General features: G+C 65.3%; 226 protein-coding genes and 2 pseudogenes (1 of these 228 only partly in view). 105 read left to right on the forward strand and 123 right to left on the reverse strand.

What is annotated here, in order from left to right:
* Window positions 1–60: 60 nt before the first annotated feature.
* The 14 genes from ACZ60G_RS25610 to uraD form a co-directional block, all read right to left on the reverse strand.
* Window positions 61–1560, reverse strand: coding sequence for a glycerate kinase (locus tag ACZ60G_RS25610; RefSeq protein ID WP_465812965.1), 1500 nt, complete (start codon window positions 1558–1560; stop codon window positions 61–63).
* Between the two features lie 6 nt (window positions 1561–1566).
* Entirely contained in the window at window positions 1567–3342 is a 1776-nt protein-coding gene (gcl, locus tag ACZ60G_RS25615; RefSeq protein ID WP_465812967.1) for a glyoxylate carboligase, read from the reverse strand.
* A gap of 2 nt (window positions 3343–3344) precedes the next feature.
* On the reverse strand, window positions 3345–4271 hold the full coding sequence (locus ACZ60G_RS25620) for an NAD(P)-dependent oxidoreductase (protein WP_465812969.1): 927 nt from the start codon (window positions 4269–4271) through the stop codon (window positions 3345–3347).
* A complete protein-coding gene (locus ACZ60G_RS25625; protein WP_465812970.1) occupies window positions 4252–5070 on the reverse strand; it encodes a hydroxypyruvate isomerase family protein in 819 nt (272 codons plus the stop codon). Before ACZ60G_RS25625 ends, ACZ60G_RS25620 begins: the two co-directional genes overlap by 20 nt.
* Window positions 5067–5447, reverse strand: coding sequence for an allophanate hydrolase-related protein (locus ACZ60G_RS25630; RefSeq protein WP_465812972.1), 381 nt, complete (start codon window positions 5445–5447; stop codon window positions 5067–5069). The genes ACZ60G_RS25625 and ACZ60G_RS25630 overlap by 4 nt, the downstream gene beginning before the upstream one ends.
* 188 nt (window positions 5448–5635) lie before the next feature.
* Complete coding sequence (locus tag ACZ60G_RS25635) at window positions 5636–6703, reverse strand: XdhC family protein (protein ID WP_465812973.1); 1068 nt, start codon at window positions 6701–6703, stop codon at window positions 5636–5638.
* A 4-nt stretch (window positions 6704–6707) separates the two neighbouring features.
* Window positions 6708–8150: an NCS2 family permease gene (locus tag ACZ60G_RS25640; RefSeq protein WP_465812975.1), complete on the reverse strand. Its 1443-nt coding sequence runs from the start codon at window positions 8148–8150 to the stop codon at window positions 6708–6710.
* Between the two features lie 132 nt (window positions 8151–8282).
* A complete protein-coding gene (locus ACZ60G_RS25645; protein ID WP_465812977.1) occupies window positions 8283–10616 on the reverse strand; it encodes a xanthine dehydrogenase family protein molybdopterin-binding subunit in 2334 nt (777 codons plus the stop codon).
* Window positions 10616–11986: an 8-oxoguanine deaminase gene (locus tag ACZ60G_RS25650; RefSeq protein ID WP_465813380.1), complete on the reverse strand. Its 1371-nt coding sequence runs from the start codon at window positions 11984–11986 to the stop codon at window positions 10616–10618. Before ACZ60G_RS25650 ends, ACZ60G_RS25645 begins: the two co-directional genes overlap by 1 nt.
* A gap of 23 nt (window positions 11987–12009) precedes the next feature.
* Window positions 12010–12480: a (2Fe-2S)-binding protein gene (locus tag ACZ60G_RS25655; RefSeq protein WP_465812979.1), complete on the reverse strand. Its 471-nt coding sequence runs from the start codon at window positions 12478–12480 to the stop codon at window positions 12010–12012.
* A complete protein-coding gene (locus ACZ60G_RS25660) occupies window positions 12480–13355 on the reverse strand; it encodes an FAD binding domain-containing protein (protein ID WP_465812981.1) in 876 nt (291 codons plus the stop codon). Before ACZ60G_RS25660 ends, ACZ60G_RS25655 begins: the two co-directional genes overlap by 1 nt.
* Before the next feature lie 2 nt (window positions 13356–13357).
* A complete protein-coding gene (gene pucL / locus ACZ60G_RS25665) occupies window positions 13358–14233 on the reverse strand; it encodes a factor-independent urate hydroxylase (protein ID WP_465812982.1) in 876 nt (291 codons plus the stop codon).
* 3 nt (window positions 14234–14236) lie between these two features.
* Window positions 14237–14536, reverse strand: coding sequence for a hydroxyisourate hydrolase (uraH, locus tag ACZ60G_RS25670; RefSeq protein WP_465812984.1), 300 nt, complete (start codon window positions 14534–14536; stop codon window positions 14237–14239).
* Window positions 14533–15045: a 2-oxo-4-hydroxy-4-carboxy-5-ureidoimidazoline decarboxylase gene (gene uraD / locus ACZ60G_RS25675; protein ID WP_465812985.1), complete on the reverse strand. Its 513-nt coding sequence runs from the start codon at window positions 15043–15045 to the stop codon at window positions 14533–14535. The genes uraH and uraD overlap by 4 nt, the downstream gene beginning before the upstream one ends.
* 194 nt (window positions 15046–15239) lie before the next feature.
* On the opposite strand from uraD, the gene ACZ60G_RS25680 reads away from it, so the two are divergent.
* From ACZ60G_RS25680 to ACZ60G_RS25715, 8 genes are all read left to right on the forward strand, one after another.
* Window positions 15240–16709, forward strand: a complete 1470-nt coding sequence (locus tag ACZ60G_RS25680; RefSeq protein ID WP_465812987.1) for a PucR family transcriptional regulator — start codon at window positions 15240–15242, stop codon at window positions 16707–16709.
* Between the two features lie 8 nt (window positions 16710–16717).
* Window positions 16718–17542 carry an alpha/beta fold hydrolase gene (locus ACZ60G_RS25685; RefSeq protein ID WP_465812989.1) on the forward strand — a complete coding sequence of 275 codons (825 nt, stop codon included), beginning with the start codon at window positions 16718–16720 and terminating at the stop codon, window positions 17540–17542.
* A gap of 153 nt (window positions 17543–17695) precedes the next feature.
* A complete protein-coding gene (locus tag ACZ60G_RS25690; RefSeq protein WP_465812991.1) occupies window positions 17696–18301 on the forward strand; it encodes a hypothetical protein in 606 nt (201 codons plus the stop codon).
* A 149-nt stretch (window positions 18302–18450) separates the two neighbouring features.
* Window positions 18451–19149 (forward strand): helix-turn-helix transcriptional regulator, encoded by a 699-nt coding sequence (locus ACZ60G_RS25695; RefSeq protein ID WP_465812993.1) that lies wholly within the window; start codon window positions 18451–18453, stop codon window positions 19147–19149.
* Window positions 19150–19271: 122 nt separating this feature from the next.
* Window positions 19272–19625, forward strand: coding sequence for a VOC family protein (locus tag ACZ60G_RS25700; RefSeq protein WP_465812995.1), 354 nt, complete (start codon window positions 19272–19274; stop codon window positions 19623–19625).
* A gap of 225 nt (window positions 19626–19850) precedes the next feature.
* The gene (locus ACZ60G_RS25705) at window positions 19851–21479 is read left to right on the forward strand and encodes an NTF2-like N-terminal transpeptidase domain-containing protein (RefSeq protein WP_465812996.1); all 1629 of its coding nucleotides are present in this window, start codon (window positions 19851–19853) and stop codon (window positions 21477–21479) included.
* A gap of 70 nt (window positions 21480–21549) precedes the next feature.
* A complete protein-coding gene (locus ACZ60G_RS25710; RefSeq protein WP_063037967.1) occupies window positions 21550–22266 on the forward strand; it encodes a response regulator transcription factor in 717 nt (238 codons plus the stop codon).
* Window positions 22263–23759: a sensor histidine kinase gene (locus ACZ60G_RS25715; RefSeq protein ID WP_465812998.1), complete on the forward strand. Its 1497-nt coding sequence runs from the start codon at window positions 22263–22265 to the stop codon at window positions 23757–23759. Before ACZ60G_RS25710 ends, ACZ60G_RS25715 begins: the two co-directional genes overlap by 4 nt.
* Window position 23760: 1 nt before the next feature.
* On the opposite strand, the gene cqsA is transcribed toward ACZ60G_RS25715, so the two are convergent.
* A complete protein-coding gene (cqsA, locus tag ACZ60G_RS25720) occupies window positions 23761–24993 on the reverse strand; it encodes an alpha-hydroxyketone-type quorum-sensing autoinducer synthase (protein WP_465813000.1) in 1233 nt (410 codons plus the stop codon).
* Between the two features lie 186 nt (window positions 24994–25179).
* Between cqsA and ACZ60G_RS25725 the strand changes: the two genes are divergently transcribed.
* The 3 genes from ACZ60G_RS25725 to ACZ60G_RS25735 all read left to right on the forward strand — a co-directional run bounded on the left by ACZ60G_RS25725 (window position 25180) and on the right by ACZ60G_RS25735 (window position 28380).
* Complete coding sequence (locus ACZ60G_RS25725; RefSeq protein ID WP_465813002.1) at window positions 25180–26448, forward strand: RNA-guided endonuclease InsQ/TnpB family protein; 1269 nt, start codon at window positions 25180–25182, stop codon at window positions 26446–26448.
* A 94-nt stretch (window positions 26449–26542) separates the two neighbouring features.
* Window positions 26543–27199 carry a response regulator transcription factor gene (locus tag ACZ60G_RS25730; protein ID WP_387287789.1) on the forward strand — a complete coding sequence of 219 codons (657 nt, stop codon included), beginning with the start codon at window positions 26543–26545 and terminating at the stop codon, window positions 27197–27199.
* Window positions 27196–28380: a sensor histidine kinase gene (locus tag ACZ60G_RS25735; RefSeq protein WP_465813004.1), complete on the forward strand. Its 1185-nt coding sequence runs from the start codon at window positions 27196–27198 to the stop codon at window positions 28378–28380. Before ACZ60G_RS25730 ends, ACZ60G_RS25735 begins: the two co-directional genes overlap by 4 nt.
* A 17-nt stretch (window positions 28381–28397) precedes the next feature.
* Here the strand turns inward: ACZ60G_RS25735 and ACZ60G_RS25740 are convergent, their stop codons facing one another.
* A complete protein-coding gene (locus tag ACZ60G_RS25740) occupies window positions 28398–28790 on the reverse strand; it encodes a hemophore-related protein (protein WP_051182880.1) in 393 nt (130 codons plus the stop codon).
* Window positions 28791–28880: 90 nt separating this feature from the next.
* The gene (locus ACZ60G_RS25745; protein ID WP_465813006.1) at window positions 28881–29516 is read right to left on the reverse strand and encodes a class I SAM-dependent methyltransferase; all 636 of its coding nucleotides are present in this window, start codon (window positions 29514–29516) and stop codon (window positions 28881–28883) included.
* A gap of 60 nt (window positions 29517–29576) precedes the next feature.
* Here ACZ60G_RS25745 and ACZ60G_RS25750 point away from each other — a divergent pair, with 60 nt between their 5' ends.
* Together ACZ60G_RS25750 and ACZ60G_RS25755 are read left to right on the forward strand one after the other, a co-directional pair.
* Window positions 29577–30077 carry a GNAT family N-acetyltransferase gene (locus ACZ60G_RS25750; RefSeq protein WP_465813008.1) on the forward strand — a complete coding sequence of 167 codons (501 nt, stop codon included), beginning with the start codon at window positions 29577–29579 and terminating at the stop codon, window positions 30075–30077.
* A gap of 144 nt (window positions 30078–30221) precedes the next feature.
* Entirely contained in the window at window positions 30222–30833 is a 612-nt protein-coding gene (locus ACZ60G_RS25755; protein ID WP_465813010.1) for a GNAT family N-acetyltransferase, read from the forward strand.
* A gap of 58 nt (window positions 30834–30891) precedes the next feature.
* On the opposite strand, the gene ACZ60G_RS25760 is transcribed toward ACZ60G_RS25755, so the two are convergent.
* Window positions 30892–31131: a hypothetical protein gene (locus ACZ60G_RS25760; protein WP_465813012.1), complete on the reverse strand. Its 240-nt coding sequence runs from the start codon at window positions 31129–31131 to the stop codon at window positions 30892–30894.
* A 5-nt stretch (window positions 31132–31136) separates the two neighbouring features.
* On the reverse strand, window positions 31137–31355 hold the full coding sequence (locus ACZ60G_RS25765) for a hypothetical protein (RefSeq protein ID WP_465813014.1): 219 nt from the start codon (window positions 31353–31355) through the stop codon (window positions 31137–31139).
* Between the two features lie 455 nt (window positions 31356–31810).
* Here ACZ60G_RS25765 and ACZ60G_RS25770 point away from each other — a divergent pair, with 455 nt between their 5' ends.
* Window positions 31811–33064 (forward strand): helix-turn-helix domain-containing protein, encoded by a 1254-nt coding sequence (locus tag ACZ60G_RS25770; protein ID WP_465813016.1) that lies wholly within the window; start codon window positions 31811–31813, stop codon window positions 33062–33064.
* On the forward strand, window positions 33061–33648 hold the full coding sequence (locus tag ACZ60G_RS25775; protein WP_465813018.1) for a GNAT family N-acetyltransferase: 588 nt from the start codon (window positions 33061–33063) through the stop codon (window positions 33646–33648). Before ACZ60G_RS25770 ends, ACZ60G_RS25775 begins: the two co-directional genes overlap by 4 nt.
* Before the next feature lie 89 nt (window positions 33649–33737).
* Here ACZ60G_RS25775 and ACZ60G_RS25780 read toward each other — a convergent pair whose 3' ends face one another.
* Together ACZ60G_RS25780 and ACZ60G_RS25785 are read right to left on the reverse strand one after the other, a co-directional pair.
* Entirely contained in the window at window positions 33738–35258 is a 1521-nt protein-coding gene (locus tag ACZ60G_RS25780; protein WP_465813020.1) for a serine hydrolase domain-containing protein, read from the reverse strand.
* 173 nt (window positions 35259–35431) lie between these two features.
* The gene (locus ACZ60G_RS25785; protein WP_465813022.1) at window positions 35432–36211 is read right to left on the reverse strand and encodes an inositol monophosphatase family protein; all 780 of its coding nucleotides are present in this window, start codon (window positions 36209–36211) and stop codon (window positions 35432–35434) included.
* Window positions 36212–36574: 363 nt separating this feature from the next.
* Between ACZ60G_RS25785 and ACZ60G_RS25790 the strand changes: the two genes are divergently transcribed.
* Window positions 36575–37597: an NADP-dependent oxidoreductase gene (locus ACZ60G_RS25790; protein WP_465813024.1), complete on the forward strand. Its 1023-nt coding sequence runs from the start codon at window positions 36575–36577 to the stop codon at window positions 37595–37597.
* Window positions 37598–37647: 50 nt separating this feature from the next.
* Here the strand turns inward: ACZ60G_RS25790 and ACZ60G_RS25795 are convergent, their stop codons facing one another.
* Window positions 37648–38718, reverse strand: a complete 1071-nt coding sequence (locus ACZ60G_RS25795) for a fatty acid desaturase family protein (protein ID WP_465813026.1) — start codon at window positions 38716–38718, stop codon at window positions 37648–37650.
* A 379-nt stretch (window positions 38719–39097) separates the two neighbouring features.
* On the opposite strand from ACZ60G_RS25795, the gene ACZ60G_RS25800 reads away from it, so the two are divergent.
* A complete protein-coding gene (locus tag ACZ60G_RS25800; RefSeq protein ID WP_465813027.1) occupies window positions 39098–39712 on the forward strand; it encodes a class I SAM-dependent methyltransferase in 615 nt (204 codons plus the stop codon).
* Window positions 39713–39760: 48 nt separating this feature from the next.
* Here the strand turns inward: ACZ60G_RS25800 and ACZ60G_RS25805 are convergent, their stop codons facing one another.
* Window positions 39761–40168 (reverse strand): PaaI family thioesterase, encoded by a 408-nt coding sequence (locus ACZ60G_RS25805; protein WP_465813029.1) that lies wholly within the window; start codon window positions 40166–40168, stop codon window positions 39761–39763.
* A gap of 65 nt (window positions 40169–40233) precedes the next feature.
* On the opposite strand from ACZ60G_RS25805, the gene ACZ60G_RS25810 reads away from it, so the two are divergent.
* The gene (locus tag ACZ60G_RS25810; RefSeq protein ID WP_465813031.1) at window positions 40234–40842 is read left to right on the forward strand and encodes a TetR/AcrR family transcriptional regulator; all 609 of its coding nucleotides are present in this window, start codon (window positions 40234–40236) and stop codon (window positions 40840–40842) included.
* Between the two features lie 26 nt (window positions 40843–40868).
* Here ACZ60G_RS25810 and ACZ60G_RS25815 read toward each other — a convergent pair whose 3' ends face one another.
* Window positions 40869–41609, reverse strand: a complete 741-nt coding sequence (locus ACZ60G_RS25815; protein WP_465813033.1) for an SDR family oxidoreductase — start codon at window positions 41607–41609, stop codon at window positions 40869–40871.
* A 26-nt stretch (window positions 41610–41635) separates the two neighbouring features.
* Between ACZ60G_RS25815 and ACZ60G_RS25820 the strand changes: the two genes are divergently transcribed.
* Entirely contained in the window at window positions 41636–42238 is a 603-nt protein-coding gene (locus ACZ60G_RS25820; protein ID WP_465813035.1) for a TetR/AcrR family transcriptional regulator, read from the forward strand.
* 18 nt (window positions 42239–42256) lie between these two features.
* Here ACZ60G_RS25820 and ACZ60G_RS25825 read toward each other — a convergent pair whose 3' ends face one another.
* Both ACZ60G_RS25825 and ACZ60G_RS25830 read right to left on the reverse strand, forming a co-directional pair.
* Entirely contained in the window at window positions 42257–43462 is a 1206-nt protein-coding gene (locus ACZ60G_RS25825; RefSeq protein ID WP_465813036.1) for a glycoside hydrolase family 76 protein, read from the reverse strand.
* 231 nt (window positions 43463–43693) lie between these two features.
* Window positions 43694–44275, reverse strand: coding sequence for a TIGR03086 family metal-binding protein (locus ACZ60G_RS25830; protein ID WP_465813038.1), 582 nt, complete (start codon window positions 44273–44275; stop codon window positions 43694–43696).
* Between the two features lie 72 nt (window positions 44276–44347).
* On the opposite strand from ACZ60G_RS25830, the gene ACZ60G_RS25835 reads away from it, so the two are divergent.
* Entirely contained in the window at window positions 44348–44956 is a 609-nt protein-coding gene (locus ACZ60G_RS25835) for a TetR/AcrR family transcriptional regulator (RefSeq protein ID WP_465813040.1), read from the forward strand.
* Between the two features lie 20 nt (window positions 44957–44976).
* Here the strand turns inward: ACZ60G_RS25835 and ACZ60G_RS25840 are convergent, their stop codons facing one another.
* From ACZ60G_RS25840 to ACZ60G_RS25855, 4 genes are all read right to left on the reverse strand, one after another.
* Window positions 44977–45738, reverse strand: a complete 762-nt coding sequence (locus ACZ60G_RS25840; RefSeq protein ID WP_465813041.1) for a MerR family transcriptional regulator — start codon at window positions 45736–45738, stop codon at window positions 44977–44979.
* 65 nt (window positions 45739–45803) lie between these two features.
* Complete coding sequence (locus ACZ60G_RS25845; RefSeq protein ID WP_465813043.1) at window positions 45804–46706, reverse strand: alpha/beta fold hydrolase; 903 nt, start codon at window positions 46704–46706, stop codon at window positions 45804–45806.
* 70 nt (window positions 46707–46776) lie between these two features.
* Complete coding sequence (locus ACZ60G_RS25850) at window positions 46777–47250, reverse strand: GtrA family protein (RefSeq protein WP_465813382.1); 474 nt, start codon at window positions 47248–47250, stop codon at window positions 46777–46779.
* 247 nt (window positions 47251–47497) lie between these two features.
* Window positions 47498–47980 (reverse strand): GNAT family N-acetyltransferase, encoded by a 483-nt coding sequence (locus ACZ60G_RS25855; protein WP_465813044.1) that lies wholly within the window; start codon window positions 47978–47980, stop codon window positions 47498–47500.
* A gap of 191 nt (window positions 47981–48171) precedes the next feature.
* Between ACZ60G_RS25855 and ACZ60G_RS25860 the strand changes: the two genes are divergently transcribed.
* Window positions 48172–48318: a hypothetical protein gene (locus tag ACZ60G_RS25860; RefSeq protein WP_465813046.1), complete on the forward strand. Its 147-nt coding sequence runs from the start codon at window positions 48172–48174 to the stop codon at window positions 48316–48318.
* Between the two features lie 132 nt (window positions 48319–48450).
* A complete protein-coding gene (locus tag ACZ60G_RS25865) occupies window positions 48451–49167 on the forward strand; it encodes an oxygen-binding di-iron domain-containing protein (protein ID WP_465813048.1) in 717 nt (238 codons plus the stop codon).
* On the opposite strand, the gene ACZ60G_RS25870 is transcribed toward ACZ60G_RS25865, so the two are convergent.
* Window positions 49143–49469 (reverse strand): response regulator transcription factor, encoded by a 327-nt coding sequence (locus tag ACZ60G_RS25870; RefSeq protein WP_465813384.1) that lies wholly within the window; start codon window positions 49467–49469, stop codon window positions 49143–49145. The two genes, ACZ60G_RS25865 and ACZ60G_RS25870, sit on opposite strands and share 25 nt — an antisense overlap.
* A gap of 163 nt (window positions 49470–49632) precedes the next feature.
* On the opposite strand from ACZ60G_RS25870, the gene ACZ60G_RS25875 reads away from it, so the two are divergent.
* Window positions 49633–50115: a hypothetical protein gene (locus ACZ60G_RS25875; protein ID WP_465813049.1), complete on the forward strand. Its 483-nt coding sequence runs from the start codon at window positions 49633–49635 to the stop codon at window positions 50113–50115.
* Window positions 50116–50306: 191 nt separating this feature from the next.
* Here ACZ60G_RS25875 and ACZ60G_RS25880 read toward each other — a convergent pair whose 3' ends face one another.
* On the reverse strand, window positions 50307–50876 hold the full coding sequence (locus ACZ60G_RS25880; RefSeq protein WP_465813051.1) for a TetR/AcrR family transcriptional regulator: 570 nt from the start codon (window positions 50874–50876) through the stop codon (window positions 50307–50309).
* 85 nt (window positions 50877–50961) lie between these two features.
* Between ACZ60G_RS25880 and ACZ60G_RS25885 the strand changes: the two genes are divergently transcribed.
* Window positions 50962–51492 carry an anthrone oxygenase family protein gene (locus tag ACZ60G_RS25885; protein WP_465813053.1) on the forward strand — a complete coding sequence of 177 codons (531 nt, stop codon included), beginning with the start codon at window positions 50962–50964 and terminating at the stop codon, window positions 51490–51492.
* Between the two features lie 55 nt (window positions 51493–51547).
* Here the strand turns inward: ACZ60G_RS25885 and helR are convergent, their stop codons facing one another.
* The gene (helR, locus tag ACZ60G_RS25890) at window positions 51548–53758 is read right to left on the reverse strand and encodes an RNA polymerase recycling motor ATPase HelR (RefSeq protein ID WP_465813054.1); all 2211 of its coding nucleotides are present in this window, start codon (window positions 53756–53758) and stop codon (window positions 51548–51550) included.
* A 193-nt stretch (window positions 53759–53951) separates the two neighbouring features.
* Here helR and ACZ60G_RS25895 point away from each other — a divergent pair, with 193 nt between their 5' ends.
* A complete protein-coding gene (locus tag ACZ60G_RS25895) occupies window positions 53952–54290 on the forward strand; it encodes a hypothetical protein (RefSeq protein WP_465813056.1) in 339 nt (112 codons plus the stop codon).
* Here the strand turns inward: ACZ60G_RS25895 and ACZ60G_RS25900 are convergent.
* Window positions 54280–54846: a hypothetical protein gene (locus ACZ60G_RS25900; protein WP_465813058.1), complete on the reverse strand. Its 567-nt coding sequence runs from the start codon at window positions 54844–54846 to the stop codon at window positions 54280–54282. The two genes, ACZ60G_RS25895 and ACZ60G_RS25900, sit on opposite strands and share 11 nt — an antisense overlap.
* A gap of 121 nt (window positions 54847–54967) precedes the next feature.
* On the opposite strand from ACZ60G_RS25900, the gene ACZ60G_RS25905 reads away from it, so the two are divergent.
* A complete protein-coding gene (locus tag ACZ60G_RS25905) occupies window positions 54968–55441 on the forward strand; it encodes a nuclear transport factor 2 family protein (RefSeq protein ID WP_465813060.1) in 474 nt (157 codons plus the stop codon).
* 84 nt (window positions 55442–55525) lie between these two features.
* Here the strand turns inward: ACZ60G_RS25905 and ACZ60G_RS25910 are convergent, their stop codons facing one another.
* Window positions 55526–56344 carry a patatin-like phospholipase family protein gene (locus ACZ60G_RS25910; RefSeq protein ID WP_465813061.1) on the reverse strand — a complete coding sequence of 273 codons (819 nt, stop codon included), beginning with the start codon at window positions 56342–56344 and terminating at the stop codon, window positions 55526–55528.
* A 282-nt stretch (window positions 56345–56626) separates the two neighbouring features.
* On the opposite strand from ACZ60G_RS25910, the gene ACZ60G_RS25915 reads away from it, so the two are divergent.
* The 3 genes from ACZ60G_RS25915 (at window position 56627) to ACZ60G_RS25925 (ending at window position 58172) form a co-directional block, all read left to right on the forward strand.
* Window positions 56627–57031 (forward strand): peptidase inhibitor family I36 protein, encoded by a 405-nt coding sequence (locus ACZ60G_RS25915; protein ID WP_465813063.1) that lies wholly within the window; start codon window positions 56627–56629, stop codon window positions 57029–57031.
* Between the two features lie 237 nt (window positions 57032–57268).
* Window positions 57269–57493 (forward strand): hypothetical protein, encoded by a 225-nt coding sequence (locus ACZ60G_RS25920; protein WP_387287862.1) that lies wholly within the window; start codon window positions 57269–57271, stop codon window positions 57491–57493.
* Window positions 57494–57755: 262 nt separating this feature from the next.
* Window positions 57756–58172 (forward strand): ElyC/SanA/YdcF family protein, encoded by a 417-nt coding sequence (locus ACZ60G_RS25925; protein ID WP_465813065.1) that lies wholly within the window; start codon window positions 57756–57758, stop codon window positions 58170–58172.
* 31 nt (window positions 58173–58203) lie between these two features.
* Here the strand turns inward: ACZ60G_RS25925 and ACZ60G_RS25930 are convergent, their stop codons facing one another.
* Window positions 58204–58791 (reverse strand): chloramphenicol phosphotransferase CPT family protein, encoded by a 588-nt coding sequence (locus tag ACZ60G_RS25930; protein WP_465813067.1) that lies wholly within the window; start codon window positions 58789–58791, stop codon window positions 58204–58206.
* A 218-nt stretch (window positions 58792–59009) separates the two neighbouring features.
* Between ACZ60G_RS25930 and ACZ60G_RS25935 the strand changes: the two genes are divergently transcribed.
* On the forward strand, window positions 59010–59678 hold the full coding sequence (locus tag ACZ60G_RS25935; protein ID WP_465813069.1) for a hypothetical protein: 669 nt from the start codon (window positions 59010–59012) through the stop codon (window positions 59676–59678).
* Window positions 59679–60111: 433 nt separating this feature from the next.
* On the forward strand, window positions 60112–60573 hold the full coding sequence (locus tag ACZ60G_RS25940; RefSeq protein WP_465813070.1) for a hypothetical protein: 462 nt from the start codon (window positions 60112–60114) through the stop codon (window positions 60571–60573).
* A gap of 2 nt (window positions 60574–60575) precedes the next feature.
* On the opposite strand, the gene ACZ60G_RS25945 is transcribed toward ACZ60G_RS25940, so the two are convergent.
* The 3 genes from ACZ60G_RS25945 to ACZ60G_RS25955 all read right to left on the reverse strand — a co-directional run bounded on the left by ACZ60G_RS25945 (window position 60576) and on the right by ACZ60G_RS25955 (window position 63086).
* On the reverse strand, window positions 60576–61547 hold the full coding sequence (locus ACZ60G_RS25945; RefSeq protein ID WP_465813072.1) for an alpha/beta hydrolase: 972 nt from the start codon (window positions 61545–61547) through the stop codon (window positions 60576–60578).
* A gap of 59 nt (window positions 61548–61606) precedes the next feature.
* The gene (locus ACZ60G_RS25950) at window positions 61607–62083 is read right to left on the reverse strand and encodes an iron chaperone (protein WP_465813074.1); all 477 of its coding nucleotides are present in this window, start codon (window positions 62081–62083) and stop codon (window positions 61607–61609) included.
* Between the two features lie 82 nt (window positions 62084–62165).
* Entirely contained in the window at window positions 62166–63086 is a 921-nt protein-coding gene (locus tag ACZ60G_RS25955) for a LysR family transcriptional regulator (RefSeq protein WP_465813076.1), read from the reverse strand.
* Window positions 63087–63161: 75 nt separating this feature from the next.
* Here ACZ60G_RS25955 and ACZ60G_RS25960 point away from each other — a divergent pair, with 75 nt between their 5' ends.
* A complete protein-coding gene (locus tag ACZ60G_RS25960) occupies window positions 63162–64676 on the forward strand; it encodes an MFS transporter (protein ID WP_465813078.1) in 1515 nt (504 codons plus the stop codon).
* An 8-nt stretch (window positions 64677–64684) separates the two neighbouring features.
* Here ACZ60G_RS25960 and ACZ60G_RS25965 read toward each other — a convergent pair whose 3' ends face one another.
* Both ACZ60G_RS25965 and ACZ60G_RS25970 read right to left on the reverse strand, forming a co-directional pair.
* A complete protein-coding gene (locus tag ACZ60G_RS25965; RefSeq protein ID WP_465813080.1) occupies window positions 64685–65926 on the reverse strand; it encodes a PucR family transcriptional regulator in 1242 nt (413 codons plus the stop codon).
* A 196-nt stretch (window positions 65927–66122) separates the two neighbouring features.
* Window positions 66123–66821 (reverse strand): TetR/AcrR family transcriptional regulator, encoded by a 699-nt coding sequence (locus ACZ60G_RS25970; RefSeq protein ID WP_465813082.1) that lies wholly within the window; start codon window positions 66819–66821, stop codon window positions 66123–66125.
* Between the two features lie 76 nt (window positions 66822–66897).
* Here ACZ60G_RS25970 and ACZ60G_RS25975 point away from each other — a divergent pair, with 76 nt between their 5' ends.
* The 3 genes from ACZ60G_RS25975 to ACZ60G_RS25985 all read left to right on the forward strand — a co-directional run bounded on the left by ACZ60G_RS25975 (window position 66898) and on the right by ACZ60G_RS25985 (window position 70361).
* Complete coding sequence (locus ACZ60G_RS25975) at window positions 66898–68268, forward strand: ABC1 kinase family protein (protein ID WP_465813386.1); 1371 nt, start codon at window positions 66898–66900, stop codon at window positions 68266–68268.
* A gap of 118 nt (window positions 68269–68386) precedes the next feature.
* Window positions 68387–69334, forward strand: a complete 948-nt coding sequence (locus ACZ60G_RS25980) for an alpha/beta fold hydrolase (protein WP_465813084.1) — start codon at window positions 68387–68389, stop codon at window positions 69332–69334.
* A 271-nt stretch (window positions 69335–69605) separates the two neighbouring features.
* The gene (locus ACZ60G_RS25985; protein WP_465813086.1) at window positions 69606–70361 is read left to right on the forward strand and encodes an alpha/beta hydrolase family protein; all 756 of its coding nucleotides are present in this window, start codon (window positions 69606–69608) and stop codon (window positions 70359–70361) included.
* 81 nt (window positions 70362–70442) lie between these two features.
* Here the strand turns inward: ACZ60G_RS25985 and ACZ60G_RS25990 are convergent, their stop codons facing one another.
* A complete protein-coding gene (locus tag ACZ60G_RS25990) occupies window positions 70443–71066 on the reverse strand; it encodes an NAD(P)-dependent oxidoreductase (RefSeq protein WP_465813088.1) in 624 nt (207 codons plus the stop codon).
* Window positions 71063–71974 (reverse strand): EamA family transporter, encoded by a 912-nt coding sequence (locus ACZ60G_RS25995; protein ID WP_465813090.1) that lies wholly within the window; start codon window positions 71972–71974, stop codon window positions 71063–71065. Before ACZ60G_RS25995 ends, ACZ60G_RS25990 begins: the two co-directional genes overlap by 4 nt.
* Window positions 71975–72054: 80 nt before the next feature.
* Here ACZ60G_RS25995 and ACZ60G_RS26000 point away from each other — a divergent pair, with 80 nt between their 5' ends.
* The 5 genes from ACZ60G_RS26000 (at window position 72055) to ACZ60G_RS26020 (ending at window position 76378) form a co-directional block, all read left to right on the forward strand.
* The gene (locus ACZ60G_RS26000) at window positions 72055–72939 is read left to right on the forward strand and encodes a LysR family transcriptional regulator (RefSeq protein ID WP_465813092.1); all 885 of its coding nucleotides are present in this window, start codon (window positions 72055–72057) and stop codon (window positions 72937–72939) included.
* Between the two features lie 80 nt (window positions 72940–73019).
* Window positions 73020–74396, forward strand: a complete 1377-nt coding sequence (locus tag ACZ60G_RS26005) for an MFS transporter (RefSeq protein WP_465813094.1) — start codon at window positions 73020–73022, stop codon at window positions 74394–74396.
* Window positions 74386–74805: a MarR family winged helix-turn-helix transcriptional regulator gene (locus ACZ60G_RS26010; protein WP_465813095.1), complete on the forward strand. Its 420-nt coding sequence runs from the start codon at window positions 74386–74388 to the stop codon at window positions 74803–74805. The genes ACZ60G_RS26005 and ACZ60G_RS26010 overlap by 11 nt, the downstream gene beginning before the upstream one ends.
* Before the next feature lie 75 nt (window positions 74806–74880).
* The gene (locus ACZ60G_RS26015; RefSeq protein WP_465813097.1) at window positions 74881–76107 is read left to right on the forward strand and encodes a cytochrome P450; all 1227 of its coding nucleotides are present in this window, start codon (window positions 74881–74883) and stop codon (window positions 76105–76107) included.
* 46 nt (window positions 76108–76153) lie between these two features.
* On the forward strand, window positions 76154–76378 hold the full coding sequence (locus ACZ60G_RS26020) for a hypothetical protein (protein WP_465813099.1): 225 nt from the start codon (window positions 76154–76156) through the stop codon (window positions 76376–76378).
* 67 nt (window positions 76379–76445) lie between these two features.
* Here ACZ60G_RS26020 and ACZ60G_RS26025 read toward each other — a convergent pair whose 3' ends face one another.
* Window positions 76446–76919 carry a hypothetical protein gene (locus tag ACZ60G_RS26025; protein ID WP_465813101.1) on the reverse strand — a complete coding sequence of 158 codons (474 nt, stop codon included), beginning with the start codon at window positions 76917–76919 and terminating at the stop codon, window positions 76446–76448.
* A 159-nt stretch (window positions 76920–77078) separates the two neighbouring features.
* Between ACZ60G_RS26025 and ACZ60G_RS26030 the strand changes: the two genes are divergently transcribed.
* Window positions 77079–77999 (forward strand): LLM class flavin-dependent oxidoreductase, encoded by a 921-nt coding sequence (locus tag ACZ60G_RS26030; RefSeq protein WP_465813103.1) that lies wholly within the window; start codon window positions 77079–77081, stop codon window positions 77997–77999.
* Window positions 78000–78205: 206 nt separating this feature from the next.
* On the opposite strand, the gene ACZ60G_RS26035 is transcribed toward ACZ60G_RS26030, so the two are convergent.
* The 4 genes from ACZ60G_RS26035 to ACZ60G_RS26050 form a co-directional block, all read right to left on the reverse strand.
* The gene (locus tag ACZ60G_RS26035) at window positions 78206–80758 is read right to left on the reverse strand and encodes an MFS transporter (RefSeq protein WP_465813104.1); all 2553 of its coding nucleotides are present in this window, start codon (window positions 80756–80758) and stop codon (window positions 78206–78208) included.
* A gap of 201 nt (window positions 80759–80959) precedes the next feature.
* Complete coding sequence (locus ACZ60G_RS26040) at window positions 80960–81106, reverse strand: hypothetical protein (RefSeq protein ID WP_465813106.1); 147 nt, start codon at window positions 81104–81106, stop codon at window positions 80960–80962.
* Window positions 81103–81351 (reverse strand): hypothetical protein, encoded by a 249-nt coding sequence (locus ACZ60G_RS26045; RefSeq protein WP_465813108.1) that lies wholly within the window; start codon window positions 81349–81351, stop codon window positions 81103–81105. The genes ACZ60G_RS26040 and ACZ60G_RS26045 overlap by 4 nt, the downstream gene beginning before the upstream one ends.
* Before the next feature lie 74 nt (window positions 81352–81425).
* Window positions 81426–82310, reverse strand: a complete 885-nt coding sequence (locus tag ACZ60G_RS26050) for a polysaccharide deacetylase family protein (protein WP_465813110.1) — start codon at window positions 82308–82310, stop codon at window positions 81426–81428.
* Window positions 82311–82545: 235 nt separating this feature from the next.
* Here ACZ60G_RS26050 and ACZ60G_RS26055 point away from each other — a divergent pair, with 235 nt between their 5' ends.
* Complete coding sequence (locus tag ACZ60G_RS26055; protein WP_465813112.1) at window positions 82546–84144, forward strand: putative glycoside hydrolase; 1599 nt, start codon at window positions 82546–82548, stop codon at window positions 84142–84144.
* Window positions 84145–84147: 3 nt separating this feature from the next.
* On the opposite strand, the gene ACZ60G_RS26060 is transcribed toward ACZ60G_RS26055, so the two are convergent.
* Window positions 84148–85632 carry an alpha/beta fold hydrolase gene (locus ACZ60G_RS26060; RefSeq protein ID WP_465813114.1) on the reverse strand — a complete coding sequence of 495 codons (1485 nt, stop codon included), beginning with the start codon at window positions 85630–85632 and terminating at the stop codon, window positions 84148–84150.
* Between the two features lie 137 nt (window positions 85633–85769).
* Between ACZ60G_RS26060 and ACZ60G_RS26065 the strand changes: the two genes are divergently transcribed.
* Window positions 85770–86096 carry a hypothetical protein gene (locus ACZ60G_RS26065; RefSeq protein WP_465813115.1) on the forward strand — a complete coding sequence of 109 codons (327 nt, stop codon included), beginning with the start codon at window positions 85770–85772 and terminating at the stop codon, window positions 86094–86096.
* A 48-nt stretch (window positions 86097–86144) separates the two neighbouring features.
* Window positions 86145–87608, forward strand: coding sequence for an AIM24 family protein (locus tag ACZ60G_RS26070; RefSeq protein ID WP_465813117.1), 1464 nt, complete (start codon window positions 86145–86147; stop codon window positions 87606–87608).
* 50 nt (window positions 87609–87658) lie between these two features.
* Here the strand turns inward: ACZ60G_RS26070 and ACZ60G_RS26075 are convergent, their stop codons facing one another.
* Entirely contained in the window at window positions 87659–89683 is a 2025-nt protein-coding gene (locus ACZ60G_RS26075; RefSeq protein ID WP_465813119.1) for a M3 family metallopeptidase, read from the reverse strand.
* A 117-nt stretch (window positions 89684–89800) separates the two neighbouring features.
* Between ACZ60G_RS26075 and ACZ60G_RS26080 the strand changes: the two genes are divergently transcribed.
* From ACZ60G_RS26080 to msrA, 4 genes are all read left to right on the forward strand, one after another.
* Window positions 89801–91366, forward strand: a complete 1566-nt coding sequence (locus tag ACZ60G_RS26080) for a phosphatase PAP2 family protein (RefSeq protein WP_465813121.1) — start codon at window positions 89801–89803, stop codon at window positions 91364–91366.
* Between the two features lie 30 nt (window positions 91367–91396).
* Window positions 91397–92263, forward strand: a complete 867-nt coding sequence (locus tag ACZ60G_RS26085) for an alpha/beta fold hydrolase (protein WP_465813123.1) — start codon at window positions 91397–91399, stop codon at window positions 92261–92263.
* An 83-nt stretch (window positions 92264–92346) separates the two neighbouring features.
* On the forward strand, window positions 92347–92802 hold the full coding sequence (msrB, locus tag ACZ60G_RS26090) for a peptide-methionine (R)-S-oxide reductase MsrB (RefSeq protein ID WP_465813125.1): 456 nt from the start codon (window positions 92347–92349) through the stop codon (window positions 92800–92802).
* The gene (msrA, locus tag ACZ60G_RS26095; RefSeq protein ID WP_465813127.1) at window positions 92799–93311 is read left to right on the forward strand and encodes a peptide-methionine (S)-S-oxide reductase MsrA; all 513 of its coding nucleotides are present in this window, start codon (window positions 92799–92801) and stop codon (window positions 93309–93311) included. Before msrB ends, msrA begins: the two co-directional genes overlap by 4 nt.
* A 113-nt stretch (window positions 93312–93424) precedes the next feature.
* On the opposite strand, the gene ACZ60G_RS26100 is transcribed toward msrA, so the two are convergent.
* Together ACZ60G_RS26100 and ACZ60G_RS26105 are read right to left on the reverse strand one after the other, a co-directional pair.
* Window positions 93425–93979, reverse strand: a complete 555-nt coding sequence (locus tag ACZ60G_RS26100; RefSeq protein ID WP_465813129.1) for a hypothetical protein — start codon at window positions 93977–93979, stop codon at window positions 93425–93427.
* Window positions 93980–94016: 37 nt separating this feature from the next.
* Window positions 94017–94586, reverse strand: coding sequence for a TetR/AcrR family transcriptional regulator (locus ACZ60G_RS26105; RefSeq protein ID WP_465813130.1), 570 nt, complete (start codon window positions 94584–94586; stop codon window positions 94017–94019).
* 76 nt (window positions 94587–94662) lie between these two features.
* Here ACZ60G_RS26105 and ACZ60G_RS26110 point away from each other — a divergent pair, with 76 nt between their 5' ends.
* Window positions 94663–95550, forward strand: a complete 888-nt coding sequence (locus tag ACZ60G_RS26110) for an oxidoreductase (RefSeq protein WP_465813131.1) — start codon at window positions 94663–94665, stop codon at window positions 95548–95550.
* A gap of 40 nt (window positions 95551–95590) precedes the next feature.
* Here the strand turns inward: ACZ60G_RS26110 and ACZ60G_RS26115 are convergent, their stop codons facing one another.
* The 4 genes from ACZ60G_RS26115 to ACZ60G_RS26130 all read right to left on the reverse strand — a co-directional run bounded on the left by ACZ60G_RS26115 (window position 95591) and on the right by ACZ60G_RS26130 (window position 99371).
* The gene (locus ACZ60G_RS26115) at window positions 95591–96019 is read right to left on the reverse strand and encodes a DUF6636 domain-containing protein (RefSeq protein WP_465813133.1); all 429 of its coding nucleotides are present in this window, start codon (window positions 96017–96019) and stop codon (window positions 95591–95593) included.
* A gap of 143 nt (window positions 96020–96162) precedes the next feature.
* Window positions 96163–96954: an alpha/beta fold hydrolase gene (locus ACZ60G_RS26120; RefSeq protein ID WP_465813135.1), complete on the reverse strand. Its 792-nt coding sequence runs from the start codon at window positions 96952–96954 to the stop codon at window positions 96163–96165.
* A gap of 110 nt (window positions 96955–97064) precedes the next feature.
* On the reverse strand, window positions 97065–97379 hold the full coding sequence (locus tag ACZ60G_RS26125) for a hypothetical protein (protein WP_465813137.1): 315 nt from the start codon (window positions 97377–97379) through the stop codon (window positions 97065–97067).
* A 264-nt stretch (window positions 97380–97643) separates the two neighbouring features.
* Window positions 97644–99371: a DUF3556 domain-containing protein gene (locus tag ACZ60G_RS26130; protein WP_465813138.1), complete on the reverse strand. Its 1728-nt coding sequence runs from the start codon at window positions 99369–99371 to the stop codon at window positions 97644–97646.
* A gap of 183 nt (window positions 99372–99554) precedes the next feature.
* Here ACZ60G_RS26130 and ACZ60G_RS26135 point away from each other — a divergent pair, with 183 nt between their 5' ends.
* Window positions 99555–99989, forward strand: a complete 435-nt coding sequence (locus ACZ60G_RS26135) for a GlcG/HbpS family heme-binding protein (RefSeq protein WP_465813140.1) — start codon at window positions 99555–99557, stop codon at window positions 99987–99989.
* A 175-nt stretch (window positions 99990–100164) separates the two neighbouring features.
* Here the strand turns inward: ACZ60G_RS26135 and ACZ60G_RS26140 are convergent, their stop codons facing one another.
* Window positions 100165–100401, reverse strand: coding sequence for a hypothetical protein (locus ACZ60G_RS26140; RefSeq protein WP_465813142.1), 237 nt, complete (start codon window positions 100399–100401; stop codon window positions 100165–100167).
* A 444-nt stretch (window positions 100402–100845) separates the two neighbouring features.
* Between ACZ60G_RS26140 and ACZ60G_RS26145 the strand changes: the two genes are divergently transcribed.
* Entirely contained in the window at window positions 100846–102087 is a 1242-nt protein-coding gene (locus ACZ60G_RS26145) for a hypothetical protein (RefSeq protein WP_465813144.1), read from the forward strand.
* Here ACZ60G_RS26145 and ACZ60G_RS26150 read toward each other — a convergent pair.
* Together ACZ60G_RS26150 and ACZ60G_RS26155 are read right to left on the reverse strand one after the other, a co-directional pair.
* On the reverse strand, window positions 102084–102791 hold the full coding sequence (locus ACZ60G_RS26150; RefSeq protein ID WP_465813146.1) for a 2'-5' RNA ligase family protein: 708 nt from the start codon (window positions 102789–102791) through the stop codon (window positions 102084–102086). The two genes, ACZ60G_RS26145 and ACZ60G_RS26150, sit on opposite strands and share 4 nt — an antisense overlap.
* Window positions 102792–102797: 6 nt before the next feature.
* Window positions 102798–103589 (reverse strand): transporter substrate-binding domain-containing protein, encoded by a 792-nt coding sequence (locus ACZ60G_RS26155; RefSeq protein WP_465813148.1) that lies wholly within the window; start codon window positions 103587–103589, stop codon window positions 102798–102800.
* Window positions 103590–103699: 110 nt separating this feature from the next.
* Here ACZ60G_RS26155 and ACZ60G_RS26160 point away from each other — a divergent pair, with 110 nt between their 5' ends.
* From ACZ60G_RS26160 to ACZ60G_RS26170, 3 genes are all read left to right on the forward strand, one after another.
* Window positions 103700–103981: a YggT family protein gene (locus ACZ60G_RS26160; protein ID WP_465813150.1), complete on the forward strand. Its 282-nt coding sequence runs from the start codon at window positions 103700–103702 to the stop codon at window positions 103979–103981.
* Window positions 103982–103984: 3 nt separating this feature from the next.
* Window positions 103985–104743, forward strand: a complete 759-nt coding sequence (locus ACZ60G_RS26165; RefSeq protein ID WP_465813152.1) for an alpha/beta hydrolase family protein — start codon at window positions 103985–103987, stop codon at window positions 104741–104743.
* Window positions 104744–105179: 436 nt separating this feature from the next.
* The gene (locus ACZ60G_RS26170; RefSeq protein ID WP_465813154.1) at window positions 105180–106925 is read left to right on the forward strand and encodes a putative bifunctional diguanylate cyclase/phosphodiesterase; all 1746 of its coding nucleotides are present in this window, start codon (window positions 105180–105182) and stop codon (window positions 106923–106925) included.
* A gap of 5 nt (window positions 106926–106930) precedes the next feature.
* Here the strand turns inward: ACZ60G_RS26170 and ACZ60G_RS26175 are convergent, their stop codons facing one another.
* The 4 genes from ACZ60G_RS26175 to ACZ60G_RS26190 form a co-directional block, all read right to left on the reverse strand.
* Entirely contained in the window at window positions 106931–110401 is a 3471-nt protein-coding gene (locus ACZ60G_RS26175; protein ID WP_465813156.1) for a protein kinase domain-containing protein, read from the reverse strand.
* A gap of 345 nt (window positions 110402–110746) precedes the next feature.
* The gene (locus ACZ60G_RS26180) at window positions 110747–111202 is read right to left on the reverse strand and encodes an SRPBCC family protein (RefSeq protein WP_465813158.1); all 456 of its coding nucleotides are present in this window, start codon (window positions 111200–111202) and stop codon (window positions 110747–110749) included.
* Window positions 111203–111391: 189 nt separating this feature from the next.
* Window positions 111392–112813, reverse strand: coding sequence for an amidase (locus ACZ60G_RS26185; RefSeq protein WP_465813159.1), 1422 nt, complete (start codon window positions 112811–112813; stop codon window positions 111392–111394).
* Between the two features lie 199 nt (window positions 112814–113012).
* Window positions 113013–114275 (reverse strand): cytochrome P450, encoded by a 1263-nt coding sequence (locus ACZ60G_RS26190; protein ID WP_465813161.1) that lies wholly within the window; start codon window positions 114273–114275, stop codon window positions 113013–113015.
* Window positions 114276–114468: 193 nt separating this feature from the next.
* On the opposite strand from ACZ60G_RS26190, the gene ACZ60G_RS26195 reads away from it, so the two are divergent.
* From ACZ60G_RS26195 to ACZ60G_RS26205, 3 genes are all read left to right on the forward strand, one after another.
* Complete coding sequence (locus tag ACZ60G_RS26195; protein ID WP_465813163.1) at window positions 114469–115761, forward strand: transcriptional regulator; 1293 nt, start codon at window positions 114469–114471, stop codon at window positions 115759–115761.
* A gap of 90 nt (window positions 115762–115851) precedes the next feature.
* A complete protein-coding gene (gene adh, locus ACZ60G_RS26200) occupies window positions 115852–117375 on the forward strand; it encodes an aldehyde dehydrogenase (RefSeq protein WP_465813165.1) in 1524 nt (507 codons plus the stop codon).
* Window positions 117375–117917 carry a DUF779 domain-containing protein gene (locus tag ACZ60G_RS26205; RefSeq protein WP_465813167.1) on the forward strand — a complete coding sequence of 181 codons (543 nt, stop codon included), beginning with the start codon at window positions 117375–117377 and terminating at the stop codon, window positions 117915–117917. The genes adh and ACZ60G_RS26205 overlap by 1 nt, the downstream gene beginning before the upstream one ends.
* 35 nt (window positions 117918–117952) lie before the next feature.
* On the opposite strand, the gene ACZ60G_RS26210 is transcribed toward ACZ60G_RS26205, so the two are convergent.
* Window positions 117953–118162: a hypothetical protein gene (locus tag ACZ60G_RS26210; RefSeq protein WP_063038126.1), complete on the reverse strand. Its 210-nt coding sequence runs from the start codon at window positions 118160–118162 to the stop codon at window positions 117953–117955.
* Window positions 118163–118248: 86 nt separating this feature from the next.
* Window positions 118249–119961: a putative PEP-binding protein gene (locus ACZ60G_RS26215; RefSeq protein WP_465813169.1), complete on the reverse strand. Its 1713-nt coding sequence runs from the start codon at window positions 119959–119961 to the stop codon at window positions 118249–118251.
* 146 nt (window positions 119962–120107) lie between these two features.
* Here ACZ60G_RS26215 and ACZ60G_RS26220 point away from each other — a divergent pair, with 146 nt between their 5' ends.
* Genes ACZ60G_RS26220 through ACZ60G_RS26235 form a run of 4 tightly spaced genes read left to right on the forward strand, consistent with a single transcriptional unit; the run spans window position 120108 to window position 124454 of the window.
* Complete coding sequence (locus tag ACZ60G_RS26220; protein ID WP_063038130.1) at window positions 120108–120875, forward strand: DeoR/GlpR family DNA-binding transcription regulator; 768 nt, start codon at window positions 120108–120110, stop codon at window positions 120873–120875.
* Window positions 120872–121822 carry a 1-phosphofructokinase gene (gene pfkB / locus ACZ60G_RS26225; protein WP_465813171.1) on the forward strand — a complete coding sequence of 317 codons (951 nt, stop codon included), beginning with the start codon at window positions 120872–120874 and terminating at the stop codon, window positions 121820–121822. The genes ACZ60G_RS26220 and pfkB overlap by 4 nt, the downstream gene beginning before the upstream one ends.
* A gap of 11 nt (window positions 121823–121833) precedes the next feature.
* Window positions 121834–124167: a PTS fructose transporter subunit IIABC gene (locus ACZ60G_RS26230; protein WP_465813173.1), complete on the forward strand. Its 2334-nt coding sequence runs from the start codon at window positions 121834–121836 to the stop codon at window positions 124165–124167.
* A 29-nt stretch (window positions 124168–124196) separates the two neighbouring features.
* On the forward strand, window positions 124197–124454 hold the full coding sequence (locus ACZ60G_RS26235; protein ID WP_465813175.1) for an HPr family phosphocarrier protein: 258 nt from the start codon (window positions 124197–124199) through the stop codon (window positions 124452–124454).
* 268 nt (window positions 124455–124722) lie between these two features.
* Here ACZ60G_RS26235 and ACZ60G_RS26240 read toward each other — a convergent pair whose 3' ends face one another.
* Window positions 124723–125130, reverse strand: coding sequence for a RidA family protein (locus tag ACZ60G_RS26240; protein WP_465813177.1), 408 nt, complete (start codon window positions 125128–125130; stop codon window positions 124723–124725).
* 72 nt (window positions 125131–125202) lie between these two features.
* Window positions 125203–126159 carry an AraC family transcriptional regulator gene (locus ACZ60G_RS26245; protein WP_465813179.1) on the reverse strand — a complete coding sequence of 319 codons (957 nt, stop codon included), beginning with the start codon at window positions 126157–126159 and terminating at the stop codon, window positions 125203–125205.
* Between the two features lie 131 nt (window positions 126160–126290).
* Between ACZ60G_RS26245 and ACZ60G_RS26250 the strand changes: the two genes are divergently transcribed.
* The gene (locus tag ACZ60G_RS26250) at window positions 126291–126983 is read left to right on the forward strand and encodes an NAD(P)H oxidoreductase (RefSeq protein ID WP_465813181.1); all 693 of its coding nucleotides are present in this window, start codon (window positions 126291–126293) and stop codon (window positions 126981–126983) included.
* Here the strand turns inward: ACZ60G_RS26250 and ACZ60G_RS26255 are convergent.
* On the reverse strand, window positions 126886–127137 hold the full coding sequence (locus ACZ60G_RS26255; RefSeq protein WP_465813183.1) for a VOC family protein: 252 nt from the start codon (window positions 127135–127137) through the stop codon (window positions 126886–126888). The genes ACZ60G_RS26250 and ACZ60G_RS26255 overlap by 98 nt on opposite strands.
* Before the next feature lie 139 nt (window positions 127138–127276).
* On the opposite strand from ACZ60G_RS26255, the gene ACZ60G_RS26260 reads away from it, so the two are divergent.
* Window positions 127277–128161, forward strand: coding sequence for an aromatic prenyltransferase (locus ACZ60G_RS26260; RefSeq protein WP_465813184.1), 885 nt, complete (start codon window positions 127277–127279; stop codon window positions 128159–128161).
* An 8-nt stretch (window positions 128162–128169) separates the two neighbouring features.
* Here the strand turns inward: ACZ60G_RS26260 and ACZ60G_RS26265 are convergent, their stop codons facing one another.
* From ACZ60G_RS26265 to ACZ60G_RS26285, 5 genes are all read right to left on the reverse strand, one after another.
* Window positions 128170–128691: a flavin reductase family protein gene (locus ACZ60G_RS26265; protein WP_465813186.1), complete on the reverse strand. Its 522-nt coding sequence runs from the start codon at window positions 128689–128691 to the stop codon at window positions 128170–128172.
* Window positions 128684–129193, reverse strand: coding sequence for an NADPH-dependent FMN reductase (locus tag ACZ60G_RS26270; RefSeq protein WP_465813188.1), 510 nt, complete (start codon window positions 129191–129193; stop codon window positions 128684–128686). Before ACZ60G_RS26270 ends, ACZ60G_RS26265 begins: the two co-directional genes overlap by 8 nt.
* A gap of 21 nt (window positions 129194–129214) precedes the next feature.
* Window positions 129215–130423 (reverse strand): SfnB family sulfur acquisition oxidoreductase, encoded by a 1209-nt coding sequence (locus ACZ60G_RS26275; protein ID WP_465813190.1) that lies wholly within the window; start codon window positions 130421–130423, stop codon window positions 129215–129217.
* Window positions 130423–131538, reverse strand: coding sequence for a dimethylsulfone monooxygenase SfnG (gene sfnG / locus ACZ60G_RS26280; RefSeq protein ID WP_465813192.1), 1116 nt, complete (start codon window positions 131536–131538; stop codon window positions 130423–130425). Before sfnG ends, ACZ60G_RS26275 begins: the two co-directional genes overlap by 1 nt.
* A 128-nt stretch (window positions 131539–131666) precedes the next feature.
* On the reverse strand, window positions 131667–133040 hold the full coding sequence (locus tag ACZ60G_RS26285) for a styrene monooxygenase/indole monooxygenase family protein (RefSeq protein ID WP_465813193.1): 1374 nt from the start codon (window positions 133038–133040) through the stop codon (window positions 131667–131669).
* Window positions 133041–133164: 124 nt separating this feature from the next.
* Here ACZ60G_RS26285 and ACZ60G_RS26290 point away from each other — a divergent pair, with 124 nt between their 5' ends.
* Window positions 133165–133650: a GAF domain-containing protein gene (locus ACZ60G_RS26290; protein ID WP_465813195.1), complete on the forward strand. Its 486-nt coding sequence runs from the start codon at window positions 133165–133167 to the stop codon at window positions 133648–133650.
* Here ACZ60G_RS26290 and ACZ60G_RS26295 read toward each other — a convergent pair.
* On the reverse strand, window positions 133647–135077 hold the full coding sequence (locus ACZ60G_RS26295) for an LLM class flavin-dependent oxidoreductase (protein WP_465813197.1): 1431 nt from the start codon (window positions 135075–135077) through the stop codon (window positions 133647–133649). The genes ACZ60G_RS26290 and ACZ60G_RS26295 overlap by 4 nt on opposite strands.
* On the reverse strand, window positions 135074–136297 hold the full coding sequence (locus tag ACZ60G_RS26300) for an acyl-CoA dehydrogenase family protein (RefSeq protein ID WP_465813199.1): 1224 nt from the start codon (window positions 136295–136297) through the stop codon (window positions 135074–135076). The genes ACZ60G_RS26295 and ACZ60G_RS26300 overlap by 4 nt, the downstream gene beginning before the upstream one ends.
* Before the next feature lie 179 nt (window positions 136298–136476).
* Here ACZ60G_RS26300 and ACZ60G_RS26305 point away from each other — a divergent pair, with 179 nt between their 5' ends.
* Entirely contained in the window at window positions 136477–137619 is a 1143-nt protein-coding gene (locus tag ACZ60G_RS26305) for an LLM class flavin-dependent oxidoreductase (protein ID WP_465813201.1), read from the forward strand.
* 27 nt (window positions 137620–137646) lie between these two features.
* Here ACZ60G_RS26305 and ACZ60G_RS26310 read toward each other — a convergent pair whose 3' ends face one another.
* Together ACZ60G_RS26310 and ACZ60G_RS26315 are read right to left on the reverse strand one after the other, a co-directional pair.
* Window positions 137647–137769: an FAD-dependent monooxygenase gene (locus tag ACZ60G_RS26310; protein WP_465813203.1), complete on the reverse strand. Its 123-nt coding sequence runs from the start codon at window positions 137767–137769 to the stop codon at window positions 137647–137649.
* A 102-nt stretch (window positions 137770–137871) separates the two neighbouring features.
* Window positions 137872–139254 carry a lipase family protein gene (locus ACZ60G_RS26315; protein ID WP_465813205.1) on the reverse strand — a complete coding sequence of 461 codons (1383 nt, stop codon included), beginning with the start codon at window positions 139252–139254 and terminating at the stop codon, window positions 137872–137874.
* A 276-nt stretch (window positions 139255–139530) separates the two neighbouring features.
* On the opposite strand from ACZ60G_RS26315, the gene ACZ60G_RS26320 reads away from it, so the two are divergent.
* Together ACZ60G_RS26320 and ACZ60G_RS26325 are read left to right on the forward strand one after the other, a co-directional pair.
* The gene (locus tag ACZ60G_RS26320) at window positions 139531–140007 is read left to right on the forward strand and encodes a GNAT family N-acetyltransferase (RefSeq protein WP_465813207.1); all 477 of its coding nucleotides are present in this window, start codon (window positions 139531–139533) and stop codon (window positions 140005–140007) included.
* A gap of 245 nt (window positions 140008–140252) precedes the next feature.
* A complete protein-coding gene (locus tag ACZ60G_RS26325) occupies window positions 140253–141893 on the forward strand; it encodes a GMC oxidoreductase (RefSeq protein ID WP_465813209.1) in 1641 nt (546 codons plus the stop codon).
* A gap of 26 nt (window positions 141894–141919) precedes the next feature.
* Here the strand turns inward: ACZ60G_RS26325 and ACZ60G_RS26330 are convergent, their stop codons facing one another.
* Both ACZ60G_RS26330 and ACZ60G_RS26335 read right to left on the reverse strand, forming a co-directional pair.
* The gene (locus ACZ60G_RS26330; RefSeq protein WP_465813210.1) at window positions 141920–142237 is read right to left on the reverse strand and encodes a DUF3349 domain-containing protein; all 318 of its coding nucleotides are present in this window, start codon (window positions 142235–142237) and stop codon (window positions 141920–141922) included.
* A gap of 8 nt (window positions 142238–142245) precedes the next feature.
* Window positions 142246–142968 carry an inorganic phosphate transporter gene (locus tag ACZ60G_RS26335; RefSeq protein ID WP_465813212.1) on the reverse strand — a complete coding sequence of 241 codons (723 nt, stop codon included), beginning with the start codon at window positions 142966–142968 and terminating at the stop codon, window positions 142246–142248.
* A gap of 290 nt (window positions 142969–143258) precedes the next feature.
* On the opposite strand from ACZ60G_RS26335, the gene ACZ60G_RS26340 reads away from it, so the two are divergent.
* Entirely contained in the window at window positions 143259–143435 is a 177-nt protein-coding gene (locus tag ACZ60G_RS26340) for a hypothetical protein (protein WP_465813214.1), read from the forward strand.
* Window positions 143436–143748: 313 nt separating this feature from the next.
* Here the strand turns inward: ACZ60G_RS26340 and ACZ60G_RS26345 are convergent, their stop codons facing one another.
* The 3 genes from ACZ60G_RS26345 to ACZ60G_RS26355 form a co-directional block, all read right to left on the reverse strand.
* Window positions 143749–146349 carry a helix-turn-helix transcriptional regulator gene (locus ACZ60G_RS26345; RefSeq protein ID WP_465813216.1) on the reverse strand — a complete coding sequence of 867 codons (2601 nt, stop codon included), beginning with the start codon at window positions 146347–146349 and terminating at the stop codon, window positions 143749–143751.
* A 113-nt stretch (window positions 146350–146462) separates the two neighbouring features.
* Window positions 146463–147587, reverse strand: coding sequence for a catalase family protein (locus ACZ60G_RS26350; RefSeq protein WP_465813218.1), 1125 nt, complete (start codon window positions 147585–147587; stop codon window positions 146463–146465).
* Window positions 147584–149452 carry a peroxidase family protein gene (locus ACZ60G_RS26355; RefSeq protein ID WP_465813220.1) on the reverse strand — a complete coding sequence of 623 codons (1869 nt, stop codon included), beginning with the start codon at window positions 149450–149452 and terminating at the stop codon, window positions 147584–147586. Before ACZ60G_RS26355 ends, ACZ60G_RS26350 begins: the two co-directional genes overlap by 4 nt.
* A gap of 364 nt (window positions 149453–149816) precedes the next feature.
* Between ACZ60G_RS26355 and ACZ60G_RS26360 the strand changes: the two genes are divergently transcribed.
* On the forward strand, window positions 149817–150563 hold the full coding sequence (locus ACZ60G_RS26360; RefSeq protein WP_465813222.1) for a hypothetical protein: 747 nt from the start codon (window positions 149817–149819) through the stop codon (window positions 150561–150563).
* Window positions 150564–151028: 465 nt separating this feature from the next.
* On the opposite strand, the gene ACZ60G_RS26365 is transcribed toward ACZ60G_RS26360, so the two are convergent.
* Window positions 151029–152270, reverse strand: coding sequence for a lipase family protein (locus tag ACZ60G_RS26365; RefSeq protein WP_465813224.1), 1242 nt, complete (start codon window positions 152268–152270; stop codon window positions 151029–151031).
* Between the two features lie 16 nt (window positions 152271–152286).
* A complete protein-coding gene (locus ACZ60G_RS26370) occupies window positions 152287–152634 on the reverse strand; it encodes a hypothetical protein (protein ID WP_465813228.1) in 348 nt (115 codons plus the stop codon).
* Between the two features lie 419 nt (window positions 152635–153053).
* Between ACZ60G_RS26370 and ACZ60G_RS26375 the strand changes: the two genes are divergently transcribed.
* Together ACZ60G_RS26375 and ACZ60G_RS26380 are read left to right on the forward strand one after the other, a co-directional pair.
* Window positions 153054–153200, forward strand: coding sequence for a hypothetical protein (locus ACZ60G_RS26375; RefSeq protein ID WP_465813230.1), 147 nt, complete (start codon window positions 153054–153056; stop codon window positions 153198–153200).
* Window positions 153201–153475: 275 nt separating this feature from the next.
* Window positions 153476–153889, forward strand: coding sequence for a hypothetical protein (locus ACZ60G_RS26380; protein WP_465813232.1), 414 nt, complete (start codon window positions 153476–153478; stop codon window positions 153887–153889).
* Window positions 153890–154222: 333 nt separating this feature from the next.
* Here the strand turns inward: ACZ60G_RS26380 and ACZ60G_RS26385 are convergent, their stop codons facing one another.
* The 3 genes from ACZ60G_RS26385 to ACZ60G_RS26395 form a co-directional block, all read right to left on the reverse strand.
* A complete protein-coding gene (locus ACZ60G_RS26385; protein WP_465813234.1) occupies window positions 154223–155137 on the reverse strand; it encodes a D-alanyl-D-alanine carboxypeptidase family protein in 915 nt (304 codons plus the stop codon).
* A gap of 825 nt (window positions 155138–155962) precedes the next feature.
* Entirely contained in the window at window positions 155963–156337 is a 375-nt protein-coding gene (locus tag ACZ60G_RS26390) for a hypothetical protein (RefSeq protein WP_465813236.1), read from the reverse strand.
* Window positions 156334–156717 carry a nuclear transport factor 2 family protein gene (locus tag ACZ60G_RS26395; protein WP_465813238.1) on the reverse strand — a complete coding sequence of 128 codons (384 nt, stop codon included), beginning with the start codon at window positions 156715–156717 and terminating at the stop codon, window positions 156334–156336. The genes ACZ60G_RS26390 and ACZ60G_RS26395 overlap by 4 nt, the downstream gene beginning before the upstream one ends.
* 91 nt (window positions 156718–156808) lie before the next feature.
* On the opposite strand from ACZ60G_RS26395, the gene ACZ60G_RS26400 reads away from it, so the two are divergent.
* The 14 genes from ACZ60G_RS26400 to ACZ60G_RS26465 all read left to right on the forward strand — a co-directional run bounded on the left by ACZ60G_RS26400 (window position 156809) and on the right by ACZ60G_RS26465 (window position 170139).
* Window positions 156809–157936 (forward strand): acyl-CoA dehydrogenase family protein, encoded by a 1128-nt coding sequence (locus ACZ60G_RS26400; protein ID WP_465813239.1) that lies wholly within the window; start codon window positions 156809–156811, stop codon window positions 157934–157936.
* A 94-nt stretch (window positions 157937–158030) separates the two neighbouring features.
* Window positions 158031–158819: an enoyl-CoA hydratase/isomerase family protein gene (locus ACZ60G_RS26405; RefSeq protein ID WP_465813241.1), complete on the forward strand. Its 789-nt coding sequence runs from the start codon at window positions 158031–158033 to the stop codon at window positions 158817–158819.
* A 37-nt stretch (window positions 158820–158856) separates the two neighbouring features.
* Window positions 158857–159228 (forward strand): Zn-ribbon domain-containing OB-fold protein, encoded by a 372-nt coding sequence (locus ACZ60G_RS26410; RefSeq protein ID WP_465813243.1) that lies wholly within the window; start codon window positions 158857–158859, stop codon window positions 159226–159228.
* Window positions 159225–160376, forward strand: a complete 1152-nt coding sequence (locus tag ACZ60G_RS26415) for a thiolase family protein (protein ID WP_465813245.1) — start codon at window positions 159225–159227, stop codon at window positions 160374–160376. The genes ACZ60G_RS26410 and ACZ60G_RS26415 overlap by 4 nt, the downstream gene beginning before the upstream one ends.
* Window positions 160377–160403: 27 nt before the next feature.
* A complete protein-coding gene (locus ACZ60G_RS26420; RefSeq protein ID WP_465813247.1) occupies window positions 160404–161612 on the forward strand; it encodes an acyl-CoA dehydrogenase family protein in 1209 nt (402 codons plus the stop codon).
* Window positions 161609–162598: a phosphotransferase family protein gene (locus ACZ60G_RS26425; RefSeq protein ID WP_465813249.1), complete on the forward strand. Its 990-nt coding sequence runs from the start codon at window positions 161609–161611 to the stop codon at window positions 162596–162598. The genes ACZ60G_RS26420 and ACZ60G_RS26425 overlap by 4 nt, the downstream gene beginning before the upstream one ends.
* A 30-nt stretch (window positions 162599–162628) precedes the next feature.
* A complete protein-coding gene (locus tag ACZ60G_RS26430; protein WP_465813251.1) occupies window positions 162629–163831 on the forward strand; it encodes an acyl-CoA dehydrogenase family protein in 1203 nt (400 codons plus the stop codon).
* Entirely contained in the window at window positions 163828–164589 is a 762-nt protein-coding gene (locus tag ACZ60G_RS26435) for an SDR family NAD(P)-dependent oxidoreductase (protein ID WP_465813253.1), read from the forward strand. The genes ACZ60G_RS26430 and ACZ60G_RS26435 overlap by 4 nt, the downstream gene beginning before the upstream one ends.
* A gap of 13 nt (window positions 164590–164602) precedes the next feature.
* A complete protein-coding gene (locus tag ACZ60G_RS26440; protein WP_465813255.1) occupies window positions 164603–165391 on the forward strand; it encodes an SDR family NAD(P)-dependent oxidoreductase in 789 nt (262 codons plus the stop codon).
* Complete coding sequence (locus ACZ60G_RS26445) at window positions 165391–166509, forward strand: NAD(P)-dependent alcohol dehydrogenase (RefSeq protein WP_465813257.1); 1119 nt, start codon at window positions 165391–165393, stop codon at window positions 166507–166509. Before ACZ60G_RS26440 ends, ACZ60G_RS26445 begins: the two co-directional genes overlap by 1 nt.
* Entirely contained in the window at window positions 166506–168023 is a 1518-nt protein-coding gene (locus tag ACZ60G_RS26450) for a class I adenylate-forming enzyme family protein (protein ID WP_465813259.1), read from the forward strand. Before ACZ60G_RS26445 ends, ACZ60G_RS26450 begins: the two co-directional genes overlap by 4 nt.
* 45 nt (window positions 168024–168068) lie before the next feature.
* The gene (locus ACZ60G_RS26455) at window positions 168069–168692 is read left to right on the forward strand and encodes a TetR/AcrR family transcriptional regulator (RefSeq protein ID WP_465813260.1); all 624 of its coding nucleotides are present in this window, start codon (window positions 168069–168071) and stop codon (window positions 168690–168692) included.
* Between the two features lie 68 nt (window positions 168693–168760).
* The gene (locus tag ACZ60G_RS26460; protein WP_465813262.1) at window positions 168761–169096 is read left to right on the forward strand and encodes an EthD domain-containing protein; all 336 of its coding nucleotides are present in this window, start codon (window positions 168761–168763) and stop codon (window positions 169094–169096) included.
* The gene (locus tag ACZ60G_RS26465; RefSeq protein ID WP_465813264.1) at window positions 169093–170139 is read left to right on the forward strand and encodes an MBL fold metallo-hydrolase; all 1047 of its coding nucleotides are present in this window, start codon (window positions 169093–169095) and stop codon (window positions 170137–170139) included. Before ACZ60G_RS26460 ends, ACZ60G_RS26465 begins: the two co-directional genes overlap by 4 nt.
* On the opposite strand, the gene ACZ60G_RS26470 is transcribed toward ACZ60G_RS26465, so the two are convergent.
* From ACZ60G_RS26470 to ACZ60G_RS26495, 6 genes are read right to left on the reverse strand one after another with little or no spacing between them, the layout of a single operon-like run.
* Window positions 170109–170873 (reverse strand): SDR family NAD(P)-dependent oxidoreductase, encoded by a 765-nt coding sequence (locus ACZ60G_RS26470; RefSeq protein ID WP_465813266.1) that lies wholly within the window; start codon window positions 170871–170873, stop codon window positions 170109–170111. The genes ACZ60G_RS26465 and ACZ60G_RS26470 overlap by 31 nt on opposite strands.
* A 41-nt stretch (window positions 170874–170914) precedes the next feature.
* Window positions 170915–172606: an ABC transporter permease gene (locus ACZ60G_RS26475; RefSeq protein WP_465813388.1), complete on the reverse strand. Its 1692-nt coding sequence runs from the start codon at window positions 172604–172606 to the stop codon at window positions 170915–170917.
* A complete protein-coding gene (locus tag ACZ60G_RS26480; protein WP_465813268.1) occupies window positions 172606–173769 on the reverse strand; it encodes an ABC transporter ATP-binding protein in 1164 nt (387 codons plus the stop codon). The genes ACZ60G_RS26475 and ACZ60G_RS26480 overlap by 1 nt, the downstream gene beginning before the upstream one ends.
* Before the next feature lie 10 nt (window positions 173770–173779).
* Window positions 173780–174532, reverse strand: coding sequence for an SDR family NAD(P)-dependent oxidoreductase (locus ACZ60G_RS26485; protein WP_465813271.1), 753 nt, complete (start codon window positions 174530–174532; stop codon window positions 173780–173782).
* A 23-nt stretch (window positions 174533–174555) separates the two neighbouring features.
* The gene (locus ACZ60G_RS26490) at window positions 174556–175593 is read right to left on the reverse strand and encodes an ABC transporter substrate-binding protein (protein WP_465813273.1); all 1038 of its coding nucleotides are present in this window, start codon (window positions 175591–175593) and stop codon (window positions 174556–174558) included.
* An 8-nt stretch (window positions 175594–175601) separates the two neighbouring features.
* On the reverse strand, window positions 175602–176291 hold the full coding sequence (locus tag ACZ60G_RS26495) for an alpha/beta fold hydrolase (protein ID WP_465813275.1): 690 nt from the start codon (window positions 176289–176291) through the stop codon (window positions 175602–175604).
* 86 nt (window positions 176292–176377) lie between these two features.
* Here ACZ60G_RS26495 and ACZ60G_RS26500 point away from each other — a divergent pair, with 86 nt between their 5' ends.
* Window positions 176378–178339 (forward strand): oxidoreductase, encoded by a 1962-nt coding sequence (locus tag ACZ60G_RS26500; RefSeq protein WP_465813277.1) that lies wholly within the window; start codon window positions 176378–176380, stop codon window positions 178337–178339.
* Window positions 178340–178422: 83 nt separating this feature from the next.
* On the opposite strand, the gene ACZ60G_RS26505 is transcribed toward ACZ60G_RS26500, so the two are convergent.
* On the reverse strand, window positions 178423–179127 hold the full coding sequence (locus ACZ60G_RS26505) for a DUF8020 domain-containing protein (protein ID WP_465813279.1): 705 nt from the start codon (window positions 179125–179127) through the stop codon (window positions 178423–178425).
* A gap of 315 nt (window positions 179128–179442) precedes the next feature.
* Here ACZ60G_RS26505 and ACZ60G_RS26510 point away from each other — a divergent pair, with 315 nt between their 5' ends.
* Window positions 179443–180777 (forward strand): FAD-dependent oxidoreductase, encoded by a 1335-nt coding sequence (locus tag ACZ60G_RS26510; RefSeq protein WP_465813281.1) that lies wholly within the window; start codon window positions 179443–179445, stop codon window positions 180775–180777.
* A 210-nt stretch (window positions 180778–180987) separates the two neighbouring features.
* Here the strand turns inward: ACZ60G_RS26510 and ACZ60G_RS26515 are convergent, their stop codons facing one another.
* The 3 genes and pseudogenes from ACZ60G_RS26515 to ACZ60G_RS26525 form a co-directional block, all read right to left on the reverse strand.
* The gene (locus ACZ60G_RS26515) at window positions 180988–181299 is read right to left on the reverse strand and encodes a hypothetical protein (protein WP_465813283.1); all 312 of its coding nucleotides are present in this window, start codon (window positions 181297–181299) and stop codon (window positions 180988–180990) included.
* Window positions 181300–181517: 218 nt separating this feature from the next.
* On the reverse strand, window positions 181518–181841 hold the full coding sequence (locus ACZ60G_RS26520; RefSeq protein WP_465813285.1) for a putative quinol monooxygenase: 324 nt from the start codon (window positions 181839–181841) through the stop codon (window positions 181518–181520).
* 362 nt (window positions 181842–182203) lie between these two features.
* Window positions 182204–182299, reverse strand: a pseudogene (locus ACZ60G_RS26525) (nitroreductase); the annotation flags it as partial.
* A gap of 155 nt (window positions 182300–182454) precedes the next feature.
* Between ACZ60G_RS26525 and ACZ60G_RS26530 the strand changes: the two are divergent.
* Together ACZ60G_RS26530 and ACZ60G_RS26535 are read left to right on the forward strand one after the other, a co-directional pair.
* Complete coding sequence (locus ACZ60G_RS26530; RefSeq protein WP_465813287.1) at window positions 182455–184185, forward strand: enoyl-CoA hydratase-related protein; 1731 nt, start codon at window positions 182455–182457, stop codon at window positions 184183–184185.
* 248 nt (window positions 184186–184433) lie between these two features.
* Window positions 184434–185357 carry an esterase/lipase family protein gene (locus ACZ60G_RS26535; protein WP_465813289.1) on the forward strand — a complete coding sequence of 308 codons (924 nt, stop codon included), beginning with the start codon at window positions 184434–184436 and terminating at the stop codon, window positions 185355–185357.
* Window positions 185358–185591: 234 nt separating this feature from the next.
* Here ACZ60G_RS26535 and ACZ60G_RS26540 read toward each other — a convergent pair whose 3' ends face one another.
* The gene (locus ACZ60G_RS26540; RefSeq protein ID WP_465813291.1) at window positions 185592–186425 is read right to left on the reverse strand and encodes an RNA polymerase sigma factor SigF; all 834 of its coding nucleotides are present in this window, start codon (window positions 186423–186425) and stop codon (window positions 185592–185594) included.
* A 171-nt stretch (window positions 186426–186596) separates the two neighbouring features.
* Here ACZ60G_RS26540 and ACZ60G_RS26545 point away from each other — a divergent pair, with 171 nt between their 5' ends.
* The gene (locus ACZ60G_RS26545; RefSeq protein ID WP_465813293.1) at window positions 186597–186776 is read left to right on the forward strand and encodes a hypothetical protein; all 180 of its coding nucleotides are present in this window, start codon (window positions 186597–186599) and stop codon (window positions 186774–186776) included.
* Between the two features lie 62 nt (window positions 186777–186838).
* Here the strand turns inward: ACZ60G_RS26545 and ACZ60G_RS26550 are convergent, their stop codons facing one another.
* From ACZ60G_RS26550 to ACZ60G_RS26580, 7 genes and pseudogenes are all read right to left on the reverse strand, one after another.
* Window positions 186839–187348: a Fic family protein gene (locus tag ACZ60G_RS26550; RefSeq protein WP_465813295.1), complete on the reverse strand. Its 510-nt coding sequence runs from the start codon at window positions 187346–187348 to the stop codon at window positions 186839–186841.
* On the reverse strand, window positions 187348–187425 hold the full coding sequence (locus tag ACZ60G_RS26555) for a Fic family protein (RefSeq protein ID WP_465813390.1): 78 nt from the start codon (window positions 187423–187425) through the stop codon (window positions 187348–187350). The genes ACZ60G_RS26550 and ACZ60G_RS26555 overlap by 1 nt, the downstream gene beginning before the upstream one ends.
* Before the next feature lie 220 nt (window positions 187426–187645).
* Window positions 187646–188467, reverse strand: coding sequence for a YceI family protein (locus tag ACZ60G_RS26560; protein ID WP_465813297.1), 822 nt, complete (start codon window positions 188465–188467; stop codon window positions 187646–187648).
* Window positions 188467–189453 carry an MSCRAMM family protein gene (locus tag ACZ60G_RS26565; protein ID WP_465813392.1) on the reverse strand — a complete coding sequence of 329 codons (987 nt, stop codon included), beginning with the start codon at window positions 189451–189453 and terminating at the stop codon, window positions 188467–188469. Before ACZ60G_RS26565 ends, ACZ60G_RS26560 begins: the two co-directional genes overlap by 1 nt.
* A 48-nt stretch (window positions 189454–189501) precedes the next feature.
* Window positions 189502–191013: pseudogene (locus ACZ60G_RS26570) on the reverse strand (MFS transporter); the annotation flags it as partial.
* Window positions 191014–191050: 37 nt separating this feature from the next.
* Window positions 191051–191548, reverse strand: a complete 498-nt coding sequence (locus ACZ60G_RS26575; protein ID WP_465813299.1) for a MarR family winged helix-turn-helix transcriptional regulator — start codon at window positions 191546–191548, stop codon at window positions 191051–191053.
* A 582-nt stretch (window positions 191549–192130) separates the two neighbouring features.
* On the reverse strand, window positions 192131–193492 hold the full coding sequence (locus tag ACZ60G_RS26580; protein ID WP_465813301.1) for an MFS transporter: 1362 nt from the start codon (window positions 193490–193492) through the stop codon (window positions 192131–192133).
* Window positions 193493–194099: 607 nt separating this feature from the next.
* Here ACZ60G_RS26580 and ACZ60G_RS26585 point away from each other — a divergent pair.
* Entirely contained in the window at window positions 194100–194945 is an 846-nt protein-coding gene (locus ACZ60G_RS26585) for a 3-hydroxybutyryl-CoA dehydrogenase (RefSeq protein WP_465813303.1), read from the forward strand.
* A 658-nt stretch (window positions 194946–195603) separates the two neighbouring features.
* Here the strand turns inward: ACZ60G_RS26585 and ACZ60G_RS26590 are convergent.
* The gene (locus ACZ60G_RS26590; protein ID WP_387288058.1) at window positions 195604–195864 is read right to left on the reverse strand and encodes a metal-sensitive transcriptional regulator; all 261 of its coding nucleotides are present in this window, start codon (window positions 195862–195864) and stop codon (window positions 195604–195606) included.
* Window positions 195865–196067: 203 nt separating this feature from the next.
* Here ACZ60G_RS26590 and ACZ60G_RS26595 point away from each other — a divergent pair, with 203 nt between their 5' ends.
* The 3 genes from ACZ60G_RS26595 to ACZ60G_RS26605 all read left to right on the forward strand — a co-directional run bounded on the left by ACZ60G_RS26595 (window position 196068) and on the right by ACZ60G_RS26605 (window position 198997).
* Window positions 196068–198188 carry an MMPL family transporter gene (locus tag ACZ60G_RS26595; RefSeq protein ID WP_465813305.1) on the forward strand — a complete coding sequence of 707 codons (2121 nt, stop codon included), beginning with the start codon at window positions 196068–196070 and terminating at the stop codon, window positions 198186–198188.
* A gap of 17 nt (window positions 198189–198205) precedes the next feature.
* Window positions 198206–198592: a carboxymuconolactone decarboxylase family protein gene (locus tag ACZ60G_RS26600; protein WP_465813306.1), complete on the forward strand. Its 387-nt coding sequence runs from the start codon at window positions 198206–198208 to the stop codon at window positions 198590–198592.
* A 192-nt stretch (window positions 198593–198784) separates the two neighbouring features.
* Complete coding sequence (locus tag ACZ60G_RS26605; RefSeq protein ID WP_465813308.1) at window positions 198785–198997, forward strand: YgaP family membrane protein; 213 nt, start codon at window positions 198785–198787, stop codon at window positions 198995–198997.
* A 400-nt stretch (window positions 198998–199397) separates the two neighbouring features.
* On the opposite strand, the gene ACZ60G_RS26610 is transcribed toward ACZ60G_RS26605, so the two are convergent.
* From ACZ60G_RS26610 to ACZ60G_RS26670, 13 genes are all read right to left on the reverse strand, one after another.
* Entirely contained in the window at window positions 199398–199838 is a 441-nt protein-coding gene (locus ACZ60G_RS26610; RefSeq protein WP_465813310.1) for an SCP2 sterol-binding domain-containing protein, read from the reverse strand.
* 67 nt (window positions 199839–199905) lie between these two features.
* On the reverse strand, window positions 199906–200613 hold the full coding sequence (locus ACZ60G_RS26615; RefSeq protein ID WP_465813312.1) for an LppX_LprAFG lipoprotein: 708 nt from the start codon (window positions 200611–200613) through the stop codon (window positions 199906–199908).
* Complete coding sequence (locus tag ACZ60G_RS26620) at window positions 200610–202238, reverse strand: fatty acyl-AMP ligase (RefSeq protein WP_465813314.1); 1629 nt, start codon at window positions 202236–202238, stop codon at window positions 200610–200612. Before ACZ60G_RS26620 ends, ACZ60G_RS26615 begins: the two co-directional genes overlap by 4 nt.
* Complete coding sequence (locus ACZ60G_RS26625; RefSeq protein ID WP_465813316.1) at window positions 202239–203243, reverse strand: DUF1702 family protein; 1005 nt, start codon at window positions 203241–203243, stop codon at window positions 202239–202241.
* 30 nt (window positions 203244–203273) lie between these two features.
* Window positions 203274–204011, reverse strand: a complete 738-nt coding sequence (locus tag ACZ60G_RS26630; RefSeq protein ID WP_465813318.1) for an ABC transporter permease — start codon at window positions 204009–204011, stop codon at window positions 203274–203276.
* Window positions 204008–204820 carry an ABC transporter ATP-binding protein gene (locus ACZ60G_RS26635; RefSeq protein ID WP_465813320.1) on the reverse strand — a complete coding sequence of 271 codons (813 nt, stop codon included), beginning with the start codon at window positions 204818–204820 and terminating at the stop codon, window positions 204008–204010. The genes ACZ60G_RS26630 and ACZ60G_RS26635 overlap by 4 nt, the downstream gene beginning before the upstream one ends.
* Window positions 204821–204889: 69 nt before the next feature.
* A complete protein-coding gene (locus tag ACZ60G_RS26640) occupies window positions 204890–205342 on the reverse strand; it encodes a DUF3237 domain-containing protein (protein ID WP_465813322.1) in 453 nt (150 codons plus the stop codon).
* A 3-nt stretch (window positions 205343–205345) separates the two neighbouring features.
* Window positions 205346–206623, reverse strand: coding sequence for a beta-ketoacyl-[acyl-carrier-protein] synthase family protein (locus tag ACZ60G_RS26645; RefSeq protein WP_465813324.1), 1278 nt, complete (start codon window positions 206621–206623; stop codon window positions 205346–205348).
* Window positions 206620–207114 carry an SCP2 sterol-binding domain-containing protein gene (locus ACZ60G_RS26650; RefSeq protein WP_465813326.1) on the reverse strand — a complete coding sequence of 165 codons (495 nt, stop codon included), beginning with the start codon at window positions 207112–207114 and terminating at the stop codon, window positions 206620–206622. Before ACZ60G_RS26650 ends, ACZ60G_RS26645 begins: the two co-directional genes overlap by 4 nt.
* Entirely contained in the window at window positions 207111–208781 is a 1671-nt protein-coding gene (locus tag ACZ60G_RS26655) for an FAD-dependent monooxygenase (protein ID WP_465813328.1), read from the reverse strand. The genes ACZ60G_RS26650 and ACZ60G_RS26655 overlap by 4 nt, the downstream gene beginning before the upstream one ends.
* The gene (locus ACZ60G_RS26660; RefSeq protein ID WP_465813330.1) at window positions 208778–209791 is read right to left on the reverse strand and encodes a hypothetical protein; all 1014 of its coding nucleotides are present in this window, start codon (window positions 209789–209791) and stop codon (window positions 208778–208780) included. The genes ACZ60G_RS26655 and ACZ60G_RS26660 overlap by 4 nt, the downstream gene beginning before the upstream one ends.
* The gene (locus ACZ60G_RS26665) at window positions 209788–210927 is read right to left on the reverse strand and encodes a thiolase family protein (protein ID WP_465813332.1); all 1140 of its coding nucleotides are present in this window, start codon (window positions 210925–210927) and stop codon (window positions 209788–209790) included. Before ACZ60G_RS26665 ends, ACZ60G_RS26660 begins: the two co-directional genes overlap by 4 nt.
* A gap of 37 nt (window positions 210928–210964) precedes the next feature.
* Window positions 210965–211228, reverse strand: a complete 264-nt coding sequence (locus ACZ60G_RS26670) for a phosphopantetheine-binding protein (RefSeq protein ID WP_465813334.1) — start codon at window positions 211226–211228, stop codon at window positions 210965–210967.
* Between the two features lie 789 nt (window positions 211229–212017).
* Here ACZ60G_RS26670 and ACZ60G_RS26675 point away from each other — a divergent pair.
* Together ACZ60G_RS26675 and ACZ60G_RS26680 are read left to right on the forward strand one after the other, a co-directional pair.
* The gene (locus ACZ60G_RS26675; protein ID WP_465813335.1) at window positions 212018–212524 is read left to right on the forward strand and encodes a TetR-like C-terminal domain-containing protein; all 507 of its coding nucleotides are present in this window, start codon (window positions 212018–212020) and stop codon (window positions 212522–212524) included.
* Between the two features lie 584 nt (window positions 212525–213108).
* A complete protein-coding gene (locus ACZ60G_RS26680; protein ID WP_465813337.1) occupies window positions 213109–213408 on the forward strand; it encodes a hypothetical protein in 300 nt (99 codons plus the stop codon).
* Here ACZ60G_RS26680 and ACZ60G_RS26685 read toward each other — a convergent pair.
* From ACZ60G_RS26685 to ACZ60G_RS26695, 3 genes are read right to left on the reverse strand one after another with little or no spacing between them, the layout of a single operon-like run.
* A complete protein-coding gene (locus tag ACZ60G_RS26685) occupies window positions 213401–214795 on the reverse strand; it encodes a GntP family permease (protein ID WP_465813339.1) in 1395 nt (464 codons plus the stop codon). The two genes, ACZ60G_RS26680 and ACZ60G_RS26685, sit on opposite strands and share 8 nt — an antisense overlap.
* Window positions 214792–216051 carry an MFS transporter gene (locus tag ACZ60G_RS26690; protein WP_465813341.1) on the reverse strand — a complete coding sequence of 420 codons (1260 nt, stop codon included), beginning with the start codon at window positions 216049–216051 and terminating at the stop codon, window positions 214792–214794. The genes ACZ60G_RS26685 and ACZ60G_RS26690 overlap by 4 nt, the downstream gene beginning before the upstream one ends.
* A gap of 10 nt (window positions 216052–216061) precedes the next feature.
* On the reverse strand, window positions 216062–216823 hold the full coding sequence (locus tag ACZ60G_RS26695; RefSeq protein ID WP_465813343.1) for a GntR family transcriptional regulator: 762 nt from the start codon (window positions 216821–216823) through the stop codon (window positions 216062–216064).
* A 70-nt stretch (window positions 216824–216893) separates the two neighbouring features.
* Here ACZ60G_RS26695 and ACZ60G_RS26700 point away from each other — a divergent pair, with 70 nt between their 5' ends.
* Together ACZ60G_RS26700 and ACZ60G_RS26705 are read left to right on the forward strand one after the other, a co-directional pair.
* The gene (locus ACZ60G_RS26700) at window positions 216894–217679 is read left to right on the forward strand and encodes an amidohydrolase family protein (RefSeq protein ID WP_465813345.1); all 786 of its coding nucleotides are present in this window, start codon (window positions 216894–216896) and stop codon (window positions 217677–217679) included.
* A 568-nt stretch (window positions 217680–218247) separates the two neighbouring features.
* The gene (locus ACZ60G_RS26705; RefSeq protein WP_465813347.1) at window positions 218248–219516 is read left to right on the forward strand and encodes a PucR family transcriptional regulator; all 1269 of its coding nucleotides are present in this window, start codon (window positions 218248–218250) and stop codon (window positions 219514–219516) included.
* A gap of 787 nt (window positions 219517–220303) precedes the next feature.
* Here ACZ60G_RS26705 and ACZ60G_RS26710 read toward each other — a convergent pair.
* Complete coding sequence (locus ACZ60G_RS26710; protein ID WP_465813349.1) at window positions 220304–220525, reverse strand: hypothetical protein; 222 nt, start codon at window positions 220523–220525, stop codon at window positions 220304–220306.
* A gap of 486 nt (window positions 220526–221011) precedes the next feature.
* Between ACZ60G_RS26710 and ACZ60G_RS26715 the strand changes: the two genes are divergently transcribed.
* The 7 genes in view from ACZ60G_RS26715 to ACZ60G_RS26745 are tightly spaced (at most 9 nt apart) and all read left to right on the forward strand, a layout consistent with a single transcriptional unit that may run on beyond the window.
* Window positions 221012–221557 (forward strand): MSMEG_0572/Sll0783 family nitrogen starvation response protein, encoded by a 546-nt coding sequence (locus ACZ60G_RS26715; protein WP_387288113.1) that lies wholly within the window; start codon window positions 221012–221014, stop codon window positions 221555–221557.
* Window positions 221558–221566: 9 nt separating this feature from the next.
* Entirely contained in the window at window positions 221567–222625 is a 1059-nt protein-coding gene (locus ACZ60G_RS26720) for an MSMEG_0568 family radical SAM protein (protein ID WP_465813350.1), read from the forward strand.
* Window position 222626: 1 nt separating this feature from the next.
* A complete protein-coding gene (locus tag ACZ60G_RS26725) occupies window positions 222627–224105 on the forward strand; it encodes an MSMEG_0567/sll0787 family protein (RefSeq protein WP_465813351.1) in 1479 nt (492 codons plus the stop codon).
* Window positions 224102–225016 (forward strand): carbon-nitrogen hydrolase family protein, encoded by a 915-nt coding sequence (locus ACZ60G_RS26730; protein ID WP_465813353.1) that lies wholly within the window; start codon window positions 224102–224104, stop codon window positions 225014–225016. Before ACZ60G_RS26725 ends, ACZ60G_RS26730 begins: the two co-directional genes overlap by 4 nt.
* A complete protein-coding gene (locus tag ACZ60G_RS26735) occupies window positions 225009–225329 on the forward strand; it encodes an MSMEG_0570 family nitrogen starvation response protein (protein WP_465813355.1) in 321 nt (106 codons plus the stop codon). The genes ACZ60G_RS26730 and ACZ60G_RS26735 overlap by 8 nt, the downstream gene beginning before the upstream one ends.
* A complete protein-coding gene (locus tag ACZ60G_RS26740) occupies window positions 225326–226594 on the forward strand; it encodes an MSMEG_0569 family flavin-dependent oxidoreductase (RefSeq protein ID WP_465813357.1) in 1269 nt (422 codons plus the stop codon). The genes ACZ60G_RS26735 and ACZ60G_RS26740 overlap by 4 nt, the downstream gene beginning before the upstream one ends.
* Before the next feature lie 9 nt (window positions 226595–226603).
* Window positions 226604–227388, forward strand: the 5' portion of a protein-coding gene (locus tag ACZ60G_RS26745; protein ID WP_465813359.1) for a carbon-nitrogen hydrolase family protein. The gene runs 70 nt beyond the window's last position; 785 of the gene's 855 nt are visible here — the first part of the coding sequence; it begins with the start codon at window positions 226604–226606; its stop codon lies beyond the right edge, outside the window.

The raw sequence follows: 227388 nt of genomic DNA on the forward strand, positions 1-227388 counted from the left end.
ACGTCATCTGGGCACTGATCCGCGACAACCGCACCTTCGCTATCGAGGCACCAACCCCGATCAGCGCTGCGGCTTGACACGATCATTGAAACTCCCGTCGAATGTCCTTGCGCCGCCGCTGCTTCGGGTGGCGGCCGCGACGATGTCATCGGCCAGGTCCGCGACGCTGCGCTCTGGACAGGCCGTCCCGGCAACGTGGTCTGCAGTCCCTTGGTTTGTGGCGGCCTCTGGCGACTGGTGCTTGGCAGATCGCCGCTCCGCCGTGGCCGCCCCAACGGCGTGGTTCGCAGGCACCTGACCCGTAGCGGCCTCCGGCAGCTGGTGCCCGACGGACGACCGCTCCGCCTTGACCGCCCCGGCGACGTGGCCAGCAGACACATGATGCGCAGCGGCATCCGGCGACTGGTGCTCCGCAGCGGGCCGTTCCGCCGTGGGATCCAACGGCAGGTGTTCCGCGGCGAGCCGCGCACCCAGCCGCTCGAGCAGCAGCTCACCTTCCGCGAAGCAGCGCGCGATATCGGGTTCGATATCGGCCAGGGCGTAGGCGGCCGAGAACCCCGCCTCATGCAATCGCTTGGTGGGCAGCGTATTCCGGCCACAGACAGCGATGACCGGCACGCCCGCCAACCCGGCGGCAGTGGCGACACCGGCCGGCGCCTTGCCGTACAGGGTCTGCTCGTCGAGCATGCCCTCCCCGGTCACCACCAGATCCGCATCGGCCACACGCTCGGCGAAACCGACCAGCTCCAAAACCAATTCGATTCCGGGGCGTAGGCGAGCACCGAGCACCGCGACTGCCGCGAACCCCACCCCGCCCGCCGCACCGGCACCCGCACGATCGCGCAAATCGGTGCCGGTGGCGACCGCGACACAGTCCGCCCAATGAGTGAGCGCCGCGTCGAGCACTTCCACTTGGTCACCGTCGGCACCCTTTTGCGGACCATAGATGGCGGCCGCACCGCGCGGACCGGTGAGCGGGTTGTCGACATCGCACGCGACGGTGATCTCGACCCCGCCCAGCCGTTCCCGCACCGGCGCAAGGTCGATCGCGTGCAGTCGAGCCAATGCCGCACCGCCGTCACCGATTTCGGCACCGTCAGCATCGAGCAGACGCGCACCGAGCGCCGCGAGCAGCCCGGCGCCGCCATCGGTACCCGCACTGCCCCCGATGCCGAGCACCACCCGACGGCAGCCGGCATCGATCGCCGCGGCGATGACCTCGCCGCTGCCCCGGCTGGTGGCCGTCATCGGTGCGAACTTGCCGCTCGGTAGCCGTACGAGCCCGGATACGTCCGCCAGTTCCACGACGGCGATATCGTCGCGGCGGGCATACGCCGTGCACACCGGTTCGCCGGTGGGTCCGGATGCGGTCACCAGGACCGCCTCGAAACCCGCGGCCGAAGCGGCGGCGACGGTGCCGTCCCCGCCGTCCGCGATCGGCACCACCGACACCTCGGCACCGGGCCGGACGCGGTGGATACCGACCCGGACAGCGGCACCGACCTGCGCGGCGGTCAACGACCCCTTGAACTTGTCGGACGCGATCAGGACTCGAGTCATCGCGGCTCAGTCCAGCTGCGCGGTCGCGGTCGGGACGTCGGCCGCGGACTGCGCCAGTTCTTCGAATTCGACGATATTGTCGATCTCGAGTCCCATCGACACATTCGTCACCCGTTCGAGGATGACCTCGACGATTACCGGCACCCGGAATTCGGTCACCAGCTTCTTCGCCTCATCGAGCGCCGAACCGATCCACGCCGGATCGAATACCCGAATCGCCTTGCAGCCCAAGCCTTCCGCGACCTTGACGTGGTCGACGCCGTACCCGGCGAGCTCTGGGCTGTTGATATTGTCGAAGGCGAGCTGCACGTAATAGTCCATGTCGAACGCGCGCTGCGCCTGACGGATCAGGCCCAGATACGAATTGTTCACCACGACATGGATGTACGGGATATTGAACTGCGCGCCGACGGCCAATTCCTCGATGAGGAACTGGAAGTCGTAGTCACCCGAGAGCGCAACCACGGTGGCATCGGGATCTGCCGTCGCGACACCGATGGCCGCGGGTACGGTCCAGCCCAGCGGCCCGGCCTGGCCCGCATTGATCCAGTGCCGCGGCCGGTAGACGTGCAGCAGCTGCGCCGCCTGGATCTGTGATAGACCGATGGTGCTGACGTAGCGCACCTCGGGCCCGAATGCCTTGTTCATCTCCTCGTAGACGCGCTGCGGCTTGATCGGCATATCGTCGAAGTGCGTCTTACGCAGCCCGACCTGTTTCCGGTTACGGCACTGCTCGGCCCACACACTGCGATTCGGCAGCTGTCCGGCCGCGTCGAGTTCGCGCGCGACCTCGACGAAGACGCGCAGCGCGGCACCCGCGTCGGAGGTGATGCCGTAGTCCGGTGCGAACACCCGACCGATCTGGGTCGGCTCGATATCGACGTGTACGAAGGTGCGATCCTTGGTGTAGGTATCCACACCGCCGGTATGCCGGTTGGCCCAACGGTTTCCGATACCGAGCACGAAATCGGATTCGAGCAGGGTGGCATTGCCGTACCGGTGTGAGGTCTGCAGTCCGACCATGCCCGCGTGCAGCACGTGGTCGTCGGGAATCGTGCCCCAGCCCATCAGCGTCGGCACCACCGGCACACCGGTGAGTTCGGCGAATTCGACCAGCAGCGCCGCGGCATCGGCATTCACGATGCCGCCACCCGCGACGATCAGCGGCCGCTGCGCCGCATTCAACATCTCGATAGCCTTGACCGCCTGCGCCCGGGTCGCGGCCGGGCGGTGCACCTCGAGCGGCTCGTAAGTCTCGATGTCGAACTCGATTTCGGCGAGCTGCACATCGATAGGCAGGTCGATCAGGACCGGGCCCGGGCGACCCTCGCGCATCAACCGGAAGGCCTTCTGGAAGGTCCCCGGAACCTGTGCGGGCTCGAGCACCGTCACCGCCCACTTGCTCACCGGTGCGGCGATCGAAGCGATATCGACGGCCTGGAAATCCTCCTTGTGCAGCTTGGCCACCGGAGCCTGACCGGTGATGCACAGGATCGGAATCGAATCCGCGCTGGCGGAATACAGGCCGGTGATCATATCGGTGCCCGCGGGCCCCGAGGTGCCGATGCAGACGCCGATATTGCCCGCGGCCGCCCGGGTGTACCCCTCGGCCATATGCGAGGCGGCCTCGACGTGGCGGGCCAGCACATGCTTGATACCGCCGTGCGCGCGCATCGCGCTGTAGAAGGGGTTGATCGCGGCGCCCGGCAAGCCGAATGCCTGTGTCGCGCCTTCCTTTTCGAGAATCAGAACCGCGGCATCCACGGTGCGCATGCGTGCCATGGTCAGTGCTCCCGGCCCGACAGCGCCTCGGTCACCTTCAGCAGACCCGAGTGGTCCAGTGAACCGTGACCCATCGCGCGCGCGGCCGCGATCAACTGCGCGGTCAGCGCACCCATCGGGATCGACACCTCGGCGTCGCGGGCGGCCTGCAGGATGATGCCCATATCCTTGTGGTGCAGGTCGATTCGGAAGCCGGGCTTGAAGTCGCGCTTCAGCATGGATGCGCGCTTGAGTTCGAGGATCTTGCTGCCCGCGAGCCCGCCCGCCAGCACATCGAGGCCCTTCTCGGCGTCCGCGCCCAAGTTCTCCATCAGCAGGATCGCCTCGGCCACCAGGGCATAGGTGCCGCCCACGACGAGCTGGTTGGCGGCCTTGACCACCTGACCGGCACCGTTCGGTCCGACCAGTGCGAAGGTCTTGCCGACCGCCTCGAAAATCGGTGTGGCCGCGGCGAAGTCGGCCTCGTTGCCGCCGACCATGATCGACAGCGCGGCATTGATCGCGCCCGGCTCGCCACCGGAGACCGGGGCGTCGAGCACCCGCAGGCCCTTCTCGATGCCCCGCTCCGCGGTCGAGCGCGCGGTCTTGGGTGTGATGGTGGAGAAGTCGATGTACAGCGTGCCGGGATCAGCGTGCACGAGCACATCGGCGAAGACCGCCTCGACGTGCTCGTCCTGCGGCAGCATCGTGATGACGATGTCCTTGTCCCGCACCGCTTCCGCGACACCGGAGGCGGCCGAACCACCCGCGGCCTTCAGCTTCTCCAGACCGGTGGGGCCGATGTCGTAACCGGTCACCTCGTGCCCGGCGGCGACGAGGTGGCCCGCCATCGGGCTGCCCATGATCCCCAGGCCGATAAAACCGATCCTGAGCCCACCCGTCGCCCGGCCGCCATCCCTCACGGAATCGCTACGCGATGCTGTAGTCATTTGTCCACTTCCAATCCAGCTCGGGGTCTTTGTATTCGAGGCCGATCCAGCCGTCGTAGCCGCTCTCGGCCAGGGTTTCGAAGAGCGCGGCGAAGTCGAGTTCGCCAGTGCCGGGACGGCCGCGGCCCGGACTGTCGGCGATCTGGACGTGGCCGAGATGCGCCGCGTACGTGCGGATCACCGAGTGCAGGCCCTCGCCCATGCGGGCCAGGTGGTACAGGTCGCAGAGGAAACGCACGTTGGATTCACCGGTCTGCTCGACGACCTGCACGGCGTGCGCGGCGCTCACGATCGGATAGTTCGGCGACTCGAAGGAATTCAGTGCTTCCAGCAGGACGACGGCACCGATGGCACCGGCCGCCTGTGCGGCCAGACTCAGGTTCTCGAGCGCGAGTTCGTCCTGCTTCTCCGGACGCTCGCCTTCGACACGGTTGCCGTAGAGGGCATTCAGCGCGCGGCAGCCGGTCTCCTCGGCGATACCGACGGCGACATCGATATTGTCGCGGAACCGGGTGACCTCACTCGGAACCGAGACCAGACCGCGCCCGCCCGCCGGAATCAGGTCGATGAAGTTCAGACCGACCAATTCCACACCGGCATCGCGGATCGCGCGCACGAACGCGTCGATCTCCTTATCGCCCGGCGTCGGATTCTCGCCGAACGGCCACCAGAATTCGACCGCGTCGAATCCGGCCTGCTTTGCCGCGGCGGGGCGTTCCAGCAGCGGGAGATCGGTGAACAGGATCGAGCAATTGACATCGAATTTCGGGAAGGCGACGCCCCCGGCCTGCTTACTCATTCAGCTCCTTGACGGTATTTCTTCCAGCTGCCGATGGCGGTGATATCGATCAGCTCCGGATACGAGGTCGGCGCGCGGCGCAGCAGCATCGATAGGACCGAACGGCCGTCATCGAGTTCGATCGCGCCGAGTTCGAGTTCGGGTGGTTCGGCAGGCAGCAGCCGCTGTCGCAGCACTTCCATGGGGATATCGAAGAGTTCACCGGAGATCGAATCGCCGCCGTCGGCGACGGGATCCAGCCCCGGGAACCTATTGCCGACCGAATAGAAGCGGTAGCGCGGCGCGGTTTTCGCTTCGCCGGCGAAGGGCGCGCCGTCGAGCAGATGATTGAGCGGTTCGCCGCGCATGGCGGAACCGTTCAGAAATATCAACGGCATTCGGTGAATCCTTTGTTCGCGATTACGTGAATTATGTGGGCCGACCACACTGTCGGAATAGCGGCGATTAGCCCGAAGCCGATCGGATATCCGGAAGTCGATTTCGTAGGATGCTCCAGCCGCAGACTCGGTGCCGAAACCGCGCGCCCCGCGTACCGGGTGTACGGGCGCACGGCGGGGTGCGCGGCTCACCAGACCGGGAGCAGGTCCCGGTGGATCGGTCCGCCGGTGGCGGTCAGCGGTTGGGCCGAGCCGCCGCGGCGCACCGCGACGATCTCGGCGGCGATGGATACCGCCGTCTCTTCTGCGGTGCGCGCGCCGAGATCCAGCCCGATCGGTGAATGCAATTGGGCCAGTTCGGATTCCGTCATACCGGCGGCGCGCAGACCGGCCATGCGGTCCTCGTGGGTGCGACGGGAACCCATCGCGCCCACATAGGCCACCGGCAGGCGCAGCGCCACCTCGAGCAGCGGGATATCGAATTTGGCGTCATGGGTGAGCACGCACAGCACCGTGCGCGCATCGACCTGTGTGCGTGCGAGATAGCGGTCCGGCCACTGTACGACGATCTCGTCGGCATCCGGAAAACGCGCACGCGTGGCGAACACCGGGCGGGCATCGCAGACGGTGACGTGGTATCCGAGGAAGCGGCCGATCTTGGTGACAGCGGCAGCGAAATCTATTGCGCCGAAGACAATCATGCGCGGCGGTGGTACATACGATTCCACGAAGACCGTGACTTCACCGGCACCACAACCGATCTCGCGCACACCGGTCGCGCCGATGTCGAGCATCGCCCTGGCCTCGGCCACGACCACCTCATCGAAGGCGGCGCCGACGGTCCACCAGGACCCGATCGCCATGGCCGCACCGGTCTTCAGATCCCGTACCAACGCGACCGCCTCGTCGGTGCGCAGGACCGCCTCGATGGCGACGCGCTCGACCGCCGTGATCCGCTGGACGAATACCTCGAGCTTGCCGCCGCAGGTCAGCCCGACCGCGAAGGCGTCGTCGTCGCTGTATCCGAAGGTTTCGCGCACCGGCTGCCCGGTGCGCAGGACCTCACGGCAGAGTTCGTACACCGCGCCCTCGACACAGCCACCGGAGATGCTTCCGATGACAATGCCGTCGGCGTCGACCGCCAGCGCCGCACCGGGCGGCCGAGGGGCGCTTCCGGTGACGCCGATGACGGTGGCCACGGCGTAATCATTCTCCGCCGCATGCCATTTCCGCAGTTCTGCCGTGAGGTCGCGCATGGTGCTATCCGCCCAGGAGTAGTTCGATGGCCGAGATGCCGAAGTAGCCGGCGAAGACGAGGCTCACCACCCCGATCAGCCAATGGATTTCACGGAATTTGCCGCGCGCCAGCTTGATCACCACGTACGCGATCAGGCCCGCGCCGACACCGTTGGTGATGGAGTAGGTGAACGGCATCAGCACGATAGTCAGGAAGGCGGGCACCGCCACCTCCAGATCGTTCCAATCGATCTTGCGGGCCTGGGTCATCATCAGCGCACCGACGATCACCAGCGCCGGCGCGGCGGCCTGGATCGGCACCACGGCCGCGAGCGGGGTGAAAAATACTGCGAGGCAGAATAGTCCACCGGTCACCAGGCTGGTCAGTCCGGTGCGGGAGCCCTCACCGATACCTGTCGCGGATTCGACGTACACGGTATTTCCGGCGCCGCCGCTGACACCACCGATGACCTGGGAGATACCGTCGATGGTCAGCACCTTGCCGAGACCCGGCATGGTGCCCTTCTCATCGAGCAGTCCGGCCTCGTCGCAGACGCCGAAAACCGTTCCCATGGCATCGAAGAACCCGGTCAGCACCAGGGTGAACAGCACGACCCCCGCGACCAGCCCGCCCGCCTCGGCGAAACCGCCGAAGAGGTCGATATTCAGCGCCAGCCCGAAATCGGGTGCGGCGAAGAATCCCTTCGGCTTCTCCGGCACCACCGGCCCCCATGCCTGCGGGTCGATCTTCGCCAGCGCGTTGACGACAATGGCGAGCACCGTCGAGATGGCGATACTGATCAGAATCGCACCGGGCACCTTGCGGATGAACAGTGCCAGCATTACCAGCAGGCCGACCGCGAAAATCACTACGGGCCAACCGGATAGGTGACCACCGGCGCCGAGGGTGACCGGCGGACCGGTCTGCGCGCCGTGTCCGACCACCCCGGCAGAGACCAGTCCGATCATCGCGATGAACATGCCGATCCCGACGCCGATCGCATTCTTGAGACCGAGCGGGATGGCGTTGATGATCATGGTCCGCAGGCCGGTCGCGGCCAGGATCACAATGATCACGCCCATCAGGACGACCAGGCCCATGGTCTGCGGCCAGGTCATATGCGGCGCCGCCTGGAAGGCGACCACCGGAACCACACCGAGTCCGGCGGCGAGCGCCAAAGGCACATTGCCCGCCACGCCCATCAGGATGGTGCTGAGTCCCGCGGAAAATGCGGTGGCCGTGGTGAGTTGAGCGATGCTCAGCTTGTCACCGTTGACATCCGCGACGCCGCCGAGAATCAGCGGCACCAACAGGATGACGTAGGCCATGGCGACGAAAGTGGTGATGCCGCCACGAATTTCGCGGGAAACGGTGGTTCGGCGTTCGCTCAGCCGGAAGAACCGGTCGAGCGCAGACCGTTCTGCTACCGGCTCTGGTGTGCTGGGCTTGGTCTGAATCTGGGTCATTGGCGTGCCCTCCTCGGGGCGTAGCCGACCTACGGTCCGGCGGCTGTCCTTTTGGACCGGGCCGGACCGCACGGTTCGGGTACTGCTGTTGTGGAGTCTCTCCGGTCCATTGGAACCGGCTGCCCCTGTTGATCAACTGCTCCGGATGATGTCTTCCGGACGCACCGGCACTCGGTTGATGTGCACGTTTCCACCCCGTGATCGGCAGGCGTCACGGATCGCCGCGGCGATCGCGGGTGTCGAAGAGAGCGTGGGCGGCTCTCCGGCGCCGCGCAGCCCGTAGGGGGCGTGCGGATCGGCGTTTTCGAGAATCTCCAGCCGCTGTGACGGCGTATCGAGAATCGTCGGGATCAGGTAGTCGGTGAAGGACGGGTTGCGCACCTTACCGTCTTCGACCTGGATTTCCTCCATGACCGCCAGGCCAAGCCCCTGTACGGAGCCGCCGTGGATCTGCCCCTCCAGGGACAGGCGGTTCATGATCTTGCCCACGTCCTGGACCGCGTCCAGGGAGACGACCTTGACCAGGCCGAGGTCCGTATCCACGTCCACCACCGCGCGGTGCACGCAGAGAGCCAGCTGGGTGTGGCTATTCCCCTGTCCCGTAACGGGATCCATGCCGGTGGTCGGCCGGTGGTGGTACTCGCGGGTCTCTTCGATAACCCCCTCATCCAGGACATCGACGATCGCCGCGAGCACCTCCCCCGTGCGCGAAACCACCTTGCCGCCGACCAGGCGCAGTCCCGACATGGCACCGAACTCGGCCTGGGCCAAGGCGAGTACACGCTGGCGCACGGCCTCACAGGCCGCCTTCACCGCGCCACCGGTCATATAGGTCTGCCGGGAGGCGGACGACGAACCCGAGTCGCCGACCTGGTTGTCGGCCGGGTGAATGGTGACCCGTTCGATACCGAGTTCGGTACGCGCGATCTGCGCTTCGACCGTCACCAGTCCCTGACCGACCTCGGCGGCCGCGGTGTGTACCAGCGCAACCGGTTCTCCCGCAATGACTTCCAGCCGCACCCGAGCGGTCGAGTAGTCGTCGAAGGCCTCGGAGAAGCAGATGTTCTTGATACCGACGCCGTAACCGACACCACGCACCACGCCCTCGCCGTGCGTCGTCTGCGATGCGCCGCCGGGCAGGTTCCGGATATCCGAGGCGTCCAGCTCCGGGGGCATCGGCATATCCCGCAGCTGCCCGAGCATTTCGGCCATCGGCGTCGGCGCGTGCAGCACCTGACCGGTCGCCAGCCTGGAACCCTGTGACACCGCATTGATCTGGCGCACGTGCACCGGATCCAGATCCAGCGCCTCGGCGACCTTGTCCATCATCGACTCGTGTGCGAAACAGGCCTGCACCGCGCCGAATCCGCGCATCGCACCGCACGGCGGATTATTGGTGTAGATGCCGTACGCGTCGATCTCGATATGTGGAATCTCGTACGGCCCCACCGCGAGCGAGGACGCGTTACCGGTGACATTCAGCGTCGCCGAGGTGTACGCGCCACCGTCTAGGACGATGAGAACCTTTGCGTAGGTGAGCTTTCCGGCATCATTGGCACCGTATTCGTAGAGCATCTTCGCCGGGTGCCGGTGCACGTGCCCGAAGAACGACTCCTCGCGGTTGTACATCATCTTGACGGGCTTGCCGGTGTGCATGGCCAGCATGCCCGCGTGGATCTGCATGGACAGGTCCTCGCGACCACCGAAGGCTCCGCCGACACCTGCCATGGTCATGCGGATCTGGTCATCGGCCAGGCCGAGGCAAGGCCCGATCTGGGACAGGTCATTGTGCATCCACTGGGTGGCGACGTAGAAGTCGAGCCCGCCGTCCTCGGCCGGAATCACCAGGCCGGATTCGGGGCCGAGGAATGCCTGGTCCTGAATGCCGACCTCGAATTCCTCGGTGATCACCACGGTGGCCAGCGCGCGGCCCACGGTGATATCGCCGACGCGCACCGGCTGATGCCGGGCGATACCGCCGCGCTCCTGCACCGCGAGCCGTTTCGGGGCCGAGAGCACCGCCATCGGGTCGGTAATGGGTTCCAGTACCTCCCAATCGATTTCGATGGCATCGAGGGCACGCCGCGCGATCTCGGGGTGGTCGGCGGCGACCAGGGCGATGGGCTCACCGTGGTGGCGCACCTCGCCGATGGCCAGGACCGGCTGATCCCAGGTGTGGTCGAGGCCGTACATCTTGCGGCCGGGCACATCCTCCTGGGTGAGTACCGCGTGCACACCGGTCATGGCCAGTGCGGGCGCGATATCGATACCGCGGATGATCGCGCGCGGATGCGGGCTGCGCAGGGTCGCACCCCAGAGCATGTCATCCATCCAGAGATCGGAGGCGTAGGCGAACTCGCCCTTGACCTTCAACGTGCCGTCGGGGCGCAGCGGGCTCTCCCCGATGCCGCCCTTACCCGGTGCGGCAACCTCTTCGGGGAAGCGGGTGGTCCGTGGGACAGTCATCATGCCTCCTGTCGCATCAGCCGTTTGCGGGCCGCGACACCGGCGCGGCCGACGACATCCTGTGCGACGGTGCGCAATTCGTCGTTCTCCACGACGGTGCGCCCGCCGACGAGCAGCCGGGCCAGTGGCGGTGTCGGTCCGAAAACCAAGGAGCAGACCGGATCCTCGATCGCCGAGCGGAAACCGTCGACCCGCCAGATGGCGAGGTCGGCGAGCTTACCGGGTTCGATACTGCCGATCTCGTTGTGGCGGCCGAGATTACGGGCACCGCCCAGGGTGCCGATTTCGAGCGCTTGGCGCGCGGTAAAGGCGGTCGGGCCGTTGACCGCGCGCTGAAACAGCATGGCCTGCCGCATTTCACCCGCCATGGAAGTCAGCTCACTCGACGCCGCGCCGTCCACCCCCAAACCGACCGGCGCACCGGCGGCCACCAGATCGCTGACGCGGGCGATACCCGCACCGAGTCGGGCGTTGGAGCTGGGGCAATGCGCCGAGCCGCTGCCGGTTTCGGCGAAGCGCCGGATATCGGCGTCGTGCAGGTGCACCGCGTGCGCGAACCAGACGTCCTCGCCGAGCCAGCCGAGCTTTTCCATGTATTCGACCGGGGTGCAGCCCATCTGCTCGATGCAGTGCTCTTCCTCGTCGAGTGTTTCGGCGAGATGGGTATGCAGCCGAACACCTTTGGCGCGCGCCAGCGTCGCGGAATCGATCATCAGACCCTCGCTCACCGAGAACGGCGAGCAGGGTGCGACCGCGACCCGCAGCATCGAATCGAACGATGGATCGTGGTACTTGTCGATGACTTCGGCAGTGTGGGTGAGGATTTCGTCTCGACTCTCGACCACCTCGTCCGGCGGCAGACCGCCGTCCTTCTGTCCGCGGTCCATGGAACCGCGGCACGGGTGGAAACGCAGGCCGATCTCGCTCGCCGCGCGCACCTCGGCCTCGAACAGGTCGCCGCGCCCCTTCGGGAAGATATAGTGGTGGTCGCTGCTGGTGGTGCAGCCGGTCAACGCCAGCCAGCCCAGACCGGCAGCGGCCGCACCGTAGACGACGTCGGCGTCCATGCGCGCCCAGGTGCGATAGAGACCGGTCAGCCATTCGAACAGGGTGGAATCCTGGAACAGGCCCTGGCTCGCCCACTGGTAGAGGTGGTGGTGGGTATTGACCAGGCCCGGGGTCACCAAACAGCCTGTGCCGTCGATCTTTTCGGCACCTGGGACGATCGGTGCCGGTCCTGCGCCGAGGGCTTCGATGCGGCCATCGGAGATGACTACGTATCCGGACGCGATCTCGTCACCGACGACCGGCGCGATATAGGCATTCTCGATGACAGTCTGCCCACCTGTCACCCGGCCTCCGTCCCGCATGGAATCGCTGCGCGATGCTGTACTCATCGGCCCGCCTTACGTGCCGCGGCCATTCGCACCGCGTCGAGGATCTTCTCGTATCCCGTGCAGCGGCAGAGGTTTCCGGCGAGCGCCTCGCGGATCTCCACATCGGAGGGATCGGGATTGCGTTCGATGAGATCGTGCGCCTGCACGATGAGCCCCGGTGTGCAGAAGCCGCATTGGACCGCACCGGCCTCGACGAAGGCCTCCTGCATCGGATCGAGTTTCGCGCCATTGGCCAGCCCCTCGACGGTGCGCACCGAGCGATCCTGCACCTGGCCCGCGGCCACGAGACAGGAACACACCGGCGTGCCATCCAAATAGACTGTGCACGAACCGCATTCGCCTTGCTCACAGGCGTTCTTGGAGCCGGGTAGGCCCATGCGCTCGCGCAGGATATAGAGGAGGCTCTCGCCCTCCCACACATCGTCGACGGTCTCTTGCGAGCCGTTCACGTCGAAGGTCACACGCATCAGGCTGCCCTCCTTCTTTCTGCTAGGTAATCCGTCCAGGCCCAGGACAGGGTGCGGCGAGCCAGCACCGTCAGGGCATGTCTGCGGTATTCCGCGGTGCCGCGGACGTCATCGATCGGCTTGGCGGCGGCCGAGACCAGCGCACCGAATTCGCGGACGACGTCGAATGGCAATGGGGCCGGGTCATCCCAGTCCAGCGCATCGGCGAGGAACTGCTCGGCCGGTGTCGCGCGCAGCGGCGTCGGTCCGGCGGATCCGATGCCGGTGCCGACCGTGCGGGTGTCGGGGTGCAATGCGATCGAGAACGCGCAGACCGCGATCACCATGGCATTGCGGGTGCCGACCTTGGAGAAGTACTGCGGTCCGGTTGCGGGCTCGATCCGGATGGCGCGGATCAGCTCGTCGGGCTCCAGGGCGTTCTTCTTCACCCACACATAGAAGTCATCGATCGGGATCAGGCGGGTGCCGCGCGCGGCCGACTCCACCTCGATCACCGCATTGGCCGCCAGCAGCGCGGGGTGGGCGTCACCGGCCGGGGACGCACCGCCGAGATTGCCGCCGACCGTGCCGCGGTTGCGGATCTGCGGCGAACCGACGGTGCGCGAGGCCTGCGCCAGACCGGGCAGCTGGTGGTTGAGCCGGTTGATGATGCGCACATACGGGACGCCCGCGCCGATCCGGATCCGGCCGTAGGGCTCGGTCGAGTAATCGAACAGGTCGCGACAGCGGTTGAGATCGAGCAGTGCCGCCGGACGACCGTGGTCGAAGTTCATCTCGACCATGACATCGGTGCCGCCCTGAATGGGTTTCGCCTCCGGATTTGCGGCCTTCAGCTCGAGCGCCTCGGCCCAGGTATCGGGTCGTAGGAAATCCATCATCACTCCCAAGCCGGTCCGGGCGCGGGAGCGTCCTCGGTGAGTACGGTGCCCTCGATCAGGCCGTAAGGCCGGTCGGCGGCGAAGAACACCTCGTTGTCGTTCTCCAGTCCGAAGCCGGACAGATCCACGACGAAATGGTGCTTATTGGGCAGCGACAGCCGGACCTCGCAGACCTGCGGGACCGCGCCGATCACCCGGTCGCCCATGGCGTAGAGGGTCTGCTGCAGCGAGTAGCTGTAGGTATCGGCGAATGCCTCGAGCAGCGCACCGCGGACCTCGCGGTAGGCCTTGTCCCAGTCGCCCGGTTCGCTCGCGAAGCGCCACTCCGCGTTGACCTCGGTGGCCAGTACGCGGTCGTAGGCCTCCTGCAGCGTCGTGTACTTGTCCTTGATATAGCCGTGGAATTCCGAGCCGGTGGAGTTGAGCACCACCAGACCCGTCAAACCCGAGACCACCCAGGCGTTTTCGCCGTCGTAGTGCACCCGCGAGGTACGGGTCTCCTGGCCGGAGCGCACGAACGAATACTGCTTGTCACCGAGGCCGACCACGATGCGCTCCCAGGCGTACTCCTCCAGGGAGACCCGCGCGTGGTGGATGGGCGGCTGGGAATCGACGAAATGCCGTGCCAGCACAAGACCGAACGCTTCCGGCGAGGTGATGCCGTGTTCCTTGGCGAAGGCGAATACGGTGTTCTTCTGGGTGTCGGTCGGCAGGACTGTCGCGTTGTCACCGGTCAGGTGGACCTCGTCCATGTCACCGGATAACGCGACACCGACGTTCAGATCCCGGATCTCGTGGACGGCACCGGTTTTCGTCACCCGGACGACCCGGTTTTCCGCTTTGCCGTATCTATTCGGCCCGAGCTTGATCGACATGGTTCAGCTACCTCGGTAGGTCGAGTAGGAATAGGGACTGAGCAGCAGCGGCACGTGGTAGTGCTCGGCTGGGTCGGTGACGCGGAAGTCGATGGTCACCGACGGGTAGAACGGACTGAGGTCACCGGTTTCGAAAATCAGCCGGTGGATACCGATTTCGGGCGCGGGCAGATCCTTGACGCGCCCGTCGCCGTCGGTCCGGCGCTCGGCGAGCACGGTGCCGTCGGCATTTTCCAGCCGCACCGGCAGCCCCGCCGCCGGGCGACCGGATGCCGCGTCGAGCACATGGGTGGACAGACTCACCTGTCCTCCAACAGCTTTCGGATTCGCAGCCGGGTGATATCGGCGAGTTCGCGTTGAGTCGCGATGCGCTCGCCCTCGGCGGTATTCGCCAGCCGCCTGCGCAGTTCGGCGCGGATCTGCTCGGCGGAGCGGCCGGCGGCGCGGATCAGGAAGACGTGTCCGAACCGCTGCTCATAGGCGAGGTTGCCTGCGGCGATGTCATCGAGTGTCTGCTGGTCGGCGCTCGCCGTGCCGGACTGCTCACCGGCGGACCACTTGGCCTCGCGCTCGTGCGCGCCCGCCTTCGCCCGGTCACCGATGCGCGGATGCGCGGACAGCGCCTCCTCGATGTCGGGCCAACTCAGCTCCCGTACCCCGGCGACCGCGGCGGCTATCAGGCTCGTGCTGTCCACGTAGGGCCGGTGCGCCGCCACCTTCTGCGCCCAGACGTGTGAGGCGCAGCAGGTCAGCAGTTCCGCCTCGGCCTGGTCCGGAGGCAGCGAGTTGAGCCATCCGATCTCACCGGACATCCGATCTCCCATCGAGCTTGTTCTGGTGCTGGGAGTAAGTACACCCGCCGTTCATCTGCGCTGCTAGGACCCAGAAATCCGAAGTGTGCGCCAGTTCACACGGGCTCGTTTGTATGAATATCCAAAGCGTCGCCGGGAGGGCGCGAGCTGGGCTGTTAGCCTCGGCAAGTGTGCGACTTAGATCACTTCTGACCATGAACCTCGGTCTCGAGCTCGTCACCGGCGAAGAAGAGCTCGACCGCTTCGTGCGCTGGGTAGTGACCACCGACATGCTCGATCCGAGTCGCTATCTCTCCGGCGGTGAGCTGGTCCTGACCGGGCTGCAATGGCGGCTTTCGCCGGAGGACAGCGAGACCTTCGTGCGCGCGCTGGCCCAGGCCGGAGTCGCCGGACTCGCCGCCGGTGACGCCCGCTATGGCGGCGCTCCGCCCGACGTCGTCGAGGCCTGTCAACGGCATCGGATACCGCTGTTCCGTGTCCGCGAGGATATCGCATTCGCCCAGGTCACCGAGACATTGACCCGCAATCTGTCCACCGGGCGCGCCGCCGATCTGACCGCCATCCTCGACCGCCACCGCCAGCTCGTCTCGGGTACCGGGCTGGGCTCGGTGCTCGAGCTGATCGAACGCGATCTCGGGATGCGCTGCTGGGTCGTCGCATCCACCGGACGCGTGGTGGCCGGCCCCGCCGCACCACCGCCGGTCGGGGCCACCGCCGCCTTCCTGAACGCCCGCCGTCTCCCCCACGTGCTGGTCCAGGACAAGGCGCGCTACTCGCTGTTCGCCGTCGACGAGCACAGCACGTCCCGCGCCGCCGACTGGTTCCTGGTCTTCGAAGGTGACTTCAAAGACTGGCCGGAGGAACGTCGCGCCCTGACCGGCGAGCTCGCCGCGGTCGTATCGCTCGAACGCGCCCGGCTCGACGACCGTCAGAGCGCCGAGGGCCGCCTCGCCCAGGAACTCATCGAACTGATCGTCTCCGATGCCAAACCCGCCGAAATCATTTCCCGCCTGGAACTGACCGGCCTCGGTCCCGCCGAAACCTATATCGCGGTGGCAGCTGGCGCAGATGCCTTGCGCCCCGGCGAATTACGCGTCCTACTGCGCGAAATCCTCTACGGCAAAAGGCCGGCCGCAGGTGTGGTCGACGGTGAAGCCATCGCCCTCATCCCTGCAGACGGCTCCGTCATCAGCGAAATCCACCGCGCCGTAACCGCTTTGGAGCCCGGACTACAGGGTGCTCACCTCTCGATCGGTGTCAGCGGCATCGTCGACGGCGAAGGCCTACGCGGCGCTGTCGAAGAAGCCCGCTACGCCCGCCGCCTGGCCGCCGACCGCCCCACCCCCACCACCGTCGTCGGCCACGACGAACTCGCCACCCATATGCTCCTGCTGGCCAGCGTCCCCGACGAAGTCCGCCGAATGTTCCGCCTGCGCCTGCTCGACCCGTTGAGCAGCTACGACCAGGAAAACCGGGCCGACTTGGTGCACACCCTGGAAACCTTCCTCGAGGTGTCCGGCTCGTGGACCAAATGCGCTGAGCTACTTCACGTTCACGTGAATACCTTGCGCTACCGTATCCAACGCATCGAGGAACTGACCGGCCGCGACCTGTCCCGCCTCGAAGACCGCGTCGACTTCTTCCTCGCGCTCGCCCTCCGCTGAAGGAACCCATGGACAGCACGGACCTATACCTCCCGACTCGGCTCGGAACCCTGCACGTCGTCACAACCGGGCACGGCGATCCGCTCGTGATGTGGCCGAGCCTGCTCATGGACGCCGGGCTCTGGGACGCTCAGATCGCTCACTTCGCCGAGAATTACCTGACCATTGCGGTGGACCCGCCCGGCCATGGAAAATCCAGTCCACTCACCCGCGGCTTCACCTTCGACGACTGCGCGGGCTGCGTGGTCGACATCCTCGACCACCTCGAACTCTCGCGGACCCACTTCATCGGGAACTCCTGGGGCGCCATGATCGGCGGCACCTTGGCCGCCGAATATCCGGACCGCGTCCGATCCGCCATCTTGATGAACGGCACGGCCTCACCAGCCCCGAGCGGTCAGAAACTGCAGTACCGGGCGCTGCTGGTCCTCATCCGTATCCTGCGTGGCATCCGCCCGCCGCTCACTCGCTCGGTAGTGAGCGCATTCCTCGGGCCGACCACCGAAGCCACGCGCCCCGATGTGGTGCGCCGAGTCCTCGATACGGCACGTCGCAATGATCCGAAATCGGTCGCGCATGCCGTCCGATCCGTGGTGATCGAGCGCCCGGACCAACGCGACCGCTTCGCCGCGATCACCTGTCCCACACTGGTCGTCGGCGGTCGCGAGGATCGCACCTTTCCGGTACCCGAACTGGAGACCATGGCCCGGTCCATTCCCGGCGCCGAGCTGGCGGTTATCGAGGATGCCGCGCACCTCGCGGCCGCCGAGGTTCCCGATGTCGTCAATCAGTTGGTCGAAACCTTCCTGACGAACTGCGCCGAAGCGCGCTGACTCGTGCCGGTATTGCATACGGCCGCGCTGCGGCGAACGATTAGCTGTGCGGTGGCCGTGTTCGCGGGCCGTGCGGTCCGAGCACCCTCGGTGGACCACGACGCGTCACCCTCGCTATAGAGCGGAGTGATCCCTCCGCACTAGGAGGACTCGATGTTCATCCAAGTTATTCAAGGAAAGGTTTCCGACGCCGATCGACTACGTCGGTGTATGGATCGGTGGACCGAGGAATTGCAGCCGGGAGCCGACGGCTATCTCGGGACGACCAGCGGGTTGTGCAATGACGGAACGTTCATCGCATTGGCGAGGTTCGAATCCGAAGAAGCGGCGCGGCGCAATAGCAATCGTCCGGAGCAAGGCGCGTGGTGGGCCGAGACCGAGCAGTGCTTCGACGGACCGGTGCAGTTCATGGATTGCCCCGAGGTGACGCAGTGGCTGGGCGGTGGCTCGGATCAGGCCGGATTCGTCCAGGTCATGGAGGGCCATACCCGCAATCCGCGGCGCATGCGCGAACTGCTCGCCGAAGGCACCGAGCGCATCCACGAATTGCGCCCCGAAATTCTCGGCGGCACCTTGGCGACATATGGCAGCGACGGGTACGTCGAGGCCATCTACTTCACCTCCGAGGCCGAGGCCCGCGCCCACGAAAAGGTGGAGATTCCAGACGATCTGCGGACCCTGTTCGACGAGGAAGGCGAACTCATGGGCGAAGTCGAATACTTCGACCTACACGAACCGATGCTGGTCTCCCGCCGCTGACCCGAACCGTCGCATATCCAGTGACACCCGCGCGCGGGCGACCGTGCGAGGCGCTCGCTGGCTATGCGACACCCTCAACTGATACCCGCAATCCGCCAAGACAATTCGGGTGGGCGTTCGATGTCGGTGGTCGGCGCTAGCGTAGCGGCGTGAACCGTACGGATCGGCTATATGCGATCGTCGAGGAGTTGCGGGCGGTGGCGCCGCGAATGCGGACCGCGCGGGAGTTGGCCCAGCGTTATGAGGTGAGCGTTCGAACGATCGAACGCGATATCGCGGCACTGCAGCAGGCGAGTATTCCGATCTACGCGGATGTCGGCAGGCGCGGTGGGTACGCGTTGGAGAAGAGCATGTCGCTGCCGCCGCTCAATTTCACCGCAGCGGAAGCGGTCGCACTCGCCGTGGCTTTGGCGCGCAGCGAGGCGACGCCCTTCGACCAGGCGGGACGCAGCGCGTTGCGCAAGATTCTCGGGGTGATGTCGGAGCGCAATGCGGCCGCCGCGCGCGACCTCGCCGCGCGGGTTCGGTTGCTGGATCCGGTGGATGCGCGGCCCGTCCAGGCCATTCCGTCGGTCATCGGGCAATCGATCGAAGCGGGGCGGGTACTGCGGATCAGCTATTCGGATCGCTTCGGCGCGGCCAGTGACCGGGAGGTCGAGCCGACGGCATTCCTCAACGGATCGCACGGCTGGTATCTCATCGCGTGGTGCCGGTTGCGTGCGGAGTCGCGCTGCTTCCGGCTGGACCGCATCCGCGCGGTGACCATGACAGATACGCCGACCTTGCCGCGCCCGCTCACTCCTTCGGATATTCCGAAGGACCTCGAACTCCGAACCGTCGCGCTGTGAGACGAAATCGGCGGGAAACACCGACAGGGGGTTGTCGCCGCGCCGGGTGATCGTGATCGGGCAAGACACAGATACCCGATCGCGAGGAGACGACACGGTGAGCACTCCCCCTTTCAACACGGTTGCCTGGTTCCAGGTCGGCAGCGATAAGCCGCAGGAGGTCGAGAAGTTCTACGGCGACCTGTTCGGCTGGAGCTTCACCGCCGACCCGAACGCCGACACCTACGACTTGGTCAGCTACCCCGCGAGCGAGACACCCGAGCGGCGGCATCTCGCGCACCCCCGATGCCTCGGGCAATCACGCGACCTTCTTCGTCCTCGTCCAGGATGTGGCGGCCACGGTCGCCGCCGCCGAAAAGCTGGGCGGAAAGGTGTCGGTCCCACCGATCACCGGCAAGGACGGACTCGTCTTCGCACACATCCTCGACACCTCCGGAAACGACTTCGGCATCTTCAGCCCACCGCCGCAGCCGTGAACCGACGGGGGCCTCGGCCATCGGCCGGGGTCCCCCGGTCGGCTCGAACTTTGTTGCGGGGAGCCAACATAAGTCCATATCTCGAGTCCATCGCAATTCGGCAGCTATCCGATTTATCGAATGGATAGCCGCCGAATGCGCGGGCTAGCCTCGAAGTCCACTGCGCTGCGCTATCAGATGCTGACGACCATCAATCGCGGTTGAACTCGAGAATCGAGGATCCCGATGAGCAATTCCCCGGGCGTCGGACCGCACATGAGCCGCACACGCTGGTCGGCGGCACTCGGCGCAGTGATTCTCGCGGTGGCACTCAGCGGGTGCGCCTGTTCGTTCGGCGAGTATTCGGATGACGCGAGGGTGGCGGTCGAACAGTTCACCGAGCTGCTGAACAAGCGGGATGCCGATAGTGCCGCGAAATTGACCACCCAGCCGAGCAATGCCGCCACATCGCTGCGACAGGTGTTCGAGGGATTGGGCCCTGGTGCCCCGGACTTCCGTGTGTCGCAATTCATCGCATTGGATTCCAAGGAGGGAATCTTCGCCCTGCAGGGCGCGTGGGCATTCGGCCGCGATCGAAACTGGACATATGACGCGCAGGGCACGGTCCGAAAGTTGGCGACCGGCTGGCGAATCTCCTGGGACCCCACTATCGCCTTGCCGCAACTGGACAACACCCGCAAGGTCAACCTGGTAAAGGCATATCCGACGCCGCCTCCCGTGGTGAAGGACAGTCTCGGACAACCGTTGATGACCCAGCAGATCATCGCTGTGGTCCGGCTCGATCCCGCCCGCATCACCGATCCGGTCGCCACCACCGACGCGCTGGCGAAGGCCATCGCACCGGTCGCCCCGCTGATCACCGGGGAATCCTTACGCGCGCAACTCGCCGCCGCCAAAGGTCAACCGGTCGTCGCGGTGAATCTGCGGCAGGACGACTTCGCGGTTCTCGAACCTGACATCACGCCGATTCCCGGGGTGGTGGCGCAGCCGCAGCCACGGCTGATCTCGGCCGACCGGCGCATCCAATCCCCCATGCTCGACGCACTGCGCACGGTGTGGCAGGACAACCAGGACCGGACCGCGGGCTGGGCGGTCCAGCTATCGGGACCCGACGGACTGCCGATCGCAAACATCGCCGGACAGCAGGGCACACCGGCGCCGGATGTGTCCGCGACCCTGGATCCGTACTGGCAGCGCGCCGCTCAGGATGCGGTCAACTACCTCGGGAATCCGGCGGCCGTCGTCGCGATCCGTCCCGCGACCGGAGCCATTGTCGCCGCCGCCGAGAACAATGCGGCCAGCACGAACGATCCAGTGGCCTTCGCCGGGCTCGCTCCGATCGGCGGCACTTCCGAACTATTGCGGGCGGCCGCGGCCACCATCGCGCACAAACCGCCGCAGAACGTATCCCTCGACGAGATCACCCAGGCCGCCCGCACCCTCGGTCTCGGCGTCGATTTCGAGCTGACGGGTCTGAGCAAGGTGGGTTCGCGAATCCCGGCCCCGGGCACCGAAGAGACCCGGCGCGGCGGCCGGGCGAGCGAAATCCAGGCCAGCCCCTACGGCATGGCGATCCTCACCGCCGCCATCGCCAATGGGCGTATCACGCCACCCATGATCGAAATCGGCCGCCCGGCAACGACTTCCACCCAATCGAGTCCGCTGCCGGCTGCGGTGGCCGACCAACTCCGGAGCCTGATCGGCGGCGGCGGATATGTCACCACCGCGGGCGGGCAGGGCTGGCTGCTCGCCAATACCGGCGAGTTGGTCTTCGCACTTCATGTCGAGGATCCGGACAGCAGCACCACCCTGCGGAACGCGGCCGAACGCATTTTCCATCCGGACCTCGGATAGGCCTACGGCTCACAGCCAACACCCAGCTTGTCCTGAGCTGCGACCTTGCTCGGCCCGTCACGCTAGTGGAATGAGCAGAGCAGAGCCGGAAGCACGCATTCTCGTCATCGACGACGAGCCGATGATTGTCGAGCTCCTTGCGGTGAGTCTGCGATTTCAGGGGTTCGAGGTGGTCACCGCGATAAGCGGGACGGACGGACTGGACAAGGTGCGCCGGTTCCGGCCGGACGCGCTGATCGTGGACGTGATGATGCCGGGCATGGACGGGTTCGGGCTGTTGCGGCGGCTGCGCGCGGACGGGATCGATGCGCCGGTGCTGTTCTTGTCCGCGCGCGACGAGGTCGACGACAAACTCACCGGGCTGACCCTCGGCGCGGACGACTATGTCACCAAACCGTTCAGCCTGGAAGAGGTGATCGCCCGGCTGCGGGCCATCCTGCGGCGGTCGGGCAGGGATGCCGTCGCGGACCTGTCCTCCCGCATCGCGGTGGGCGATATCGAACTCGACGAGGACAGTCACGAAGTCTGGAAAGCCGGTGTGCCGGTGGCATTGTCGCCCACCGAGTTCACGCTGCTGCGATATTTCATGGTGAATTCGGGCAAGGTGCTCAGCAAGGCGAAGATCCTGGATCACGTGTGGCGCTATGACTTCGGCGGTGACGCGGGCGTGGTCGAGTCGTATGTGTCGTATCTGCGGCGCAAGGTCGATACCACCGAACCGAAGCTCATCCACACGCTGCGCAGCGTCGGCTATGTGCTGCGCGCACCGCAGCCGAGTCGGATATGAGACTGCGTGAATCACTCGCCCGGCGGGTGTCGGCCATCCCGCTGCGGGTGGGACTTGTTGTCGCCCTGGTCTTCCTGGTCGCCATGGTGCTGCTCGCCACGGGTTTCGCGGTGACCTCCGCCCTGAGTCGATCACTGACCGCACGCACCGACGAACAGCTCTACGACGCCGCTCACTCATGGGCCGAACCACGCGAGATGAAACAGGTCGTCACGAATGACGGTGCGACGGTGTGGGTTCCGGCCGACCTGCCGCAAGCGCCGGCACCTCGGCTGTTCACCGATCAACCCCGCCGCTTCTACGAGTTGCACAAAGGCCCCGAGGGACAGACCTATCCGGGCACCTCGGTCACGGTCGCCGGCATCGGCACCACGCCGGATATCGACGGAAATACGGCATCGGTCCCCACGACCGTCGGCTCGACCGACGGATCCGAGGTGCAGTGGCGCGCCCTCACCACCAGCAACCAGTACGGCTCGACGACCATCGCGCTGCCGCTCACCGATAACCAGGAGACGGTATCGCGCTTGATCTACTTCGAACTCGGCACCGGCGCGGCCGCGCTGATCGCGCTCGGTGTGGTCGGGTACTTCGTCGTGCGACGCAGCCTACGGCCGCTGCGCAATGTCGAGAAGACCGCGGCGGCGATCGCGGGCGGTGATCTGCACCGGCGCGTTCCGGTACGTGGTGTCGATACCGAGGTCGACCGGTTGGCGCGGTCGCTGAATGCGATGCTCGCGCAGATCCAGCACGGCGTCGCAGCCACCGAGGCCTCCGAGGAAGACGCCCGGCGCTCGGAACGCCGGATGCGCCAGTTCATCGCCGACGCCAGCCACGAATTGCGCACCCCGCTCACCACGATTCGCGGTTTCGCCGAGCTCTACCGCCAAGGCGCGAGCACGGATGCCGCCATGGTGGTGGGCCGCATCGAGGGCGAGGCCGAGCGTATGGGCCTGCTCGTCGAGGACCTGCTCATGCTCGCGCGGCTGGATGCCAAACGCCCACTCGACCGCCGCCAAGTGGATCTGCTGGCGCTCGCCGGCGATGCGGTGCACAATGCGCAGGCCATGGCGGCGCGGCAGCAACCTCGACGCCCGATCACGCTGGAAGTCCGTCCCGGCGTCGGCACCATGGACGTGACCGGCGACGAAACGCGATTGCGGCAGGTGCTGGCCAACCTGCTCGGCAACGCTCTGGCCCACACTCCGGCCACCGCCGCGATCACCGTGCGGCTCACGCCGTCCGCGGATGACGTGCGCATCGATGTCGTCGACACCGGCCCCGGCCTGACGCCGGAGGCCGCCGCCCGCGTCTTCGAACGGTTCTATCGCACCGACGACTCGCGCACCCGGGCCAGTGGCGGAACGGGTTTGGGGCTATCGATCGTGCAGGCCCTCGTGACGGCGCACGGCGGTCGGGTGAGCGTGGACAGTGAGCCGGGCAACGGCGCGACCTTCACGGTGATCCTGCCGCGTGCGACGGCCGCCTTGTAGCTCACTGGGTCGGCACGAGTTGCGCTGTAGTCGGTGCGGGCCTCGGCCTTTCGTAACGCACCGGCGCCGTCGCGCCGAAGTGGTTGCGAACCTCGGTGCACACCTGGATGAGTCGATCCACCTGCATATCGGTGAGCCCCGCATGCAGTGAGAGGCGGATGCGCGCGCGGTCGGGCGCGGTAGCAGGCCAGCACAGAACCGAACCGAAAACGCCATGGGCCTCCAGGAAGTCGCGGATGGCGATCGTGCGCTCATCCGAACCGGTCTGCAACGCGACGATATGGCTGGCCGAACCCTCCAGATCGAATTCCAAGGCCATCAGCGCACGGCGCACGACCGCGGAGATCTCGCGCAGCCGGACCCGCCGCCACTCGTCGATGCGAATCACATCGAGCGTCGCGGCCAGACCGGCGATATCGTGCGGCAGCAGTGTCGCGGAGAAGACCGCGGGATCGGATTCCATCTTGAAGTAGTCGACGAAATCGATATTGTTCGCGGCGACGAACCCGGCGCGTCCCGCGAAAGCCGTTGCGAGGCTGGCGATCCGGAATGGCACCCGGTCGGTGAGGCCGAGCGCGACCACCATGCCCGCACCGTAGGGCCCATCGGTGCCGAGCGAATGCGATTCGTCGACCACCAGCACACTGCCGGTTTCGTCGGCGACGTCGCAGATCTGGGTCAGCGGACAGCGACTCCCGTTGCTGCTGTAAATCGAATCCACCGCGATGATGCCGGGGCCGTGCTTGCGGATCTCCTCGCGCAGATGGCCCGGAAAATTATGCCGGAACGAATATACCGGCGCACCAGCGGTTTTCGCGCCGTGCCACAGCGACATATGCGCAATGTGATCGACATAGACCGGCGTCTGCGAGTCGGCGATCGACTGCATCAATCCAGCATTCGCATCCCAGCCCGACTGACACAGAATTCCGGCGGCCGCCCGCATATGTTCGGCAAGTGTCGTTTCCAGCGCGATCTGCGGATGATCGGGACCGTGTACGAAGACGCCCGACGGAGGTGCTCCCCCGCTCGCGTACTGCAATGCCGCGCACATCGCGCCGACGATATGCGGCTCGTGAGCCAGCGCGAGATAGTCATTGCTGCTCAGCACGACATCACCCGGCCTGGGCTTACGGCCGTGCAGAATATGCCGTCCGCCCCATGCGATCGCGACCCGTTCCCTGTGGAATCGGTTGACGCGAAGGAATATGCGGTCGGCAACCGACATTGTCATCTGAACTCCTTTCACTGCTATCAGCTACCTGGATGTTCGTTAGTGCACAGTCGCTTACAGCGGAGGTGAATGCGAGCGTGGCCGGGGCGCCGAGAACCGAGTGTTCCCTGGACCGGACACTAGCGCTGCTCGATGTACTGGCGCAGAATCGTAATCGGTGCGCCGCCATGATGTTATCGTGAAAGTGTGCAGCTTCGATACAGCTACCGCCTCTACCCGACATCGGGTCAGCAGACGAAGTTGGCGAAGGCATTCGGGTGCGCTCGTGTCGTCTTCAACGATGCGCTTTCATCACGGCGGCATGCATACGCGGAGGGATTGACGCTCTCGGACGCGGACCTGTCGAAGCGGCTCACAGAGGCGAAGAAGACACCGCAGCGAGGGTGGCTCGGTGAGGTGTCATCGGTGGTATTGCAGCAGGCGCTGGCCGACCTGAACACCGCCTACCGCAACTTCTTCGCCTCGATCACGGGCAAACGGAAGGGAGCGAGGATAGCGCCGCCCCGGTACCGGTCCCGGAAAGATAACCGGCAGTCGATCCGGTTCACCCGCAACGCCCGGTTCCAGGTCCTCGCCAATGGCAAGCTGCGATTGCCAAAGATCGGTGACATCGAGCTTCGCTGGTCGAGGGGCCTGCCGTCGGAACCATCATCGGTCACCGTCACCAAGGATGCGGCAGGCCGGTATTTCGCGTCGTTCGTGGTGTTTGTCGCCGACGAGTCACTGCCCGAGCTGGACACCGAGGTCGGTATCGACTTGGGACTCACCACCTTCGCGGTGTTATCGGACGGGAAGGTGATCGAATCCCCGAAGTTTCTGCGCCGAGCCGAACGCAAGCTCCGCAAGGCCCAGCAGGATCTGTCGAAGAAGCAGAAGGGCAGCCGTAACCGCGCGAAGGCCAGAGTCCGGTTAGCGAAAGCCCACGCACCGGTAGCCGATACCCGGCGAGATTGGGCGCACAAACACTCCACGGCGATCATCGGCGACAACCAAGCCGTATACGTCGAGGACCTGTGCGTCCAAGGTCTCGCTCGCACGCGGCTCGCCAAGAGCGTGCATGACGCGGGTTGGGGCATGTTCATCCGCATGCTGGCAGAGAAAGCGGCCAGGCACGGCCGCACTTTCGCCAAGGTGGACCGTTTCTTTCCGTCCAGCCAGTTGTGTTCGGTATGTGGCCGGATCGACGGTAAGAAACCGCTGTCGGTCCGGACGTGGCGGTGTCCATGCGGCGCGGTCCACGACCGGGACATGAACGCGGCAACCAACATCCTCGCGGCTGGGCAGACCGAGAGGTTAAACGCCTGTGAAGGCCAGGTAGGACCAGCCCCCGGGCTGGCACCGGCCATTGAAGCAGGAACCCACCAAGACAGCTCCACGGCTGTGGTAGGAATCCTCACCTCTGATGGCGGGGCGGATGTCAATACAGAGCACACACCGAGTCGTCGTTCGTCGTAAATCACTCCTCGCCACATGTGCCGAAATCGGCGGCTCGGCCCGGGGTCTGTCGCACTAACAGCGCCCTAACAGCGACAACAGGCACGATGGTCGGGTGCGGGTACTGGTGGTCGAGGACGAGCAGTTGCTGGCCGACGCGATAGCCGATGGGCTGCGGCGGCATGCGATGGCGGTCGATGTGGTGTACGACGGCGCGGATGCGCTGGAGCGGGTCGGCGTGAACGACTATGACGTGATCGTGTTGGATCGCGATCTACCGACGGTATCCGGGGATATCGTCTGCACCTCGCTCACCGAGGCAGGCAGCGACGCCAGGATTCTGATGCTGACGGCCGCCGCGGCGGTGGCCGAGCGAGTCGCGGGGCTCGGTCTCGGCGCCGACGACTACCTGACCAAACCGTTCGCATTCGCCGAATTGGTGGCTCGCATTCAGGCGCTGGGACGGCGCGCACGGCCCGCGACCCCGTTGGTGCTGGAGCGGGCCGGGATTCGGCTCGACCCGCATCGACTGACGGTCACCCGCGACGGCGAGCCGGTTTCGTTGTCGCGCAAGGAGTTCGCGGTACTGGCCGAATTATTGCGTGCCGACGGCGGAGTGGTGTCGGCGGAGCAGTTATTGGAGAAGGCATGGGACGAGAACATCGATCCGTTCACGGGGGTGGTGCGCTACACGATCATGATGGTGCGCCGGAAATTGGGCGATCCACCCGTGATCGAGACTGAGGCGGGCGTAGGGTACCGCATCCGATGAGGGGCCGCACCATTCGGCTCCGGCTCACCCTGCTGTACGCGGGCGCGTTCTTCATCGCCGGGGCGATTCTGGTTGCGCTGATGTATTTCTACCTCGATCGGTCGCTGGATCGGCGACACGGGATGGGTGCCCAGATCCTCGTGCGCGAGTACCTGGCCAAGCGGAATCGCCCGATCGTCACCGAGGAGTTGTACACGGCGCTGACCGCGCAAGCCGCCAAGGAGCGCCGCGACACCTTGGAGGCGATGCTCGTCTGGTCGCTGGTCTCACTTGGTGCGATCGGGATCGTCGCGGGCGGACTGGGTTGGCTGCTGGCCGGGCGGGCCTTACATCCGCTGCAACAGATCACCGCGACCGCGCGCCGGGTGGCCGATCGCAGCCTGCACGAGCGGATCGCGCTGACCGGCCCCGACGACGAAATCAAGGATCTGGCAGACACTTTCGACGCCATGCTGGAACGGTTGGATCGCGCCTTCGACGGTCAGCGGCGCTTCGTCGCCAATGCCTCACATGAACTGCGCACACCGTTGACCATCAATCGCACGTTGATCGAAGTGGCGCTGGACGATCCCGACGCACCCGAATCCACGCGTCGGCTCGGGGCAACGCTTTTGGAGGTCAATAGTCGGCACGAGCGGCTGATAGACGGATTGCTGGTGCTCGCGAGCAGTGAGCAGCGGCTCATCGAGCGCAGTCGGGTCGATCTGGCCGAGGTGGCCCGTCGGGTGGTCACCGTCGCGGGTGATGCCGCCGACCGGGCCGGTATCGAGATCCGCACCGATGTCGAGGCGGCTCCGGTCTCCGGTGATCCGGTGTTGCTGGAACGTCTGGCGCAGAACTTGGTGGACAACGCGATTCGCTACAACGTCAGCGAAAAAGGTTGGGTCTCGATCAGATCGGTGCGCACCGGGGGCAATGCCCAGCTCGTGGTCGAGAATACCGGCCCAGTCGTGCCTGCCTTCGAGGTCGACGGGCTCTTCGAACCGTTCCGCAGACTGGCCACCGGCGAACGGGTCGCCGAATCGGCGCATGCACCGAACAGCCGGGGCGCGGGGCTGGGTCTGTCGATCGTGCGCTCGGTCGCGCACGCACACGGTGGCGAGGTCCGGGCAACGGCGCGGCCCGAGGGCGGTCTCATCGTCACGGTCACCATCGAGAGCCGAACGGGCGACGCCGGATAGCGCCGCCCGCGTTCGACTCAGTAGTTGTGGCAGGTGTTCGCGATCTGGCGCAGCTTGTCGATCTTCTGCTGGCCCTCGGGCGAATTGCGCTTCTCCTCGATCTTGGTCCGCGCATTCGGGTGGTTATCGATCCACTGCTGGGCGCGCTGCTTGCGCTGCTCGACCGGCAGGCCGAGGAATTCCTGCAGCTTCGCCTTGCGATCGGGATGACTGTCCAGGCGTTCGGCGAGCTTGGGCGCCTCGGCGTGAATGGCCGCATCCACCTGGGCGAAGCTGCATGTCGTCTCGATCAGTCCGCCACCGATGCCCGGTTGCGCCGAAGCGGTTCCAGGAACCAGTAGCGCTCCCGCCGCGAGCAGACCGCCGAGTGCAACAGCGGTGCGCACGAATCCGGTACGGGTGTATGTCATGACGAATGACCCTTTCCATTGGCGATCGGATCACGGCAGGCAGTGCCACGATCCGATGCACAGTCCATCAGGCAGGGTGTTTGCACAGTGCTAGGAACGGCGCACGCGGGCGAGCCAAGCTGCCTCATCGACAATGCTGCCGGGGGTAAGGCCGAGTTCTCGTGCCTCGACGACCGCCTCGCTGACGCGTCCGCGATACCGTGCGGGTTTCAGTTCTTCCAAATCCCAGCCCGCGCCGAACGGGTCGGAGATCGCGGAGCGGCTGATGCGCGGACCGAAGCCGGGTTCGGCATCCGAGAGCGCGAGGATGTGGAGGTACCCGCCGGGCTTCAGGACCCGATGCAGGCTGCGCAGATAGTCGGTCGGATCGCCGTTGTCGTGGGCGAAGACGTGGAACAGCGCACTGTCGAGAATGGTGTCGTAGCGCGGCTCGTCCCCCAGATTCAGCGCATCGGCCACCTCGAACCGCGCGACCACGCCGCGCTCCCGCGCATTGGCCCTGGCATATGCGATCGCACTCGGTGCGAGATCCACCCCGAGCACGTCATGGCCGAGCTCGGTCAGCCGAATGGTGTGCTCACCGGCACCACACCCCACATCGAGCACCGCACCCCGAATCCACCCCTGCTCGATCAGCTCGAGCACCGCGGGCTGCGGCTCCCCGATCACCCACGGAGCGGACCCGTTGTCATAGACGGCATTCCAGAATTCAGGCGGTCGATTCATATCTCCAGCCTTCAACCTCAACCAGGGTTCATGTCAACCCAACCGGGCTACATTGCGCTGATGACCGAGTCCCCGCACCTGCGCCCCGCCCACCCCGAGGACGCCGAATCCATCGCGACCATCTGGTACGAAGGCTGGCGCGACGCCCACCTCGGCAATGTCCCCGACGAACTCATCGCCGTCCGGCCCCAGGAATCGTTCGGCACGCGCGCCGCGGAGCGCATCGACGACACCGTTGTCGCGATCGTCGCCGACCACGTAGCCGGTTTCGTCATGACCCTCGATGACGAAGTCGACCAGGTCTACCTATCCCGGCACCACCGCGGCACCGGAGTCGCCGCGTCCCTGCTCGGTGCCGCCGAGCAGCGCATTCATGCTGGCGGTCATTCCCGCGCCTGGTTGGCCGTAGTCGCGGGCAACACCCGCGCCCGCGCCTTCTACGCCCGGAACGGATGGGTCGATGAGGGGCCGTTCAGCCACCGAGCACCTGGACCGGATGGCCCCGTGTCGGTTCCTGCCCACCGCTACGTCAAGCATCTGGGTTTTTCGCCGAAGAACTAGGCGCGCCCGTCCGTTTCCGCGCGAAACGCGGCGCGTTGCGGTTCGCCAGTCAAGTCGCGACGCGCGTGGCGTTATCGATCCTGGGAATCTCGACCAGCCCGTTATTGCGTTGCTCCACGTCGGAACAGCTGCCAACATCCCAGGATGGACACCGAGCACCCCGCCGCGCTTGCGTCCGGAATCGCGCCGCCTCAGCAGATCAACCTGGGCGATCTGCTGCTGCGCCGTTGGCAGCCCGAGGATCTGATGCCGCGATTCGACGCGGTCACCACCTCTTTCGACCACCTCCATCCATGGATGGACTGGCTCGCCGAACCCATGACACTCGAACAGCACCGTGCCTTCGGCGACGCGATGGCGACGAGCTGGCCCAGCCCCGACGGAAGTTGCAACTACGGCATCTTCGACGTCGACGGGACCCTACTCGGTGCGATCGGAATCCACGACCGCGTCGGCCCACGCACGCTGGAAATCGGCTACTGGTGCCATGTCGCGCATACCGGCCGCGGAATAATCCCCCGCTCCGCCGCCGCGCTGACGCGAATCGCACTAGCCCTACCTGGCATCGACCACGTCGAAATCCACTGCGACGAAGCCAATATCCGCAGCGCCGCGGTCCCCCGCCGACTCGGATACCGGCTCGACCGGGTCGCACCACGTGAGGTGCGCGCCCCCGCGGAGTCGGGCCGCGGGATGTTCTGGATCAAGGACAACTTCCCGGCCAGCCGCCCAGTCGCGGGTTCTGAGCACGGCTGAGGGAGACCAGTTCGGCACGAACGTAGCCCGGCGGCGTGGACGACAGCTGAACGCTCGCTCAGGTATCTATGTCGTGCACGCTGACCGAGTCGCCCCTGATGGCGTCGCTCTCGTCCAAGTCGGCATCCAGGAGCCAGCCGTCTTCGCCGACTCGACACAGCCAGCCATCGGCCGCGCGCTCGTAGATCGGCATGCTGTCGACGGGGGCGAGGTCGAGCTTGAAATGGGTTTCTTCGTGAAAAGCGGCGAGCAATGCGCGCACAGACGGAGCGATCTCGCCCCGAGGGATCTCGGACATCTGCCCTATGCCTCCAATGAGTTCGGCAGTGCCCTCGAATTCGTGAGCGCCGCCCAGTAGTCATCTCGAAGCGCGTCCCAAAGATCACTGTGCTTGGGCAGCAACTCCCGAGCGGCGGCCAAATCGGGATATGGATCGAACATGACCGTCCCGGGTTGCGCATCCGTCAGCGGGGCGCGCGACGGCAAGCAGTACGCGGCGAACGACTCCGAAGTGAGCTGCACACGCAACACCCGCGCGGAGCATCCGACGAGCTGCCATATGGCAACCTTGCGACCGTCCCGAGTTTGCGTGGTACGCAACCGATCTCGTCGCATCACACGGCCTCACGATTCGCAGCTGCTGTGGGCTCGATATCTCGGCGCTCCGTTCGCCCAGAGTGTCCGGCCCACTCGCGAACGGCATCCGCGAACCGCTCGACCACATCGGCCGTAGCACCGCTGTACGCGACTGGCGGCCCGACAATCGGATACCGCTGCGGCAGTTTCGAATTCGTCACGATCCCTCCCCTGGACTGCGGTCGGCGCACCCGAGACCTCGGATGCCCATAAAGCGTCGCCGACCAGCCACTTCGATCCCAGCCACGAAACCGCACGCAAGTAATACGCTTCTGATACCGAGCGTTGTGGACGCGAAAACAGGGGTGGCCATGATCGTCAGCAGGTGGACAGGTGTGGAGGTGAAAGCCCTTCGCATGGCGGCGCTGCGGCTGACGCAGGACGAATTCGCCGCGCAGGTCGGCTACGAGCCGCCGACGATCAGAAAGTGGGAGAAGGCGACAGTATCCCGCCCGGTACGAGGGAAGTCAGCCCAGGACCTGGACTCCGAACTTGCCCGTCTAAATGATCAGCAGGCGCAACGGTTCCGGGCAGCGGTTGCCGACGATAGCCTGACGATGGGGCCCATTACACGGGAAGTCGAGGGCGACGAAGTGAAGCGCCGGGAGTTCGGAGTACTGCTCGGGACCGCGATTGCACTTCCTGCCGTGAAGTCCGCCCCGTCCCCAAGTCGGATCGGAATTGCCGACGCGCACCGACTCGCGGCGAACGTCGAGGACATTGCCCAGCGCGAGCAGATCGTGGGTGGCACAGCACTGCTGCAGACAGCCGTGGACGAACTCGAACGGGCGAAGGCCGTCCTGGAGACATGTGCCTTCGAAGAACAAGCAGGCAAGGCTTTCATGCGCGCGGCGGGCGAGCTCGCGACAATCGCCGGTTGGTTGGCGTACGACTCCGAGATGCACCCGCTCGCGCGCCGCTGTTATGCCGACGCGTTCGCATTGGCCAACCAAGCTGGCGACGAAGAACTAACCGTCCACGTATGTTTGAACGCCGCACATCAGGCGACCACCCTTTCACGCTCCGGCCAAGCCAACCCGCACCGCGCGCTCGGGCTCATCGAACGTGCGCGGGACCTGAGCCGTGGTCGCCCACCAGGCCGCGTCCATGCATTGATGGCCATCCGTGAAGCCCAGGCATACGGCGTCCTCGGTGACCGCACCGGATTCGGCAAAGCCGTTGCCACTGCTTGGCGTGAACTGGATTACGCGTTCGAGCACGAGCCGTCCGGGGAATGCCCCCGGTGGCTCCGGTTCGTCACGACCACCGAGATCCGATGCCACGAAGCCCGCGGTATCGGAGACCTCGGTGAGTTGGCAAAGGCGGCAAGCCTATCGGCTGGACTAGCGCTGGAGCAGGCAGGTGCCCGCAACGCCGCGAACTATCGAGCAGGCTGGGCGGCGGCCTTGGCGAATGCGGGAGATATCGAAGGTGCTGCCGATCAAGGACTTTCGGTCATCACCGACCTCGAGCGAGAGATCTCCTCCACCCGCACCCTCAAACTCCTTGCGCCAGTCCGTGATGCGGTGGAGGGATATTCCGACGAATTCCGGCAACGATTCGACGATCTGGCGAGAAGGGTCACCACCGCATGAATCCAGACCACAAGACGACAACCCTTGAGTTCCAGCATCTTTCGGCCGAACAGGCCCGCGATCGACGCACCCAGATCGAGGACATATTCCGCGGTTCTTACGTTCATGCGATCGAAGCTGGCGAGAAGTTCGAGGCACCAGAGGCATTCATGCACCGCTTCGACGCGTATACCGCCCCCAGTCGCCCCGCCGGGTTCGAGCTAGTAATCGCCGAGCTCGACGGGCGCGCGTGCGGCCAGGCGTGGGGCTGGCCGCTGCATATGAACACCGCATGGTGGGGTGGTCTCCAACTGGACGAGGGCGACGCAGCCGATTTCACCGCCGAGAATGGTTCCCGCACATTCGCACTCAGCGAAATCATGGTGCGGTCCGAACTCACCGGCCGAGGCATCGCCCGTGCCCTCCACGACGAACTCCTCGGCCACCGAGCAGAACAGCGCGCGACACTGCTCGTCCGCCCCGAAAACACCCGCGCCTACACCACCTACCGCAACTGGGGCTGGTATCGGGTAGGCACCCTTACGCCGAGCTGGCCCGACGCACCCACATTCGACGTGCTGATCCGCGATCTGCCTACTGGCTGAGCGGAAATGCCCGGCATGAATCACTTCGGTCGACAGACGCGTCCGATCACGCAATCGGCAGGCTGAACGCCCGTGGAGCGATAGCCCGGCTAGGGGCAGGCCGGCGATTGCTGTCCATCGGCGACGATCTGTGCACACACCCAGCCATCGTCCAGCCGCCACGCGTTGTCTATGGGGACGAGTGGGATGAGCATGGGGACGTTGCCATTCGACGTGGTGGTGCTGGTGGTGGCGATCAGGCGATTGCGGCCTATGTCGGTGGTTTTGTCGACTGTCACCTCGAGAGCGGAATGGGTGTAGGCCAGGGCCAGTTTCGTGACCAGATCCGGGGCTTTGTCGTCACCCTCGATCCGTAAGTTCTTGGCGGAGGCGGGGATCGACGGGTTCAAGGCCTGCGCGAGTTCGGCGGTGAGGTCGGCTGGAGCGGGAATCGGCGGTTGAGCGGTTGGCAGGTTGTCGAGGCCGGGAATGGTGCCGGGATAGAGCTGGGCCACCAGGTCGGTCCAGATGTCGGTCGCGTCGATGAGCAGCAGGGAGCGGTAGGCGGGGGTGTACTGGTTCACGGCGACCGCGACGCTGACTTTGCGTTCAGGGAGGTACATCGTCATCGAGGTGTAGCCGAGGACCGCGCCGGAGTGGCCGATCCAGGAGCCGTCACTCATCAGGCCGAGGCCGTAACGGTCGGTGAAAGTTGTTCGTGCCGTAGCGGTTCGAGGTTCGAGGAATCGACCCTCACCCAGTGCGGCGGCGTAGGTGGCGAGGTCGGGGACCGAGGCCACCAGCGAGCCCGCGGCTTCCCACAGGGTTGGTGGTGTGCGTGCCGTGACATCGGTGCGGATGTCTTTGTCGAAGGCGTAGCCCCGGCTATCGGGTGTGGGCAAAGCGGCGTCGGGAGGGTATCCGGTGTCGTGCAGCCCGTAGTCGCCAGCGAGGTCGTTGACGACGTCCCGCACCGGGCGGCCTGTCACCTTTTCCAGGATCAGGCCGAGTAGGAGGTATTCGGAATTCGAGTACGCGGTACGGGAATTGGGTGGGTGTGCCTTGTCAGGGTTGCCCCTGATGATGCGCACGGCGTCGTCAATGGACCACACGCTATCCGGTGTCGCGGTGAGTAATTGGGGTTGAAACTCGGGATTCGCAGCGAAATCGTAGACGCCACCTCGCATACCGAGCAGGTCGCGCACGGTGATGGTGTCGCCATTGGGGATAGCGTCGACGTACTTCCGGAGTGGGTCGCCGAGTGAGAGTTTCTGTGCATCAGCGAGGCGGAGTACGGCGGTCGCGACGAATGTCTTGGTGATGCTGCCGACCCGGTAGTGGTCGCTCACTTGGGCTCGACGGCCGGTGGCGGTGTCCGCCACCCCGTACGCCTGGCTGTAGGTGCCGTGTTCGGGGTCGATGATCGACACTGCTGCGCCCGGAATCAGCCCCGCGTCGATATGGGACTTCACGATCTGGTCGATCTGGCCGGCCAGGTCGGCGGGAAACGCCTGTGCCCGGCCTGAATCGGTGCTGGTACCGCAGCCGGTGGTAAGCAACACGGCGACCACGGGCAATGCGAGCACCGCCCGGATTCGCCGCGATAGGACGTGGTGATGCGACCCAGACATTGCGAAATCCCCTCCCCGCCGGGTCGGTTCCGGCGCCCGTTGCCGAGGTTAGCAGCGGTGATCGCGGAGTGGCGGCGCTCAACGGCACGCGGGATCCGCTGCGCTCAGAACATCCGATATTGCCTGTGAGTGTGTGTCGGTGAGTTCGACCCACTCAGCGGCGCTTGCGTTGTTCAGATCGGTTCGCGCCCAATCAGTTCGAGGACTTGCTCGTGCACGCGGCCGTTGGTGAATACGGCAGCGCCGGACGATATGCTGCGCCCTCCCCGCACGTCACTGAATTGTCCGCCTGCCTCCTCCACGATCGGCACGGCGGCGGCAATGTCCCAAGGACCGGCGGTCAGGTGGAGAAATATATCCACCCGGCCCGTGGCCACCAGCATCGCGCCCTGACACGCTCCGGCCCAGTCCGACAGCGGTCCGCCGCCGGCACATTCGGCGAGAAGGGCGGTGGCTGTGGCCAGACGCCGAGCAGGAACCCAGGCCGCCGCCACAGGCCATATCACCGCGGTGCTCTCACCGAGAGTTTCGGTCCTCGTTACTGCCAGTGCGTGGACCGGGCCCAATCCTCCTGCGGCGCAAGTACTGGTCCATGCGCCTGCCGTGCGTGATGCCCACCAGCGGCGCCGCAACGCCGGTGCCGAGATCCCAGCGGTGAGAACCTCACCATCGCTTTCGACTGCGATCAGGGTGCTCCACTCGGATCGTCCAGCGGCGAAGTTGTCTGTGCCGTCGATCGGGTCGATCAGCCACCGCCGTGCGGCGCTGCCATGGGCGCCGAACTCTTCTCCTACCAAACAATCCTGGGGCCGGTCCTGCGCGAGTCGTGCGCGGATGGCCCGCTCGATGGCGTGATCGGCGACCGTGACGGGGCTGCCGTCGGACTTGAATTGCGTCGCTATGCTTCCGGCCGAGAAGTACCGCATCGAGATGTTGTCGGCGGCGTCGGCCAACTGGTGGACCAAGGCGAGATCATCCATCAGTGTCACAAGCACCAGAGCTTAGAAGACAAGCCTCCCATTGCCCGAGCGAGATCGACTATGCCCATGAATCGCCTGGCGCACTTCGAGAAAGCGCACGGAAATGCCGCGGTCCGCGCCACCCCGAACCGGCCATACCGCGGCAGCATGTGACCGAAGCCATGCCCGATTCAGGGTTGTTCCCCGGCTCGTCGAATACCCTTCGGGTCCGGGCAGTAACGCTTGCCGAGCAAGGCTTCCTGCGTCTTAGGCATGCACGGTAGCCGAATTCCGTGCGTATTGGTCACGGTGGAAAACGGTTCGAAGGCTGCGATGTGTGTGATTTAGCATCGCCTGGTGGCGGATACGGTGAACCGGCAGTGGATTTTGCGGAGGCGGCCCGAGGGGGCGTTGCGGGATGGGGATTTCGAGTTCAGGAGCGTTCCGGTTCCGGTTGCGGGGCCGGGGGAAGCCTTGGTCAGGGTGCATCGGCTGGGTATTGATCCCACGCAGCGTGGTTGGCTCAACGATGCGGACAACTACATCGATGCGGTCCCGGTCGGCACGGTGATGCGGGGTAGCGGGGTGGGGCAGGTGGTGTGCTCGAACACTGCGAGCTATCCGGTGGGCAGCTGGGTCGCCGGTATGGTCGGCTGGCAGGATTATGCCGTCGCCTCCGACGGTGGATTGTTCGGGCTGAACGTGGTGCCCGACGGTGTACCACCCACGATGATGCTGAGCCTGTTCGGAGCGCCCGGCTTGACCGCGTACTTCGGCATGACGGATATCGGCCGGCCCGAGCCCGGCCAGACGGTGCTGGTGTCGGCCGCGGCCGGTGTGACCGGATCGATTGCGGGACAGATAGCGAAAGCCTTGGGCTGCACTGTCATCGGCATCGCAGGCGGTCCGGACAAGTGCACCTGGATCACTGATCGTGCGGGCCTGCATGCCGCCATCGATTACAAACATGATGACATCGACGCCTGTTTGACCCGCATGGCCCCCGACGGTGTCGACGTCTTCTTCGATGGTGTCGGCGGCCGCGTTCTCGAGCATGGTCTGGCGCACCTGGCGCCCGGCGCTCGTGTTGTTCTGGCCGGTGCGATCTCTTCCGGGTATCAAGGTGCGGACCCACAGTGCGGGCCGCGGAACTACATGCAGCTGGCCATGCGCCGGGCACGCATGGAAGGGTTCATCTTTCTCGACTATCTCGGCCGTTTTCCGGAGGCGTTCGCGGCGTTGCGCGACTGGCATGACCGGGGCGAACTCACCATCGCCGAAACCGTAAGCAGCGGCTTGGAATCCGCACCGAGTGCACTGCGCGCCCTCTTCGAGGGCGGCAATCTCGGTAAGCAGTTGGTCGACATCGTGGAGTCCTGAAACCCACCGACCACCAAGGGCTGTTGTCGCCGTTCCCGGCCTGGAAACATTCATCCGGCGACCGGATGTCGGTCGGTGGTGCGCAGGGGCGCGCCGACGTGGTGCATGTGCCGCAGCGCCTCGCGGTAAGAGGAGATCAGCCCGGTCTCGTGGTAGGGCACGCCGATTTCGGCGCAGTAGTCGCGGACGATCACTTGGGCGCGACGCAGATTCGGCGTCGGCATGCTCGGGAACAAGTGGTGCTCGATCTGATAGTTGAGCCCGCCGAGGGCGAGGTCGGTCAGCACGCCACCTCGCACGTTGCGGGAGGTCAGCACCTGCCTGCGCAAGTAGTCGGGGCGGTCGTCGCCGGTCAGGGTTGGCATGCCCTTGTGGTTCGGGGCGAAGATGCAGCCCATGTACAGGCCGAACAGCGCTTGGTGGACAGCGAGGAACGCGAAGGCTTTGTCGGCAGGCAGGACCGCGAACAATGCGGCCAGATAGACGGCGAAGTGGCCGAAGAGCAGCGCGCCCTCCAATCCGCGGTTTTTGACCGATGGATTTCTGAGCGCACGTGCGCCGGCCACATGGAGGTTCAGGCCCTCCAGCATCAGCAGGGGGAAGAACAGGAACGCCTGCGCCCTCCCGATGAGACGAGGCAGACCACGGCTGGCCCGCGCCTGCCGTTGTGACCAGACCAGAATGTCGGGTGCGACATCGGGGTCGAGTTCCTCGTGGTTCGGATTGGCGTGATGCCGGGTGTGCTTGTCCTGCCACCAGCCGTAGGCCAGGCCTATGCCGGCGTTGCCGGCCACTCGGCCCACGACCTCCGTCGGCCGCCGTAACCGGAAGACTTGGCGGTGCGCGACATCGTGCATGACGAGCGCGACCTGAGCGAACGTCACGGCCATGAGCGCCGCGACCATCAGCGTCCACCACGAGTCGCCGACGAGAACGAACGCCGCCCAGCCGCCCGCGAACGCAATCCCGACGAGGCTGAGCCGGACGGCGTAGTAGACGGGACGCCGGTTCATCAGTCCAGCGTCGGAGATCCGGCGCAGCAGACGGGCGTAATCACCGTCGGCGCCGCCGCGCCGCGATGACTGTGGAAATGACTGTGCAGCAAAGGCCGGTGTCGTCATAAATCTTCCTGAGAGCTGAGTCGGAGATGCCACCCCCGCCCGTCTTCGATGCCGACCGGTCGATGTCGATCGGAGATCTGATCCAGCGGCCGCTGCTCGGTGTGTCCGGCGGGGTGACGATTTCGATACACCGAAGCTATCGGCCGGATTCTCATTCCATGTAATCCCTTGGTATGACCCGGAATCGGACTGCGGTGTGATACCGGATGTCCACCGCAGACCGGGGATCGGGGGATGCAGATCCGGACGTTATCCGCCTGAAGTCCGATGTCGATGGGCCGGCTGCACCGGCCGCGGGCACCATCAGGCCGGGTGCTGACTATCGGCACGGCGGTGGCACAGTGAACCAGAGGCGGGCCGGAGAGAAGAGGAACAGACCATGAGCGGACGTACCCCCAGCCAGTGGGAAGAGCTCACTGCTGCTGACCCTGCGCATTCGACGTGGTACGTGGAGCGGTTCCGAGCAATGGCGGCCGAAGGCACCGACATTGTCGGGGAGGCGCGGCTGATCGACGCGATGCTCGACCGCAGTGGCCGAGTCCTGGATGCGGGGTGCGGTCCGGGGCGTGTGGGTGCCTACTTGCACCGAGCCGGCCACGTCGTGGTCGGCGTCGACGTCGACCCGGTGTTGATCGCTGCGGCGGAGCAGGACTATCCGGGTCCGACCTGGATAGTCGGTGATCTCGCCGAACTGGACTTGCCGGGCCGTGGGGTCGCCGGCGACTTCGATGTCATCGTGTGTGCGGGGAACGTGATGACATTTCTGGCGCCGTCCACCCGGGAGGCGGTACTGGCCGGGTTCGCCCGCCATCTCGCCCCAGCCGGTCGGGTGGTTGTGGGGTTCGGCGCCGATCGTGGTTACGAGTTCCCGCAGTTCCTGGCAGACGCCGAGAACGCCGGACTCACAGTGGATTTGCGGCTATCCACGTGGGATCTGCGCCCATTTACCGACGATTCCGACTTTCTAGTCGCGGTGTTCTCGCGCGCAGATTGAAGCCGCCCTGCTCCTGAGCATCGGTGCGCCGATCGCTGATCTTTCGGTTCAGGCGGCCGCGTGTGGAACGCGTGTCTGCACAGTTTGGATCACTTGGGCGCACAGCTCGCCGGACTCGTCCGCGATTTGCACACCCACCACCACCGCGGTGCGGCCGACGCGCACCGGCGCGGCGACCGCATGCGCCGCTCCGCGGACCGGACGCAGGAAATGCGTCGTCGAATCGGTCGTCGCGGGCAGCGCCCCCGGGGCGGAATTGAGGGCGGCACAGACCGCGGCAGCCGCATCGGCCAACCCCATGAGGGCACCGCCGTGCAGGCCGCCCCCTGTTGTCGACAGCTCGACGGTGTGGGTCAGGCGGGCAGTGACCGCGGCGGGTGTGAGTTCGGTGAACTCCACTCCGAGAGTGCGGACGAACGGAGCGAGTCGGTAGACGTCTTCGGCGGTGATGGTCATGGTTGGCCTCTCATCGTTGTAGAGACTTCACTCTACAACGATGTCTGGAGAGTAGTCTCTACAGCGTGGTGAGATTCGTACACGACACCGCGGCGATCCTCGACGCTGCTGCGCGACTGCTGGCCACGCAGGGTCCGGCCGGCGTCACGATGTCCGGGGTGATCCGGGAATCCGGTGCATCGAGCGGATCGGTCTACCATCGCTTCGCCGATCGGCCATCACTGCTGGCTGCCCTATGGAACAGGGCCATCGGACACCTGCACCGCGACGCCTACGCCCTGTTCGACGAGGACGATCCGATCGAGGCCGCCGCCGCGATCACCGGCCACATCGTGCAGTGGTGCCGGAGCAGCCCGCTCGACGCGCAGGTTCTGCTCGCAGGTGTCCACCAGTTCGCTCCCCAGAATTGGCCTGCCACCGCGCGTGCGGAGCGCGCCGCCGAAACAGCCCGGTGGGATGCCGCCATCCGCGGACTCGTCCACTCGATACGCGCCGAAACCGGATTGTCCACGGCAACAATCGTTCTCACCATCGTCGACCTGCCCTACGCCGCGGTGCGGCGATATCTCACAGCCGACCGGCCGATACCCACAGAACTCGACGACCAGGTACCCACCATGGTGCGCACGCTGCTGAAAAGCATGCCTGCCGCAGAAAACAGAGACGCCGTCTGATGACACGACCGGCATGAAGCGGTCACTCAGCCTTGGCGGGTCGGTCGAATGGTCAGGTCTCCGATTTCGACGTCGTCGGGTTGGTCGATCGCGAATGCGATCGCTCGGGCCACCGCCGTGGGGTCGATACCGAGGTCGGCCATGTTCTGCCTGGCCTGCTCGCGCACGGCCGGATCGTCGACGGCGTTGTCGATGAGCTCGGTGCGGACGTAGCCCGGGGAGATCGACGTCGTGCGCAGAACCCCGTCGGTGCTCTCCTGCCGCAGGCCCTCCAAAAGAGTGCGTACCGCATTCTTCGTCCCGGCGTACACCGCCTGGGTGGGGACGATCTTCAGGCCGGAGGTCGACACGACCGTGACGAGGTGGCCACTGCCCTGCCGACGGAATACCGGCAGGGCCGCGGCGATCCCGTGCAGAATTCCCTTGACGTTCACGTCGACCATTGCCGACCAGCCCACGACGTCCAGGTCGGCAACGGGGCCGATCCTGCTGATCCCGGCGTTGCCCACCAAGACGTCCAAGCGGCCGAAGTGCTCGACGGCGAGGGTGACGAGTGATTGGACGTCGTCGGGGTCGGTGACGTCCACGCGCGCGGCGACCGCCTCGCCCCCTGCGGTTTCGATCTCGGCAACCAGTCGGTCCAGCCGGTCGGTGCGGCGGGCGCCGAGGACGACGGCCGCACCGAGTGAGGCGAGGTGGCGAGCTGTCGCTTCACCGATTCCGCTGCTGGCGCCGGTGATGGTGACGACCTTGCCATTGATGGTCATGAGGATCCTCCGCCTAGAGTGGACACATGTCCGGTTACACCGACGACATTAGCGGACACGTGTCCGATTCTGTCAAGAGCGGCGGAACGCGGCGTGCTGATGCACAGCGCAACCGCGAACGCATCCTCCAAGCGGCACGCGATCTCGTGCACGAGCCGGGAGAGCTCAAGCTCAACGCGGTCGCGAAGGCCTGCGGTATCGGGCAGGGCACGCTGTACCGGCACTTCCCGACACGAGAGGACCTCCTCGCCGAGGTGTACCGCCGTGATGTGGACGAGCTGGTCGCCGCGGCTGCGCGGCTGCTGGCAACTCACCCGCCGCTGGATGCGTTGGCGGCATGGTTCGACCGGGTGGCGGCCTACGCCCGGGTCAAGCGCGATGTGTTCGCCGCCGTGGAGGCAGCGACGTGGCGCGACCTCGCCGCTCACAGCCTCGGCCCGATCGGTGAGGCGGTGGAACTGCTGCTGGCCGCCGGTCGCTCGGCCGGCAGCGTCCGCGCCGACGCGGAAGCCCGCGACGTCATCGTGCTCATCAGCTGGTTGTCGCGGCTGGACGACGCCGAACTCGACGCCCGGGGGCCGCGGTTGCTGTCGATCCTCGTCGACGGTCTCCGCGCCCACCGCCCCTGAGGCGAATATGCCGTGGGCTCAGCGTCCCGCGGTGGTGAGCTGGTAATCCGCTTCGAGCAGCATCCACCCGCTCAGCTGTACCGAGAGATCGCGGCTCAGGTTCGCCGAGGAAGCGGCGGACGAGTGCGTGAGCGGGGGAAGGGTTCCCGGAGGCTCCGGCACCGCGACCGCGCGGGTCCAGTCCGGACCGAACAGGGGTAGCCCGTCTACCTCGGCGCGATTTTCCCAAGCCGCCCGCGCGGAAGCGTGCACGATATTCGCCGCGGCGGTGTCGTCCAAGGCCAGTGCGGCTTCGGCGAGATACCTGGCGAGGATACCCATGAACAGCCCCGAGTCGTTCCCGGAGGCCGCGGCGATCACCCCGGCATCCGTGAGCCGGCCCCCGGTTGCGGCAACGAGCGCTGCCACGCGGCTGCGATGGCTCGATTCGCCTGTGCGCAATGCCAACTCGGTTTCCAGCCCGATGGTCACGCCCTGGCTGTAGGTGCGAACAGTCCGGTCCACTCGCCCGCCGGGCTCATGGACACCGTCGAGGATCAGGCCGCTGTCGGTGTCGCGTAATCGGGTGTACAGGAAATCGGCGAGTTGCCGGGCACGGGACAATTCGCCCAAACGCGCCATAGCGATACCGGTCGGACCGATCGCCGGGGTGTTGTAGAAATCGTCGCCGGACCGCCAGGGCACCGCACCGACGACCGGGTTCCAGCCTTCGATCAAGGCGGCCCGCAAGTCCCCGATGGCGTCGCCGAACCGGATACCGAGCAGCCGGTCGGCGCGTTCGAGCGCCAGCACCAGCCACGACATATCGTCGTAGTACCGGTTGGTCCAGCCGGTGAGATTGCGGGTCAGAATACCGCGTGCGAGGGCGACGACCCGGTCGATGCGTTCGGGAGTGCGGGTGCGGTACGCGGCGTCCACCGCGCAGTCGAGAAGGTGGGCTTGCCACCAGTAACACCATCGCACGAACGACTGGTCCAGCAAGGACGCCGGCCAGACGAGCGCGCCCAACCGCATTCCCGACTGCCCCCAGAGCGCGCGCACGTGCCGCTGCACGATCGCCTGTTCCGCCAGGTCAGCCCGCTTCCCGGGCTCCTCGGGGTCGGCTGACACCTTCCGCGTGATCGTCCCCGCCTGCCTCGGCTGCGCCATTGCGGTGAGCGCGATCGAGGCTCCGCCCGCCAACAACACACCGCGCCGGCTGATCACCTTGTTCCGGCGATCCATCCGCTCGGACTCCCTTTACTGAACAACGTTCCCCGCAGCCGGAAACCGCGCAGCTACACCCTATCTCGCAACGACCACCACCGCGCGGCGCCGACGGGCTGCCGTCAAGCGCCGAGCGTGGCTGCCGCCGCCGCGAGATCGAAGAACACCGTTTTCGCCGTTGGCCTCGCCAAGGCCGTCATCATCGGCGACCTGAAATCTCCAATCTCCGAACCGCTTCAGTGGAGCGCGCTATTTCTGGCCGTCGGCGGTATTCCGATCGGGCTCCCAGTGGGGATCACGGCCGAGAAGGGCCGCGATGACGTCCAGTACGGGCAGCGGTCGGTCCGGCTCCACCGGGGGCCGATAGACGCCATCCGGGCCGTTGAGCGAACTACCCGGCGCGGTGATCGACTGAGCAATCGGCAATGCGAGCGCGGTGAGACGGTCGGGGACCGGGCAGGGGCGGCACAGCGCACGGGACAGGTCCCAGCGGTGCACGAGCATGTCGACGAAATGGACCGACAGCACTGTGTCCGTTGCCATCGGGCCGCGCTGCGGCAGGTTCACGACATCGCCGGTCTGTTCCATCGCGACCACCCACCGTGCGGCTGTACGCGCGAAATCGTCGCGGGGATTGTCGGCGTGGTCGTCGATCGGCGCGAAGATGGACGCGATGACAGCCTCATGGCGTTCGTTCATGTGACGCACAAGGTCCGCGACGGTCCAGCCCGCACACGGCGTCGGCGCGTCCAGGTCTGCATCGGAAACAGTGGCCACATCGTGTGCGATCAGCGCCAAGGCCGTCGCGTCGAGTCGTAGCAGATCACTCATCAGCACACTCTCTTGTTAGCGTTCAATCGTTCGCTATAAACATAGCGAACGATCGGACGCTATGATGGGTTGATGTCTCCACGCAGCTCATTCGCCGAAGCGGCCCGCACCCGGGATCGAATCGTGCGGACCGCGGCCGAGGAGGCGTCGTGCATCGGTTTGGAAGGTCTCACGATCGGGTTACTCGCCGAGCGGCTCGCCATGAGCAAGGCAGGTGTCATCGGCCCCTTCGGATCTCGCGAAAACCTGCAGAACGCCGCACTCGAACAGGCCGGCCAAATCTTTCGGACAGCAGTCCTCACCCCTTTGACGGCGATGCCTCCCGGCGCCGCCCGCCTGGAACGACTGATCGATGCCTGGATCGATTACCTGGCCGAATGCCCTTTTCCCGGAGGGTGTTTCGTCACCGCGGCGTCGACCGAACTCGATGGGCGGCCTGGAATGTTGCGGGACCGGCTGCGTGACGTCGTTGCCGACTGGCGCACCTTTCTCACCGCCGAAATCGCTGCGGCACAAGACGAAACGTCCGCTTCGCAGCGCCGCCCCGACGAGATCGCCACCGTGCTCATCGGCATCTCCATGGCGGTCAACCAGGAAATCCAGCTGCTCGACGACGAATCCGCCGCCCAACGTGGCCGCGCGGCCATGCGCAACGCGGCCGGACTGCCTCCGTCACCATAGCTTCGACCACGGTGCCGACTTCAGCTGTGCTGCCCGGCGGTTCGGCGCCGCTCGGCGCGGTGAGCGAGCCCATCGATGATGCGTTGCCATGCCGATGACGCCTCGGAGATCCGGGAAGAGATCAGCTGCAGGCTCTCTGGTCGGCTGCTGTCTCGTTCGTGTTCGATCTCCCATGCGTCCAGGTCGTCGATGAGCCGGTCCAGACGTGGATCGTGCGGATCCCAGTCAACTGCTCGATCGCAGGCGAGGTACAGGCGCGTGGTCTCGGGGTCGTCGAGGCCTGCGGTCTTGTCCCGTATCCGCTGCGGCATGGCCTGCGGGTCCAGCGCCTGCAGCAGGATCCACGAGTCGCGCTCGAGTCGAACCCTCTGTTCGCTGACGCCGAGACTACGCATCCGGTTCAGGATGGCGACCACCTCCGGAGGCAGAACAAGCCTTTCACCGCTTGCCAAATCGGCGATGCGGCTGCGGTATTCGGTGAGCTGGTCGATCTTGCGCTGCAATTCAACGTCGATGTCGGTGATGGCCGCGGCGAACTCGATCGGCTGTGCATGGAGCAACGCATCGATACGGGCCAGCGGAACACCGGCGTCGGCCAGGGTCCTGATCCGGATGAGGTCCACCGCGGCTTGCGCGCTGTAGCGGCGGTAGCCGGAGGCATCGCGCTCGGGCTCGGGCAACAGGCCGACGTGGTGGTAGTGGCGAACGGCGCGCACGGTCACGCCCGCGGTCGCCGCGAGCCGGCCGATGGTCAGCACCGTTCCCCTGTCGTCGTCGGGCATGGTTGTGCCGAGTCTAGGGGGATGGCACGTCGGCGGAACTTGCGGAGTCGGTGGGGTGGGTGAACTCAGTAGGGCGCCACCCGGGCCACGACGTCGCGGATCGCCTGGACAGCGGCATCGGGGCGGTCGAAGCAGAGCCGGTGGTGGAGGGTGTCGGAGAGGATGCGTTGTTCCCCGTGCGAGACCCCGCTCACCAGGGCCGCGTCCATTCTCGTCTTGGCGTCGTTCATTTCCGGCGAGGTCAGCGCCTGCTGGGTAGGGTCGCTGCCCACCACGGTGAGTGCGACCACCGGGACGTCAGGCAGGCTCGGCCCCGCTCGCAGTTCGCTGGCGAGGTCGGCCAAGGTGGCACGCTCGGCGATGCCGACCCGCATCCATTCGTCGCTCACCTTGGCATCGATCAGTGGTTGCCGTATGTGCTCCGGGTAGTCCGCGAGCAACTCGGCGTGCATCTCGCGCAGGGCCGGGCGCATCTTTCGGAGCTGCTCCGGATCAGGTCCCATCTGCTCGATCGCGGCCAGACTCGCTGTGGGAGGCATGAAGTCGTCCCAGTTCCGGTGCAGGACGTCCAAGCAGACCAGTCCCGCCACGTCCTGCGGGTACAACTGCGCGAACCGATGCGCGTAGAAGCCGCCGAGGGAGTGTGCCGCCAGAACGTAGGGAGCAGTGATGTTCTGGGCGCGCAGCAGCTCACGCAGTTCCGTGGCGACCGCGGCGGCAGTGCGGGGCAGGGCCAGGGAATCGCTGTAGCCCGTGCCGCCACGGTCGTAGACCACAGCGGTGGTGAATTGCGAAACCTGTTGCTGGACACCGAAGTAGTCCAGGCCGACCGCGCTCGCGCCGGGCAGGAACACGACGGCCGGTCTGCCGCTGCCCGACCGATGCGCGAAAACACGGCGGCCGTCGATTTCCTGGAACCCGCCGATCGGCGGAGCGAGCCGAGTCGCGGAAGTGATGTCATTCGTCATGTGACAAGACTCCACCCCTGACGCAGGGTCAGGGTCAATCCCTTCCGCCGCAGTACCCGAAACGTGCTGATCAACGCGCTGCCTGCGACAGATCGGATGGCCTGTGCTCGAAGACGAAGCCGCGCAGTGCCAGAAAGCGCATAACGCCGACCGCCGCCAGGATGGCGATCACCGCGCAGATCTGTGCGATCTCACCGAGGCCGGGTGCCCAGAATTCGAGACCGGCCAGCGCTGCGGTGCTGATCAACAGGCCGATCAGCGCCAGCCCGCCGCCTTCCCACTGTGCGGTGAACCAGCCGACCCGTCCGGCCGCGTGGAAGGTGAGTTGCCGGTGCAGTTCGTTCGCGATCACCGTGCTGACGATCGAGCCGCCGATATTGGCGACCAGCGGGCCGATCCCGTTCATGGCCATGAACAGCAGGATGTAGGCAACGTTGCTGGACCCGCCGACCAGGGCGAAGCGGATCAGCTGGGCGAAGGCGTGATCACCGCCCAGATACCGCATCACGCGGGCGAGTCGGTCGAGCCATTCCGTACGCAGCATCGGGTAGTGGCCAGCATCGATAGTCAGATCGATGCCATCGAGGATCGTCTTGTCCCCGTACGCCTTCCACAACCCGGAAGCTGCAATTGCTGTGCTGTTCACGTGAACACTGTCGCCAGCCCGGCTGATGCCGACCTGACGCCAACCTGACACGCCCACTGACACACGCCCGTACCGAGAACTGGAGCCACGAGGAATTCCTCGCCGCAGGCCGGCAGCGCGAGGTTCCCGGCCAGAAGCGGGCCCATCACCATGTATCGGGCGGGACCCTACTTGCCGGCTTCAGCATGCGCCCGCTGGCGGTATCGCCAGGTGAACAACCCACATCGGCGAATCCGTGACGTCGATAAAGGCGGATTGCGGCCAGATTGCCGACTTTGACCGACAGGCCGACCTCTCGGCCGTTTGCCCAGTGCAGCACTGCACGGATCGCTGCGTCGCCGACACCTCGGCCGCGGGCGAACGGCGCGACCCACATCGACATGAGTTCGACCGTGCCGGTGTCCACCGTGTCGGCACTGACCATGCCCGCCGCAACTCCGCGCCAGCGGATGATCACATTGAACGCAACGTCGGCCAACCGCGCACGCCACCGCGCTTCGTCGTCGCCGCGACCACTCCAGTCGGCGAGTGTCGACCCGAACGCCTCCGGTGCGTCCCGCAGAGCCTGTCGGCGGAGCCGACGCCATATCGGCCAGTCGTCGGGTCCGAGCACCTGCACATCTATCACGTCACCCCCTCGTGTCCGCTTGTGCTGCCGCAAATGCCGCGGGTCTGCCGACGATATCCAGCAGAGGGCCCACCGAATTATCTGGTGGCATCGACGTCGGAACATCGTGGCCAGGCAGGTGGATTCCGGCGTCGATTCCAACCTGCACACTTGGGCCTTCTCCGACGACCCCGAGGATCGCCGTCACCGCCGTGCGTAATCGCGCGGAGAAGGCGTCGTCGGACAGCGGCGAGGACCTCGACGTCGTCCTCATGGGCGGCGGCGCCACCATCGGCTCGGCACTCGCCGGTGCAACGCAGCGTGACCCCGACGTCGACGGCGACCCACGTGACCTATGACGTCGTTGTCTGATCCCCCGATGAATACACCACGTCATCCGAGCCGACAAGATCGGTAGGAGCCTGCGAATTCGGGGTGCGGGCGCCCGTTGGCGAGCAGAATGGCGGAGACGGCACAAGTAGGGAGGTTTCATGGAAACCCATACCGACGAGATCGCCGAAGATATCTACCGCATCTCTACCTTCATTCCCGAGGTCGGGCCGACGGGCTTCACCTTCAACCAGTTCCTTGTCGATGCCGAGGAACCGTTGTTGTTCCACGCCGGTATGCGTGCGTTGTTTCCGCTGGTGTCCGCGGAAATCGCGCGGATCATGCCGGTGGAACGATTGCGCTGGATCACCTTCGGTCATGTGGAAGCCGACGAATGCGGAGCGATGAATCTCTTCCTCGCTGCCGCACCGCATGCGCAGGTGGCGCACGGCGAGCTCGGCTGCCTCGTCTCGATCGACGATATGGCGGATCGGCTGCCGCGTCGGTTGGCCGACGGTGAGGTCATCGATCTCGGTGACCGTCGAGTACGGCATCTGGATACTCCGCACGCACCGCACAACTGGGAGGCGCGCGTGCTGTACGAGGAGACCACCGGCGTGCTGTTCTGCGGTGACCTGATGACCCAGCTGGGAAGTGGCCCGGCACTGACCGATTCCGACCTGGTCGAGCAGGCGGCCGTCGCGGAGGACGTGTTCCACGCCACCTCGTTGGGGCCCGCCGTGCCCGCCACTCTGAATCGGCTGGCGGAGTTGGAACCCACCACGCTGGCGATCATGCACGGTTCCAGCTTCATCGGAGACGGGGCCACTGCGCTGCGCAATCTCGCTACGGTCTACCAGGACCGCTTGGACTCCTGATCGCCCGGAAGCTCACGGCCGCAGATGTTTCCGTGCAGCTCAGGGCATCTGAGAATGCCGATGGCGGACATCGACGATCTCAGCACCGCCGCAGTGCGGGCCGCGGGCTGACCCGGGCGGACGAGGCCGAGACTGTGCGCTTTACGCAGCGCCGAGATGCGATCGCGCACACCGAGTTTGCGGTAGATGTTCTCGGTGTGCTTGGACACGGTCGCTTGGGTGATCGCGAGTCTGGTGCCGATGGCGCGAGCGGTCAGCCCATCACATAGCAGAGTCAGGACCGCGAGCTCACGCGGAGTGATCTTGTGTTCGGCGGGGTCCCCCGGTCCCGCAGGCTATGTACTCATCCGCGTCGAAGGCTACGCGCCGCACTACTGACCCGAGAAGATTCCATTGGCGACCCATGGCACGACAGCATGCGTCTTTCGGGCCATCCGTCAGCGATTGGCGGTATAGAAAGTTCCCATGGCTCGCATCGGCGTCACCGGACATATGAACATCGCTGCCGACACCGTCGCGTTCGTGTACGACGAGATCAGGAAAGTCCTCGCCAGACAGGGAGACCCCGACGATCTGGTGGGTGTCAGCTGCATTGCGCGCGGCGCTGACTCGGTATTCGCCCGGGCCGTGCTCGATGCCGGTGGACGGTTGGAAGTAGTGCTGCCGTCGACGAATTATCGACAGCGGAAGGTGAAACCCGACCACGCGGTGCTGTTCGACGAGCTGATCGCACGCGCCGATACCGTGCGCGTCATGGACTTCGACGACGCCGGGCGCGAAGCCTACGAGGCCGCCAACGAAGCCGTGCTGTCATCCTGCGATCGGCTCCTCGCGGTATGGGATGGCGAGGCTGGTAGCGCTGGCGGGACCGGCACGGTGGTCGCGCTGGCGCGAGCCCGTGACGTGCCGGTGGAGATCGTTTGGCCGGATGGAGCCGAGCGCGAGTGAGGTGAATCCGCCTGCCTCATCCGATGTTTCGAGCTGACCGCAATAGCCGCAACTGGCCGATCTCAGTGGCGTTCTTCATCAGCTCGGCATTTACCCATGCGATGGTGTGGGCTACCGATTTTTCGGGGTCCTTCTGCCATGGAAAGGCGGTTGGCGCATCCAGATCGGAAGTCCGATTTGTCGCACGAGGCTCAGCCGAACAAACCGGCGCGCGCCGCGGCCAGAGCCACCGCCGCGGCCGCGTCGGCGGTGCTGTCGTCCACTGGCTCACGGGTGATCAGCACGCGGAAATAGATCGGCGCCACAAGAGTTTTGATCAGCTCGACGGGGTTTGTGCCAGCGGGGAGTTCACCGCGTTCGACCGCGCGCGTCACGACCGGGAGCGCCTTGCGGATGCGGTCGCGGAAGGCATGGCGCGTCGGATCGGGCGGCGCGGCGTTGGACAGCATGACAGCGAGGACCGCCCGGCCGGACGGGCTGCTGATCCACGCGACCAGACTGCGCGCCAGCGCGCGCAGGTCGTCCTCGACCGAACCCGTGTCGGGGATGGGGATTTCCGCTTCGACGCTGTCGGCCAGTGCATCGGCGATCAGTTCGTCCCGGTCGGCCCAGCGCCGGTAGACGGTGGTCTTGTGCACACCGACGCGCTGGGCGACGTTCTCGACGGTGAATGCGGCGTACCCGTGCTCGCTCAACTCGTCGACGGTCGCGGCGAGCACGGCGGCACGAACCTTCGGTCCGCGTCCGAGGGGTGCGGTCATTGCAACTCCTTGTTGCGATATCAGCTTACGGCAGGCATGCTGACAATATCGCAACTTGATGTTGCGATATGAGATGGGAGTTCCGATGTTGTCGAAATCCGTCCGGGCCGCGGCGCTGCTGTTCCCCGGCCTGCTCGCCGGTGCGTTCGGCTACGGCGCGGTGAACGTGCTGTACGCGTTTCGCGAAGTGCCCCTTGATGTTCGGTTCACTTTTCATACCGCGCTGATGCGCGTCAACGGCCCGGTGATGCAGTCACTGATGGGTCTCGCCGTCCTGAGCACGCTGATCCTGGCGGTGCGGTCGAAGTCATCATCGCGGTGGATCGCGGCGGGCGCCTCAGCGCTGACGTTCATCTCATTCCTGGTGACCCGCTTCGGAAACGTGCCGATCAACCAGCAGATCAAACGCTGGGCGGTAGGCACGCCCCCCAGCGACTACGCCGACATCCTGCGACGTTGGGAACTGTTCCATTTCACCCGAACCGGCTGCGCACTGATCGCATTCATCCTCGTGATCACCGTCGTCGTCGGATCCACCCCGCCCCGCGACGACGTCACGCGCCCCCGCTCCGCCGCCGATGAAGCCCCGGCTGAGGTCGCCGCAACGACCCGGTGACGACACCGCCGTCGGCGGCGGCCCCGGTATCGCGTCCGGGGCCGCACACGAATCGTTAGGCCAACCCTCGATTACCCGCCTCGGCGAGACCGCCGATTTCGGCGAGTCCGGTCAAGGCCTGCGGTAGAGGGCCCTGGTGCAGGACACCGAGGCGCTGGGTGGCGCGGGTCAGGGCGACATAAAGTTCGGCTGCGCCACGTGGCCCCTCGGCGAGGATTCGTTCCGGCTCCACAACCAGGACGGCGTCGAATTCCAGGCCCTTCGTCTCCGAGGCAGGCACAGTGCCCGGCACACCCGGGGGCCCGATCACGATGCTGGTGCCTTCGCGACCGGCTTCGTCGCGGACGAATTCCGCTATGGCATCGGGCAATTCGTCCGCGGACACCTGCCTGGACCACGGCTGGACGCCGCACGCGCGGACCGACTCCGGTGGCTGGACTCCCGGCGCGAACTCGGCAAGCACCGCGGCGGCGACGCTCATGATCTCCGCCGGGGTGCGGTAATTCACCGACAGCGACCGATAGACCCAGCGGCCGGGCACGTACGGTTCGAACATCGTGTCCCACGATGTCGCTCCGGCCACCGACCTGCGTTGCGCGAGATCGCCTACCACCGTGAAGGATCGGCCCGGGCAGCGCCGCATCAGGACCCGCCAGTCCATCTCGGACAGCTCCTGGGCTTCATCGACCACGACGTGTCGATAAGTCCAATCCCGGTCCGCGGCAGCGCGTTCGACGAGTTCACGGGTATCACGCTCGAGGAAGCGCTCGGCGAGGTCCTCGGCGTAGAGCATGTCCTGGGCGAGCAGGCCGATGTCGTCGTTCAGGTCCTCGCGCTCGATGAGAGTGTCGAACACGCCCTCGGCGTACTCGGCCTGGGCTTTGCGTTCCTGCTCGACGGCGCGCGCGGCGGCCTCGTCGGCCGCCTTGTCGCGGCCGAGCAGATCGACCAGCTCGTCGAGCAGCGGCACGTCCGACACCGTCCAGGCTTCGCCGTCGGCGCGCCACAGGGACTGGTCGGCACCAGCCGCACGCAAGCGGTCAGAGGACGAATACAGCTGTGCCAGAAAGGTTTCCGGTGTCATTATCGGCCAGAGTTCGTCGAGTGCGGCGGTGAACTGGTCGTTGTCGGCGAGTTCGGCGAGCAGGTCGGTCCGCAGGTTCTCCCATGCTTCGCGGTCCTTCCTGGTCAGCCAGCCACGACCGATCCGGCCGATCGCCCGTTCGGTGAGCACGTAGGTGACGATCTCGCTGAACACCGCGCGGGCCTCGTTGTGCGGCAGTCCGCTCGCGCGGGCCTCCTCCCTCGCCCACTCCGCGGTCTCGGTGTCGATCCGCACCATGACGTCTTGCAGTTCGATCGGCACCGGATGCGCCGGCACCCGCTGACGATCGGCGATGGCCGCCGCGAGCACGTCCAGGATCTTCAGCGAGCCCTTGAGCCGCGCGGCATCCGGGGTGTCCTCGGCGGTGACGCGCAAACCGGGCAGCAGATCGCCAGTGGTCATGAACACGACATTCGTCTCGCCCAGCGACGGCAGCACGCGGCCGATGTGGTTGAGGAACGCCGGATTCGGCCCGACCACGAGCACACCGTGGCGTTCCATCCGCTCCCGCTGGGTATAGAGCAGGTATGCGACGCGGTGCAGCGCCACCACCGTCTTCCCGGTGCCCGGTCCGCCCTCGATCACCAGCACACCCGGGTGATCGAGCCGGATGATCCGGTCCTGTTCGGCCTGGATCGTCGCCACGATGTCGCGCATCCCCGCACCGCGTGGCGCATTGACCGCCGCGAGCAAGGCCGCGTCCCCACGCTCGCCATCACTCGGACGGCCGAGCACCTCGTCGGTGAAATCGACAACTCGACGTCCGTGCGTGTGGAACTGGCGGCGTCGGCGCATGTTCTCGGGGGTCGCGGCAGTGGCGACATAGAACGCCCGCGACGCCGGAGCCCGCCAATCGAGCAACAGCGGCTCGTACTCGTTCTCCTCGTCGAAGATGCCGATCCGGCCGATGTAGGAATGTTCGCCCGAAACGGTGTCCAACCTGCCGAAACACAGCCCGTTGTCGGCCACGTCCAGCCGCTTCGCCTCCCTGGCCAGTGTGCGCACCTCGACATCGCGTTCCATGGGTGTTCCGCCGGTTCCCCGCAACGCCGCGGTGTACTTTCCCTTCACGCGCGCGCGTTCGGCGTCGAGCCGCGTGTAAAGCCCGGCCACGTAGTCTCGCTCGGACTGCAATTCGTCTTCGTACCCCTGGGTCGCCATATGTCCCTCCCTTTCTCGGCTCGACGGGCTCGCCCCATACGTCGACAGCAACACACGCAATTCGCGACTCCCATTTCCGCAGGTTCTGGCTTCGGCCAGTGATTCTGCGGTACGACCGGGGTCTTGCCGCAAGCCCCCGGGTGCGCTATAGATTGAATATGGAAGGGAGTCTCCTTCCATTCGTCGGTCCGCTATGACGGACAAAATCCTCGCCGTCCTGGTCGCGTTGCCAGACCACGCCCTGGACGCGGCAGTCCGCATGCTCGAGCCATTCGGTGCCACGCGGCCAGTAGCCGTCGGCCTCTCGACGATCTCGCCTGGCTGGAGCACGGTTACGTCGATCCCCCCGCACCTCTATTGCGACGCCGGAACCGCCCTGTGGCGCACGCTGACCGACACCGGCCGGCTCTGCGGCGCGGCTGCCGAACCCCTGCACCGCTTGCGCCTACTCGACGTCGTCGGGCCGGAATGGATTTCTGAGCCCGATACCTCGCCCCTGCATCGAGTGCTGCGAAGGCGTCCTACTTCATGAATTTCAGCAGGCCGAGTTCCGGTTCGAGTGCGCCGTCCTGGCCGAGCGCCAGGAAGTCTGCTTCTACGGCCGAGCGGTCGAGTTTTCCAGCGCGCACCGCGCGGTAGCGCACGAACGACCAGAGGAAGACGTCGAGGTTGTCGAAGCGGGTGCCGCCTTCGAGCACCTCCTCCTCGTGGAACCACACGGCCACTTGGCCGTTGGTGAGTACGACATACAGATTGCCGCCGCCGTCCACACCGATCGAGTAGACATCGTCGTCGGTCACCTCGGTCGTGTAGTCCGAATCGATGATGCCGCAGTCGTTTCCGGCGAAATCGAACCCGTAGGACCAGTCGAAGATGTCCAAGAACTGCGGCAGCAGGCCTGACCGCACCCGGCGGTCGAACGCGGCCAGCGCCGCTGCGTCCGCAGGAGCCAGGCGCGTGAGAAACGGTTCCACCGGTCGGGTCTGCTCGGGAAGCTGGACGGCTTCGGTAGCGGGGAACCAACGCGCCAGGTCGGTGTCGAGGCCGCAGTCGGTGTAGCCGACCAGGTCGGCGAGGGTAAGCGTCACGCACGGATTGTAGAAGTACCTCCGCGCTGTCGATACACGAGAGCCTGTGCGGCACAACAGGCCAACGGTATTACGTCGGAGGTAATCGACGGGCCACATCGGTGCGGGCATGGTGGCAGGTATGAACGATCTCGGGACGACCACCACCCGCACCGTCGTCGAAGAGTTGCTGCGCCGGATCGGTGCGGGCGATCCGGACGCCACCGCCGCGCTCTACGCCCCGGTCAGCGACTGGAAGCTGAATTGGCCGGAGAACGAGCACAACCGACCTGCCACCCCGTGGATCCGGCACCGTGCCACACGCGCCGACGCGGCCGAGCATTTTCGCGAGATCGCTCGCCACCACGTGCCCGAGCAGGTCGGCACCGTGATCGAACGCATCCTTGTCGACGGCCCGGATGCGGTGGTGCTCGGCGAAATTCGCCAGACCGCCCGCCCCACCGGACGCCCCTATCGCTCCCGTTTCGCGCTGCACCTCACCATCGAAGACGGCCTCGTCACCCGCCATCACGTCTACGAGGACAGCCTCGCCGTCGCCCAGGCATTCGACACACAGCTACCCGAGCGCGCTCAAAGCGGCTCGAGCGCACCATAATTCCGCACATCGCTCTGTCCGAAGCGGCCATACAAAGATCAACGCACCGAGAACATTTCGCCCTGCGGCTTCCCGCCACGAGCGCTACCAGACATCGAGGATCGCTGAGGCCACGTGAGCGGCCTGGGCCGAGCCGGCCTCGAAACAGGCCGCCCACCGGGTACGGTCGGCGAAGTCGGTGCCCAAAGCTGCGCTGCTCGCCTCATCGGGCACGATGTGCGCCTCAGCATTTGCCACACTGGTTGGGAAAAGATGACCGAGGGGCTCGATGACTACCAGCGTGTCGGCACCGGTGACGAGGTCGGCGTTGATGCCGTTACGGAATCCCCCATCCAGATAGTGCCTGCCATTGATCTCGACAGGAGTGGTAAGGCCAGGCACGGCGGAGCTCGCCGCCGCGGCCAGATACGGCGCCAACCCGTCGGCCGAGGTGAAGACCACCGGCTCACCGGTCTCGACATCGATGACGGGAATGCGCAGCCCGCCATGCGACCAAGAACTCGCACCGACCAGGTCACGCATCCGGTCGACGTGCACGCGTGCCGGTCCCGCAGCCGCGGCCATCGCAAGACGGCCGATCTGCCTGCGCAGTTCGGCCCGGCGCCTTTCCTCCGGCTCATCGCCCGCGGCCCGCGCCAACGCCATCGCCTGGCCTACCACCTCCGAATCGCCCCTGGGCGGTCCGGATTCCGGCTGCGCCGCACGGGTAGCCAGATCGGCGAGATCCCGCCCGGAGGTCAGCACGACCGCCGCGATGGCACCGGCCGAGGTACCGACAATCGTGTCGGCATCGGCGAGATCAATGCCTGCTCGGCGCAGACCGTGCAGGAACCCGATCAGCCAAGCAGTGCCGACCACACCACCCGGCCCCAGCACGACAGCCCTGATCTCCCCAGTTCGCATGCAACCACCCTATACAGTCGAACGATCACAGCAAGAGTGGTGATTTTCCTGAGAAAATATGCAGGCCAAGGTGTTTCGCAGTCATCACAGCAGGCGCCGCGCAGCTACCCGACGGACAAGTCTCGCTCGGCACAGCAACGGAATTGCCGCGCCTTATCGGCCTCGCACTCAGGGGCTGAGCTGCCCGATTAGCCGGTCGTTGGTCGGTCGTTGGTGAGTCCGCACAGAGTTGGTGTCAAGCCGTCGGAAGAGCCGACACCGATTCTCACGAAGGACATCACCATGAAAATCAACCACCGCGCCAACGCCGTTCGCCGTCTGGTCCCGATCGCCGCGGCCGTGCTGACACTCGGCACTGTCGCGGGTGGCACGATGATCTCGGCCGCCCCGGCATCCGCGTCACCGAGCTACGACTGCCCGGGCGGAATGTTCTGCGGCTGGGACGGTGCCAATGGCACGGGCAGCATGCTCTTTCAGTACGACGCGGGCTGTTTTCTGCACGACATCGGCAATGGCGGCGTCGGCGACCGTTTGACCTCGTACTGGAACCGCACCGGGGTAACCGTGGCGGTGTACAACTGGACGGGCGAGCGCTGGCAACTGCTCGCCTCCGTCGCGGACAACGCTCGGGGCACCCTGCCATCCAGCGCGGACAACAAGGCCGACGCGGTGGAGATGTGCCGCTGAACCTCGCCTGTATGTGAGTGCGTAGTGCCCCCGGGAACGTCGCACTCACATACCCATTTCACAGGTGGCATCCTCACGAATTCCCGTCGGCTGGATAAAGACTCACGATCAAGGGGTACGAAGTCATCACGGAGTGTGTTGTAGCGGGATAGCATCAGTCCGATTCCCACGCTGTCGAGGGCCGCGACCGCCGGGACGCACCTGGAACCATGCGACGCCCACAGGACGGCCTCACAGATGCACGAAGATCCCGACCTTGCCCAAGCACAGGTCTTCTTGGAAATACTGACGAATCGGGCCGAGACGCTGATTCGTGAACTCGGACACGCCCACCGCCTGCACCCGGCATCCCGCGAAGAATTAGTGGTTGAATTGCGCGCCATACAGCGATTCATCGACCGGCTGCACCGCAGGTTCCCGGAAACCTGCCCTGGTCGCTACGCCGGTGAATTGCGGCGTTGATCGTCGGCGAACTGCCTCGGGGATGCAGCAAGAGATACCGGTGAAAAGCCATGTCGCGAACCGGCTTTTCGAGAAGCGTGTGCTTGGCTGAATTCGTGCGGAAACGGACTTGGCTTTCGGTTACCGGTCTCGTGCTCGTGCTGCTGTGGGGCGAGTGGGAGAACTGGCGCGCTTCCCACCGGCTCGTGGGATCGGTCACGGGCGCCTCCGAGGCCCCATCGTGGTTCTCGGCTATCGCAACGCGGGCACACGCGCGAACATCATGAACCGGTGGCGCGTGCGAGCCGGTCTGCGGTCCATCGACCCGACCGCGGTCAGCAGTCGACTCGTGCTCTGTGGAGGGGCTTGCGCGGGTCCGCAATCCGAGGCAGCCCTGATGGCCCGCTACGCCACGGAGACGTGCGGATACAGCGGCGAGCTCGTCCTGGAAGATCAGAGCCGGACCACCTGGGAAAACATCAGTTTCGCGATCCCGTATCTGAAGGACAGCGACCGGATCAAGATCGTCTCGATTCCCCTGCACGCCGAGAAGGGGCGACAATATCTCGCCCAGCAACGCCCGGAGCTGGCGTCACGTCTGGTGCGGGGAGCGGATTATCGGTTCGGTGAGTGGATGGCGGCAAAACCAGTACTGGCCCTCTACGGCCTGTGGAAGGAAGCTCGCGACCGTACACGGTGACCCACGTGCCGGCCGAGCGGCACTTCAGGATTCACGAGAGCAGTACGGCTCTGGCGAGTTGGGCGGGCGTTCCCGTGGTCGTGTCGACAATCGTGTCGTAGGTGAAGCCGTGGTCGTGAACCGTGCGGAGATGTCCCCGCGCCAACCCGATTTCGTTGCCGCGAGCCAGTTCTCGCTGTTCCGCTACGGCCAGCGGACACGTGACGCGGACCAGCTGGACGTCCAGTCCGGCCAGCGCATCCAGCCACATCGGCAGCAGATCCGGGGTCAGCAGCATCTCGTCTATGACCAGATGATCACCGCCATGGGCGAACTCAGCAGCCGCGACGCATGCGGACCGCAGCATCCGCAGTCCGACACGGCCATAACGGATGACCACCAACGGATGGTCATCCGCGTCGCGGCCGCCAGTGCGGTCGTACCAGAATCCGTCACGGCTGAGCGGGCCGCCGCGTCCACCGCCCCAATTCGGCGGCACCAAGCCGAACAGGGTGTCGATTCCCCAGTAGACAAACGGAATGTCGCTCTCGTCCTGGATTGCCCGGGCCAAGGTGGTCTTGCCCGCGCTCGATGTTCCGTTGAGGAAGATGACTCGACTGGGGAGTTCAACGCTCCGCATACCACTCCTTGCATTTACTCGGCTACCGCACCTCGTGTACTTCGGATGATCCGAGCGATTTCTGGTGGCCGTCCGTTCTGAAGATTGGCCGCGAAGGGCAGGGGAAAGTCGCTCGCGCGCATCGCCGACACGGGCAGTCGCTGCCGAACCGCCTCGTGGAAGTCGGCCTTTTGCCCCAAGCCGACAAATCTGTCGGGGCACATCGTTAACCTGCGGACATGGTCAGACCTGAGTCGGCAGTGCGCCGCCTGCTGCGTGAAACAGGAAAACTGTTGCAACCGTATGGGTTTGACGGCGCCGACCCCAGGTGGATACGGGTCGAGCCGGGCGGTGTCGCCTCCGTCGGCCGCACCCGAGTTTCCCGCACGTGGACCAGCGGACAGCAGGTGCTCGGATTCGGCCTGGAGCTGAGCGCCACCCCGACGGCCTGGTGGGAATTCCGCAACTGGCGCAACTCACAGCTGGGCTTACCGCCCGCACCGCTGGAAGAGGCCACCGGCCCCGACCTGATCAATACCCGAACCCTGCCCGACGAACTGACCGCCTTGTGGTCCTTACGGCTCGACCCGGAACAATCCGGCCAGCACGTACTGCAAACCGACATCGACACCATCCGCACCGAACTGCCCCGGCGCGTACACGCCTACGCACGCCGCGCATTACGGCTGGTGGAACCGGACCGCTACCTAGACGAATTGCTCACCCATCCCGACCCGCACAGCGGCACCTGGGAGGCGATCGTCGTCCTGCTCGCCGATCACGGACCGGGACCACAACTCGACGACGCATTCGGCCAGCTCCGAACATGTTTCGCGGAGCGACATGCCTCGGCCTACGCGGAAGATGTCATCGGGTACGCACAAACCCGAGCGGCCCTGCTGCACTGAGGCCATTCGAATGTCCTCGACCGCCAGCCATGGTTGGCCGGGACATTCCGGTGTATCGGCAGGCGCAGGCTGTTTGTGGTAGGCATCGTCGCGGATAACCTGGACGCCGCGCCACCCCCAGTAGACGCAGTGGCGCTGCATCAGCCCGTCGGCGATCTCCATCACCTCCACGAAGTCCATTTGCTCGCCAGGGGTGTCCGGCGCGGGTATTCGAAGATCATGGTGCGCGCACCGTCAGTCAGATAGCCCGTTCGGCAGTAGGTGCGCAGCGGCGGTGTGCGTGCGGCGACTTGTTCGAGGCCCGATCGCGGAGAGTACGCGCCGGAGATCGCTAAACTGCTGATCGAGTCAGCAGTGGTTCGCGTTGCGTGTTCATCGGCGTCCAGCTCGACCGGCCGCGTGGATTGCTGTCCCGTCGTAGGGAGGTGGTGCGGTGTCTGTTCGTCGAAGCGTGCTGATAGCGGCGGTGCTGTGCGCCCTGCCGGTGCTGGGTGCGCCGCAGGCGCAGGCCTACCCACCGAGTGCGGGCAGCGGCGGTTGCCGCCAGGGCGGTCTGATGACCGGCCGGTTGGTGCCCGGCACAGGTAGCGCGGGGCAGAATATCCGGCGTACGGCCACACTGCGGGAGTGCGTCAGCTCGTTGCTTCCGGGTATCGGCTCCGGACAGTTCGATGTGACCATTCCGTGGAACGCACCCGGTACGCCCAGTTCGGCCCAGTTCACATGGTCGGATGGCAGCATCAGCCCGGCGACCGGGTACGGCAATGGCCTGTGGTTGATCACCGACGGTCCAGCGCGTGGTCATGCGATCCAGGTGATTGTCGCCGATACGTGGAACGGCTGGTATTACAGCTTCGCCGATGTGCCCGTCACATCGGCGATCTTCCAATCCTGAGCTCAGTGCGCGCCGAGCACATCGAGGATCATCGGACGCGCCGACGCGAGCGCTTGCTGCCAATAGGGCCAGGTGTGCGTTCCGTTGATGATGTCGAAGCGTGCGGGGATGCCGAGTTCCGCCATTCGATCACGCAGCATCTGGGCCGACGTCAACGTCATCGCTTCGAGGGCCATCGCATTCACCGTGTTGCCGAGTCCGTACGGCAGGTCGAGCGGTCCGGGCTGGCCATTGCCGGTGGAGACGTAGACCGGCAGCCCGCGCAGCAATTCTGCCTGGTTGGTGGCATCGTTGCGGCTCCAGGCGGGGTCACCGGCCGGACCCCACATATCGTCCACGTTGAAGTTGCCCTCGTCCCACATGGCAGCGCGCATCGCTTCGTTCCAGAGCGGAAAAGTCGGGTGCACGAAGCCGGAAAATGATCCGGCGAACTTGAACTGGTCGCGATGGTGGCCGGCCAGCGTCAGCGCGGCATTGCCGCCCATAGAGGCACCGACGATGGCGTTGTTGGTCGGCGAAACGCCGAACCGCGCCAGGTATGCGGGCAACTCCTCGGTGAGGAAGGTTTCCCATTTGTATGTCGTCTGCTGACCATTGGTACTACTGGGTCGGTACCAGTCGGTGTAGAAGCTCGAGCGACCGCCGACCGGGAACACCAAAGTGACGTTGTCGCCTGCGAATTGGCGCAGCGCGTCGGTATCGCTGACCCACTGACTGTGATCGCCGGGCGCGCGGAGACCGTCGAGCACATAGACTGCCGCGTTCCCGCCCCGGGCCGCCCACTGCACCTGGACCTTGATCGGCCCCATGCTCGACGGCACGAACAGGTCCTCGTAACCACCCGCGGGGGCGCGCAATCTTGGTGTGGCGGTGGCAACCGCCGCCCCGATCGACGACAGCAGAACAGCTGCGGCCAGCACAGCGCCAGCCTTGCACAGCCAACCCCAATGATTTCCAGACCGTGCTGCACCCACCCGCACACCTCCTACCGATCGGAAAGATCATCATAGTTTGCGCGACAATCGCTCTCGCCTCAGCTGACTGCCTTCTTCACGAGCGCGCCGAGCCGTTCCTCATCGGCGGCCGTCAACTTCGTCAGCGCGAAGGCGGTCGGCCACATGGTGCCTTCATCAAGGGTCGCGATGTCGTTGAAGCCGAACGTCGCGTACCGCGACTTGAATTTCTCGGCGGTTTGGACGAAGCAGACGACCTTGCCGCCCATGGCATACGCGGGCATACCGTACCAGAGTTTCGGCGTAAGAGCTGGTGCGTTGGCTTTGACGATGGCGTGGATCCGTTCGGCCATGATGCGATCCGATTCTGCCATCTCGGCGATCTTGGCGACCACGTCGGCTTCCCCATCCGCCTTGGCCGCCCGCGAGCCGCGGCGCGCCGCGGTCTTCAACTCCTGGGCATGCTCCTTCATCGCGGCCCGCTCTTCTTCGGAGAATCCGACGGAGGCCCGGCTCTTCGCGGTGGTTGCCTTGGTGGACTTCTGCGCTTGGTTCATTGTCTTTTCCTCCGTGATCGTCTCGCTGGGGACGTTTCCAATGCTGGGGAGCCGACCTCACGCCGGGCTTCTTCGAAACTGATCAATCGATGCGATCCGAAGATTCGCTCGGCGGACGGAGTGCGTCGCGGATGGTGTCGCGGAGCCAGCGCTGCGCCGGGTCGGCGTCGAGGCGGGCGTGCCAGAGCAATCGCACTTCGACTTCCGGGAGGGGTGCGGGGATCGGAAACCAGCGAAGGCCGAGGGACTGGCCGTACTGTTCGGCGAGCCGCTGCGGGACGAGTCCGACGTACTGACTCGACGCGACCAGGAGTGCGGCGAGGGCGGAAGTAGGCACGACGGCGGCGACGTGGCGTTGCAAGCCCGCGGCGTCGAGTGCGTCGTCGAGTGGCCCGCGGGCACGACCACGGCGGGAGGCCGCGACGTGGGGATGTCGGCACAGTTGCCGCAATGTCGGGCGGCGGCCCAGTGGGCTGTCGGCGCGGACGATGCCCACTATTCGTTCGCGGTACAGCACAGCTGACCGCATGTCGGGAGCGACGATTTCGCCCGCGCCGATGTCCAGATCGACCGAGCCGTCGCGCAGGGCCTCGATGCTCTCGCTGCCCTCCGCGACGAAGCGCAGCGTCACGCCGGGGGCGATCGCGGCCGTGGCATCGACCGCCACCGCCGCCAGGGTCGCGGCCACACCGTCATTGATGCGAATTGTGAAGGTGCGCTGCAATTCTGCGACCGTGACCTCGCGATCGGCGCTGATCAGTGCCGACGCTTCGTCCAGCAGGGACCGTACCCGCGGCGCGGTGCGCAACGCGAACGGTGTCGGAGCCATCCCACGACCGGCACGCACCAAAATTGGATCGCCCATCGCCCGCCGTAACCGGCCCAAAGCCCGGCTGGTCGCCGGGATGGACAGATGTAGCCGCTCGGATGCCGCCGTTACGCTGCCGTCCTGGAGCAGGGCATCGAATACGCGCAGGAGGTTCAGATCGAGCTGCTCTGGCACAGTTGCATCTTACGCAATAATTAGTTATGGAAGTTGCGTGGCACGGAGATTGCCCACGTCCATAACGTCGTGGCCATGCAATTCAATGTCCTGAATCACGCTCCGGACCTGCCGACGCGTCCGGCCTCGCAGCGCGGACTGCTCGCGGTCATCTGTGCCTGCGTCGTACTCGTCGTCGGCATGGTCGCCGCGATCAATCTCGCCATCCCACTGCTCGCTGCCAGCGCACTGCGTCCATCCGCGTCGGCCCTGGTCTGGATTGTCGACACCTATGTGATCGTCTTCGCCTGTCTGGTGATCCCCGGCGGGGCGGCGGGAGATCGCTTCGGGCGCAAGGGAATTCTACTATTCGGACTGGGCCTGTTCGCGCTGGGCGCGCTCGTGTCGGCAGCGGCACCGAACGTGGCGTTCCTGCTCGCCGGTCGGGCGGTCACGGGAGTCGGCGCTGCTGCTGTACTGCCCAATACACTCGCCGTGCTGCTGCATGCCGTTCCCGCCGAGCGCAAGAGCGCGACTATCGCGGTTTGGGCATCGATGACGGGTATCGGTGGAGTCGTCGGCAATGTCGGTGGCGGGGCGATCCTTTCGGGCGGTTCGTGGCGTTGGCTGTTCGCCGGTGTCGTGCCTATCGCGCTGGTGCTCGCTGCTCTGGTGGGACGGATCGCGCCGGTGTCACCGCGCCATGACCGACGGCTCGACCCGCTCGGCGCGGTATTGCTCGTCGGTGCGTCGGTCGCGCTGCTGCTCGGCATCGTCCAAGGGCCAGAGGCGGGCTGGGACAGTGCGATCGTCATCGCTGGATTCGCCTGTGCCGCAGTGTTGTTCACCGCATGGACGATTATCGAGGTGAAAGTCGAACACCCGCTGCTGGATCCGCGGTTGTTCCGCCTCCCAGCCCTCCGCAGCGCCTGCCTCGGCATGACGGCGGTCTTCTTCGGCATGTTCGCACTGTTCTACGTCAACGCGTCGTTCCTGCAGTACGGCAAGGGATTCGGCGTACTGCAAACCGGCCTCGGGATCATCCCGCTCACTGTCCCGATCATCCTCGGCGCGAAGCATGTCGGACGACTGTCACAGCGGATCGGGCTCGACGCCACCACCGCGCTCGCATTCGTATTCGTCGGCGGCGGACTGCTCGGACTGTCCACGAGCCACGTGCAGACACCCTATGTCGAATACGCCGCGTGGCTCGTCGTAATGGGAGTCGGTGTGGCGCTGGCACTTCCGACATTGTCCGGTGCGATCGCCGGGGCGCTGCCGCCGGAGCAGGCCGGGGTCGCGGCCGGATTGCAGTCCACCACCCGCGAATTCGGCAGCGCCCTGGGCGTCGCCGTCATCGGCACGGTGCTCACCGCACGATTCGTCGCCGCACTACCGTCGCAGATCCGCGCCGACCACGATCCTCACACCGTAGCCCAGGCACTCGCCATCTCCGACCGCACCGATGACGTTGTCGCAGCGTTCATTTCGGGTGCAGACAGCGGATTCCGGGTGATCGGCCTGCTCGTGCTCGTCGCGGGTGGGCTCGTCGTGCTGCAATCGCTACTGTCCCGACGTGGATTCGCTCCTGAAATCGGACCACATTCATAGGCCGAAGGCTAACTGGTGGTATGGGGTGTCGGGCCGTATGCGGTGCGGCCCTTGCGGGCGACGAGGGCGGAGCGGAGATACCACAGTCCGCTGGGTTCGGCGGGGTCGAAGCCGGTGAGCTGGGCTATCCGGCGGAGTCGGTAGTCGACGGTGTTCGGGTGGACGCACAGTCGGCGGGCGGCGCGCGTTCGGCTCAGGCCGGTGTCGATGTAGATCTGGAGGGTTTCCAACAGGTCCGGGTGTCCGTGCACTGGGGTGAGCCGGTTGACGAGGGCGTCGCGGCCCAGCCCAGGGCGGGTCAGTTGATATTGCAGCGCCAGTTCGGTGAATCTGTATGCGCCGGGCGCCAATTCGAGCTGTTGCACGGTGTCGAGAAGTTCGTGGGCATGGCGCGCCGCGGTTGGCACCTCGTCGGGGCGGGCGGCGATGACGGCGACGGTGAGCGGCACCTGTGTGGCCGAGGACATCCGTTGCACCAAGTCGTCGAGTTCGGGATCGGCGGTGGACGGGACGAGAATCGTTCCGCCGTCGACGGATAACAGCGACAGCGCCGTTCCTCCGAATATGGTCGCGAGTGCGGCTTGGAGGCGGCGGAGCTTACGACGCGCGACGACTTGTCCGTCGAGTTGCGGATGGCTCTCATCCGGATGCGCCGGAATCGCTACGGCGAGCACCGAGTACTCGTCGGCAATCGGTAAACCGCTTTCCCGCGCCGCCGTGGAATCGAGATGACCGGCGAGCAACGCCGAGGTCAGGCTGTGCGCAGCGGTCTGATGCTCGGCGGCAACGGCCTTGTGCTCGAGGACATAGGTCTTGCTGACGGTGGCGGTAATCAGTTTCGACAACTCCAGCACCGTAGCGATGCCCCTGACGACGCCGAGTACGTCCGCCGGACCCGTACGAGCGAATATCAGGTCCAGTCCCACTTTGAAGCCCTCGTGAACCGCATGCAGAACGGTATCGACGGGGATCCCTTCACGGGTACATCCGGCGGCCGCGATCGCGAGCCGGTCGGTCTTCGTCGGCAGCGCGTGCCCGTTCACGCACTGGATCAGCCATCCCAGGCAGATACGGACCACGGCCTTCACATCGCGAACCAGCGTTTGTCCCGGCAGCGCGCCGCACTGTTCGTCCGATTCCGCGAGATGTGCCATCACCTCGCGGGTCAACCTGTCGATGTCGCGCGTGGACGGCGTAATCGGCCGATCCAGCCCGTTGCGTTCGGGCCGAACGAGACTCTCGATCGTCACGTATGACCTCCTACCGGCTGCCTGCTGTGTCAGAAAACGTTAAACCGAGCGGTAGCTCACCTTCTACTCCTCTTTTAACAATCCGCAACGGCCGCAATCACAGTCGGCTACCAGGCATAATGCTGATTCTCGCGCGACGTCGAGGAGCGCTCACCGACCAATAGATGGGGAGTTGCTCACTTTTGATGCCACGACCTCAGGCCGTCCTGGCCTTGATTTCAGCCTCGACCATCGCCGTGATCATCCGCGCGGTCATCTCGATCGCCTCTTTGCGCTCCCGGCTGTCGACCTCGAGCGCCGATGCGCGGAGCACCGCGGCAAAACCGGTGTTGATCAGCACGAAGGTCATCACGTCGTACTCGTGATCGTCACCGGGGCCGAGCAGCTGGATCAGCAGCAGCTTGACCAGCAGCCGCAGCCGCGGCTCGAATTCGGGAATACCGCTGCTGTAGAACTGGACTCCAGCCACCAGCGCGCGCACCAACGGGGCGTTGGCCACCAGTTCGTCGGTGATGACTTCCAGGATGCCGGTGATCATTTCCAGCATCGGCTTGTCCGACAGCCCGAATAACTGCTCGGTAAAGCGCCTTTCGACGTTTTCGAGCAGGCGCCTGAGCAGCTCTTCGACGATGACCGAGCGGTCGGCGAAGTACCGATAGACGGTGCCGATGCTCACCCCGGCCTCGGCCGCGATCCGGTTCGTCGAGGTGTCGGCGATACCGCGCTCCCCGAAAAGCTTTGCGGCAGCGTCGAGTATGTGTTCTCGGGTCGCCCTGGCGCGTTCCTGTGTCGGACGACGGCGCTGCCCAACGGCTTTCGCCGGCATCGCACCCTCCTGCCGAATTGTCCTGAGAAGATGAGCGTCGCTCAGTTTAACGGCGGCATCAGTTTTCATGCCACCAATTCCCGATCCGACGACGCCGCTATGAGGTGGAATGTGGTGGAGTCACAAGGCCGATGGAGGTGCGATGGTGGTCGGTCGGGTACCGAAGAGTCGTCTCGCGCGGGGCGGCAAGGTGGGCCGATTGGTTGCGGGACAAGCCATGCGTGAAGTCGGCACCCGCCTGTCGATGATCGGGCGCACGGAACAGGCCCGGCAGCTGCTCGCCGAACGGTCCACCCTGCGTACCGCACAGCAACTGGTCACCGTGCTCGGCGCCATGAAGGGCGCGGCCATGAAACTCGGGCAGATGCTGTCGGTGCTCGATGTCGATCTGCTGCCGGAATCGCATCGTGAGATGTTCCGCGACAAGCTCGCCGAGCTACGCGATCAAGCGCCCGCATTTCCGTTTCCGGCAATGCGGCAGGTGATCGAGGACGATCTCGGGCCATTGGCGCGGGCCTTCGCCGACTTCGATGAGACCGCGATCGCCGCGGCCTCGATCGGCCAGGTATATCGCGCGAAGTTGCACGATGGACGCACCGTCGCGGTGAAGGTCAAATATCCGGGCGTGGACGAGGCCGTCGAAGCGGACATGCGCAATCTAGCGATGATCAGCAGGCTCTGGAGATCCATTCTGCCGAGCGCCGCGGATACCGATGTGCTCGACGAAATCGCCCGCAATATCGGCAGCGAGCTCGATTACGTGCGCGAAGCACAGACACAGCATCGCGTCGCCGCTCGCTACCGGGACCATCCCTTCATCACGGTCCCCGACAGCGTCGAGGAACTCTGCGGACACCACGTTTTGGTGACGGAGTTCGTCGACGGGAAGTCGTTTCCGCAGATCCAGGACCTGCCCGCGGCCGAACGCGATGAGATCGGCGAGCTGATCTATCGCTTCTATGTCAGCTCCCTGTTTTCGGATTTCGAATTCTGTGGTGACCCGCATCCGGGCAATATCATGCTCGCCGCGGACGGTCGCGTCGGCTTCGTGGATTTCGGGCTCTACAACGATATGGATCCGGTGCATGTCGAACTCGAGCGCGCGTGTCTGCAGGCCGCCGGTGAAAATCGGGCCCAGGACCTTTATGAGGCGTGGGTGGGCCGCGGCATTATCGACCCGGACTCGGACGTCACGGCAGCGGAATGCCTGGAGTACGTGTGGGCTGCCGCGGGCTGGCATCTGACCGACGAGGAAATCACGGTCACTCCCGAACTCGCCACCGGCGCAGTGGTTCTCGCGGTCGACCCAAGGGTCGCCCAGTTTCGCGGTATGCGACAACAGTGGCTCCCGCCGGAACATGTCTTCTCGCGGCGAGCAGACCTGTTCACTCTCGCCGTATTGGGCCAATTGGGGACCACGAACAACTGGCATCGGATCGCCAGGGAATGGCTCTACCACGAACCTCCGGCAACCGAGATCGGACGGGCGACAGCGCGGTGGCGCGCCGACCGGTGACACCTTGGTGGTGATCCGGTCCACCTTGGGGGCACGAGCTCAGCACTCGGGGACCTGATATCGGCGGGCGATGCGGCGGACAGTTAATCAAGTCACCGCAACCGAACCGGAGCCCCCGATGTCGATCACCAGCACCATCGCCACCTCGGCGGAACGTCGTGCCACGGTCTCGACCGAGGACGGCGTGGAACTCGCGGTTCGTGAATACGGCCCGCGAGACGCCGACCTCACCGTCGTCCTGCTGCACGGACACTGCCTGCGCACCGCGTCTTGGACCTACGTCCGCCACGCGCTGGTGCGCCAGTACCCCGGCGCCCGGATCGTCTGCTACGACCACCGAGGCCACGGTGATTCCGCCGCGGCCTCCCGGCGGACCTACCACCTCGAGCAGCTCGGCAACGACCTGCGCGACGTTATCGACGCCGTCGCCCCCACCGGGCCGGTCGTCCTGGTCGGCCACTCGATGGGCGGCATGACGGTGCTCACCTACGTCAGCCAGAATCCGCACGAGATCGGCACGCGCATCACCGGCGTCGCCCTCATCGCGACCGCCGCGAGCGGCATCGCCGACGCCGGTTTCGGCCGTCTGCTGCGCAACCCGGCCGTATCCGCATTCCAGGCGGCCGTCCGACGCGCTCCGGGCCTGATGCACCACGCGAAGCTCATGGCCTGCAAGGTCTTCGCCCCGATCATCCGGACCGCCGAATTCGGCGATCGCAAGGTGAGCTCGCGGGTGCTCGCCCTCGCCAACGCGATGCACAACGAGACACCGATCGTGACGATGGCGAGCTTCCTGAGCGCCTTCATGGTCTTCGACCAGACCGACGCCCTCGCGGTCCTGTCGAAGATCCCGACGTTGGTGCTGTGTGGTAGCGCCGACCTGATGACGCCGCCGTCGCATTCCGTCGCGATGGCCGCCGCCGTCGAGTACTCGGATTTCGTTCTGGTCGACGGCGCCGGGCACTCGGTGATCCTCGAGCAGCCGAGGAATGTCGCCGAGGCCATCGGCCGTCTGATGACGCGTGTCGGCGGGGTCGCGGGCGTGCGTCTCACCCTCGTCGCGTAGTCCGCTCAGGGCCGCGAACTGAGATCGCTGCCAGCTCCGCCCACTGCCCGGTGCTTCGCGATTCTTGATCAGTCCGAGTCACCGATGGGAAAATGGTTGGGCGTGACGGCATCCGGGCTGGTAGCGTGCCGGAGACCGTGACATCGCGCGAGGAGGTGAGACCCATGAACGCTGTATCCATTGGGTGCTCCCCTTCGGGTTCACGGTCGGGCGATTGAGGTAGGTGTCGCCGGGAGTGCCGCCACAAGGCAATCCCGAAAGGCAACAACCAATGCATTTCACCTCGCAGACATCGTCGAACGGTGTCATCGAACGCGACTTCATTCTGGGTGAGGTCCCCGGCGTGCTCTGGTCACCTGAGTCCGGGGCGGCGGGTGCACCCTTGATCCTGATGGCGCACGGCGGCGGCCAGCACAAGAGAGCCCCCGGAGTCCTCGGCCGCGCCCACCGCTTCGTGACCGCCTGCGGTTTCCATGTCGCCGCCCTCGACGCGCCAGGACACGGCGACCGGCCCCGGACGGCGACCGACGAACAGCAGGTAGCCGCCTTACGGCAGGCTCAGGCGGCGGGCGAACCCATCGGCCCGATCGTCGTCGCGATCCACCTCGACCTGGCGGCACGTGCCGTACCCGAGTGGCAGGCGACCATCGACGCTCTCCAGAAACTGCCGGAGATCGGCACCGAAGCGCCGATCGGCTTCTGGGGCATCATGCAGGGCACCGGGATCGGTGTGCCGTTGACGGCGGTCGAACCCAGGATCAGCGCCGCGGTCTTCGGCTGCCTCGGGCACGAAACCCTGACCGAGGCGGCGGCACAGATCACCGTCCCGATCGAATTCCTGCTCCAGTGGGACGACGAACTCGTCGATCGCCGATCCGGGCTCGCTCTGTTCGACGCCTTCGCCTCGAAGGAAAAGACGTTGCACGCCAATGCGGGCGGACACGCCGAGGTACCCAGGTTCGAAGTCGACAGTGCGGTCCGCTTCTTCGCCCGGCATCTCGGCCCGGACGGCTCATCGCCGGCCTGACGTAACGGGTATCGGCGACCGGCTTCGTGCCGGTCGCCGAGTCAGGCGAGCGCGGCGGCGAGACCGAGGATTCGGCTCATCTCAGTACCCGACGGTGAAATGTTCGGTATCGCATGGGGTTTCGAGTTCGTCGAGGATTGCGACGGCGAGGTCTTCGGCCGAGATTCGGGATGCACCATCGGCATCGGTGATGAGGGTGGTGGTGCCGCGTCGATATTTTCCGGTTCGATGTCCGGGTTCGAGGAGGGCGGGCGGGCTGAGATAGATCCAGTTGGCCGGGTGTATTCGGCAGGCTTCGAGTTGCGCGACGCTCGCGGCGGCGATGGGGCGGATCGCGGGCGGCACATACTCCGGGCTGTCGATGACGTGCCGGTCTGCGCGTCCCGGGATCTGCAGTGGTGCGGCGCCGCCGACGACGAGGATGCGCGCTCGGACTGCCGCGGCAGCGTCGAGCAGCGCCGTCGTGGTTGCGGCGACAGTGTTTTCCTGCCCCGGCGCCGGACGGGTCGCCATCACGATCGCGTCGGTGCCGTCCAACAGTCGGCTCATCTGGTCGGCGTCATGTGCGACGGCGACCACTCCAGCGGGCAGCGTGGCCGGCCGCTCTTTCCGGAGTACGGCGACGAGTTCATGGCCTCGGCTCGCGGCTTCGTCGACGACGCGCGAACCGACCATACCTGCGGCTCCGACGATGGCAATCTTCACCGAGCTGTCCTTTCCAGGGTCGGAACGGGAAGTTGTCCCGCGACTATGGCGGCGAGCGAGAGCCCGAACCCCACGAGTTGGATCGGGCCGAGTGTCTGACCGAGCAGAACGGCGCCGAGCACGGCAGCCACCAACGGCGAGAGCAAGGAGAGAATCGAGACGGAGTTGACGGGCAATGTGGTGATGCCACGAAACCACAGGACGTAGGCGATCAGGCCGCCGATCAGACCCAGCCAGAGATAGCCGAGGACGGCGTCCGAGTCGATCGTGGGAGGTCCCCCTTCGAAGACGAAGGTGACGGGCGACAGGAACAGACCGCCCGCGGTGAGTTGCCAACCGGCGAAGGCGGTAGGACTCACCTCGGCGGGCCGTCCCCAGCGTTTGGTGAGCGTCACGCCGAGCGCCATCGTGGCCGCGCAGGCCAGACCCGCGAAGATCCCGATGACGTCGAGTGCCGCATTCGGCCCGATCACCACCAGGCCGACGCCGACGACCCCCATCGCACCCCAGCCGATCCGCCATGCCGATGGGCTCTCGTGCAGAACTGTCACGGCCAGGATCGCCACGATCAGCGGCTGAGCTGCCGCCAAGGTCGCGGCAACGCCACCGGGCAGGCGTTCGGCCGCGACGAACAGCAGCGGGAAGAACAGTCCGATATTCAGCACACCGAGCACCGCGGCCTTCCCCCACCACGCCCCGCGCGGCACCGTCCGGGTGACCGCCAACGCGATCAGACCGGCGGGCAGCGCACGCAAGAGTCCTGCGAACAGCGGATGTCCCTGCGGGAGAAGTTCGGTGGTAACGACATAGGTGGTGCCCCACGCCAAAGGCGCGAGCGCCGTCAGGGCGACGCGAGGCAGGTTTCCCTTCGAAGCACCGGAAACCCGCTGTGCTACTGAACTTTTCACACTCGCAGTCTCACCCGGTCGCGATCAATGAGTCCAACACATGTTTGTCACCGGATCAATCTCGATTCAAGATTGATCCCATGGAGCTCCAGCAGATGCGCTACGTCGTCGCGGTCGCCGAGACGAATAGCTTCACCAGGGCCGCCGAACGATGTCTGGTAGTCCAGTCCGCCCTCAGTCACCAGATCGCGCGCCTGGAACGCGAACTCGGCGCGCGACTTTTCGAGCGCACCAGCCGCCGGGTGCGGCTGACACCGGCCGGTGCGGCGTTCCTCCCCGCCGCTCGTCAATGTCTCGACGCCGCCGAGCGCGCAGCCGCTGAGGTCGCCGCGGCAATCGGCGAGATACGCGGGCGGCTCGCCGTCGGCCTGATCCCGACCGTCGCCGCGGTCGACATCCCGGGTTCACTGCGCGATTTCCGTCGGCAGTACCCGCAGGTGCGCATCGACCTGCGGGTGGGCGCGAGCGACGACCTCATCGAACAGGTCAGGGACGGCGCCATTGACGTGGCCTTCCTCGGGCTGCCGACCACCGCGCGCCCCCAAGGCGTCGCCGTTCACGAACTCGCCCGTGATCGACTCGTCGCCGTGGTCGCCCCGGACCATCCCCTCGCCGCCGAAACACTGGTCGACCTGCACAGACTTTCATCCGAGGTTTTCGTGGACCTCCCAGCCGGGACAGCCGGGCGAAGCCAATCCGACCAGGCCTTCGCAGCCGCCGGTCTCGACCGTGACGTCGCCTTCGAAGTGACCAGCGCCGACTACATCGCCCGACTCGTCGGGCCGGGTCTAGCCGTGGCCATGCTGCCCGCCGCCTACGCGCCCCAACTGACCGGCGTTGTCACCATCGAGGTCACCGACGCGCCGGCCCGGGTCGAGTACGTCATCTGGAGCCGCGCAGGCGGCACACCCGCGGCGACCGCCTTCCTCGCCGTTCTCGGCATCCCGGCGCACACCGGCGACTGAACCATCAGCCGCATGTTCCACAGCCCACATCCTGGGACATGCCCTTGCATTCGGAACAGTTGTGATTACACAATCATTGTGTGCATACAACTGTTGGAGAGCTGACGCCGCGTCGCAAGTTGGTGGTATTGGCGACGTGTTGCCTGAGCCTGCTGATCGTGTCCATGGATTCGACGATCGTGAATGTCGCAGTGCCTGCGATTCGAGCGGATCTGGAGGCGCCGCTGGGTCGGCTGCAGTGGATCATCGATATCTACACGCTCACGCTCGCGAGTCTGCTGATGCTCGCTGGTGCGACTGCGGATCGGTTCGGGCGGCGGAGGGTGTTCCGGATCGGGTTGACGGTCTTCGCACTGGGGTCGCTGGCCTGCAGCCTCGCGCCGAATATCGAAACCCTCATCGGTGCAAGGCTTTTGCAGGCCATCGGCGGGTCGATGCTGAATCCGGTTGCGATGTCGATCATTACGCAGGTCTTCACCGGGAAGGTCGAACGTGCTCGCGCGGTGGGTATTTGGGGTGCGGTCGTCGGTATTTCGATGGCCTTGGGGCCGATGGTCGGCGGCGTGCTGATCGATGCGCTGGGGTGGCCGTCGGTGTTCTGGATCAATCTGCCGATCTGTGCGCTCGCACTGGTTCTGACGACTCTATTTGTGCCGGAATCGAAGTCGGCCACGGTGCGCGGACTCGATCCGATCGGGCAGTTGCTGGCGATCGCATTTCTGTTCACGGTGGTATTCGGGTTGATCGAGCGGTTGCCGGTGGTCTTCGTGGTGTCGGCGGTGGCCCTCGCGGCCTTCCTGTGGCAGGAATCGCGGCGCTCGGATCCGTTCATCGATCTGCGCTTCTTCCGCAGTGTGCCGTTCGCGTCGGCGACGGTGACCGCGATCTTCGCCTTCGCGGCGCTCGGCGCGTTCCTGTTCACCTGCTCGCTGTATCTGCAAGAGCTGCGCGGTTATTCGGCGGTGCACACCGGGGCGCTATATCTGGCCATGGCGGTCGCGACGCTCGTCTTCTCGCCGCTGTCGGGGCGTCTGGTCGGGCGCTACGGAACCAAACCCTCACTGCTCGCGGCGGGCGTCGCGATGACCATCGCCGCCGTGCTGCTCACTCGACTCGATGTGGCGACTCCGGTCTGGCACCTGCTCCTCGTCTTCGCGATCTTCGGAATCGGCTTCGGCATGGTCAATGCACCGATTACGACGGCGGCGGTCAGCGGGATGCCACTGGATCGCGCGGGCGCCGCGGCGGCGGTCGCCTCGACCAGCAGGCAGGTGGGCGTGAGCATGGGTGTGGCGCTGTGCGGCGCGCTGACCGGTGCCGGTCTGTGGTGGCTGATTGCGGTTTTCACCGCCGGAATCGCCATACTCGGCATAGTCGCGAACACCCGCTGGGCCGCGCGGTCCCGCGATCGCGTCGCCCCGATATTGGAAGAGAAGGTCCCCGCACATGCCGGATGACGTACCCACCGCCGACGAGGTGTGGGCCCAGCTCACCAACCTGGTGATGGATACCCGTGACTCGTGGAAGCGGGCAGTCACCGAGCGAACCGGCTTGCCGTTCAGTCGAATTCGCATTCTGCGCCGCCTGCGTCCCGGCCCGCTCACGCTCAACCAGATCGCGCAGGCGACCGGCATGGATGCGCCCGCGACCACGGTCGCGGTCAATAATCTCGACGGACTCGGCCTCGTCGTGCGCGAGATCGACCCGACCAACCGCCGCCGCAAACAGGTCTCCATCACCTACGCCGGTCGCGCCGTACTCGCACAGGCCATGGCCACCCCCGACCCTGCCCCGGCCGCCGTCGCCGCCCTGTCCCCCGACGACCTGCGCTCGCTGCATCAGCTCTTACGCAAGCTCGAGCACTGACTCATTTCACCACTTCGGAGCGGCACACTGTGCTTCAATCGTGTGTAGAACGTGTTCCAGCTCTGGGAGGTGGCCATGGCCACGCCGTCGATTCCCGCCGGATTCGATTTCACCGACCCGGACCTGTGGGCGAAACGCAGACCCACCGCGGAATTCGCGGAGCTGCGCCGAACCGCACCGGTCTGGTGGTGTGCCCAGGCCGACCGCTCCAGCGGCTTCGATGACGGCGGCTACTGGGCGGTCACGAAACTCGAACACATCAAAGAGATCTCGAAACATCCGGAGATCTTCTCCTCCACGGCGAACAGCGCGATCATCCGCTATCAGTCCACCATCACCCGCGAACAGCTCGATATGCAACGGCTGATTCTGCTCAATATGGATCCGCCGGACCACACCAAGAATCGACGCATCGTGTCCAAGGGCTTCACCCCGCGCGCGGTGGAGGGCCTGCGAGCGGCACTCACCGAGCGTGCGGCCCGAATCGTGCACGAGGCCAGGAAGTCCGGCAGCGGTGATTTCGTCGAGCAGGTCGCCTGCGAATTGCCGCTGCAGGCCATTGCCGAACTGCTCGGGGTGCCGCAGCAGGATCGCAAGAAGCTGTTCCACTGGTCCAATCAGATGATCGGCGCCGACGATCCGGAGTACGCCACCGATGCGCCGACCGCACAGCTGGAATTGACCGGCTATGCCTGGACCATGGCCGAGCAGCGGCGCGCCTGCCCAGCGGACGATATCGTGACGCAGCTGGTCAATGCCGATATCGACGGTGAGCATCTGGGTTCGGACGAGTTCGCGTTCTTCATGATCCTGCTATCGGTGGCGGGCAATGAGACCACCCGCAATTCGATCACCCACGGTATGAAGGCCTTCGTCGACAACCCGGACCAATGGCAGCTCTATAAGGAGCAGCGGCCGCGCACCGCGCCGGATGAGATCGTGCGCTGGGCCACCCCCGTCTCGGTATTCCAGCGCACCGCGACGCGCGATGTGGAGCTCGGCGGGCAGTTGATCCGCAAGGGACAGCGCGTCGGATTGTTCTACAGCTCGGCCAATTTCGACGAGGACGCCTTCGAGGATCCGTTCAGGTTCGATATCTTGCGCGACCCCAATCCACACGTCGGATTCGGCGGCGCGGGCACGCACTACTGCCTCGGCGCGAACCTGGCCCGGCTCGAGATCGATCTGATGTTCAATGCCATCGCCGACACCATGCCCGAATTGAGTCAGATCGCCGAACCCGAGCACCTGCGCTCCGGATGGCTCAATGGCATCAAACGGTGGGAAGTACGTTTCGATTGATGCACGCGACCTCGGCAAAACCGTTGCGAGCGCGCATCATGTAACTATGGAACCTGAACCAGTGCGGGTGCGGGTGATCCTGTTGTTCGGCGATCGGGCGCAGGTGCAGACACCATGGCATCCGGTACATTCGCCCATGTGGATACCGGCTGCCGATATCGCCGAACAGGCCGGGCTGCCGCAGAACGAATTACCAGGACGGGAGTTCTGGGCCTCCGGTGATGAGCACGGGTTGACCGGTTTTCGGCTGGTCTTCGATCCACGGCTCTGATACGCGTCCGAGTCTCGCAGTGCGGCACACACATCCGCGTGCCGCGAGAGCGCCCGGAAATCGTGAACTAGTTCGCCACCATGTCGTACTTCAGCAGCGCGAAACCAGTGGGCACGGTGGCGCTCATCGAGATGCGATCCCCGGACCAGGTACCGACCAGCGCGGCAGCGCCGCCGGCGCAATCCACGCCTTCCGCGGTGAGCATCGGCAGCGGGTGGATGCGGTGGCGGTCCTCGCCGTGCCGGACCGTCGCCTTGTCCACATAGGTGCGTTTGTCATGATTGAGGATGTAGCGGCCGATGAAGCCGTTCTGCGGTGCGACCAGCGGGGCGACGGAAGCAGCCTTGTCGTAGAGGCTGGTCTGCTTCCCCACCTGCGGTCCGGCCCACACCACCCGCGTCGGCACCGTCAGGAGGCGCTCCACACCCTGGACGAAGTCATCGCCGATCCAGGCGCGTTTCAGGAATCTGATCTTGGGTTCCAGATACCCGATCAGCTTGTGGTCGGCGTCCAGGAAGACGGCTCTGCAGAACTGCCCCACGGGGGTGATTTCCTCTCTGGGATAACGGCTTTCGGACAATCTAGCCTGCGAGCATCGTTACGGCTCGGCAGGGTGGTTACAGTCGAGTTACCGGCATGTTCAGTTCTGGCTCGCGACGACTCGGGACCGCTGCTTCGATGCGCGAGATAGGCTCGGCTGATGCGATACGCCATTTCGGTTCCGCAGCTCATTCCCGACGGATCATTCCAACCGGAAAATCTGCGGGCCTACCTGGATCGAGCCGAGGCGCTCGGCTTCGAGAGCGCATGGACGACCGAGCAACTGCTCGGATCCGCGCCCAATCTGAGTCCGATCGAGTTGTTGACCTTCGCGTCCGCATGCAATGAGCGGTTGCGGTTCGGATGCGCGGTGTTCGTGACGCCGCTGCACAATCCGGTGCACCTCGCCAAACGCATCAGCACGCTGGACCAGCTCACCCGCGGCCGGCTCGAGATCGGCGTCGGGATCGGCGGACGCAACCGGATGTTCTCCGCCTTCGACGTCGACCCCGCCGACAATCTGGTGACCCGCTTCAACGAGGGCCTGCGCGTCATGAAGGCACTGTGGACCCAGCCGCGTATCGATATCGACGGCGAGTTCTGGCAGCTGACCGGCGCCACCATGGAGCCGAAACCGTTCCAGAAGCCTTATCCGCCACTGTGGTTCGGCGGCAGCACACCCGCGGCACTGCGGCGCGCGGTCCGGCACGGCAACGGATTCTTCGGCGCCGGATCGAGTACGACGGCCAAATTCGCCGAACAGGTCCGGTACGTGCGCGAGACCCTGGCCGAAAACTCTGGCGCCCCAGCGGATTTCCGCATTGCCAAACGCGTCTACATCGCGGTCGACGACGACCCGGCACGGGCCGAACAGCGCGTGGCCACCGCCCTGACCGACTTCTACGGCGAATTCGGAAAAACCCTGCTGCCCGTCGCCGTACACGGCACGCCCAAGGACTGCATCCAGGGCCTCCGCGAGGTGGCCGACGCCGGGGCCGAAATGATCCTGATCAACCCGCTGTTCGACGAGGCCGCTCAAATGGAGCGCATTGCCGCGGAGGTGTTGCCACACGTCGACTGACGGGGTGCGGTAACGCCAGCGCGACCCCTGGCAATGAACAGACACCCACTTCGACCGCTTCAACGGCGTAGACATCCGCGGCAACGACTCCCCCGACGCCTTCGCCTACGCATCGATGCGACTCGAGTAGACCATGGGTATCCGGGGAGACCGGTCACGAACATTTCGAGGCCGTCCACGGTTGGCGGCGAAATTCTGAGCTGGTGTCAGCGCGGGTCGGGAGCTTCGACGGGCTCGTAGCCGAGGCGGACGTCGTGGGTTACTTCGCCGCCGGAGACTGTTACCCGGGTGGTGACGGGCGGGTAGCCGCGGGCTATTACGGTGTAGTGGCCTTCGGGGAGGTCGGTTACCAGGTAGCGGCCATTGGCGTCGGTGCGGGCGGTGGCGGTGAGGTCGCCGGATGCGTCCAGGACGGTGATCTGGATGTCCGAGACGGCTCGGTCGCCGTCGGCCCAGGCGGATCCGGCCAGCACGGCCATCGATGCCATATCGATGTCGTGATGCAGGAGACCGCTGTCGGGAATGGTGAGGGTGGTGGCGCTGGGGCGCATATGTTCGGCGACGGCCACCAGGGTGTAGGTGCCCGAGACGACGCCGTGACAGACATACGCGCCGTCGCCCGCGGTGATGGCCGCGCCGACGACCTCACCGTGGATATCGGTCAGTGTGACGGTGGCACCCGGCAGCGGGGTACCGCGACCGGCCGAACGGACCACACCGGACAATTCGCCGGAGCCGGTGAGGGTCAGGTCGAGCAGCTGTGCGCGCTGTCCGATGGCCACGCTGACCGCCTCCGGCCGATGTCCGGTCGCCGATGCGATCAAGACGTAGTTGCCCGCGGCCGGCGCCTCGATCCGGTATCCGCCGTCGGCATCGCCGCTCGCGCGCGAAACCTGGTGTCCCCGTTGGTCGATCAGGGTCAGCACGGTGCCGGGTACCGGTCTGCCGTCCTCGCGTCCGATCCGGCCGCCGATCGATGCGCCTCCGTATTCGGGGCTCGAATGCGACTGCGGCACAACGGCGGCCACATATACACCATTGCTTTCGTGCTCCACTGAGACTCGGCTGACCGCGCCCGCCAACACCGGTTCGGGTTCGGAGAGCACCTCGGCGGCACCCTCCCAAACCTGTGCCTCAGCCCAACTGTCCTCGGCCTCAGAAGGCACCTGCTCCACAGCAGGTACCGGATTATCTTGCAGCGGAATCTCTTTCATGAACATCAGCACCAGGCACGCTAGCAGCGCCACCCCTGCCGCGGCATAGAAGACGCCGTGCATCGCATCGGTGAACCCGATCAGAATGGGCACTCTCAGCTCGTCGGGCAGCGCCGCGATTCCGCTGGTATTGCTCTGCATGGTGCTCAACTGCGCGGCATCGAAGCCGGGAGGCAGCGCACCACCGAATGCGTCGATGATCCGGTGCGGCAACAGGTTGAACAGGATGGTCAGGAATACCGCGACACCGAGGGTGCCGCCCATCTGCCGGAAGAAGGTCGCCGACGCGGTCGAAACACCCATATCCGAACGCGGACCGGCATTCTGCGCCGCGATGATCAGGGTCTGCATGCAGCAACCGAGCCCGAATCCGATGACGCCGCCGTAGACCAGCGGCTGCCATAGCGGACTGTCGTAATGCACTCGGCCGTAGAGCGCCGCGCCGACCGCGATGATGAATGTCCCGATCACCGGCAGGATCTTGTAGCGCCCGGTCAGTTTGGTGGTCAATCCGGCCAGCTGCGAGCCGAACATGATCCCGAGCACCAGCGGGAGCATCAGCAGACCCGATTTGGTCGGCGAATATCCGCGCACCACTTGGAAGTACTGCGGCACCATGACGATCGCGCCGAACATCGCGATACCGACAATGAATCCGCCCGCGATGGTCACGCTGAAGGTCGAATTCTTGAACAGCCGCAGGGGAATCAGCGCCGCATCCTTCATCAGGAATTCGACGAGCACGAACAGCAGCAGCCCGCCCGCACCGATCCCATAGCAGATCAGCGACCGCTGCGAACTCCAGCCCCAATCCCGGCCCTGTTCGGCGACGATCAGCAGCGGCACCACACAGGTCGTCAATGCGACCGCGCCGAACCAGTCGATGCGGTGATTCTGGCGCTGATGCGGAGTATTGAGCACCTTGGCGACCACGCCGAGCGCGAGCACGCCGATCGGCACGTTGACCAGGAACACCCAGCGCCAGCCCTCGAGACCCCAGAGTTGGTCGTAGTTCGAGAAGAAACCGCCGAGCACCGGCCCGAGCACGGTCGCGGTCCCGAAGACCATCATGAAATAGCCCTGGTAGCGCACCCGCTCCCGGGCGGGCACGATATCGCCGATGATGGTGAACGCCAACGACATCAACCCACCCGCGCCCAAACCCTGGAAGGCGCGGAATCCGGCGAGTTCATACATCGAGGCGGCGAAGGTGCAGGCCACCGAACCGATGACGAATAGTCCGATCGCGGTGAGGTAGAACGGCTTTCGGCCGTAGATATCGGCCAGTTTGCCGTACAGCGGGGTGGTGATCGTCGCGGTGATCAGATATGCCGTGGTCGCCCACGCCTGTTCGTCGAATCCGTCCAGGCTGTTGGCGATCCGCACGATCGCGACACTCACGATGTTCTGATCCAGCGCGGCGAGGAACATGCCGAGCAGCAGTCCCGACAGGATGGTCAGGATCTGCCGGTGCGACAGTGACGTACCCTCACCGCCATCCAGGTCCGGCGACTTTGCCGGGGCCTGGGTGGTCGAATTCGTCATAATTTGAGCCCTAGTTCTGATCGGCTATCCGTGGTGGAAGTGTCTCGAAACCTGAGTCGAGCCGGTCGAGCAGTTGGCACACTGCGCCACAAGCGATCTGCCCCCCACACGCCGATCACCCGTAACTAGTTGCGCTCGCTAATATACATACGGCCGCTCAGGGCGAAACGGCCTGGTCGGATCATCCCGGCATCCAATGCCTCAACGGCCGAGCGGATCCGGCCGGCACTGCACCGGATCGCTGGCTACGGCTCGGCCGCAGCCGAAAATCATCACGGGCTCGGCGTGATTCGATGGATCCCAGATCTGGTCGACGCTGAGCAGACCGACCCACTTGTCGGTGGTCACCCGGCCAGACCGCGCGCCGAGGCTGACCGAGAAGTCGAGTACGCCGCTGCTCGAGCGGAATCGTCGGCGATCAGCACGACCTGTTTGTCACCACAGGACTTGTTGAGGCTCTGCAGAAAGTCCGGAAATTCCCAATCCCGACCGGCGAAGAACATCACCTCATCGCAGGTGTCCACACCATCGGCCCGGGTGAAGCCGCCCTGGCGATCCCATGACCCATCCCAGGCTCCCGGTCTCGTCGGCAATCAGTGGCCGTGAGTCAACCACCGTATTCCGGGACCGGTCCCGCAAACTCTTGGCATACTTGGATCTATGTTTTTCAATAGGCGTTGAACTGGTCGCGCCAGCGCGGATTCAGTTCGTCGGCAAGGAGTTCGGGGGCCGAGATCTTGTTCGGGTTGCCGTCGGAGGTGTAGCGCTGGTCCGGATGCTGGTCGAGGCGGTCGAGCCAGTAGGCGGAAGCGAAGTCGACCTCGGCCCTGCCCGACCGGATGCGTGGCACGCCAGCGGGATCGACCTGGCCGAATGGCGAGGGTGCGGGTTCGGCGCCGACCAGTAGCACGGCCTCGAACGCATAGTGCGTGCCGTCCCAACTTCCCGCGGTGGCGAGTGCACGATCGGTCGGGAAAATGCCGAGCGGCAAGGCCATCGTGCGCACCCGATTGCCGGGGGCCGCGGTTGTGATCGCGCGCAGGTTCTCGACCAGCTCGCGTTGCACCCCGGTGCTGTCCAGGCGACCTAGATTGGCGTGGCTCGCGGTGTGCGCGCCGATTTCGTATCCGTGGGCGGCCAGCCAGGGCAGTGCGCGCGCGTCACCGGCGAACGGCTCGTTATTGACGTAGAACGTCGCGGTGGGCCGGAAGTCCGGATGGCGCGCGCCGAACTCCTCGAGAATCCCGATCGCGGTGTCCGGGGCGACCTTCGCGTCCTCGGTGAACCGAAGTTGAGTGATGGTGGAGTCGTCGAAGGTGAGCACCACCGGGTGGGTGCCCGCGGGGATGTCGATATGGCCGGAGATGTAATCGGCGACGGTCACCGGTCGGTAGTTCTCGCGGTGCAACCGCTCGAGTTCGGCGCGGAACTTCTCCGGAGTCTGGTCGTATTCGCCGACCGGAGTCGGTGTCACCTGGTGGTACATCAGGATGGGGACGAGTCCGAGTTCGTTGGCTCCCACCGCAATCGGATCGGGCGTCGGTGTGGCCACCGGAACCTTTTCGATGGCCGCCGGAACCGGAGCCGGCGCTGCACCACATGCGGTGGCCGTTGCGAATATCAAGGCCGACAGGACAACCCGAGTTCCGATAGCCGAGCACCGCACCACCGATCGAACGGTACGCGGTCACATGGAATCTCGGTTGCGAATCGGCATAACCATGCCCGATGGAGCTGTCCGAGGTAGATAGTTAGGCAATAGCGACGGATGAAAGTTGGTGTGCGCGTTGGACAAATTGGTCCCGATCACCGGGCGATGGCGGCTCGCGGCAATAGCGGTTATCGGAGTTTTATCAATCCTCATCGCATCCGTGATCATCGGCGCCAATCGGTCCGAGCCCGCGGGTTTGGCGCTGGCCGGATTACCGGACGGAGTCGTCGGCGCCGGCACGCTGACCGGTCTGGTATTGCGCGTGGACGCCCACGGCCACAACCCGAACGATATGCGGCTCGAACTCGACGGCAAGGCGGTGAACGGCACGGTCGAAGGCGATTCGGTGGTGTACCGGCCCGGACCGCTCACCGATGGTGACCACAAGTTCACCGCCGAAATACCACGCGGGGGCATACTCGGCCTGTTCAGCGCCGGTCCGGGTGTGACCGCGACCTTCACCGTGGATACCGAGGCGCCGAAACTCGAGGTGACCCAGCCGGGTACGGCCGGATCATATCGTCAGCCGATCACGTTGCGCGGCAAGGAATCCGGTGCGGTGCAGGTCTCCGTCGGCACCCAGTCGGTCACACCCGCCGCGGACGGCACCTTCGAGATCACTCTGCCGCGCGCACCGGTCGGCGGTGCGGTGACCGCGGTCGATGTGGCGGGAAATAGGGCGACGCAGGCGATTACGACCTCGGTCGATATGCCCCGGGTCAAGGCCGTGCATATCACGGCATACGGATGGGCATACGATGGTTTACGCGAGCCCATTCTGGATATGGCCCGTGAGGGGCGCATCGACACCGTTCAGCTCGATATCAAGGATGAGGACGGGGTTATCGGCTACGACTCGCAGGTACCGCTGGCACGGCAGGCGGGTGCGGCCACCAATATCTACGATGTGCGCGCCGCACTGCGGCAATTGCACGAGATGAATCTGCGAGTGGTCGGGCGGATCGTGGCGTTTCGCGATCCGACCATGGCCGAATGGGCATGGCACGCAGGACATCCGGAATGGGTCATCCAGAATCCCTCCGGTCAGCCGTATGCCAGCAAGTACGGTGCGATCGCTTTCACCAATTTCGCAAATCCCGAAGTCCGCAAGTACAACATCGATCTCGCGACCGAGGCGGCCGAGCTCGGCTTCGACGGAATAATGTACGACTATGTCCGGCGGCCGGACGGTGCGCTGTCGCAGATGCAGTTTCCGGGACTGACCGTCACGCCCAGTGAATCCATCGCCGAGTTCCTGCACGAGAGCCGGGATCCGGTACGCGACAAGGGCGCGAATCTCGGTGCCGCCGTGTTCGGCATCGCGGCGACGCGCCCGGATGAGATCGCACAGGACATTCCGGCCATCGCTCGGTATGTCGACTATGTGGCTCCTATGCTCTACCCGTCGCATTGGAATGCCGGTGAATACGGTGTGGCGAACCCCAATGCCCAGCCGTACGACATTATTTTCCGTTCGCTGGCCGACTTCTTCAGACAGACCGACGGTACCGGCGCGAAAGTCATTCCGTGGCTACAGGATTTCAGCCTCGGGGTGAACTACGGCGATGCCGAGGTCAAGGCGCAGATCGATGCCGCGGCGGCCGCGGGGACGAACAGCTTCATTCTGTGGAACGCGGCGTCGCGGTACCACTCGTGGGCCGTCGTGCCCGGTTGACTCCTACTGGTCCGCGTGGCAGGTGACGTCGGCGGCGGGCAGGATGCCGTCGGCGTAGTAGGTATTGATCGCATTGTTGACGCAGGCGCTCAGGTCGGGACGGAAAGTCATGTGAATGCGGACGTCCTGCAGTGTGACCATGCGGGATTCGGATAGGTGCTGATGTAGTCGGGCACCGTGGGTATACGGGGTTCGAGCGTCACCGGTCGCCTGCAGGATGAGGGCGGAAACCGAATTCCGCACGGTGGTGGCGGGTTCGACAGGCCGGGGCCAGAATGCGCACGGCTGGATATTGTTGGCCAGCGGACCGAATATCGGCTGCGTCGCACGGCTGGCTTCGATATTGTTCGCGTACCACGCCGGATCTGTCGGTGCTGCGGCATCACCGCAGGCGATCTGGGCCAGGACGGAGTTCTCCTCGGACCGCAAGGCCTGCAAGACGATTTGCAGGCGTGGCGCCCGCGCCATCGCGGGTGGGCCGCCCGCAGCGTCGGCGATCTCACGCAATGTTTCGGCCAGTGCTTGATTACGCCGGAAATCGGTCACCATGTTGTGCAATAGAAATGGCAGCCAGTGATCGTCGATCGGGAAGTCGTCGATCACGATCGGTTGCCGTGCCGCTGCGGCGAGCAGCTCCGTCAGCGATGCACGCACTTCGGTCGGGGTCGAACCGAAGTGATACGTATCATCCTGTCCCGCAGCCCAATTCGACCATTCGTCGATCGCCCGCTCGTCCGACGGACCCCAATCCTGGACGAGGCCGGTCCAATACCGATCCGGATCGATGGCGCTGTCGAACACCATCCGGTCGCTGCGTTCCGGGAACATCTGGGTGAATACCGCACCGAGGTAGGTGCCGTAGGAAACGCCGTAATAGCTGAGCTTCGGCTCGCCCAGCGCGACTCGGATGACATCCATATCGCGAGCGGTATTGCGGGTGGTGAGCTGGCGCACCTTCACCGGATCATCGGCCAGACAACCCTCGGCCATAGCCGCCGACAGCGCGGTTTCCCGCGCGAAGCCCTGCGAATCCAGACCCGCCGAATGGATCATTTCGCCCACCGGCCATCCGCAGCGCGGCGTGCGCCCGGAGCCGCCGACACCACGCGGGTCCATACCGATCAGATCGAAACGGGCCCGTACCTGCGGGGTGAGCACGTCACCGAGCAGATCCACGGTGTCCAGACCCGATGCGCCGGGACCACCCGGATTGGCCAGCAGGACGCCATGGCGCTGATCCGGATCGGTGGCCCGGACCCGGGATATCGCGATCTTCAGCTTGCGATCGTAGGGCCGCAGATAATCGAGCGGCACCAGCACATCGGCACATTCGGCCCCGGCCTTGTCCAAATCCTCGATACCGCAGGCATGCCAGTGCAGCCGCTGGTGATAGAACCGGTATGCCGGATCGACCTGCGCCCCGGGCACGGTGATCAGCGCCGCCCCGGCCGCTACCAACACCAACCACCGCAAAAGCCTCGCCGACAACCCACTCGCCTCTCACCGCCAAATCCCGCAACTTCGTACCACGCCTCGCCGCAGAGCACCCTTGCCACATTTGGTGGTGCCGCCGATACTCCAAGGGGACCGCGCCACCGCCGGTGCCGCATCGAGGGGAGGAATCAATGCTCCGAAATCAATTGAATTCACTACGGACAGTGGAGGATTCGCTGGCCTACGGGCAGCCGTACGAAACTTCCGACGGCACCACGATCATCACCGTCACCAGGACCGGCGGTCTGCTGCGCACCGCTCGTCCGGTGGGTGCGTTCGTGGTCCATAACGGCGAGGTCAGCTGGACGCCCGCGGTCGATGCGACCCGGATCGCGCTGATGGGTGAATTGATCGGTCTGCTGGCCGCGGTCATCGCCACGCTCGCGGTGCTGCGCAGGCCGCCGTGGCCGGATCTATCGCGGGTGGTGGCAATCGGACGGGACTCACGACACACTTGATCCCGTGAATCGCATGCCACTCGGAGATATCGACCGGGGCGGTCCGCCGTGACCGCACTCGCACGCGGGGAAAATCGCCCCGCGCCCGGCGACCGGATGATCGTGACCGTCACCTGCGCAGCGCCGGTCGATGTGTCGGCGCTGCTACTGGGCGCCGACGGGCGGGTCCGCTCCGATGCCGACTTCGTCTTCTTCAATCAGCCGGCCGGCCCCGGTGTCACCTATCGGCACGGCCGCGGTGCCGGCGATATGGTCGATGTACAGACCTCCGCACTGCCCGCCGATGTCGACAAGGTCGTGGTCACCGCCAGCCTCGACGGCAGCGGGCCGCCGACCTTCGCGGGCGCGAGTTCGCTGACCGCGACGATCGGATCCGATGCCGGAACGCTGACCTTCCCGATGACCGGGCTGAGCACCGAGACCGCCGTGGTGTGCGTGGAGATCTACCGGCGTGGCGGTGCGTGGAAGGTGCGCGCGGTCGGGCAGGGCTATGACAACGGGCTGGCCGGAATCGCGACGGCGTTCGGTGTGAATATCGACGACGAACCCGAACCCGAACCAACGCCCGCATCCGCCCCACAGCAGTACCAGCCGCAACCTCCGGTGCCGCCTGCTGCTGCCGCGCCGCAACACCCGGCCCAGCCGCAGGCTCCGGCGCCTCAGTACCCCGCCCAGCCGCAGTACCAGGCACAGGCTCCCGTTCCACCCGCCTATCCCCCGTCCGGCGCCGTACCGCCGCCCCCACCGATTGCACCCCAGCAAGGAGCGCTGCCGATGCAGAGCGAACTGTTCAATCCGAGCCACGCCGAGGTCAACGGCATGGGCATCCAGAAGCAGGGCGGCAAGATGATCAAGGTCGCCGTCAATGGCGAGACCATGGCGCGGGCCGGCTCGATGGTCGCCTACCAGGGCGACCTGCACTTCAAGGCGCTCGGTTCGGGCGGTATCGGCCGTGCGATCCAGCAGCGGCTGACCGGTGAGGGTGTGCCACTGATGCAGGTGTCCGGTCGAGGTGATCTGTTCCTCGCCGATGCCGCCGCCGATGTGCACACTGTCGATCTCGACGGCACCGATGGGCTCACGATCAACGGCTCGAATGTGCTCGCCTTCGATACCTCGCTGTCCTACAACATCCAAAGGGTCCAGGGCGCTGCCGGTTTCGCCAGTAACGCGGGCTTCTTCAACTGCGTGTTCACCGGGCGCGGTCGCATCGCCATCACCACCCACGGCTCGCCGGTCGTCCTCAATGTCGACCAGCCCACCTACGCCGACCCACAGGCCGCGGTGGCCTGGTCGTCGAGCCTGTCCACCGGCATCAAGCGCAACGACTCCTTCGGCCTCGGCCGCCTCATCGGCCGCAGCACCGGCGAGGGCCTGACGCTGTCGTTCTCCGGGCGCGGCTTCGTCATCGTGCAGCCGTCGGAACTGCCGCCGGGCGGTTTCATCGGCGGAACCGGTGGTGGTCAAGAGGCCGGACAAAGCGGCGGCGTGCTCGGCGGCTTGTTCGGATAACCGTCCTGTGCTGGAACCGGCTGCGCCACAGCCGGTTCCAGCACTGTGGATCAGTTCAGCAGACCCCGCCGGACCAGGAGCGGTTCGATTTCGGGGGCGCGGCCGCGGAAGGATTCGAAGGCCTCGAGCGGGTCGACCGAGCCACCGCGCGAGAGCAGTTCGCGACGGAAGGCCTCACCCTTTTCCCGGATGGAGGCGTCGCCCTCGTCGAACCACTCGACGGTGTCCGCGTCCAGCACCTCGCTCCAGATGTAGGAGTAGTAGCCCGCCGCGTAGCCGCCGGAGAAGATGTGGGCGAAGTAGCCGGTCCGGTAGCGCGGCGGAATCGCGTCGATGGCCAGACCCGCCTTGCGCAGCGCTTCCTCCTCGAACGCCTCGGCATCGGTGTCGGCCAGCGCCTCGGGTGCGGGCACGCGATGCCACGCCCAGTCCAGCAGTGTCGCGCCGAGGTATTCGACGGTTTTGAAGCCCGTACCGAAACGTGCGGCCTCGGCCATCCGCTCGACCAGTTCGGTGGGCATCGGCTCACCGGTCTCGAAATGCCTTGCGTAGTTGGCGAGTACCTCCGGTCGCGACATCCACATCTCGTTCACCTGGGACGGGAATTCGACGAAGTCTCGCGGTACTTCGGTGCCGGAGAAGAAGGGGTACATCACATCCGAGAACAGTCCGTGCAGTGCGTGCCCGAACTCGTGGAAGAGCGTGCGCACATTGTCCCAGGTGAGCAGGGCGGGTTCGCCGACGGACGGCTTCACGATATTGAGGTTGTTGACCACCACCGGCCGCTTCCCCAAAAGCCGTGACTGGCTGACCAATGCGTTCATCCACGCCCCGCCGCGCTTCGACGGTCGCGCGAAGAAGTCACCGAGGAACAGTCCGAGCGCATTGCCGTCGGCATCGAAGACTTCGAAGATCCGCACTTCCGGTTGATATCCGACCAGATCCTCGCGCTCCTGCAAGGTGATCCCGTACACCTGCTCGGCGGCGAAGAACACGCCGTCGCGCAGCACCCGCTCGAGTTCGAAATAGGGACGCAACGCCTCCGCATCCAGCGAAAAACGTTCGGCCCGAACCTTTTCCGACCAGAACTGCCAATCCCACGAGCGCAGCTGCTGCCCACCCATGGCTTGGGCCAACTCGGCTGCCTCACGCTCCGCATTGGCCACCGCGGGCGCAACCAAACGCCCGAGCATTTCCTCCACCGCCGCAGGGGTTTTCGCGGTCTGATCCTCGACCACATACGCCGCATGATCTGAATAGCCGAGCAGCGCGGCACGTTCGGCTCGCAGTGCCGCGATACGCACGGCGAGCGCACCGTTGTCACCCAGCCCTCGCCCCAACGAAGCCGTCATCACCCGCTGCCGCACGTCTCGGTCGGCCAGTTCCGCCAGCACGGGCTGGTTCGAAACGTTCTGCAGCCGAAGCGCCCATGCGCCGTCGCGCCCCAACTCGCGAGCGTTCTCCGCGGCGGCTGCCACGGCGGCGTGCCCCAGCCCCGCCAGTTCGGCCGCCGACTCGACGACCACCGTCGCACCATTGGTCGCCGCCAAAATGTTCTGCCCGAATTCCGTTGCCGCCGCAGCGAGTTCGGCATTCAACTCACGCAACCGCGCCTGCCCGGCCGCGTCCAGCCGGGCCCCCGCCCGCACGAACCGAATGTGATATCGCTCCAGCAGCCGCGCTTGCTCGGGATCCGATCCCAATTCCTCCCGGCGGCCGTAGAGCGCCTCGACCCTCGCAAAGAGCTGGGGATCCAAATAGATCGCATCCCGATGTGCCGCCAGCTTCGGCGATACCTCGGCCTCGATCGCATCGGTGGTCTCGCTGGAATCGGAGCTCGTGATATTGAAGAACACCTTCGCGACCCGAGTGAGCATCGCTCCCGAACGCTCCAACGCCGCAATGGTATTCGCGAAACTCGGCTCCTCCCCGCTCGACGTGATGGCGGCAACCTCTGCCAATTGCTCGGCCATCCCTCGCTCGAACGCGGGCAAATAGTGCTCCGTACCGATCTCGGCGAACGGAGGAAGCTCATACGGCAGCGCACTTGGCTCGAAGAACGGGTTGCTCGTCATAGGTGAACCCTATGCTCCGATCACGCTCCCCTGGCAGCGAAATCGCTGGCGAGCAAGATCCACAGCGCTGACGACGGCGGCACCACGCCGTCCGCCGCGATCGGTAATGTCGAGCGGGTGAGTAGCTGGGTGCGCCGAAAGTTCCACAGAGTCGGACGATTCGATCGGGCGGTCGGGAGCGCGGTCGCCGAATTACCGGCCTCCATGGTCGACAACGGCCTGCTGCGGGTCACCAAGAGCGCCGATTTCAGCGCGCTGTGGCTGGTCTGCGCCGCATTGCTCGCCACCCGCCAGGGCACACCGCGGCGGGCCGCGCTGCGTGGAGTCGTCTCCGTCGGGGGCGCGAGCCTGGCCGTCAACCTCGGACTCAAGACGCTCGTTGCGCGGCGCCGACCGGCCGCCGAACTTTTGCCCGCATACCGGCGGCTGTCGCCGGCCCCGAAGTCCTCCTCCTTCCCCTCCGGGCACAGCGCCTGCGCGGCGGCATTCGCCACGGCGGTCGCACTCGAAAGTCCGCGCACCGCACTGGTTGTCGCCCCGCTTGCGGCCACCGTCGCCTACTCGCGGGTGCACACCGGCGTGCACTGGAGCTCCGATGTGCTCGTCGGGGCGGCCGTAGGTTCCGGTATCGCATTAGCCACCCGACGCTGGTGGCCGGTGCGTGAATCGGACGAGGCACAGGCCAGACTGGTCCGTGAGGCGCCCGCGCTGGAGGCGGGCAAGGGTCTTCTGGTGTTGGTGAATCCGGTTTCCGGCGATCCGAACTACGATCCCACCGCCGATATCATCGCGGCCCTGCCCGCCGCCACCGTCCTGCGCACCGAACCCGACCTGGATGCCGCCGAACAACTCGAGCGGGCGCTCGCCGAAAACGCCGAGCCGGTGCTGGCGTTGGGCATCGCCGGTGGCGACGGCACCGTGGCGGCCGCGGCCGCGGTGGCGCTGCGGCACGAGTTGCCGCTGGCCGTCATCCCTACCGGCACGCTCAACCATTTCGCGCGTGATCTCGGCGTCTACGATTTGCGCGAAGTTATCGATGCGACCGGTACTGGCGAGGCGGTCGCGGTCGATATCGCGCGCGTCGAATACGGTGACGAAACCGGTTCACACACTAGGCATTTGATCAATACCGCCAGCATCGGCGCCTATCCGGACCTGGTGCGGCTGCGCGAGCAATGGCAAGCACGCTGGGGCAAGTGGCCCGCCTTCGCGGCCGCGCTGGTGGTCACCCTGCGCCGGGCCGAACCGATCGAGATCTATCTCGACGATCGCTGGCAGCGAGTGTGGTTCCTGTTCATCGGCAACGGCCCCTACCATCCGCACGGCGCCGTACCCGCCTTCCGCGACCGGCTCGACGCCGGACTGCTCGACGTCCGCTGGCTGCGCGCCGACCTGCGCTGGTCACGCACCCGCGCATTGGTGGCGCTGCTGCTGGCCGCGATCGGCCACAGCAAGGTCTACGGCGAGCGCCGCCTACCCGAACTGTATGTGCAATTGCCCAGGCCGGAGGCGCTGGCCACCGATGGCGAGGTGATCGGCAAGGCCACCCGCCTGCACTTCGCGATGGCGGGCCAGCTCGCTGCCTACCGCCGCGACGAATCGAACCCCCGCTGGGCCGACCGGTTCCGCCCGCACCACCGCCGGGCCCCCTGGCTCCGCGATGCCTTCCGCACGAACCGATGAATTTTCGACGGGAGCGACGTCGATACCGGTATGACGACGCACACGCTGGAAACCGCCGGAGCCGACATCGTGTACGACGTGCACGGGCCGCTGCCCACTGACGGGGGACGCCCGCCACTGGTCATGATCGGGCAGCCCATGGATGCCGGTGGGTTCAGCACGTTGGCCTCGTACTTTCCGGATCGCACGGTGGTCACCTACGATCCGCGCGGGCTAGGCCGCAGCACACGCAAGGACGGCCGGGTCGACAACACACCAATGGTCCAAGCCGAGGACGTGCACGCCGTGATCGAGGCGCTCGGCGCGGGCCCGGTCGAGTTGTTCGGGAGCAGCGGCGGCGCGGTCACCGCGCTCGCGCTGGTAGCGGCCTATCCGAACGATGTCAGCACGGTGGTGGCCCATGAGCCGCCGCTCATCCCGGTGCTGCCCGACGCGGCCGCCGCGGAGCGCGCCCGTGCTGGAGTTCGCGACGCATACGAGGCCAAGGGCTTCGGGGCGGGCATGGCAAGTTTCATCGCGATGACCTCGTGGCAGGGTGAATACACCGGCAACTACTTCGCCCAGCCCGCCGCCGATCCCGCCATGTTCGGAATGCCGAGCGAGGACGACGGTTCCCGGGACGATCCGCTGCTGTCCGACCGGTCCTGGGCGATCAGCAGCTACCTCCCCGATATCGCCGCGCTTTCGGCCGCACCGACCCGGGTTGTGATCGCCGTCGGCGAGGAGTCCGCGGGCACCTTCACCGCACGCACGTCGGCGGCCACCGCCGCGCTGCTCGGCCAGCAGGCAACCGTGTTCCCGAGCCATCACGGCGGCTTCCTCGGCGGCGACTACGGGTATCCGGGTCAGCCCGAAGCCTTCGCACGCACACTGCGCGAGGTCCTGGCCGGACAATAATGACGGAAGTATGACGCGCTGCTCGGCGGGGACTTTCCGGATCGGACCGCGGGTTGTACGTGGGGCCGATATGAGGAGGTCAGGTGGCACAGGAATACAACCGGAACCCCGCCGCGGTGGACGCGCTGTCGCCCGAGCAGTACCACGTCACCCAGCAGAACGGGACCGAGCGGGCGTTCACGGGCGAGTACTGGGACAATCACGAGCCGGGTATCTACGTGGATGTGGTCTCCGGTGAACCGTTGTTCGCCTCGGTCGACAAGTTCGACAGCGGTTCGGGATGGCCGAGTTTCACGCAGCCGATCGACAGCGAGAACGTCATCGAGAAGCGGGATTTCAGTCATCTGATGATCCGCACCGAGGTGCGTTCGACGCACGGTGACAGCCATCTCGGGCATGTGTTCACCGACGGTCCGCGCGCGGCGGGCGGCCTGCGGTATTGCATCAACTCAGCGGCCCTGCGGTTCATCCACCTCGATGACCTCGAGGCGGAAGGCTACGGTCGGTACAAGACTCTGTTCACTAAGGAGGACGCGTGAGCGACACGCGAAAGGCGATTCTGGCCGGCGGATGCTTCTGGGGCATGCAGGACTTGATTCGTAAGCAGCCGGGGGTGATTTCGACGCGCGTCGGCTACTCCGGCGGGCAAAACGATCACCCCACCTACCGCAACCACCCGGGCCATGCCGAGGCCGTCGAGATCACCTACGACCCGGCGCAGACCGACTACCGGGCGCTGCTGGAGTTCTTCTTCCAGATCCACGATCCGACGACGAAGGACCGCCAGGGTAACGACATCGGCTCCAGCTACCGTTCGGCGATCTTCTATCTGGACGACGAGCAGAAGCGCGTCGCGCTGGAAACCATCGTCGATGTCGATGACTCGGGCCTGTGGCCGGGCAAGGTGGTCACCGAGGTGACCGCGGCGAGTGCGTTCTGGGACGCCGAGCCCGAGCACCAGGACTACCTGCTGCGCTACCCGGACGGGTACACCTGCCACTTCCCGCGACCGGGCTGGAAGCTGCCGAAGCGGCAGACCGCACAGTAGGTTGTGTGCCGCAATTGATTGCGGCACAAGGTATTCGACGCGCCGGGCACCCCTTGACAGCACGGGGGTGCCCGGCGGACGATCGGCGAAATGACCGGCAGCCATCAGAACGATTATGTACTGGTGAGGGATTCGAGTTCATTGCGCAACTCCGCGACTTCGGCGGCCAGCTCGTCCCGCAGCTGTTCGCGTTCCCGGAGGCCGGCGCGCAGGTTGTCCACCGTGTCGTTCATCGCCGCCAATTTCCGGTCGGCGCCGGTCAGCCGCCACTCGACGACCGCGCGACGGTCGATCTCCGTGCTGGCGTACATCACCCAGCCCACAACGTAATCCAGCCACTCCGGCTGTTTGGGCATTCGCTGATCCGCATCCCACCCGTGCCGCACCGACGGCTTCGATGACAGCACCCGATCGGCGCTCGGTCCCGTCAGCTGCACGAGGTCGAACTTTCCGGCACTCGTCACCACCGCGGTGAGGCGGAAGCGCCCGGCGAGGTGCATCCGCAACTCCGCCGCACCCCGGCCATCGGTATCCATCGCACCCAGCCACGGCCCCTCCGCCACATCGATGATTGATCCGAGCACCCCAAGTTGCCCGGCACTTCGTCGCCCCCGCGTCACCCGCTCGCGGAGGTCCTCGGGCGTTGCGGACATCTGATCCCAGTGCATGGCGCCTCCCTGTCTCACGTTCTGACTATCGACAGTTTCACCGCTCGGCCGCGGGTGTGAGGGCGCGGCGCGCCAGGGTCAGCCATCGGAGTTGTCCGGCTCGGGCTACGGCGTCGTCGGGCGCGGTGGTCAGCAGCAGGATCACATCGTCGACGGTGACATCCGGATACACCGAACCGTCGCGGTGCGCGGCGGCGACAAGTTGTTCCACCGCGGCGCGGCCACGCTGCTGGATTTCGTGCAGTGCATCCTCGGCCAGTCCGGTGACCGCGAACCTGAGCAGTCGTTCCTGGCGCATATCGATCACGACGGCCTGCAGCAACGCGACGATCTCGCAGATCGCCGAACCGGTGCCGTCGGCGACCCGGGCCAGTGCCGCGTCCAGCGATCGACCGATCACAGCCGCCAAGTCGGCGACGATGGCGTCGATGAGGTCCTTTTTGGTCGGGAAGTGCCGGTAGAGCGTCCCGACCGCAACGCCCGCCGCCGCGGCGATCTCGTCCATGCCGATGCCGGGGCCACGGTCGATCACGAGGTCGCGGGCGGCCGTGCGAATTGCTTCCCGATTGCGCAGCGCATCGGCGCGCCGGGTGGGACGTTCGGTCATCGTTCTCCTTGCCCAGAACATGAACTACTGGTTCACTTTAATGGTGAACGCATCGTTCATGTTAGGAGGAACGCTGATGAGCAGATGGACCGACGCCGAAATTCCCGACCAGAGCGGACGCATCGCCGTGGTCACCGGGGCCAACACCGGACTCGGCTACGAGACGGCCCGGATGCTGGCCGAACACGGTGCCGTCGTCGTCCTGGCCTGCCGCAACACCGACAAGGCCAAGGATGCGGCAGATCGGATCCGCACATTGGTACCCGAGGCCACTATCGACGTCACCGAACTCGACTTGGGTGCGCTGAAGTCGGTCCGTGACGCGGGCGCGACGATCCGCGATCGCTACGACCGCATCGACCTCTTGATCAATAATGCCGGAGTGACCGGCTTGACCGGCACCACGGCGGATGGCTTCGAAATCCAATGGGGCATAAATCATCTCGGCCACTTCGCGTTGACCGGACTGCTGCTCGACCGGATCGCAGCGGCACCGGCCGGACGTATCGTCACGGTCAGCAGCATCGGTCATCGGTTCGGCCGCATCGACGCCGACGACCCGGCCGCGCCGACCGGAAATGCCTATGCCAAATCAAAACTCGCCAATCTGCTGTTCACCCACGAACTCGACCGCCGCCTCACCGATACGCATGCGATAGCCGTGGCCGCGCATCCCGGTGGCTCGAACACCGAGATCTTCCGCTACTCCCCCGCGGGCTTCCGGTTGCCGAATCTCGCCATCGCCCGCCTGCTTGGCCGAACTCCCGCCATGGGTGCGCTGCCCACCCTCCGCGCCGCCACCGACCCGGACGTCAAAGGCGGCGAATATTACGGCCCCTCAGGGCTATTCGAGATTCAGGGCTATCCCGTGCGGGTCGAATCCAGCGCACGGTCGCGCGATGTCCGGCGGCAGCGGCGGCTGTGGGAAGTGTCCGAGGAATTGACCGGTGTCGGCTTCGGATAAGGAACGGGACCGGGTGCCGCGATCCAGTCCCGTCACCCGATCAGCCCAGCTGATAGTCCTCGCGCGCGAGCGAGAACCAATGGCCGGTGCGGGTATTCGCGCACTTCATACTGGACGTCCGGCTCTCGCAGAACACTTCGCCGGACCGGAAGGACTGACCGTAGCCGAGGATCGGCAGACTGCTGTCCCGGATCGTGTCACCGTGGCAGGTGAACCGTGCTGGATCCCCCTGGAACAGCACGATGCGGTCGCCATACGCCTGATAGCAGTTGCTCGGCTTGGCCGGCGCCGCATACGAACGGTCGCCGATCTCGCAGACCGCGCCCTTATCGGCAACCACACAGGTCATATTTCCGGACGGCGACCGAAACCCGTTCGACAGATCCGGCTGCTGCGCCCCCGCCACCCCGAAGGCCAACATCGACCCGCACACCGCCGCCAATGCCGCGATACCCACCCGATTCATCATTCGAACTACCCCCAATTCACGATCCGATGCGGCAGGCCACGCCTGCCGATCGACACCGGACCACACACAGAAGTTCGCGGATCGACCGAAAAGCGTATCGGTGGCGCATGCCACCAGTTCCGCTGGCAGCGGACTTGCCCAGCTCAGCTGGTGCCGGAAGCCCCGGTCTGACCGGGGGACGCGCCGGTGCAGGTCAGGATCGTGCGCAAGACCAACTCGGGGTCGTCGATCATCGGAACGTGCCCGACGCCGGGGAGAACCTCGAACGTGACACCCGGCAGGCGCTGCTGGGCGATCGTGCCATTGACCGCCACCGGAAAGATGCGGTCGGCCTGTGACCAGGCCACGGTGATCGGGCAAGGTAGTCGCTCGAAATCCGCGATCGCATCTCGGGTGTTCAGCAGATCATCGGTGACCGTGCAGCCGAGCAGATCGGCGACGATGCCCGCGGCCGCCGATGCTTCGAGGCGATCGCCGTGTTCGGCGATGACCCGCAAGGCCGAGCGCCGAACCAGCGATGACCGCAGAGTCAGCGGTGCGAGCGGCCGGGTCAGGCGCGCGAAGGTGACGTTGCGCGCGATGGTCGCGGAGGAATCGGCATGCCCGGTACCGCCCGCATCCCAGAATCCGGCCGGTGAAAGCGCACAGACCGTGCGGGCACGGCCCCGGCGCGCCAACTCGATGGCAGTCCACCCGCCGAGTGAGTTCCCGACCAGATGCGCTGTCGCCCAACCTTTTTCATCGAGCAGCCGTTCGACCTCGTCGACAAAGTCGGCAATCCGCGCGGGCCGCCTCGCCACCGCCGCCCCACCCCGATGCCCCAGCGCGGTCGGCGCAAGCACCTGGTACCGGGCAGACAACTGCGGAATCAACGGATCCCACACGCGCGCCGACATCGCCACACCGTGCAACAGCACCAGCGGCTCACCGCTCATCGGACGCGTCCCGCATTGACGTTCATGGCCTGTCTCCTCGTCGATGTCGCCTCGGTACAGGTCTACATCAACGGGCCTGCATGCGCCGAACGGCCGTGCGGAATCGTGGATTACATACGATAGCTCCTGGCCTGCGTGCTGGTTGCGGACCGCGCGGCCTGAGCTTGTCGCACCTCAGTCGCCTGCGCCACGTCACGAGCAACCTTGGCGTGCGCCTCCCTGGTGCTCAGTTTGTCCGCCGCCACCTCGCTGAGCCGGGTGAGCTGCTCGCGACGCAACCCATGCGCGACCGTAGTGCGTAGTTCGTAGTCGAGCTGGTCCAAACGGCGATACAGCTCGGTGAGCTGATCGGCACTGACCTTCGTATGGTCGACTCGCTCGACTTCCTCGACGAGATCGCGATATCGCATTTCCAGACTGCGCATTTCGTGGCCCTCCTTGCTTCCCCCGGCCTACTGCCGCTATGAACCCAGAATACGGACACCCGAGGACCGCGACGAGCTATTGTCCTTTCCCTTGGGGCACTCCGTGTTTCATGCTTGTCCTAGTTCGTGGGAGGGACGCGTGGGCGTGTTGGGTGGACCGCGCAGGACGAGTTCATCGCCGCCACTCGCGTCGAACTGGGGGTAACGGGCGTACGCCCGTTCAACGAGCTCGAGTGACGGTCCGCGGGCGCTGCGACCATCCGATCATTCGCGGTTGGTGTGGATGACGTGGACGGGGAGGTCGTCGGCCCAGGGTTGGCGGGTCACCATGTCGGCGACATTCACTGTGCCGCGCTCGAATTCGCCAGTGGCGGCGTCGACCAGGCGATAGGACTGGGTTTGTTTGTGGATGGGCTGGGCGTCCAGGATGACTACGCGGACTTCGCCGGGTTCGAAATGGCAGCGCTCTTGCATGGCGGTGATGAGTTGTTCGTTGTGCAAGTGGCCGTCGCCGAAATTCCAGCCGAGGGCGGTGCTGCAGATGCGTTCGCCGTCGGTGAGGGTGTATTCGTCTTCGTGGCCGGATGGCATGGCTCGATGCACGAGGGTGAACAGGGCGCGGCCGTGGGTGTTCATGGCGCGGAAGGCATATCCCATGTACATCGGGATCTGGGCGCGGTCTTTGCCGTAGAACCGTTCCAGTTGGGCCTGTGGCATGCTGGCGATCGCGACGATGCCGCGCCCGATCTTTTCGGCGGCGGAGGGTTTGATGCACCACATCGTGGTGTCCCAGTTACCGGCGTAGTAGCGCATGCCCGGTAGGAACGAAATCTGGTGCGGGAAAAGGTTTCCGGCGATCACGACGCCCGTGATGACCAGGAACAGCACCACCACCGGCACCGGATGGTGCAGATCGGCGAGTCCGAGATCGGCGTGCGCGACGAATAATGCGAGCACACCGAAGATCATGAACACGTTCCATTCCAGCGGGACACCCATCGGAATGGCGGTCAGGATTGCCAGATGGAAACACACCATCACGAATGCGGCGACCGCGGTCAGCCAGCCACCGTGGGAGAAGAACAGCACCAGCGGAATACACATCTCGACGGCCGTACCGCCGTGAGCGAAGATGCGGGACAAGCGACCCGGCCGCAGGTCGTCGGGAAAGTTCTCGAAGAACTTGCGCTTGAGCGACTTTCGCCGGAACACAGGACTGTTGGACATCATCGTGGAAACCACGAACGGAAAGTGCTTGTTCAGCTTCGATGTCGCCGCACCCATCCAGATCACGACAAAGACCAGCTTCGCGGCGACGATCATATCGGCGGCGAAGAGGAAGGTGACAGTAAGCGTGGCATAGACCTCCCCGCGAGCCGCCAGCAATATCACCTTGTCGCGCAACCCGATCAGCGCCAGCAGGCCGAGGATCACCGCGATCTGCCACACCGGAAGCAGTCCGACCGCCGTATCCAGCTCCGGCACCGCTCCGGTTCCATCGGATAGCAAGGCGACCACGGTCATCACCAATAGCGCTGCGTACAGCCCGATATCCACCGGCGAACGACTGTTTCCCTCGGTCAGTGGTACGACGCTCGGCCATGGCGGGAGCCGAATGGTCTTGGGCCGCAACCAATACAGAATCGACCCCATCGGCGGAAAGAACCTGTTGTTCAACGGACCGAACCCGCACCCGAGCCCGACCACCTCGAACAGCAGCGTGTACAGCACAACCTTTTCGAAGACGATCGGCTCTGACCACCACCCATCGACATTCGCGAATCCATCGATCCCCTTAGTGGCCAACGCGATCAGCCAGCCACCGAGAATATAAAGACAGACCTTGCCGACATAGAACAAATGCAGCGCGACAGGCGTCCCGAATCCCACCTCGGCCCAGTGCCGCGCCATCGGCCGGATCCGCTCACTGCGAGTGCCCTTGCTCCACTCCGCCATATCGACCACAGGCAGGTCGGGTTCGAGAAACCCCATCAAGCACGCTCCGATTCGCCGACACCGGAGCACCAAGCCGAGTCACGGACCCCGATGTGCTCCGATACGTTGACAGCTCGACCATTTGCTGTCAATAACGAGTCCCGACGAACGAGATGATGGCGTGGACGATTGGCGGGTAGCTGCTTTGACGGCCAAGGCTATCGTCGTTAGTTTTGTGTCGTGTCTGGTACTCCGCGCTTTCCTGGACTGAAGTCGGCCGATGCGGATTGGTTGGTGCAAACCGCGCTTGCGGTTGGTGCGGAACGAGGGTTCCCCCCGCTGGCGGTAGCAGTTGTCGACCTTGCAGGCGAGCTGATCGCGCTGCGGCGAGGCGACGGCGGTATGCCCATGACCAGCCGAATCGCGGCCGCCAAGGCGCGCACCGCACTGCTTGCACTGCGGCCCTCCGGCCAGATCGAACTGCCCGGCGGGATCGTAGACAGCATCCAACACCTCTACGGCGGCGACTTCGTCCCATGGGCAGGCGGTGTTCTGATCACCGACGGTGACTTGATCCTCGGCGCCGCAGGCGCATCCGGAGCCCACGCTCTCGAAGACGAAGCCGCTGTGCAAACAGCGGTGCAGCGGTGGCAGGACAACCGTTCCGCTGAATAGCCGGGCGCCCGCTGCTCACACTCGGGTGTCAGCCGAGACAAACGGATGTCCAATTAGTCCTTCCTGAATTACGTTGCAGGGCAATAGATCCCCCCTGCTGCGCACTTACGTCCGTGTGTCGTCGGATGCGGATGGCCTGGATTTTGCCGGACAACGTTCGGGCGTGGGTAAGCGCTCACGAAGTCTTGTCGCTCCTCGGCAGGTCCTCCGTGTTGGTCAGTGCTGCCCAGTAGTCATCGCGAAGCGCGTCCCACAGGTCGGCATGCACGGGGAGTAACTCGCGAGCGGTAACCAGATCGAACACGATCGTTCCGGCTTGTGCTTCCGGAAGTGGCGTCTGTGCGGGCAGGCGATATGCAGTGAACGATTCAAAGGTGAATTGCGCGCGCAGGATGCGCGGAGCGCGTTCCACCAATTGCCACACTGCGGTCTTGCGGCCGTCCTGGGTTCGCGTGGTACGCAACCTATCTCGACGCATCATTCTCCCTCGTAGTTGGTGCGCCCGATGCCGGGGGACGCGACACCCCGGCACCGGGACGACTGAAGGGCTGGTCCGCCCATTCGCGGAAGGCACATGCGAACCGTCCGATCACATCGGCCGGGACGCCGGTGTAGCTTGCCGGCGGTCCGACAAACGGATAGCGTTGCGGCAGTTTCGAATTGGTCATGGTTCCGCCCGTCGTGGTGTGGCCGCGACACCCGGTGTCGGGATGCATACAAACCATCGCTCCGGTTCCCGGGAGATTGAAGCCGCATGACCGCTACGGAACCTCTACGCTGCGAGTACGGACCGACGATTACGGGTGGGCGAATCGCGATGATCGTGACCAGATGGACAGGGGTCGAGGTTAAAGTCATGCGGCTGGCGGCCCTGCGTATGACGCAAAAGGAGTTCGCCGAGAAAATCGGGTGCACCGAAGCGGTCATACGAAAATGGGAAAGCAGGGGTGCGACCATAACTCTGGCCGGAGAGTATGCGGCGGCGATGGATACGCTCCTGGGGCGCCTAGATGGACACCAGCGTGAGCGGTTCGAGGCGAGCATGCCGGATATCCCCGGCAAGCCGACGGCTCCCCCAACCCCGCTTCGATCAGTCGACGCCGATGGCTTCGACACCGGCCTCGAGATTGCCGCGCGAATACAGCGACTCGGGGACCTCCACGCCGATGACGACATAGCTGCGGTTTTGGCGCTCACCGTCGATGATCTGGTCGACCGTTACGAGCTCGAAGGCCCGCGTGTTCTCGCGCCGGAGGCGGTCGCGGCGCGCCGACGAGTTGAGGAGTTGCTGCAGCAGCGGCGCCACCCGGCGCAGATCGCGCACCTCTACCGGCTTGCGGGACGGTTGTCCGGTGTTCTCGGGTATATGGCGGTCAACCGAGGGATGTTCGGCCGCGCCAAGATGTATTGCCGAGAAGCATCTGCCATCGCGACACGTACGGAGGACAGCGATCTGCAAGCTTGGGTGCTCGGCACCGAGAGCTTCTGCGCCTATTACGAAGGACGCTTCATCGACTCGGTTGTGCTTGCACGCGAAGGGATCCGCCTGTCGGGCCAGAGTCCTCAATCAATTCGTCTGTACTCGAATGGTCTTGCCCGTGCGCTCGGCAAGCTGGGCGACGCGACTGGAGTCGCGGAGGCGATCGACCGCGCGACCGAGATAGCGACCCGGCACAAAACCGGGCTGGGGCTGACACCAGCCCTGACGTTTGCCCCATACGGCGAGGCTCGACTCATGGCCAACGCGGCGACTGCCTATCTGTCCGCTGGTGACTACGAGCAGGCGTTGCAGTTCGGTCAATATGTCGAAGATCGCGTCGACGAATCCGACTCGGTCTGGAGTCGGTCACTGGTCCGTCTGGATCTTGCGACCGCGCTCATTCAGCGACAGTCTGTAGATGCCGAGCAGGCTGCGCAGCTGGGGATGGAGGCTCTGGCTGCATCGAATGACCGGCCGATTCGGTCGGTATGGCAACGTGCTCACGAATTGGGCGACGTAATCGGGGCGCTATCGACTTCGGCGTCGAGGGACTACTTGGGAGCTCTGCACGCTTGGTCTTCGTCTGCGCGATACTTCGCCGCGCCGGAGGGTAGCTAGCGGGCGAACGGGATGATCGCGTGGTCGCGCCAGACGTACTGTCTGCCATCGCGTCGCAGTTCCACAAGGTGCACATCATCGACCCGAACCGTCACCGGTGCGAGGTCCCGCAACTGTTCGACGGCGTCGACGAGACCGTTGGCCGCCTGTTGTTCGTTGATGTAGGCGATTCCGAGATGTGGTCGGAATTCTGATGTTTCAGTCAATTGGCTGCTCGGACGAAAAGCGGCGGTGCATTCCCTGAGTGACCGGTGGAGCTCGAGCAAAGGATCCCATGGTGCAACCGAAAACCTGATGGCACTGCGAGATCCGGCGAGAGGCCCGACGCTCAGGTCGAATGAGTTGACCCCGGCAAGCCGCTGACGAGCGAGTTCGGTCAATCGCGTGAGCTCGGTATCGGATACCTGATCGGTGTTGCCGATGCTCAGCACGGTGACGTGCAAGCTGTCCAGCGGCACGTGGTCGAGGGTGTCGGTTCCGAGTTGAGCCTGGCACTTCGAGGCCAGATCGGCCAGTGTCGGATCGCTGAACGTCAGGTACCAGTAGAAGCCGGATCGGCCAGGTACCCACCCTTTCAACGTCCAGTGGTCATGGAGTTCGGTCAGCTGACGGAACGCCGACCAGTCGTTGCTTCGGATGACGCCCGGCTCTGACGTCGACGTCGGACGCAACGGGGGAAACGGGAGTTTCGACGTGCCGGTCACGGCCTGTCAGCCGATCCAGTCGGCAAGCAGCTGATTGCTTCTACCCGTTCGGATTTCGGATTCGAGCCAGGTGTTGACGACGGTGTTGAAGAGGGTGTCACCCTTGGGCAGGAGGTATGCCTTGGGGGCGGAGTCGAAGGGGGTGTCGGGGTGTAGGACCTGGAGGGTGGGGTGGGTGCGTTGGCGGTAGCGGCCCTCGACCGAGTCGGTGACGAAGACGTCGGCGTTGTGTTGTTCGAGCTGGTCGTAGGTGGTGAGGTTATCGGGCCAGATGGTGAGTTGGGCTTCGGGGAAATTGGTGCGGGCGAAGGCTTCGTTGGTGCCGCCGCGGTTGACGATTACGCGGACCTCGGGGCGGTTGATCTGGTCGACGGTGGCGTAGTCGGCGGCGTCGGTACGGCGGACGACGGGGGTCTTGCCGTCGATGGAGGTGGGGATGGAGAAATCAGCGACGACGCGGCGGGCGGGGGTGTCGGAGATGCCGCCGACGGCGATATCGCAGCGTGCAAGGAAGTCGTCGGTCAGGGTGGACCAGGTGGTCGGAATCCATTGCGGGACAACATGCAAAGTGGCGGCGAGGTCGGTGGCGAGGGTGATGTCGACGCCGCGGTAGGTGCCGTCGTCTTCGCGCAGGGTGTAGGGCGGGTAGTCGCCGGTGGTGCAGACGCGCAGCACACCGGACTGCTGCACGGTGATCAGGTGCGATGCCTCCTGAGCGGTCGCGACGGGCCCCGTGGCCAGTAGCCAGCTCAGGGTCGACAGGACGGCCAGCGGCAGATATCGGAGCGGTCGGCGCATCGGGACAGGCTAACCGACCTGATAGTCGGCTGAGAACCCGACGAATGGGACACTTCCCAACCGGTGCCGACCGTTGATACTCATACTGGCCACCCACGAAGGAGTGCGACATGACCCTTATCGGCACCTTGCTCGGGTTAGCCCTGACGGTATTCATCCTGCTGCTACTCGCCCGGCTGGTACTCGATTGGGTAAGTGTGCTCGCCGACGGCAGGCACCCCCAGTGGGTGAACCGCGCCCGCGACCTGAGCCATTCCGCGACCGAACCGGTGATCGCCCCGGTGCGCCGGTACCTGCAGCCGGTCCGGCTGGGCGGACTCTCCATCGATCTGGCGTTCACCGTGGTCTTCATCGTCGCACTTGTCCTGCGTCAGATCTTCTTCAGCCTGTAGGCGATGGAACCCATCGCCTACGGCCCGCACCGCGACCAAGTGGCCGACCTGTACCTGCCCGCAGCGGACGGTCCGGCACCGCTGGTCGTGGTGCTGCACGGCGGATTCTGGCGAGCGCAGTTCGACCGCGAGCATGCCCGGCCGGAAGCGCAGGCGCTGGCCGCACTGGGCTATGCGGTTGCGAACCTCGAGTATCGCCGGGTCGGTGACAGCGGCGGTTGGCCGACAACCTTCGACGATGTCGCGCGGGCACTCGATGTTCTGCCCGGATTGATCGAAGATGCACGGCCGGGCCGCATCGATCAGAACCGCGTCCTCTACATCGGACATTCCGCAGGCGGGCATCTGGCGTTGTGGGCGGCACTACGGCATCGGCTGCCGAGCGAAAGCGCTTGGCGCACTGCGGTTGCGCCGCGGGTGGCCGGTGTCGTGGCCTTGGCACCGGCAGCGAATCTGGTCGATGCCTATCACCGCGGCAACGGCCAGGGCGCGGTCGCCGAATTGCTCGGCGGCCGACCGCAAGACTTTCCCGAGCGCTACGCCGCCACCGACCCCTCGGTGCTCGGCACCGCCGACATCCCCATCGTTGTCGTACACGGCGATCGGGACGAACGCCTGCCGATCGAAATGGCACGCGAGTACTGCGCGAAATCCGGCGCCGAACTCGTCGAGTTGCCCGGCATCGGACATTTCGAACTCATCGATCCCGATTCCACCGCATGGCCTTTCGTCGTACAGGCATTGCATCGGTGCCTCCACTGACCCGGTGCGCCGATAAGCGTGCCTGGGTAGTGCGCGAACGCGTCGCGCAGTAGAGCTTGCGGGCCACACCAACGTAAGCACCGGATTCCTCGGGCGGTACCGCCCATATTTTCGATCGACCCCCACACCGGCGAAATCGCCACCATCGTATACCGGACGCCCCCACCACGCGCGCCGCCGAAGGTACAGGATCTGCCCCCGCGACCTGGGTCAGAACTCGTCGAGCAGCGGCTTGCGGTCGAAATCGACGCGGTTGACGGCTATCGCGCCCGGCGTAGCACAGCAGTTGAATTCACTGCCCGATCGCGCATGCTCCGCGTCGCACGAGTAACACCGAAACCAGCGGTAACACTGCACAAGTGGGCGTCGAAGACGCCCGGGAACGGCGGTGTCTCCCAACATCATCGGTCCGGAGAGCGCTGTAGGATCAGGTCTCATGGGTTGGGAAGCCGGGCCCGGTTCAGGAGAAGGCTCGCGCGGCGACCTGACCGGACGCTGGACTGCCGCGCTGACAGGTGGGGCGCGTGATCATGTGGTACCGATGAGTGCGGGTGAGGCACGCATGCTGCTGACGCGGCTGGCTATGGAGTTCGAAACAGCAACGCAGACAACCGAATCCGCCGATCGGGTGGCCGAGTTGGGTGCGGAGTTGGCGCGGTCGCATTTCGTCGGCGACGAGGTGCTCGGGTGCAGCATCGCGGCGCTCAGCGCGCATTTCACCGAAGCGGGCACCATCGCGACGGATCGGCTGCCCGAATTACTGGCCGCCTTCACAAATGGGTATATCCGTGCATTCCGGGCATGGCTGCTGGCCGAGCAGGAGAGTGTCCGCGCCGCGGAAATCGCCGCCCGAAACGCCGTCGCCGAACAGTTGCGCGCGAGTGAGGCGCGGCTGCGATACCGCGCCAACCACGATCATCTGACCGGCCTGCCGAATCGGACGAAATTCATCGACACGCTCGCCGCCGCGTTCGCCGATCCGAGCGCCGACTTCGGCCTCTGCTATATCGACCTCGACCATTTCAAGCTCGTCAACGACACCTTCGGACACGCATTCGGCGACCAACTGCTCATCCAGGCCGCCACCCGCCTGCGCGCCTGCGCCCAACCCGGTCAATTGGTGGCGCGCATGGGCGGCGACGAATTCGTCGTCCTGCTACCGCAATCCCGGGAAACCGTGGCCGCGGTCGCGAAACAAGTGCTCGACGCATTCACCAAACCCTTCGACATCGACGGCCACCACCTCACCGTCACCGCGAGCATCGGCGTCATGGAGGAACGCACCGAACACACCACCGCCGATGAACTCCTGCAGGCCGCCGACACCACCATGTACTGGGCCAAGGCCGCGGGTCGCGGCCGCTACGCGGTCTTCGACGCCGATCGCGGCCGCCGCGAACACACCCGCGCCGAACTCTCGGCGGCCATGCCCGCCGCACTGCTCCGTGACGAACTGTTCCTGGACTACCAGCCAATCGTCGCTCTCACCGACCAGCGGATCGTCGCGGTGGAGGCGCTGGTGCGCTGGCGGCATCCGCACCTCGGCGTACTCGCCCCGGCGCAATTCGTGGATCTCGCCGAGGACAACGGCCATATCGGCGCATTGGGCGCGCAGGTGCTCGAACGGGCGTGTCGCGACAGCCGGGACTGGCACGACCGGTTTCCGGGCCGGACGCCGATCGTGAGCGTCAATGTTTCCGCCGCCGAGGTCGCCGACCCCACCTGGCTGGAGCGGGTTCAGGACGTCATCGCCGAGACCGGCATCCCACCGGACCGGCTACAACTCGAACTGACCGAGCGGGCGTTCATGCACACCACCGGTCGCCCGCTCCAGGCATTGCGCACGTTGTCCGAGGCGGGGGTCCACATCGCCATCGACGATTTCGGCACCGGATACTCCAATCTCGCCTACCTGGGCCAGTTGCCGCTCGATGTCGTCAAACTCGCGGGACCGTTCATCCGCTGCATCCGCACCCCGGAATCCCCCGGTGCCACCGATCTGCTGGTGCTCGAATCCATTATCGAACTCACCCATGCCCTCGGCTTCACCCTGACCGCCGAATGCGTCGAAACGCAATATCAGGCCGATCGGCTGGAATCGCTCGGCTGCGACAGCGCGCAGGGCTGGCTTTTCCACCGCCCCATGCCCGTCGAGCAGATCACCGAACTACTGATCAGCTGATGGCATCAGATTCTTTGTGTCGCATGAGCATTGACCAATGCGAGTAGGAATTCCGTTGGCACGTCGGGCCATTCGGGATGCCAGCGTCCGGCGAGCTGATCTTCGTGCACGGCCGCGAGTGTGGCGACGACGTGTGGTCCCCCGTCCAGCAGATAGCGGACCGATCCGAGTTCGGCGCACTGGGCGGTTACCGTGGCCAGCAAGGTCTTTGCCACATCGGTGCGGCCAGCGGCGGCGAGGCAGGCGATCAACATCCGGCGTGCTTTCAGCAATTCCCTCGGCCGCTTGACGGATTCGAGCAGATCAACCCATTCCTGGGCCCATGCGCAGGCGAGTTCGGTCTTCTCGGGTACTTCCGCGGCGAGCAGCAGCCGGATCGCGGTGAATTCCTCGTACAGAACGGTGAATTCATCGATCGCGTCGATCGGCTCACGGCGGTTTCCGTATTCGACAACCGGCAGCGGACCGAATTCCGGATGCGGCGGCAATCCCAGTCGCAGCCGCTCGTTCTCCACCTCGGCGCCCAGCCGCGGCAATGACATCGAACGCGCGACGCGCGCACCCTCGTTCAATCGGCGAATCGCGGCCGCGCGATCGCCGCGCAATGCTTTGATACGGGCCCCGACGACATAGCGCGCCAATTTGAAATCGACAACACCCGCCTCGGGACCCAGCTTGTAGCCCTCGTCGAGCAGTCGCTCCGCATCCGCGACTTCCCCACGCTCATAAAGCAATTCGCCGAGCAGGGATCCGGCCAGCCGCGCGCCGTAGGAATGGCTGCCACCGGATTGCTTGGCCACCTTCATCGCCTTGCGGAAATACTGCTCGGCACTGGTGATATCGAGTTGCAGGCTCGCGGCCAGCCCGAGGAAGCACAGGCCGTGAATGTTGTTGTAGAAGCCTTTGTTCTGGCGCATATACGGTGCGGACCACTCCTGGATGCGCAGCGCCTCGTCGAAGTCGTAGCGATAACCCGCGGTGAAGGTGGCGACATTCGCACCGATCGCCACCACATACGGTGACAGTTCCTCGGCCCGGAAAAAGCAGGGCGCAAGCATGTCGTCGACTCCGGCCAGCGCATCCGCGCGCACCGCGACCACCGCACGCACCACACCGGCTTCGGCCCGCAGTCGCGCGGTGCCGCCTTCGTCGATTTCACCGTGATCCAGCGTCGATTCCGCAAGGCGCAGTGCGCGTTCGGCCGGTGCGGCCCGGTGCAGCAGAATATTCGCCCAGGCCAGATCCAGTTGCAGCCGTGGATGCGTTTCGATGATGGTCGCGGGCAACTTGTTGACCAGACCGATGAGACTGGCGAACTGCCCGTATTCGAGCAATGACATCCCGTCCCGCTCGACGATCTCGATGGCCCGCTGCTCGTCCCCCGCCAACAGGGCGTGATCGACGGCCTCGCTGACATGCCGATGCTCGGCCAGCCACCGTGAAGCCATCCGGTGCAATTCGGTGATCCGTTCGGGCCGATCGCGTTCCAGCCGCTGCTGCAGGAAGTCCTGGAACAGGTGGTGATAGCGGAACCAATTGCCGTCATCGAGCTTGCGCAGGAACAGATCCTGCAGTTCGATCTGCTCCAGCATCGCCTGCCCGTCCGGTACGCCGGTGAGCGCCGAGGCGAGTTCACCGCAGATCCGCGGCGTGATCGAGGTCGCCACCATGAAGTCGAGCGTTCCAGGTTCGAGGGTGTCCAGGACGTTCTCGACAAGGAACTCGCTGATGGCGTGGTGGCGACCGGTCAGATGGCTGATCAGCTCGCCGGGATCGTCGCTGCCGCGCAATGACAGTGCCGCCAGTTGCAGTGCCGCGACCCAGCCTTCGGTAGATTCCGTGAGGTCCTCGATATCGGCGCGATCCAGATCCAGTCCGCCCAGCTCGACCAGAAACGTATGGGCCTCCGCGATGTCGAAACGCAATGCGGTGGGGCTGATTTCGACCAATTCGTCGCGCGCCCGCATCGAACTCATCGGCAGCCCGGTCTGACTGCGGCTGGTGACCACCAGATGCAGCGTGGGACTGCAGCCTTCGAGCAGGTACCGCAATGCGCGGGTGGTGGCGGGATCGGTGGCACAGTGCCAGTCGTCGATGACGACCACGAGTTCCTCACCGCGCCGGTCGATATCGTTGATCAGCGAGGTCAGCACATAGCGTTCGGATTCGTCGCCGTGCTCCTCGAGCAGTTCGCCGAGTTCGCGCGCCAGCGAGGGCCGGGCGGCACGAATGGCTTCGATCAGGTGCGAGAGGAACCAGACGACGTTGTTGTCGTCGTGATCGACGGTCAACCAGGCCACCGCAACGCCCTGGGCGGTCAGCGCCTCGCACCATTGGGCGGCGAGGGTGGTTTTGCCGAATCCGGTGGGGCCGTGGATGACCGCGAGCCTGCGATTGCGTCCGTCGCGCAGCAGTGCGATCAAGCGCTGACGATCGACCAGCGGACGGTTGGCCACCGGCGGCCGCAAGCGGGTGGCGGGTACCGGTGGGGTGATGGTCGATGACGTCGCCGAGGTGCGGCGGCGGCCGGAGGTCGGTGTCGGTGACGGCCGATGTCCGACGGGTTCGGCGGCGGGCAGCGGTACCGGCATATCGTCGGGCGCCAGGCCGTGCCGCTCCTGGATCTCGCGCAGTTGTGCACCGAATTCGGCTGCGCTGGAAGGCCGTTCCGCGCGCTCACGGGACATCGCGCCTTCGATCGCGGCGGTCACGTCCGGGGGCAGGCCCGCCTCGCCGAGATCCGGTATCGGCTGTTTGGTGATGCGCAGGAACTGGGCGACCAGTTGCTCGCCGTTGCGTCGCTCGAAGACCGCGTGACCGGTGCTGGCGCAGAACAGAGTCGAGGCCAGACTGTAGATATCGGAGGTCACGTCCGGGACATGGCCCTGCAGCACCTCGGGCGCGGTGAAGGCGGGTGAACCGGTGATCGTGCCCGCGGTCGTCTCGAAGCCGCCGACCAGCCGGGCGATACCGAAATCGGCCAGCTGCGGTTCACCGTATTCGGTGAGCAGGATATTGCCGGGTTTCACATCGCGGTGCAGCAGGCCGCGTCGATGCGCGGTCTCCAGCGCGCCCGCGATTTTCACACCGATATGCAGTGCGTCCTGCCAGCCGATCGGACCGTGCTGCTGGATGCGGGTGTCCAGTGAGCCGTGCGGGTGGTACGGCATCACGATGTAGGGCCGTCCGGTCGCGGTGGAGCCCACCTCGAAAACACTGACGATATTGGGATGACCCGACAGCTTGCCCATCGCGAGCTGTTCGCGGACAAAACGTTCGAGATTCTCCGATTCCAGATCGGCGGTGAGCACCTTGATCGCCACCATGCGCTCGAGGGCGGGCTGGGCACACCGATAGACAACACCGAATCCGCCACGTCCGATCTCGGCGGCATCGGTGAACCCGGCGGCGGCCAGCTCTGCCGCGAACCCTGAGGTGAGGTCGCGTTGCGTGGAAAGCGGATCGATATGCGACACGACGACCCCGATTACTACCAGCCAGCTACTTCGAGCATATTCCCGTCGCGACGATTCCGCGCGCGCTCGGTAGGATGCCGCCGCAATTGCCTGCGGTGCAGGCGATCCTGGCCGCCGAAATGTCCGGCCACCGAAACTATTCCCGGTCCGCACACCGGGAGGCTACCGGTTGGCGAACTGTGTCACGCCCCGTGTCAGCCGCCGACGTGACGCAGCGGCTGCCCGAGATTCCATCCCGGGCAGTCCGGCACTAGCAGCGGCGGATCGGCATTTTCGACGAGCGATGCGAGCGTGCGAGTCTGCCTCGGGATTTCGGCACAGCGCCCAGCGAAGTTCAGCAAACGCCTACCCTTCGGCGATGGCCGCGAGCCGGTCGATGGACGCTTGGAGTTTGTCGGACGTGGTGGCGCGGGCGCGCGGGAGCCGATTCTCGTCGGTCAATCGCGACCAGTCGTAGGTATGTGTGACCCGAGTGTGCGCCGCGTCCACCGGCTCGAGCTCCCAGCGCCACAGATGGCCCGGCGGTTCGCTCGCCGGTTCCGCAGGCAGCCAGGCGATCCGGCGACCCTCTTCGAATTCCACGATGTGATTCTCGCGGATATGGCCCCTGGTGGTCGTCATGGCGAATACCTCGCCGACTTCCTTGACACGTTGGCCCGCCGGGGCTTCGGCCAGGTTGTCGTTGCCGTCCCACCGCGGCTGTTGCGCGGGATCGGCGATCAATTCGAAGATTTCATCCGCACCGGCCGCGATCTCCCGGCTGGCAGACACAATGCGTGGTACCTCGTTGTCGTCGGTCATACCATGATCGAAGCATCCGAGCCCGACTCCCGCCAAGTAATATGCCACCTATCGCATCACCGGACCGGCAGTTGCCGAGGCTCACCGCGGGACCAGAACCTACGCGGAGCAGTATCTGCGTGCGGCACAACAATATTCGCAGGTTGCGGTAGAGCAGGCGGCTGCGGAACTGGGCGTCTGATCGCGGAATCAGACCTGCGGCGTAGTGGGCTCCGCGTCGATCCGCGGGAACGGGTTCTCCGCTTCCAGCAGGTACCCGATCTCGAGCAATGTGCGCTCGTCGCCGTAGGCCGCGCTGCACATGACGCCGATCGGGACACCGCTGGACCCGATGCGCATCGGCATCGATAGGGCGGGCGCTCCGGTCACATTGGCGATCGGGGTGTAGCCCACATATGTCCGCAGCCGCTCGATCAGCTCTTCGGACGGCACCTTCGGATCGAGATATCCCAGCGGTGGCACTACATGGGTGACCACCGGCGAAAGGATGAGCTCGTACCGCGTGAATACCTCGGCATAGATCCGGTACGCCCGGCGCAGCCGGTAGAGCGCGGCCGGCGTGCGGAGGATGCGCTCGCGGTGATAGCGGCCCAGACCGCGCGTGAGATCGTCGAGCGCATGGCGATCGAATGACCTGCCGTGCAGGACCTTGCCACCGATGGCCGACATATCGGCAAGGAACGCCCAGTACAACAGGAAGTCGTCGGCGAGGTGCGGCGGGAAGGGGACGGCCATCGGCTCGACCTGATGTCCGAAGCGTTCGAGCAGCTTGGCCGCGAATTCGACCGCGCCGCGTGTTTCGGCATCGGGTTCGGCACCGGTTCCGGCGGTGGTCAGCAATCCGATACGCAGGCGGCGGTCGGCCGGGCCGTGCACTTCGCCGATCGGCACGAGATCGGGATTTCGCCAATAACGTTCGGCGGCAGCGGTATACGCGGCGGTATCGCGCACCGTCCTGGTCAACACGCCCTCGGAGATGAGCCTTATCGGCAGATGCTTGTCGAGAACATTGTCCAGGTGCCGATATCGGCTCGGCTTCAATGCGACCAGTCCCGCGCATGCGGCCGGGATCCGCAACGATCCCCCGCCGTCATTGCCATGGGCGACCGGCACGACACCGGCCGCGACCATGGCGGCCGAACCGCCGGAGGATCCCCCGACCGAATACTCCGGATTCCACGGATTCCTGGTCGGCTCGGCGGCTTGGAATTCGGTCGTCGGGTTCAGACCGAACTCCGGCATCCGCGATTTGCCGAGTACCGTCACCCCGATGCTGAGGAACTGCGCGGTGTAGGCGTCGTCGCGAGCGGCCGGACGGGCCACGAACGCGGCGCTGCCCTGGTTGGTCGGCATGCCCGCGACATCGGCATTGTCCTTGACGAACGTCGGAACGCCATACCAGGCACCGGCACGTCCCCACGCGTATCGCGGCCGCTCGACACTCGAGTACGCGATGGCATTGAGCTGCGGCTCTACCAGCGCCGCGCGGTCGATTGCCGCTCGGGCCAATTCCTTCGGACTCACCGCCCCCGACCGGACCATGGCCGCCAAGGCGACGGCATCATGGTCGGCCAGGATGTCATCGGAGAATGCGTGTATTCGATCGGCCATAGCAATGCCCACAGCTGCGAATCACGGGTCCGGGCGCGTCGAACCCTGCGTATTAGACGTTCGTCCAGCTAGGGAAATTGTACGCGCCCGGCCTCTGGCGAATCAGGAGTATCGACCTCCTCGTCTCGGATGCTATTTCCGTTGCGGCTCCATCGGCGGATTCCCGCTCCACCGCGCAGCTACGACACCCGAGGGTGCGTCAGAAGACTTGCAGCGGAGGGGATTTGGGGAATGTGACGGGGAGGGCGACCACGGCACGGTGGAATGGCCCCGGTCGCCATTCCAGTTCTTCGACGGGGATGGCCAGCGTCATTTCCGGTAAGGCGTCCAGCAGTTGATCGATCGCGTCCTGTGCGATCAGGGTCGCGATCGAGCGGGCGGGGCAGGCGTGCGGGCCGACACTCCAGGCCAGGTGGGAGCTGTTGTCGGTATACGCGCCGGTGGTGATCGCGGGATCGTTATTGCTGCCGGTCATGCTGATGACGACCGGCTGGTGCGCGGGCAGCCACGAGCCCTCGATCAGGATCGGCTGCTTCGGGAAGGTAATGCAGTAGTTCGATAGCGGCGGATCGGTGAACAGCACCTCATCCAACGCGTCGCGCGTGGACATGGTGCCGCCGAGTATGCCGCCGCCGAACCGGTCGTCGGTCAGCATCAGTCGCAGCGTATTGACGATCAAATTCTGAGTCGGTTCCATACCCGCGCCGAACAGGCTGAGCACCTGGTGGATCATCTCCGGATCATCGAGCTTCGCCGGATGGGCGAGCAATCCGGAGACGATATCGTCGCCCGGCTGGTCGCGCTTGAGCTGGATCAACTCGAACATCGCGTCCATGACCATCTTGTTGCCCTCGACGGCGGCGTCCCCGCCTTCCATCAATGCGGCCATACCGGCCGCAGCACGCTGGCTGATCTCCTGCGGGCAGCCGAGCATTGCGTTGATCACCGTGAATGCCAACGGCAATGCGTACTGCCCGACCAGATCCGCCGTGCCTTCCTGACAGAAGGTGTTGATCAGCGGAATGGCGATCTGCTCGACGGTGGTATGTAGAGCGAACAGGTCGATCACACCGAGACCCGCGACGGTCGCCTCCCGGTAGCGGGTGTGCTCGAGACCGGCGGAACGAATTGCCGCCGGACGCCATTCGAGCATCGGCCGCACCGGGCAGTCCTCGGGAACACCCTGCTGCCAGCTACGCGAATCGTGCGGAAAATGGTCGGGATCATTGAGGATCTGCAGCGCGGTGTAGTAGCCGATCACCAAAGTCGCGGGTACACCGGGAGCCAACTCCACCGGCACCAGCGAACCGTATCTCTTCCGCATCTCGCGGTACGCCTCGTGCGGGTTCGCGGCGAATTCCGCTGAGTAGAGCGAGATTCGGGGGCCGTCGGTATCGATCGGCGATCCGTGCGCGACCGGGAACGGGCAGGTAGTGGTGGTTGCCGACTCTGGCGTGGTCAAGAGACGTGACTCCAGTCGTTGAGCAGAAGCGATGAGCATGGTGCGCGACCGCAGGCGCATCCGTGCCGCCTGCGCAGAGCAGAGCCAGCCTACGTCGGCGGCCCGGTCCGCGCGTACCGAGCGCGCCCCCACCGTTGGCCATACGACATGTGACCGGCATTACAGTAGGTAGGGACGACACGAAGGACACCGATTGAGCACAGCAGCGCACGGCAACCCCTGGGTGGCCGTTCGACCGGAGGACGACCTCGCGCAATTGGCGCGACAGGTGTCCTGTGCGCATCGCTGCTTCATCGAAGGCGACGAGCAGCTGCCGATCGATCCGGTGCGGCCGGTAGTCCTGGATTCCTGGCGGCGCAGCCGAAGTAACGGCGTCGATCCGGACCGCTTCGGCGCCGGTGTCGACCTCGATGGTCTCGAGCTGCATCGGTATCGGGCCACGCATCCGACCGCGCTGATCCGACCGGTGGTGCGCAAACTGCTGGTCGAGGATGCCGCCGAGGCCGGACTGCTCGTCGCGATCAGCGATGCCGAGGGCCGATTGCTGTGGGTGGAGGGCGATTCGAAGGTCAAGGACCGGGCACTGGCCATGAATTTCGTCGAGGGTGCGGACTGGAGTGAGGACCGGGTCGGCACCAATGCACCCGGCACCGCACTCGCCCTCGATCACCATGTGCAGATCTTCGGGGCCGAACACTTCAGTCGCGTGGTGCACGAATGGAGTTGTTCGGCTGCGCCCGTACATGATCCGCGCAGCGGCCGGATCATCGGCGCCATCGATATCACCGGCGGACCCCGCGTCGCGGCGCCGGAGGTGTTGTCACTGATCCGCGCGACGGTATCGGCCGCGGAATCCGAACTGCGGCTGCTCATGTTGGACGCGCCGAAACCGCTCGCGTCGACGACGGCACGTCTCGAGACGCTCGGCCCGGCCCGGCCGACGCTGATCCGCGATGGTGAGCGCATCCGTCTGTCACAGCGCCATGCCGAAATCCTGTTGCTGCTGGCCAATTACCCGGAGGGGCTCAGCGCCGACCATCTCGCCATGCTGCTCGACGAATCCGAGCTGGATCCGGTCACGGTACGCGCGGAGATGTCGCGGGTGCGAAAAATGTTGGGCGCCAATGGTCGCGGCTCCCGCCCGTATCGGCTGCTGATGGATCTGGATACCGATGTCGACGAGGTTCGGCGTGCGCTCGCACGCGGCGATACGTCGGCGGCGTTGCGCGCCTATCCCGGCCCGATCCTGCCTCGCTCGCTCGCACCGGGCATCGCTGAATTGCGCGTCGAATTGCGCGGACGCCTGCGCGCGGCCCTGTTGACGGCCGGTGATCGCCGCCTGCTCGCCCGCTGGACCGGTTCGGCCGACGGTCGCGAGGACGTTGCGGCGTGGACCGCCTACCTCTCCTCGCTGGACCGCCAGTCCTCGCTGTATGCCCAGGTAAAGACACAATTACGACTACTCGACCGCAAATTGGGCATCTGACCAGTCTCTTGCAACTGTCGTGCAACATGGGCGCTTCTAGTGTTCCGGATCACACCTGACGCGAAAAGTCAGCAGATCGAGGAGCATTCGATGACCGTCTTCGCCCGCCCGGGCACACCGGGCGCCGCCATGTCGTTCCAGACCCGATACGACAACTGGATCGGGGGCGAATGGGTCGCGCCCGTCAAGGGCCAATACTTCGAAAACCCGACTCCCGTAACGGGTCAGCCGTTCTGCGAGGTCGCGCGCGGCACCGCCGAAGACATCGAACTCGCCCTCGATGCCGCGCACGCCGCCGCACCCGCCTGGGGCAAGACCTCGGTCGCCGAGCGCGCCCTCGTCCTCAACAAGATCGCCGACCGCATCGAGGAGAACCTCGACGCGCTCGCCCTCGCGGAGGCCTGGGACAACGGTAAGCCGATCCGGGAAACCCTGGCCGCCGATATTCCGCTGGCCATCGACCACTTCCGCTACTTCGCCGGAGCCATTCGCGCACAAGAGGGTTCGCTGTCGCAGATCGATGCCGACACCGTCGCCTACCACTTCCACGAGCCGCTCGGTGTGGTCGGCCAGATCATTCCGTGGAACTTCCCGATCCTGATGGCCACCTGGAAGCTCGCGCCCGCGCTCGCCGCCGGCAATGCGGTCGTGCTCAAGCCCGCCGAGCAGACCCCGGCCTCGATCATGTTCCTGATCGGTCTCATCGGTGATCTGCTGCCGCCCGGTGTGGTCAATATCGTCAACGGTTTCGGTGTCGAGGCGGGCAAGCCGCTGGCCTCCAGCCCGCGGATCAAGAAGATCGCCTTCACCGGTGAGACCACCACCGGCCGCCTGATCATGCAGTACGCGTCGCAGAACCTGATCCCGGTCACGCTCGAACTCGGTGGTAAGAGCCCGAATATCTTCTTCAGCGATGTCCTCGCCGCCAATGACGACTTCCAGGACAAAGCACTCGAGGGCTTCACCATGTTCGCGCTGAACCAGGGTGAGGTCTGCACCTGCCCGTCGCGCGCGCTCATCCAGGCCGATATCTACGACGAATTCCTGGCCGCGGCGGTGGTGCGCACCAAGGCGGTGCGGCAGGGCGATCCGCTCGATACCGAGACCATGATCGGCGCGCAGGCCAGCAACGATCAGCTCGAAAAGATCCTGTCCTACCTCGAAATCGGCAAGGGCGAGGGCGCGACGTTGCTGACCGGTGGCGAGCGCGCGGACCTCGGCGGCGACCTTTCCGGCGGATATTACGTGCAGCCAACGGTTTTCGCGGGCAGCAATTCGATGCGGATCTTCCAGGAGGAGATCTTCGGACCTGTTGTCTCGGTGACCTCGTTCGCGGACTACGACGAAGCCATCAAGATCGCCAACGACACCCTCTACGGACTCGGCGCGGGCGTATGGTCACGCGATGGTTCGGTGGCCTACCGGGCCGGACGCGATATCCAGGCCGGACGGGTGTGGACCAACACTTACCACCAGTACCCGGCACATGCGGCCTTCGGCGGCTACAAGCAGTCCGGTATCGGCCGCGAGAACCACCGCATGATGCTCGACCACTATCAGCAGACGAAGAACCTGCTGGTCGGCTACGCGTCGAAGGCGCAAGGCTTCTTCTGATGGCCGCAGTCCCCCGGCGCGTGCGCGCCACCGCGGCGGCGATGGATCTACTCCGTCGCCTCCGCGGGCTGCACGGCCCGCTGATGCTGCACCAGTCCGGTGGTTGCTGCGACGGATCGGCCCCGATGTGCTATCCCGCAGGCGAATTCGTGGTCGGTGATCACGATGTACTGCTCGGATTGCTCGATTTGCGAATGCGGGTCGATGAGTTGCCTGCTACCGCGCCGGAGCCGGAGGAGATTGCACCGGTGTGGATCTCGGGACCGCAGTTCGCTGCCTGGCAGCACACTCAGCTCGTTCTGGATGTCGTGCCGGGTCGCGGGTCGGGCTTCAGTCTGGAGTCGCCCGAAGGGTTTCGATTCCTCAGCCGCGGAAGGGTTTTCGATGGCGGTGAGCTGGCCGTTCTGGCTGCGACCGAACCGGTGACAGGCGCGGGCTGGGAGCGAGGGGAACGTCCAGTGGTCTCGAACGAACCACAGGTTGTCGCCGAGGCAGCCGATGCCTGCCCAGTTCCCGATAGCGGAAGGCGGCCGTCGCCATGACAGCTAACTTTTACTGGGGCCCCGCCGTTTCCGGCTCAGACTCCGGTTCGCGGCTCGATCGCCACCAGGTCGAGCACCAGGTCCTGGAGCACCCGGCGCGTGGTGTGCGCCTGCGCGATCAACGGTTCGGATGATTCCATCTCGGCTAGCTCTACCAGCTTGTTGACTACGTGGCAGACCGCAACGAGTCGTCGGATCGCTTGACGTCGCTCGGCGAGATTCATGGTGTCGGTGGCCATATTCACCAGATCGCCGCAACACCCCTGACCGTTTCGCCCGAGTTTGCTGGATCACCAAGTGGCCCTTCCGGCAATCGTGAGGCAACCACCGATCATCCGGCCGATCGGAGGGCGGTGCGGGCGGCCGTGCGGGCGCCGTCCGGGTCGGAGGTCGACAGGACGGCGGCCGCGGCGCGGCGGCAGTCTTCGAGGGTGACGACGTCGAGGGCGGCTCCGACGGCGGCTACCGCGACACCGGCGGCAGAGAGGGAACTGATGCCGAATCCGGTTAGAACGCAGGCCAACAGGGGGTCGGCGGCGGCTTCGCCGCAGACGCCGACGGGCTTGTGCGCGGTCACACCGGCGGCCGCGGTCCGGGCGACCAGTGCCAGGACGGCGGGTTGCCAGGGGTCGGTGAGTGCGGCGAGGTCGGCGGACATGCGGTCGGCGGCCATGGTGTATTGAGCGAGGTCGTTGGTGCCGATCGAGAGGAAGTCGACGTGTTCCAGAATGGCCTCGGCCAGGAGGGCGGCCGCGGGGACCTCGATCATGACACCGGGGACCAGTCCGCGCGCTCGCACCTTCGCGGCGAACGATTTCGCTTCGGCCGCAGTGGAAATCATCGGCGCCATGACCCACGGTGTGGGGGTGCGGTCGGTGGCGGCCTGGGCGATCGCGTCGAGTTGGCGGTCCAGGATTCCGCTGTCGCGGGCGGCGATGCGGATGCCGCGCACACCTAGCGCGGGGTTCGCTTCGTCGGCATGGTCGGCGAAACGCAGTGGCTTATCCGAACCGGCGTCGAGAGTGCGGATCACCACCTTCGACCCGGCATAGGCGTCGAAGACCTCGCGATAGATGCCTGCCTGTTCGGCGATGCTCGGCTCGGATTCGCGTTCCAGGAAACATAATTCGGTGCGGAACAGGCCGATGCCCTCGGCCGGTTGCGAGAGTGTCGCGCGGGCTCCGGCCGCGTCTTGGACGTTGGCGAGAATCTCGACCCGGTGCCCATCCGCGGTCGCGCCCGGACCGGTCCAGGCCGCCGTGCGCGATTCCTGCGTGCGGTATTCGGCCACGGCGCGGGCGGCGGCTTTCGGGTCCGGGCCGATGGCGACCTGTCCGGCCGCCCCATCAATCAGCACGTCGACTCCGGCGGGCACATCGTCGAGTCCGGCGATCGCGACCACGCACGGGATGCCGAGCTGGCGGGCGATGATCGCGGTGTGGCTGGTCGGACCGCCGCGCGAAGTGGCAAGGCCGACAATGAGATTCGGATCCAGTCCGGCGGTATCGGCCGGAGCCAGGTCGTCGGCGAGCAGGATTGATGGCCGGGCGGGCGTGGGAATCCCCGGTTCGGGCACACCGGCCAGCTCGGCGACCACCCGGTCGCAGACATCGCGAAGGTCGGTGACGCGTTCGGCCATCAGCCCACCGAGTTTGGTGAACACCTCGGCGAACTGATCGGTGGCGGCGGTGGCCGCGACGGCGGCGGGACTACCCGCGGCGATCAATTTCTCGGCGGCACTGAGCCAGCCGCGATCAGCGGCCATCGCCGCATTCGCGACGAGCACCTCCGCGGCCGCACCGCTCGCGTGGGTGGCGCGCTCGCGCAAGCGCCGTGCAACCACCGATGTCGCGGCAAGGAAGGCTTCGTGTTGTGATGCCCGATCGGACTCGGCGACCGGTTCGGCACGAAGGTCCACGCGAATCCGCGGCGCCGGACGCACGGTTGGCGCGGCGGCAATTCCGGGCACCGCCGGGGTCCCGCGCAATGTCATGGCGCTGCGTGCAATCCTCGCGATGCCTGTGGCCTGCGGTGATCCGGACATTCGATTCCTCCTCCACGCCGATGTCGAGTGAGTGCGACCGATTACTCAGCTCGGCTCGTTGTGATCCAGACTACTCAAATCTCTTGACAAAGCAACACAGACGGGCATAAAACAACATAAACACACATTGCCAATCGGAGGACCGGATGTACGCAGAGGAGCGCCAGCAGGCCATCGCCGCCCTGGTCGGGCAACGCGGGCGCGTATCGGTCGCCGATCTGTCCGAGCAGTACGGGGTCACCACCGAAACCGTGCGCCGAGATCTGGCGGTCCTCGATCGGATGGGGCTGATCCGCAGGGTGCACGGGGGTGCGGTGCCCGCGGCGGCGCTCACCGCGATCGAACTCGGCACCACCGAGCGCGAACACACCCACGCCGCCGAGAAGGACCGCATCGCCAAGGCGGCGTTGGATTACCTGCCACCGACCGGCGGCAGCGTGCTGTTCGATGCCGGGACCACCACCGCGCGGGTGGCCGCCGCCCTGCCCGCCGACCGGGAGCTCGTCGCCGTGACGAACTCGGTGCCCATCGCGGCCCGGCTCAGTGGATTCGCCGGAGTGCGGCTGCATCTGATCGGCGGCCGAGTGCGGGGTGTCACGCAGGCCGCGGTCGGCGCGGAGGCCTTGCGGGTGCTCGGCGAGCTGCGGGTCGATGTAGCGTTCATCGGCACCAATGCCCTGACCATCGGCCACGGACTGTCCACCCCCGATCCCGACGAGGCGGCGGTGAAGCGCGCCATGATCGCCAGCGCCCACCGAGTAGTAGTGGTCGCCGATGCGACGAAGGTCGGGCGCGAGGATCTGCTGAGCTTCGGGTCGGTCGAGGAATTCGATGTGCTGGTCACCGATACCGGGCTGCTGCCTTCGGTACACAACGAACTCACCGAGTACGGCATCGAAGTGGTCACGGCATGATCGTCACGCTCACCGCGAATCCCAGTATCGACCGCACCGTCAGCCTGCGGGAACCGTTGCGGCGCGGTGCCGTACTCCGGGCCGAGACCGTGCTGTCACAGCCCGGCGGCAAGGGGGTCAACGTTTCCAGGGTGATCGCCGCCGCAGGGTGCGAGACCATTGCGGTGCTGCCCGGCAATGCCGGGGACCCGTTGCTGCGCATGCTCACCGATGCCGATATCGAACACCGCGCGGTAACGTGCGCCACCCCGGCGCGCACCAATCTCACCGTCGCCGAACGCGACGGCACCACCACGAAGATCAATGAACCCGGACCATCGCTGTCCGCCGAATGCCTTGCCGCACTGGCGAATCAACTCGACGAACTCGCCGATACGGCGAGCTGGGTCGTGCTGTCCGGATCCCTCCCACCCGCCGTACCCACCGACTGGTACGCGTATCTGCTGCACCGGCTGCGCGGCGTCCGGATCGCGGTCGATACCTCCGACGCTCCCCTGCTCGCACTGGCAGCCGAACTGGAATCCGCTGCTCCGCAACTACTCAAGCCGAATGCCGACGAGCTGGCCCAGCTCACCCATGGCGATCCCGCCGAGTTGGAGGATCCGGTCGCCGCCGCGCGTGCGGCGAGCACACTGGTCGCCCGCGGCGTCGGCGCCGTCCTCGCGACGCTCGGCGCGTCCGGAGCCGTACTCGTCACCGACGACGGGGCGTGGCATGCCGCCGCACCCGCCATTACCCCGCGCAGCACCGTGGGAGCAGGCGACTCCGCGCTGGCCGGCTACCTGCTCGCCGATCTCGACGGGCTGGACGCACCGGATCGGCTGCGCCGCGCCGTCGCCTACGGCAGCGCCGCCGCCGCGCTGCCGGGGACCGGGCTGCCCGGACCACACCACACCGACCCCCGCGCCGTGGCCGTCACGACGTTGGAATCCCTGCACAGTCGCTGAAGGACACTGCGATGGCCCACTCCCCTGATTCGATCATCACCACCGAGCTGATCAGCCTCGATACCGACCTCGGCACCGCCAAGGAGACGGTGATCGCGACACTCGCACAGCGACTCACCGACCATGGGCGCGCCACATCCGCCGAGGCATTGCGTGACGCGGCGCTGGCACGCGAATCGCAATCCGCGACCGGGCTTCCCGGTGGGATCGCCATTCCACATTGCCGGAATGCGGCGGTGACCAGTGCGTCGCTCGGGTTCGCTCGGCTGAAGCCCGCGGTGGATTTCGGTGCTGCTGATGGGCCTGCGGATCTGGTGTTCCTCATTGCCGCGCCGGAGGGTGCCGGAGCGGAGCACATGAAGTTGTTGTCGAGCTTGGCTCGGGCGCTTGTTCGACCGGAGTTCGTGGGGTCGTTGCGCGAAGCTGCGAGTGCCGAGGCGGTGGTCGGGCTGGTTACGGATGTGCTTACGCCGCAGCCTGCGATGACGCCTAAAAAGGCTGCGCCCCAGGCTGTTTCGAGTGACGCAGAGACGTCTCGAGCTGCTTCGAACGGCACAGCCGCACCCGCATCCCAGGCGGCTTCGAACGTTACCGCTGCGTCCGGAGGCGTATCTGCGGCTTCGAACGGTGCGGCTGTGATCGCGTCCGGCGACGTACCCACGGCCCGAGCGGCTTCAGCTGTGTCCGGAGGCGTACCTTCGGCGCAGTCAGCTTCGAACGGTGCAGCCGAACCCGCTGCAACCGACAGTGGATCAGCGTCCCGGGCTTCGAACGCCACTTCCGCCCCAGCAGCCGCTTCGAACGGCGCAACCACTCCGGCCGGACTCAGCGCATCGCAGAGCACGACCGATGGCGTTTCGGCAGACGAAACCAGCGCGGTTGCCGGGCAGACGATTGTCGCTGTCACGGCTTGTCCGACGGGCATCGCCCACACCTACATGGCCGCCGACTCCCTCGTCGCCGCCGGTGACCGCGCGGGCATCACAGTCCACGTCGAAACCCAGGGTTCCAGCGGCAGCACACCACTGAGCGCCGAAACCATCGCCGCGGCAAGCGCGGTCATCTTCGCCACCGATGTCGGGGTGCGCGGCCGGGAACGGTTCGCGGGCAAGCCAGCTGTCGAGTCCGGGGTCAAGCGCGCGATCAACGAGCCCGACACCATGGTCGCCGAAGCATTGCGTGCCGCCCTCGACCCCAATGCTGCAATCGTTGCCGGATCCGCACGCCCCGAAGGGGATTCGGCACCGGCAGCACTCGGTTGGGGAACCAGGCTGCGCCAGATCCTGCTCACCGGCGTCAGCTATATGATCCCGTTCGTCGCCGCGGGCGGCCTGCTCATCGCGCTCGGATTCCTGTTCGGCGGCTACGAAATCGCCGACCACGCCAAGAAGATCGTGCTCGACAACTCGCTGACCGCACTGCCCGACGGCGGCCTACCGACCTATCTCGGCGCGGTGCTTTTCCAACTGGGATCGCTCGCATTCAGCTTCCTGGTACCGGCCCTCGCCGGATATATCGCCTTCGCCATCGCCGACCGACCAGGTCTCGCACCAGGATTCACCGCAGGCGCCGTGGCCGTATTCGTCGGCGCGGGATTCCTCGGCGGCCTCGTCGGTGGTCTGATCGCCGGATTCGCGGCCCTGTGGGTGGCGAAACTACCTGCCCCGCAATGGGCCCGCGGGCTCATGCCGGTCGTGGTCATCCCGCTGTTCGCGTCACTGATAGTCGGCGCGTTGATGTTCATCTTCCTCGGCAAGCCGCTCGCCGCGATCACCAGCGGGCTCACCAACTGGCTCAACAGCCTCACCGGCACCTCCGCCCTCGCCCTCGGCGCCATCCTCGGCCTGATGATGTGCTTCGACCTCGGCGGCCCGGTCAACAAGGCCGCGTATTCCTTTGCCGTAGCGGGACTTTCGGTCACCGACCCCGCCTCGCTGCGCATCATGGCCGCCGTCATGGCCGCGGGCATGGTCCCGCCGCTGGCCATGGCATTGACCACTGCCATGCGCCCCCGCCTTTTCACCACGGCCGAACGCGAAAACGGTAAGGCCGCATGGCTTCTCGGCGCCTCCTTCATCTCCGAAGGCGCGATCCCCTTCGCCGCCGCCGACCCGCTGCGTGTGATCCCGTCGATGATGGCCGGTGGCGCTGTCACCGGCGCGCTGATCATGGCCACCGGAACCACCCTGAGCGCACCGCACGGCGGCATCTTCGTCTTCTTCGCCGTCGGCCACATCGTCTGGTTCCTCGCCGCCCTCGTCGCGGGCACCGCCGTCGCCGCCCTCTGCGTCACCGCGGCCAAGGAATTCATCAAGCCACGCACCCCCGCCCTCGCCACTGCCTGAAACCCCCTCTCACCCAAGGAGAATCCCCAATGGCCAGCACTACTGTCACCGTCGCCTCCACCATCGGCCTGCACGCTCGCCCAGCCAACATCATCGCCGAAACCGTCACCGATACCGGCGCCGAAGTCACCCTGGCCCTGGTCGGCGGCGAGCCCGTAGACGCAGGCTCAGCCCTGATGATCATGACCCTCGGCGCCGCCTACGGCACCGACGTAGTCGTCACCAGCGACGACCCCAACGCCCTCGAACTCGTAGCCAAACTCGTAGCCACCGACCTCGACGCCTGAGCGGACCATGCGTGTTCATTCCCGATCCCTTTGTCGGCTGGGATGGGCGGCCCCGGCTGGTCGGCGTCCGTTCGTCGCCGGGTCCGGGCCACGCCATCGCGACCGCCGTGAGCGCGTCCAGAATCCGGCGGACCGCGGTTTCGGCGGCTGTTCCCAGGCCGTGGATCAGGAGTCGGGATTCCATTGGCAATGCGACGCGGTGGGGCCGGTCCAGCCATCGAGGAACTGAATGCGGTAGCTGGCTGCTTGGGCGTTCAGCGGTACATATTCAGTCGAGGACTGCGGTGGCTTCGATCTCGACCAGATGCTCGGGGACGTCCAGCGCCGCGACGCCGATCAGCGTGGCCGGCGGCACCGGAGTGACCCCCAGCTTCGCGGTCGCCCGGGAGATTCCCTCCAGGAGCGCGGGCATCTTGTCGGCAGTCCAGTCGACGACGTAGAAGCTCAGTTTCGCTACGTCGCCAAAGGAACCGCCGGCCTCGCCCAGCGCGGTGGCGATGTTGAGATAGCACTGCTCAACCTGCGCGGCGAGGTCACCCTCGCCGACCGTGACCCCTTCCGCGTCCCAGGCGACCTGCCCGGCGATGAAGACCAGCTTCGAACCCGAGGCGATCGCCACCTGCCGGTAGACATCGATTTTCGGCAGTCCATCGGGATCCTTCAGGGTGATGGCCATGCTGTCCGCCTCCTTGTCCGGGCTCCTGTAAGCCCGTGTTCGTCAAACGATCTTTGGTCCTGTTGTAGTTACTCAGACACTGCTAGGTACCGGTTCACGCTCCGAGATCGGCGGGGCGCGGAAATCGCTGGGGCGGATACCTCGATGGCGCTTGAACGCCGCACTGAAACCGAAGGCGTCCGCATAACCGACAGCCTTCGCCACCTGCGCCACGGTGAGACTCCGGTCGGCCAATAGTTCCTCCGCCTCATCCATCCGGCATTCGGTGAGATACGCCAGGGGCGACTGCGCCATGACCTCGGAGAACCGCCGGGCGAACAGCGCCCGCGATACCCCCGCCTCGGCGGCCAGCGACGCGACCGTCCAACCGGCGGCCGGCCTTCCGTGCATGGCCTCCAATGCCGGCCCGACCACTGGATCGGCCGGCCCGCGATACCAACCCGGCGCGTCAGCGTCCAGCTCGTCGAACCAGTTGCGCAGCGTGCACACCAACGCCCAGTCGAGCAGCCGGTCCATCATCGCCTGCGCTCCGGCCGGACGCCGGGCCGCATCCGCGGCGATCGACTCCATCCACGCGCACACCTCCACATCGTCGGTCACGACAAGGACGGGCGGTAAAGCACGCAGCAGCCGTTCGTGGCGCCGGCTGGGGGCCCGATAGGCGCCGACAATCAGAGCGGTCTCACCGGCGGGGTCGTTCCCCCAGCGACCGCCGTCCAGCGCGGGATCGCATTTCGCGTCCGGCGCGAAGCAGGCGACCTCGTATTCCTCGTGCGGCAAGCCGACAGTCTCCGAGCGGTCGAGGAGGACGAACGTTTCCGGGCCGCGCACGATGGCGGTGTCTCCCACCGTGATCCGATGCTCGAGACCGCCGGGCAGCAGCAGTGTTCCCCCACCGCGCAGCACGGTGACCATGGTCAGCGGTGCTTCGTCGGCGAACCGGATGCTCCACGGTGCTTCCAAGACCGCGTTGGTGAGCACAGCTCCCTCGGCCCGGATACCGCTCAGCAGTTTGCTCAATGGATCCACACCATCGACGGTAGACGAACTCCTATCGAATGTAGATCCTTACCCATAGATCGTCCATTGCCCGGGGTGTGGAATGAAATCCAGACCGCACAACCGATCGTCCGGAACTCCGGACCCACAGAGGAGGCCCCGTGCAGCACAACTCGACCGTGGACACCGCGACCACCCGCACCGCGCTGGTCGTCGTCGCTCATCCCCGGCCCGATTCGCTGACCGCCCATATCGCCGAACTGGCTACCCGGCCGTTCGCCGCGCTCGGCTACCGGATCGATCTGCTGGACCTGCACGCCGAGAACTTCGATCCCCGGATGACCGCGGCCGACCTCCCGGAATGGGGCAACCGGGAGAAGGCATACTCCCCCGAAGTCGAGAACCATATGCGGCGCATCCTCGCCGCCGACGTGATCGTCGCGGTGTTCCCGGTGTACTGGATGCAGGTCCCAGCGATTCTGAAGGGCTGGATCGATCGGGTGTGGAACTACGGATTCGCCTACGGCCGCAGCAAACCCCGGCTCGCGGGCAAGCGGATGCTGTGGCTGGGCCTGGCGGGCGTGGCAGACGACGACGCGGTCGTCGACCTCATGCACGATGCGCTGAGCGCGCAACTCAACGACGGTATCGCCTACTACTGCGGCCTCACACAGTCGTCGGTGGGGTTGTTGCCCGGCGCGGAAGAAAAGCGGCAGCGCCTGGATGCCGCGGGCAATCTCCTGCTCGATGAGGCCCTCACCGGCGCGGTCCGCGAAGCCCACTATGCGGGCTTGGAAGAGCGGGCGCTGGGCTTCGTCGACGATTTCCTTGCCGCCGACAGGGTTCCGGCCTGACCACCGAAGGCCTCGCGTCAGCGCGGAGTTGCCCGGCGGCGAGTAGTTGTTCGACCAGGGCGCTCGGGTCTTCCACCTCGTAATCCAGGGCTGCGGCCCAGAAGTCGGCGAGGGCGGGGGCGTTCCTGGTGTCGATGACCAGTTTCCAGTTCAAAGCCAGAAGCGGAACCTACCGCAACACCGGGCGCACATCCCGCGCATACAACTGGGACCGGCTGTCCACATCATGAATCCGCCCGCGAGATCATGCGAAGCACTGCGATCGGGCGGACGTTTCCGGGACGATGAACGTCATGGCAAGGACACTCGATCAACTCCGCGAGGATCTGCAAGAGTATGCGCGCCTGGCCGAGGCTCGCTACGACTCCACGATCGTGGATCCGGTACTGGAAACCCTCGCTGACCTGTGGACCAACTCCGTCGTCGGTGTGCGCACCACCACGCACCCGGTGGGTGAGCGCGAGGTCAACGCACGGGTGATGCATCCGGGCGAGCCGAGCGAGCTCATCGAGAAACTGCTCGGCGCGGGGCTTCTCACCTACACCGGCCATCCGATGGAGAAGTTGCTGGCCGAGATCTCGGCCGAGGTGCCGGTCAATTCGGGCGTCGATCTCGCACTGGCCGGTGGAGTGCAGAAGATCTGGCTGGTCTTTCCCGAATTGCTCAGCGTCGAACGGGTTCTCGGCTTCTCCGGAATTCCCGAGTCTGCACGCTCACACGCGGATCACCTATCCCGCTACGGCGGCCGAATCGGCATTCTCGCAGTCGATTTCGATGCCCGTACGATGAACCTCTACTCGAACGTCTTCGAACCGGGTCATCTCGCGCCCGCGGATATCACCGGGATCCTGTCCGAACTCGACTTCATCGCGCCCATCGACACCGAACTCTCCTTACTGGCCCGCACCTTCAACCTCTACCGCACCTTCTCTTGGACCTCATCGCAGATGGAGCGAATCTGCTTCCCGGTGCGCTGCGAACCGTCCAGCTTCCCAACCCATTTGGACCCGGTCCTGTCCCGTTTCGTCGCCGAAGCACCATTCGCCGACCCCGAAACCCGCGGCTTCGTCTTCTACGCCGCCTACGGCCCGAGCAACCGCTACTACAAAGTCCAGGCCGAATACGCGGGCGTCCGCGTCGCCACCTTCCCAGGCGGAACCGCACCCCGCCCGACGTAAGCCGAACGTCAGCTCGCGATCTCGGTGATCTCGCGGTGCGGGTGCAGGCTGCGGAACTTGCTGCCGTGGAATATCAGTGGTTCGGCGTCGGCGCGGGCGGCGAGCCGGTTGATCCGCAGGATGACCACCGTATGGTCGCCCGCGGGGATGCGGGCTTCGACCGCGCCCTCGATCCACGCCGTCGCACCGTCGATGAAGATCGCATCGGCCGCGCCGCGGTGCACATCCACATTGTGGAAGCGGTTGCCGTTGCGGTTGCTCAGTGCCCGAGCCGCGTACTCCTGATCGGTGCCGAGCAGGCTCAGGCCGAGGTGCGTGGCGGTATCCAGCTTCGGCCAGGTCGCTGAGCTGTTCTGCACGCAGAACGACACCAGCGGCGGATCCAGCGAGACCGGAACGAAGGTGCTCACCGCCAAACCGTGTGGCGTACCTTCGATTTCGGCGCATACCGCTACGACACCGCTGGGAAAGCTGGCGAAGACACGACGTAGGCCGGAGCCGTCGGACGGAAATTCGAAGAGCTCATGCATGATCGGCCGCTTTCGAGGCGAGAGCCGCGGCGACCGGGCGCCAGCGTTCGGTGTAGCGCTCGATGGCGCCGTCTTCGGAAAATGTGCTGTCCGACAGGTACAGGCCGGGCAGCGCCGCCGTCGCGCCGAGTTCGACCAGCACCGGCTTGAGCAGCAGATCCGGAGCGAGTGCGTGCGCCGGGCCCGCGCCGAGCATGAGCGGGACCGTCACCACATCGGCCAGTCCGGTGCCGCCGTCGAACTGTTCGAGGAACAGCTTCAACAGACCGGTGTAGGTGGCCTTGAAGGTGGGACTGGCGAAGACCACCAGCTCCGAATTCGCCACTGTGCGAACGGCGGCCGCGACCTCGGGATCACCCCAGGACAGCAGGCTCGCGCCGAAGGAGACCAGATCGATCACCTCCGCTTCCACGTCCGGACGTAACCCCGCGGCGACCAACCTCGCCGCGGTCAGGGTACGAGAGGCGGGCTTCGGATTCCCGACGACAACCGTAACTGTCACTTCCATCCTCTTCTCGCTCGATCAGATCACGCCGTGCAACGGTGGCGCGGTCTCGTGCAGCAATGCCCGGCCGATGTGCTGATATTTCCACCGGACCGGGTCGTGCAATGTGTGGGTTCGGGCATTGCGCCAGAAATGGTGCAGGTTCAGATCAGCTGCGGCACTGCGTGTTCCGCCGACCTCGAACAATGCGGCCGAGACCTCGTTGGCCGCGCGATCGGCGAGCACCTTGACGGTTGCCACGGCAAGCGATGCGGGAGCGGCGGATTCGACGTCACGCACTGCGGCGTCGACGGCCACACCGGCGGCGGTGAGCGTGGCCTCGGCGGAAGTCACCGCTACCGACAGCTCACCGAAACGCTGGATCAGCAGCGGGTCATCGATAGCCCTTTCGACACCGGCTTCGAACCACGGCCGACTCGAGGTGCGCACGAATTCCGTTGCCGCACTGAGGGCACCACGGGCGATGCCGGTGTCGATCGCGGCATGCAGCAGTTGGGCGTAGGCGCCGTATCCGGTTGGCGCGTGCACCGCCGCCGAGCGGGCGATCAACTGATCTCGTTCGACGAGCACCTCGGCGAATTCGATGGTCCCGCTGCCGGTGGTGCGCTGGCCGATACCCTCCCAGTCGTCGATGATCCGCACGCCCGGAGTAGCAGCCGGTAGGTACGCGATGTACTCCCCCGCAGGCAGTCCACTGCGTCCCTCCGGATCGTCGAGCCGGGTGAGCACCGCAAGCAGATCCGCGAAAAGCGAACCCGTACAGTAGAACTTGACGCCATCGATGCGGAAGCGATCGCCCACCGGCCGCACTGTCGTCGCGATATCGGCGACAGTAGCGGTGCCGCGTTCGGACTGCGCATTGGCAATCCGAGCACCCGCCAGTACCTGCCCGAAGTAACGCTCCTGCTGATCAGCGGCACCCGCCAGCCGCAGGAGGTTCAGGTACACGAAGTGGCTGTGTGGAATCTGCGCGATATTCGGATCGGCGGCCGCCAGAATCCGCACGACCTCCGCCACCGTACTCGGCGGCAGATCCGCGCCCCCGAATTCCGCGGGCACGGTGATCGCGAGCAACCCACTCGCCGCGAGTCGATCCACCTCGGCGAAGGGCAACTCGCGGCCGAGATCACGCGCCGCCGCTCCGACAGCGAACTCCGAAGCAAGTTGTGCCGCAACCGAATACGCGTGGGCAGCGGATTCGATCCGGTCGGCGGCGACGGCGGTCATCAGTGCCCCACCGTGGCGGGTGTGCGTGCGGCCTCCAGTTCGCGGACCAGTGGCAGCACCTTCGCGCCGAAGTACTCGACCTCCTCCTGGAAATGCAGGAAACCGGCCAGAATCAGGTCGACACCGAGTTCCTTGTAGGCGACGATGCGCTCGGCGACCTGTTCGGGAGTGCCGATCAGCTTGGTGCGGAATCCGTCGTTGTACTGCACGAGATCTTCGAACGTCGAGTCCGCCCACATCCCCTTGCGGTCCTTCGTGGACGCACCGGCCTGTTGCACCGCGTCCCGGAAGCCTTCCACCGCGGGCTTATTCGCCTTCTCGATGACTTCGCGCAGGGTATCGCGTGCTTCCTTCTCGGTGTCGCGGGCAATGATGAAGCCGTTCAGACCGAATTTCACCTCGCGTTGGTTCGCTTGGGCGATGGTGCGCAGTTCATCCAATTGTTCGGTGACACCGTCGAAATCCTTGCCGTTGGAGAAGTACCAGTCGGCGTAGCGACCACCATTGCGGCGCGCCGCCGTCGAGTTCCCGCCCTGGAACAGTTCGGGATTCGGACGCTCGGGGGTGTTCAGCGGCTTGGGCTTCAGCGTGAAATCGCGGATGCGGTAGAAATCGCCGCCGTAGTTGACATCATCCTCTGTCCAGATCTTGCGGATCACCTCGAGGAATTCGGCGCTGCGCCGGTACCGCTCGTCGTGCTCGAGCCACGGCTCGCCGAGTGCGGTGAATTCCCCTGCGAACCAACCGGATACGACGTTGATGGCGAAGCGGCCATTGGAGAGGTGATCGGCGGTGGCGCCGAATTTGGCCAGCACGGCCGGATGCCAGAGTCCGGGATGGATCGCGGCGATGACCTTCAGCCGCTCGGTGGCACCGAGCAGCGCGAGGCTGAACGAAGTCGATTCGTGCTGGTATTCCGCACCGTAGGAAGCGGTGTAGCGGACCTGGGACAGCGCATAATCGAAACCGTTGTGCTCCGCGGTTTGCGCCAACTTCTTGTTGTATTCGAAGTCCCAGCTGGTGCGCTGTTCGATATCGCTGGTGACCAGCCCCCCGCTGACATTCGGCACCCAGTAGGCGAACCGGATCTGATCGGCGATGTGCTCTGTGGTCATACTTACTCCATTGGTGTCGGGGAACCGTCTATCGCCAGGAAGGGGCGCACCATGCGCCCCTTCCACTCCAGCACCGCAAGCCCAACGGCAGGAGGGTTTGAATCTGTGCGATCGGATGGGTGTAGCGATCAGGCGTTGGCGAGGCTGTATCCGGATCGACTGAACTGACCGGCCGGCGTGAACCTTCCGAGCAGTGCCGCCGCATCCTCGCCGGTGACCCGGGTGATGAATTCGGCGGCCGCATCGAGCGAATCGACACCGAGGAACGGCTGCGGGCGGTGCAGCAGCCCGACGAGCGCACTCGCGAAGCGCGGTTCGACCGCGGCGGCGGCGAAGAGCTGATTGCCGATATCCGCCAATTCCGGATCGCCGAGGAATAATCGGGTGACCTTGTTCGCCGCATCACCGCGCGCGGCCAGGAATGCCGCGTACTGCGCGTTGATCCAGTCCTCGTCGAACGGACCCTCGTGCACGGCGGCCGCCGCGATCAGCCGTTGCGCCTGGATCAGCCCGCTCTGCGCACCCTGCCCCGCGATCGGGTCATAGGCCGCCGAGGTATCGCCGAGCGAGGCCACCACATGGCCACCGGCGGTGCGCCCGACACCGGACCGGACCAACGGCCGGACCGCACCCTTGAGCCAGGAATGCGGATCCTCGGCGATCACCCGGGTTTCGAGTACCTCGGGCAGATCCCAATCGATGAAATCGCGGTACAGATCCTGCACGATCCGATGCGCCGATTCGGCCGAATCGGCTGCGGCGAACCGACTTTCCCATTCGCTGCCCGGCCGCGCCCAGCCGAGGAACGCCCAGCTCGGGCCCACGTCCTTGTGTAGATACGGCCCCCACCAGCCCTCACCTTGCTCGGCGAAGATGGAGAAGCCGCTGTGCGCGCCACCGGCCCGGCTGCGGTGCGCGAAGACGCTTTCGTCGTGGCCGATTCCGGTCACGGTGACGGTGAGCAGCGACCGTTGCGGAGCGTCATAGGGAGTGCGCGCCTGGTCGATCGCGAACAGTTCGGACAGGCCGCCGCGTCCGGTCGCGACCAGCGTGAGATCGGCGGCCGCGGCAATGGCGTCGAGTGTGTCGGGGGTTACCTGCTCGACGACGAAACGTCCACCGCGTTCCAGGAATGCGGTCAGCCGTTCGTCGGCCTTCAAACGGGTATCTACCGCAACCCCGACATATCCGTCGAAATGACCGTCGAATTGGATCAATTCCTCGCGCTCGGGTCCGGCGATGCGGACACTGAGCCCGGTATGCCGGGGCGCGCGGCCGGTGTAGGTATCCAGGCCGAGTGCGGATTCGGCTTGTTGGGTCTCCCCGAATTCGAGCGCGGTACCGGTGGCCGGTACGTCGTCGCGCAAGGATCGCTGATCGCGGTCGCTGTAGAGTGTGACGTCGAATCCGGCGTCGAGTAATCCTAGTGCCGCAGTGGCGCCGGTTTGACCGGCGCCGATTACCGCGGCCGAACGTGTGGAGCGGGAATTCTGCGATGTCATGCCAATCATGGTCCGTCCAGGGCCGCGTAGATTGCAGTGTTGCGATCATCGAGAATCAATGGGGTGACCTGGAATTCGCGATCGCGGTGCGCGCCACCGGTCGTGGCCGTTCTAGGATTCAGCCATGTCGTTCACTGTTTCCGAACTGACCGGTGACCGGTCCGAACAGTACCGTCAGCTCGTCGCGCAGGCCGAGGCGCTGGTCGCGGGCGAGACCGACCGGATCGCGAATGCCGCGAATCTGGCCGCGCTCGTCTTCCACACGCTCACCGAGGTGAATTGGGTCGGATTCTATTTCTACGACGGACAGGAATTGGTCGTCGGACCTTTCCAGGGCAAACCGGCCTGCGTGCGCATCGCCATCGGCAAGGGTGTCTGCGGTACCGCCGCCGACACCCGGGAAACGCAACTGGTGCCCGACGTGCACGCATTCCCAGGCCATATCGCCTGCGATGGCGATACCCGCTCGGAAATCGTAGTTCCGCTGGTTCGTGACGACATCCTCGTCGGCGTCTTCGATCTCGACAGTCCGCAACCGAACCGCTTCGACGATATCGACAGGAAAGGCCTGGAGTCCATCGCCCAGGCCTTCCTGAATTCGCTCGATTAAGTGACTGTGACGGTGGCGCCCGGCCGCGATACAGCATCGGGCAGCGCCGTCGACAATGACCCGCCGACGCGATACCGTGCACCGCGGTGCTCTTCCGGCAACCGATCCCCTCTGTCGAACAAGGCGTTTCGCAGGGTGCCCGGTGTGTATTCGGTGGCGTAGGCGCAACGTTCGGCAAGCACCGGAACCACATGGCGGACAATATCTTCGAAACTGCCCGGAGTGATGGCGTAGGCCAGGTTGAAGCCGTCCAAGTCGGTTCCGGCGACCCAGTCCTGCAGTTGATCGGCAACCGTGACACCCGAGCCGACGAAAACCGGTCCCATACCGCCGATCCCGGCCCAGCGGCCGATATCGCGGACGGTCCATTCCCGGCCGTCGTCGTCAAATTCCTGGAAGGCGGCCACGGCGGACTGAATGGCATTGCTCTGCACCTGGCCGATGGGATCGTCCAGGTCGTAGCTCGACAGATCGATGCCCATCCAGCCGGACATGAAGACCAGCCCGCCCTCGACGCTGGCGTAGGACAGGTATTCCTCGTGTTTGGTGTGCGCCGCCTCGTCGGTGGTGTCGGTGATGATCGTGGCCAGTGCGTAGATTCGGGCTGAATACCGATCCCGGCCCGCGGCCTCGAGTGCGTCACGGATGCGGGAAACGGTCTGTGCCAGAATCCGTTTCGAAGGTCCCGCGACGAATATCGCCTCCGCGTTCTCCGCGGCGAAGCGCACGCCGCGCGCCGACGCACCGGCCTGGTAGATCACCGGCGTCCGCTGCGGCGACGGCTCCGAGAGATGAATGCCCGGCACCTGATAGTGCGTACCCCGATGGCCGATGTGATGCACCTTCGCCGGGTCGACGTAGATGCCTTGCGCGGCGTCGCGCACCACCGCGTCGTCCTCCCAGGAGCCCTCCCACAGCTTGTACAGGACCTCCAGGTATTCGTCGGCCTGGTTGTAGCGCTCATCGTGGTCGAGCTGGTCGTCCGCCCCGAAATTCCGTGCGGCCGAGGGCAAATAGCCGGTGACCACATTCCAGCCGATGCGTCCGTTGGTGAGGTGATCGAGGGTGGAGAGCCGACGCGCGAACGGATAGGGGTGCTCGAAGCCGGTGCCGGTGGTGATGCCGAACCCGAGATGTTCGGTCACTGCCGCCATTGCCGAGACCAGCAGCAGCGGGTCGGCCACCGGGATCTGGGCGCCCTGACGCAGTGCGGCAATATCGTTGCCGCCGTATACGTCATACGTGCCGAGCACATCGGCGATGAAGATGCCGTCGAAACGCCCCTGCTCCAATAGCTTTGCCAACTCGGTCCAGTAACTCAGTTCCTTGTACCGATGCGATTGGTCGTCGGGATGTCGCCACAGACCGGGTGATTGGTGAGCGACGCAGTTCATATCGAAGGCGTTGAAGCGAATGCGGCGCGTCACTGCTGGTCTCCCGTCGCGGGCTTGCGCTCGCCCGCACTCCAGGCGAACGGCAGTTGGGTGCCGTTCAGCAGATAGTCGCCGATCGCCCTGGCCTTTTGGATGGCCGGATTGTGCACCGAGATGGTGCGGGCATTGCGCCAGTGCCGATCCAGCCGCAGTCGCTCGGAGACGACCGATGCGCCGCCCACCTCGAACAGCAGCGTGGTAGCGGGTAGTACGAGATCGATGACCGCGAGTTGCGCCTGCGCAGCCGCGAGTTCTGCTGCCACGATGGACTGTTCGTCCTGCGCACCGCCCGCGAGCACCTCATCGAGCACATCGGCGACGGCGAGCACGGTGGCTTCGGCAGCGAACGCGGCGGCGGAGAGTCGTCCGATTACCTGCTGCACCAATGGATCCTGGCGTGGCAGATCGGCGGCCGAATGGGTGTAGCCGCGGGTGCGTGCCGCCACCCACTCGCGGGCATCGCGCTCGGCTCGCTTCGCGATTCCGGCAAGCACCGACAACTGGACCAGCTGCAGGTAAGAGGTCGCGTAAGTCGGTCCCGGCGCGCCGTAGCCGGGTCCTAGAATGCGCTCCCGCTCGACCGCGACATCGGCGAATTCCGTTGTGCCGCTTGCGGTCAGCCGCTGACCGAAGCCGTCCCAGTCGTCGTGCTGGCGGACCCCGTCGGCATTCGCGTCGACGAGTACGCCGACCCGCTCACCGTCGCGATCGGCCGCCGCGAGGATGTAGTCCGCGTAGAGCGAACCGGTGCTGTAGTACTTGGTGCCGTTGAGCAGCCACCGATCACCATCCTTCGTAAGCCGCGTGCGGTAGTGGTCGACCGCGCCGACGCCCGGCTCGGTGATCGCATTGCCGACGAGCGCACCCCCGGCCGCGGCGCGCAGCCAATGTGCACGGTGCTCCCCCGCTTCGGCGAGCAAGTGGTCCTCGACGAAGGAAAAGTGCACCCGCAGCGCCTGCGGCAGATTCGATTCGGCGGCGGCCAATTCGATGAGCAACCGGAACAGCTGTCGCACCGTGACGCCGTAGCCGCCGAATTCGACCGGTACCCGCAGCGCACCGAATTTGGCCTCGCGCAGCCAGCCCACCTCCTCGAAGGGCAACCGACGATCGATCTCGCGCTCGACCGCGCTCTGCGCGATGCGGTCGAAGATCGGCCCGAAGATCGCATCCAGGTCGGAGTCGGTGGTGGATTTCGCGTCGATGGATGTCATCACCCCACGATCGCGCGGACCTATCGCCAGCTCACCAGTTATCCGCACTGCGATCGAAACACACTGGTAGGGGTAAGAACCACGCAGATTCCAACCGGTGACAGCACTTGGCGACGCTGGCAGCATCGCGGTTGTCCGTGCCTGAAAACGGCACCCGAACCGGCGAGGAGCAGTTGTCGATGTCACTGTCGTTCCATTGGTTTCTGCCCACCTACGGCGATTCGCGTGGCCTGATCGCCGGTGGCCACGGCACTTCGATGTCCGGTGACCGGCCGGCCTCGCTGCGCTACCTCAACCAAATCGGAGCGGCAGCCGAGGACAACGGTTTCGAGGCGGTCCTCACCCCGACCGGCGCATGGTGCGAGGACGCCTGGCTGACCACCGCCATGCTCGTCGAAACCACCGAGACACTGAAGTTCCTGGTGGCGTTTCGCCCCGGACTGGTCAGCCCGACGCTGGCCGCGCAGATGGCCGGGACCTACCAGCGCCACTCCCGCGGCCGCCTGCTGCTGAATGTGGTGACCGGCGGCGAACCGCACGAACAACAGGCCTACGGCGATTTCCTCGATAAGGAACAGCGCTACGCCCGCACCGCCGAATTCTTGCACGTGGTACGCGAACTGTGGGAGTCCCGCGAGCCGATCAGCTTCGAGGGCACCCACATTCAGATCCGCGACGCCCTGCTCAACAACCATCCGGACCCGATCCCACCCGTCTTCTTCGGCGGCTCCTCCGGACCAGCCGGACCCGTCGCGGCCCGCTATGCCGACACCTACCTCACCTGGGGCGAACCACCCGCCGCGGTGGGCAAGAAACTCGATTGGATCCGCGGTCTCGCCGCCGCCGAAGGCCGAGAACTCAGCTATGGCCTACGCATTCACGTCATCAGCCGGGACACCTCCGAAGAGGCCTGGGCTGTCGCCGATCGACTGCTGTCCGGCCTCGACCCGGCCGAAATCGCCCGCGTGCAAACCAGTCTCGCGCGCAGCGAATCCGAAGGCCAGCGCCGAATGCTGGATCTGCACGGCGGCCGCACCGATCGTCTGGAGATCGCTCCGAATCTCTGGGCGGGCGTCGGTCTGGTCCGCGGCGGGGCGGGCACCGCGCTGGTCGGCTCACACGAAGAGGTCGCCGACCGCCTGATCGAGTACGCCGACCTCGGCATCACCCATTTCATCCTCTCCGGCTACCCGCACATAGAAGAGGCGTACTGGTTCGGCGAGGGTGTCCTGCCCATCCTGGAACGTCGCGGCCGGTGGACGCACCCCCACCGCACCGAATCCGCCCCTGTAGCAACCCCTTTCGCAACCGCGCCGCACTAGTCGCCCATTTCGCGATGCGACCCTCGACTATTCGGGCAAGGTCGCGCGAATAATTGCGCCCGCGAGTTTCCAGCACAGGTTGTGCACGTCCGCGATGCCCGTGTTCATGCCGAGTCCGCCGAGGATGGGAATCGCGTGCACGGCGGGCACGGCGCTCCCAATGCGCCGGGCCGGGCGGTGTCGATGCCCAGCCGCCGGGCGGTGGAAGTCGCTCCGTCGGCGGCGAGCAGCGTGGTTCCCACTGATCCGAGCTCACCGGCGCGGAGGGCATTCGCTCGGGGCGGGCTCGCCGCGCAAACGTCCATCGATCCACCCGATCTCCCCGGGAAAGCCGGTGACCAGGGCGATGACGTGCTCGCCGGGTTCGGTGCGGTGTACCGCGGGGACGCCGCGCGCGCATTGGGCGCGGTAGAGATCGTCGCCGTTTTGCTGCGGGATCCAGATGTCGCCGGCGGCGTGATAGATGTAGAGCGGCGCGCCCGATTTACGGTCGGACAGGCTGAGCCGCCCGAAGATCCGATCAGCGATATCGCTGGTCAGCGGATTACTGATATTGGCAGCGGCGTCGATGGGAACACCGACCACGCCGAGCGGGCCATTGCTGTCACCGCAGGTGTCCTTGATGGGTGAGGTCGCCAACCACTGCGCCAGATGATTCATATAGCCGAGAATCGCCGGATGTTCCCGGCCCATCGCCAGCGCGACTATCAGCAGAATGCCGGATGCGGAGTTGCCGTTGAAGCGGCTGGCGACCATGCGATAGTCGGTCACGAGTCCACCCATGGCCGCCCCGACCACCGCACCGGACAGTTCCGGGGCGTACTCGTCGAGCAGCATCGCGGCTCCATACGATGCGATCGCGCCACCGGAATACCCGGTTATCGCGAAACGGCTGCCCGTGAACTCCGTCGGCACCACATTGCGCACCGCGCGAATGGAATCCAGCACCAGGTGCCCGGCGACCTTCGGTTCGGCGTAGGCCATCCATGGCCCCTCGTGATCGGGAATCAGCACCGCATAGCCGCGGCTGAGGCCCCAGGCTGTGTTCGGCGGAAACAGATCCCCCGCATTGAACTTGCTGTGCAATCCGTGCGCCATCGCGTAGCTCGGCGTGCAGCTGAGCCCGAGCGAATTGATCGGCACCGCGTTCACCAACACCGGCCGATCCCCCGGACCCGTCCATGCGGCGGCGGAAATCACCAAGGTCGCGGTGCCGAATGATGGCACGCCGGAGGCGTCCGTCGTGCGGAACTTCAGCAGGATCGCACGCTGAATCGGCACGATCGCCAGCAGCGCAGAAGTCGCTGTCACATCTCGCGCCTCGACGATATCGCCGGGAGCGAGACGATCGAGCCCATCCGGCCACTCGTCGAACATCCGATCCCCCGACGGCGCGGACCGTACCGCTTGCCACAGCGCCGCCAAGTCCGCGGGCAACACACCCGACGGCGGTGACGCGGCGGGCGGGAACGATGGTGCGGGGATATGGGCATCGATCCACCGCTGCAGGTCGGACGGACCGGGCGACACCGGCACGACCGGGACTTCGGCCGGGTCGGCATGCACGGGCACCGGCCCCACCAGCAGCAAGCAACCCACCATGCTCGCGACGACGACAGCTCGGAGACTCGACATCTGCCACCTCCCGAATTCGACACCGCCCGACGCAGGCCAGACTATGTCGCAGCGGAACAACACCTCGGATCTGTTCGGACTTGTCACGACTGCGCCCGCCCGACACGCTGGCAACACCCAAATTTCCGAAAATCACTGGCGCTCAAGTAAACCTCGAACGGACAACGGCCCTGCCGCCGCATCCGGCCCCCGGTCGTTCTCACAGACGCGGGTCAGCCGCGTATCGTTCTTGGTGCAGTGGTCCGCGATGACCTATGCCCCGGCACTAGGAAGCTCATGGACATCGTAAGAGCGCCGCAGCCGCAATACCGGCAGGCACGCTTCGCCGATATCGAAGATATCGCGGCCATCGAGGCCGAGGTATTCGCCGAGCCGTATCTGTTTCTGATGCTGCGACAGCTGTACGACCTGCACGGATCCGACTGGCTGGTCGCCGAGCTGGACGGCAGGGTGATCGGCTACGCGCTGACACTCCACAAGGCGGGCCGGGCCCTCCTGTTCACATTCGCGGTGCTCCAGCAGCACCAGGGCAAAGGCTACGGTCGCGCCCTGCTCGACCACATGCTGCAGCAGTGCCGGGCAGATGGGGCCGACGTGGTCTACCTGACGGTGCGCCCCGACAACCAGCCCGCGGCGGCCTTGTTCAAGCAGGCCGGGTTCGAATTCGTCGAACATGACGACCAGTATTTCGGGCCGGGTGAACCTCGAGGCATATTCGAGTACCGATTGCGGAGCCGACACCTGGACTCCTGAGCCGCGGAATCAGCTGTCGAGCCATTGTTCGGTGGCGCCTGGCGATGCCATCGCTGATTGCAGCCGTCGACGCGGGATCGGAATTTGTTGCGACCCAATGCCATTGAGCCATCGATGCCGCGTCGAAAGTGCTCCGTCCAGGTTTGACACATCAACATCAGAATTTGCTCAAATCTCAACTAGAACCTGTTACAGTCTGCCGACTCGAGGCACTCTCCTACGCCTCACATCGGAAGGTTTCGCTCATGTACGACCGACGCCCCTCGGCCAACACCGGCGTTCGCCAAGGGATGAATCGCCGGAAATTCTTGGCGGGCACTGCAATTGCGGCCGGGGCAATGGCGCTCAGCCCGGCCGCGTGGACCGCCAAGGCGTCGGCGGCACCCATCGGCAACGGGGATCACGTGCCGAATCTGATCATCGGCAGCGGCTACGGCGGCGCGGTCGCCGCGCTGCGCTTGTGTCAGGCGGGCAAGCAGGTGGCGATGATCGAGATGGGCCAGAACTGGACCACACCCGGTTCGGACGGAAAAGTCTTCTGCACCATGCTCGATCCGGACGAGCGCTCGTATTGGTTCCGGACCAGGACCGAGCAGCCGGTCAACCATTTCGTCGGCGCGGATATCAACCGAGACATCAGCCCGAGCGACGCCGGTGTGCTCGATTCGGAGCATTTCGCGGCGACGCGGGTGTATCAGGGCCGCGGGGTGGGCGGCGGCTCGCTGGTCAACGGCGGTATGGCTCCACTGCCGAAACAGGACTACTTCCAACAGATTCTGCCATCGGTCGACGCGACGACGATGTACTCCACCTACTTTCCCCGGGCGCAGGCCGCGCTCGGGGTCAACAATGTCGACTCGGCCTGGTTCGAATCCGCGGAATGCTACAAATACGCGCGGGTCAGTCGCACAACCGCCAATAACGCAGGCTACACAACAACATTCGTGCCCAATGTCTACGACTTCAGCTATATGCAGAAGGAGCAGGCGAATACCGTCACCCGCTCGGCGCTGGGCGGTGAGGTGATCTATGGCAACAACTATGGAAAGCGCTCACTCGACAAGACCTATCTCGCCGTAGCCGCCGCAACCGGCAACCTGAGCATCTCCCCGCTGCACAAGGTCACCAGCGTGACACCGGCCGCGAGCGGCTACACGGTGGTCATCACGCAGATCGACGTGCTCGGCAATACGGTGGCGACCAAGACCGTCACCGCGGACAAGGTCTTCTTCGCGGCGGGTAGCGTCGGCACCAGCAAGCTGCTCGTCACGTTGAAGGCGCTGGGCAAGCTGCCCAACCTCGCCGATTCAGTCGGCGCCGGCTGGGGCAATAACGGCAATGTGATGGTCGGCCGGGCCGGACTGGATTTGACCGGCGCGCTGCAATCCGCGATTCCCTGCATGGGCATCGACAACTGGGCCGATGCGAACGGTCCGGTATTCGCCGAAATCGCCCCGTTCCCAACGAGTACCGAGAACGGCGTGAACCTCTATCTGGCGATCACCAGGAACCCCAACCGCGCCAAGTTCACCTACAACTCGTCCACCGGCGGGGTGGACCTATCCTGGCAGGCCTCCTACACCCAACCCTCGATCGATGCGGCGAAACGCGTATTCGATGCCATCAATTCCAAGGCGGGCACGATTTACCGGACCGATCTGTTCGGCGTCTACAAGGTCTGGGGCGACGACTTCGTCTACCACCCCCTCGGCGGCTGCGTGCTCGGACAGGCCACCGATAACTACGGCCGCCTCAACGGATACTCCGGGCTCTACGTCATCGACGGATCGCTGATTCCGGGCAACACCGGCGTCAATCCATTCCTGACGATTACCGGCCTCGCGGAACGCAATATCGAAAAGATCATCGCCACCGACCTGGCATGACGCTCGGCCGGTCCGTGCGGGGTCGGTCAGCCTTCCCCGTCCGGATCGGGCCATGCGTCATCGATCGGCCAGCCCGCGGCCTGCAAATGCGCTCGGACGCGGGCGATATCGGATTCCAGTGGCATCTCATTGGTCAGTTTGGTGATGAGCACGCCGACATCGACCCGATCGGCCGGTATGGCGCCCTGCTCGATCAGCGCGTCCGCGACCTGCCGCACATCCGCTTCGGGCAGTCGCCGCGAGAGCAGGGCCAGCAACGGCACATAGTCCGGATCCGGCACGCCGTGCGGATATCCGGCGCGCAGCCACGCGACGATTCTGGTGAGGAGATCGGATAGAGCCATAGGAGGTATCAGACGTCGGAGGGGTGTGCCAACGGCCACCCCACGGCGGCGAGCCGGGCCGCGACCCGATTCACATCATCCTCGCCCGGCTTCTCGTGCGCGAGTTTGCCGATTGCGTCCTGGACCTGCCCACGGTCGATCACGCCATCGGTATCCGCTGCGATCAATCCGATCTGCCCCCAACGGAACCCGTCGTTGACCTTCTTCTCGACCGATCGACGCGTCAGCCGGTAGACCAGGAAGGTGCCGAGCCCGGCCACGAGCGCGGCAACGAACGGCGCCAACAGCGCGGGCACCAGGATCTTGCTGATCAGACCCGTCTTCTCATTCCCGGTCCAGATCACCCCACTGGTGCCGAGCGCAGCCACCGCCGCACCGATGAGACCGCCGAACAGCGCATGCGAGGAACTCGACGGAATACCGAACAGCCAGGTGAACAGATTCCAGAGAATCCCACCGACCAGACCGGCGAACACAATGTGCAGCAACTCCATGTGGTGCACATTGCTGATATTCAGCAGCCCACCCGACACCGTCTTGGCAACCTCGACCGACAGGAAGGCTCCGACCAGGTTGAGTACGGCAGACATACCGACCGCTACCCGTGGACTGAGCGCACCAGTAGCGATCGAAGTCGCCATGGCATTGGCGGTATCGTGAAACCCGTTGGTGAAATCGAACGCCAACGCGGTCACTATCACGATCAAAAGCACGATCAGTTCAGCGCTCACCCAGCCATTTTCATGCGCACGCAGGCCGTCTGCTACAGCAGGGCGATCTGTTCACCCACTATTTGGCCGACCACAAGAAGCCGGACAGGTGCCACCACCGGTCGGGCCGTCGGCGGGTGCGCGATCACGACGACGGGTTCACCTACCTCGACGGGCCGGACGACAGGTGCCGTGCGCCATCCTCGAAGCCACCGCTGCGCCCGACTCGACAGCGATCTGCCCGAAACGCTGAGCCTGATGTACTTCCTGAGCCGAAAGCACAAGGGTCGGGCGAGCACTGGTGGATGCGCGTGGGCACCAAGGACTCCGACACCGCCCTCACCGTGCTCGGCAACCTCGCCGCCGCCTGCGAGAACCTCGGCGCCAACGTCAATGCCGCGATGTGCTGGGACGCAGGCCACGGAGCAAACCAGGACGCCGCCGATTTCATCGCCTGGATCGGCCAAACCACCGGATACCGCAGGTGACTTCGACGCTCAGCTGCGGCCGCAGTGCGACCAAATCGCCACGGTCGCAGCGAAAGTCGCCGCTACGGCGCCCCAACATTGCCAGGCGATCGGCGAGGGCCGGCTCCACAGCCGACCACACGTGCGGTGGCCGAATCGCCTACTCCGCTGGGAGTTCCGGTGTGTCGGTCGAAGCGATGCTCAGCGCCAAAGCCGAACTGCGACGCGCACGCCGACACCATGCAGCAGCACCCCGGCAACCCTGGGTGGGGCACAGCGGCCCGAGGTGTGACAGCCCTCTTCGGGTGCGGCCGAACGGAATGCGCACATGTGGCTATCGTGTGACGTCGCCCCAGATCAGTCTGGCGAGTTGGTCGCGGTCGGCGGCGTCGAGTTTGGTGCAGGCCCGGTAGATATGGCCTTCGACGGTGCGTACCGAAACGAACAGCCGTTCGGCGATCTGGCGGTTGGACAGCCCGCGCGCGATGAGGGCGGTGATCTCGCGTTCGCGGTCGGTGATCGGCAAGGGGTGGGCAGCGGATGCGATGGCGGGGGTGGTCGCGCCGTCGCACCGGGCGGCGAGGTCCAGGGCGCGGGCCGCGGCTTGGGCGCTGAGCCGGCGTTGGCCCGCATGGTCATGGATCGGTACCGCTTGGGCGGCGGCGTCGGCGGCTGCCAGTAGCAGTCCAGCACTTTCGAATTCGACACTGACCGCGGAAAGCGCGTGTGTGTCGGAGTTTTCGAAGGCGGCGGCGTGGCGGGCGTAGATCGCCACTACCCGCCCTTGCACGCGCTCGGCCAGTGCGGCCAGTCGTGACGCGAGGGTTCGGTCGCCGAATCGGGTGGCGTGGTGCAGGGCTTCGGCTTCCAATGCGTACTGGCCCGCGGTGTGGGCGATGGCTGCTGCCTGGCGGGCGAGTTCGACCGCGGAATGCTGACTGCCGGAGCCTGCCGCCAGCCATGCGCGGGCGATCATGCGTTGCGGTTCGTGCAGGGCCAGGTGCGGTCCGGTGTATTCCTCGGCCTCGCCGAGGACCCGTTCGGCTTGCTGGGAGTCGCCCAGCGCCGCATAGGCGCGGGCCAGAATCAGCTGCGCAGGCAATTTCCAGGGTAGTGAGGTTTCGGCGTTGAGTGCGGCGAGAGCTTGTTCGAATGAGGTGATCGCCTCGCGGAAGCGCCCACGATAGGTGGCTACGACACCGCCCGCGATTTTGGCGATCGCCCAGCCGAGAAACTGTGCGGAGGAGGAGAACTCGCTGTATTCGGTGGCCCGCTGCTCGGCGAGGTCGAGTTCGCCGATGATCGTCAGTGACAGCACGTCGCCGTAGCGCACCATGACCCGGATCATGCCGTCGGTGTTTTTCTGCTGCGCCCGGCTGCGGGCCGCGATCGGTGCGAAGTCGGCGCCACGCCCGGCGACCGGCATCGCCAGGCCGAGCGCGAACGCGGCCCAGTCGACAGCTTGTTTCGGGGAACTCGCGTCGACGAGAACACATTCGGCGCCCTGGATGCCGACATCGATTTTGTTCTCGTGTATCGCCATGGTCGCGTTCACGGCGTCGATGATGAGGCGCAGCGCGGGATGCTCGACGCGGTCGCCGAGCAGATCCATTATTTCATGGCTGCGTTCGACATCGCCCACACACCAGAACAGCAGGCTGGCCCGCGGAACACCCCATTGGACGAGTTGAAGTTGATCGAGGCGGTCGGGATCGAAGTCGGCGAGGATCTTGTCGGCTTCCTGCGGTCGGCCCTGCCACAGCAGGGCGCGGGAGAGTACTTCGGCCGCGGGCAGCCCGCCGCCGCGCTCGCATGCGGCGGCCGCGAGGCGTTCGCCCAGCGGCAGATTGGACAGGGCGACAGCGTCTTTGGCGGCGGTGATCAACAGGTCGTTGTCGATGGGCTGGGCGCTGTCGATGCACAGCTGTGCCAGTCTGATGCGATGGGCAGCGGTACTCAGATCCTGCTCGCGCAGCCGCTCGACGATGCGGCCCCGCCGCTTGCGTGCGGCGGCGGTGCCGATTCGGCGGCGCACCACGTCACCGAGCAGCGGGTGGCTGAAGCAGGCGCTGACTGACCAGCCGTCGCGGCTGGTGCGTATCAGGCCGGAGATCTCGGCGGCATCCACGGCGTCCTCGCCCACGAGGTCGGTGAGGATGTCGATGTCGAGTGGCTCATAGAGGGCCAGCATCTTCAAGGTCTCCAAGACCGGCTCGCCCACGCGGGCGAGCCTGCCGTCGAGCAGATCCACCAGCCCGGCGGGCACCGCGGCGGGTCCGCGTAGTTGCCAGACCCCGTTGACTTCGGTCAGGGTGCCCGCCTCGACCGCGCCTTCGACCATATTGCGCAGGAAGAGGGGGTTTCCGCCCGATGACTCCCACATGACGTCGGCGCTGAGGCCTTCCAGGGTGCCGCTCAGGACAGTCTCGACGAGAGCGACGCACTGCCGTTTGGTCAACGGTTCCAATTCGACGCGTTCGAGGTAGCCGTCCTTCCACAGGGAAGTGACCGCATCGGGGACGGGTTCGCCGGAGCGGACGGTGGCCACGATAGGAGCGGCGCGGTCGACGGCGATCTGGTGCAGCAGGGTCGCGGAGAGTTGGTCGAGCAGGTACGCGTCGTCGATGCCGATCACGGTGTTCTGCTGGACGAGTAGGTTTTCCCTGGCCGAGCAGAGCAGTGCGATGGGATCGCGAGACGCGGTCGGGGCGACCCACGGCGCGAATACACCCAGGGGAATAGCCTGGGACGACTCGGTACAAGCCGCCCACCGGACAGGGGTGCCCAGTGCCGAGGTCACGAGTCGGGCCAGGGTGGTCTTGCCGACCCCGGCAGCACCGACGAGTACGACACCGCCGACATCGCCGCTCGTCAACGCCGTGCGGACGGCCTCGTATTCGACGGGACGATCGAGCAGTTGCCAGCGCTCCCCCATGAGCAACAATTCTAGATCTTGCCCGCCGGTGCTGCGACGGGTTTTCGCTGGCGAGCGCGCTGCCCCGGTCCCGATCCGGACTCCTGCCACCGATGGCGCGGGTAGCGCGGTGGTCATTGTGGAAGTTGGTCGGGGGTGGGTTCGAGGCGGGGGGCGTTGTTGACGTTGTGACGGTAGTTGCTGGATGCTTCGTACACGCGCTGCTTGAGCCGGTTGATCGATCCCAGTGGCCGGTGGGCCTCCAGACCGCGCCAGGAATTGAACGACAACACGTCGTCACCGAAGGCGCGCCGTTGCGGGGTGTATGGGTCCTGGCGGTCGAAGCGGATGGTGGCCACCGTCCGGTGCGGTGAGTCGGCTTCGGGCCATTCGACGGTGGCGTCCTCGATCGGCATGGTGTCGAGGTCGGTGCACAGTTGCACGCGCAGTTCGTATTCGGCGCTGTGGCAGGCGAAGAAGTCGACGACCATGTCCTGGTGCGCGTTGATGCCCGCATCGTGGTCCACCGGTTGACCCCCAAGGGCGCTGACTTCCGGTGAAACCGGGGTGTAGAGGATCTTGGCGATGTAGTCGCCGTAGCGCAGGGGTGCCGAGGAATAGAACGTTTCGCCCAGGATGTGGGTGTTGGGCCGTACGAACACGCCCAGGTTGGGTGGCAGGGGCCGTCCGATACGCCGCAGCACGCGCGCGTCGAGCGCGGAAAGGACGGTACTGCCCGTGTGCAGGGCGGGATCGGGCAACCGGGCCAGCAGCCACGCGGTGGGCATGCCCCGGGTGTAGTAGGCGTGGGCGTCGGCGAAGAGGAATTCACGGTGGGTGACCATGATGAAGTCCTGGGTGGTCGCCTCGTCGCCGGGCAGTGCGCGTGGCCCGTCCACGCCGAGCACCTTGATTCCCAGCCCGCGCACGCCGCGCAGTTGGTCGCTGCGGATTACGCCGGAGGTGCTCGACAGCCGGGCGACGACCGGATAGGTGGCCGGGGCGGCGAACAAGCCCTGTGCCAGTTCGGATGGCAGGCCGGGGTGAACGATGAGTTCGCCGCGCAGGATGCCGTGACTCTTGGCGTGCGCGTCGCGCAGTCCGTGCTTGTGCTTGCGATAGGCGCGTTCGTTGTTGCTGCGCAGCACCGCGATGATCCTATCGATGTCGCGGTCTTCATCGGGCCGCGGCCGTTCGAGGTCGTCGCGGTAGCGAAGATAGGAGCGGGTGGTCGTGCGCGGTGCGGTCAGGTCGGTCATCGCGGTCGTTTCCTTTCCGGCTCACGCAGCGGGCCGACGCTGCGCCACGGAGCGAACGGGTTGGCGACACCGTCGAGCGCGGGCGCCAAAGTGGGAAAGTGACGCAGCAGCACGCTGCGCATGGTGTTGTCGCGAACCCACGCCATGCCGGCCTCGGTGTAGATCTCGGGACGGAAGTCGGTGGTGAAGAACCGGTCACCCGACAACCGCCGCGAGGCCATCAGTACGAACACGCGGAATGCGGTATCGCTGAAACCGAATCCGGATGGTTTGGGCTCGGCGTAGAGACCGACCATGAGATCGACATCTTCCACATCGCCGTAGACCCGCTCGAGTTCACGCGCCCACACCGTGTTGTCGGTCAACTCGTCGAACGAGGTGGCAGGTGGCAGGCGCAGTTGGCGGCGGAACTCGTTGTAGCGCGGTACTCCTCGTTCACGCACCCGCAGGATGTCCACGGTCGCGAGATCCATCAGCGGGTGGCCGGGGCGGGCGAGTTTCTGCAGGTGCACCGGATAGTTGTGCAGGGTCAGCGCACCGGGGTTGGCGCGGCCGAACGAATAGAACAACGCATCCATCGGTGTCTCGGCCAGACGCTCGCGGATGTGGGCGACCCCCAGATCGGGTAACTCGTGCTCGGCGACGACACTGTCGTCGGCCAGGCTGCGGACCACGAAGTCGTCGGGGATGAGGGGATGCATCCGGTACACGGCGACGAATTCCTCGGTCAGTGAATACGGGACGCCGTGGTCATCGGTGGCGGATCCGGGTATGCCGCACAACACTTCGTTGCCGCTGAGGCGACCGAACCGGCGAGCAATCCGCTCCCCGAGGACGCCGAACCAGTTGGCGCGCATGGCTGCGACGGTGGTGGGGTGGGCGATGATGGCCGGTGTCCAGTCGATGGTGTGGATCTTGGCGATCAATGCCGAGTTGACCAGACGGGCGGTGTTGTAGAGCTGCTCGTCGCTCATATCGGGGTAGCGGCGGGCCAGGCGCTCGCAGATCGCGTTGTGTTCACGCATGAACAACGAATGCAACAGAGCGAGTCCGACCCAGGCGTTGGCCGCCGTGCCGGACAGGTCCAGCAGGCCTTCCACATCCAGCGGCGGTAGTCCCAATTCGTCGACCTGGAGTCGCCCTTTCTCCCTGGTCCGTAGGGCTGCGGCGAATTTCGGTGTGCTGCCGTAGATCTGCGAGGCATCCCACCAATGGGATTCCTGGGTCGTGTAAGTCGGGGGGCCGTCAGGTTCGGGGCTGGAGACCGTGGGGGTGCGCGGGACCGTCATGGGCGGCACCGGCCACGGATCCAGATCGGTCAGCGGAATCGTCCAGGGCTCCGTATCGCTGTCACCGTGGCTGAGCCAATCGTGGACCTCGAATTGAATCCAGGCCGCCGCCAGCAGATTCAACGTGGTCGCCGGCTGAAATCGGTCGCGGGTCAACAGATCCCGGCTGATGAGCCGCGGATTGGGTTCCATTATCCGGTCGGAATCTTCCGGGTAGGTGTACTCCAGCGGGATGTTGCGACCGAACCGGCAGCCGACCGAACCCGCGCGGGGCTCGGCGAGAGTGTTGTAGGTCCCGTCGACGGTTCGTGCACGCAAGTGCTCGCCGACAGCAGACCCGTCGGCGGGCAACGGTCCGTCCGGATGAGGACCGGTGTCGAAGAGATTCTCGGCGCGCAGGCGGCTGCGCAAGCCGACCAGGACGGCCAACCCCAGCGGCGTGGGCAACCTGAACCAGCCGACACCGCGATCGAGCGCCTCGGCGACCGCGACCAACAGCCGGGTGACGGGCGGCAGGCGACGCGACGACGGTGGGTCGGTCACCGGCGGTGGGATTGTCGACTTTTCGCTGACCATGACGAACCTCCGCGTGGCTGGCGCGAGCTGCGACGCGCCAAGATCGAATTCGAATGCCAGTCTCCGGGGCGACCGGACACCAGTCGCGAGTAGTCGACTACGCCAAACCCGATCGCCGCAGCAGAAGTGCCGATCCTTCACGACCGCGACACTTTTCTGTAGCTACGCCTACCGCCGGGCGAGCCGTTCGGTTCCGAGCAATCCGGGCTCCTACTCCCCGTGCGCCGCCGACGTCGCGCGGCAGACGCACGCAATCGGGTAGCGGGGTACGCGCGCCGACCGGCCCCGGTTGGACAACGCTGTCTTCGATGGTGCTGCCGGGCAGCGGGAGGCTCCGCGGCAACTGCGAGAAAGGGGCGCTCAGGTGATCACTCCGATCGAAATCAAGATCAACCTCGACGGCGACGTCGCGGAGGCACTGACCCGGCTGGAGTGCACGGGCCGGTCGGCGATCGAGCGTCGCATCTGGTTCGCCGAGCCCCGTCCCAACGGCCTCCACACAGCGCCGACACTGCTGTCGAGCCGAATCGTCATCCGGTTGCGCAGCGGTGAGACCGACGACCTGACCGTCAAACTGCGCCCCTGCCTGCCATCGCAATTGGTCGGCAGATGGACCACCTCCTTCACCGACGACGCACTGCGGTACCGCATCGAAGAAGACTGGAACGCGGAACGCCGCGTCCTGTCCGCCTCGGCAGTCAGTGACCGACCGGCCGGATCCCTGCGCGACGCGACAGTGCTCGGCGCCGACGTCACCACCGTCCTGGACACCGCCCAGCGCCAACTCCTGGTGAGCTGCACCCCTCCGGGGGTAGCAGTCGATCGCCTCCTGGCCTTGGGCCCCATCGCGTCGACGAAGTGGACGAAGGTGCGCGTGGGGGATCTGCACGTCGATGCCGAACGCTGGACCATCGCCGACCTCGACCTGCTCGAGCTGTCCTTGAGAGTCACTCCCGAACACGGTGAGTCACACACCGAGGTACGAAACCGCGCCCTCCACCGGCAGCGCAAATTCGAGGCCGCGGTACGTCGACGTGGTCTGCACATCGCGACCGGCGATACCAAGACCCAGCAGGTGCTCGCCACGTTGAGAGCGCGATCGATCCGGTGATCCCAGCCGGACGCTGCTGAATCCACTGCGGGAGTTGGACAAAATTCGCGGGGATGGAGTAGCTGAATACGCTAGCTCGACATTGCCACTCAGCGGACGATGGCTTTGCGCAGGAACAGAATTCACACCTTCATAAGGAAGCCCGACGGCGATCGGACACTTTCCGGGAATTCGATGCGGCATTCCCATAATGCTCTGTGACCACGACGATGTGGCCGCACCACACCGCCCAAACACCCGCTTACGCCCAGAATCCACACGACCGCGGATTGCGCACGGCCGGACCGCCCCATGTCGACAATTGCGCCTGGTATCAACGAGCGCAATTTTCGATACGGTTCACGAGAGCGCTTTCGGCCTCTGCGTGAACGCATCAGAGGCTCAACTGGGTCGAAGTCATTTCCGCTCTGCGAACTGGAATAGGGGCGGTCCGTCGAGTATCGCGCTGCTTCGAGTGCCGATGCGTCAGCAGGTGGCGGGTGCGGGCTCGCCGAGAATCCTGGCGTTCAGCCAGGGCAGCACCTCGGGGGCACCGATCACCGCGGCCGACAGATGCTCGAACGCGGGCACTTGCAGCGTCTGCAACTGCACCCCGGCCGCGCACCAGCGGCTGTCGACATGGTCGATCGCTTCGATCGGAATCAGGGGGTCGGTCGGCGAATGCCATTCGAACACCGGTATTTCCGGCACCCCATCGTAGAATTCCAGACTGTTCTCCCGCAACACCACCCGAGCTTCCGGGAGGGCAGCAGTCGGGGTGCTGGCGAGGTATTCGCGGGCGCTGCCGCCGACACCGGTGACGAGGATCTGGTTGGTGCAACTGTTGGCCATGGCGTCCCGGACTGCCAAGCCGCGCTTGTTGAGATACCTGCTGACCGGCATCCGCTGCGGATACTCCCGCTCCAGACCGATCGCCGCCGCCATGGCCAGCCCGAAGGCCGGATGCGTCTCCATGCCCACCGCCTCCGCCATTATCTCCATGTTCATCGGAGCGCCGCCGATGGCCGCGCCCGCAAGGTCCAGTTCCGGTGCGTACGACGGCTGCAGCGCGGCTGCCCATCCGGTGGCCATGCCGCCGCCGGAGTAACCGGCCAGCACCACCCGGCTGTGCTGCACGGCGAGTTCGGGCAGCCGTTTCACCGCGCGGACACCGTCCAATACGATCTGGCCACCCAAACGCGCAGCACCGAAAGCGAAGTTCGGGCCGAGATGATCCGGCAGCGCGACACTCCAGCCCTGCGCCAGCGCCGTGTTCAAAATCGACGCCGTCATCACCAGATTCGGATCACCGGAGTACAGCTGGTGCGATACCGCGCAGGCGGTGCCGAGCGCATTGATGAAGTGCTGATACGACAGCAGCGGCCCGTCGGGCTGATGGCCGAAGGGGGTAAGGATCGTGGTGGTCGCCGCGATCGGCGCGCCCTGAGAGTTGGTGGACCGGAATGAGACCAGAGTTACGGTGGCGCCGGGAAAGAGGATCACGGGAGGCAGCGCCCGCACGTCGAGCACATCACCAGGCCGGTGCGCCGCCAGATCCGCCGGGGCGGCAAAGAAGGGGTCCGGATCGGGCTGCGGATACAACGGTTCTGCGGTTGCCGTCGTCGCCAGCAGCAGCCCGAGTGCCACGCTACCGAGCGCACTCACGACCCGTACCGAACCGCTGCGCCTGCTGCGGAGAAAGCGAAGAAACCGACAAGTCACGACCATGACCTCCATGGGTAGTTCACGGCATTCGTTTGACCAGCAAGTCCGAGCTCACAAGCGACCATATCGGCAAACTTTCAGCGATACGCTGAAAATAGCCGATGCGCTGGGAAAATAGCATTGGATACTCGATACAGGCAAACCTCAGCGTCGGTGCGGCGAGCTCGTCGGGATCGCGTACCCGCGACATCCATTCGGACAGCCGGGACCTTTGCGATCGGTCCATCGCCGCCGGCACACGCCGGAAGTCGGGGGCATCGCCGCACTGACGGCACGGGTGCGATGATGGTCGTAGATTATCGAAGTCGAGCTGAAAAAGCTTGGGGTGCAGCTGATCTCGATCAAGGAAAGCTTCGGCGAAGGCCACCGAGCACAGCCGACGACCAATCCGAGCAGCGGACGCAGTCATAAGCCGCCTGAACAGCAAGAAAGCCCCGCAATGCGTGGGCTCACACCGATGACGACTGCCTTCCCCTCGCCAGTGTGGTCACTGGTTAAGGACACGAGCGCGCCAACGCAATTCTGTGCGCGGTGCACACCGAACTCGATGTCCGGATCGCGTTCACCATCGGTGGGAAGGGGCGGGCGATGGTCCTGAACGAGTATTGGAATACCGCCTCACCAAGAAACTCAACTGCCCGGAATTTGCGTGAACCGATGATCTGCCACCCCGTACCGCGGTCGACCATGCACACCGATGCCCGCACATCCCCGGGAGATGCAACGAGCGCCCGAGCATCCGCTGAGCCGGACGTGCACCTCCGAATCAATCTGCGCGGAGTGATCTTGGACTTCATAGCACGGGCCAGCGCCGCCGAGCAGTTCATCGAGGACCACAAGACCCACCACTATGTCGACGCTGTTTCGGTAATCCCGGGCGACGTGCGCGGCCTCCCGCGGCTCCCCAACGAGGAGTTATATGTCGGGCCGTAGAACTCGGTGGGCAGCGGGCCCCTGTTCGGTATGGTTGCCGGACCGACCTGATCGATCGCACGTCGGCCCCGGGGGTCAGCAAGGAGTTCGCCGTGGTTACGCCACATCAACCCGAATCGTTTCCGCCGCAAGGGAATTACCCAAATCCGCAATCGTACCCGTATCCGCAGCAGCGTCCGGAGTATCCGCCGCCCGGATTTAGTGCACCGCCGAGAACGGGGGCGTCACCGCTGGACTGGGTCACCGCAGGGCTGCTCGTACTGTCTGCGATTCTGATGGGAATCTGGCGATTCACCAACGACTACCTCGATTTCGGTGACCACATCCCGTTCCTGCTCACCGCCGCGATCGCCGTGGTGGCGGCCATTATCTTGGTGACCGGCGCCGGCGCCAAGAACGGCGCTTTCCGTGCACTCGCCGCCGTCGCCGCGGGTGCACTCTTCGCCCCGGCTCTCTCGTTCGTGGTCAGTATGGCGCAGCACTCGGAATACGCCGAGGCCAAAGATTTCGCCCTCGGCATTCCGTCCGCGCTACTCGCCCTGGGCGCGTCGGTGACGGCAATCATCGCGTCGGCCCGGCCGTCCGCGCCGCGCACCCCGACCCCGCCGCACCCACCGCAGTGGCAGCAACCACCCGCCCAATACCCGCAGCACCAGTACCCACCGCACGCCTCCTGGCCGCCGAGGTAGTCCAATACCCCGCGCGCGCATGCGATTCAGCCCGTATCGTCTGTGCCATGTCATGGCAGTACGCCGTGTGGGGATTGGTGGGTTCTGCCGCCAACAGCGGTGTTGTTTTCTGAGAACCAAAGGAAAGACGAGATCACCCTCAGTCAAGGGATAACCGGACACTAAGCCCTGAGCCGCAGTCGATCTCGTCTGCTGGCCGCGCGATAAGCGGCACTGTGTGCACTTGCGCCGACTGTAGCCAGTTTCACGGGCGGGTGGCAGAGACAGTCGTCGTGGGACCACGAATCGCCCTGGTGCGCACCGGGATCCGCAGGCAACGTGCCGCATTCGGCGCTAACCGATCGGTAGCGCGGTCAGGATCGGGTCGTAGGCCCAGTTCAGCATGCGCTCGGCGTCGTTCTTCGCGGCGACGCCGCTGCCGGGCGAACTGTGCAGGACCACACCGATCAGCGGTATTCCCGCCCGCACCGACTCGAACAGTAGGCAGGCTCCCGCAGCGTCGGTGGATCCGGTTTTGATGCCGATAGTGCCCGGATAGTCGCGCAGCAGCAGGTTCGTGGTCTGCCAGAGGTGATCGCGATTGCCCGGGCCTGCGGGCAGGTGATAGCTCCGCGCCCCGGCCACCTCGCGGAACACCGGCAGACTCATCGCGCGCAGACCGAGGGTTACCAGGTCCGCAGGCGTGGAGTAGGTGGAGTCGTCGGTGGGGGCGGGCAGCCCGCTGGGGTCGGTGAATTGCGTGCCCGCCAGGCCCATTTGACGCGCGGTGTCGTTCATTTGGGCGATGAAGCCGTCTTGGCCGGGCCCGTATGCCTCGGCAAGGGTATAGGCGGCGTCACAGCCTGACGGAAGCATCATCGCGTATAGGAGCTGTCGCGTGGTGAACACCTCGCCGGGGACCAGGCCTGCGTTACTTCCTTCGTACCTGGTGCAGTAGGCGATGCTTTCTTGCGGCACGATAGTGGTCCGGTCGAGGTCACCGGCATTGATCACGACCAGCGCCGTCATCACCTTCGCGATGCTGGCTATCGGGACCGGCGTGTTCGGCTGTCGCGACCACAGCATCGTGCCAGTGATTCCATCTGCCAGCGCTGCCCCCGGCGCCTGCACTCCGTCCGGCTCGGAACTCAGCCAGGGCAACTGAATATGGGCGTCGCTCGCGGCGGGGGCGGCCGCGACGCCCTGACCGGCTACCACGACCAGCGCCCCGGCGACGGCAGCTTGCAACAATCGGGCAAATGTCTGCATGGCCACATTCTGCTGTGCGATCCCGTCAACCAGTGGGATTTCACCGACCGAGTTACCGCGCGACTCCGGCGACAGCATGCAATCGGCTAATCCCGGATACGGGGAGCCCGACGCTTCGCGCGTGCGACCACTCGCTTAGCGGCATGGCCGCGCCGCTCTGCAGACAAGATCGGCGCTACCTGGTGTGTTCAGTTGCATCTCGCCGAATCACCATGCCGCACAACCGACCGACGCTGACCTCAACGCGCATCCCCCGCGGCGCGATGATCACCTTGCCGCCGATATCGTCTACTGCTCTACTACAGTCGGCCGCAGGTCCGCGGACCAGTCCTACCACGCACATTCGCCTGACCACGAAAGCTGTCACCCGAAAGACCACCAGATCCAAACGAGCCCCGGACCGGGTCTGCGACAGCCTGAGGCTTATTCGGGGGTATTCGCGCCTACCAACCGATCGCTCAATGGTTGACGGTACGAAGGTATCCCGCACACGGTGCGTCCGCGATATCCAGTGTGTGGGTAACAATCCAGTCCGGCGGCGCACCGCCCGGTTCGAGCGGGAACGCCTGGAAGCCTAGGACCCTGCTACTCGCTTCCTGCGGCGAGGACCTCCGGGCGGCCCAATTGCCCAGTCCCGCAACCCTGGTCACGCTGCAGCTCAGGGGCCCCCATTGTGTTCGCCGCACCGTTGGGCGCAGCCCAGGCATCACTGTTCATCAACGCAGCCAGCTGTCTGGTGATGCGGCCCAGGCGATACAAGCGTCCAGGCGGATCGGCAGGGCACCGGCTGGTCGGTGATCGTTTTCGGCGGTGCGGATTCCGAGCTCAGCGCGCAAAGGACACTTCCGGGGTACGCGCGATCAGAAGGCGCCGTACCTTGCCTTGCGCATCGAGCTGCGCGGTGGCGTTGAAGGAAGCCTCGAACGCCCCGTGACGGGTTGTCCGACCGAGTACCAACTCGTAGTCCCTCACCACCGCACCGGTGTCGATGTGGTGGACCAGCGTGCTTTTCTCGCGCTGCGCCAAGTAGCCGACCAACCCCTCACGGTCCCCGACGAATTCGGCGGACTGCCCGGCACCTTTGGAAAACTGCACCGACATCGAGAAGTCGTCGGAGATCATGCCCAGTACGCGGTCGGGGTCGTCCGAGTCCATGTATTCGAACCACCGGGCCAGCACCGGCGGCACCGCACTCGTCATTCCGCCGCGCCCAAGACCTGAAAATCTGTTGGCATCAGCGCGAATTCGGCACTGAATGACACCTGGTAGCGATTGATCAGCCCGTCGGCATCGATATGCATCGCGCCGACGAAGAAACCGGTTGTCGTCACGTCGTTCTCGGTGACGGCGCCGTACGCGAACTCCACACCCTCCGCGGCGGCCACCCGCAACAGCCGGTGCTTACGGTTCACCTTCGGCCGGGCGTGCAGGTATTCGAGCATGGCTGCGCGGCCCTGCCCGAGGTTCACTCCGGTGGGCAGCAGCATCGCGAACTGGACGTCTTCGGCGAGTGACGCCACCGCGTCGTCCAGTCGCCCGCTGTCCAAGGTCGCGTAGTAGCCCTCGATGGCCAAAGTCATGAAATGAACTTAGTTCAGTATCTCCCTTCTTGTCCAGGCTCCGGCGCGATACGCTCGAGTCCTCAAACTGAACTCAATTTAGGTAGGTTAGATGTCCGCGACAGAAGTGCCATGGCCTCGAACAGATCCACCTGCGCTGACACCCGGACCGGAGCAATCGGAGCTGCGCGCGGCAATCCGCGGCCTGCTTGCCAAACACAGCGGTATCGAGCAGGTGCGAACGGCCGCTTCCACCGAACTCGGATATTCACCACAGCTGTGGAAAACGCTGGTCGAGGACATGTCGGTGACCACACTGGCGGTCCCTGAAGACCGCGGCGGCCTCGGCTACAGCATGGTCGAGTTGGGGATCGCGCTCGAAGAATGCGGCCGCGCGATCGCATGCGAGCCGGTGTACACATCGGCAGTCCTCGGCGTGCATGCACTGCTGTCGGCGGATCCGAGCCGGGACACGGAACTGCTCGCCGGAGTTCTCGACGGCAGCCTGCTGGCGACGGTCAGCGCCTTGTCCGCCACCACCGATCATGTGCATGCGGAGTCGACGCCGACCGGATGGCTATTGCACGGCACAACAACCCATCTGGTGGGCGGCAATGCCGATGTCGTGGTCGTTTCGGCGCAATGCCCGGACGGTCGCCGCCTGTTCGCTACCCAACCCGGCGCACACCTCGTCCGAACCGAGCGTCGGGTACTCGACCCCACGCGCCGTCGAGCAGATCTCATCTTCGATCGATGTCCAGCGATCGCACTCGCCGATGTCGACACGACCGAGGCGACCGCTGCGCGACTTGGCGAGCTGGCAACGCTGGCGCTGGCGTGCGAAAACACCGGCATCGTCGACCGCCTGCTCGAGATGACCGTGGAGTACACGCGGACGCGGCACCAGTTCGGCCGCCCCATCGGCTCGTTCCAGGCCGTCAAACATCGACTGGCCGATCTACTGGTCACTCTCGAACGTGCACGATCGGCCTCCCGGTATGCGGCGGCGATTTATGCACAGGACCCGGGATCAGCCTCGTTGGCCATTGCGGTCGCCGGAGCCGTATGCACCGATGCGGCCGTGCACGCGGCGGCAGAAGCGATCCAGCTGCACGGAGGCGTCGGTTTCACCTGGGAACACCCCGCCCACTCCTATTTCCGCAGGGCAATGGGAAATGAAGCGCTACAGGGTGATTCACGTACGCACCGAGCGCGAATCGCCACCCTGATCGGTATCTGAACCAGCCAACGGCACCAGCGCTCCTGTTGACGCGGAGCGGTTCGCTGAGTAAAACTGAATTGAATCCAGTTCAAGTTCAAGAAAGAGGTTCGACATGGTGGACACCGACCACATCGTGTTGGAAAAGGACGGTGACGTCGCACGCGTGTGGCTCAACCGCCCGCACAAGAAGAACGCCGTCACCGTCGAACTTCTGCACCGACTCGACGAAATCATCGTTGAGGTCGACAAGGACCCGGAGCTCAAGATCCTCGTCCTACGCGGCCGCGGCAATACGTTCTGCTCGGGCTTCGACCTGGACGAACTGCTCGCCAACTACGTCGGCAGCACCAACGCGATGGACGTCGCGGTGCTCTCGGCCAAGGTGTGCGATCGCCTCTACTCGATGAACACGCCGTCGCTGGCGGTCCTCGAAGGGCATGTGACGGCCGGCGGATTCGAGCTGATGATCTCCTGCGACTTCGCGGTCGCCGCCGAGGACGCACTGATCGGTGACTTCCACATTCGCCGTGCGCTTTTCGGTGGCGCGGGCCCGATCTACCGGCTGCCCCGCATGATCGGTATCCGGAAGACCAAGGAACTGATGTTGACCGGAAAGCTGCTGTCCGGCAAGCAAGCCGTGGACTTCGATCTGATCAACGCCGCCGCGCCGGCGGACAAGCTCGACGACCTGGTCACCGAGTTCATCGCACCGATCGTCGACAAGAGCCCCTTCACCATGAAGCTGACGAAGATGACCATCGACCGCGGTCTGGATGCGGACATCCAATCGCTCATGGTGATGGAGCATCTCGCGGTGGGCAACGCCCTGCAGTCCGAGGACGCACGCGAGGGCGTGAACGCATTCCTCGAGAAGCGCGAACCGAAGTGGGTCGGTCGCTGAACGACGCCGCTCCGTACGACTCGAAGAGGAGATCGACATGGGCGAGCACGCACCATCGGCGCTGGCAGGTAGCCGGTGCACGGTCTGCGACACCGTCGCTTATCCGGCAACCACCATGTGCGCGCGATGCGTCCGGCCGACGGCCATCGCATTCGAATTGAGCACGCAAGGAGTGGTGTGGGCCTACACCGTGCAACGGTTCGCACCGAAGTCACCACCGTATGCGCCTCCCGCCGAAGGCTTTTCACCATTCGCGGTGGGCTATGTCGAACTTCCGGAAGGTATTCGCATTCAAGCAATCCTCGAGTGCGACGACTTCACCGAGTTGGAACGGGCACCGGTGCAGCTCGTCGGCACCGCACCGGTGCCCCGGTTCGCGGTCGTTCCACAACAAAGAGAAGCGCAGTGACACAAACAGTTTCGATCATCGGAGCCGGGCTGTCGAAGTTCGGCAGGCAGCCCGGCATCACCGGCCGTCAGATGGCGGTCACCGCTATCGCCGCGGCGCTAGACGATGCCGGGGTGCGATGGCCGGACATCGAGGTCGCCTTCGGCGGTAGCGACGGTTCGGGACTCGCCGACACACTCGTCGCCGAACTCGGTTTCACCGGAATACCTTTCAGCAATGTGAAGAATGGCTGCGCCACCGGTGGCAGTGCACTGTTCTCGGCGGTCAATGCAGTCCGTTCCGGAACCGCCGAAATCGCGCTGGCGGTCGGATTCGATAAACACCCCCGCGGAGCCTTCGATCCGACACCCGCCGAATGGGGACTGTCCGAGGGATACGGTTCGGCCGGGCTCATGGTCACCACGCAGTTCTTCGGCGCCAAAATCGGCCGATACATGCGCGAATACGGGATTTCCGGCACGACCTTGGCGAAAGTTGCCGAAAAAGCGTATCGAAACGGCAGCCTGAATCCGAATGCCTGGCGACGTGCAGCGATCTCGGCCGACGAGATCGCCACCGCCGATATGGTGAACGACCCGTTGACGCGATATATGTTCTGCTCACCGGGCGAGGGCGCGGCCGCCGTCATCGTCGCCACCGAGGCCGCCATCCGGCGACTCGGCGGTCGCCCGGTCCGGTTGCGCGCGATCAGCCACCGCACCCGCCGATTCGGCTCTTTCGAAGTATTCAGCCCGGCCATCCAAGGCCGAGGCGAACCGACCAGCGTCAGCGCCGACGCGGCCCAGGCCGCCTTCGAACAGGCAGGCATCTCCCCCGCCGATGTCGACGTCGCGCAACTACAGGACACCGAGAGCGGTGCCGAGATCATGCATATGGCCGAATGCGGCTTCTGCGAGCACGGCGAGCAGGAGTCGATGATCGCGGCAGGCGATACCGAGATCGGCGGGCGACTGCCGGTCAATACCGACGGTGGGTGCATTGCCAATGGTGAACCCATCGGCGCATCCGGTCTGCGCCAGGTGCACGAGATAGTCACCCAGTTACGCGGCGAGGCCGGGGATCGACAGGTACCCGGAGCGCCGAAGGTCGGCTTCACACACGTGTACGGAGCGCCCGGAATCAGCGCCTGCACCGTGCTTTCGGTCTGACATGACAACACTTTTCGAGGTGAAGCAGTGACCACACAGACACTTCCCGACCTCATCCGCTTCACCGATGCGGCGGTCGCATGGTTGCGTAGTGTGGCAGCCCCGCGAGCGGAATCGGTCTGGGGTTCGGGTTCGGATTCGGTGGCCGTTTTCGAGAGCTGGAACGCCGAGGAGGAACGCGCGCACACCGACCGGATCCGCGAGTACGAGCGCGCCAAATTCGATGCGGGCTGGGGCGCGCTGAACTGGCCCGAGACCTACGGCGGCCGAGGGCTGCCGCTGTCATACGTCCTTGCTTTCCGGCGCGCCGAAGCGGACTTCGATGTGCCGCGGCGTACCGAGATGTTCTCGGTGACACAACAACTGGTTGCTCCCGCAATCGAGCAATGGGGCACCGACGAGCAGCGGTCACGCTATGTCCGGGCCATGCTGCGCACGGATATCATTGCCTGCCAATTGTTCTCCGAGACCGAAGCCGGTTCCGATCTGGCGGCCGCGCGGACGCGCGCCGCCCGGTCCGCCGATGGCGCGTGGACGCTGAACGGCCACAAGGTGTGGACCTCGGGCGCGCGGGTGTCCGATATCGGCGTCGCCGTGTGCCGAACCGATACCGCCGCAGCAAAACACGCCGGACTCACCGTTTTCCTGGTGCCGATGAACACATCGGGAGTGACCGTTCGCCCGATCCGACAGATGACCGGCGGCAGCTCGTTCAACGAGGTCTTCCTCGACGGTGTCCAACTCGACGACACCTACCGGCTCGGACCGGTAGGGCAGGGCTGGGCGGTAGCGCTCACCGTATTGGCCGCCGAACGCCTGGACGGCGGCAACCTCGGTCTGGCGAACGCGGATCAGGCGGTGGCGCTGGCACAGCGTCTCGGGCGGAAACTTACCGAGATCGAACGCGATAAGGTCGCCGACCTGGTGATACGCAGCTATCTACAGCGAATCGGCACTATGCGGGTGGCGGGCGCCGCCGTCGCGGGCAAAAACCCGGGACCGGAGGCCTCAATCGGGAAACTGCTGGCGACCGACACGATGGCTCGCACCTCCGAGGTCGTGCGCCTGCTGCTCGGGCGAGATCTCACCGTGGACTCCGGTCGCTGGGGAACCTTCGCGTGGGCCGAGCACATTCTCGGTGCGCCCGGCTATCGGATCGCCGGAGGCACCGACGAGATTCAGCACAACATCATCGCCGAGCGAGTACTCGGACTACCGAGGGAGCTACGCCCATGATTTCAGCATCGCCCAGCGATTCCGTGGGGGGTGGCGACACCGTGGAACAGCGCGTCGGCACCCGACTACAGGCACGCCTGGACGTGTCGGTTACCGCATTCGAGCCGCTGCTCGGCGGACATTCCGGCTTGACATACCGGGTGCGAACGACCGGTGGTGACTTCGTGGTCAAGGCCGTACCCGAAGGACAGGCGGCCATCGGCCGACACGACATGCTGCGGCAAGCCCGGATCATGTCGGCATTGGCGCACACACCTGTTCCCGTACCGAGCATCGTTACGACCGACGTCGCCGAACCCGCCTGGTTCGCCATGGAATTCGTGGCCGGGGAGGCATTGGAACCGGTACTGGACGATCCGGCCGTCGAACCCGGCTTGGCCGCGGCCCGAATGCGGCGTGCCGCGCAAATTCTGCCGCGCCTGCACGCGATCGATCCGCGCACCGTGCCCGGCGTACAAGCGCCGCTCACGCCGGACGCCGAGCTGGCACGCTGGGCACGCACCCTCGGCGCCGTCCCGCCCGACCTCGTCACCGGTGGGGACCAACTGCTCGAGTTGCTCGGCCGGACCACACCCGAACCGATCACACCGACACTGGTACACGGTGATTACCGCCTCGGAAACATCATCTCCGGCGGCGTCGAGCCGGTCGCGTTGATCGATTGGGAGATCTGGAGCGCCGGCGACCCTCGGGTCGAATTGGGCTGGTTCCTCGTCTTCGCCGACGGCAGCAATTTTCCGGGCGTCGGCCGGAACGTGCCCGGACTACCTTCGGCGCAGGAGCTGGTGGACCTGTACGTCGGCGACGGGCCCGCACTCACCGATATGACTTGGTTCGACGCGCTGGGGCGACTCAAGATGGCGGCGATCATGGGCCACAACCTGCGCCGACACCGCGAAGGTCGGCACTACGACCCCGACCAGGAAAAGCTGCCCGCCACCATCAACCGCCTGATCGAGACCGGGATCGCGCTACTCGCCGGTTGATATCGACCGCACCAGTTCAGGAGCCGCACAGTGGACTTCTCCTACTCCCCCCGCACGCAGGATCTGCTCGGCAAACTCGAATCCTTCATGGACGAGTACGTCTATCCCGCGGAGCAGGTGTTCGACGCCCAGATCGCGGCGAACGCCAACCCCAACGAGCAACCGCAAATCATGCGAGATATGCAGGTCAAGGCCCGCGAATTAGGACTGTGGAATCTGTTCATGACCCACGACGGCCTCGGTGCCGGACTCACCAATCTGGAGTACGCGCCACTGGCCGAGGTCGTCGGTCGATCCGTCATCGGTAACGAAGCCATCAATTGCTCGGCTCCCGACACGGGCAATATGGAAATTCTGGCCATGTACGGGACCGAGAAACAGCAGCAGCAATGGCTGAAACCGTTGTTGGACTGCACTATTCGCTCCGCATTCGCGATGACCGAGCCCGCGGTGGCCAGCTCCGACGCCACCAACATCACCTCGACCATCGTTCGTGACGGCGACGAATACGTCCTCAACGGCCGCAAGTGGTATACCTCCGGCATTCTCGACCCCGACTGCAAGCTCATCATCTTCATGGGCAAATCGGATCCGCAGGCAGCGACATATCGCCAACAGAGCATGATTCTGGTCCCCCGTGACACCCCGGGAATCGAAGTGCTGCGCGATCTTCCGATGTTCGGCTTCCGTGACCGGCTCGGCCACGGCGAAGTCCAATTCACCGATGTCCGCGTCCCGGCCGAAAACATGCTCGGCGCCGAAGGTGACGGTTTCGCTATCGCCCAGGGCCGATTGGGACCGGGCCGCATGCATTACGCGATGCGCGCCGTCGGCATGGCCGAGCGCGCGCTCGACATGATGTGCCAACGCTCCCTGCAGCGCATCGCATTCGGCGGTCCACTGGCCGATCGGGGGGTCGTACGCGAGTGGATTGCGCGCAGCCGCATCGAGATCGACCAGATCCGCCTGCTCGTCCTGAAGTCGGCCTGGCTCATCGACAACTACGGCAACGCGGCGGCTCGATCGGAAGTCGCCGCCATCAAGGTTGCGGCGATGGAAGTAGCGCACACCGTCGTCGACCGCGCGGTGCAGACCTACGGCGCCGCCGGCGTCAGCGACGACACCGTTCTGGCCCGCCTGTACGCCATCACCCGGGCACTGCAGATCGCCGACGGCCCCAACGAAGTACACCTGCGTACCATCGCCCGCCTCGAATTGAAGAAGCACACATGAGCACAACGGAATTGACCGGCAAGGTCGCCTTGGTCACCGGCGCCAGCCGCGGCCTCGGACTCGCGATCGCGCGCGGACTGCGAGACGCGGGCTGCACGGTTATTGTGTCCAGCCGCAAACGCGACGCGTGCGAGCGGGCAGTCGCCGCACTCGGCGATGACGATGGGCCGGGCAGCGCGCACCCGTTCGAATTGCATGTCGGCAAGTGGGACTCGATCGAACCGGCCGTCGATCGGATCATCGCCGATTTCGGCAGTCTCGATATCGTCGTGAACAACGCGGGGATCGCGCCGCTGGCAGACAATCTGCTGTCGGTCTCGGAAGCGCTGTGGGACAAGACCATCGAGGTCAACCTGAAGGGACCGTTTCGCCTGATGGCGGTTGCTGGTGATCGGATGGCCGCCGCCGGTGGCGGGTCGATAATCAATATCTCGAGCATCGGGGCCATCCGCCCGAGTCCGCCCGAGGCGATGTACGCGGCGGCCAAGAACGGGCTCAACGCATTGACCATGGCCTTCGCTCAGGAGTACGCGCCCACCGTGCGCGTCAACTGTGTAATGCCGGGCGGATTCGCGACGGATATGGCGCAGAACTGGGACGAGGAGTTCGTCGGGAAGATCATCGATCGCCTACCCGCGGGTCGGCTGGGGCGGCCGGAGGAAATCGCGGGTCTGGTCACCCATCTGGCGAGCGCCGCCGCAGGGTACACCACCGGTGCGATCATCCCCGTCGACGGCGGCCGGACCGCGGTGTACTGATATGCGAAACGATATGAGTGCCATCGGATCCGACATCGGAACCACCCTGGACAACCTTTTCGGGTTGTCTGGCCGGGTCGCCATCGTCACCGGCGCGTCGTCCGGCCTCGGGATGGGCTTCGCGAACGCGCTCGCCGCGGCCGGGGCCACCGTGTACGCGGCGGCTCGCAGGCTCGACCGGCTGGCGGCGCTGGCCGCGGATAACCCAGGGATCATTCCCGTTCGTTGTGATGTGACATCCGACGAGGACCGCCGAATGTTGGTCGACAGGTGCTATCAGCAGTCCGGACGGCTCGATGTACTGGTCAACAACGCGGGCAAGCCCGGTCCCCCGCATGCCGAAGACGAAACGGTAGCCGAGTTCGCATCGATCCTCGAAGTCAACCTGGTGGCGGGATTTCACCTCGCCACCTATGCCGCGACACAACTGCCCGAGGGCGAACGCGCGTCGTATATCAATATCTCCTCGGTGATCGGTCTGGTTTCGACCGCACCGATCGGCGGCGCGAGCTACGCCGCATCCAAGGCCGGGACACTCGGACTCACCAGGGAACTCGCCGGGCAGTGGGGACGCAAAGGGATCCGGGTGAACGCCGTTGTGCCCGGCTGGTTCGACACCGAGATGACCGAAGGCCTGTTCGACAACGAGAAATCGGCGGGGTGGGTGCGCCGCAACACCATGCTCGGCCGTGGTGGCACTGCCGGTGAAATCGACGGCGCGGTCCTGTTTCTGGCCTCCGACGCGTCTTCCTATATGACCGGGCAGACGCTCATCGTCGACGGCGGCTGGACGGCTCGCTGATGCTGGCCGTCCAACTGACCGAATGGGGTAGCGAACCACAACTGCGATCGGTTGCCGTTCCGGAGCCGTGTGGTGAGGAGCTCTTGCTGCAAGTCACCGCAGCCGGGTTGTGTCGCTCCGATCTGCACGTCATGGATGCCGCCGAATCGAGTTTCGACTATCCGCTGCCGCTCACTCTCGGCCATGAAGTCGCGGGCACGGTGATCGATACTGGTCCCGGTGCGGATAAGTCCTGGCTCGGCGAACCCGTTGTGGTACACGGCATCTGGGGCTGTGGCCACTGCCGCAATTGTGTGCGTGGACGGGAGAACTACTGTCTGACGCTGCGGCCGAGGACCGACGGCAGACTCGTGGCGATCGGCAACGGTCTCGGCTACCACGGCGGTCTGGCACAGGCCATGGTTGTTCCCTCGGCCCGATTCCTTGTTCGGACCGGCGATCTGGAACCTGCCTTGGCCGCTCCCCTCGCGGACGCAGGGGCGACCGCCTACCACGCCGTGCGCCGGCACGCCGATGTCATCGACGAATCCGCGATCTGTGTCGTGATCGGCGTCGGCGGGCTCGGTCACCTGGCGATTCAGATCCTTCGTTACCTCGGTGCCGGCCGCATCCTCGCCATCGACAACCGTCCGGAAGCACTCTCCGCCGCATTGCGGCTGGGCAGCGATGCGGCGTTCGCCGATCTCGCCTCGGCGATCCCGGCACTCGACGGCGGCGCGGACCTGATCCTCGATTTCGTCGGCACGTCCGACACGATGCAGTCGGCCGCGCACGCGCTCGCACCAGGGGGCCGATTCTCGGTCGTCGGCAGTGCGGGCGGCCGCCTGGCCGTGGGCAAACGTGCCGGCCTCGCCCCCGGGTGGCAGGTGGACGCACCGTTCTGGGGTACCCGATCGGACCTCGAGGCCGTGGTCGCGTTGGCGATCAGCGGGGCACTGCGGGTCGAGGCCGAAACGCATCCCCTGAGCGACGCGGTCGAGATCTACCGACGCCTGCGCGCCGGGACCGTCACCGGGCGCGCGGTACTCGTGCCGCCGCCGCTGTCGACGAGCCGGGCCCCGAAGCACGTGGAAGCGAGTAGACAGATATCGAGCGTCGTGAAAGAAGTGGGGCGATGAAGACACTTGCGCAGGAAATGATCGAGCGGGCACAGCGCACGCCGGAGCAGATCGCGGTCGTGGACGAATTCGGTCGCCACACCCTCGAAAAGATCGTGACAGCGGCCCGAGCGCTGGCCGAGCGGATCGAGTCCATCGATCCGGCCCCGCCCACCGCCCTCATCCAGGCCGACAACACCTGGCACACCGTGGCGGCGGCCGTGGCGGTCGGTCTGCGTGGTGGTGTAGTCGCGGTATTCGGCGCGCATGCCACCGAATCCGAGTTCGCACTGGCTGTCGAGGACATCGCCCCGGATCTGGTGGTCGCGGCACCTGACTCGCTGCTGCGCTGGGGTGTGCGGGACGACCGCTTCCCGATTCGGGATACCGCCTTCGACGCGCGGGTGTTGCGCTCGCGAACGGGCCCGTTCGATTCGGTGGATCGATGGCACGCAGGCACTGCCATCGCGATGACCTCCGGCTCGACCGGGCGTCCCAAATGTGTTGTGCAGTCCGAAGAAGCCATCCGCTATGCCTGCCAGTGCACCATCGACACCGTGCGACTGGAGCCGGATGAGGCAGTGGGAGCCTTCGTGCCACTGTCTTCGGTGGCCGCCTTCTGTTTCGGCATGTACCTACCTGCCTATCTCGGCGGCACGATGGTGTCGATCGGCAAGTGGGAACCGGCCGCCGCGCTGGCGGCTATGGTGGAGCACCGCGTCGCCTGGACGATGCTGGTTCCGACCATGGCCCTGCAACTGTCGGTGGTCGACGGCTCCGAAGGCATGTTGTCCGCCCTGCGAGCGATGACCGTCGGCGGCGGTCCGATGAACGAACGTGCGCTGCGTGCGGCCGAGGAAAAGCTCGATACCACGTTCCTGCGGGTTTTCGGTATGTCCGAATGTCTCGGACATACCACGCCACAACTCGACGATCCGCCCGCCATCAGGCTCGGCCGGGACGGGCGACCGTTTCGTGGCACCGTCGTACGGGCGGTCGACACCGCTGGGAACGCCGTGGCCGCCGGTGAGATCGGCGATGCGCAGGTACAGGGCCCGTCCCTGTTCGTCGGTTACGCCCGAGGCGGCGTCGCGATTTCCCCGACGCTCACCGTCGACGGTTTCCTCCCGACCGGCGATCTGGTCGAGGTCGCAATCGATGGATCGATCCGGGTGACCGGGCGCCAGAAGCAGATCATTATCCGAGGCGGTCGCAATATCGATATCAACGAACTCGAATCCGCCATCGCGAACGTGCCGGGCGTCGTGCAGGTGTGCGTGGTCCCGGTACCCGATGCCATGCTCGGCGAACGAGCGGCAGCGCTGGTTGTCACCGACGGCGAATCGCTGACGTTGGCCAGTGTCACCGATCAACTTGCGGCGGCGGACCTTCCCAAGTCGAAGTGGCCCGAGTACCTGTTCACGGTGCAAGACCTGCCGCAGAACACCGTCGGCAAGTTGTCCCGGCCCGACGCGGTGCGGTTGGCGACTCGGCTGGCCACCGCAGTTGACCCGAGTTCACCTCAGTTCCGGTAGAGTCATGTCGAATCCACACCATCGAATGCGGGGGTATAGACGCTGATGACCGTTGACTCGGAGGTCCGCCGGGAAAGCGCGCGCTCGAAGCGAAGCGGAATCCTCACCGCCGCCATCAAGCAGTTCGGGAAAGTCGGTTACGAGCACACCAAATGGGCGTCGATCGCCGACGAGGTCGGTATCGGTCAGACCGCGCTTTACCACTATTTCGAGTCGAAGGCCCACTGCCTGCTGACAATCATGCGAATCGAACTGGCCGACTCGGCCGAAAGATTCAACGCCGCGGTCGCTGACCAGGCCGACCCGGAGCAAGCACTGCGCTCCGCCGTCGCCGCGGCCCTGACCGCCTCGCCGACCGATGCCCTACAGCGCCGCATCCTGCAGAACCATATGGATTTGCTTGCCGCCCCACGTCAGTCGGCCAAAGAAGAGGCCGAACGCCTGCGGTCTCGCGAGCTCGTGCGACAGATCGAGCAGAATTGGACCGGGCTGATCTCGGACGGAATCGAGGCCGGCGTCTTCACTCCGGGCGATCCCCGCATGCTCGGTCGAATGGTCCTCGGCCTGGTGATCAGCGTCTGGCGCTGGTACCGACCGAAGGGCAACGTCACCCTCGCGCAGATCACCGAGTCGGTCACCGAAGCAGCAGTACGGATCGTGCGTAACTGAGATCCAACTTCCCACGCAGGGGGATCTCCACGCCCGCCGAAACTGAACAGAATTCAGTTAGGAGTCGTATGTACAACCTGATCGTCCTCGCCTCGCGTCCCGGCGATTGGACCCATGAGCAGTTCATCGAATGGTGGCGGGGTGAACACGCGGAGGTGACCTACCCGCTGCCGGGCCTGCTGCGCTGGCAGCACACCGAACTTCTCGAATCCTTCGACGAGAAGTCGTCCGGCTGGGACGGTCTGTCGATTCTGAGTTTCGAATCCCGCGAGGCGCTCGACGCCGCATTGGCGAGCCCGGAATGGAAGGCCGCCGTCGAAAACGTAGGCACCATGCGGGGACGTCGCATGATCTGGTACGGCGAGGAGCAGACAATGGTGCCGCTCGCCCCGGCGGCCGAATGAGCGCCGAATGGGCCGAACCCGGGTGTTATCCGATAACCGAAGGGATCCACCGCATCCCGCTGCAGATGCCGCAGGACGGCCTGCGCGCGGTCAACGTGTACGTGCTGGAATCCGACGACGGCCTCATACTCATCGATGGCGGCTGGCACCGGCCGGGCACCTACCAGGAACTCTCCGACGCATTGGCCCGAATCGGCCGGTCGGCAGCCGATATTCACGATGTCTTCGTCACCCATATCCACCGCGACCACTACACCTTCGCCATCGAACTGCGTCGTCGGCACGGCTGTCGAGTTCATCTCGGCGCCGATGAAGCCGGCGGACTCAACGCCATCCACCAACTGAACAGCAACATCCCCGACAGTTCGCTGCGAGAACTGCGGCGGGCCGGCGCGGACGATATCGCGCGACGAGCTCATGCGGCGGGCAGCGCCGAACCGTTCGACCTTGCCGACTGGGAACAGCCCGACCACTGGCTGCGACCGGGCGCGCTGACCATCGCCGGGCTCGATCTGCATGCGGTGGCCACGCCAGGACATACCAAGGGCCACATGATCTTTCAGGATCGCGAGCGGGGCCTGGTCTTCACCGGAGACCACGTCCTGCCCGCGATCACCCCATCCATCGGATTCGAATTGGGCCCATGGGAACTACCATTGGACAACTTTCTCCGGTCATTGGCGTTGCTGCAGCACGATGACGAGCAGAAGATGTTGCCCGCGCACGGTCCCACCGGAGGCAGCGTCGGGCAACGCGCGCGCGAACTTCTCGCCCATCACGACCACCGGTTCGAGCAAATCGTCACTGTCGTCGGCGATCTGGGGCCGTGCAGCGGCGTGGCGGTGGCCCGAGCGTTGACCTGGACGCGGCGCGAGCGCGCGTTCGGCACGCTCGACGACTTCAATCAGATGGTCGCGACGTGCGAGACGATGGCGCACCTCGACGTCCTGGTCGCCCGAAATGTGTTGTCCACGAAGGATGCGGACGGCGTTATGGCCTTCCGGGTGGCCGGTCAGGCGCAGGTCCAACCACCGTCGACATAGAGTTCGGTGCCGGTGATGAAGGTCGAATCATCACCCGCCAGGAATGCGACGGCGGCGGCGACCTCTTCGGCGCGACCGAGTCTGCCCATCGGCGTGTTCGCGACCATCGCCTGGTGTCGTTCGGTGCCCTCGTATCGTTCGAGCAGCTGTGACGTTTCGATGAACCCCGGATGGATCGAGTTGACTCGCACTCCCTTTGTCGCCCAATGCAATGCGGCGTTCTTCGTCATACTGCGCACGGCACCCTTCGCCGCCGCGTAGGCCACGCTGTTGCCTAGGCCGCCGACGGTACCGAGGATCGAGCAGATATTGACGATCGATCCGCCGCCGGTCCGCTCGATCAGCGCGCCCGCATACTTCATGCCCAGCCAGGTGCCGGTCTGACTCACCTCGATCACCCGGTTGTATCGATTCAAATCCTCATCGACTACCGACGCCAGGCTGCCGATGGCACCGTTGTTGACCACGGCATCCAGACCTGAGAAGCGTTCGGAGACCGCGGACACCACCTGCTGCCACTCGGCCTCTTGCGCGATGTCCAATCCCAGAACCTGATGCCGTTCACCGTGTTCCAGACCGGCGGTCAGCTTCTCGCACGCCTCGACGTCGACGTCGGTCACCACGACCGACGCCCCCTCGTCGGCCAAGCGGCGCACGATTTCGACTCCGATTCCCCCGGTCGAACCGGTCACCAACACGACCTTGCCGTCGAGCCTCGAAACACCGAGAGTCATTGCTGTGCAGTCCTTTCGAAGTCGGAGCTGGGCTCCGACGGTCAGAGCTTGCCGAGTACGTTGCGACCGCCGACCAACATGGCGAGTGCGACGCCGATCGTGGTGACCGCTGTCATGAGCAAGGCCATCGCCGCGACCAGCGGGTAGGAACCGTTCTGCCACATATCGAACAGCAGAGTCCCCATCACCTGGGTGGTCGACGCACGCACCAATAGCGATGCCGCGAATTCGTGCGTCAGTAGAATGAACATCAACGCGACCGCACTGAGGATGGTGGGACGCATCAACGGCAGCATGATCCGCGTGTTCGTGACGAATGGTGATGCTCCGCTGGTCGCCGACGCCTCGGTATACGTGTTGCCGAGAGACAGCATCGCGGTCATCTGCATGCGCGTCGCGAACGGCAACATCAGTACGACGTAAACGAGGACGATCACTGTTCGCGTGCCGTACAGAATCAGCGGCGGCTCGGTATAGGTGAGCAAGAAACCGACGCCGAAGATCACCGCCGGGATGCCGAGCGGCAATGCCGTGACGAAATCACCGATGAGCGCCAGTATTTTGTAGCGTCGGCCGCGTACCAACAGGTTGGCCATCACGTAGCCGATGGGTACGCAGATCACCACCGCGCCGAGCGATGTCAGCACACTGGTGATGACCGATTCGACGATCGCGTCCGTAGACGCCAACTCCCGGAAATTGTCGAGCGTGAACAGGTTCCACGACAGGGATCCCGACCAGTACCGCGTCGAGGACACGATGATCAACCCGACCAAGGGGATGACGAGGGCGAACAACGCGAAGCCGGCGATCGTCACCACGGCCCAGGTAGCGCGGCCGGTGGATGGCGCGAACGCCTTACCGCCGTGCGTAACGAAGCGAGTCTGGTTGCCCAGCAAGGCCTTCTGGATCAGCACCAAGATGAGCCCGAAGATCACCAGTGGCGAACCCGCCGCAGCGGCAGCGGCGAAGTCCGACGGTGATTCGGACACTCGACGGTACATCTCGGTGGTGAGCACCTTGACGCCACTGTTCTGGCCCAGCAGCAGTGGACCGGTGAATTGGCCGAGCCCGAGCAACAATGCGATTCCGCCGCCGTAGATCAGCGATGGGCGCAGCAATGGGAGCACCACCCGGAAGAACACCCCGAGCGTGGACGACCCGCTCACCTGTGCGGCCTCGAGATGTTCCGAGCTGATGTTCTGCATGCCCGCGCTGACGAAAAGGTAGACGAATGACGTCAGCCCGAACGCGGTGAGAATGATGATCCACGGAACGGTGTAGACGTCGATCGGTCCGGTATCTGATCCGCTCCACCACGGCAACTTCCTGAGCACCAGATTCAAGTAGCCGGGCCCCGGCGACAGCAGAAAGGCCCAGCCGACGACGTTGGCGACCGCAGGCATCACGATCGGCAGGATCGGAATGATCCGCAGGAAGCCGAGTCGGTCCGGCAGCCGGCTCGCCGCGAACGCCAGCACCGTTCCGAGCACCATCGCGATCACGAGCGATCCGAGGGCCAGAGCGATGGTGGTCCCGATCGTTTCCGCGATATCGAAGCGCCCGTATTGGTTTCGATAACCCTGCGCGCCGTTTTCGAAAGCCAGCGATTGCAGCCGGATCATCGGCAATACGACCAGATAGGCGAGAACTGCGAGTAAGGCCAGGTATCCGATTCTGGCCCGCAAGTGCGCGGGTATCGCAAGGGACCGGGTGGCGGTGACCGTGGCCATCACGACTGCCCTCCCACGCTCGCCGTCGCGAGCACCGGCATATCGGCGTGGGCACCGTCCGAGTGTGCGAATACACGCAAGCTCGCCGGGGAGAAACTGACGATCATGGGATCTCCGGGACGGCTTCGCCGCAAGGTGGCGCCATGGGCGGCCGCGTCGACCCGCATCGCGAGCTGTTCGCCACCTGTGCGAACGGTCACGTCGAAGTGGCGACCGCCGTATTCATATGCCACCAACTCGGCATGCAGTGCCACATCGCCCGGCGGCACTTCGTCGATCGACGAATGCACCACGACATCGTCGGGACGTAGCCGCGCGACTGCGGACGTGCCTTCATCGGCTCGTCCGCGCACCACCGCGCGCGTCAGGTCGATATCGTCACCGGCCGAGGTGATCCAACCACCGGGACCGCGGCGAAGTTCCAGCCGGTTGGCCATACCGATGAACGCGGCAACATACTCCGACACAGGATGCTCGAAAACCTGCTCGGGCGCATCGTACTGTTCGATCTTGCCTGCCTTCATAATGGCGACGCGGTCACCGAGGGCAAATGCCTCGGCTTGGTCGTGAGTGACGAAAACCGCTGTGAATCCGAGACTTCGATGCAGCTGATGGATTTGGGTACGAACCTGATCCCGCAATCTGGCATCCAGGTTGCTCAACGGTTCATCGAAGAGCACCAGATCGGGCCGGGCCACCAGACCACGGGCAACCGCGACGCGCTGTTGCTGTCCACCACTGAGCTGCGCCGGGTACCGGTCGAGCAGCTCTGTGCAATCGACCATGGCAGCGGCACTTTCGACGGCTCCGCCGGCGATCTCCTTCCGCAATTTGCGGACCTGCAGCGGATATCGAATGTTCTTGCGCACGGTCATATGTGGCCACAGCGCGTACGACTGGAACACCATTCCGATATTCCGTTTGTGGACAGGCACATTCAGCTTCGCCTCGGCGTCGAAGACGCGCCGGTCCTTGAAAGTGATCGAACCATCCTGGGGCGTCTCCAATCCGGCGAGGCAGCGCAGGGTGGTTGTCTTGCCGCAGCCACTCGGGCCGAGTAGTACGAGGAGTTCGCCTTCCTCGATCGCGAGGTCGAGCCGGTCGACGACGACATTCGATCCATAGGTCTTGGTGAGACCGGAAACTGTGAACTGCGAGCTCATCTCATGCCTTCTAGGTCTGCTTCTTTGGGGTGCGGACTCCGGCGGCGATGCCGCCATCGACCAGCAAGTCGATCCCGGTGACATAGCTGCTGTCGTCACCGGCAAGGAACAAGATCGCCTTCGCGACCTCCATCGGGCTGCCACGTCGCTTCATGGGGATGCTCTGCACATAGGCTTCGACATCGTCTGCGGCGAAGTCGGGAACCGCGGTGATCTCGGTGTCGATGCTGCCCGGGCACACCGTGTTGACACGGACCCCACGATCGGCCAGTTCCAGTGCCGCGACCTTGCTCAGGGCGCGGACACCGAATTTCGACGCGCCGTAGGCGCCGAGTTCGGCGGTCGCGAGCACTCCCCGCAGCGACGAGATGTTGATGACCGACCCACCCGCGACCATCGCCGCGGCGGCCGCTTGCAGTCCGAGGAATGTGCCGACCAGATTGAGGTCGATCATCCTGCGGAACTGCTGCAGCGTAGTTTGCGTCAGTGGCGCTTTCATCGCTGCTCCGGCGCTGTTCACCAGCACCTGGAGGGGGTGTCCCGCGCGATCCATATCGGAAGTGACCGCCTGCCAATCGGATTCGGCAGTCACATCGAGCCGACGGTAATGCGCTGTCGGCCCCAGTTCGTGTGCGCGGCGCTCCCCCGCCGCGTCGTCGACATCGGTGAGATACACCGTCGCGCCCTTGCTCGCGAACAGTTCGGCGGTGGCGCCGCCGATTCCGCCGGACGCACCGGTGACCAATACGTTGACTCCGCGCATCAATGCAGTACTCCCGTCCACTGTCAGCTCTGGAAAAGTTGTGACCACTCTTGGGAGTACTTCTCGATCTTCTCGGGTGTCAGATCACCGGTGTCCGGTGCGGCGATGTCCTGAGCTCGAGCTACCGCGCCGGGTACATCGGCCAACGCCGCCGCGTATCCCCCGTTGAGCGCTGCCTGTCCTTCACGGGTGACCATGAAATTCGCCAGTACCTGCGCGGCATTGGGATGCGGTGCCACACTCGTCACCTGGCTGTACCAGGGGGTGCCCCACGGCGAGGCCGGCAGAGCCCAATTGACCGGCGCCCCTGCGGCCACTTCGGTCACCAAAGGCTGAACCGAAGGCGTCACAACGATTTCACCGGAGGTCAGCGCCTGGGCGACACCCAGAGCGCTCGGGTAGATCCGTGGCTTCAGGGCGGCGAGTTGCTTCCAGTAGTCCTCGCCGTAGGTACGCGCGTAGTACCGGTACAGATCGACGTAGGAGGCGATGCCGGAAGGATTGACGATTCCGATCTTGCCCCGATAGGCGGGATTCACCACGTCTTGGGGAGATTTCAGGCCGTTAGGGACCGCACCGGTATTCCAGCCCAGCGCGAAAACTGCCGCGCTCGTCAGAAAGAACCGGTTGTTGAGCACACTCTTGTCCGGCTGATACTCGGGAGCCTTCAGATCCGGCCCGACCAGGTCGGTGGAGTACACCCCCGATTTCGCGCCATTGGTAATCCACGACGCATCGGTCAGCATGTGCACATCGGCGGTGCCCTTCCCGGTCTTCTTCTCGGTCTCTACCCGCGGATTGATGTCGGCATCGGTGCCGCGCACGAAGTCCAGCTTGATCCGCGGATACTTTGCCTGGAATGCGGTTTTCAGGGCTTCGAGGTTGGCCGGCTTCTGGCTCGAGTAGAGCATCACGGCGCCCTCCCCGTTGGCCGCGGCGACCACGTCCTCCCAGCTCCCATCGACGGGCTTCGAGGCGGACGAATTCCCGCCGCAGGCTGCCAGGCCGAATGTCGAGGCGACAATCGCGAGAGCCGCGACCGCCTTGGTCAGAGATTTCATGACGGGATCTATTTCCTTACCTGATCGAGAAGAGCGGCCAGATCGTTCGGGATCGAGACCATCGGCATATGGCCCGATTCGAGAAATCGGGTGCTTCCGCCGACGAGGTCGGCGGAACGCGATTGCAGATCCGGCGAATAGCACGCATCTTTGGTGAGGCGAACATAGGTTCGCGGTAGGTCGGCTGACAGGCCCGAAAGATCTACCGCTTCCTCGAGCAATGCCGCCGAATCATCGATGACCTGATCGGCAGTCCATTCCGTCTGCTCGGGTGACATGTCATTGCACAACATGGCAATCGCAGCAGAGCGGTCCTGGTGATAAACCCCGCCGACGATCGACTGCTTCACCGCGGCCTGGACAGCCGGATCGATCTGGTCGAGCACGCGTGTCCCGTGCGGCGGCACGACGGCGGACAGAAACACGACGTGCGCTATGCGACCCGCCAGCTCCGGTAGCACCCGCGGAACCGAAACTCCGGCGAACGAATGCGCGACCATCACGATGTCGGTGAGATCGGCCGCGTCCTCGACGATCGCCGCAGCACAGTCGTCGAGGGTTACGCCGCGGATGTCGCGGTTGGACCGCTTTCCGCGGCCGGGCAGATCGACGGCGATCGTCGGCCCAGCGAGCAACGGCAGCAAGTGATCCCAGCAGGAGGCGGCCATACCCGCTCCGTGCACGAGCAAAAATGACATCGAACCTCCGAAACTGAACTGATCTCAGTTTGAGAATCTATCCGCAGGCCCTTGTGGTGTCAATCACATGGAGTCAAACTCATGAAGTGAATCCAGTTCAAGAAGATCCTGTGCCCGCTCGCCGCCACGCATCCCAGCCCCTGCGGATCGGTGCAGTACGGCTGCGGAACCGTCTGGTCGCCACCGCGCACGGATCCGGGGTGGTCGTCGGCGGCATGGCACAGCCCGGCGACGCGGAGTACTGGCGACGCTGCGCCGCAGGCGGGGCAGCGATGGTGATCGCGGGTGGCACGGTCGTGAGTCCGGAGTCGGCGAATCGAATCGGCAATATCACCGAGGCATGGCGGCCCGAGGCGATCAGCGGGCTGCGGGCGCGCGCGACCGCGATCAGTAGCGAAGGTGCCGTTCCGGTATGCCAGCTCGTGCACCTCGGACGCGAAACACTCGGTGCCGAGATCTGGGAGCATCCGATCGCGCCGTCGAGCATCAGATCGCCGCGAGAGCCGGTGCGCGCCAGGACAATGACCGACGCCGACGTCGATCGAATGATCGCGAGTTTTGTCGTCAGTTCCCGCCATGCTGTCGAAGCGGGGTTCCCCGCGATCGAACTGCATGCAGCCCATGGCTATTTGCTTGCCCAATTCCTTTCGCCCTCTTCCAACGTCCGGGCCGAGTCCGGCACCGTTGCGGGGCGGGTGCGGGTTCTGCACCGGCTGCATGCCGAGATCAAGGCGTCTTGCCCGGAAGTGGCTCTCGGGGTGCGCGTTTCGATCGATGGTGCGGAGGAGGCTGGTCTAGACCTGGACGGACTGTGCGAGCTGATGCCCTTGCTCGACATATTCGACTATGTGAATGTGACCGCAGGGGTGCGCACGACATATGTGCGCGATATGGCGACCTCCGAGCCGCCGCTGCTTACGCATGTGCGGAGGCTGCGCGCGGCATCGGCGCGGCCGTTGCTGGTGTCGCAGGCGTTTCGCTCCAGGGCGGACATCGAATCCGCGTTGGCCGCCGGAGCCGATATGATCGGGCTCGCCCGGCCGCTCATCGCCGATCCGCAATTACCGCTGAAGTTTCTGCGGGGCAATGACTCTCAGATCCGGCCATGCGTTTCCTGCAATGAGGACTGCCGCGCATTCACTCCGGTCCTGCTCTGCTCGGTGAATCCGACCCTGGCCCCGCCTGGCCACGACGCCCGCCCGGCATCGCCGGTCCAGTTCGGCAGGGCAACGGCATCGTCGCGGCGAGTCGCGGTGGTGGGCGCCGGACCGGCAGGCCTGGAGGCCACACTCCAACTCACCGCGACGCACGACGTGACACTGTTCGAGGCGCACGAGCGGATCGGTGGGCAGCTGGCCGTGGCGGCGCAGGCGCCCAACCGGGCGGGCTGGTCGAAGTTACTGCGGTTCTACACAGACAATCTCGGCAACGCCGATGTGCGACTCGGACACTGCGTAACACCCCATGAACTGGGCGATTTCGATGAGGTCATCATCGCGACCGGCGCTACTGAGCTACCAACGCCCGGTGCGCTGTCCTCGACCGGCCTCATCGCCGATCGGCATGCGATATCACCTGGAGATCGGGTGGTCATCGCCGACGACGGCTTCGGCTCATGGCTTACCGTCGGCGCGCTGGAAGCCGCGCTGGCAGCAGGCGCCGCACAGGTGACCGTGGTGGTCCCAGGACCCGCATCTGCGGCCACCATCCCACCGGAGAGCCGGGTCCAACTGATGAACCGCCTCGCCGGCAGCCCGGTGGAGTTCGTCGTCGACGCGGCCGTGACAGAGATACGAACGAGCAGCGCAGGCACCGTAGCGTACTGCCGACATCTCCTGTCGGGCAGGACATTCGAGCTTGCGTGCGAACACGCTGTTGCCGTCGGAGAAAGAATCGCCTCTGACTGGCAGGACATCGAGCAGGCCCTTCCGCGAGCACGAGTGCAGGTGATCGGGGATGCGGTCGTGCCACGCCGGGTCTCGCACGCGGTGGCGGAGGGGTACGCCGCGGCGCAGGCGATCACGGACACGACTGTCCGATCGGGTTAGCCCGTATACCTACTCACGCCCCGCTCGGCGAGGGATCCGAGCGGGGCGCGGGCTTGACCGTTGCTTACTGTCGACTCGGCGAATTACTTCGGGGCCGGCATCGGCTGGTTGATGGTGGTGAAGTACTGGATCGCCGCACCGATCGCGACCGGCGCGGTCACCAGGATCTGACCGGCCAGGGTGCCGAGCGCGCCGACGGCGACGATGCCGCCCAGGCAACCGACGGCGGCGGCCGGAATGAACGGGCCGAACAAGCCGACGATGGTGGCCGCGGCGACCGTGGCTCCGGCGATGCCGCCGAGTACGCAGCCCGCCGCACCGCCGACCAGACCGCCGACCAGTGTGCCGATCGTGGCACCCGCGCTGATGGTGCTGGTCAGGCGCGCCCAGGCGGCCTGCTCACGGTCATACTGGGTCTTCCAAGGCGCCTGATCCTCATATGGCAACGCGACCGGCTTGTAGGTCGCGTGTGCCATGTCGAATTGGGGGCTCAGGGTCGCCGTGCGGTCGTTGATCTCCGCCGCGATCGGGAACTCGAAATCATCGACACGGAACCGCAATTCGGTACCGGCCAGGGTGGCGCCATCGGCCGCCTTGATCTTGAAGACACCGTCCTCGACAACCATCGCTCCCGCGCTGGTCGTGATGATTGTGGACCGGTCGGTCGCCGACGCCGTGAAATCGACGTCACCGTGGCCGGAGGCGGGCGCGGCATGGACTGTCCCGGCGGTGATACCGAGCCCGGTGGTGGCGAGCGCAGCCGTTACCGCGAACTTCTTGAATTTCATTGTGAATCCTCATCGATTCTTCATTTGTCGAAACAATTCGGCATCCCTACTGATTCTGAAATCAGGCAGTAATACCCGGACCGTGTCCGACCGGAACGCCGGACACGACTTCTTCGATCACGCGAAGCTCCTCTCGAAGGCAAGGTTCCTATCGCCGGCGCCCTGCCGAACCAAACTGAGTTGAACTCGGTTCAGGCATCACCGTACATGCATCGTGATCTGCTTCACAAGCAAATCCATACTTGAACTGACTTCAGTTTTAGAGTTAGGGTGACCAGCACGCTGGACAGCACCGCGACGCGTGAGGAGCATCGAATGCCGGAGATCCACACGGACGTACTTGTCATCGGCGGCGGGATGGCAGGGCTCACCGCGGCAGCCAGAGCACTGCATCTGGGCAATTCGGTGATCGTCGTCGAAAAGGCAACCGCGGTAGGCGGATCGGCGCAATTCGCGGGATACGCCTGGACGGCCCCCTCCCACGCGATCATGGACGAGGTCAACCCCCGCGGCGATATCGAGCTGCGCCGCGCACTCGTCGACGGGTTCGGCCCTGGTATCGCCTGGATCCGGTCGCTCGGCGTCCAATGCGCGGATGCGGTTACCGTCCTGCGCTACGGTTCCGGCCATCAATTCGACACCAACCGGTACATCGACGAATGCCGCCGTCGGATCCGCGCCGAGGGCGAGCTGCTCACAGAGACCGACACTCGGGCCCTGCTCACCGAGGACGGTTCCGTCGTCGGCGCTCGGGTACGACTTCCGGACGGTACCGACCGCGAGATTCGCGCTGGCGCAACGATACTCGCGACCGGCGGGTTCCAGGCGAATCCGGAGCTGGTCGACGAGTACATCCATCCCGCTGCGAGCGCCATGCAGTTGCGGTCCAATCCGACCAGCGTCGGAGACGGACTTCGGCTTGCCGAAGACGCCGGTGCCGCGACAGGCAGGAAACGCTCCGGTTTCTACGGCCACCTCATTCCCACGGGGGTAGAGTTCCGCGATCCGTCCGACTTCGTCGCGCTGTCGTTGTACTACAGCGAGCACGCCTTGCTGTTCAACCTCCACAATCGCCGGTTCACCGATGAAACCGTCGGCGACCACCTGACCGCCATGGAGTTGCTGGACCAACCCGAGTCCCGAGGACTACTCGTCGCCGACGAGCGGGTCTACCGCGACTGGATCACCGGAAGTTACGTCGAAGGTGCGCAGGCGCTCGACAAATTCGATCTGGCGCAACGCCGCGGCGGACGTTGTGGCGTTGCCGAAAGCCTGGACGACCTCGCATATCTGCCCGCCGAATGGGGCTACGACGGTGTCGACGTTGCCGCACAGATCCGTGCCGTAAATGACGCGGGCGCGAGCGCGCGGCCCGCACGCACCTACGACGCGCGACCGCTCCACCACGGCCCGTACTACGTCATCGAGGTATGCCCCGCCCTGACATTTCCGTTCCACGGCATTCGCATCGACCGGCACGGCAGGGTCTTCGCCGCGTGTGGCGGAACCATCAATGGACTCTTCGCGGCGGGCGCCGATACCGGCGGCCTCTACGACCGTGCGTACACCGGCGGAATCGCCGCCGCACTCGTATTCGGACTTGCCGCGGCAGACCGAGCGGCCGCCGACTGTGCCATCGCGGCTAACTGACCGCCGTCCGCACCCACGTCCAACGCGCCATGTCGAAACCGAGCGTCCAGAACCGCGCCCAACTCGTGGTAATCGCCTTCCAGTCGGGGCTGGTACGCGTCGAACCGCCCCGGCAGGACGGCACCCGCCACCCCTGAAGGCCGTCCGGCGATGCGGCACGATCAGGAGCTGTAACAGCCACGTCCACAACCACGTTCGACACCGGACTGTTCATTCGGCGTCACGCTGACGCGACCGCCCATACGACCGATCGAACCGGTTGCCCAACACCGTGTAAGCCGCCAACCACCCACTGCTGGCCGCGATCTCACACAGCGGGCCGGTCGCGACGAACAGGCACCTCAGATCGGGCAACCGACTCGTGTCACCTCGCCGAATCCGCTCGGAATGGTCGGTGAGATCGCCCACGAGCTCCGCCGCATCCGCATACCGAGATTGCCAGCTCATATCCTGTGGGCCGGCCTGCACGATCGCCATCACCTGATCGAGGATGTCGAGTATCTCCGTCGCCGCGGACTTCACCCCGCCAGCATGGCACGCCAGAATCCTCCGGAACCGATCATGCCTTTGGTGTGCATCGGCGGCAAGCGCTCTGCACCTCGCGACCCAACCGGCCCGAACCCTTGTCCACCGACATGGCCTGCCAACAAACGTGGATCCGACAGCACTGGCGCGCACTTTCCAGACATGATGAAACACAGCCCGTCCAGTATGGTGCGGACCGCGTGATGCGATCGGGTTCATTCGACGGTCATCTCGCCCATCTCCGACCAGCCGGTGGCCTCGATGGTCTGGCTGATGATCCGTGGGGTCGACTCGAGGGCCTGCGGCAACTCGTCCATCGCGGCCTCGAAGTGGGCACTGCCGACGTGGGCGGCACCCGCGGCCTGGTCGCGGAAGGCTTCCACGAGAACGAATTCGCTGGGGTCATCAACACTGCGGGACCACTCGAACCAGAGGTTGCCCGCCTCGGCGCGGGTGGCGGCGGTGAATCGAGTGACGAGATCGAGCCAGCGGTCGGTCCACTCGGGCTTGGTTTTGAACTTCACGACGATGAAGATCATTGCGCTCTCCTCGGTGAGTCGGGCTGACACGACATCGCCAACCCTGCGCGGGTTCGGGCGGTGCGCGTCGCGAACTACCCATTGTCGGACGGCTGGTGATGTTGCACGGCCGAACCAGGCAGGTAATCGGCACCGTCGAGCACAACTGAGCTGCGCACCCCCCAACTGCCCTCGGTCACAGCGGTGCCCAGCCACCGGCAGCGGCGGAAGTCCTGGGCCGCAGTCGATCTCGCCTGCTGGCCGCGCGATAAGCGGTGCTGTGTGCACTTGCGCTGACTGCAGCCGGGCATATGAATGGTTACACGGGCCGGGCAAGAAACGGCGCCTTGATCAGCCGGGGAGGGGCCGCGTCGCAGGCCGTCGACGAACGTGACCGTCTCGTCGAGCGGCGCTCGGCCTGTACGGGCGTCACTTACGGTGACGTCCTCGAACCCGATGGACATGCCGCAGAAGACTAATTCTCTGACTACGAGATGCGCCATTCCGCCGTGTACCGAGTCGATGATCCGGTCAACACGTAGACTTCGCGCACTAGCCGAACTATCCGGCCCGGGCCACAGCGCGGCAGGCTACCGCAACACAATTGGTGCGCTTTCTTATCACAGGAGCTGGGATGGGACTGCGGATTCTTCTACTGTGCAGCACTGACAACGGGCTGTGCCGTCGCGCGCGGCTCGTCCTGCAACGCAGCGGGAACACAGTGCGCACCGCGACGGTCGCTGACAGCGACGACATCGGAGAAGTCGTCGCGAAAACCGACTTCGACCTCATCATCTGCCCGTACCTGACCGCACGCATACCCGACTGGGTAACTCGCCGCTGGTGGCCGAAAGTGGTCGTCATCCATCCGGGACCGGTCGGCGACCGAGGCCCCAGCAGCCTGGACTGGGCCATCACTGATCAGGAACCCGTGTGGGGCGTGATCGCGGTGACAGCCACCGATGTCATGGACGCTGGGCCACTCTGGGCCGCACGAACTGTCGCGCTCCCACAAGGCCAGAGAAAGTCCGACATCTATCGCTCGATCATCTCCGATGCCGCTGTTCAATGCATCGTGGAGGTCGCCGACAAAGCCGCCGACCCCACGTACCGGCCCACCGACCAAGCTGACGCGCATCGCCCGATCGCGCACGCACGAACCCGGCCGAGGATGCGTCAGTCCGACCGCGCGTTCGATTGGCGAGACGATTCCGAGCTGATTCGGCGACGCATCCTCGCCGCCGATGGATCTCCCGGAGTGCGTTCACACATCGCTGATCGCTCGGTATATCTCTACGACGCCCATCCAGGACACAGGGACGTCCTCGCATCAGCGGGAACGGTGGTCGGACGACGACATCACGCGGTGGAAATCGCATGCGGCGACGGCAAGAGTATCTGGATAGGGCACCTGCGAGTCGACCTCGGCGACCGCTGGTCGTGTAAAGCACCCGCTGTCTCGGTCCTGGACCGAGCCGGGGTCTCGGCCCGCTCACTTTCGCCCATTGCGGGACAGGCTCCGGCGTCAGCCACACCAGAAGTATTCGAAGACATCGCCTACCGATCGATCGACGAACAGGTCGGTGAGCTCACCTTCCGCACTTACAACGGCGCAATGTCCACAGATCTGTGTCGACGGCTGGCGCGTGCGATCCGCGCCGTGTCGCTGCGCGACGGTCGCGTACTGGTGGTGCGCGGTGAGACCGGGAAGACGTTCAGCAACGGACTACACCTCGGCGCCATCGAGTGCGCCGATAACCCCGCCAATGCGGCTTGGCAAAACATCGTCGCCCTCAACGAAGTGTGCAAGGAACTTCTGCTGTGCCCCAAGCTGACCCTCGTCGCCATCACCGGATCCTGCGGTGCGGGCGGTGCGGTGATGACGCAAGCCGGCGACGTCGTCGTCGCGATCGGTCGTGCCGTCCTCGACGTGCATTACGCCACGATGGGATTGCGTGGTTCCGAACTGCACTCACTCACGTTGCCACGACGTGTGGGAGCGGCCACAGCACACCGCCTGCTCACCGAATGCGAGCCCGTCGACACGACACAGGCGCTGGATATCGGTCTGGTCGACCACGTTGGCCCCGATATCGAGTTCGACCTCTGGCTCAACGAGCTAGCCCACGAATACGCGCTGCCGGAACTGTGGGAGAAGACCATCCGCCGCAAGCACGCACACCTTGCCCGCGATCTCGGACACCGACCACTGGAGGTCTACGAGTGTCGGGAACTGGCGGAGATGGCGGCAAACCTGTTCGACGACTCGCTCGGCTTCGCCGCGAAGAGGCGGGCATTCATGCAGAAAGCCTCTCCGCGACCCTCGACAGGGCAAGGCGCGCTCGGCATGAGCAAGACCTCATGAACTCCCGTCGCCATTGACCGGAATGATTCCGACGTTTGTCTCACGGATCGGTTCATTTCCTACGCCATCGTTGATCCACCGCCCGGCGGTCCAGCCATGGCGGTGGAGCGATGCTGGTGTTTTCACCGTGGTCCGCGATAGGCGGGGACGGGTGCTGACGGCGACGGTAGCGGGGTCCCCGAACCAGCATCCGGGGATTTTATAGGACTAGACTTAGAGAAAAGTTCGTTCGTTCCTGGGAGCTCGATATGGGAACACGCGGATACGTCGGCCCCATCCTGGCCGCCACCTTGATCGCCTTGGGACCGAACGCAGTTGCGCCCAGCACAGCCGCAGCCGCCGGTCCGCAACCGGAGGCGACCTTCGCCGAGATGATCGCCCGCGAAGCCTGGTTCGTGACGTCCGGGCAGGACCCCGCTCAATCGCCGCCCGGGGTGAATGTGCCATGCACACCGTCGCCGACCCATCCGCAGCCGGTGGTGCTCGTGCACGGCTTCCCCGCCAATCAGTACAACGGTTTCGCGCACATCGGGCCGAAACTGGCGAATGCCGGGTACTGCGTGTACTCCCTGAATTACGGCGGGACCAACGCCTTCGACGGCGGCATCGCCGGGGTGTCGGTGTCGGTGCCGCAGGTATCGGCCTTCATCGACAGGGTGCGTGCCGAAACCGGCGCCGCCGAGGTCGACCTCGTCGGGCATTCCGGTGGCGCGTTCGTCTCGCTCTACCTCGCCAAGACCGACCCCGCGGCGGCTGAGGAGATCGGCGCGGTCGTCGCCTTGGCACCCCCCACGAACGGAATCACCGGAGGACTGGTCGCCGACGCGACAAGGCTCGGGCTACGGGGGCTGGTCGCGGGGATATGCGGGATCTGCGAGGACGTCTCACCCGGCTCGGCCGCGATGGCCCGACTGCACGACGGCCCGATCGCCCGGACCGGCATCCGCTACACCACCATCGTGTCGGCGCACGACTCAATGGTGTCCCCGCCCTCCACCGCGGCCATAGACGAGCCCAGCGTCACCGACATCGTCGTCCAGGACCAGTGCCCGGACGACCTGGTCGGGCACAGCGGCCTAGCATACGACCCCAGCGTGGACTCGATAATCCTGAACGCGCTCGATCCGGGGCAGCCGGTGCCGGTGGAGTGTGGAAGCGGGCCGCAGTTCTGAGAGACGGATGTTCGTCATCCAGTTCGAGGGATTCGACGGCCGGTTCGAGACCCTGGTCCGGAAGCCCACGATCGCGGCCGGTGGCATTCGGCAAGGATCGAGTGCACGCGCGATGACAGATGCCTGCTGCGCTCCGACCACGCGGCGCTGACCAAAATGGCAACAGCGAGTGGATCATTCGGGTTGACAGCACTCTCGATCGGACGACCGAGCGCTCGTCTGCGGCAGAGCATGTCAGGCGACTTCGCGGCGGCTGTCCGTTCCGAGCGCTTGCTCCCGCAGCGTCTGCAGAGTCTTGGTGAGAATGCGGGAAACCTGCATCTGGGACACGCCGAGGCGCGCGGCGATCTGGCTTTGAGTCTTGGATTCGAAGAAACGCATGATCAGCACCCGACGCTGGGCGTCGGGAAGCGCAGCGATCAACGGACGCACCGACATCGCGTCTTCCAACAATCGGTAGCACGGCTCAACGGCGCCGAGAGTGTCGATGACCGAGAGGCGAGTGCCTTCGTCGTTATCGCCCACACCGATGTCGAGCGAGTTGGTCTGGTAGGCATTGGCCGCGACCAGCGCCTGAGTGACCTCCCCGAGTTCGAGATCGAGCTCAGCGGCGATCTCCCGCGCGGTCGGCATTCGGCTGAGCCGCTGCGCCAGCGTCTCCACGGTCGGCCGAATCAGCGCCTGTAGTTCTTTGGCCCGGCGCGGGACACGCAGCGCCCAGGTGTGGTCGCGGAAGTGGCGACGCACCTCGCCCATGACGGTCGGCACCGCGAACGACAGGAACGAACAGCCTCGCGTGACGTCGAAGCGATCCACCGCCTGCACCAGCCCTAGCCGAGCGATCTGCTGCAAATCGTCGAATTCCGTACCGCGGCCCGCGAACTTGCGAGCGATGTGGTCGGCCAAGGGCAGACACCGACGCACGATCTCCTCACGCACGACCTGCCGATGAGCGTCCCCAGGCTCCAACGCAGCCAGCTTCTCGAACCATGGCTCGATGTCGTCGTAGCTGTCTCCGGCACTGGCGGCCGGTCGGGCTCCTTCGCTTGGAAATGTCGTTCTACTCATCCGAGTCTCCCTCACTTCATATGAAGTTCGATGTCAGTCGGGTACCCCAGTTGTCGTAATCGAAACGTGACCAAAGGGCGCCAACCGCCGCAGCACGCGGTAGCCGAACATCACGATGAGCTGTTCGCGTCGCACCGTCCATACGAGCCGGCCCCGTGCGACCATTGCTTCGTGGTTGACGGTGGGGCACACCATGATTCCGCGTGCGACGATGACGTCGACAAGGCCGAGACCGAGGTCGTGCCAGCGATCTTGATCGACACGATCGAGAACGGTTATGCCACGGTACTGCGGTGGTCCTCGTCGAAATCCATTGCGGCGAAAGAGAGTGTGCACTCGCGCGGCGTGTAGTCGCCCATCAGCGCCTTCATCCTGAAGCGCATATTCCAGTCGGCCTCGTCGTGCGGTCCGCGCTATCGCCCGTAGGGATTGTCGAGGACGGTCGGAGTGTCGGCGACTTCTGATACGCGTCCCGGGTAATTCGGTCCGGCGGTGTAGAAGCGTGCTCGAGTGCGACCGACCGGCTCCAACACCCCGAGCGCAACGAGATCGCGCAGATCGCGTTGCGCCTGTTGCACACTCAGGCCTTCTGCTTGTTCGTAGCGGGTTCGGCGGACCCGGCCCGACATGGCGACATCATGCAATGCGCTGACAACTCTTTCGTCCAGGCGGATGCCCGCGACGTACTCCTCGAGCAGCGCCCATACCGTGCCGGACCGTACCCAGCGAGGGCGCACCGTTTGCGCCTGCTGGTGGCAGGCGGTCAGATTGAACCGAATCCATTCCGACACATCCTGATCCGGCTGATAGGTGCTACCCCGTCGGCCGAGGACCTGGTAGTACTCCCAGGTGTTACCAGGTCTGCCGAGCCGAGCCTCGATGGACGAAAACTCCGGTGCCAGAACACCTTCCCGCGCGATCATCAGTGTTGCAGCGATCGCGACATGCGTCCGTTGCCATCGGCCCACGGGTGGATGGACACGAGGTGCGGATGCGCCATCGCCGCGCGCACCAGCGGGTGTGTGCCGCTATCGGCGTTGAGCCACCTTCCGTTGCGGCGTACAGCAATTCGTCCTCGTGGAGCTCGCGGCCAGTTCGACCTGGACGGAACGCACTTCGGCTACGCCACAGCCCACGCATACGCTGACCACCACTTGAACAGTCGCGCATATGAGGACTGTTGCCATGCCGGATTGTAAATTTCGGAGGCAGGCGGTTACCTACATTGCGGGTAGCTGGTCGCCTTGTACGACTTCGATGTCGAGGTCGAGTTTGACGGTGGTGCCGACGGCGGCCACTCCCGCGCGCACGACGGCGTTGTAGTCGATCGCGAAATCATTGCGGTGCAACAGTGTTTCGGCGTGGAACGCGGCACGCACACCACCCCACGGATCCGCTCCGAACCCACCGTAGGTCACGTCGAGATCGACCGAGCGACGCTGCCCGTGCAGGGTCAGCTCGCCCGGCATCACCCAGGTGTCAGCACCGGTGCGACGCAACCCGCTGCCGGTGAAAGTGATCAGCGGATAGGTGTCGACGTCCAAGAAATCCGGGGAACGCAGGTGATCGTCACGCATCGAGATACCGGTATCGATTTCCGCCGCCTTGATCTCCGCGTGCCCGGTGGACCGCTCGAACGGCTCAGCGATATCGAGTCGCCCACTGACCTCCGCGAATCGGGCCTTGATACTCGCGATACCCAGATGACGCACGGTTGCGATCACCGTCGAATGCACCGGATCGATCGTCCACGGGCCCGGCGGCGGCGACGCCACCGCCCCCACGACCGGCACCAACACCACCTCACCGAGCACACCTGTCCCCACCGCAGAGATCTGCACGGTCCGCGCCACCGGTTCGAACCCGACAGCGGTGAGCACCGCGGTATGAACACCCGCTGGCAACAACTCGGTGCCCACCGCCCCGGTCTCGTCGACGGACGCACGGGCGATCTGGCGACCCCGCATATCCGTCACCGTCAACACCGCATCCGGTACCGGCCATCCCTGTGCAGTGCACACACGACCGGTCAACCCACTCATCAGCGATCCTCGGGCTCGTAGCCGAGCCGCACGTCGTAGGCGACCTCGCCACCGGACACAGTGACCTGCCCGGTCACCGGCGGATAGCCACGCGCAACCACGGTGTACTGCCCTTCGTGCAGATCGTTCACGACATAGCGGCCGTTCTCGTCGGTGCGTGCCGTCGCGGTCACCTCCCCCGCCGCGTCGAGCACACTGACCAGCACATCGGGCACCGCCCGGCCGCCGTCGGTCGACGCGGATCCGGCAAGTACCGCCATCGCGGCCAGCTCGATGTCATGGCGCAACACACCGCTGTCCGGCACCGTCAGTGTGGTGGCGCTGGGACGCATATGCTCGGCGACCGCGACCAAGGTATAGACACCGGACACCACGCCGTGACACACGTAGCTGCCGTCGCCGCCTGTGACAGCCGCTCCGACCACCTCACCACGCACATCGGTCAACGTGACGGTCGCACCCGACAACGGCACACCGTGGCCGGCGGAACGGACCACACCTGACAACTCACCCGAACCCACCAAGGTCACATCCAGGCGCTGGGGTCGCTGACCGACCGACACATTGACCGCGGCCGGCTGGTGTCCCATCGCCGACACGATCAACACATAGCCACCGGTCTCCGGCGCGGTGATCGCATACCCGCCATCAGCGGCAGTGCTCGCCCGCGCGACCTGACGGCCACCGTGATCGATCAACGTCAACACCGCACCCGGCACCGGATGACCGTCCTCACGATGGACACGACCGCCCAACGCCCCACCGGCCAAGTCCGACTCGGACGAGCCGCCGGTCGACAGACCGGTCTGTGACGACGCAAGGACCCGGTACACACGACCGTTCTGTTCTACCGGCGCATGCCCGGTGACCGACGCGGCCGGCACCGGTTCGGACTCGGGGAACTCCCGCTCGGCGCTTTCCCAGGGTTGGGTTTCGTCCCAGCTCGACTCCGCGAATGCCTCGAGTTCGGCATCCAGTGCCGCCATGTCGTCCGCGGTGGTTGGATCGTCTTGCGACGCAGACTTTTTCGTGGTCGGGTCGAGGGTCGGATCGATGTCGATCGTGCGGCGCAGTGGACGGTTCGGAAGCAGGATGGTGGCGATGAGGGCGACGACCGTCGCGGCGGCGGCGATGAGGAAGATCCGGCCGGTCGCGTCACCGTAGGCGGCGCGCACGATGGTGGCGATGGGGCCGGGGAGGGCATGGAGATCGAGGTTGCCGCTGCCCGATGAGGTGGTCTGTATACCGAGCTTGGCAAACCCTTGCTTGGACAGGTCGCTGACCTGGGTTGCCAGTACCGAACCCAGGACCGAGACGCCGATCGCGCCGCCGAAGGTGCGGAAGAAGGCGACGCTGCTCGATGCCGCGCCGATATTGTGCACGCTCACGGTGTTCTGCACGGCCAGCACCAGGTTCTGCATCATCATGCCGACGCCGAGCCCGACCACGGCGATGTAGATCCCGACCAGCCACAGGTTGGTCGCGTGGTCGATCGTGGACAGCAACCCGAACCCGACCACCAGCAGCGCACCGCCGCTGACGACGAAGCTCTTCCACTTGCCGAACCGGGTGATCAGCTGGCCGGAGCCGACCGACGCGGTCAGCATGCCCGCTACCAGCGGGATGGTCAGCACACCCGCGACGGTCGGGGAGTAGCCGCGCGCGGTCTGGAAGTACTGACCGAGGAAGGTGGTCGCGCCGAACATACCGACACCGACCGCGATCGAGGCGATGATCGCCAGACCCGTGGTGCGTTCGGTGACGATGGGCAACGGGATGATCGGTGACTTGGCGCGGGACTCGACCCACACGGTCGCGATCAGCAACACCACACCCGCACCGACATAGAGCGCCGACTCCGCGGAGATCCAGGCGTAGTAGTTCGCCTTCCCCGCGAAGGACACCCAGATCAGCAGCACCGAAACACCGGCGGTCAGCAGCCCCGCACCGAGCCAGTCGATCGACACCTGCGCCTTGCGCTCGGTGGGCAGCCGCAACGTCGCCTGCAACAGCACCAGCGCGATCACCGCGATGGGCACACACACGAAAAAGCACCACCGCCAGCCCAGCGGGCTGTCGACGATGACGCCACCGAGGATCGGACCACCCGACATCGACACCGCCATCACCGCACCCATATAGCCCGAGTACCGGCCGCGTTCGCGCGGCGCGACGATGGAACCGATGATCGCCACGACCAGAGCGGTCAACCCACCCATACCGACACCCTGGATGACACGCGCGGCCAACAGCACCGCCACGGTGTGGGCGAATCCGGCGAGGATCGACCCGGCGACGAAGATGACGATCGCCGATTGGACCAGCAGCTTCTTATTGAACAGATCGGCGAACTTACCCCAGATCGGGGTGGACGCGGCATTGGCCAGCAGCGCCGTGGTGATAACCCAGGCATACGCGGTCTGCGACCCCTGCAGATCACCGATGATCGTCGGCAGCGCCGTCGAGACGATCGTGGTGCTCAGCAGCGCCGTGAACAACGCGGCCAGCAACCCGGTCAGGGCTTCCAGGATTTGACGATGGGTCATCGCGTCCGGATCACGCCGCGTCTGCGCATCGACTGAATTAGACATCCACTTCCTGACTCTCCGTCGAAACCGGCTCGCGCTCGCCCATCACGGTGTGATGCGCAACCGCGGCCAGTGAATTTCTGAGCTTCTGAACAACCATGGCGGCCTGCTCGGCCTCGTCCTCGCTCCAATCGGCCAGGGCAGCCTGCAATCCCCGTGCCCGCGACACTCGGACGCGTCGCAGCAGATCGCGTCCCTGGTCGGTGATTTGGATGAGGGTGGCCCGGCCGTCGCTGGGATCGGCATGGCGGGCAATGTCGCCGGAGCTCACCAGCTCAGCGACATGCCTGCTCAGCGTCGATGGGGTGATGCACAAATCCACGGCCAGATCCACCTGCCGGCACGCCCCCTTGGCCTCGAGGGAGCCCAGCACGCCCACTCCCCCTGGCAGCAGGTGCCCTTCCTCCGGATGCGAGAGGGCAGCGCGGATCGCCCGACCCATGAAATAGAGCTCCTTTATCAGGCTCTGAGCCGTATCGGGTGACACTGCCATGCCCACTCCCAGCATGAGATTAGTTGTTTGTGCTACGCAACCATATATCGATTACTTGCGCTAAGCAACTAGCTGGGCGCGGCGAGTCGGCAGGGGCAACACGCCCGCACTGACCGCACGAAGGAAGACACCCCAACCGCTCTCTCATCCCACGAGAAGGCCCTCGCGATCATCGACTCCCATGGCGAATAGCCCTCCAGCGGCCATATGCCTTGTGGGCGAAGATATTTGACGCCTGGCGTCAGGGGATCGTGACCGTGCGCTGCACCTGGCGACGCAGTTGCCGCAGTCGACAAGGCAGCAGAAAGACCCGCTCATGGGGGCGACAGCCATGGAAACGCTGGCCTGGATTGTCGGCCCCTGCGGAACCGACCGCACGAGAGCAGGAGGTGGCCGACCATGTCGCCGACGGCCTGACACAGGTTCTAGTTTTCTGGATGGGTCTCGATATTGCACGCCACGCACCTGGGCCGGGCGATACCGCCGGAGCTGATCGCGTCGGAGGTCGACATGATCGCGGACGGCATCGCGCGGTCATGATGTGACGCTTCGGTTCACGCCGTGGGCGCGACGCCGTGCCGTTCAGAATGGCCGCGAAGCAGCTTCCTCGCGGGCAACGAGCGACAGCCGAGCACCGCAGATCTGCACCCGCAGGCCAGCGGATCGGGCGAGAACGAGACCGACCAGTGCCGCCGCCGCTGCGGAGACCGCCCCACAGGCGAAAAACCCGAACCGGGGGCCGAACCGTTCGGTGACCCAGCCCACGATCGGGCCGCCGATCGGGGTGCCTCCGGTGAACACCATCATGTACAGCGACATCACCCGGCCCCGCATGGCCGGGTCCGTCTCGAGCTGCACCATCGAGTTGCCCGAAGTGTTGAAGGTGAGGCCGAGTAGACCGACCACCGTGAGCATGGCCGTGAAAAGCCAGTAGTCCGGGGCGAAGGCGGTGACCGCCTCCAGCACTCCGAAACCGATCGCGGTGGCGACCAGCATCCGCATCCGCACCCGTCCGCGGCGGCTCGCCAGGAGCGCGCCGACGAGCGATCCCGCGGCCAGTGCGGTGTTGAGCAGGCCGTATTTTCCGGCGTCGACATCGAAGACGTGGTAGGCGTAACCCGACAGCACGGTCGGAAAGTTGTAGCCGAAGGTTCCGATGAAGCCCACCAACACGATCGGCCAGAGCAATTGCGGATGCGCACGCACGTAGCGAAGACCTTCGCGCAGCTGACCTTTCCGTCTCGGCAAGCGCGGCACCGGCGTCAACTCTGTTCGTCGCATCGCCAGTAGGCCGCCGATAACGGCCGCGAAGGAGCAGGCGTTGATCACGAAGGCCCAGCCGGATCCGACCGCGGCGATCAGGGCACCGGCGATCGCCGGCCCGACCAGCCGAGCGGCCTGGAAGTTGGCGGAATTGAGGCTGACAGCGTTGCGCAGCCGTTGGCGGCCGACGATTTCCGGGACGAACGACTGCCGCGTCGGGTTGTCGACCACGGTCACCATGCCCAGAAGCAGCGCCAGCAGGTACACGTGCCAGACCTCGACCCTGCCGGTCAGCGTCAGGACGGCGAGTATCGCGGCGAGCAGTCCCATCGTGGCTTGGGTGATGACCAGGAGGCCCCGCTTGGGGAAGCGGTCGGCGATGACGCCGCCGTAGAGACCGAACAGCAGCATCGGCAGAAACTGCATGGCAGTGGTGATTCCGACGGCGAACGAGCTGCCGGTGAGACCGAGTACCAGCCAGTCCTGGGCGATCCGCTGCATCCAGGTGCCGGTATTCGAAACCACTTGGCCGGCAAAGTAATAGCGGTAATTGGGGACGGTCAGGGAGGCGAACATTCCACCCGTGCGATGTGGCTGCTCCGATGCCGGGTCCACCAGATCGGGCCGGACTGAATCGGTGACGCCGGTGTTCTCGTAGTCGTCGGTGCGGGTCGCGGTCAAGACTGCCTTTCCTGCTGTTCAGCTCCTTGTTCGGTGGACAAGCAACATTCGGTTGCTACGGATGGGCCTGAGAAGCGGATGCGGCGCGGCGCCCGTGTGAACGATAGTGCGCGGCCAGCCCGGCGACGAACTCTGCAGTGACCACACGGGCCGACAGGGTTCCGGTCTGCCGCGCCACACTGCTTAGCCTATCTAATTAATAATAGGCGCTGAGCACCCAGCGAGCTCGGTGATCTTGCCGACTGGTTGACTAGAGATCCACCGGGCACGCCTGAAGGTCTCCGAGACAGAGCGGGTGCTACCGAGCCACAGGGTCAGCTCATGCTGGCGCCGTTGGAAGACAAAGGCGTACATGAAGTCCATCATGTTCGAACTCGACGCCAAAATCCGCCTCGAAGGTCGTTGTCACTGCCCGCGCACCCGCCGCACTCAGCGCGCAGCCCGACCATCAACCACCTCGAGGCGATGTCACCGACCGAAGCCCTCGCTCGCCCACGGGAACTCACTGTCAGCTGATCAGACCTCACAGTGCCTGCCCGCCCGACGGTGGGTGCGCGCGGTCTAGCAGGATGACTGCGAGCAAACCGAATACTGAGGAGAAACAAAAGTGGAACGCATCGGCGTGATCGGCGGCGGCACCATGGGTGCCGGTATCGCCGAGGTAGCCGCCCGCGCAGGCGGGTCGGTCCTGGTTCTCGAACGCGACACCGAGGCGGCCGACGCAGCCGTCGGGCGTATCGAGAAGTCCCTGGCCCGCGCGGTGAAATCCGGCCGCCTCGAACAAGCCGCCGCCGACGCGGCCCGCGCCCACATCACACTCACCACCTCGATCGACGATTTCGCCGACCGCGAGCTGGTCATCGAGGCCGCACCCGAGATCGAATCGCTCAAGGTCGACTTCTTCACCAAGCTCGATGCCATCGTCTCTCCCGAGACCATCCTTGCCACCAACACCTCCTCGATCCCGGTCATCCGCCTGGCCAACGCCACCGCCAACCCGGGCCGGGTGGTGGGTGTGCACTTCTTCAACCCGGTCCCCGTACTGCCGCTGGTCGAGATCGTCGTAACACTCAGAACCGAGCGCGCAATCGTCGACAAGGTGACCGCCTACGCCCGCGACGTGCTGGGCAAGCGCACCATCGAATCCAAGGACCAGGCCGGCTTCATCGTCAACGCCCTGCTGATCCCCTACCTGTGCAACGCGATCCGCATGTTCGAAACCGGTTTCGCCAGCGCCGAGGACATCGACGAAGGCATGGTCAGCGGCTGCGCCCACCCCATGGGCCCACTACGCCTGACCGACACCGTCGGCCTCGATGTCACCCTCGCCGTCGCCGAATCCCTCTACGCCGAATTCGGCGAACCCCAATACGCACCCCCAGTGCTGCTGCGCCGCATGGTCGACGCCGGATACCTGGGCCGCAAAACCGGCCGCGGCTTCTACACCTACTGATCGGTCACGGAACCGGCCGCCCGCGACGGGTACGGGCGGCCACCACCGAGACAATCTGCTGCTCGATGGCGAGAAGTCAACGGCTGTCACCGATTTCGATAGCTGCGAGATTCGGTGATCCGCCTGCGACATGATCCTCGTTCCGACGATGCTCTCCGGACAAAGCCGCGAAGCCTTCAGCCCTCCGACATCATGTTTGCCCTCAGCACCGCCGCTGGTCCGGTCAGCGCATGGCGCGGAAACCCTCCTCACGATCAACCGTGCGCCGTATTGCCGAAAAAGACTGGTAGACCGCCTCTCTCATGATCCATGCATCCTCGACATGACCTGAATATCCCGTAGATTCCGGCGATGGTCGGCGACCCGCCGACAGCTACAGTCGGCGCATTGACCTGAGGCGTCTGATCGGGGTGCCCGTCCATTTTGCGCACCGAACCCGACCGCCCGCAGCATCGAGCCAGCATTAGTAAGTGGCGAGTTGAAACCACGGCATAACCACTCATGCCCGCCGAGCTGGCCGATCTCGGGGCCGCATCCGTGACATGGCACGCCGATCACCGCGGCAGCACCGCCACGTGAACGACGCGGGTTGCTGCCTGGGCGGAACACGAGGGGTGATCGACGAGATCGACTGTGCGCGCAAGCGGTTGCCGCCAGTTCAGGCCAGGGAGAGGAAGAGCTTTTCCATCTTCTTGGTGTCGACGCCGTCGGGGCCACCGGTGGTGAGGCACTGCTGGAGTCCAGTGGCGACAAGCGCGTAGCCGCTGCGGCTGAGGGCCTTGTTGACGGCCGCGAGCTGGGTGATGACGTCCTCGCATTCCGCGCCTTCTTCCAGCATGCGAATGACGCTGGCCAGGTGTCCGTGGGCTCGCTTCATGCGGAGGGTCACCGCCTTCACGGCCTCGGGTTCCAGCTGCATCGCGGTTCTCCTTCAGTAGTGCCGATCGGCTGTGCCTGGCGTGCGCACCGATCCAACCCGCCGCGGTCGGCGGCTTTGTCACTCGCCAGTGTACATCCCCCCGGGGGGATGCTATCGTCGGTCGAAACATCCCCCCGGGGGGATATGCAGGAAGGCGGTGAGACGTGGTAGAGACGGTGCAGAAAATTCGTGGTGCAAAGCCCGTGTCAGCAGGCCGGTTCGGTCCGCTGGGACGGCTCGGAACATGGGCGATCGACCATCGGAGGCTGGTCACGGCGGCATGGGTGCTGCTGGTGATCAGCTTGGGCGCCTTCGCGCCCATGGTGGAGAAGAGCCTGTCGGGCGCAGGTTGGCAGGCCGATGGCTCGCAATCGGTCGCCGTCCGGCAGTTGGCGCAGGACTATTTCGGCGGTAACGCCAGTCACGCGATCCAGGTGGTGGTGCACAGCAGCGCCGGTCCGCTCGACAGCGGTGACGGTCCGGCGGTAATCGCCGAGGTCACGCGGGTGGTCCAAAGCGATTCGCGGATCGCGCAGGTGATTGCTCCGACGCCCGGCGCGAGCCTGTCGCCGGACCATCGCACGGCAGTGGTGCTCGCCGGCGCGGGCGCCGATACCAACGAAATGGTGCGCGCCGCAACCGATCTGAAGGGCCGGTTGCAGGCGTTGTCGACCGATACGGTGCAGGTGAATCCCACCGGATCGTCACTGTTGTGGTCGGATTTCAACGCCGCCAACCTCGACGCGATGATGAAATCCGAAATGTTCTCCTGGCCGGTCACTTTGGCGATCCTGGTGCTGGCGTTCGGGGCGCTGGTCGCCGCCGGTCTCCCCCTGCTGCTGACCCTCGCCGGGCTGATAGCCTCGGCCGGTTCACTCGTGCTGATCAACCACTTCGTGCCGGTATCCATCTGGGCGATGAACTTCGCGATGATGTTCTCACTCGCGCTCGGTATCGACTACGCACTCTTCCTCGTGGTCCGGTTCCGCGCGGCGCTGATGGGCCGGCACGAGTCGCCACGCGAAGCCGTCGCGGAAACCATGGAAACCGCCGGAAAGGCGGTACTGCTGTCCGGCGCCACCGTCCTGGTGTCGCTGTCGGCGGTCATGCTCGTGCCCTCGCCGTCGTTCCGGTCGATGGCCGGCGGCATCATGCTCTCGGTCGTCTTCGTCCTCGCCGCGACCCTGACCCTGCTGCCGGTCGTGCTGTTCAAGCTGGGAGATCGGATCAACAAGCTATCGCTGCCCTGGGTGCATACCGGTGAGCACCGGTCGCCCGCCTTCGCCCGCTGGGGCGAACGGCTGTGGCGCCGACCGCTCGTGTGGGGTCTGGGATCGTTGATCGTGCTGGTGGCGCTGGCCGCGCCGGCCGTCGGGTTGAAGACGGCGATGCCGTCGATCAAGGTGCTGCCCGAGAACGCGAGCGCCCGAGTCGGGTACTCGCTGGTACAGCAGGCCTTCGGACCCGGTGCGCCGGGCATGCTGCAAGTGGTGACCAGCTCACACGATGCCGAGGCCACGAACCGAATTCTGGCGGCCGACAAGGGTATCGGTGCCGTGATGCCGATGGTGCCCTCCGCCGACGGCAGCGACTACCGCATGATCGAGGCGGTCCCGACGGTCGACCCGTCCGACCCGACGCTCACCGCCACCGTGGCTCGCCTGCGGGCCGAGCTACCGGCATCCGCACAGGTCGGCGGGGCGGCGGTGGAGAACATCGACCTGAAGCAGCAACTGGATCGCTACACCCCGATCGTGATCGGCGTGGTGCTCGTCCTAGGCTTCGCGCTGCTGCTGTTCGCATTGCAGGCACCACTGATCTCGCTGCTCGGTACCTTGACCAGCCTGCTCTCAACTGCCGCCGCCTTCGGCGTCGCCCGGCTGGTGTTCCAGGACGGGATCGGTTCCGGCATGCTCGGCTTCGAGCACCAGGGCTTCCTGGACGCCTGGGCGCCGGTGTTCTTCTTCGCGATGATCTTCGCGATCGCCATGGACTACACCGTGTTCCTGCTCGCCTCGGCCAAAGAGCACTGGGAACGCTCAGGCGATCCCCGAGAGGCCATGGTCGGCGCTGTCGCACACTCGGGGCGGGTCATCTTCGCCGCCGGTGGCGTCATGGTCGCGGTGTTTTTCACCTTCGCACTGTCCGGCCCGCTGCCGCCCAAGGAGATGGGCGTGATCCTCGGCGTCGCTGTCCTGCTCGACGCCTTCCTGGTCCGGCTGGTCCTGCTGCCGGTGATGCTGCGGCTGGCCGGGCGCACCGCCTGGGCCACGCCGACCTGGCTGCGCCGAATCCTGCCCACCATCCACTTCTCGCACGGCTGAATTCGAAAGGAATCCGAATGACAACGACCGAACACGCCAGCAGCCACGGCAAACAGGTGCTCCGCGAACTGACTCCACTGCACCGCGACCTGCGCAAGGCCATCCCCGACGTGTACCAAGGCTTCGGCGAACTGAGCAAGGCCGCGTTCGCCCCCGGCGCGCTCGACCGCAAAACCAAGGAACTCATCGCCTTCGCGATCGGCGTCGTCGAAGGCTGCGACGGGTGCATCGCCTCGCACGGCCAAGCCGCGGCACGCGCCGGGGCGACCCGACAGGAGGCCGCCGAAGCCATCGGCGTCACCTTCCTGATGCACGGCGGACCCGCGACCATCCACGGCGCCCGCGCCTACGAGGCCTTCTCCGAATTCGCCGCGGCCGTCGACGCCGACGAGAACCCCGCCTGATTCAAGGGAAGAGGATCCATCCGTGTGCCGACCCATCCGCTGCAAAACCTGCGCCAAAACCACCTGGTCCGGCTGTGGACAACACATCGCCCAGGTCAAGGCCACAGTCCCCGCCGATCAATGGTGTCCAGGCCATCCGGATGCCGAACGAAGCAGCTGGCTGCACCGAATCCTCGGAAAGTAGGTGAACCCATGCCCCACATGAACATCGACCGCGCTGCGCTCACCCTCGCAGGCACCATCACCCTGCTCGGCTTGACACTCGCGGTGCTGATCTCGCCCTGGTTCCTCCTGCTGACCGCGTTCGCGGGAGCCAACCAACTCCAGGCGAGCGTCACCGGATTCTGCCCTGCCGCAGCACTTCTGCGTAAACTCGGGCTCCCAGCCGGCCGCGCGTTCAGCTAGCCGAGCACGCTACAGCAGAAGGGACAGCGGCGAAAACCTCCGGATGAAGGGCAGCCACCGAAAGGTACGTTTATCCGGAGTTCGTCAATGGGTAGACCGATCCGACTGATGTGATGGCAATAGTCGTACCATGAGTTTATTTGCCAGGCTTTCGGTAACGACACCGAAGCCAAAGATCCTCGGCGAGCACCAGGACCTGGTGCCCGCGACGGCTGTAGCGGGCTATGCGGGCTTCCCAGGCGGCTGCATCCAACGCCGCTGCCTCACGCAGAGTTTCGAGGAACGCCGCACCGTCGGAGCGCAGCGCCTGCGACGTATAGCTCGCCACCGCTGCGAGATATTCGGCCGCCGCCCTCCCACGCCAACCGTGTGGGACGGGGATTATGGCGGACACTCCTGGCTAATCGGTGTTGAACAGCTTCTCCACTCGCCTGGCGAACAGTACGTCACCCTTGACACGCAGCTTGCCCGAAAGCATTGATTTCGTTCCCGACGCCTGACCGGACAGCAATCGTAGGAACAGCACATCGCCCAGTGTCAACGACACTGTCGGTTTGACACCCGCCGTCGCCTTCGTCACGGTGCACGCGCCGTCGCGAATCGTTACCAACCACTCGTCGGGAGTCTGTCCTACTCGCCACAGCACGGTGGCATCGACACCGCGTGCCTCATCGACACTCAATCGGTCCGGCATGCGCGTGAAAACGGTGTCGAGCATGGTGCTTCGCAACTCCGGGTCGGCCAGCGCTGCGCGCAACTGTTCATCGGAGGTACTGGTGATGAGGTTCTTGAACTCCCCCGGCGAGACTTGCTCGGGGTCGATCTCGGTGATGTCGTCCATCGGATTCCCTCCATCGGACGCCGAATGGCTTCGGCGCGTTCGAGTCACGGTGTTCTCGGGTGTCGAGCTAGCTGCGCGGATCGGCGACATGGACGGGTCGGTTGACGTCGCTGACCGTCACATCGAGCACGGATTGCGATGCGGGGTCCCCGTGGCCGATCACCAGCCTTGTCGCGACCGGCTCGTGTCGACCCCCCACCTTGAACCACACCGTCAATGTGCCGTCCGTGGTGACGTTCGGGACCACCTGCGCGATGTCGTGGGCCGCCACGATTCCGGTGACGCGGAACGCATCGACGTTGTCGACGGTCTCCCTGGCCTCGGTCTGCACCGAAGTCATTGATGACAGTAGGTTCGCGACTCCTCGGTGCGGGTCGATCAGCGTGGTTGGCAACGGATTGGCCGACCCGTTCTGCTGTGGCGGCGCGGGCGCGAATCGTCCGGAAGCGTCGCGGGTGTAGATGGTCGAGTCGATCTCGACGAAATCGAGGCGGGTGTCACCGAACACCGACGGCACCACGAGCTGCCCTTTCGCTCGCGGGTCACCGTCACGGGCCACGTCGGCCGACATGGCCCGTACGCTCACTCCGCTCAGGGGCGCGCCGCTGAGTTGCAAGGTAACGTGCGCGCTTGTCGTCGCACGCGCCGCGGCGGCGGCGTTGCGCAGCAACTGGGCAGGTCGCGGCAGACCGCCATCCGCGGTGCAGCCGGTGCCGCCGATCAGCAACAGCAGGGCCGCCACGGCGATGCCGATACCGGCGCGTCTGCCGATCATCGGATCAGGTGGGCGGAGTTGGTTCGGCGCACCTTGCCCGACGGAGTCTTCGGTATCGACCCCGGACTGACAACGGCAACCGAGCGTGGTGTCGCCCCCACGCTGTCGCGGACGACGCGGGTCACCTCCCGTTGGATGCGTGCGACGTGCTCGTCGTCGTTCCACTCGGCGGACTCGACGGCGACCGCGAAACCCTCACGGATTTCCCCGGGTTCGAGTCGCACGGCGACTGTGTTGCCGCGTCGCACACCCGCCACCGTCGCGGCGGCGCGCTCGATATCAGTGGGGAAAATATTGCGGCCCCCGACGATGATGGTGTCCTTCTTGCGCCCACATACGACGACCTCCCCTGATTCGGTGAGGTAGCCGAGATCGCCGGTCGGTAACCACCCGTGGTCGTTTCGTGCTGAGCTGTAACCGTTTTCGGTGAAGTAACCAGCGGTGACCGCGGCACCGGCGATGAAGATCTCGCCGACCGTGCGCGGCGCGACGGATGCTCCGGTGTCGTCCAGCACTCGTGCCTCGACACCGGGCACCGGTGCCCCGAGCGTCACGAAGATCCGGGCGTCCGCATCGTCGGTCGGCTGCGCGTAACCCGCCGTCTCGATGGAGTCGGGCCGCACGGCATCGGTTCGCACACCGAGACCAACCGGACTGAACGACACCGCGAGCGTGGCCTCAGCCATGCCGTACGCGGGCACCACCGCACCGGGGGAAAGGCCGAAACGTGCTCCGGCCTCGATGAATCGCGCGACCGCGGTCGCATCGATCGGTTCGGCGCCGTTCAACGCGAACCGCATACTCGACAGGTCGAACGCCCCGTCCGGAGCCACCTCCATTCGCCGGGCCGCGATCTCGTATGCGAAGTTCGGCGCGGCGGTCATCGTGCCGCGATATCGAGTGATGAGATCCATCCATACCAGCGGTGCACGCAGGAAATGCGTCGGACTCACGCACACAACCTCGATCCCGAACTGCAACGGCGTCGCCACGAACCCGACCATGCCCATGTCATGGAACAGCGGAAGCCAGCTCACCCCGATATCTCCGGCCGGATCGATATCGGCGCTCCGCGCGATGGCGTGGCCGCTGGCGTACAGGTTGGCGTGGGTGATGGCGACGGCTTTCGGGGTGCCGGTGGACCCCGACGTCAGCTGAAGTAGCGCCAGGGTGTCATCCGGAACATCGGCGGGCTCCAACGGTGTCGACGCGCCGAGCCGCGCGATCGACACACTCGGCACATCGTGCTCGGCGAGGATGGTCGCCGCGCTGTCGAAGGGGGTTCCGATCAACACCAGTTTGGCGTCGATGACATCGAGGGATCTGAGGGTGTCACGGGCCCAGACGGTCAGATCGGTTCGGTGCGTCGGTTGATGCAGCATGGTGGCCGAGGCACCGAGCAACCAGCAGGCCAGGACCGATACCACGACGTCCTCGGGTTCACCGGCGAGGATGGCGACCCGCGAACCCATCGACGCACCATGCTCGGTCAGCGACTGCGCGGCACATCGACTGTGCCGCAACAACTCCGCCCACGTCCGACGGCGCAGTGCGTCCGGCTCGCCGTAGGAGAAGCCCCGGTCGGAGGTGCTGTTGGACAGTACGTCATCGATAAAGCGCGACATCTAAGCTCCTCGTGGTTGATCGACCGCGGGCAATAGCGTCGGTGGCGCGAGGCGCTCACGTAACCGGCGTCGCCATTGCTCATAACCGGGCTCGCCGGTACTGACCGGTTGGGTGCTCGTCTCGTCGACGACCGCGACGACCGCATCGACATCGCGACCACAGAGCACTCGTGCCGCCGACACCGAGCATTCCGGTACGTACCCGGCATGTGCTCTGGCCTTGATCGCGAACGCGGCACCCTGCGCCATGTCCGCGGCGGCGGGCCCGGCACGTCGCTGCGCCGTGCGTACCTCGGACTCCGCGACTCCGCCGAGATAGGCGATGGCGGCGCCGATACCGCTCCACAGGTCGGCTCGGCGGTGTGGATCCATGCGGTCGATCCGGTCGGCGATCGCCGCCAAGTCCGCGTCGTCGACGAAGTACAACGCTCGTCCGACGCCCTGGTCGACGGCGCGCAGGAAGTAGGAACTGTCCCCCTCCCATGAGTACGGCTTGGGCCGCCACTGCCTGTCGACCCATCGCGGTGTCCGGAAAAACGCTCCGTCGAAACCGAATCCGTCGGCCGCCAGCCAGGTCAACTGTGACAACACCGCATCGTCGCCGAGGTTCGGCGTGCACCGTCGCCACAGGAACCTCGGCAGGCGCGGCATGAGTAGCCCGTAGCCGACATAGGCCATATAGGCGTGTGGCGCAGCTGGACCCTCGACGAATTGCCGGGCCAGGTGTCGCCGCCGAAAGCCGATGAGGTCGCGGGTGACGAGCGCGGTCACCGCCCCTTCGTAGGCGAGGCTGCGATAGAACGGGTCGATATGGTCGAGAGCCGCTGCGAGGTCATCGATGTCGGCAATGTCTGCGCCCATCTCGAAGCCCCGGATCACCTGTACCCCAACCTGTTCGAGCGTGCTGGTTATCGCTGCCGAGGTCGGGAACCCACGGCGTGCGAACAGCGCGTCGGCGCGAGTGGGCACGGGCAGTATTCGGCGAAGAACGCGAAGTGCTGTCACGTGGAAGCTCCTGCTGCGATCGGGTGGTGATTACGAACTGCGTCGGCGTAGCGTTACCGCGCCGGTGAGCAAGGAGGCCGCGGCGAACCCTGTCACGACAGCCAGGTCGATCCACATCGTGGTGGTCGGGTGTGGGTATGTGCCGATTTCCGTGAGCCCCTGCGCGGCGTAGCGCAACGGCACGACGTTGCTCAACCCCTGCAAGAAACCGCTCATCTGCTCCCGTGGCCAGACCAGACCGCAGAGCAGCAGCTGCGGGATCACCAAGGCGGGCATGAACTGCATCGCCTGGAACTCCGACTGCGCGAACGCACTGGTCAGCAGGCCGGTCGATGAGCCGAGCACGGCCGTCGCGATGACGATCAGCAGCACTGCCGCGATGGACCCCTGCGATTCGAGCCCCAGGAACTGGTAGGCGACCGTGGCCGCCACCGCGGCCTGCACCACGGCGACCACCGCGAAGGCCAGTCCGTAGCCGAGTAGTAGATCCATCTTCGACAGTGGCGTGCTCATGAGTCGTTCCAACGTGCCGGTAGTGCGTTCACGCAGCATGGCGACGCTGGTGACCATGAACATCGACACGTACGGGAAGATGCCGAGCAGCATCAATCCCAATTGGTCGAAGATGTCGGGGCGACCGTTGAAGACGAAGCGCAGCAAGGTGAGCAGCACGCTCGGCACCACGAGCAGTAGACCCACTGTGCGGCGGTCGTGGCGAATCTGGGTGAGCACACGCGCGGTGGTGTGCAACAGCATGTGGGCATTCACAACGAAACCTCCGGCCGGGTCTCTTCGGAAACATGCTGAGTCGCAAGGTGACTCACGGTGGCGGCCGATCGTGCTCCGTCGCCGGACTCGATCAGCCGCAGGAAGGCGCCCTCCAACGTCTCGGCTCCGGTTCGCCGCAGCAAGCCCGCGGGGTCGGAATCGGCGAGCACACTGCCCTCCCGCATGAGCAGCAGCCGATCACAGCGTTCGGCCTCATCCATCACGTGGCTGGACACCAACAACGTCGTGCCGCCATTCGCCAGGCTGTGAAAGGAGGCCCACAGGTCACGACGCAACACCGGGTCGAGGCCGACGGTCGGCTCGTCGAGCACCAACAGCTTGGGCGCAGCGATCAGCGCGCACGCCAGCGACACCCGGGCACGCTGTCCGCCGGAAAGCTTGGCGGCGAGCGTGTCTCGGTAGGTGAGCAGCCCGACATCCTCGATGGCCCGATCCACCGACTCGGCCTTCGTCCCGTACATCACCCCGAAGTAGCGGACATTCTGCCGAACGGTCAGATCGTCGTAGATCGACGGCGACTGGGTCACGTAGCCGACGTCACGGCGCAGCCGCCGATGCCCGGCCGGCTGACCGAGCACGGTGATCGTGCCCGACGAGAACTTCTGCACGCCGACGACGGTGCGCATCAGTGTTGTCTTGCCGCAGCCGCTCGGGCCGAGCAAACCCGTCACCGAGCCTTGGCCGACGGTGAACGAGATGTTGTCGAGGATCGTTTTCCGCTTCCGGCGCACAGTCACCGACCGGACGTCGATCGCACGTGACGACGAGTTGGCATCCGATGAATTCATCGGGCCGATCACCTCACTTTCAGACAGAGGGAGGAAGGATGTGACCCTGTGCGGGGCGGTCAGTTCGGGTCAGGTGATCCGGTAGAAGCGGTATTGCAGACCGAAGCCTTCGGTGAATCGGCCTTCACCGACGAAAAGCGCCTGGTTGACCCATTCGTAGTCGGGATCACCGGTCTCCAGGCGCGGCAGCACCCGGAAGTATTGGTCCTCGAATGCGGTGGGCACCCCGTCCGCGAACGCTGTCTGCACGGCGTCGGTCATCTCGATCAGCCCATCGAACTGCGCGTAGATGATCGCACCGTCGTCGGTCTCGAATTGCACGCGCACATCGGCGCGCGCCCACTGGTCGGTGCCGATCAGCACCCAGTCACCGCCGCCGGGAAGCACCCGCCCGTTGATGCGCTCACCCTCCAGCTTTCCCTCACCGACCTCGATGAACATGCGAATGCCGTGCGGGGTATTGCCCACCATGCGAGGAGGATGCAATGACGCGGTGACTTCACCTTCGAACTTCAATTCCATGGACTACTCCTCCGTGCGGGAAGGGTCGTTACGGCGCAGGACCAATGACGAGTTGTGGCCGCCGAATGCGAAGGAATTCGTCAGCACGGCAGCGACGTCGGACTCGGTAGCTGCCGAGACGAACGACGCGCCCGTGCAGTCCTCGGCTATCCGGTCCAAATTGACCGACGGCGGGATCATCGATGTATGGACGGCCAGCGCGGCGATGGCGGCTTCCAACGCACCTCCGGCGCCGAGGAGGTGGCCGGTCATGGATTTGGTAGAACCCACAATGGTTTTCGCGAGATCGGCACCGAAAACCGTACGCAATGCGGCTATTTCCGCGCTGTCGTTGAGTACCGTGCCGGTGCCGTGTGCGTTGATGTAGTCCACATCGGTTGTCGCGATGCCCGCGTCGCGCAGCGCGATGCGAATCGCCCGGGCGGCACTGGAACCATCGGCCCTCGGTGCGGTCAGATGGTGGCTGTCGTTGGTTTGACCGTAGCCCGCGATCTCGGCGTATATGGTCGCTCCCCGCGCGAGAGCGCGATCCATGTCCTCGAGAATCAGCACCGCCGCGCCCTCGCCCAAGACGAATCCGTCACGGTCGGCGTCGAATGGGCGCGCGGCCTGCTCGGGACTGTCGTTGCGCCGCGACAACGCCCGCATGCTGGCGAAACCGGCCATGATAACGGGATTGACACAGGCTTCGGATCCGCCGACAACGCAAGCATCGGCGTATCCGTCCCTGATCATCCGCATGCCCTGGCCGACGGCGTCGGCCGAGGATGCGCACGCGCTGCTCGGCGAGTAGCTCGGCCCTCCGAAATCGTGGCGTTGGGCCACCACCGAGGCCGCGACATTGGACATCGATACGGGAATGAAGGTCGGCGGGATCCGTTCACCGTCCGGGTCGTTACCGACGGTGGCGCGAATGGTGTCGGCCCCACCGAGTGCGCTGGCGATGATGACCGCAACGTCGGACGGATCGGCACTGAGCTCACCAGCGTCTTTGAGTGCCAGATCGGAGGCTGCCATCGCGAGCTGACAGAAACGATCGAACCGGATGGCATCCCTGCGCTCCATCCAGTCCGTCGCCGCGAAATCATCGACCGCCGCGGCGATCCGAACCCGTTTGGTCGAGACGTCGAACGTGGTGATGGGCCCGACGCCCGAACGACCTTCGAGCAGGTTGTCCCACAGCACGCCGGGGTAGTTCCCCACCGGCGACACCACACCGATCCCGGTGAGGGCGACCTTGCGCCGCGCGGTCACCGCGCGCGGCAGGCTCGGCGCGCTCATGACGATGTCGCATTCGGTTCGAGATCGAACAGCCGCTCCATCTTCATCGCGAGCTGCACGTTGCCCGCCACCCGAAGGTCACCCCGCGACATCAATTCGACACCGCGCGCCGCACCGCAGGCCAGCGCGACGAACGCCGATGCGGGCGCGGTAAGCGTGGCCCCCGGTTGTGTGGAGAAGGCATCCTTTTCCCCGACCGTGCAGCTGTCGGGTGTCAACTCGACGTCGCGTTCGAGTTTGCCGTGCGAGCGCCGGGTCACAGCCCAGCGGATGACCGCGCGCTCAGGCAGACCGCCGCGATAGAACGTCGGCATCAAATCGAATGCCGCGACCAAACCCTCAGTGCCGGTATCGGTCTCGAGGTGGTCCGCGAGCCGCTGTGCGGAGATACTCTCGATCGCGCGCCTGACCCGAGCCCGGTCATTGCTGAGCAGATCCGCCGCGAGCTGCGGATCCACCCCGGAAGTGTCGTCCTGGGAAATGTCGGTCATGAGATCACCGCTTTCTCGCCGAGTATCGAGTTGAGATATCGGGCCAATTCGCCGTGCGGATCCGCACCTGGCAATATCGCGCCGATGTGACCGTCGGGACGCACGACGACCGCCGCGGCGTCGGACAAACCGAAGACCCCGATGGCGTCGTCGCGGAAATCGTGTAAGGCGTCCGGACGCGGTACCGGGGATACCGGCCATACCCGCAGCGGTATGTCGCCGAGCACCGACGCCCACGCACCGAACGAGTCCCGCCATTCGGGCGCGCCTTCGACGGAAGTCAGCAGCGCGAAGGTCCCGCTGGTCAGATCCGCGACGGCCGTGCGTCGGCCATCCTCTTCCAGCCACAGATGTGGTGCGACGGCACCGACCACCACTCCGGGGTGATACTCGACCACGTCCGCGACCACCGGGCGGTCTTCGTCGGTGGAGTAGACGAATCCCCTTGCCTGACCGTAGAAATCGAAATGCGGCCGTTGTCGTTCGATGCCGTCCGCGAGTGCGGCGGCATCGCTGATCTCGGTCCCCGGTCCGATCAGTGACCGCGCCGATGTGAAGAACTCGTCCATGGCAACGGCGTTGTGCACGCTGCGCGCGGCGTTGAAGTCCGCGACGGGGCGACGCTCGGTTTCGTAGGTGCTCAGCAGCCGCGGACTCGACCAGCCACGCAGCACACCGTGCAGCTTCCACGCGAGGTTGTGCGCGTCCTGGATGCCGGTATTCATGCCGAAGCCACCGGTCGGCGGGAAACTGTGCGCCGCGTCGCCTGCCACGAATACCCGTTGGTGGACGTCACTCCAGCGGTCGACCGCCGTCGTACCCATCGCCCACGTCCGGACCGACTCGATCGTGATGTCGATATCGGCTGCACCGATGGCCGTTCGGACCAGGCGCTCGCATTCGCTCTTGTCGGGCTTCGCGGACGAGTCGACGTCGACGCCGGTCAGCTCGAGTAGCCAGGTACCGCGCTGCGGCGAGACGGTGATGAGCACCCCCTGTAGTTCATCGTTGATGACCCAGTACAAGGCGCTCTCCTTACCGCCGACGGCCGAGCCGAGATCGGCGGTGAAATGGATATCCAACATCGTTCCGAGCGGTGCGCGGGCCTCGACCGAAATGCCGACACGCTCACGCAATCGACCGTGAATTCCCTCGGCGAGTACCACGTAGGACGCGCGTAGCGCGGAACCGTCGGCTCGCATAGCGCCCACCCCATCGGGATCGGCGAGCAGATCGGTGATCTCCACACCCGACTCGACGCTGACGGAGGGGTAGTTGGATAACTCACGCAGCAACAGCGTCTGCAACTCGTTCTGCGGACAGATCAGCGGCAGCACCGGACTCGCCGATACCGTCCGCATGAGTTTCTCGGCGTCCCCCACCATGTCGATCTCGCCGAGCTCGGCACCGACCAGGGTGGTGTGGAAACTGACCCGACCGGACGCCTCCAGGCTGGTGCCGACCCCCTGCGCCGGACCGAGCAACTCGAGCTCTCGGAGTATTTCCGCGGTACGAACATTGACCATCGTGGCCCGCGGATGTTCGGACGCACTCGATCGACTCTCCACCAGGTGGGTGCGAATCCCCTTGCGGCCCAAAAGATGTGCGGCGACCAGGCCGGTCGGCCCGCCACCGACGATCAATACCTCGCAGTTGTCGACAGTCATGGTCGCACCTCGCGACTGCGCCGGACTGACACAGCGTCGTCGGCGACCGCGTACAGCGCGCGGTCGAGATAGCTCGTCATGGCGGCATCCACGCGCCGCCGGAAGGCGATGCGCAGCACCGTGGCCACCGGCAGGCCGAGTGCGATCCCCGTACCCAGCGCACCGACGAAAACGGCCAGTGCCGTCTTCTCGCCGAGACCACCCGGCTCGGTGTACCGGCGGATCAGTCGTGACGCGAACCGAAAAGCCGTGCCCGCCAACAGATCCGGACCGATCACCGCGGCATTCTCACGAGCGGATTCGGCCTGTGCCAACACCTCGGGCAGCACCGCGGTGAGCTGCTCGCCGGTGTTCGCGCCGGCCTCGACCAATTGTCGTCCGAGGCTGCGCAACCGTCGATGCTCGGCATCGGGCACACCAGCGGCACGCAGACCCAGCGATGCCTCCCGCCGCCCCAGCAGCAGCCACCGCAGGGTGATGAACAGCGACACAAGTTGGTTGGCGGTATCGGTCACCGCGATCACGCCGACCGGGCGAGCGCCCGCGGCGGTCAGCATGCTGCGCATACTGACCGCCGCGGACACCCACATATTGCGGCAGGCGATGAACTGCACAACCGGCAGACCGCTCACCCGCTCGGGGAAGTTCCGCACCAGTGACCGCATCGGGATCGACGGGTTCAGATACCACACCTGGTGCGCGACCAGCACCAGGTCCACGTCATCGCCGACTTGCCTACCGCCGTCTCCGACGGAGATGTCCGCGGTCGACTCGGCATCGGCGGCCTGCGCGAAGACACCGAAGAAGCGACCGAGTGACCACGGAAACGGAAAGTCACCGGAGGTGGTGACTTCGATCCACCGGACCTCGCAACCCGCGGCAACGAGCGGCTCGAGAAAATGTTCGAGACACTCTCGCAGTTGCCCGGTCTGCGAGTACCAGTACACCGCGATCACCGCGGGTTCGGCGCCGACCTCCCGCACGGGTAGATCCGCTGGCACGGTACTCATGCGCTCGTGCCGCCGTCCACTGCCGTGAGGTGCATGTATGAAATCGCGAAACGGCCCGATTCCGGAACCATGCAGAGCATGGTGTCGCCCGGCGTGACGAGCTCTTCGCGCAACATCTCGTCGAGGATCACGAAAATGCTTGCGCTACCGATGTTCCCGACGCGGGTGAGGTTGCTGTACCACACCTCCGGGCCAGGCCGTGGCACGTCGCGCCGCGACAATTCGCCCAGCACCATCGACTTCATGCGCTCACTCGAATAGTGGGCCGGAAGCCACGTCAGGGTGGTCGGGTCGAATTTGCCCGCGTTCAGCAGCCGCTCGTACTCATCGATGCCGACCTTGACCAGATGCGGCAGCAGCGAAAGACGCTGCCGGGCAACCAGAGTGCCCGCTTCCGCGGCCGCTGTCGCGTCGGCGTAGTCCATCCAGGTCTTCTCGGCATCGTTGGACTCGCTGCCGAAATACATACATGCCTGCTCGGTATTGGCATACGAGGTCAGCGAAATCCAGTCGATGCGCAGGCTCACCCCGTTCGACCTCGGCTTGTCCTGGACGACCGCCGCTCCCGCGCCGTCGGAGAGCATATACCGCAGAAACGCGGTCTCCATGGGCAGCGAACCGTCCTCCGTCCGGCTCTCGAGTGCCTTGTATCGGCTGCTCTTGAAGCCACGAGAAGCGAACTCGCTGGCGACCGCGACGGCGGCCGACTTCTCGCCGATCGCGACCTGCAGATAGGCGTTCTTCAGCGCCATCATTCCCGAGCTGCAGATGCCGTGCGCGGTGACGATCTCGACGGGCGGATAGGCGAGGCGGCCGTGGACCATACTCGCGTGACCCGGTCCCATCAGGTCCGGCAATGTCGTGGCGGCGGCGAGTAACTGCAGATCCTCGGCAGCGATCTCCGATCGTTCGACGGCGTCCTCCACCGCCCGAGCGGCCAGCTCCGTATTCGAGAACACGGTTTGCTGAGCCCGATCGAGGGCGTAATAGCGTGTCTTGATACCGCTATTGGCGAGGATCGTGTCCCGAAGAGCGGAACTCGCGTTCCCCGCCTTGCCGATAAAGTCTTCGATTTCGTCGTTTGTTACCGGATCGCCTGGTAGAAATCGGCCAGTGCTGGTGATATATGCGGTCACCGGAACTCCAATGCTATTGAATGTGTCACTCGGTGCGTTATAGGGACTTCGCGCTGGATTCCTCCGAGCGTGACCGCACGGCTTCGACGAGTTCTCCGAACGTCTTGATGCTTGCGATGCGCTCGTCATTCAGCGCAATCGTGTACTTGCGTTCCAGGATCTCCGCAATGCCGAGCAGCCCAAGCGAATCCAGGCCCAATTCCTCGAATGTTGCAGAGGGGTCCACCTTGTCGACCTCGATGCTGTAGTGATTTTCCAGGTAGTCGGCGATATCGCCGTACACGTCCGTTTCGAGGCTCATCTGGATCTCCCCTTCACTGTGCAGAGCGGCCCTATCGGGCCGGTTATTTGCAATGCACGTAGCGACAGCATTGTCGAACGCGGCGACAGCAATGTCGCGCTCTAGTCGACTTTCTTCAGGCGCAGCAATTCCCGCCGCATGGTCACCGCGTGTACACCCCAAAGCGCTTCAAGATCCCCACCACCGGGTCCCGCCCGGCGTTGCGCAAGTCGACTTGCGTACGACCATAATCGGGTGCACCCGACTGCGCAACTCGAGTTTCTGTAACTACAGGCATCTTTAGTCAGACTGCACGTCGGTGCACGCTCACGGGATCGAACGCTGGTGGCAGCGAAGCGGATCCGCCGGGAGAGCGCGTGATGCCGCACATCCTCAGCCTGCCGTGCGCGCCTCAGCCTGCCGTGCGGCGCGCATACGGACGCTACGAGTGCCCTACCGAGAGCGTGCCGGTCGTCGACTGCCGAGTGCCATTCGGTGCCGAGTACCAGTCGACCGAAGGATAGGCAGAGCATCGAACGCGCCATCACAAGCTCGGCGACTACTTCCTCCAATGCGTCCGGATCGACTTGCCCCGCAGTCGAATTCGAGGCCGTGTTATTCCGAACCCGTCCGGCTCGATGTACCCGTCAGCTCCGGCCCATTGTGTGCAATCTCAATTGAATGCCAGCGACGGGAACAATGCGCTAGCGCCGTTATACTGCGAAAATGCCTGACAAGTTCAGCGTGCCCCAGGTCACCGACACACCGGACATCGTTACTTCTGTGCGCAATGCCGTGCTATCGGAAATCATGAACGGCACCCCGGTACACGCTGTGTCCGTCGCGGCCGTCGCACGGCTGGCCGGCATACACGAGACATCGGTCTACCGACGCTGGAAGACGCGCGAACGCATGATCCTCGACGCGCTGACGACGCGAAGCCAGGCGTCGCTGGTCGTACCCGACCACGGCTCGCTGCGGGAAGATCTGACCGATCTCATGAAACAGGCCTGTGATTACCTCGGCAGCCCCGTCGGGCGTTCTCTTTTGCAAATGAGTGTCGCCTCGGCGGACAACCCCGCGGCGAGCGAGGCGCGACGGCTGTATTTCGAGAGCCGGCTTCGGGCGATGGAGCCTGTCGTCGAGCGCGCGATCACCCGCGGTGAGGTGCACTCCGGAATCGCCGCCATTGATGTACTCGAGCCATTATTCGCCACCATCCAGATGCGTGTAATCCTGACGGGCAGGCCGATAACGCCGGACCTTCCCGAAAAGCTGGTCAACGTCGTGGTCGACGGAGTCCTGTCCGAAAGTTAGCCATGCCGCCGCGCCCGCGAGCGCCGCTGCTGTTTCGCCGCGAAACAGCACTTCCTTCCTGACGAATCCGCTCTCGACAATCAGCTGCAGCCGACCGGCTCTGTGGCAGGTGGTCTCCATAAGCAGCCGCATGATGAGGGCGTCCAACGGCCGGTCGTCGGCCCTCGCATTGCGCTAGGTGCGCTTCGACGTGGTCGTAAGGACTGGTGCGTTCGAGCTTGCCTTGCAGTGTCCAGGCGGGGTCGAACCCTAGGGCCGACAAAGCCAGAACACGGCAGAGCATCGCCAGCTGCGCCGCCACCCACCACGCCGGTTCAGATCCAGCACAGTGCGATCAGCGCGGTATGGGATTCGATTCTGATCGAGAATAGTTCCGGGTTGTCTTCGAGCCAGCGGAGCCGACCATGAGCGGCTGATGCCGACGAGGTGTCGGGACGCGAATGCGAGCTGCCGACCGATCAGCTCATGGCGGTAGCGGTATGCGTCACCAGACATATCCCAAAGATCAGGAGTCGGGTGTGCTGTAACGCCACAGAATCTTCGCCTCGAGTCGCGCCGGTCACTCACCCCTGTAAAGAATTCTGGTGAGTACGAAAGTGATTGTCCGCCTGGGGATAACGACCCATATGAAGCGAACGGGCGGGGATGACCGGAGAGAAGGCGCGGTGGTACTGCTGTGGGTGGTGATCGTGGCTATCGTCCTGGTTCTGCTCGGCGGTGCGGCCGCAGCCATGGCGTGGGATCCGAACTCCCGCCGTGAAGCCCGGGCAGCCGACGACGGTGCCGCGATGCCATTGTCGAGTGTCCGATCCCCCGACGACAATTGGCCCCGCCGATCTCGAGGCGTCGCCCGCCAGATGCCGACGTACTGCAGGCTCAGGTGAAGACGGATAAGGCCAGAGTCATTGCGAGGCCGACGACGCTGACCAGGGTCTGCACTACGGTGTGGGTTTTGGTGGCGTCGTTCAGCGACATTCCGAACGACTCTTTGACCAGCCAGAATCCGGCGTGGTTCACCCAGTTCAAGCCGATGGAGCCAGCGCCGATGGCGACCACCAGCAGCGAGGCCTGCAGGCCGCCGTGGGTTCCCACGAGGGGGGCGACAATGCCGGTGGCGGAGACAATTCCGACGGTGGCAGACCCCGTAGCCAGCGACAGCAGCAGCGCGAGCAGCCAGCCGAGCAGGATCGGGCTCAATGACATGCCCCCGGCGGCGGTCACGATGGCCTTGCCGATGCCGGAGTCCTTGAGCACCTGCGCGAACGCGCCACCGCCGCCAATGATCAGCAGGATCCCGGCGATCGACTTCAGGCTGTCGGTCAGGGTTTCGCGGATGTCCTCGGCGGTGCCAGAAGTTCGGGGGATGGTGACGGCGAGTGCGACGACGAATCCGGCGAGCATGGCCATGACGGGTTCACCGAGGAACGTCAGGAAGGTTCGAACGGAATTGCCCTCGGAGAGGGCGATTTCGGCGAGCGCGCGCAGCAGCATGAGCGCGACCGGTACCAGCGCCGGGACGACGGCGAACCGGGTCGACATCCGCGGGCCAGCCAGCGTGCCCGGACCGTCACCGTGGGCCGAGCCGGTGAACTGTGCGAGCACGGCGGGATCCGGGTGGACACCGGGCAGCCGCGGGGCGATCCAGCGAGCGTAGACAGGACCGGCGATGACGATTGCCGGTATGGCACAGACGAATCCGACGACGATGGTGAGGCCGAGGTTCGCGTGCAGACCCGCCATCGAAGTCAGCGGCCCCGGATGCGGCGGCACCATGCCGTGCAGGGTGGCGAGCGCCGCGATGGCGGGCAGTCCGACGAGCAGGTAGGGCGAGCCCTGGCCGTCGTTTTCGTCCCCGAGCCTGCGAGCCACGCTGAAGATCAACGGCAGCAGCACGATGAGGCCGACCTCGAAGAACATCGGGATGCCGATCACGAAGGCGGCGGCGGTGACCGCCCACGGCAGCATCCTGCGGCCGGCCCGGTCGATAATCGACTGGGCGATGGCGTCGGTCGCGCCGGATGCGCTGAGTAGCCGCCCGAGCATGGCCCCGAACGCCAGCGTCACGCCGACGTCACCGAGCTGGCCCCCGGCGCCATGCTCGATCGAATCGGCGATCTTGCCCAGCGGTTCCCCGGCGACCAGCGCCGCCAGCACCGAGACGATGACGAGCGCGACGAACGGATGCAGCCGCAGCCGGGAGTTGATGAGGAAAATCAGCAGTCCGATCGCTGCGGCGAGGTCGAACAGCAGGATCCAGGTGTGACCAGTCACGACAGTCTTTCCTTGGGGGAGACCGGTTTCGCGGTCTCGTCGGGGACATCGGGCAGCCCGCGTTCACGGGTTTCGGGTAGGCAGTAGGCGGCGGCAGCGGCCAGGGTGTAGGCCAGCCCCGCGAAGACGGCGATGCTGAGCGCCAGGCCCAGCCGGTCGGAGAGGTAGCCGACCAGTGCGGGGAATGCGGCGCTGACGAGGCGACCGGCGTTGTAGCAGAAGCCTTCTCCGGTGCCGCGGACCTCGGTGGGGTACAGCTCGGCGAACAGAGCCCCGAGCCCGCCGGGAATGCCCGCGGTGAAGAAACCGAGCGGCGCACCGGCGATGAGGGTGGCGGCGGAACCGAGGTCGATGAGCAGATAGGGCGGCAAGGTCAGCAGACAGCAGAGCGCGAAGAACACGATGTTGCGGCGTCGGCCGATTCGGTCCGACAACCAGCCGGAGGTGAGATATCCGAAGAACGACGCGGTGATCAGCACGGCCAGATACCCGTTGCTGGCCAGCACCGTCAGCCCGCGGCTGCTGCGCAGAAAAGTCGGGAGAAATGTGGTCAGCGCGTAGTATCCGCCGTGACTGCCGAGCCCGAGCACCGCTCCGAAGACGGTGGCGCGCAACAGGTTCGGGCGGAACAACGCCAACGGGGAACCGCTGCCTCGATGTCCGGCGCGAACGGGCGCGTCGGTGACACCGCGCCGGATCGCCACCACCAGTAGCGCGGGCAGCACACCCAGCCAGAACTGCACCCGCCATACCCATGGTGACGGCAGCGCCACGACCAGCAGCGAGTACACGATCAGCGAGATACCCCAGCCGACAGCCCAGCCGCTCTGCACCGTACCGAGGACCCGACCCCGGTACCGGGTGCGGACGAATTCGCTGACCAGGACCGCGCCCGCGGCCCATTCCCCGCCGAAGCCGATGCCCTGCAGGCTGCGGAAGATCAGCAGTGAGGTGAATCCGTTCGCGAAACCGACTGCCGCGGTGGCGATCGCGTACCACATGATGGTGATCCGTAGGACGCGGGCGCGTCCCCAGCGGTCGGAGGCGGCCCCGGCCAGCCAGCCGCCGAACGCGGTGCTGATCAGGGTGACCGAGGAGATGAGCCCAGCGTCCCCTTTCGATAGTCCCCACAGGCTGATCAGGGTCGGCAGGACCAGGCCGTAGATCTGGGCGTCCGCCGCCTCCAGCGCCCAGCCGCCGAACGCCGCCCAGAACGCGCGCCGACCGGCCGGTGGGGTGTCGCTATACCACTTCATGACGCGCGCCCTATTTGATTTCGATGCGGTACCGGAAGTCGCCGGCCCGGCCGCGGGAACGCCGCCATTCGACGGAGGTGCCGTCATGGGTGCGAGCGGTTCGCTCGATCACCACCAGCGGCTCGTCGCGGCGGCATCGCAGCAGCAGCGCGTCGCCCGCGCTCGCGGTGTCGACGGTGAGGATCTCCTCCGCCGCGGCGATGACGACGTCGCAATGTCGTTCGTAGGCCGGGTAGAGCAGATCACCGAGGTTGTCCGCGCCGACGTCGACGAGTGCGGCGAAGCGGGGCAGCGGCAGCCAGATCTCCTCGATCAGGAACGGAACCTCGTCCCGCAAGCGCAGGCGGTGCAGCCACAGCGCCGCGGCTCCGGTGGCGAGGCCGAGCGCGGCGGCAGGTCCCGGGGGTACGACACTTTCCCGGAAGTTCAGGATCCGGCTGGATGGAATGCCTTCCTGCGGTTGCCCGTAGCGGAAGAACCGGAATAGGGAGGAGTCCAGGCTGGCGCGGCGCACGAACGTTCCCGCGCCTTGCTGCCGCTCGAGCAATCCTTCATCGACAAGTTCCCCGAGGACTCTGCGCATGGTGCCCAGCGCGACCCCGTAATGAGCAGCGAGGGCGCTCTCGGCGGGCAACGCGGTGCTGGGATTCCATTCGCCGGCTTGGATGCGGGTGGTCAGCACATCGCGCAGCCGGGCGTGCAGCGGTAGCCGCGAATCGCCACTGTCCAACTCGGCACGGCCCGGTGTGACGCGCGTCTCTCGGTGAGGCATGGCGGAAACTATGTCACATAATCCTCTATAGGTCTATAGCTCTAAAGGAATCGCGTCGAAAGGGGCGTCCGTGCACGCAAAGGGATGGATCGACACCCACGCCCATGTCTTCCTCTGCTCTCTGCCCGCCGTCCGGCACCCGCGATATTTCCCGGACTATGACGCAACGCCAGACCGCTACCTGGCGCTGCTCGACGAGCACGGAATCGCCACGGCCTTCCTGATCCAGCCGAGTTTTCTCGGCTCGCGCAACGAATTCCTGCTCGACTGTCTCACCAGCCGGACGGACCGGTTCCGCGGTGTGGTCGTGCTCGACCACCCTGGGGATATCGGGTCACTTGACCGTGTGGGCGTGATCGGTGCCCGGATCAATGCGATCGGTGGCGAGGTCCCTGACCTGACCGGCCGCGCATGGCGGCAGCTGGGGCGCGAACTCGCCCGACGCGGCCAGCATCTCGAGGTGCAGGCATCCACTATCCAATGGCTGGAACTCGTACCGGCACTTGCCGATTGGCCCTCTGCCGTGGTTATCGACCATCTAGGGCTGCCGGGGACACCGGCCGATGAGCTGATACTGCAACTGAGCCGTCGCCAGCATGTCTGGGTCAAGGTCTCGGCACCATACCGCTCCCTCACCGGAGCCGCCGAGGCGATGCTGAAACGACTGCTCGACGAGTGCGGACCACAGCGGTTACTGTGGGGCAGCGACTGGCCGTGGACCCAGCACGAGCGCGGCCGCACCTACGCCGACTGCGTGCAGTGGTTGTCCAGGCTCGTCGAATCCCCCGTACTGCACGACATCATGGCCACGAATCCCGCACGGCTGATCGGAGATCGGACCGATGGCCGACTGTGAACCGCATCTATCGGAGCCGGCGATAAGCACCGGCTACCAGGGACGTACCGGAACCGCTGGTCGAACCCGAAACTCGGACCGCAGCAGGTGAGCCTCGCTGGTCGCCCGCTGCATCCTGATCGGTTGCCTACTCGTCTCGAGGATCTTCTGCAACCGGCGTCCCTCCTCCGGGGACAGTGCCGGGCGAACACTTCCGGGTTACGAGCCACCATCAGCACCCAGCAGCATCAACTGCCCCGACCGCACGAGCAAGCCAACACCCGGCTACCGCACCGACCTACCTGGACGAGGCACTAAATGTGCACTGAGAGTGTGGATACGCGCCGTCCATCTCGCCGTTCGCGCTCGTTTCGGCGGCCGTCTCCTGGTCGTGCTCGACTCGCTGCTCGCCGACGTCTCGGCACGCTAGTCGCAGCTCTAGCCGACCGCAATTGTGAACTATCACTATCGCTTGTCGACCGCCCCTCCCGAAGTATCACATTACTCGGAGTAAACCGACATTTACGAATCATGTTCTGGTTACGCTGGTGCAATAGTGCAGCTAACAGAGATTGAAGGAAGTTCGACTATGTCTGTCACCGCTCCACACCGCCAAGGACTCACTGTATCCGGTCGTCCCATATCGTCGCCGTTGAAAGACGTACGGGCCTTGTCGCGGCAGATGGTCGGACATTTCGTCGAAACCGTCGCTCCCTGCGGCACCTTGCCCGGTGACGCGATCCACGGCGACATCACCATCATCACACGCGTGTGCTTGGAACTGGCCGTCAGCATGCTGGACGGCAGCAACATTCCGGAGAAGACCGAGCGGCTCGAGAACGCCGCGGCCCAATGGGCTCGCGAGGGCGTGCCCATCGATACTATTCACCACGCCATCCACGAGGGCTTCAAGATCGGCTTCGACCTGGTGGTGTCCACCGCCTTGGCTCAGCAGTGTGCCTCCGGCTCGGCCGACACCGACCCGATGCTCCTCAGCATGGCCGACTACCAAAGTATCCTTGACAGCGCGAAACTCGTCGTCGAAATGCTCGACACCATGACCACGGCGGTCTCGGTGGCCTATGTGCGCGAACTGCGCGCGGTCGTGTCGGAGCACCACACCGCGGTGCACACGCTCACCTCAGCGCTGCTCGGGGGACACCCCACCTCCACGATGGCCCGAGAGTGTGGCATCGACATCTCCGACCGTTATCGCGTAATAGCCCTCGCCATTCCTTCCCACCCGGACGAGTCCAACCCGATGCTGGACGCGAAAGTCGTTGCCCGCCGCAAACTCCGGCGCGTGCAGGCGGAACTGGCCACGCGCTGCGACGACACCGTATTGTCGCTGCTGTCGATCGATGGCGGCACCCTGCTCATCCCCGCCGATCACATCACCGAGGGCACACTGAAGGAACTGATCGGGCAGCTGTCGCGGGCGGCGCGCGTGCCCATCACCGCCACGGCGGTCACCGCCCCCACCGACACCGTGCCCACCGCTGCCGATCAAGCCCACGAACTACTCGACATGGTTACCCGGTTGCGGTCGGTGCCGGGCCTGTATCACTTCGACGATCTGGCCCTGGAATACCAGCTCACCCGTCCCGGCCCCGCCCGCGAGCATCTCGGGTCGCTGCTCGATCCGCTGGACGAGCATCCGGAACTGCTGGAGACCCTGCAGGTCCATATCGCGCACAACCTGAACCGCCAGCGCACTGCGCGGCTGCTGCACGTACACACCAATACCGTGGACTACCGGCTCAAGCGGATCGGTCAGCTCACCGGGTTCGATCCCACCCAGGCGAGCGGGCTGTGGCACCTGCGTTCGGCATTGGTTGCCCACACTTACCGCAGGTGAGCCAGGCGTGGTCGAGCGGAGGCGGAATTACTGAATTACTCCAGTCGATCAGCGTCCGCCGTTCCAGCCGTTGCGGCACGGCTGCACCCCCACTGGCGAGCGCCACCAGGTGCTTCCAATCGCAGATTTCATACGGAGCCGTACGCCTATAAGTCGCGAATATAGGGGCATTTTCGCGTTTTCTCGCCCATGCCCGACCCACCGATAGTACTTGTGCAATCAGAATCAGCAGAAGGTCGACATTGACAACGGTTGAAAACGCCCTGGAACAAAATCGACGAGTTGGAAACAAAACATGCACGATACGCGACGAACCGAAGCCGATGGATTGTGCGCGACATGGCGCCTGTTTCAGGACCACCTGATCTCCATTGTCGCCGTCCACGACGAATCCGGCGTCACGCCGATTATATCTTTCGGCCCAGAGGACTTTCCGGATCTCGCACAAGCACGAGAACTCCTTCCGAAAATGAACAAGTTGTGGGACGCGGTACGCCACGACTTCTGGTCCAAACTCATTCCGCCGCAACCACGGTGTCGACAATGGCGATGGACGTGATCTTGAAACCCCGCTCCCACTGCTGGGTACACATCCGAGTTGTCAACCAACAACCACCACCATGTGGTTCGAAGAGACGCAGCCGCAAAGGGCTGGAGCTCTCAGCAACCCGACGCTGAAGAACTGGTCAGCAAGTCCGCCAGTTCCGCCAGTGCAGATACCGGAGCATGTTTCAGCGCTGCGCATTCCGGGATTCGTTCGGCTGGCACGACGAACTAGCACTGGCAGCTATGCCGCTGCATTCGGCCTCGGCGCACCGCGCCGCCAAGCGGCCGAATGGTCGCGCGATACGGCACCGCTCGCCGGCCACGCCGCTGATCCGCGGATCCCGGGCGCGACCTCGTCGAGGTCGGTCCGCATCCGGTACCGGTCGTACAGGCCCCCTTTGGGGACCGCGATGGGTGGGTCGCCGAGGGTGACCTCGACGGTGTCCTGGTGCGCGGATGGCATCGGTGCACCTTCGCGCTCGAATGGATGCGGGTGTAAACATCAGGCCAGCCACCAATGTAAGCAGTGTCAACACTGGGTGTGTTCGACCTTCGGTCGCCACCTCTCACCGTGGTCGCGGCCACGGTCGATGTCATATGCGCTCGGCCTGCCGCTAGCGGTTTCCCCAATGTTACGAATGGGCGCTGCGCGCGGGTTCCTATTGTTAATTGACATCGAAAAGTCCAGGACAACGATTACACCGCGCGACCTTCACGGCAGCCCGAAACGCGACCCTATCCGAATTTCGGACTGAAATCCATTGCTGCACAAGTAGTTACGTGAAACATCCCGACCTCTCGGATGGTGAACAGTCGGCAACTTCGTCTTCTTCCGGACGTGACCAACCCGAAATACCCCGGGCGTCAACTTGATTCATCGGTGAGCCGCTCCCCCACCCGGCAGGTCCGTTATCGCCGATTCTCGTCACACGTACCCAGGAGATGAATCATGTCCGCACCCACCAAGTCGACTGCCGACATCGACAAGGCGATCGAGGAGAACATCGCCAAATCGTTGGCCGAGATCCCGCATCCGGCGCTGCCCAAAGGCACCAACATCTACGGGGCGACCAAGATATTCCCCGACTACCAGGCCGAGGCCGGGGAAACCTACTTCACCCTTGTCCACGGCATAGCCCACGAGTCGTCGGTGAGTTTCGTGGCGGTACTGCAGGCGACCCGCGCGCTGCGCAAGGGTTTCGAGTCGGCCATCTACTTCTACGGGCCAGGCGCCATCAATGCGGTTGCCACCCGAGGCTTCCCAACCACCGGCGACAGTGGTTTTCCGGGTGAGCAGAACATCAACGACGCCTTGGCGACCTTCATCAAGGAGGGCGGCAAGGTATTCGCCTGCCGGTTCGGGCTGGCGTTGCACGGCGCGCGCGAGGAGGACCTCATCGAGGGTGTGATTCCGGCGCATCCGCTCGATGTGCAGGACGCGCTGATCCACTATGCACGCAAGGGCGCGATCATCAACTCCACCTACCAGGTGTAGGCCGCCGCCATGACCGAGGTATCCACACGAGTAGACCTCGCGCTACTCGGCATTCGCGTCGATGTGCCGGTGCAGCGCCGTTCCGGAGCCGGTCCCAGCGACGACGGTCATGTGCTGTTCGGGGGTGCCGGCGCTGCCATCCCCATCCGATCCGACAGCCCCTACACCCTCCACGGTGACCGGCTGCTGCTCGACGGTGCGGACCTGGGCGTATCGGTCGAGCCGGTGCGGCGGCCCCGGTTCTACGATCTGCGCACCGCCGACGGCATCGCCTACGAGCAGATCGCCAAGCTGCACGGCGCGGACGTGCTCGCCACGACCGTGGTACAGACGTGTATCCGGTACGCCGAGGACCAACGCTGCCGCTTCTGCGCGATCGAGGCATCCCTGGATGCGGGCCAGACGATCGCGGTCAAACGACCCGACCAACTCGCCGAGGTCGCGGCGGCCTCCGTCCGGCTCGACGGGGTGCGGCAGATGGTGATGACCACCGGAACCTCTGCCGGAAAGGACCGTGGCGCAAGGCATCTGGCGCGCTGCGTGCGGGCGGTTAAGCAGGCCGTGCCGGATCTGCCGATCCAGGTGCAGTGTGAGCCCCCCGCTGAGCTGTCGGTCCTCACCGACCTGCACGACGCTGGGGCGGATTCCATCGGGATCCACGTCGAATCCCTCGACGATCGAGTACGGGCACGCTGGATGCCGGGTAAATCGACGGTACCGCTGGCGGATTACCAGGCGGCATGGGCCGAGGCGGTGCGCGTGTTCGGCCGCAATCAGGTCTCGACCTATCTACTGGTCGGCCTCGGCGAGAACCCGGACGAATTAGTCTCCGGCGCAAGGGAATTGATTGCGTTGGGGGTGTATCCGTTCATCGTGCCGTTCCGGCCGCTAGCGGGCACCCTCGCCGTCGACGTCGACGGCGCGATGGCACCGACTCCTGAGCAACTCGAGGACGTAACCCGCAGGGTTGCAATGGAATTGCGCAACGCTGGCATGTTCGGAGCAGGTCAGAAAGCCGGTTGCGCGGCGTGCGGGGCGTGCAGTGTGCTCCAGATCGCGGGAGCATGACATGACCACCACCGAAACCCCTGTCACCAAACCCCCTCGTGTGCAACGATCGTGGCTCGATGAATCGGCCCAGGCCGGCACACTGTCGCTGGATTACTGTGTGCTGTCCGGTCATCGGTATCCGGCCGAGCCGGAGGACGCGTTTCTGATCCGCACGGCCGATGGCACCCAGTTGGCTGCCTATCGGGCGCTGCGTCGCGAGAACTTCGTGGTCGAACAGGGGCTGTTCGACGGCAGTGACGCCGATGGCCTCGACGACGATCCACGCACCGTTATCCTGGTTGCGGTGGCCACCGACGGCGCAGTCCTCGGTGGCGTGCGTCTGGCACCGGTCACTGCCGAGGACATCGGCTGGTGGACCGGCAGCCGGTTGGTCGTGAACTGTGGCCGCCGCACCCGCGGTGTGGGCAACGCTCTGGTCCGCGCGGCCTGCGCCTACGCCGAGAGCAACAACGTGCTGCGCTTCGAGGCGACGGTCCAGGCGCGCTATGCCGCGATGTTCACTCACCTGGGCTGGAATCGACTGAGTGAGGCCGAGATCCACGGCGTGCCTCATGTACTCATGCGCTGGCCGATCGACCGTATCGAACGACTCGCTCGGACCACCAAGTCGATGCTCGGCACGCTGCTGACTGGACTCGGTTCGCAGCCGATGACGCTGGGCGGCACCGGATTCCGCGGTGACGACGGCGCACCTGTGCCGGGCAGCGACCTCATCGCCGCCTGTGATGCGATTGTTCCGTCGATGGTCGAACGCGATCCGGAATGGGCCGGGTGGTGTTCGGTGCTGGTGAACCTCAACGATCTGGCGGCCATGGGCGCAGAACCCGTCGGATTACTCGACGCGGTCGCGGCGCCCACCCGGTCGTTGCTCACTCGAGTTCTGCGCGGGTTGGCCCGAGCCAGCCGAACCTGGAATGTTCCCGTGTTGGGCGGGCACACCCAGGACGGTCCGGCCGCGCTGTCGGTGACCGCGCTGGGCCGCACGACGCGGCCCATACCGGGCGGTGGCGGACGAGTCGGTGACGAGCTGCGCCTGACGGCAGATCTCGGCGGCGGTTGGCGTCCCGGATACCAAGGCGGCCAATGGGATTCATCCTCGCACCGCAACGGCGCGCAGCTACGGGCGCTGGGCCGGTTCGTCGCCGATACCGCCCCGGCTGCGGCGAAGGACGTGAGCATGGCTGGTATCGCCGGTACTGCGGGCATGCTCGCCGAGGCGTCCGGAGTCGGCGTCGAGTTGGACCTGACACGCATCCCGCGCCCGGCGAATGCCGATCTCGCGGACTGGATCACCTGTTTTCCCGGGTTCGCCATGCTGACCGCCGACCGGGCCGGTGCGGCCATCGCCGACCCCGGACCCGCCACCTCCGCGGTGTGCGGAGTGCTCACCTCCACGCCCGGCGTGCGCCTGCGCTGGCCGGACGGAACAACCACCACAGCGGTGCCCGGCACCGTCACCGGATTGGGACACTCATGACCGAACTATCGATCTCCGTGGCCGCCGCCGAATTCGGCCGCGACATGGACACCTGCTACAGCACCATCGCCGGACTGATCGAGCAGGCGCGTACCCGCGGCAGCCGGCTGCTGGTCCTGCCCGAAGCCTGCCTGGGCGGGTATCTGCCCAGCCTGGGCGGAGGCGACGAAAGCGAGGAGGCCAGACAGCAACGTCTGCGCAGCCTGCCGCCCGCGCTCACCCTCGACGGGCCCGAATTGCGCCGGATCGCGGCCATGGCCGGGGATCTGGTCCTGACCCTCGGTTTCTGCGAAGCCGACGGCGAGGTGCGCTACAACGCCGCGGTCACCCTCACCGGCGACGGCATCCTCGGCTCTTACCGCAAGGTTCATCAACCGCTCGGTGAAAACCTCTGCTACGCAGCCGGATCGGAGTATTGCGCGTTCGATACCCCGATCGGACGGATGGGTATGCAGATCTGCTACGACAAGGCCTTCCCCGAAGCCGCGCGCGCTTTGGCGTTGGACGGCGCGCAGATCATCACATCGCTGTCGGCATGGCCGACCTCGCGCACCGCAACCGCCGAACGGCTCGAGGACGACCGCTGGACCCAGCGTTTCGATATCTTCGACCGCGCCCGCGCCGTGGAAAACCAGGTCGTCTGGATCGCCTCCAACCAGGCCGGCACCTTCGGCTCGCTGCGATTCGTGTGCAGCGCCAAGATCGTCGGGCCCGGCGGGGACGTCCTGGCCACTACCGGCACCCGACCTGGACTGGCCACGGCCACCGTCGATGTCGAGCACGCGCTCGGACAGGCGCGCGGCGGGGGCATGTACAACCTGGGCGACCGGCGACCAGAGGTCTACCACAGCGTGGTCGCCCGCCACGGCGTCGTCGGCCAACCCGAACAACTGGCGGCGGCTCATGCCTGAGATGACCTTCGACATCCGCTGGCCCGACGGCAGCGTCCAGACCTGCTACTCACCGTCGCTGGTGATCCACGACCATCTCGCCACCGGTGTCGACTATCCGGTCGAGGAGTTCGTGCACCGGGCCTCGACCGCCCTGACCATCGCCGCCGAACGCGTGAAGGAGAAGTTCGGCTTCTACTGCACCTCGGCCATGCAGAGCCTGGACGCCATCGAATCGGCTGCCGCACAGGCGCGCACCACACCCGGAGTCGTCCGCGTGCTGTCGATGACCCCGCCGTCCGTGCAAGCCGTTACTTCCGGAGGAAAATCGTGACCCCGCTTCTGGATTCGACTCCTGTCGAGCACCGCGATGTCGTCGTGATCGGTGGCGGGCAGGCCGGACTGTCGATGTCCTGGCATCTGACCGACCGCGGTATCGACCACGTAGTGCTCGAACGCGACACCATCGCCCACGAATGGCGCGACACCCGCTGGGACAACTTCACTCTCGTCACCCCGAACTGGCAGTGCGTCCTGCCCGGCTACCGCTACGACGGACCCGACCCGCACGGGTTCATGAAACGCGAGGAGGTCTACGCCTGGGTCCGCGGCTACGCCGATACCTTCGACCCGCCGGTGCGCGAGCATGTCACCGTCGCCGGGGTCACCTTGGCCGCGGATGGCGGCTTCGATATCGAAACCACCTCCGGCCTATTGCATTCCGATCAGGTGGTGGTCGCCGTTGGCGGTTATCACACACCGACCCTGCCGCGCTTCGCCGCGCGGTTGCCGAACTCGATCCTGCAATTGCACTCGGCCGAATACCGCAGCGCCGCAGAGTTGCCCGAGGGGGCGGTCCTCGTCGTCGGCACGGGCCAATCGGGCGCGCAGATCGCCGAGGATCTACATTTGGCGGGCCGCCAGGTACATCTCGCGGTGGGGAGCGCACCGCGCGTGGCCCGCTTCTATCGGGGACGCGACTGCGTGGCGTGGCTACAGGACATGGGCCACTACGATATCCCCATCGACGACCAGCCCGGCGGGCTCGGCAAACGCGAGAACACCAACCACTACGTCACCGGCCGCGACGGCGGCCGCGACATCGACCTGCGTCAATTCGCTGTCGAAGGCATGAGTCTCTACGGCCGAATGGTCGATGTTGTCGGCGGCACAGCGTATTTCGAACCGGCCTTGGAGCAGGCTCTCGACGCCGCCGATGCCGTGGCCGAGAGCATCAAGGACTCCATCGACGCCTACATCGCCCGCGAGAACATCGACGCCCCCACCGAACCGCGCTATCGACCGGTATGGCGACCTGAGCATGAGGTCACCGAAATCGACTTGGCCACAAGTGATATCAGCTCGGTGGTGTGGTCGGTCGGCTTCCGCACCGACTACCGCTGGCTGAAGGTCGGGGTCTTCGACGGAGAAGGACACCCCTGCCACAACCGCGGCGTCACCACCACCTCCGGCCTGTACTTCCTCGGCCTTCCGTGGCTACACACCTGGGGTTCCGGTCGCTTCGCGGCCATCGCCCGCGACGCCGAACACCTCGCCGACCGGATCACCGTCACCGCCCGCACTACCGCCGCTGCCTGAGACCGAACCATGGCAGTCACCCGAATCGCAGCCGTCGCAGCACATTTCGGCGCAGACATCGCCCGCGCCCTCGACAAGATCACCGGAATCGTCGACCGGCTGGGGCGCGACGGCGTAAATCTGCTGGTACTGCCCGACGCCACCCTCGGCGGCTATATCGGCGACCTTCGCAACCCGGACCCGTCCACCGGGCCGGAGGCCATCGACCCCGACGGGCCGGAAATCCGGCTGCTGTGCCGCATAGCAGGAGCCATGACCATCTGCGTCGGCTACGCCGAGCACGCCGACGGTGCGCGCTACAACTCCGCGGTATGCCTCACCGGCGACGGCGTCCTCGGCCGCCACCGCAAAGTGCACCAACCCGCCGGGGAGCACCTCGCCTACGCCGCCGGAGACCGCTTCGCCGCCTTCGATACCCCGGTCGGGCGGATCGGCATGCTCATCGACTACGACAAGACCTTCCCCGAATCCGCACGCACCCTCGCCCTCGACGGCGCCCGCACCATCGCCGCGCTCTCGGCATGGCCGGCCAGCGTCACCGACCGCGCCTCCCGCATGCCCAACGACCGCCAATCCCGCCTGTTCGACCTCTACGACCAAGCCCGCGCCGCCGAAAACCAGATCGTGCTCGCCTCCGCCAACCAAACCGGCATTACCGGCAACCTACGGTTCCTCGGCCAAGCCAAGATCGTCGGTCCCGGCGGGGACATACTCGCCAAAACCTGGTCCAAAGGCGGACTCGCCGTCGCCGACATCGACATCGACATCGAGGTCGAACGCGCGCGACGTGTGCT

Source organism: Nocardia sp. NPDC102475 (assembly GCF_055584605.1).

Excerpts from the sequence above, each read along its gene's own strand:
- ACZ60G_RS26550 (WP_465813295.1), bottom strand. The coding sequence starts at position 187,348 with ATGATCGCGCGGGAAGGTGTTCTGGCACCGGAGTTTTCGTCCATCGAG.
- helR (WP_465813054.1), bottom strand. The coding sequence starts at position 53,758 with ATGGCGACCCAGGGGTACGAAGACGAATTGCAGTCCGAGCGAGACTAC.
- ACZ60G_RS26460 (WP_465813262.1), top strand. The coding sequence starts at position 168,761 with ATGTACAACCTGATCGTCCTCGCCTCGCGTCCCGGCGATTGGACCCAT.
- cqsA (WP_465813000.1), bottom strand. The coding sequence starts at position 24,993 with ATGACAATGTCGGTTGCCGACCGCATATTCCTTCGCGTCAACCGATTC.
- ACZ60G_RS26035 (WP_465813104.1), bottom strand. The coding sequence starts at position 80,758 with ATGACGAATTCGACCACCCAGGCCCCGGCAAAGTCGCCGGACCTGGAT.
- ACZ60G_RS25985 (WP_465813086.1), top strand. The coding sequence starts at position 69,606 with ATGCATTTCACCTCGCAGACATCGTCGAACGGTGTCATCGAACGCGAC.
- ACZ60G_RS26170 (WP_465813154.1), top strand. The coding sequence starts at position 105,180 with ATGGGTTGGGAAGCCGGGCCCGGTTCAGGAGAAGGCTCGCGCGGCGAC.
- ACZ60G_RS26435 (WP_465813253.1), top strand. The coding sequence starts at position 163,828 with ATGAGCACAACGGAATTGACCGGCAAGGTCGCCTTGGTCACCGGCGCC.
- ACZ60G_RS25920 (WP_387287862.1), top strand. The coding sequence starts at position 57,269 with ATGCACGAAGATCCCGACCTTGCCCAAGCACAGGTCTTCTTGGAAATA.
- ACZ60G_RS26185 (WP_465813159.1), bottom strand. The coding sequence starts at position 112,813 with ATGGCCGATCGAATACACGCATTCTCCGATGACATCCTGGCCGACCAT.
- ACZ60G_RS26510 (WP_465813281.1), top strand. The coding sequence starts at position 179,443 with ATGCCGGAGATCCACACGGACGTACTTGTCATCGGCGGCGGGATGGCA.
- ACZ60G_RS26300 (WP_465813199.1), bottom strand. The coding sequence starts at position 136,297 with ATGACATCCATCGACGCGAAATCCACCACCGACTCCGACCTGGATGCG.
- ACZ60G_RS26540 (WP_465813291.1), bottom strand. The coding sequence starts at position 186,425 with ATGAGTAGAACGACATTTCCAAGCGAAGGAGCCCGACCGGCCGCCAGT.
- ACZ60G_RS26455 (WP_465813260.1), top strand. The coding sequence starts at position 168,069 with ATGACCGTTGACTCGGAGGTCCGCCGGGAAAGCGCGCGCTCGAAGCGA.
- ACZ60G_RS26020 (WP_465813099.1), top strand. The coding sequence starts at position 76,154 with ATGGAACCTGAACCAGTGCGGGTGCGGGTGATCCTGTTGTTCGGCGAT.
- ACZ60G_RS26400 (WP_465813239.1), top strand. The coding sequence starts at position 156,809 with ATGTCCGCGACAGAAGTGCCATGGCCTCGAACAGATCCACCTGCGCTG.
- ACZ60G_RS25660 (WP_465812981.1), bottom strand. The coding sequence starts at position 13,355 with ATGGATTTCCTACGACCCGATACCTGGGCCGAGGCGCTCGAGCTGAAG.
- ACZ60G_RS25935 (WP_465813069.1), top strand. The coding sequence starts at position 59,010 with ATGGTCAGACCTGAGTCGGCAGTGCGCCGCCTGCTGCGTGAAACAGGA.
- ACZ60G_RS26180 (WP_465813158.1), bottom strand. The coding sequence starts at position 111,202 with ATGACCGACGACAACGAGGTACCACGCATTGTGTCTGCCAGCCGGGAG.
- ACZ60G_RS26495 (WP_465813275.1), bottom strand. The coding sequence starts at position 176,291 with ATGTCATTTTTGCTCGTGCACGGAGCGGGTATGGCCGCCTCCTGCTGG.
- ACZ60G_RS26735 (WP_465813355.1), top strand. The coding sequence starts at position 225,009 with ATGCCTGAGATGACCTTCGACATCCGCTGGCCCGACGGCAGCGTCCAG.
- ACZ60G_RS26105 (WP_465813130.1), bottom strand. The coding sequence starts at position 94,586 with ATGACCGAACGTCCCACCCGGCGCGCCGATGCGCTGCGCAATCGGGAA.
- ACZ60G_RS25970 (WP_465813082.1), bottom strand. The coding sequence starts at position 66,821 with ATGAAAACTGATGCCGCCGTTAAACTGAGCGACGCTCATCTTCTCAGG.
- ACZ60G_RS26160 (WP_465813150.1), top strand. The coding sequence starts at position 103,700 with ATGACCCTTATCGGCACCTTGCTCGGGTTAGCCCTGACGGTATTCATC.
- ACZ60G_RS25830 (WP_465813038.1), bottom strand. The coding sequence starts at position 44,275 with ATGAGTGATCTGCTACGACTCGACGCGACGGCCTTGGCGCTGATCGCA.
- sfnG (WP_465813192.1), bottom strand. The coding sequence starts at position 131,538 with ATGACCACAGAGCACATCGCCGATCAGATCCGGTTCGCCTACTGGGTG.
- ACZ60G_RS25930 (WP_465813067.1), bottom strand. The coding sequence starts at position 58,791 with ATGCGGAGCGTTGAACTCCCCAGTCGAGTCATCTTCCTCAACGGAACA.
- ACZ60G_RS26285 (WP_465813193.1), bottom strand. The coding sequence starts at position 133,040 with ATGACATCGCAGAATTCCCGCTCCACACGTTCGGCCGCGGTAATCGGC.
- ACZ60G_RS26440 (WP_465813255.1), top strand. The coding sequence starts at position 164,603 with ATGAGTGCCATCGGATCCGACATCGGAACCACCCTGGACAACCTTTTC.
- ACZ60G_RS26705 (WP_465813347.1), top strand. The coding sequence starts at position 218,248 with ATGTCTGTCACCGCTCCACACCGCCAAGGACTCACTGTATCCGGTCGT.
- ACZ60G_RS25875 (WP_465813049.1), top strand. The coding sequence starts at position 49,633 with ATGGCTCGCATCGGCGTCACCGGACATATGAACATCGCTGCCGACACC.
- ACZ60G_RS25840 (WP_465813041.1), bottom strand. The coding sequence starts at position 45,738 with ATGCCCGACGACGACAGGGGAACGGTGCTGACCATCGGCCGGCTCGCG.
- ACZ60G_RS25680 (WP_465812987.1), top strand. The coding sequence starts at position 15,240 with ATGAACCTCGGTCTCGAGCTCGTCACCGGCGAAGAAGAGCTCGACCGC.
- ACZ60G_RS25925 (WP_465813065.1), top strand. The coding sequence starts at position 57,756 with ATGAACCGGTGGCGCGTGCGAGCCGGTCTGCGGTCCATCGACCCGACC.
- ACZ60G_RS26725 (WP_465813351.1), top strand. The coding sequence starts at position 222,627 with ATGACCACCACCGAAACCCCTGTCACCAAACCCCCTCGTGTGCAACGA.
- ACZ60G_RS26690 (WP_465813341.1), bottom strand. The coding sequence starts at position 216,051 with ATGAAGTGGTATAGCGACACCCCACCGGCCGGTCGGCGCGCGTTCTGG.
- ACZ60G_RS25740 (WP_051182880.1), bottom strand. The coding sequence starts at position 28,790 with ATGACATACACCCGTACCGGATTCGTGCGCACCGCTGTTGCACTCGGC.
- ACZ60G_RS25640 (WP_465812975.1), bottom strand. The coding sequence starts at position 8,150 with ATGACCCAGATTCAGACCAAGCCCAGCACACCAGAGCCGGTAGCAGAA.
- ACZ60G_RS26350 (WP_465813218.1), bottom strand. The coding sequence starts at position 147,587 with ATGACCGACCTGACCGCACCGCGCACGACCACCCGCTCCTATCTTCGC.
- ACZ60G_RS26425 (WP_465813249.1), top strand. The coding sequence starts at position 161,609 with ATGATTTCAGCATCGCCCAGCGATTCCGTGGGGGGTGGCGACACCGTG.
- ACZ60G_RS26565 (WP_465813392.1), bottom strand. The coding sequence starts at position 189,453 with ATGGCGGCACTGGATGCCGAACTCGAGGCATTCGCGGAGTCGAGCTGG.
- ACZ60G_RS25705 (WP_465812996.1), top strand. The coding sequence starts at position 19,851 with ATGAGCAATTCCCCGGGCGTCGGACCGCACATGAGCCGCACACGCTGG.
- ACZ60G_RS26640 (WP_465813322.1), bottom strand. The coding sequence starts at position 205,342 with ATGGAATTGAAGTTCGAAGGTGAAGTCACCGCGTCATTGCATCCTCCT.
- ACZ60G_RS25685 (WP_465812989.1), top strand. The coding sequence starts at position 16,718 with ATGGACAGCACGGACCTATACCTCCCGACTCGGCTCGGAACCCTGCAC.
- ACZ60G_RS25795 (WP_465813026.1), bottom strand. The coding sequence starts at position 38,718 with ATGACGACACCGGCCTTTGCTGCACAGTCATTTCCACAGTCATCGCGG.
- ACZ60G_RS26220 (WP_063038130.1), top strand. The coding sequence starts at position 120,108 with ATGTACGCAGAGGAGCGCCAGCAGGCCATCGCCGCCCTGGTCGGGCAA.
- ACZ60G_RS26330 (WP_465813210.1), bottom strand. The coding sequence starts at position 142,237 with ATGGCTCTATCCGATCTCCTCACCAGAATCGTCGCGTGGCTGCGCGCC.
- ACZ60G_RS26465 (WP_465813264.1), top strand. The coding sequence starts at position 169,093 with ATGAGCGCCGAATGGGCCGAACCCGGGTGTTATCCGATAACCGAAGGG.
- ACZ60G_RS26380 (WP_465813232.1), top strand. The coding sequence starts at position 153,476 with ATGGGAATCTGGCGATTCACCAACGACTACCTCGATTTCGGTGACCAC.
- ACZ60G_RS26710 (WP_465813349.1), bottom strand. The coding sequence starts at position 220,525 with ATGCCATCCGCGCACCAGGACACCGTCGAGGTCACCCTCGGCGACCCA.
- ACZ60G_RS26650 (WP_465813326.1), bottom strand. The coding sequence starts at position 207,114 with ATGACCGACATTTCCCAGGACGACACTTCCGGGGTGGATCCGCAGCTC.
- ACZ60G_RS25655 (WP_465812979.1), bottom strand. The coding sequence starts at position 12,480 with ATGCGTGTGACCTTCGACGTGAACGGCTCGCAAGAGACCGTCGACGAT.
- ACZ60G_RS26600 (WP_465813306.1), top strand. The coding sequence starts at position 198,206 with ATGACAACGACCGAACACGCCAGCAGCCACGGCAAACAGGTGCTCCGC.
- ACZ60G_RS26620 (WP_465813314.1), bottom strand. The coding sequence starts at position 202,238 with ATGTCGCGCTTTATCGATGACGTACTGTCCAACAGCACCTCCGACCGG.
- ACZ60G_RS26670 (WP_465813334.1), bottom strand. The coding sequence starts at position 211,228 with ATGAGCCTCGAAACGGACGTGTACGGCGATATCGCCGACTACCTGGAA.
- ACZ60G_RS25805 (WP_465813029.1), bottom strand. The coding sequence starts at position 40,168 with ATGACCATCACCGCCGAAGACGTCTACCGACTCGCTCCGTTCGTCCGC.
- ACZ60G_RS26720 (WP_465813350.1), top strand. The coding sequence starts at position 221,567 with ATGACCGAGGTATCCACACGAGTAGACCTCGCGCTACTCGGCATTCGC.
- gcl (WP_465812967.1), bottom strand. The coding sequence starts at position 3,342 with ATGGCACGCATGCGCACCGTGGATGCCGCGGTTCTGATTCTCGAAAAG.
- ACZ60G_RS26120 (WP_465813135.1), bottom strand. The coding sequence starts at position 96,954 with ATGAGCGGTGAGCCGCTGGTGCTGTTGCACGGTGTGGCGATGTCGGCG.
- ACZ60G_RS25950 (WP_465813074.1), bottom strand. The coding sequence starts at position 62,083 with ATGAACCAAGCGCAGAAGTCCACCAAGGCAACCACCGCGAAGAGCCGG.
- ACZ60G_RS25845 (WP_465813043.1), bottom strand. The coding sequence starts at position 46,706 with ATGACGAATGACATCACTTCCGCGACTCGGCTCGCTCCGCCGATCGGC.
- ACZ60G_RS26205 (WP_465813167.1), top strand. The coding sequence starts at position 117,375 with ATGGCCGCAGTCCCCCGGCGCGTGCGCGCCACCGCGGCGGCGATGGAT.
- ACZ60G_RS26275 (WP_465813190.1), bottom strand. The coding sequence starts at position 130,423 with ATGACCGCCGTCGCCGCCGACCGGATCGAATCCGCTGCCCACGCGTAT.
- ACZ60G_RS26230 (WP_465813173.1), top strand. The coding sequence starts at position 121,834 with ATGGCCCACTCCCCTGATTCGATCATCACCACCGAGCTGATCAGCCTC.
- ACZ60G_RS26490 (WP_465813273.1), bottom strand. The coding sequence starts at position 175,593 with ATGAAATCTCTGACCAAGGCGGTCGCGGCTCTCGCGATTGTCGCCTCG.
- ACZ60G_RS26325 (WP_465813209.1), top strand. The coding sequence starts at position 140,253 with ATGTACGACCGACGCCCCTCGGCCAACACCGGCGTTCGCCAAGGGATG.
- pucL (WP_465812982.1), bottom strand. The coding sequence starts at position 14,233 with ATGTCGATCAAGCTCGGGCCGAATAGATACGGCAAAGCGGAAAACCGG.
- ACZ60G_RS25895 (WP_465813056.1), top strand. The coding sequence starts at position 53,952 with ATGACGGACAAAATCCTCGCCGTCCTGGTCGCGTTGCCAGACCACGCC.
- ACZ60G_RS25645 (WP_465812977.1), bottom strand. The coding sequence starts at position 10,616 with ATGACTGTCCCACGGACCACCCGCTTCCCCGAAGAGGTTGCCGCACCG.
- ACZ60G_RS26645 (WP_465813324.1), bottom strand. The coding sequence starts at position 206,623 with ATGAGCGCGCCGAGCCTGCCGCGCGCGGTGACCGCGCGGCGCAAGGTC.
- ACZ60G_RS25915 (WP_465813063.1), top strand. The coding sequence starts at position 56,627 with ATGAAAATCAACCACCGCGCCAACGCCGTTCGCCGTCTGGTCCCGATC.
- ACZ60G_RS26265 (WP_465813186.1), bottom strand. The coding sequence starts at position 128,691 with ATGCATGAGCTCTTCGAATTTCCGTCCGACGGCTCCGGCCTACGTCGT.
- ACZ60G_RS26235 (WP_465813175.1), top strand. The coding sequence starts at position 124,197 with ATGGCCAGCACTACTGTCACCGTCGCCTCCACCATCGGCCTGCACGCT.
- ACZ60G_RS26130 (WP_465813138.1), bottom strand. The coding sequence starts at position 99,371 with ATGGGGTTTCTCGAACCCGACCTGCCTGTGGTCGATATGGCGGAGTGG.
- ACZ60G_RS26555 (WP_465813390.1), bottom strand. The coding sequence starts at position 187,425 with ATGGCGCATCCGCACCTCGTGTCCATCCACCCGTGGGCCGATGGCAAC.
- ACZ60G_RS26145 (WP_465813144.1), top strand. The coding sequence starts at position 100,846 with ATGCGGCTGGCGGCCCTGCGTATGACGCAAAAGGAGTTCGCCGAGAAA.
- ACZ60G_RS25850 (WP_465813382.1), bottom strand. The coding sequence starts at position 47,250 with ATGCTGCGTACGGAATGGCTCGACCGACTCGCCCGCGTGATGCGGTAT.
- ACZ60G_RS25905 (WP_465813060.1), top strand. The coding sequence starts at position 54,968 with ATGAACGATCTCGGGACGACCACCACCCGCACCGTCGTCGAAGAGTTG.
- ACZ60G_RS26075 (WP_465813119.1), bottom strand. The coding sequence starts at position 89,683 with ATGACGAGCAACCCGTTCTTCGAGCCAAGTGCGCTGCCGTATGAGCTT.
- ACZ60G_RS26290 (WP_465813195.1), top strand. The coding sequence starts at position 133,165 with ATGTCGTTCACTGTTTCCGAACTGACCGGTGACCGGTCCGAACAGTAC.
- ACZ60G_RS26560 (WP_465813297.1), bottom strand. The coding sequence starts at position 188,467 with ATGAGTGGGTTGACCGGTCGTGTGTGCACTGCACAGGGATGGCCGGTA.
- ACZ60G_RS26155 (WP_465813148.1), bottom strand. The coding sequence starts at position 103,589 with ATGCGCCGACCGCTCCGATATCTGCCGCTGGCCGTCCTGTCGACCCTG.
- ACZ60G_RS25630 (WP_465812972.1), bottom strand. The coding sequence starts at position 5,447 with ATGCCGTTGATATTTCTGAACGGTTCCGCCATGCGCGGCGAACCGCTC.
- ACZ60G_RS26475 (WP_465813388.1), bottom strand. The coding sequence starts at position 172,606 with ATGGCCACGGTCACCGCCACCCGGTCCCTTGCGATACCCGCGCACTTG.
- ACZ60G_RS26355 (WP_465813220.1), bottom strand. The coding sequence starts at position 149,452 with ATGGTCAGCGAAAAGTCGACAATCCCACCGCCGGTGACCGACCCACCG.
- ACZ60G_RS25745 (WP_465813006.1), bottom strand. The coding sequence starts at position 29,516 with ATGAATCGACCGCCTGAATTCTGGAATGCCGTCTATGACAACGGGTCC.
- ACZ60G_RS26605 (WP_465813308.1), top strand. The coding sequence starts at position 198,785 with ATGCCCCACATGAACATCGACCGCGCTGCGCTCACCCTCGCAGGCACC.
- ACZ60G_RS26365 (WP_465813224.1), bottom strand. The coding sequence starts at position 152,270 with ATGGTCGTGACTTGTCGGTTTCTTCGCTTTCTCCGCAGCAGGCGCAGC.
- ACZ60G_RS26125 (WP_465813137.1), bottom strand. The coding sequence starts at position 97,379 with ATGCGCAGTCTGGAAATGCGATATCGCGATCTCGTCGAGGAAGTCGAG.
- ACZ60G_RS25780 (WP_465813020.1), bottom strand. The coding sequence starts at position 35,258 with ATGTCTGGGTCGCATCACCACGTCCTATCGCGGCGAATCCGGGCGGTG.
- ACZ60G_RS26590 (WP_387288058.1), bottom strand. The coding sequence starts at position 195,864 with ATGCAGCTGGAACCCGAGGCCGTGAAGGCGGTGACCCTCCGCATGAAG.
- ACZ60G_RS26450 (WP_465813259.1), top strand. The coding sequence starts at position 166,506 with ATGAAGACACTTGCGCAGGAAATGATCGAGCGGGCACAGCGCACGCCG.
- ACZ60G_RS26655 (WP_465813328.1), bottom strand. The coding sequence starts at position 208,781 with ATGACTGTCGACAACTGCGAGGTATTGATCGTCGGTGGCGGGCCGACC.
- ACZ60G_RS25835 (WP_465813040.1), top strand. The coding sequence starts at position 44,348 with ATGTCTCCACGCAGCTCATTCGCCGAAGCGGCCCGCACCCGGGATCGA.
- ACZ60G_RS25690 (WP_465812991.1), top strand. The coding sequence starts at position 17,696 with ATGTTCATCCAAGTTATTCAAGGAAAGGTTTCCGACGCCGATCGACTA.
- ACZ60G_RS25710 (WP_063037967.1), top strand. The coding sequence starts at position 21,550 with ATGAGCAGAGCAGAGCCGGAAGCACGCATTCTCGTCATCGACGACGAG.
- ACZ60G_RS26660 (WP_465813330.1), bottom strand. The coding sequence starts at position 209,791 with ATGAGTACCGTGCCAGCGGATCTACCCGTGCGGGAGGTCGGCGCCGAA.
- ACZ60G_RS25800 (WP_465813027.1), top strand. The coding sequence starts at position 39,098 with ATGAGCGGACGTACCCCCAGCCAGTGGGAAGAGCTCACTGCTGCTGAC.
- ACZ60G_RS26480 (WP_465813268.1), bottom strand. The coding sequence starts at position 173,769 with ATGAGCTCGCAGTTCACAGTTTCCGGTCTCACCAAGACCTATGGATCG.
- ACZ60G_RS26010 (WP_465813095.1), top strand. The coding sequence starts at position 74,386 with ATGCCGGATGACGTACCCACCGCCGACGAGGTGTGGGCCCAGCTCACC.
- ACZ60G_RS26385 (WP_465813234.1), bottom strand. The coding sequence starts at position 155,137 with ATGCAGACATTTGCCCGATTGTTGCAAGCTGCCGTCGCCGGGGCGCTG.
- pfkB (WP_465813171.1), top strand. The coding sequence starts at position 120,872 with ATGATCGTCACGCTCACCGCGAATCCCAGTATCGACCGCACCGTCAGC.
- ACZ60G_RS25755 (WP_465813010.1), top strand. The coding sequence starts at position 30,222 with ATGGACACCGAGCACCCCGCCGCGCTTGCGTCCGGAATCGCGCCGCCT.
- ACZ60G_RS26320 (WP_465813207.1), top strand. The coding sequence starts at position 139,531 with ATGGACATCGTAAGAGCGCCGCAGCCGCAATACCGGCAGGCACGCTTC.
- ACZ60G_RS26505 (WP_465813279.1), bottom strand. The coding sequence starts at position 179,127 with ATGAAATTCAAGAAGTTCGCGGTAACGGCTGCGCTCGCCACCACCGGG.
- ACZ60G_RS26695 (WP_465813343.1), bottom strand. The coding sequence starts at position 216,823 with ATGCCTCACCGAGAGACGCGCGTCACACCGGGCCGTGCCGAGTTGGAC.
- ACZ60G_RS26165 (WP_465813152.1), top strand. The coding sequence starts at position 103,985 with ATGGAACCCATCGCCTACGGCCCGCACCGCGACCAAGTGGCCGACCTG.
- ACZ60G_RS26675 (WP_465813335.1), top strand. The coding sequence starts at position 212,018 with ATGAACGGCACCCCGGTACACGCTGTGTCCGTCGCGGCCGTCGCACGG.
- ACZ60G_RS25775 (WP_465813018.1), top strand. The coding sequence starts at position 33,061 with ATGAATCCAGACCACAAGACGACAACCCTTGAGTTCCAGCATCTTTCG.
- ACZ60G_RS25735 (WP_465813004.1), top strand. The coding sequence starts at position 27,196 with ATGAGGGGCCGCACCATTCGGCTCCGGCTCACCCTGCTGTACGCGGGC.
- ACZ60G_RS26715 (WP_387288113.1), top strand. The coding sequence starts at position 221,012 with ATGTCCGCACCCACCAAGTCGACTGCCGACATCGACAAGGCGATCGAG.
- ACZ60G_RS26395 (WP_465813238.1), bottom strand. The coding sequence starts at position 156,717 with ATGACTTTGGCCATCGAGGGCTACTACGCGACCTTGGACAGCGGGCGA.
- ACZ60G_RS26065 (WP_465813115.1), top strand. The coding sequence starts at position 85,770 with ATGCTCCGAAATCAATTGAATTCACTACGGACAGTGGAGGATTCGCTG.
- ACZ60G_RS26315 (WP_465813205.1), bottom strand. The coding sequence starts at position 139,254 with ATGTCGAGTCTCCGAGCTGTCGTCGTCGCGAGCATGGTGGGTTGCTTG.
- ACZ60G_RS26530 (WP_465813287.1), top strand. The coding sequence starts at position 182,455 with ATGGGACTGCGGATTCTTCTACTGTGCAGCACTGACAACGGGCTGTGC.
- ACZ60G_RS25880 (WP_465813051.1), bottom strand. The coding sequence starts at position 50,876 with ATGACCGCACCCCTCGGACGCGGACCGAAGGTTCGTGCCGCCGTGCTC.
- uraD (WP_465812985.1), bottom strand. The coding sequence starts at position 15,045 with ATGTCCGGTGAGATCGGATGGCTCAACTCGCTGCCTCCGGACCAGGCC.
- ACZ60G_RS25610 (WP_465812965.1), bottom strand. The coding sequence starts at position 1,560 with ATGACTCGAGTCCTGATCGCGTCCGACAAGTTCAAGGGGTCGTTGACC.
- ACZ60G_RS26100 (WP_465813129.1), bottom strand. The coding sequence starts at position 93,979 with ATGCACTGGGATCAGATGTCCGCAACGCCCGAGGACCTCCGCGAGCGG.
- ACZ60G_RS26085 (WP_465813123.1), top strand. The coding sequence starts at position 91,397 with ATGACGACGCACACGCTGGAAACCGCCGGAGCCGACATCGTGTACGAC.
- ACZ60G_RS26635 (WP_465813320.1), bottom strand. The coding sequence starts at position 204,820 with ATGAATTCATCGGATGCCAACTCGTCGTCACGTGCGATCGACGTCCGG.
- ACZ60G_RS26730 (WP_465813353.1), top strand. The coding sequence starts at position 224,102 with ATGACCGAACTATCGATCTCCGTGGCCGCCGCCGAATTCGGCCGCGAC.
- ACZ60G_RS26520 (WP_465813285.1), bottom strand. The coding sequence starts at position 181,841 with ATGATCTTCATCGTCGTGAAGTTCAAAACCAAGCCCGAGTGGACCGAC.
- ACZ60G_RS25620 (WP_465812969.1), bottom strand. The coding sequence starts at position 4,271 with ATGACTACAGCATCGCGTAGCGATTCCGTGAGGGATGGCGGCCGGGCG.
- ACZ60G_RS25635 (WP_465812973.1), bottom strand. The coding sequence starts at position 6,703 with ATGCGCGACCTCACGGCAGAACTGCGGAAATGGCATGCGGCGGAGAAT.
- ACZ60G_RS26115 (WP_465813133.1), bottom strand. The coding sequence starts at position 96,019 with ATGATGAATCGGGTGGGTATCGCGGCATTGGCGGCGGTGTGCGGGTCG.
- ACZ60G_RS26390 (WP_465813236.1), bottom strand. The coding sequence starts at position 156,337 with ATGACGAGTGCGGTGCCGCCGGTGCTGGCCCGGTGGTTCGAATACATG.
- ACZ60G_RS26015 (WP_465813097.1), top strand. The coding sequence starts at position 74,881 with ATGGCCACGCCGTCGATTCCCGCCGGATTCGATTTCACCGACCCGGAC.
- ACZ60G_RS26535 (WP_465813289.1), top strand. The coding sequence starts at position 184,434 with ATGGGAACACGCGGATACGTCGGCCCCATCCTGGCCGCCACCTTGATC.
- ACZ60G_RS25865 (WP_465813048.1), top strand. The coding sequence starts at position 48,451 with ATGGAAACCCATACCGACGAGATCGCCGAAGATATCTACCGCATCTCT.
- ACZ60G_RS26215 (WP_465813169.1), bottom strand. The coding sequence starts at position 119,961 with ATGTCCGGATCACCGCAGGCCACAGGCATCGCGAGGATTGCACGCAGC.
- ACZ60G_RS25760 (WP_465813012.1), bottom strand. The coding sequence starts at position 31,131 with ATGTCCGAGATCCCTCGGGGCGAGATCGCTCCGTCTGTGCGCGCATTG.
- ACZ60G_RS26485 (WP_465813271.1), bottom strand. The coding sequence starts at position 174,532 with ATGCGCGGAGTCAACGTATTGGTCACCGGTGCGTCCGGCGGAATCGGC.
- ACZ60G_RS25815 (WP_465813033.1), bottom strand. The coding sequence starts at position 41,609 with ATGACCATCAATGGCAAGGTCGTCACCATCACCGGCGCCAGCAGCGGA.
- ACZ60G_RS26345 (WP_465813216.1), bottom strand. The coding sequence starts at position 146,349 with ATGGGGGAGCGCTGGCAACTGCTCGATCGTCCCGTCGAATACGAGGCC.
- ACZ60G_RS26110 (WP_465813131.1), top strand. The coding sequence starts at position 94,663 with ATGAGCAGATGGACCGACGCCGAAATTCCCGACCAGAGCGGACGCATC.
- ACZ60G_RS26305 (WP_465813201.1), top strand. The coding sequence starts at position 136,477 with ATGTCACTGTCGTTCCATTGGTTTCTGCCCACCTACGGCGATTCGCGT.
- adh (WP_465813165.1), top strand. The coding sequence starts at position 115,852 with ATGACCGTCTTCGCCCGCCCGGGCACACCGGGCGCCGCCATGTCGTTC.
- ACZ60G_RS25960 (WP_465813078.1), top strand. The coding sequence starts at position 63,162 with ATGCAATTCAATGTCCTGAATCACGCTCCGGACCTGCCGACGCGTCCG.
- ACZ60G_RS26610 (WP_465813310.1), bottom strand. The coding sequence starts at position 199,838 with ATGGACGACATCACCGAGATCGACCCCGAGCAAGTCTCGCCGGGGGAG.
- ACZ60G_RS26410 (WP_465813243.1), top strand. The coding sequence starts at position 158,857 with ATGGGCGAGCACGCACCATCGGCGCTGGCAGGTAGCCGGTGCACGGTC.
- ACZ60G_RS25715 (WP_465812998.1), top strand. The coding sequence starts at position 22,263 with ATGAGACTGCGTGAATCACTCGCCCGGCGGGTGTCGGCCATCCCGCTG.
- ACZ60G_RS25885 (WP_465813053.1), top strand. The coding sequence starts at position 50,962 with ATGTTGTCGAAATCCGTCCGGGCCGCGGCGCTGCTGTTCCCCGGCCTG.
- ACZ60G_RS26030 (WP_465813103.1), top strand. The coding sequence starts at position 77,079 with ATGCGATACGCCATTTCGGTTCCGCAGCTCATTCCCGACGGATCATTC.
- ACZ60G_RS25825 (WP_465813036.1), bottom strand. The coding sequence starts at position 43,462 with ATGGATCGCCGGAACAAGGTGATCAGCCGGCGCGGTGTGTTGTTGGCG.
- ACZ60G_RS26240 (WP_465813177.1), bottom strand. The coding sequence starts at position 125,130 with ATGGCCATCACCCTGAAGGATCCCGATGGACTGCCGAAAATCGATGTC.
- ACZ60G_RS26445 (WP_465813257.1), top strand. The coding sequence starts at position 165,391 with ATGCTGGCCGTCCAACTGACCGAATGGGGTAGCGAACCACAACTGCGA.
- ACZ60G_RS26575 (WP_465813299.1), bottom strand. The coding sequence starts at position 191,548 with ATGGCAGTGTCACCCGATACGGCTCAGAGCCTGATAAAGGAGCTCTAT.
- ACZ60G_RS25625 (WP_465812970.1), bottom strand. The coding sequence starts at position 5,070 with ATGAGTAAGCAGGCCGGGGGCGTCGCCTTCCCGAAATTCGATGTCAAT.
- ACZ60G_RS25980 (WP_465813084.1), top strand. The coding sequence starts at position 68,387 with ATGTCGATCACCAGCACCATCGCCACCTCGGCGGAACGTCGTGCCACG.
- ACZ60G_RS26260 (WP_465813184.1), top strand. The coding sequence starts at position 127,277 with ATGGCAAGGACACTCGATCAACTCCGCGAGGATCTGCAAGAGTATGCG.
- ACZ60G_RS25650 (WP_465813380.1), bottom strand. The coding sequence starts at position 11,986 with ATGCGGGACGGAGGCCGGGTGACAGGTGGGCAGACTGTCATCGAGAAT.
- ACZ60G_RS26000 (WP_465813092.1), top strand. The coding sequence starts at position 72,055 with ATGGAGCTCCAGCAGATGCGCTACGTCGTCGCGGTCGCCGAGACGAAT.
- ACZ60G_RS25820 (WP_465813035.1), top strand. The coding sequence starts at position 41,636 with ATGTCCGGTTACACCGACGACATTAGCGGACACGTGTCCGATTCTGTC.
- ACZ60G_RS25750 (WP_465813008.1), top strand. The coding sequence starts at position 29,577 with ATGACCGAGTCCCCGCACCTGCGCCCCGCCCACCCCGAGGACGCCGAA.
- ACZ60G_RS26405 (WP_465813241.1), top strand. The coding sequence starts at position 158,031 with ATGGTGGACACCGACCACATCGTGTTGGAAAAGGACGGTGACGTCGCA.
- ACZ60G_RS25910 (WP_465813061.1), bottom strand. The coding sequence starts at position 56,344 with ATGCGAACTGGGGAGATCAGGGCTGTCGTGCTGGGGCCGGGTGGTGTG.
- ACZ60G_RS26470 (WP_465813266.1), bottom strand. The coding sequence starts at position 170,873 with ATGACTCTCGGTGTTTCGAGGCTCGACGGCAAGGTCGTGTTGGTGACC.
- ACZ60G_RS26615 (WP_465813312.1), bottom strand. The coding sequence starts at position 200,613 with ATGATCGGCAGACGCGCCGGTATCGGCATCGCCGTGGCGGCCCTGCTG.